The organism is Halobacillus salinus, from assembly GCF_004684905.1.
Classification (GTDB): Bacteria; Bacillota; Bacilli; order Bacillales; family Halobacillaceae; genus Halobacillus; species Halobacillus salinus.
In genome coordinates this window covers 1721254-1951939 of record NZ_SRJC01000001.1, presented here as the reverse complement: position 1 = coordinate 1951939, position 230686 = coordinate 1721254, and the positions used below count along the sequence as shown (strand labels likewise).

At 42.5% G+C, this 230686-nt stretch carries 250 protein-coding genes, 1 tRNA gene, 2 pseudogenes and 1 other annotated feature (2 of these 254 running past the window's edge); of the genes and pseudogenes, 172 read left to right on the top strand and 81 right to left on the bottom strand.

Annotation, left to right across the window (positions count from 1 at the left end):
- Positions 1-255: the start of a lipoyl synthase gene (gene lipA / locus E4663_RS10530; RefSeq protein ID WP_135327522.1), read on the bottom strand. It extends 690 nt beyond the left edge of the window; only the first 255 of its 945 coding nucleotides appear in the window; it begins with the start codon at positions 253-255; its stop codon lies beyond the left edge, outside the window.
- 18 nt (positions 256-273) lie between these two features.
- On the bottom strand, positions 274-1089 hold the full coding sequence (locus E4663_RS10525) for a lipoate--protein ligase family protein (protein ID WP_135327521.1): 816 nt from the start codon (positions 1087-1089) through the stop codon (positions 274-276).
- Between the two features lie 202 nt (positions 1090-1291).
- On the opposite strand from E4663_RS10525, the gene E4663_RS19780 reads away from it, so the two are divergent.
- The 24 genes from E4663_RS19780 to E4663_RS10410 all read left to right on the top strand — a co-directional run bounded on the left by E4663_RS19780 (position 1292) and on the right by E4663_RS10410 (position 31807).
- Positions 1292-1465 carry a hypothetical protein gene (locus E4663_RS19780; protein WP_158290476.1) on the top strand — a complete coding sequence of 58 codons (174 nt, stop codon included), beginning with the start codon at positions 1292-1294 and terminating at the stop codon, positions 1463-1465.
- Between the two features lie 114 nt (positions 1466-1579).
- On the top strand, positions 1580-3475 hold the full coding sequence (locus E4663_RS10520; RefSeq protein WP_135327520.1) for a PrkA family serine protein kinase: 1896 nt from the start codon (positions 1580-1582) through the stop codon (positions 3473-3475).
- 88 nt (positions 3476-3563) lie between these two features.
- Positions 3564-5096, top strand: a complete 1533-nt coding sequence (locus E4663_RS10515; RefSeq protein ID WP_079480802.1) for a Ppx/GppA family phosphatase — start codon at positions 3564-3566, stop codon at positions 5094-5096.
- A 120-nt stretch (positions 5097-5216) separates the two neighbouring features.
- Positions 5217-7319 (top strand): RNA degradosome polyphosphate kinase, encoded by a 2103-nt coding sequence (locus E4663_RS10510; RefSeq protein ID WP_079480801.1) that lies wholly within the window; start codon positions 5217-5219, stop codon positions 7317-7319.
- A gap of 198 nt (positions 7320-7517) precedes the next feature.
- Positions 7518-10391: a 2-oxoglutarate dehydrogenase E1 component gene (locus E4663_RS10505; RefSeq protein ID WP_135327519.1), complete on the top strand. Its 2874-nt coding sequence runs from the start codon at positions 7518-7520 to the stop codon at positions 10389-10391.
- Entirely contained in the window at positions 10378-11679 is a 1302-nt protein-coding gene (gene odhB / locus E4663_RS10500; protein ID WP_135327518.1) for a 2-oxoglutarate dehydrogenase complex dihydrolipoyllysine-residue succinyltransferase, read from the top strand. The genes E4663_RS10505 and odhB overlap by 14 nt, the downstream gene beginning before the upstream one ends.
- A 268-nt stretch (positions 11680-11947) precedes the next feature.
- On the top strand, positions 11948-12241 hold the full coding sequence (locus E4663_RS10495) for a hypothetical protein (protein WP_135327517.1): 294 nt from the start codon (positions 11948-11950) through the stop codon (positions 12239-12241).
- Positions 12242-12266: 25 nt separating this feature from the next.
- Positions 12267-12920 carry a membrane protein insertase YidC gene (gene yidC, locus E4663_RS10490; RefSeq protein ID WP_135327516.1) on the top strand — a complete coding sequence of 218 codons (654 nt, stop codon included), beginning with the start codon at positions 12267-12269 and terminating at the stop codon, positions 12918-12920.
- A 146-nt stretch (positions 12921-13066) separates the two neighbouring features.
- Positions 13067-14227 carry a sporulation protein YhbH gene (gene yhbH / locus E4663_RS10485; protein ID WP_079480796.1) on the top strand — a complete coding sequence of 387 codons (1161 nt, stop codon included), beginning with the start codon at positions 13067-13069 and terminating at the stop codon, positions 14225-14227.
- Positions 14228-14316: 89 nt separating this feature from the next.
- Positions 14317-15834, top strand: a complete 1518-nt coding sequence (locus tag E4663_RS10480; protein WP_079480795.1) for a potassium/proton antiporter — start codon at positions 14317-14319, stop codon at positions 15832-15834.
- A 258-nt stretch (positions 15835-16092) separates the two neighbouring features.
- Complete coding sequence (proC, locus tag E4663_RS10475; protein WP_079480794.1) at positions 16093-16905, top strand: pyrroline-5-carboxylate reductase; 813 nt, start codon at positions 16093-16095, stop codon at positions 16903-16905.
- A 102-nt stretch (positions 16906-17007) separates the two neighbouring features.
- Entirely contained in the window at positions 17008-17487 is a 480-nt protein-coding gene (locus E4663_RS10470) for a PH domain-containing protein (protein ID WP_079480793.1), read from the top strand.
- Complete coding sequence (locus tag E4663_RS10465; RefSeq protein ID WP_241657152.1) at positions 17459-18946, top strand: PH domain-containing protein; 1488 nt, start codon at positions 17459-17461, stop codon at positions 18944-18946. Before E4663_RS10470 ends, E4663_RS10465 begins: the two co-directional genes overlap by 29 nt.
- 131 nt (positions 18947-19077) lie before the next feature.
- The gene (locus tag E4663_RS10460) at positions 19078-20370 is read left to right on the top strand and encodes an NCS2 family permease (protein ID WP_135327514.1); all 1293 of its coding nucleotides are present in this window, start codon (positions 19078-19080) and stop codon (positions 20368-20370) included.
- 104 nt (positions 20371-20474) lie between these two features.
- Positions 20475-22070: a spore germination protein gene (locus tag E4663_RS10455; protein WP_241657151.1), complete on the top strand. Its 1596-nt coding sequence runs from the start codon at positions 20475-20477 to the stop codon at positions 22068-22070.
- Entirely contained in the window at positions 21979-23169 is a 1191-nt protein-coding gene (locus E4663_RS10450; protein WP_158290475.1) for a GerAB/ArcD/ProY family transporter, read from the top strand. The genes E4663_RS10455 and E4663_RS10450 overlap by 92 nt, the downstream gene beginning before the upstream one ends.
- Entirely contained in the window at positions 23166-24284 is a 1119-nt protein-coding gene (locus tag E4663_RS10445) for a Ger(x)C family spore germination protein (RefSeq protein WP_135327511.1), read from the top strand. Before E4663_RS10450 ends, E4663_RS10445 begins: the two co-directional genes overlap by 4 nt.
- Positions 24285-24367: 83 nt before the next feature.
- Positions 24368-24880 carry a hypothetical protein gene (locus E4663_RS10440; RefSeq protein WP_135327510.1) on the top strand — a complete coding sequence of 171 codons (513 nt, stop codon included), beginning with the start codon at positions 24368-24370 and terminating at the stop codon, positions 24878-24880.
- A gap of 129 nt (positions 24881-25009) precedes the next feature.
- Complete coding sequence (safA, locus tag E4663_RS10435) at positions 25010-25636, top strand: SafA/ExsA family spore coat assembly protein (protein ID WP_241657150.1); 627 nt, start codon at positions 25010-25012, stop codon at positions 25634-25636.
- Between the two features lie 157 nt (positions 25637-25793).
- Positions 25794-26747, top strand: a complete 954-nt coding sequence (locus E4663_RS10430; RefSeq protein ID WP_135327509.1) for an ABC transporter substrate-binding protein — start codon at positions 25794-25796, stop codon at positions 26745-26747.
- Between the two features lie 74 nt (positions 26748-26821).
- Positions 26822-27835 (top strand): FecCD family ABC transporter permease, encoded by a 1014-nt coding sequence (locus E4663_RS10425; protein ID WP_421803587.1) that lies wholly within the window; start codon positions 26822-26824, stop codon positions 27833-27835.
- Positions 27832-28818, top strand: coding sequence for a FecCD family ABC transporter permease (locus E4663_RS10420; protein ID WP_135327508.1), 987 nt, complete (start codon positions 27832-27834; stop codon positions 28816-28818). The genes E4663_RS10425 and E4663_RS10420 overlap by 4 nt, the downstream gene beginning before the upstream one ends.
- A gap of 311 nt (positions 28819-29129) precedes the next feature.
- Positions 29130-30260, top strand: a complete 1131-nt coding sequence (locus E4663_RS10415; RefSeq protein ID WP_079480936.1) for a NupC/NupG family nucleoside CNT transporter — start codon at positions 29130-29132, stop codon at positions 30258-30260.
- A 119-nt stretch (positions 30261-30379) separates the two neighbouring features.
- Positions 30380-31807: an aldehyde dehydrogenase family protein gene (locus E4663_RS10410; RefSeq protein ID WP_135327507.1), complete on the top strand. Its 1428-nt coding sequence runs from the start codon at positions 30380-30382 to the stop codon at positions 31805-31807.
- A gap of 68 nt (positions 31808-31875) precedes the next feature.
- Here the strand turns inward: E4663_RS10410 and E4663_RS10405 are convergent, their stop codons facing one another.
- A complete protein-coding gene (locus E4663_RS10405) occupies positions 31876-33222 on the bottom strand; it encodes an MATE family efflux transporter (protein WP_135327506.1) in 1347 nt (448 codons plus the stop codon).
- A 110-nt stretch (positions 33223-33332) separates the two neighbouring features.
- Between E4663_RS10405 and E4663_RS10400 the strand changes: the two genes are divergently transcribed.
- The 5 genes from E4663_RS10400 (at position 33333) to E4663_RS10380 (ending at position 38694) form a co-directional block, all read left to right on the top strand.
- Entirely contained in the window at positions 33333-34406 is a 1074-nt protein-coding gene (locus tag E4663_RS10400; protein ID WP_079480781.1) for an undecaprenyldiphospho-muramoylpentapeptide beta-N-acetylglucosaminyltransferase, read from the top strand.
- Between the two features lie 208 nt (positions 34407-34614).
- The gene (locus E4663_RS10395) at positions 34615-35037 is read left to right on the top strand and encodes an ATP-binding protein (RefSeq protein ID WP_079480780.1); all 423 of its coding nucleotides are present in this window, start codon (positions 34615-34617) and stop codon (positions 35035-35037) included.
- A gap of 5 nt (positions 35038-35042) precedes the next feature.
- Positions 35043-35396: a hypothetical protein gene (locus E4663_RS10390; RefSeq protein ID WP_135327505.1), complete on the top strand. Its 354-nt coding sequence runs from the start codon at positions 35043-35045 to the stop codon at positions 35394-35396.
- A gap of 170 nt (positions 35397-35566) precedes the next feature.
- Entirely contained in the window at positions 35567-37849 is a 2283-nt protein-coding gene (gene helD / locus E4663_RS10385) for an RNA polymerase recycling motor HelD (protein ID WP_135327504.1), read from the top strand.
- Positions 37850-37908: 59 nt separating this feature from the next.
- Complete coding sequence (locus tag E4663_RS10380) at positions 37909-38694, top strand: aldo/keto reductase (protein WP_079480935.1); 786 nt, start codon at positions 37909-37911, stop codon at positions 38692-38694.
- A 27-nt stretch (positions 38695-38721) separates the two neighbouring features.
- Here the strand turns inward: E4663_RS10380 and E4663_RS10375 are convergent, their stop codons facing one another.
- The 3 genes from E4663_RS10375 to E4663_RS10365 are packed head-to-tail and all read right to left on the bottom strand — an operon-like array spanning position 38722 to position 42430.
- Complete coding sequence (locus tag E4663_RS10375) at positions 38722-39849, bottom strand: Ger(x)C family spore germination protein (protein WP_135327503.1); 1128 nt, start codon at positions 39847-39849, stop codon at positions 38722-38724.
- On the bottom strand, positions 39846-40952 hold the full coding sequence (locus E4663_RS10370; RefSeq protein WP_135327502.1) for a GerAB/ArcD/ProY family transporter: 1107 nt from the start codon (positions 40950-40952) through the stop codon (positions 39846-39848). Before E4663_RS10370 ends, E4663_RS10375 begins: the two co-directional genes overlap by 4 nt.
- A complete protein-coding gene (locus E4663_RS10365; protein WP_241657148.1) occupies positions 40949-42430 on the bottom strand; it encodes a spore germination protein in 1482 nt (493 codons plus the stop codon). The genes E4663_RS10370 and E4663_RS10365 overlap by 4 nt, the downstream gene beginning before the upstream one ends.
- 93 nt (positions 42431-42523) lie before the next feature.
- On the opposite strand from E4663_RS10365, the gene E4663_RS10360 reads away from it, so the two are divergent.
- The 8 genes from E4663_RS10360 (at position 42524) to E4663_RS10325 (ending at position 52778) form a co-directional block, all read left to right on the top strand.
- Positions 42524-43531, top strand: a complete 1008-nt coding sequence (locus E4663_RS10360) for a TIGR00341 family protein (protein ID WP_135327501.1) — start codon at positions 42524-42526, stop codon at positions 43529-43531.
- Between the two features lie 434 nt (positions 43532-43965).
- Entirely contained in the window at positions 43966-45714 is a 1749-nt protein-coding gene (locus E4663_RS10355) for an ABC transporter ATP-binding protein (RefSeq protein WP_079480774.1), read from the top strand.
- Positions 45711-47741 (top strand): ABC transporter ATP-binding protein, encoded by a 2031-nt coding sequence (locus E4663_RS10350; RefSeq protein ID WP_135327500.1) that lies wholly within the window; start codon positions 45711-45713, stop codon positions 47739-47741. Before E4663_RS10355 ends, E4663_RS10350 begins: the two co-directional genes overlap by 4 nt.
- 17 nt (positions 47742-47758) lie before the next feature.
- Positions 47759-48574 (top strand): S1C family serine protease, encoded by an 816-nt coding sequence (locus tag E4663_RS10345; protein WP_135327499.1) that lies wholly within the window; start codon positions 47759-47761, stop codon positions 48572-48574.
- Between the two features lie 340 nt (positions 48575-48914).
- A complete protein-coding gene (gene sigI / locus E4663_RS10340) occupies positions 48915-49652 on the top strand; it encodes an RNA polymerase sigma factor SigI (RefSeq protein ID WP_135327498.1) in 738 nt (245 codons plus the stop codon).
- A complete protein-coding gene (locus tag E4663_RS10335; protein ID WP_135327497.1) occupies positions 49649-50866 on the top strand; it encodes an anti-sigma factor domain-containing protein in 1218 nt (405 codons plus the stop codon). Before sigI ends, E4663_RS10335 begins: the two co-directional genes overlap by 4 nt.
- An 89-nt stretch (positions 50867-50955) precedes the next feature.
- Complete coding sequence (locus E4663_RS10330; protein WP_079480769.1) at positions 50956-51357, top strand: DUF1499 domain-containing protein; 402 nt, start codon at positions 50956-50958, stop codon at positions 51355-51357.
- The gene (locus E4663_RS10325) at positions 51354-52778 is read left to right on the top strand and encodes a dihydrolipoyl dehydrogenase family protein (RefSeq protein ID WP_135327496.1); all 1425 of its coding nucleotides are present in this window, start codon (positions 51354-51356) and stop codon (positions 52776-52778) included. The genes E4663_RS10330 and E4663_RS10325 overlap by 4 nt, the downstream gene beginning before the upstream one ends.
- A gap of 33 nt (positions 52779-52811) precedes the next feature.
- Here E4663_RS10325 and E4663_RS10320 read toward each other — a convergent pair whose 3' ends face one another.
- Positions 52812-53444 (bottom strand): TetR/AcrR family transcriptional regulator, encoded by a 633-nt coding sequence (locus tag E4663_RS10320; protein WP_135327495.1) that lies wholly within the window; start codon positions 53442-53444, stop codon positions 52812-52814.
- Positions 53445-53593: 149 nt separating this feature from the next.
- Between E4663_RS10320 and E4663_RS10315 the strand changes: the two genes are divergently transcribed.
- Entirely contained in the window at positions 53594-55156 is a 1563-nt protein-coding gene (locus tag E4663_RS10315) for a GNAT family N-acetyltransferase (RefSeq protein ID WP_135327494.1), read from the top strand.
- 35 nt (positions 55157-55191) lie between these two features.
- Here E4663_RS10315 and E4663_RS10310 read toward each other — a convergent pair whose 3' ends face one another.
- The gene (locus E4663_RS10310; RefSeq protein WP_079480765.1) at positions 55192-55425 is read right to left on the bottom strand and encodes a YhdB family protein; all 234 of its coding nucleotides are present in this window, start codon (positions 55423-55425) and stop codon (positions 55192-55194) included.
- A 221-nt stretch (positions 55426-55646) separates the two neighbouring features.
- Between E4663_RS10310 and E4663_RS10305 the strand changes: the two genes are divergently transcribed.
- The 7 genes from E4663_RS10305 to E4663_RS10275 all read left to right on the top strand — a co-directional run bounded on the left by E4663_RS10305 (position 55647) and on the right by E4663_RS10275 (position 61149).
- A complete protein-coding gene (locus E4663_RS10305) occupies positions 55647-56117 on the top strand; it encodes a hypothetical protein (RefSeq protein WP_135327493.1) in 471 nt (156 codons plus the stop codon).
- A gap of 64 nt (positions 56118-56181) precedes the next feature.
- The gene (locus tag E4663_RS10300; protein ID WP_135327492.1) at positions 56182-56721 is read left to right on the top strand and encodes a YhcN/YlaJ family sporulation lipoprotein; all 540 of its coding nucleotides are present in this window, start codon (positions 56182-56184) and stop codon (positions 56719-56721) included.
- A 158-nt stretch (positions 56722-56879) separates the two neighbouring features.
- The gene (locus E4663_RS10295) at positions 56880-57374 is read left to right on the top strand and encodes a GNAT family N-acetyltransferase (RefSeq protein WP_135327491.1); all 495 of its coding nucleotides are present in this window, start codon (positions 56880-56882) and stop codon (positions 57372-57374) included.
- A 63-nt stretch (positions 57375-57437) separates the two neighbouring features.
- Positions 57438-58850, top strand: coding sequence for a SpoVR family protein (locus tag E4663_RS10290; protein ID WP_135327490.1), 1413 nt, complete (start codon positions 57438-57440; stop codon positions 58848-58850).
- A gap of 123 nt (positions 58851-58973) precedes the next feature.
- Positions 58974-59552, top strand: a complete 579-nt coding sequence (locus E4663_RS10285) for a hypothetical protein (RefSeq protein WP_135327489.1) — start codon at positions 58974-58976, stop codon at positions 59550-59552.
- A 134-nt stretch (positions 59553-59686) separates the two neighbouring features.
- Positions 59687-60565 carry a D-amino-acid transaminase gene (gene dat / locus E4663_RS10280; protein WP_135327488.1) on the top strand — a complete coding sequence of 293 codons (879 nt, stop codon included), beginning with the start codon at positions 59687-59689 and terminating at the stop codon, positions 60563-60565.
- 140 nt (positions 60566-60705) lie between these two features.
- The gene (locus E4663_RS10275; RefSeq protein ID WP_079480758.1) at positions 60706-61149 is read left to right on the top strand and encodes a hypothetical protein; all 444 of its coding nucleotides are present in this window, start codon (positions 60706-60708) and stop codon (positions 61147-61149) included.
- A gap of 54 nt (positions 61150-61203) precedes the next feature.
- On the opposite strand, the gene E4663_RS10270 is transcribed toward E4663_RS10275, so the two are convergent.
- Positions 61204-61854 carry a YczE/YyaS/YitT family protein gene (locus E4663_RS10270; protein WP_079480933.1) on the bottom strand — a complete coding sequence of 217 codons (651 nt, stop codon included), beginning with the start codon at positions 61852-61854 and terminating at the stop codon, positions 61204-61206.
- 100 nt (positions 61855-61954) lie between these two features.
- Here E4663_RS10270 and E4663_RS10265 point away from each other — a divergent pair, with 100 nt between their 5' ends.
- Positions 61955-62713, top strand: a complete 759-nt coding sequence (locus E4663_RS10265; RefSeq protein ID WP_135327487.1) for a (S)-benzoin forming benzil reductase — start codon at positions 61955-61957, stop codon at positions 62711-62713.
- 76 nt (positions 62714-62789) lie between these two features.
- Here the strand turns inward: E4663_RS10265 and E4663_RS10260 are convergent, their stop codons facing one another.
- Complete coding sequence (locus tag E4663_RS10260) at positions 62790-63755, bottom strand: S66 family peptidase (protein ID WP_135327486.1); 966 nt, start codon at positions 63753-63755, stop codon at positions 62790-62792.
- A gap of 27 nt (positions 63756-63782) precedes the next feature.
- A complete protein-coding gene (locus E4663_RS10255; protein ID WP_135327485.1) occupies positions 63783-64298 on the bottom strand; it encodes a dihydrofolate reductase family protein in 516 nt (171 codons plus the stop codon).
- 269 nt (positions 64299-64567) lie between these two features.
- Between E4663_RS10255 and E4663_RS10250 the strand changes: the two genes are divergently transcribed.
- Together E4663_RS10250 and E4663_RS10245 are read left to right on the top strand one after the other, a co-directional pair.
- A complete protein-coding gene (locus E4663_RS10250; protein WP_421803627.1) occupies positions 64568-65527 on the top strand; it encodes an ATP-binding cassette domain-containing protein in 960 nt (319 codons plus the stop codon).
- Positions 65505-66116 (top strand): ATP-binding cassette domain-containing protein, encoded by a 612-nt coding sequence (locus tag E4663_RS10245; protein WP_135327483.1) that lies wholly within the window; start codon positions 65505-65507, stop codon positions 66114-66116. The genes E4663_RS10250 and E4663_RS10245 overlap by 23 nt, the downstream gene beginning before the upstream one ends.
- A 40-nt stretch (positions 66117-66156) precedes the next feature.
- Here E4663_RS10245 and E4663_RS10240 read toward each other — a convergent pair whose 3' ends face one another.
- A complete protein-coding gene (locus E4663_RS10240; protein ID WP_135327482.1) occupies positions 66157-67062 on the bottom strand; it encodes a DMT family transporter in 906 nt (301 codons plus the stop codon).
- Positions 67063-67251: 189 nt separating this feature from the next.
- Between E4663_RS10240 and E4663_RS10235 the strand changes: the two genes are divergently transcribed.
- Positions 67252-67524, top strand: coding sequence for a hypothetical protein (locus E4663_RS10235; protein ID WP_079480752.1), 273 nt, complete (start codon positions 67252-67254; stop codon positions 67522-67524).
- 35 nt (positions 67525-67559) lie between these two features.
- Positions 67560-68126 (top strand): GNAT family N-acetyltransferase, encoded by a 567-nt coding sequence (locus tag E4663_RS10230; RefSeq protein ID WP_135327481.1) that lies wholly within the window; start codon positions 67560-67562, stop codon positions 68124-68126.
- A gap of 20 nt (positions 68127-68146) precedes the next feature.
- On the opposite strand, the gene E4663_RS10225 is transcribed toward E4663_RS10230, so the two are convergent.
- Positions 68147-69619, bottom strand: a complete 1473-nt coding sequence (locus E4663_RS10225; protein WP_135327480.1) for a SulP family inorganic anion transporter — start codon at positions 69617-69619, stop codon at positions 68147-68149.
- Positions 69620-69944: 325 nt separating this feature from the next.
- Between E4663_RS10225 and E4663_RS10220 the strand changes: the two genes are divergently transcribed.
- A complete protein-coding gene (locus E4663_RS10220) occupies positions 69945-70364 on the top strand; it encodes a universal stress protein (protein ID WP_079480749.1) in 420 nt (139 codons plus the stop codon).
- A gap of 67 nt (positions 70365-70431) precedes the next feature.
- On the top strand, positions 70432-70635 hold the full coding sequence (locus E4663_RS10215) for a zinc ribbon domain-containing protein (protein ID WP_079480748.1): 204 nt from the start codon (positions 70432-70434) through the stop codon (positions 70633-70635).
- A 93-nt stretch (positions 70636-70728) separates the two neighbouring features.
- On the opposite strand, the gene E4663_RS10210 is transcribed toward E4663_RS10215, so the two are convergent.
- The 3 genes from E4663_RS10210 to E4663_RS10200 form a co-directional block, all read right to left on the bottom strand.
- Entirely contained in the window at positions 70729-72372 is a 1644-nt protein-coding gene (locus tag E4663_RS10210; RefSeq protein ID WP_135327479.1) for a putative ABC transporter permease subunit, read from the bottom strand.
- Complete coding sequence (locus E4663_RS10205) at positions 72365-73087, bottom strand: ABC transporter ATP-binding protein (RefSeq protein ID WP_135327478.1); 723 nt, start codon at positions 73085-73087, stop codon at positions 72365-72367. The genes E4663_RS10210 and E4663_RS10205 overlap by 8 nt, the downstream gene beginning before the upstream one ends.
- A 61-nt stretch (positions 73088-73148) precedes the next feature.
- Positions 73149-73655, bottom strand: a complete 507-nt coding sequence (locus E4663_RS10200) for a GNAT family N-acetyltransferase (RefSeq protein WP_135327477.1) — start codon at positions 73653-73655, stop codon at positions 73149-73151.
- A gap of 111 nt (positions 73656-73766) precedes the next feature.
- Here E4663_RS10200 and E4663_RS10195 point away from each other — a divergent pair, with 111 nt between their 5' ends.
- Together E4663_RS10195 and map are read left to right on the top strand one after the other, a co-directional pair.
- On the top strand, positions 73767-74321 hold the full coding sequence (locus E4663_RS10195) for a sugar O-acetyltransferase (RefSeq protein ID WP_135327476.1): 555 nt from the start codon (positions 73767-73769) through the stop codon (positions 74319-74321).
- 91 nt (positions 74322-74412) lie between these two features.
- Entirely contained in the window at positions 74413-75168 is a 756-nt protein-coding gene (gene map / locus E4663_RS10190; RefSeq protein WP_135327475.1) for a type I methionyl aminopeptidase, read from the top strand.
- A gap of 162 nt (positions 75169-75330) precedes the next feature.
- Here the strand turns inward: map and E4663_RS10185 are convergent, their stop codons facing one another.
- From E4663_RS10185 to E4663_RS10175, 3 genes are all read right to left on the bottom strand, one after another.
- Positions 75331-75528 (bottom strand): cold-shock protein, encoded by a 198-nt coding sequence (locus E4663_RS10185; RefSeq protein WP_079480743.1) that lies wholly within the window; start codon positions 75526-75528, stop codon positions 75331-75333.
- Between the two features lie 199 nt (positions 75529-75727).
- Entirely contained in the window at positions 75728-76585 is an 858-nt protein-coding gene (locus E4663_RS10180; RefSeq protein ID WP_079480742.1) for a hypothetical protein, read from the bottom strand.
- Positions 76578-77429: an alpha/beta fold hydrolase gene (locus tag E4663_RS10175; protein WP_135327474.1), complete on the bottom strand. Its 852-nt coding sequence runs from the start codon at positions 77427-77429 to the stop codon at positions 76578-76580. The genes E4663_RS10180 and E4663_RS10175 overlap by 8 nt, the downstream gene beginning before the upstream one ends.
- Positions 77430-77525: 96 nt before the next feature.
- Between E4663_RS10175 and E4663_RS10170 the strand changes: the two genes are divergently transcribed.
- On the top strand, positions 77526-78287 hold the full coding sequence (locus E4663_RS10170; protein ID WP_135327473.1) for a cobalamin-binding protein: 762 nt from the start codon (positions 77526-77528) through the stop codon (positions 78285-78287).
- Here the strand turns inward: E4663_RS10170 and E4663_RS10165 are convergent.
- Both E4663_RS10165 and nhaC read right to left on the bottom strand, forming a co-directional pair.
- On the bottom strand, positions 78284-79117 hold the full coding sequence (locus E4663_RS10165) for an MBL fold metallo-hydrolase (protein WP_135327472.1): 834 nt from the start codon (positions 79115-79117) through the stop codon (positions 78284-78286). The genes E4663_RS10170 and E4663_RS10165 overlap by 4 nt on opposite strands.
- A 91-nt stretch (positions 79118-79208) precedes the next feature.
- Positions 79209-80612, bottom strand: a complete 1404-nt coding sequence (gene nhaC / locus E4663_RS10160; protein ID WP_135327471.1) for a Na+/H+ antiporter NhaC — start codon at positions 80610-80612, stop codon at positions 79209-79211.
- A 398-nt stretch (positions 80613-81010) separates the two neighbouring features.
- Here nhaC and E4663_RS10155 point away from each other — a divergent pair, with 398 nt between their 5' ends.
- From E4663_RS10155 to E4663_RS10140, 4 genes are all read left to right on the top strand, one after another.
- Complete coding sequence (locus tag E4663_RS10155) at positions 81011-81748, top strand: AzlC family ABC transporter permease (protein ID WP_079480737.1); 738 nt, start codon at positions 81011-81013, stop codon at positions 81746-81748.
- Positions 81745-82038: an AzlD domain-containing protein gene (locus tag E4663_RS10150; protein WP_079480736.1), complete on the top strand. Its 294-nt coding sequence runs from the start codon at positions 81745-81747 to the stop codon at positions 82036-82038. The genes E4663_RS10155 and E4663_RS10150 overlap by 4 nt, the downstream gene beginning before the upstream one ends.
- Before the next feature lie 66 nt (positions 82039-82104).
- On the top strand, positions 82105-82563 hold the full coding sequence (locus E4663_RS19775) for a hypothetical protein (RefSeq protein WP_158290472.1): 459 nt from the start codon (positions 82105-82107) through the stop codon (positions 82561-82563).
- A 181-nt stretch (positions 82564-82744) separates the two neighbouring features.
- A complete protein-coding gene (locus E4663_RS10140) occupies positions 82745-83278 on the top strand; it encodes a GNAT family N-acetyltransferase (RefSeq protein WP_079480734.1) in 534 nt (177 codons plus the stop codon).
- Positions 83279-83318: 40 nt separating this feature from the next.
- Here the strand turns inward: E4663_RS10140 and E4663_RS10135 are convergent, their stop codons facing one another.
- Complete coding sequence (locus tag E4663_RS10135) at positions 83319-84194, bottom strand: cation diffusion facilitator family transporter (protein ID WP_135327469.1); 876 nt, start codon at positions 84192-84194, stop codon at positions 83319-83321.
- Positions 84195-84526: 332 nt separating this feature from the next.
- Between E4663_RS10135 and wrbA the strand changes: the two genes are divergently transcribed.
- The 3 genes from wrbA to E4663_RS10120 all read left to right on the top strand — a co-directional run bounded on the left by wrbA (position 84527) and on the right by E4663_RS10120 (position 86589).
- The gene (gene wrbA / locus E4663_RS10130) at positions 84527-85132 is read left to right on the top strand and encodes an NAD(P)H:quinone oxidoreductase (protein WP_079480732.1); all 606 of its coding nucleotides are present in this window, start codon (positions 84527-84529) and stop codon (positions 85130-85132) included.
- A gap of 242 nt (positions 85133-85374) precedes the next feature.
- On the top strand, positions 85375-85617 hold the full coding sequence (locus E4663_RS10125; protein ID WP_079480731.1) for an IDEAL domain-containing protein: 243 nt from the start codon (positions 85375-85377) through the stop codon (positions 85615-85617).
- Positions 85618-85821: 204 nt separating this feature from the next.
- The gene (locus tag E4663_RS10120; RefSeq protein WP_241657147.1) at positions 85822-86589 is read left to right on the top strand and encodes a M15 family metallopeptidase; all 768 of its coding nucleotides are present in this window, start codon (positions 85822-85824) and stop codon (positions 86587-86589) included.
- A gap of 42 nt (positions 86590-86631) precedes the next feature.
- On the opposite strand, the gene E4663_RS10115 is transcribed toward E4663_RS10120, so the two are convergent.
- Complete coding sequence (locus tag E4663_RS10115; protein WP_135327467.1) at positions 86632-87249, bottom strand: NAD(P)-dependent oxidoreductase; 618 nt, start codon at positions 87247-87249, stop codon at positions 86632-86634.
- A gap of 96 nt (positions 87250-87345) precedes the next feature.
- On the opposite strand from E4663_RS10115, the gene E4663_RS10110 reads away from it, so the two are divergent.
- Entirely contained in the window at positions 87346-88644 is a 1299-nt protein-coding gene (locus tag E4663_RS10110) for an MFS transporter (protein ID WP_079480728.1), read from the top strand.
- Here the strand turns inward: E4663_RS10110 and E4663_RS10105 are convergent, their stop codons facing one another.
- Entirely contained in the window at positions 88645-89562 is a 918-nt protein-coding gene (locus E4663_RS10105) for a zinc dependent phospholipase C family protein (RefSeq protein ID WP_241657146.1), read from the bottom strand.
- 299 nt (positions 89563-89861) lie between these two features.
- Between E4663_RS10105 and fumC the strand changes: the two genes are divergently transcribed.
- The 3 genes from fumC to E4663_RS10090 all read left to right on the top strand — a co-directional run bounded on the left by fumC (position 89862) and on the right by E4663_RS10090 (position 91892).
- A complete protein-coding gene (gene fumC, locus E4663_RS10100; protein WP_135327465.1) occupies positions 89862-91250 on the top strand; it encodes a class II fumarate hydratase in 1389 nt (462 codons plus the stop codon).
- A 123-nt stretch (positions 91251-91373) separates the two neighbouring features.
- The gene (locus E4663_RS10095; RefSeq protein WP_079480725.1) at positions 91374-91586 is read left to right on the top strand and encodes an alpha/beta-type small acid-soluble spore protein; all 213 of its coding nucleotides are present in this window, start codon (positions 91374-91376) and stop codon (positions 91584-91586) included.
- Between the two features lie 69 nt (positions 91587-91655).
- Positions 91656-91892 carry a hypothetical protein gene (locus E4663_RS10090; protein ID WP_079480724.1) on the top strand — a complete coding sequence of 79 codons (237 nt, stop codon included), beginning with the start codon at positions 91656-91658 and terminating at the stop codon, positions 91890-91892.
- Between the two features lie 77 nt (positions 91893-91969).
- Here the strand turns inward: E4663_RS10090 and E4663_RS10085 are convergent, their stop codons facing one another.
- Both E4663_RS10085 and E4663_RS10080 read right to left on the bottom strand, forming a co-directional pair.
- Positions 91970-93067: an ABC transporter ATP-binding protein gene (locus tag E4663_RS10085; protein WP_079480723.1), complete on the bottom strand. Its 1098-nt coding sequence runs from the start codon at positions 93065-93067 to the stop codon at positions 91970-91972.
- A gap of 125 nt (positions 93068-93192) precedes the next feature.
- Positions 93193-94095 (bottom strand): PucR family transcriptional regulator, encoded by a 903-nt coding sequence (locus tag E4663_RS10080; RefSeq protein WP_135327464.1) that lies wholly within the window; start codon positions 94093-94095, stop codon positions 93193-93195.
- 128 nt (positions 94096-94223) lie between these two features.
- Between E4663_RS10080 and E4663_RS10075 the strand changes: the two genes are divergently transcribed.
- Positions 94224-94505, top strand: a complete 282-nt coding sequence (locus tag E4663_RS10075; RefSeq protein ID WP_135327463.1) for a metal-sensitive transcriptional regulator — start codon at positions 94224-94226, stop codon at positions 94503-94505.
- Positions 94506-94598: 93 nt separating this feature from the next.
- Here the strand turns inward: E4663_RS10075 and E4663_RS19960 are convergent, their stop codons facing one another.
- Positions 94599-94760, bottom strand: coding sequence for a hypothetical protein (locus E4663_RS19960; RefSeq protein ID WP_168927336.1), 162 nt, complete (start codon positions 94758-94760; stop codon positions 94599-94601).
- Between the two features lie 135 nt (positions 94761-94895).
- Between E4663_RS19960 and E4663_RS10070 the strand changes: the two genes are divergently transcribed.
- The 3 genes from E4663_RS10070 to E4663_RS10060 all read left to right on the top strand — a co-directional run bounded on the left by E4663_RS10070 (position 94896) and on the right by E4663_RS10060 (position 97399).
- Positions 94896-96032: a DUF445 domain-containing protein gene (locus tag E4663_RS10070; RefSeq protein WP_135327462.1), complete on the top strand. Its 1137-nt coding sequence runs from the start codon at positions 94896-94898 to the stop codon at positions 96030-96032.
- An 82-nt stretch (positions 96033-96114) separates the two neighbouring features.
- The gene (locus E4663_RS10065; RefSeq protein ID WP_079480719.1) at positions 96115-96474 is read left to right on the top strand and encodes a YlbF/YmcA family competence regulator; all 360 of its coding nucleotides are present in this window, start codon (positions 96115-96117) and stop codon (positions 96472-96474) included.
- Positions 96475-96628: 154 nt separating this feature from the next.
- Entirely contained in the window at positions 96629-97399 is a 771-nt protein-coding gene (locus E4663_RS10060) for an enoyl-CoA hydratase (RefSeq protein WP_135327461.1), read from the top strand.
- 45 nt (positions 97400-97444) lie between these two features.
- Here the strand turns inward: E4663_RS10060 and E4663_RS10055 are convergent, their stop codons facing one another.
- The gene (locus tag E4663_RS10055; protein WP_135327460.1) at positions 97445-97630 is read right to left on the bottom strand and encodes a YhzD family protein; all 186 of its coding nucleotides are present in this window, start codon (positions 97628-97630) and stop codon (positions 97445-97447) included.
- A gap of 141 nt (positions 97631-97771) precedes the next feature.
- Between E4663_RS10055 and E4663_RS10050 the strand changes: the two genes are divergently transcribed.
- The 7 genes from E4663_RS10050 (at position 97772) to E4663_RS10020 (ending at position 106458) form a co-directional block, all read left to right on the top strand.
- Positions 97772-98671 carry an ABC transporter ATP-binding protein gene (locus E4663_RS10050; protein ID WP_079480716.1) on the top strand — a complete coding sequence of 300 codons (900 nt, stop codon included), beginning with the start codon at positions 97772-97774 and terminating at the stop codon, positions 98669-98671.
- On the top strand, positions 98664-99917 hold the full coding sequence (locus E4663_RS10045) for an ABC transporter permease (protein ID WP_135327459.1): 1254 nt from the start codon (positions 98664-98666) through the stop codon (positions 99915-99917). Before E4663_RS10050 ends, E4663_RS10045 begins: the two co-directional genes overlap by 8 nt.
- 138 nt (positions 99918-100055) lie before the next feature.
- Complete coding sequence (locus E4663_RS10040; protein ID WP_135327458.1) at positions 100056-101303, top strand: metallophosphoesterase family protein; 1248 nt, start codon at positions 100056-100058, stop codon at positions 101301-101303.
- On the top strand, positions 101300-104173 hold the full coding sequence (locus E4663_RS10035; RefSeq protein ID WP_158290471.1) for an ATP-binding protein: 2874 nt from the start codon (positions 101300-101302) through the stop codon (positions 104171-104173). The genes E4663_RS10040 and E4663_RS10035 overlap by 4 nt, the downstream gene beginning before the upstream one ends.
- 33 nt (positions 104174-104206) lie before the next feature.
- Entirely contained in the window at positions 104207-104812 is a 606-nt protein-coding gene (locus tag E4663_RS10030; protein ID WP_079480712.1) for a GbsR/MarR family transcriptional regulator, read from the top strand.
- A 124-nt stretch (positions 104813-104936) separates the two neighbouring features.
- Entirely contained in the window at positions 104937-106199 is a 1263-nt protein-coding gene (locus tag E4663_RS10025; RefSeq protein ID WP_135327455.1) for an MDR family MFS transporter, read from the top strand.
- Positions 106200-106266: 67 nt separating this feature from the next.
- Positions 106267-106458 carry a sporulation YhaL family protein gene (locus E4663_RS10020; protein ID WP_135327454.1) on the top strand — a complete coding sequence of 64 codons (192 nt, stop codon included), beginning with the start codon at positions 106267-106269 and terminating at the stop codon, positions 106456-106458.
- 35 nt (positions 106459-106493) lie between these two features.
- Here E4663_RS10020 and E4663_RS10015 read toward each other — a convergent pair whose 3' ends face one another.
- The 3 genes from E4663_RS10015 to E4663_RS10005 form a co-directional block, all read right to left on the bottom strand.
- The gene (locus tag E4663_RS10015) at positions 106494-107399 is read right to left on the bottom strand and encodes a peptidylprolyl isomerase (protein WP_135327453.1); all 906 of its coding nucleotides are present in this window, start codon (positions 107397-107399) and stop codon (positions 106494-106496) included.
- A 203-nt stretch (positions 107400-107602) separates the two neighbouring features.
- Positions 107603-107785 carry a hypothetical protein gene (locus tag E4663_RS10010; RefSeq protein ID WP_079480709.1) on the bottom strand — a complete coding sequence of 61 codons (183 nt, stop codon included), beginning with the start codon at positions 107783-107785 and terminating at the stop codon, positions 107603-107605.
- A 154-nt stretch (positions 107786-107939) separates the two neighbouring features.
- The gene (locus E4663_RS10005) at positions 107940-108491 is read right to left on the bottom strand and encodes a DUF3267 domain-containing protein (protein WP_135327452.1); all 552 of its coding nucleotides are present in this window, start codon (positions 108489-108491) and stop codon (positions 107940-107942) included.
- Between the two features lie 229 nt (positions 108492-108720).
- On the opposite strand from E4663_RS10005, the gene E4663_RS10000 reads away from it, so the two are divergent.
- Positions 108721-109056: a DUF1878 family protein gene (locus tag E4663_RS10000; RefSeq protein WP_158290470.1), complete on the top strand. Its 336-nt coding sequence runs from the start codon at positions 108721-108723 to the stop codon at positions 109054-109056.
- A gap of 64 nt (positions 109057-109120) precedes the next feature.
- Here E4663_RS10000 and E4663_RS09995 read toward each other — a convergent pair whose 3' ends face one another.
- Both E4663_RS09995 and E4663_RS09990 read right to left on the bottom strand, forming a co-directional pair.
- A complete protein-coding gene (locus E4663_RS09995; protein ID WP_135327450.1) occupies positions 109121-109696 on the bottom strand; it encodes an HTH-type transcriptional regulator Hpr in 576 nt (191 codons plus the stop codon).
- A 226-nt stretch (positions 109697-109922) separates the two neighbouring features.
- Entirely contained in the window at positions 109923-110447 is a 525-nt protein-coding gene (locus E4663_RS09990; RefSeq protein WP_079480705.1) for a GbsR/MarR family transcriptional regulator, read from the bottom strand.
- Positions 110448-110736: 289 nt separating this feature from the next.
- On the opposite strand from E4663_RS09990, the gene E4663_RS09985 reads away from it, so the two are divergent.
- From E4663_RS09985 to E4663_RS09975, 3 genes are all read left to right on the top strand, one after another.
- Positions 110737-111939: a quaternary amine ABC transporter ATP-binding protein gene (locus tag E4663_RS09985; RefSeq protein WP_135327449.1), complete on the top strand. Its 1203-nt coding sequence runs from the start codon at positions 110737-110739 to the stop codon at positions 111937-111939.
- The gene (locus tag E4663_RS09980) at positions 111923-112768 is read left to right on the top strand and encodes an ABC transporter permease (RefSeq protein ID WP_079480703.1); all 846 of its coding nucleotides are present in this window, start codon (positions 111923-111925) and stop codon (positions 112766-112768) included. The genes E4663_RS09985 and E4663_RS09980 overlap by 17 nt, the downstream gene beginning before the upstream one ends.
- Before the next feature lie 69 nt (positions 112769-112837).
- Positions 112838-113770 (top strand): glycine betaine ABC transporter substrate-binding protein, encoded by a 933-nt coding sequence (locus E4663_RS09975; protein WP_135327448.1) that lies wholly within the window; start codon positions 112838-112840, stop codon positions 113768-113770.
- 123 nt (positions 113771-113893) lie between these two features.
- Here the strand turns inward: E4663_RS09975 and E4663_RS09970 are convergent, their stop codons facing one another.
- The 3 genes from E4663_RS09970 to E4663_RS09960 all read right to left on the bottom strand — a co-directional run bounded on the left by E4663_RS09970 (position 113894) and on the right by E4663_RS09960 (position 115556).
- Entirely contained in the window at positions 113894-114301 is a 408-nt protein-coding gene (locus E4663_RS09970; RefSeq protein ID WP_135327447.1) for a YtxH domain-containing protein, read from the bottom strand.
- Between the two features lie 158 nt (positions 114302-114459).
- Entirely contained in the window at positions 114460-115011 is a 552-nt protein-coding gene (locus tag E4663_RS09965; RefSeq protein WP_135327446.1) for a tryptophan transporter, read from the bottom strand.
- 116 nt (positions 115012-115127) lie between these two features.
- Complete coding sequence (locus E4663_RS09960) at positions 115128-115556, bottom strand: HIT family protein (RefSeq protein WP_135327445.1); 429 nt, start codon at positions 115554-115556, stop codon at positions 115128-115130.
- Between the two features lie 136 nt (positions 115557-115692).
- Here E4663_RS09960 and E4663_RS09955 point away from each other — a divergent pair, with 136 nt between their 5' ends.
- The 3 genes from E4663_RS09955 to E4663_RS09945 all read left to right on the top strand — a co-directional run bounded on the left by E4663_RS09955 (position 115693) and on the right by E4663_RS09945 (position 118249).
- Positions 115693-116436 carry an ABC transporter ATP-binding protein gene (locus tag E4663_RS09955; RefSeq protein ID WP_135327444.1) on the top strand — a complete coding sequence of 248 codons (744 nt, stop codon included), beginning with the start codon at positions 115693-115695 and terminating at the stop codon, positions 116434-116436.
- Positions 116433-117650: an ABC transporter permease gene (locus E4663_RS09950; RefSeq protein WP_079480697.1), complete on the top strand. Its 1218-nt coding sequence runs from the start codon at positions 116433-116435 to the stop codon at positions 117648-117650. The genes E4663_RS09955 and E4663_RS09950 overlap by 4 nt, the downstream gene beginning before the upstream one ends.
- A 74-nt stretch (positions 117651-117724) precedes the next feature.
- Complete coding sequence (locus E4663_RS09945) at positions 117725-118249, top strand: GNAT family N-acetyltransferase (RefSeq protein WP_135327443.1); 525 nt, start codon at positions 117725-117727, stop codon at positions 118247-118249.
- A gap of 23 nt (positions 118250-118272) precedes the next feature.
- Here E4663_RS09945 and E4663_RS09940 read toward each other — a convergent pair whose 3' ends face one another.
- Together E4663_RS09940 and E4663_RS09935 are read right to left on the bottom strand one after the other, a co-directional pair.
- A complete protein-coding gene (locus tag E4663_RS09940) occupies positions 118273-119451 on the bottom strand; it encodes an amidohydrolase (protein ID WP_135327442.1) in 1179 nt (392 codons plus the stop codon).
- Positions 119452-119762: 311 nt separating this feature from the next.
- Positions 119763-120194 carry a ferritin-like domain-containing protein gene (locus E4663_RS09935; RefSeq protein ID WP_079480694.1) on the bottom strand — a complete coding sequence of 144 codons (432 nt, stop codon included), beginning with the start codon at positions 120192-120194 and terminating at the stop codon, positions 119763-119765.
- Between the two features lie 195 nt (positions 120195-120389).
- On the opposite strand from E4663_RS09935, the gene liaF reads away from it, so the two are divergent.
- From liaF to E4663_RS09910, 5 genes are all read left to right on the top strand, one after another.
- Entirely contained in the window at positions 120390-121133 is a 744-nt protein-coding gene (gene liaF / locus E4663_RS09930; RefSeq protein WP_135327441.1) for a cell wall-active antibiotics response protein LiaF, read from the top strand.
- Between the two features lie 12 nt (positions 121134-121145).
- The gene (locus tag E4663_RS09925; protein WP_135327440.1) at positions 121146-122204 is read left to right on the top strand and encodes a sensor histidine kinase; all 1059 of its coding nucleotides are present in this window, start codon (positions 121146-121148) and stop codon (positions 122202-122204) included.
- On the top strand, positions 122201-122833 hold the full coding sequence (locus tag E4663_RS09920; RefSeq protein ID WP_135327439.1) for a response regulator: 633 nt from the start codon (positions 122201-122203) through the stop codon (positions 122831-122833). The genes E4663_RS09925 and E4663_RS09920 overlap by 4 nt, the downstream gene beginning before the upstream one ends.
- 123 nt (positions 122834-122956) lie before the next feature.
- Positions 122957-123385 (top strand): disulfide oxidoreductase, encoded by a 429-nt coding sequence (locus E4663_RS09915; protein WP_135327438.1) that lies wholly within the window; start codon positions 122957-122959, stop codon positions 123383-123385.
- The gene (locus E4663_RS09910) at positions 123382-123876 is read left to right on the top strand and encodes a thioredoxin family protein (protein WP_135327437.1); all 495 of its coding nucleotides are present in this window, start codon (positions 123382-123384) and stop codon (positions 123874-123876) included. Before E4663_RS09915 ends, E4663_RS09910 begins: the two co-directional genes overlap by 4 nt.
- A gap of 93 nt (positions 123877-123969) precedes the next feature.
- Here the strand turns inward: E4663_RS09910 and E4663_RS09905 are convergent, their stop codons facing one another.
- Positions 123970-124473: an antibiotic biosynthesis monooxygenase family protein gene (locus E4663_RS09905; protein ID WP_135327436.1), complete on the bottom strand. Its 504-nt coding sequence runs from the start codon at positions 124471-124473 to the stop codon at positions 123970-123972.
- A gap of 97 nt (positions 124474-124570) precedes the next feature.
- Between E4663_RS09905 and E4663_RS09900 the strand changes: the two genes are divergently transcribed.
- The 6 genes from E4663_RS09900 (at position 124571) to E4663_RS09875 (ending at position 132507) form a co-directional block, all read left to right on the top strand.
- A complete protein-coding gene (locus E4663_RS09900) occupies positions 124571-126739 on the top strand; it encodes a transglycosylase domain-containing protein (protein ID WP_241657145.1) in 2169 nt (722 codons plus the stop codon).
- A 106-nt stretch (positions 126740-126845) separates the two neighbouring features.
- Positions 126846-127883 carry a uroporphyrinogen decarboxylase gene (gene hemE, locus E4663_RS09895; protein WP_079480687.1) on the top strand — a complete coding sequence of 346 codons (1038 nt, stop codon included), beginning with the start codon at positions 126846-126848 and terminating at the stop codon, positions 127881-127883.
- A 13-nt stretch (positions 127884-127896) separates the two neighbouring features.
- Complete coding sequence (gene hemH, locus E4663_RS09890; protein ID WP_135327435.1) at positions 127897-128826, top strand: ferrochelatase; 930 nt, start codon at positions 127897-127899, stop codon at positions 128824-128826.
- Between the two features lie 7 nt (positions 128827-128833).
- Complete coding sequence (gene hemY / locus E4663_RS09885) at positions 128834-130228, top strand: protoporphyrinogen oxidase (RefSeq protein WP_135327434.1); 1395 nt, start codon at positions 128834-128836, stop codon at positions 130226-130228.
- 262 nt (positions 130229-130490) lie between these two features.
- Positions 130491-131507: a LacI family DNA-binding transcriptional regulator gene (locus tag E4663_RS09880; protein ID WP_079480684.1), complete on the top strand. Its 1017-nt coding sequence runs from the start codon at positions 130491-130493 to the stop codon at positions 131505-131507.
- A 226-nt stretch (positions 131508-131733) separates the two neighbouring features.
- A complete protein-coding gene (locus E4663_RS09875) occupies positions 131734-132507 on the top strand; it encodes a TerC family protein (RefSeq protein WP_135327433.1) in 774 nt (257 codons plus the stop codon).
- Positions 132508-132621: 114 nt separating this feature from the next.
- Here E4663_RS09875 and yhfH read toward each other — a convergent pair whose 3' ends face one another.
- Positions 132622-132750 (bottom strand): protein YhfH, encoded by a 129-nt coding sequence (yhfH, locus tag E4663_RS09870; protein WP_079480682.1) that lies wholly within the window; start codon positions 132748-132750, stop codon positions 132622-132624.
- 119 nt (positions 132751-132869) lie between these two features.
- Between yhfH and E4663_RS09865 the strand changes: the two genes are divergently transcribed.
- Both E4663_RS09865 and E4663_RS09860 read left to right on the top strand, forming a co-directional pair.
- Positions 132870-133601 (top strand): MBL fold metallo-hydrolase, encoded by a 732-nt coding sequence (locus E4663_RS09865; protein WP_135327432.1) that lies wholly within the window; start codon positions 132870-132872, stop codon positions 133599-133601.
- A gap of 64 nt (positions 133602-133665) precedes the next feature.
- Positions 133666-134667: a lipoate--protein ligase gene (locus E4663_RS09860; protein WP_135327431.1), complete on the top strand. Its 1002-nt coding sequence runs from the start codon at positions 133666-133668 to the stop codon at positions 134665-134667.
- A gap of 18 nt (positions 134668-134685) precedes the next feature.
- On the opposite strand, the gene E4663_RS09855 is transcribed toward E4663_RS09860, so the two are convergent.
- Positions 134686-135441: a metallophosphoesterase family protein gene (locus E4663_RS09855; RefSeq protein ID WP_135327430.1), complete on the bottom strand. Its 756-nt coding sequence runs from the start codon at positions 135439-135441 to the stop codon at positions 134686-134688.
- A 154-nt stretch (positions 135442-135595) separates the two neighbouring features.
- Here E4663_RS09855 and E4663_RS09850 point away from each other — a divergent pair, with 154 nt between their 5' ends.
- Together E4663_RS09850 and E4663_RS09845 are read left to right on the top strand one after the other, a co-directional pair.
- Entirely contained in the window at positions 135596-137134 is a 1539-nt protein-coding gene (locus E4663_RS09850) for a fatty acid--CoA ligase family protein (RefSeq protein WP_135327429.1), read from the top strand.
- Positions 137135-137239: 105 nt separating this feature from the next.
- A complete protein-coding gene (locus E4663_RS09845; protein WP_135327428.1) occupies positions 137240-138172 on the top strand; it encodes a coiled-coil domain-containing protein in 933 nt (310 codons plus the stop codon).
- Between the two features lie 312 nt (positions 138173-138484).
- On the opposite strand, the gene E4663_RS09840 is transcribed toward E4663_RS09845, so the two are convergent.
- On the bottom strand, positions 138485-138943 hold the full coding sequence (locus E4663_RS09840) for a DUF3939 domain-containing protein (RefSeq protein WP_135327427.1): 459 nt from the start codon (positions 138941-138943) through the stop codon (positions 138485-138487).
- A gap of 323 nt (positions 138944-139266) precedes the next feature.
- On the opposite strand from E4663_RS09840, the gene E4663_RS09835 reads away from it, so the two are divergent.
- Complete coding sequence (locus tag E4663_RS09835; protein WP_241657144.1) at positions 139267-139779, top strand: competence protein ComK; 513 nt, start codon at positions 139267-139269, stop codon at positions 139777-139779.
- Here the strand turns inward: E4663_RS09835 and E4663_RS09830 are convergent.
- Positions 139703-140116: a YhjD family protein gene (locus E4663_RS09830; protein WP_135327426.1), complete on the bottom strand. Its 414-nt coding sequence runs from the start codon at positions 140114-140116 to the stop codon at positions 139703-139705. The genes E4663_RS09835 and E4663_RS09830 overlap by 77 nt on opposite strands.
- Before the next feature lie 190 nt (positions 140117-140306).
- Between E4663_RS09830 and E4663_RS09825 the strand changes: the two genes are divergently transcribed.
- The 5 genes from E4663_RS09825 (at position 140307) to E4663_RS09805 (ending at position 149166) form a co-directional block, all read left to right on the top strand.
- Positions 140307-140945: a TVP38/TMEM64 family protein gene (locus E4663_RS09825; RefSeq protein WP_079480674.1), complete on the top strand. Its 639-nt coding sequence runs from the start codon at positions 140307-140309 to the stop codon at positions 140943-140945.
- Positions 140946-141009: 64 nt separating this feature from the next.
- Positions 141010-141546: a signal peptidase I gene (gene lepB / locus E4663_RS09820; RefSeq protein ID WP_135327425.1), complete on the top strand. Its 537-nt coding sequence runs from the start codon at positions 141010-141012 to the stop codon at positions 141544-141546.
- 138 nt (positions 141547-141684) lie between these two features.
- Entirely contained in the window at positions 141685-145191 is a 3507-nt protein-coding gene (gene addB / locus E4663_RS09815; RefSeq protein WP_135327424.1) for a helicase-exonuclease AddAB subunit AddB, read from the top strand.
- Positions 145185-148898: a helicase-exonuclease AddAB subunit AddA gene (gene addA / locus E4663_RS09810; protein ID WP_135327423.1), complete on the top strand. Its 3714-nt coding sequence runs from the start codon at positions 145185-145187 to the stop codon at positions 148896-148898. Before addB ends, addA begins: the two co-directional genes overlap by 7 nt.
- A complete protein-coding gene (locus tag E4663_RS09805) occupies positions 148879-149166 on the top strand; it encodes an HNH endonuclease (RefSeq protein ID WP_277752105.1) in 288 nt (95 codons plus the stop codon). The genes addA and E4663_RS09805 overlap by 20 nt, the downstream gene beginning before the upstream one ends.
- 61 nt (positions 149167-149227) lie before the next feature.
- On the opposite strand, the gene E4663_RS09800 is transcribed toward E4663_RS09805, so the two are convergent.
- The 6 genes from E4663_RS09800 to E4663_RS09775 are packed head-to-tail and all read right to left on the bottom strand — an operon-like array spanning position 149228 to position 151095.
- Positions 149228-149446, bottom strand: a complete 219-nt coding sequence (locus E4663_RS09800) for a spore germination protein (RefSeq protein WP_079480670.1) — start codon at positions 149444-149446, stop codon at positions 149228-149230.
- A gap of 55 nt (positions 149447-149501) precedes the next feature.
- A complete protein-coding gene (locus E4663_RS09795; protein ID WP_135327422.1) occupies positions 149502-149870 on the bottom strand; it encodes a spore germination protein GerPE in 369 nt (122 codons plus the stop codon).
- Positions 149845-150060, bottom strand: a complete 216-nt coding sequence (locus E4663_RS09790; protein ID WP_135327421.1) for a spore gernimation protein GerPD — start codon at positions 150058-150060, stop codon at positions 149845-149847. Before E4663_RS09790 ends, E4663_RS09795 begins: the two co-directional genes overlap by 26 nt.
- A complete protein-coding gene (gene gerPC / locus E4663_RS09785; protein ID WP_079480667.1) occupies positions 150061-150588 on the bottom strand; it encodes a spore germination protein GerPC in 528 nt (175 codons plus the stop codon).
- 45 nt (positions 150589-150633) lie between these two features.
- Positions 150634-150861, bottom strand: coding sequence for a spore germination protein GerPB (locus E4663_RS09780; protein ID WP_079480666.1), 228 nt, complete (start codon positions 150859-150861; stop codon positions 150634-150636).
- A 12-nt stretch (positions 150862-150873) separates the two neighbouring features.
- Complete coding sequence (locus E4663_RS09775) at positions 150874-151095, bottom strand: spore germination protein (RefSeq protein WP_079480665.1); 222 nt, start codon at positions 151093-151095, stop codon at positions 150874-150876.
- An 88-nt stretch (positions 151096-151183) separates the two neighbouring features.
- On the opposite strand from E4663_RS09775, the gene E4663_RS09770 reads away from it, so the two are divergent.
- Genes E4663_RS09770 through E4663_RS09760 form a run of 3 tightly spaced genes read left to right on the top strand, consistent with a single transcriptional unit; the run spans position 151184 to position 154087 of the window.
- The gene (locus tag E4663_RS09770; protein WP_135327420.1) at positions 151184-152374 is read left to right on the top strand and encodes a DUF418 domain-containing protein; all 1191 of its coding nucleotides are present in this window, start codon (positions 151184-151186) and stop codon (positions 152372-152374) included.
- A gap of 13 nt (positions 152375-152387) precedes the next feature.
- Positions 152388-153587, top strand: a complete 1200-nt coding sequence (locus tag E4663_RS09765) for a DUF2157 domain-containing protein (protein ID WP_079480663.1) — start codon at positions 152388-152390, stop codon at positions 153585-153587.
- The gene (locus E4663_RS09760; RefSeq protein ID WP_135327419.1) at positions 153584-154087 is read left to right on the top strand and encodes a GDYXXLXY domain-containing protein; all 504 of its coding nucleotides are present in this window, start codon (positions 153584-153586) and stop codon (positions 154085-154087) included. The genes E4663_RS09765 and E4663_RS09760 overlap by 4 nt, the downstream gene beginning before the upstream one ends.
- 62 nt (positions 154088-154149) lie before the next feature.
- Here E4663_RS09760 and E4663_RS09755 read toward each other — a convergent pair whose 3' ends face one another.
- Positions 154150-155346 carry an ornithine--oxo-acid transaminase gene (locus E4663_RS09755; protein WP_079480661.1) on the bottom strand — a complete coding sequence of 399 codons (1197 nt, stop codon included), beginning with the start codon at positions 155344-155346 and terminating at the stop codon, positions 154150-154152.
- A gap of 155 nt (positions 155347-155501) precedes the next feature.
- On the opposite strand from E4663_RS09755, the gene E4663_RS09750 reads away from it, so the two are divergent.
- The 4 genes from E4663_RS09750 to E4663_RS09735 all read left to right on the top strand — a co-directional run bounded on the left by E4663_RS09750 (position 155502) and on the right by E4663_RS09735 (position 160312).
- Positions 155502-155861: a YisL family protein gene (locus E4663_RS09750; protein ID WP_079480660.1), complete on the top strand. Its 360-nt coding sequence runs from the start codon at positions 155502-155504 to the stop codon at positions 155859-155861.
- A gap of 244 nt (positions 155862-156105) precedes the next feature.
- On the top strand, positions 156106-157950 hold the full coding sequence (gene asnB, locus E4663_RS09745) for an asparagine synthase (glutamine-hydrolyzing) (RefSeq protein ID WP_135327418.1): 1845 nt from the start codon (positions 156106-156108) through the stop codon (positions 157948-157950).
- 228 nt (positions 157951-158178) lie between these two features.
- The gene (locus tag E4663_RS09740; RefSeq protein WP_158290469.1) at positions 158179-159663 is read left to right on the top strand and encodes an alpha-amylase family glycosyl hydrolase; all 1485 of its coding nucleotides are present in this window, start codon (positions 158179-158181) and stop codon (positions 159661-159663) included.
- Positions 159664-159808: 145 nt separating this feature from the next.
- The gene (locus tag E4663_RS09735) at positions 159809-160312 is read left to right on the top strand and encodes a GNAT family N-acetyltransferase (RefSeq protein WP_241657143.1); all 504 of its coding nucleotides are present in this window, start codon (positions 159809-159811) and stop codon (positions 160310-160312) included.
- A 43-nt stretch (positions 160313-160355) separates the two neighbouring features.
- On the opposite strand, the gene E4663_RS09730 is transcribed toward E4663_RS09735, so the two are convergent.
- A complete protein-coding gene (locus E4663_RS09730) occupies positions 160356-161267 on the bottom strand; it encodes a DUF4349 domain-containing protein (protein WP_079480657.1) in 912 nt (303 codons plus the stop codon).
- 64 nt (positions 161268-161331) lie between these two features.
- The gene (locus tag E4663_RS09725) at positions 161332-162192 is read right to left on the bottom strand and encodes a DegV family protein (RefSeq protein ID WP_079480656.1); all 861 of its coding nucleotides are present in this window, start codon (positions 162190-162192) and stop codon (positions 161332-161334) included.
- A gap of 165 nt (positions 162193-162357) precedes the next feature.
- Between E4663_RS09725 and E4663_RS09720 the strand changes: the two genes are divergently transcribed.
- A complete protein-coding gene (locus tag E4663_RS09720; RefSeq protein ID WP_079480655.1) occupies positions 162358-163209 on the top strand; it encodes a YitT family protein in 852 nt (283 codons plus the stop codon).
- A 62-nt stretch (positions 163210-163271) separates the two neighbouring features.
- On the top strand, positions 163272-164150 hold the full coding sequence (locus E4663_RS09715; protein ID WP_158290468.1) for a BsuPI-related putative proteinase inhibitor: 879 nt from the start codon (positions 163272-163274) through the stop codon (positions 164148-164150).
- A 57-nt stretch (positions 164151-164207) separates the two neighbouring features.
- Here the strand turns inward: E4663_RS09715 and E4663_RS09710 are convergent, their stop codons facing one another.
- Positions 164208-164471: a NifU N-terminal domain-containing protein gene (locus E4663_RS09710; RefSeq protein ID WP_079480653.1), complete on the bottom strand. Its 264-nt coding sequence runs from the start codon at positions 164469-164471 to the stop codon at positions 164208-164210.
- A 129-nt stretch (positions 164472-164600) separates the two neighbouring features.
- On the opposite strand from E4663_RS09710, the gene E4663_RS09705 reads away from it, so the two are divergent.
- Both E4663_RS09705 and E4663_RS09700 read left to right on the top strand, forming a co-directional pair.
- Positions 164601-165428: a DUF2785 domain-containing protein gene (locus tag E4663_RS09705; RefSeq protein WP_079480652.1), complete on the top strand. Its 828-nt coding sequence runs from the start codon at positions 164601-164603 to the stop codon at positions 165426-165428.
- Between the two features lie 12 nt (positions 165429-165440).
- Positions 165441-165866 (top strand): hypothetical protein, encoded by a 426-nt coding sequence (locus E4663_RS09700; protein ID WP_135327415.1) that lies wholly within the window; start codon positions 165441-165443, stop codon positions 165864-165866.
- A gap of 256 nt (positions 165867-166122) precedes the next feature.
- Here E4663_RS09700 and E4663_RS09695 read toward each other — a convergent pair whose 3' ends face one another.
- From E4663_RS09695 to E4663_RS09690, 3 genes are all read right to left on the bottom strand, one after another.
- Positions 166123-166329 (bottom strand): DUF3813 domain-containing protein, encoded by a 207-nt coding sequence (locus E4663_RS09695; protein ID WP_079480650.1) that lies wholly within the window; start codon positions 166327-166329, stop codon positions 166123-166125.
- 2 nt (positions 166330-166331) lie between these two features.
- Complete coding sequence (locus E4663_RS19955; protein ID WP_168927335.1) at positions 166332-166475, bottom strand: hypothetical protein; 144 nt, start codon at positions 166473-166475, stop codon at positions 166332-166334.
- Positions 166476-166568: 93 nt separating this feature from the next.
- The gene (locus tag E4663_RS09690) at positions 166569-167390 is read right to left on the bottom strand and encodes a Cof-type HAD-IIB family hydrolase (RefSeq protein WP_079480649.1); all 822 of its coding nucleotides are present in this window, start codon (positions 167388-167390) and stop codon (positions 166569-166571) included.
- A gap of 184 nt (positions 167391-167574) precedes the next feature.
- Between E4663_RS09690 and E4663_RS09685 the strand changes: the two genes are divergently transcribed.
- From E4663_RS09685 to moaD, 5 genes are all read left to right on the top strand, one after another.
- On the top strand, positions 167575-168339 hold the full coding sequence (locus E4663_RS09685; protein WP_079480648.1) for an alpha/beta fold hydrolase: 765 nt from the start codon (positions 167575-167577) through the stop codon (positions 168337-168339).
- 103 nt (positions 168340-168442) lie between these two features.
- Positions 168443-168727 (top strand): metal-sulfur cluster assembly factor, encoded by a 285-nt coding sequence (locus tag E4663_RS09680; RefSeq protein ID WP_079480926.1) that lies wholly within the window; start codon positions 168443-168445, stop codon positions 168725-168727.
- A 65-nt stretch (positions 168728-168792) separates the two neighbouring features.
- Complete coding sequence (gene mobB / locus E4663_RS09675) at positions 168793-169311, top strand: molybdopterin-guanine dinucleotide biosynthesis protein B (RefSeq protein WP_135327414.1); 519 nt, start codon at positions 168793-168795, stop codon at positions 169309-169311.
- Positions 169304-169762 carry a molybdenum cofactor biosynthesis protein MoaE gene (locus E4663_RS09670; RefSeq protein ID WP_135327413.1) on the top strand — a complete coding sequence of 153 codons (459 nt, stop codon included), beginning with the start codon at positions 169304-169306 and terminating at the stop codon, positions 169760-169762. The genes mobB and E4663_RS09670 overlap by 8 nt, the downstream gene beginning before the upstream one ends.
- Positions 169759-169992 (top strand): molybdopterin converting factor subunit 1, encoded by a 234-nt coding sequence (gene moaD / locus E4663_RS09665; RefSeq protein WP_079480645.1) that lies wholly within the window; start codon positions 169759-169761, stop codon positions 169990-169992. Before E4663_RS09670 ends, moaD begins: the two co-directional genes overlap by 4 nt.
- A gap of 71 nt (positions 169993-170063) precedes the next feature.
- Here the strand turns inward: moaD and E4663_RS09660 are convergent, their stop codons facing one another.
- Positions 170064-170870, bottom strand: coding sequence for an undecaprenyl-diphosphate phosphatase (locus E4663_RS09660; RefSeq protein ID WP_135327412.1), 807 nt, complete (start codon positions 170868-170870; stop codon positions 170064-170066).
- Between the two features lie 137 nt (positions 170871-171007).
- Positions 171008-171187: a YjzD family protein gene (locus E4663_RS09655; RefSeq protein WP_135327411.1), complete on the bottom strand. Its 180-nt coding sequence runs from the start codon at positions 171185-171187 to the stop codon at positions 171008-171010.
- 135 nt (positions 171188-171322) lie between these two features.
- Between E4663_RS09655 and E4663_RS09650 the strand changes: the two genes are divergently transcribed.
- Positions 171323-171856: a hypothetical protein gene (locus tag E4663_RS09650; protein ID WP_079480642.1), complete on the top strand. Its 534-nt coding sequence runs from the start codon at positions 171323-171325 to the stop codon at positions 171854-171856.
- 79 nt (positions 171857-171935) lie between these two features.
- Positions 171936-172886 carry a BMP family ABC transporter substrate-binding protein gene (locus E4663_RS09645; protein WP_168927334.1) on the top strand — a complete coding sequence of 317 codons (951 nt, stop codon included), beginning with the start codon at positions 171936-171938 and terminating at the stop codon, positions 172884-172886.
- 40 nt (positions 172887-172926) lie between these two features.
- Here the strand turns inward: E4663_RS09645 and E4663_RS09640 are convergent, their stop codons facing one another.
- Positions 172927-173148 carry a hypothetical protein gene (locus E4663_RS09640; protein ID WP_135327410.1) on the bottom strand — a complete coding sequence of 74 codons (222 nt, stop codon included), beginning with the start codon at positions 173146-173148 and terminating at the stop codon, positions 172927-172929.
- A 158-nt stretch (positions 173149-173306) separates the two neighbouring features.
- Here E4663_RS09640 and E4663_RS09635 point away from each other — a divergent pair, with 158 nt between their 5' ends.
- Together E4663_RS09635 and fabF are read left to right on the top strand one after the other, a co-directional pair.
- The gene (locus E4663_RS09635; protein ID WP_079480640.1) at positions 173307-174245 is read left to right on the top strand and encodes a beta-ketoacyl-ACP synthase III; all 939 of its coding nucleotides are present in this window, start codon (positions 173307-173309) and stop codon (positions 174243-174245) included.
- Between the two features lie 17 nt (positions 174246-174262).
- Positions 174263-175504, top strand: a complete 1242-nt coding sequence (fabF, locus tag E4663_RS09630) for a beta-ketoacyl-ACP synthase II (protein ID WP_079480639.1) — start codon at positions 174263-174265, stop codon at positions 175502-175504.
- Between the two features lie 157 nt (positions 175505-175661).
- Here the strand turns inward: fabF and E4663_RS09625 are convergent, their stop codons facing one another.
- Positions 175662-176699: an LCP family protein gene (locus E4663_RS09625; RefSeq protein WP_135327409.1), complete on the bottom strand. Its 1038-nt coding sequence runs from the start codon at positions 176697-176699 to the stop codon at positions 175662-175664.
- A gap of 132 nt (positions 176700-176831) precedes the next feature.
- Here E4663_RS09625 and E4663_RS09620 point away from each other — a divergent pair, with 132 nt between their 5' ends.
- Both E4663_RS09620 and E4663_RS09615 read left to right on the top strand, forming a co-directional pair.
- A complete protein-coding gene (locus E4663_RS09620) occupies positions 176832-177032 on the top strand; it encodes a YuzI family membrane protein (RefSeq protein ID WP_079480923.1) in 201 nt (66 codons plus the stop codon).
- A 90-nt stretch (positions 177033-177122) separates the two neighbouring features.
- Complete coding sequence (locus E4663_RS09615; RefSeq protein WP_135327408.1) at positions 177123-177884, top strand: DUF3603 family protein; 762 nt, start codon at positions 177123-177125, stop codon at positions 177882-177884.
- A 30-nt stretch (positions 177885-177914) separates the two neighbouring features.
- Here E4663_RS09615 and trpS read toward each other — a convergent pair whose 3' ends face one another.
- Together trpS and E4663_RS09605 are read right to left on the bottom strand one after the other, a co-directional pair.
- Positions 177915-178916 carry a tryptophan--tRNA ligase gene (gene trpS / locus E4663_RS09610; RefSeq protein ID WP_135327407.1) on the bottom strand — a complete coding sequence of 334 codons (1002 nt, stop codon included), beginning with the start codon at positions 178914-178916 and terminating at the stop codon, positions 177915-177917.
- Between the two features lie 58 nt (positions 178917-178974).
- Positions 178975-179179 (bottom strand) — a binding site (T-box leader).
- Between the two features lie 44 nt (positions 179180-179223).
- On the bottom strand, positions 179224-179598 hold the full coding sequence (locus tag E4663_RS09605) for a DUF3899 domain-containing protein (RefSeq protein WP_079480636.1): 375 nt from the start codon (positions 179596-179598) through the stop codon (positions 179224-179226).
- A gap of 405 nt (positions 179599-180003) precedes the next feature.
- Between E4663_RS09605 and E4663_RS09600 the strand changes: the two genes are divergently transcribed.
- The 8 genes from E4663_RS09600 to spxA all read left to right on the top strand — a co-directional run bounded on the left by E4663_RS09600 (position 180004) and on the right by spxA (position 188762).
- On the top strand, positions 180004-181713 hold the full coding sequence (locus E4663_RS09600) for a peptide ABC transporter substrate-binding protein (RefSeq protein WP_135327406.1): 1710 nt from the start codon (positions 180004-180006) through the stop codon (positions 181711-181713).
- Positions 181714-181886: 173 nt separating this feature from the next.
- On the top strand, positions 181887-182813 hold the full coding sequence (gene opp3b / locus E4663_RS09595) for an oligopeptide ABC transporter permease (protein ID WP_079480634.1): 927 nt from the start codon (positions 181887-181889) through the stop codon (positions 182811-182813).
- A gap of 5 nt (positions 182814-182818) precedes the next feature.
- The gene (gene opp3C, locus E4663_RS09590) at positions 182819-183952 is read left to right on the top strand and encodes an oligopeptide ABC transporter permease (protein ID WP_135327405.1); all 1134 of its coding nucleotides are present in this window, start codon (positions 182819-182821) and stop codon (positions 183950-183952) included.
- A gap of 15 nt (positions 183953-183967) precedes the next feature.
- The gene (locus E4663_RS09585) at positions 183968-185029 is read left to right on the top strand and encodes an ABC transporter ATP-binding protein (protein WP_135327404.1); all 1062 of its coding nucleotides are present in this window, start codon (positions 183968-183970) and stop codon (positions 185027-185029) included.
- On the top strand, positions 185026-185967 hold the full coding sequence (locus E4663_RS09580) for an ABC transporter ATP-binding protein (protein WP_079480631.1): 942 nt from the start codon (positions 185026-185028) through the stop codon (positions 185965-185967). The genes E4663_RS09585 and E4663_RS09580 overlap by 4 nt, the downstream gene beginning before the upstream one ends.
- A gap of 183 nt (positions 185968-186150) precedes the next feature.
- Complete coding sequence (locus tag E4663_RS09575) at positions 186151-187371, top strand: putative glycoside hydrolase (protein ID WP_135327403.1); 1221 nt, start codon at positions 186151-186153, stop codon at positions 187369-187371.
- Between the two features lie 149 nt (positions 187372-187520).
- Complete coding sequence (locus tag E4663_RS09570) at positions 187521-188114, top strand: GNAT family N-acetyltransferase (RefSeq protein ID WP_079480629.1); 594 nt, start codon at positions 187521-187523, stop codon at positions 188112-188114.
- 252 nt (positions 188115-188366) lie between these two features.
- Positions 188367-188762, top strand: a complete 396-nt coding sequence (gene spxA / locus E4663_RS09565) for a transcriptional regulator SpxA (RefSeq protein WP_079480628.1) — start codon at positions 188367-188369, stop codon at positions 188760-188762.
- Between the two features lie 48 nt (positions 188763-188810).
- Here spxA and E4663_RS09560 read toward each other — a convergent pair whose 3' ends face one another.
- Complete coding sequence (locus tag E4663_RS09560) at positions 188811-189470, bottom strand: TerC family protein (RefSeq protein ID WP_135327402.1); 660 nt, start codon at positions 189468-189470, stop codon at positions 188811-188813.
- A gap of 296 nt (positions 189471-189766) precedes the next feature.
- Between E4663_RS09560 and mecA the strand changes: the two genes are divergently transcribed.
- The 3 genes from mecA (at position 189767) to pepF (ending at position 193569) form a co-directional block, all read left to right on the top strand.
- Positions 189767-190468 (top strand): adaptor protein MecA, encoded by a 702-nt coding sequence (gene mecA / locus E4663_RS09555; RefSeq protein ID WP_079480626.1) that lies wholly within the window; start codon positions 189767-189769, stop codon positions 190466-190468.
- 86 nt (positions 190469-190554) lie between these two features.
- Positions 190555-191694 carry a competence protein CoiA gene (locus E4663_RS09550; RefSeq protein WP_135327401.1) on the top strand — a complete coding sequence of 380 codons (1140 nt, stop codon included), beginning with the start codon at positions 190555-190557 and terminating at the stop codon, positions 191692-191694.
- Between the two features lie 69 nt (positions 191695-191763).
- Positions 191764-193569, top strand: a complete 1806-nt coding sequence (gene pepF, locus E4663_RS09545; RefSeq protein WP_135327400.1) for an oligoendopeptidase F — start codon at positions 191764-191766, stop codon at positions 193567-193569.
- A 29-nt stretch (positions 193570-193598) separates the two neighbouring features.
- Here pepF and E4663_RS09540 read toward each other — a convergent pair whose 3' ends face one another.
- The 4 genes from E4663_RS09540 to E4663_RS09525 form a co-directional block, all read right to left on the bottom strand.
- A complete protein-coding gene (locus E4663_RS09540) occupies positions 193599-193778 on the bottom strand; it encodes a hypothetical protein (RefSeq protein WP_079480623.1) in 180 nt (59 codons plus the stop codon).
- A gap of 78 nt (positions 193779-193856) precedes the next feature.
- Positions 193857-194741, bottom strand: coding sequence for a ClpXP adapter SpxH family protein (locus E4663_RS09535; protein ID WP_135327399.1), 885 nt, complete (start codon positions 194739-194741; stop codon positions 193857-193859).
- Positions 194738-195139 carry a globin domain-containing protein gene (locus E4663_RS09530; protein WP_135327398.1) on the bottom strand — a complete coding sequence of 134 codons (402 nt, stop codon included), beginning with the start codon at positions 195137-195139 and terminating at the stop codon, positions 194738-194740. The genes E4663_RS09535 and E4663_RS09530 overlap by 4 nt, the downstream gene beginning before the upstream one ends.
- Before the next feature lie 58 nt (positions 195140-195197).
- A complete protein-coding gene (locus tag E4663_RS09525; RefSeq protein WP_135327397.1) occupies positions 195198-195779 on the bottom strand; it encodes a CYTH domain-containing protein in 582 nt (193 codons plus the stop codon).
- Between the two features lie 117 nt (positions 195780-195896).
- Here E4663_RS09525 and yjbM point away from each other — a divergent pair, with 117 nt between their 5' ends.
- The 3 genes from yjbM to E4663_RS09510 are packed head-to-tail and all read left to right on the top strand — an operon-like array spanning position 195897 to position 198238.
- Complete coding sequence (gene yjbM / locus E4663_RS09520; protein WP_079480619.1) at positions 195897-196532, top strand: GTP diphosphokinase; 636 nt, start codon at positions 195897-195899, stop codon at positions 196530-196532.
- 15 nt (positions 196533-196547) lie between these two features.
- Positions 196548-197354, top strand: coding sequence for an NAD kinase (locus tag E4663_RS09515; protein ID WP_079480618.1), 807 nt, complete (start codon positions 196548-196550; stop codon positions 197352-197354).
- Positions 197351-198238, top strand: a complete 888-nt coding sequence (locus E4663_RS09510) for an RluA family pseudouridine synthase (protein WP_241657142.1) — start codon at positions 197351-197353, stop codon at positions 198236-198238. The genes E4663_RS09515 and E4663_RS09510 overlap by 4 nt, the downstream gene beginning before the upstream one ends.
- Positions 198239-198294: 56 nt before the next feature.
- On the opposite strand, the gene prpE is transcribed toward E4663_RS09510, so the two are convergent.
- On the bottom strand, positions 198295-199029 hold the full coding sequence (gene prpE / locus E4663_RS09505) for a bis(5'-nucleosyl)-tetraphosphatase PrpE (RefSeq protein WP_135327396.1): 735 nt from the start codon (positions 199027-199029) through the stop codon (positions 198295-198297).
- 284 nt (positions 199030-199313) lie between these two features.
- Here prpE and mgtE point away from each other — a divergent pair, with 284 nt between their 5' ends.
- The 3 genes from mgtE to fabI all read left to right on the top strand — a co-directional run bounded on the left by mgtE (position 199314) and on the right by fabI (position 203537).
- Complete coding sequence (gene mgtE, locus E4663_RS09500; protein WP_079480616.1) at positions 199314-200678, top strand: magnesium transporter; 1365 nt, start codon at positions 199314-199316, stop codon at positions 200676-200678.
- Positions 200679-200694: 16 nt separating this feature from the next.
- Positions 200695-202557, top strand: a complete 1863-nt coding sequence (locus tag E4663_RS09495) for a monovalent cation:proton antiporter family protein (protein WP_079480615.1) — start codon at positions 200695-200697, stop codon at positions 202555-202557.
- A 200-nt stretch (positions 202558-202757) separates the two neighbouring features.
- Positions 202758-203537 carry an enoyl-ACP reductase FabI gene (fabI, locus tag E4663_RS09490; RefSeq protein WP_079480614.1) on the top strand — a complete coding sequence of 260 codons (780 nt, stop codon included), beginning with the start codon at positions 202758-202760 and terminating at the stop codon, positions 203535-203537.
- A 36-nt stretch (positions 203538-203573) separates the two neighbouring features.
- On the opposite strand, the gene E4663_RS09485 is transcribed toward fabI, so the two are convergent.
- Positions 203574-204605: an EAL domain-containing protein gene (locus tag E4663_RS09485; protein ID WP_135327395.1), complete on the bottom strand. Its 1032-nt coding sequence runs from the start codon at positions 204603-204605 to the stop codon at positions 203574-203576.
- Positions 204606-204779: 174 nt separating this feature from the next.
- Here E4663_RS09485 and E4663_RS09480 point away from each other — a divergent pair, with 174 nt between their 5' ends.
- Entirely contained in the window at positions 204780-205304 is a 525-nt protein-coding gene (locus E4663_RS09480; protein WP_135327394.1) for a CotO family spore coat protein, read from the top strand.
- Positions 205305-205391: 87 nt separating this feature from the next.
- Here E4663_RS09480 and E4663_RS09475 read toward each other — a convergent pair whose 3' ends face one another.
- Positions 205392-205895 (bottom strand): CotY/CotZ family spore coat protein, encoded by a 504-nt coding sequence (locus E4663_RS09475; protein ID WP_079480611.1) that lies wholly within the window; start codon positions 205893-205895, stop codon positions 205392-205394.
- 190 nt (positions 205896-206085) lie between these two features.
- Between E4663_RS09475 and E4663_RS09470 the strand changes: the two genes are divergently transcribed.
- The 5 genes from E4663_RS09470 to E4663_RS09450 all read left to right on the top strand — a co-directional run bounded on the left by E4663_RS09470 (position 206086) and on the right by E4663_RS09450 (position 208197).
- A complete protein-coding gene (locus E4663_RS09470; protein ID WP_079480610.1) occupies positions 206086-206304 on the top strand; it encodes a hypothetical protein in 219 nt (72 codons plus the stop codon).
- Positions 206305-206368: 64 nt separating this feature from the next.
- Positions 206369-206698: a DUF1360 domain-containing protein gene (locus E4663_RS09465; protein WP_135327393.1), complete on the top strand. Its 330-nt coding sequence runs from the start codon at positions 206369-206371 to the stop codon at positions 206696-206698.
- Positions 206695-206907: a hypothetical protein gene (locus E4663_RS09460; RefSeq protein ID WP_079480608.1), complete on the top strand. Its 213-nt coding sequence runs from the start codon at positions 206695-206697 to the stop codon at positions 206905-206907. Before E4663_RS09465 ends, E4663_RS09460 begins: the two co-directional genes overlap by 4 nt.
- 77 nt (positions 206908-206984) lie before the next feature.
- On the top strand, positions 206985-207278 hold the full coding sequence (locus E4663_RS09455; protein WP_079480607.1) for a hypothetical protein: 294 nt from the start codon (positions 206985-206987) through the stop codon (positions 207276-207278).
- A 25-nt stretch (positions 207279-207303) separates the two neighbouring features.
- Complete coding sequence (locus tag E4663_RS09450) at positions 207304-208197, top strand: MBL fold metallo-hydrolase (protein ID WP_135327392.1); 894 nt, start codon at positions 207304-207306, stop codon at positions 208195-208197.
- On the opposite strand, the gene E4663_RS09445 is transcribed toward E4663_RS09450, so the two are convergent.
- The 4 genes from E4663_RS09445 to E4663_RS09430 all read right to left on the bottom strand — a co-directional run bounded on the left by E4663_RS09445 (position 208184) and on the right by E4663_RS09430 (position 210665).
- A complete protein-coding gene (locus E4663_RS09445) occupies positions 208184-208861 on the bottom strand; it encodes a DUF421 domain-containing protein (protein ID WP_079480605.1) in 678 nt (225 codons plus the stop codon). The genes E4663_RS09450 and E4663_RS09445 overlap by 14 nt on opposite strands.
- Positions 208862-208964: 103 nt before the next feature.
- Positions 208965-209390, bottom strand: a complete 426-nt coding sequence (locus E4663_RS09440) for a GNAT family N-acetyltransferase (RefSeq protein WP_135327391.1) — start codon at positions 209388-209390, stop codon at positions 208965-208967.
- Positions 209391-209396: 6 nt separating this feature from the next.
- Positions 209397-209912, bottom strand: coding sequence for a YjcG family protein (locus tag E4663_RS09435; protein ID WP_079480603.1), 516 nt, complete (start codon positions 209910-209912; stop codon positions 209397-209399).
- Between the two features lie 27 nt (positions 209913-209939).
- A complete protein-coding gene (locus E4663_RS09430) occupies positions 209940-210665 on the bottom strand; it encodes an alpha/beta hydrolase (protein ID WP_079480602.1) in 726 nt (241 codons plus the stop codon).
- A 244-nt stretch (positions 210666-210909) separates the two neighbouring features.
- On the opposite strand from E4663_RS09430, the gene E4663_RS09425 reads away from it, so the two are divergent.
- Positions 210910-210982: transfer RNA gene (locus tag E4663_RS09425), tRNA-Val, on the top strand.
- Positions 210983-211080: 98 nt separating this feature from the next.
- On the opposite strand, the gene E4663_RS09420 is transcribed toward E4663_RS09425, so the two are convergent.
- Positions 211081-211701 carry a site-specific integrase gene (locus tag E4663_RS09420; protein ID WP_277752112.1) on the bottom strand — a complete coding sequence of 207 codons (621 nt, stop codon included), beginning with the start codon at positions 211699-211701 and terminating at the stop codon, positions 211081-211083.
- 1191 nt (positions 211702-212892) lie between these two features.
- Between E4663_RS09420 and E4663_RS09415 the strand changes: the two genes are divergently transcribed.
- The 4 genes from E4663_RS09415 to E4663_RS09400 all read left to right on the top strand — a co-directional run bounded on the left by E4663_RS09415 (position 212893) and on the right by E4663_RS09400 (position 215305).
- Entirely contained in the window at positions 212893-213345 is a 453-nt protein-coding gene (locus E4663_RS09415) for a hypothetical protein (RefSeq protein ID WP_135327389.1), read from the top strand.
- A complete protein-coding gene (locus E4663_RS09410; protein ID WP_135327388.1) occupies positions 213342-213764 on the top strand; it encodes a hypothetical protein in 423 nt (140 codons plus the stop codon). The genes E4663_RS09415 and E4663_RS09410 overlap by 4 nt, the downstream gene beginning before the upstream one ends.
- A gap of 332 nt (positions 213765-214096) precedes the next feature.
- Positions 214097-214411, top strand: coding sequence for a hypothetical protein (locus E4663_RS09405; RefSeq protein WP_135327387.1), 315 nt, complete (start codon positions 214097-214099; stop codon positions 214409-214411).
- Between the two features lie 153 nt (positions 214412-214564).
- On the top strand, positions 214565-215305 hold the full coding sequence (locus E4663_RS09400; protein ID WP_135327386.1) for a TRADD-N-associated membrane domain-containing protein: 741 nt from the start codon (positions 214565-214567) through the stop codon (positions 215303-215305).
- 932 nt (positions 215306-216237) lie between these two features.
- Here E4663_RS09400 and E4663_RS09395 read toward each other — a convergent pair.
- Complete coding sequence (locus tag E4663_RS09395; RefSeq protein ID WP_135327385.1) at positions 216238-216417, bottom strand: hypothetical protein; 180 nt, start codon at positions 216415-216417, stop codon at positions 216238-216240.
- A 98-nt stretch (positions 216418-216515) separates the two neighbouring features.
- On the opposite strand from E4663_RS09395, the gene E4663_RS09390 reads away from it, so the two are divergent.
- The 7 genes from E4663_RS09390 (at position 216516) to E4663_RS20260 (ending at position 219720) form a co-directional block, all read left to right on the top strand.
- Positions 216516-216722, top strand: coding sequence for an XtrA/YqaO family protein (locus tag E4663_RS09390; RefSeq protein WP_158290467.1), 207 nt, complete (start codon positions 216516-216518; stop codon positions 216720-216722).
- On the top strand, positions 216719-217327 hold the full coding sequence (locus tag E4663_RS09385) for a hypothetical protein (protein WP_135327384.1): 609 nt from the start codon (positions 216719-216721) through the stop codon (positions 217325-217327). The genes E4663_RS09390 and E4663_RS09385 overlap by 4 nt, the downstream gene beginning before the upstream one ends.
- Positions 217328-217354: 27 nt before the next feature.
- Positions 217355-217903 (top strand): hypothetical protein, encoded by a 549-nt coding sequence (locus tag E4663_RS09380; protein ID WP_135327383.1) that lies wholly within the window; start codon positions 217355-217357, stop codon positions 217901-217903.
- Positions 217904-217965: 62 nt separating this feature from the next.
- The gene (locus E4663_RS19770; RefSeq protein ID WP_421803540.1) at positions 217966-218115 is read left to right on the top strand and encodes an XtrA/YqaO family protein; all 150 of its coding nucleotides are present in this window, start codon (positions 217966-217968) and stop codon (positions 218113-218115) included.
- On the top strand, positions 218112-219200 hold the full coding sequence (locus tag E4663_RS09375; RefSeq protein WP_135327382.1) for a GTP pyrophosphokinase: 1089 nt from the start codon (positions 218112-218114) through the stop codon (positions 219198-219200). Before E4663_RS19770 ends, E4663_RS09375 begins: the two co-directional genes overlap by 4 nt.
- 115 nt (positions 219201-219315) lie before the next feature.
- Positions 219316-219555 carry a hypothetical protein gene (locus E4663_RS20155; RefSeq protein ID WP_241657141.1) on the top strand — a complete coding sequence of 80 codons (240 nt, stop codon included), beginning with the start codon at positions 219316-219318 and terminating at the stop codon, positions 219553-219555.
- A gap of 12 nt (positions 219556-219567) precedes the next feature.
- The gene (locus E4663_RS20260; protein ID WP_338323628.1) at positions 219568-219720 is read left to right on the top strand and encodes a helix-turn-helix domain-containing protein; all 153 of its coding nucleotides are present in this window, start codon (positions 219568-219570) and stop codon (positions 219718-219720) included.
- Positions 219721-220224: 504 nt separating this feature from the next.
- Here E4663_RS20260 and E4663_RS09365 read toward each other — a convergent pair.
- The gene (locus E4663_RS09365; RefSeq protein WP_135327381.1) at positions 220225-220449 is read right to left on the bottom strand and encodes a hypothetical protein; all 225 of its coding nucleotides are present in this window, start codon (positions 220447-220449) and stop codon (positions 220225-220227) included.
- Between the two features lie 129 nt (positions 220450-220578).
- Here E4663_RS09365 and E4663_RS09360 point away from each other — a divergent pair, with 129 nt between their 5' ends.
- The 6 genes and pseudogenes from E4663_RS09360 (at position 220579) to E4663_RS09340 (ending at position 222926) form a co-directional block, all read left to right on the top strand.
- On the top strand, positions 220579-220776 hold the full coding sequence (locus E4663_RS09360; RefSeq protein WP_135327380.1) for a hypothetical protein: 198 nt from the start codon (positions 220579-220581) through the stop codon (positions 220774-220776).
- Between the two features lie 70 nt (positions 220777-220846).
- Positions 220847-221280 (top strand): annotated as a pseudogene (locus E4663_RS09355) (terminase small subunit).
- Positions 221270-221827 (top strand): annotated as a pseudogene (locus E4663_RS09350) (PBSX family phage terminase large subunit); the annotation flags it as partial. The pseudogenes E4663_RS09355 and E4663_RS09350, both read left to right, overlap by 11 nt.
- Positions 221828-221987: 160 nt before the next feature.
- Entirely contained in the window at positions 221988-222137 is a 150-nt protein-coding gene (locus tag E4663_RS19765) for a hypothetical protein (RefSeq protein ID WP_158290466.1), read from the top strand.
- A 235-nt stretch (positions 222138-222372) separates the two neighbouring features.
- Positions 222373-222627, top strand: coding sequence for a hypothetical protein (locus E4663_RS09345; RefSeq protein ID WP_135327379.1), 255 nt, complete (start codon positions 222373-222375; stop codon positions 222625-222627).
- Between the two features lie 119 nt (positions 222628-222746).
- Positions 222747-222926: a hypothetical protein gene (locus E4663_RS09340; RefSeq protein WP_079480553.1), complete on the top strand. Its 180-nt coding sequence runs from the start codon at positions 222747-222749 to the stop codon at positions 222924-222926.
- Positions 222927-223052: 126 nt separating this feature from the next.
- Here E4663_RS09340 and E4663_RS09335 read toward each other — a convergent pair whose 3' ends face one another.
- The 4 genes from E4663_RS09335 to E4663_RS09320 all read right to left on the bottom strand — a co-directional run bounded on the left by E4663_RS09335 (position 223053) and on the right by E4663_RS09320 (position 225694).
- A complete protein-coding gene (locus E4663_RS09335; protein WP_079480552.1) occupies positions 223053-223178 on the bottom strand; it encodes a YjcZ family sporulation protein in 126 nt (41 codons plus the stop codon).
- A gap of 78 nt (positions 223179-223256) precedes the next feature.
- Positions 223257-224483 (bottom strand): methyl-accepting chemotaxis protein, encoded by a 1227-nt coding sequence (locus tag E4663_RS09330; protein ID WP_135327378.1) that lies wholly within the window; start codon positions 224481-224483, stop codon positions 223257-223259.
- Positions 224480-225082, bottom strand: coding sequence for an ECF transporter S component (locus tag E4663_RS09325; protein WP_241657140.1), 603 nt, complete (start codon positions 225080-225082; stop codon positions 224480-224482). Before E4663_RS09325 ends, E4663_RS09330 begins: the two co-directional genes overlap by 4 nt.
- 60 nt (positions 225083-225142) lie before the next feature.
- Positions 225143-225694 (bottom strand): DICT sensory domain-containing protein, encoded by a 552-nt coding sequence (locus E4663_RS09320; RefSeq protein WP_079480549.1) that lies wholly within the window; start codon positions 225692-225694, stop codon positions 225143-225145.
- A 480-nt stretch (positions 225695-226174) separates the two neighbouring features.
- Here E4663_RS09320 and ilvE point away from each other — a divergent pair, with 480 nt between their 5' ends.
- From ilvE to ilvC, 4 genes are all read left to right on the top strand, one after another.
- Positions 226175-227077, top strand: a complete 903-nt coding sequence (gene ilvE / locus E4663_RS09315) for a branched-chain-amino-acid transaminase (protein WP_135327376.1) — start codon at positions 226175-226177, stop codon at positions 227075-227077.
- A gap of 352 nt (positions 227078-227429) precedes the next feature.
- Positions 227430-229145, top strand: a complete 1716-nt coding sequence (gene ilvB, locus E4663_RS09310; protein ID WP_135327375.1) for a biosynthetic-type acetolactate synthase large subunit — start codon at positions 227430-227432, stop codon at positions 229143-229145.
- Positions 229142-229663 (top strand): acetolactate synthase small subunit, encoded by a 522-nt coding sequence (ilvN, locus tag E4663_RS09305; protein WP_135327374.1) that lies wholly within the window; start codon positions 229142-229144, stop codon positions 229661-229663. Before ilvB ends, ilvN begins: the two co-directional genes overlap by 4 nt.
- Positions 229664-229679: 16 nt before the next feature.
- Positions 229680-230686, top strand: the 5' portion of a protein-coding gene (gene ilvC / locus E4663_RS09300; protein WP_079480545.1) for a ketol-acid reductoisomerase. It continues 25 nt past the right edge of the window; 1007 of the gene's 1032 nt are visible here — the first part of the coding sequence; the start codon lies at positions 229680-229682; the stop codon falls past the right edge of the window.

The window sequence follows — 230686 nt, the reverse complement described above, 5'->3', positions numbered from 1 at the left end:
ATCAAGCTCGTTAGGAAGACCTGTCTTCACAGCGCAGAAACGACATCCACGCGTACACGTATCGCCTAGAATCATGAATGTAGCAGTTTTTCTTTCACTCCAACATTCGTGGATATTCGGGCAGCGTGCTTCTTCGCATACTGTGTTCAGTTTCTTTTCTCGCATCAGTTTCTTAAGCCCTGTATAAGACTTGTTTGTATTAATTTTAATCTTTAGCCAATCGGGTTTTCTTATGTACTCTTCGTTTTTAGGCATGTTTATTCCACTCCTTTATTATCTAGAGAAATTCCATTCGTCTGTACGATAACGGGTGTCAGCAATACGTTCTACTTCGTTCCATTGATCTTCGGAAAGTTCAAATGGTTCGAGATGGATGTTCAGGCCCTTTTCGAACCCTTGTTTAAAGGCTTCCTTCGTTGTATCAAAATCAACTGGGTTCTCAAGGATTTGATTGATTGCAACGGCTTTGTCCCCGAATGCTCTTCTCGCACGTTCTTTAATCCGTTCATTCTTGTAGATGAACATATCGAAAAGCTTCACATCATCCACATCAATTGGAATAGAGCCGTGCTGGAGAATGATGCCTTTCTTACGCGTTTGTGCACTTCCGGCTGCTTTTTTTCCGTCTACTATTAATTCGTACCAGGATGGCTCTTCGAAACAGACAGCAGAGTCGTTCGTTTCGAGTTTCCCTTCCGGCACGGCGAAGTCGGCTGGGATATGTAGAGAACGGAACCCTTCCAACAAGCCTTTAGATAGAACGAGGTAAGCTTCTTTTACAGAAGCGGGCATCTCTTCGTGATCTTCGGAAACAATCACACTATATGTCAGTTCTTTATCATGCAGAACAGCTCGTCCTCCCGTTTGCCGGCGAACTAATTCATAACCGTGGCGTTTTACTCCTTCTAAATCGATCTTCCCTTTTACTTTTTGAAAGTACCCGACAGATAAACCGGCCGGTTCCCATCCGTAGAATCGGAGCACGGGTGGAATCTTTCCTTCGCGGTGCCAATTCATCAAGGCTTCGTCCAATGCCATGTTGATTGCTGGCGTGCGATGTCCGGAATCCACGTAGTACCATGTTTCCATCTGCAGTCCTTCTTTCTGTGTTTTGTACTTTATTGGAATAAAATGTTCTAGACAATTCTAACAAGGGTGGAATGGCGTGTCAAAAAATGCTAATGCTCTTCCTGTACCACAACAGCAGGGGTTTAAACGCTTTCATTGCTTTGCTGTTATGATTCTAAAACGTTTATAATAGTCATAAAGGAATAGTGGGAGGAGAGACACTATGAACCAAACCCTATTATCTAGTCTGTTTTTCTTCGGAAGTGCAGTCATTTGGGCTATTCTTGCTTTTTTCTACGAAGATTTCCGTTTATTGAATATTATTCTCTTTATCGTTTTTCTAGTGATGGCCTTGGCTGAGAGAAAAAAGTATCAACAAGGGAGGGACGAGCCCTGATAAGGGTTTGGACAAATTAAAGGGTCTTCGTACACGTAAACTACACATGTTTTCCCGCGAGAGGGCATAGGATATATTAAATTTCGTCTATTAGGACGGGGGAGGTCTCGCGAAGTGGACATTTTACGTAAAATACAAGACCACCGAGAAAAAGAAGAAGAACTGAAATGGGAAGGCACATTCTCCGAGTATCTAGAGCTTTTGAGAGAACGTCCATATCTAGCACAATCGGCACATTCCCGTGTATATAATATGATCAAGAGTGCGGGAGTCGAAGAAGATCATGATCATAAGAAGTTTAAGTTCTTTGATGAGGATATTTACGGATTAGATGAAGCGATGGAGAAACTGGTAGAAGAGTATTTCCATCCGGCTGCAAGAAGGCTGGATGTCAGAAAACGTATTCTACTATTAATGGGGCCGGTAAGTGGTGGTAAATCGACACTTGTTAATTTACTGAAACGAGGCTTAGAGCGATATTCTCATACAGATGAGGGAGCAGTCTTTGCCATCAAAGGGTGTCCGATGCATGAGGATCCGCTTCACCTGATTCCTCAGCACTTACGAAAAGAGTTCCAGGATGATTATGGTATTCGGGTAGAAGGTAGCTTGTCACCGCTCAATACGATGAGAGTGGAAAAGGAATACGACGGTAGAATAGAGGACGTACTTGTCGAGCGTATTTTCTTCTCAGAGGATAAACGTACAGGCATCGGAACGTTCAGTCCTTCTGACCCTAAATCACAGGACATTGCAGACTTGACTGGCTCCATTGACTTCTCGACAATCGCTCAGTATGGATCAGAATCCGATCCACGTGCCTACCGGTTTGACGGGGAATTAAACAAAGCGAACCGAGGGGTTATGGAGTTCCAAGAGATGTTGAAGTGTGACGAGAAATTCCTGTGGCACCTCTTGTCTCTTACACAGGAAGGAAACTTCAAAGCTGGCCGTTTCGCGTTAATCAGTGCAGATGAGTTAATTATTGCTCACACGAACGAAGCAGAATACAAATCATTCATCGCCAATAAGAAGAACGAAGCCCTACATTCTCGTATGATCGTAATGCCTGTGCCGTACAATTTGAAAGTGAGTCAGGAAGAGCGCATTTACGAGAAAATGATTCGTGAAAGTGATATCAGAGATGTTCATATTGCGCCGCACACGTTGAAAGTAGCTGCCATGTTCACGATTTTGACTCGTCTGAAAGAATCCAAGAAAGCCTCTATTGATGTATTGAAGAAAATGAGGCTATACGATGGGGAGATTCTGGAAGGGTTCAGCGATGTAGACGTGGAAGAGTTGAAGAAAGAACATTCGGATGAAGGCATGAGCGGTATCGATCCGCGTTATGTAATCAACCGTATTTCCTCTACGATCATTAAGAAAGAATTGACGTCGATAAGCGCTCTGGATGTGTTGCGTTCATTGAAAGATGGTCTCAGTAGTCACGCTTCCATTTCGAAAGAAGACCAAGAGCGATACTTGGATTTCATTTCACTAGCACGGAAAGAGTATGATGAGATCGCTAAGAAAGAAGTTCAGAAGGCCTTCGTATATTCCTATGAAGAATCAGCTGTCACGCTAATGGACAATTACCTGGATAACGTGGAAGCCTACTGTAACAAAGCAAAATTACGTGATCCGTTAACAGGAGAAGAGTTGAATCCGGATGAGCGCTTGATGCGGTCCATCGAAGAGCAGATCGGCGTATCGGAGAATGCGAAGAAAGCATTTCGTGAAGAGATTCTAATCCGAATCTCCGCTTATGCTAGAAAAGGGAAGAAATTCGATTATCAGTCTCACGAGCGTCTTCGTGAAGCCATTCAGAAGAAGCTTTTCGCTGATTTGAAGGATGTTGTGAAGATTACAACGTCCACGAAGACACCGGATGAGCAGCAACTGAAGAAAATCAACGAAGTGGTGGCAACCCTTGTTGATGAACACGGGTACAACTCAAGCTCAGCTAATGACCTTTTGAAATATGTCGGAAGTCTTCTGAATCGTTAATAAATCAAATGAAAATCCCTGCTTTCTCTTTCCGAGAGAGCGGGGATTTTGTGTTATAATAGCAAAAAAATGAAATGAAGGTGAGACGATGGCTAGAAACTATTATGCAATTATAGATGTCGGCTCAAACACCATGCGCTTAGTCATCTATTTAAAAGACAAAAGCGGACGTTTACGCGAAGTCGAGAATGTGAAAGCAGTAGCTAGGCTAAGAAATCACCTGTCGGAGGACGGAAACCTTTCGGATGAAGGATTCCGTGTGCTATTAACTACTTTGAGCAGCTTCAAAGAGGTTGCTTTTTCCTATGATTTAGATGAATTGGTCTGTGTAGCGACGGCGACAATTCGTCAAGCTGATAACAAGGAACAAATCATTCATGCCGTCTCCGAGGAGACCGGTTTTGATATGCGTATCTTATCCGAACATGAAGAGGCATACTATGGTTACTTGGCAGTTGCCAACTCCACCTCTGTTCAGGAAGGCGTTACGGTGGATATTGGTGGAGGAAGCACGGAAGTTACATATTTCAAGGACCGTAAACTCATCAATTCGCACAGCTTTCCATTCGGAGCTCTTACCTTGAAACAAGACTTCTTCAAGAAAGATTTGCCTACAGAAGAGGAATTCTACAAGTTGCGCCGCTTCTTGATGGATGAGTTCAAGACACTCCCATGGTTGAAGAAGAAAAACGTCCCACTGATCGGTATTGGTGGAGGTGCGCGTAACCTAGTGCAAGTCGATCAAAACTTGAAAGAATACCCGCTTGCTGGACTGCACCAATATAAGATGAAGGATAGCGATCTTTCTTTTATTAAAAACTACTTGTTCACCCTTCCGATGAAAAAGCTGCAAAAAGTGGAAGGTCTGTCCAAGGACCGGGCCGATATCATCCTTCCGGCTACGGAAGTGTTCCATTCTTTGTACGATACCATTCAAGCCAACGGGTTCATATTAAGCCGCAAAGGATTGCGGGACGGGGTTTTTTATGAACAGCTCACCAAGGATATGGGCACCTCCCTATTTCCAGATGTATTAGAAGAAAGCATCCATGAGCTCGTCAGCGACTACGACTTGAATATGAAACAGATCAACCACGTCCAGCACCTGGCCCATCAACTATTCCATCAACTTCACGAAAAAGGCCTTGGTTCGCTCAGAAAGGAAGACTGGACTGAGGTGAAAAGGGCGAGTTATGTCTACAATTTAGGAGATTATATTGATAGTGAGGCGAGTTATCAGCACACATTCTACCTATTGGCGAACCGCACGATCGACGGATTGATGCACATGGAACGCTTACGGTTGGCGCTTCTTGCCTCCTTTAAGAACAAGACCGTGTTCAAACAATTCTTGCAGCCATACAAGAAGTGGTTCCTGAAAGAAGAGAGAAAGAAACTCCGTCTACTCGGTGCATTGTTGAAGTTCTGTTACAGTTTGGACAGCACGCGTCGAAGCACTGTGCAGGACCTCCATCTTGCGAGTCATGGTAAAGATCTTCATATTACTCTTTACTGCAGTGGAGAATGGATGCCTGAGGAGTACCAGACAGAAAAGCAGAAAAAGCATTTAGAAAAATCACTAAAAAGGAATATCGAACTATCTTTTGTGGAATCGAAGTAAGTGGGTTTGTAGATCCGAACTTTTATAAAAGATTTACAAAAAATTAATACGCCCCTAATAGTGAGGTTATACTGCTGTACTATGTTAGGCATGTGAATACTTTGTGAAGGGTGTTGAACTATGTCGACAGAAGAGAAAACAAAAGAGCTATCGAATCCGTTATTTTATAACAACCGGGAGTTAAGCTGGCTAGCGTTTAATGAGCGGGTGTTAGAAGAAGCACTTGATATGGACAACCCTTTACTAGAACGTCTGAAATTTTTGGCTATCTGCTCATCGAACTTGGATGAGTTTTTCATGGTCCGTGTAGCCGGACTTAAAGACCAGGTGAAAGCTGGCTTTAACAAACCAGAGAACAAGGCGGGGTTAACGCCGAAACAGCAGCTTTCCAAAATTGCTGAAATCAATCATGAACTGGTAAGGAAACAGTATGATTCTTTTCAGGCGATGAAGCCTGAATTGGTAAAGGAAGATATATCGTTTTTATCTATGGATGAACTGACAAAAGAAGAGATCTTGCGCCTCGAATCGTACTTCGATGAAGAAATCTTCCCTGTATTGACACCAATGGCGGTGGACGCGTACCGTCCTTTTCCGATGCTATTGAACAAATCCATCAACTTAGCAGTGGTCATTCAGGATGCGTTAGACCCGACAGATCATGAGACGAAGACAGCAATTGTACAAGTTCCTGCCGTTCTTGATCGGTTTGTATCTGTGGATCATGAAAGCAAACATCAATATGTCTTGCTAGAAGAGATTATAAGTTATTTCATTTACAAGTTGTTCAAAGGGTATCAAGTGAAGACGATTACGGAATTCCGCATTACGCGTAATGCAGACATGACGATTCACGAAGAAGGTGCGCGTGATTTACTGAAAGAAATCGAGAAAGAACTCAAAAAGCGTAAATGGGGTGCTGCCGTTCGTCTCGAGGTCCGCAATGGAAAATATGATGATCAAGTCGTTGAATTTCTTCTGAAAGTGCTGGAAATTCATAAAGGAGATCTTTATATAACAAACGGTCCACTTGATTTAACCTTCTTATTCAAGTTCCACAAAAAGCTTGGAGACTTGAAAGACCACCTCACATACGAAACGCTCATCCCACAACCACCAAGGGATTTAGATGGAGAAGAGGATATATTCGAGGCTGCGTCGAACCGCGATTTGTTCCTTCACCACCCCTATGAATCATTCGAGCCTGTCGTCGATTTCGTATCTGATGCAGCTGATGACCCTTATGTTCTCGCCATTAAGCAGACGCTGTATCGTGTAAGCGGTGATTCACCAATTATAGATTCTCTGAAACGTGCTGCTGAAAACGGAAAACAAGTAACGGTACTTGTAGAATTGAAGGCTCGTTTTGATGAAGAAAATAACGTCCAGTGGGCGAAAGAGCTAGAAAAAGCAGGTTGTCACGTTATTTATGGAATGACTTATCTGAAGACGCACAGTAAAATCACTCTCGTTGTCCGAAAGAAGCGAGAAAAGATCGAACGCTTCGTCCATCTCGGTACGGGGAATTACAATGACCAGACTGCCTCCCTTTATACGGATATGGGAATCATTACCTCACGCAGGAAATTCGGAATCGATGCTACCGATTTCTTCAATTATTTGAGCGGATTCACAGAGAAGCCGAAGTATCACCATTTATCAATGGCACCATTCGATATTCGTAATGATTTCATTCGTTATATGAATAATGAAATCCGTTTCCACAAACAGCATGGAAATGGTCGTATTATCGCGAAAATGAACTCATTAACGGATAAAAACTTAATAATGAAGCTTTACGAGGCATCTCAAGCCGGCGTACAGATCGATCTCATCGTTCGTGGAATATGCTGTTTACGTCCAGGAATTAAGGGAATTAGTGAGAATATACGGGTTCGCAGTATTGTCGGTCGCTTCTTAGAACACAGTCGTATCTACTACTTCCACCATAACGGAGATGATCGTGTTTTCTTATCATCTGCTGATATGATGACTCGTAATATGGTAAAACGCGTGGAGCTTATGTTCCCCATCCATGAGCCGTCGGTGAAAAGCCGTCTCCAAAGAATTCTGTCCATCATGTTAAGCGATAATGTGAAGGCGCGAGAACAGCAGAATGACGGGAGTTATCGTTATGTGGAGGTCCCAGATAACACTCAGAAGTTAAACAGCCAGATGAAGTTTTTTGATATGGCTTATCGTGTTCTGGAAGATGAAGAGTAACAATTTTATCAATTGGCTGAAAAAAGTATAGAAAGGCGTACCACTCGGTACGTCTTTCTTGTTATAATAAAATTGTTGTGAAATGAAAAAAATTGCGAAATATGTTGAACCCGTAAGCGTTTCAATTCTATAATAGTACTTGGACTTGGAAACGTTTTCGAGGAAACATTAGCCAACTACTACTTGGGGGTATTACACGTGTCTAATCAAGGCTCCAATGAAAGATTCTGGGAAAATTTCCACGGCCCCAATATGGGGTACATTGAAGAACAATACGAGCAGTATGAAAACGATCCTAGTGCCATCGATCCTTCTTTGAAGGAACTATTCGATGAGCATGGGGCACCCGACTGGTTGGGCGCAGGTTCAACAACGCAAGCAAATGGATCCGCCGCACCGTCACAAGGGGATATAGCAAAAATTACCTCAGCATACAAACTTGTTGAGGCTATTCGTCGTCATGGTCACCTGCAGGCAGATATTTATGCCGTAGGAAGCTATGAGCGCGAACCAACCAATTTATTAGACTTAGAAACATACGGTTTGACCGAACAGGACCTCGAAAACATGCCAGCTGAGTGGGTGTGGCCTAATGCACCCGTCAAGCTAGAGAATGCGTTACAAGTGGTCCGTACATTAAAGGAAAAGTATGCAGGTACCATTTCTTTCGAATATGGTCATGTGAACAATGAAGAAGAGAGAGCGTGGTTGCAGAATAAAGTCGATACGGGCTCTTTCCAAGTGTCGATGACGGATGAAGAGAAGAAACAGCTGTTAAGAAGACTTGCACAAGTAGAAGGTTTTGAGAACTTCTTGGCAAAGACCTTCGTAGCACAAAAACGTTTCTCTATTGAAGGATTGGATATCATGGTTCCGATGCTCGATCACATGATTCAGTCCGCCTCATCTGATTCAATCAAACATATTATGATGGGGATGGCTCACCGTGGCCGCTTAAATGTGTTAGCGCACGTATTAGGTAAGCCATATGATCGGATATTCTCTGAATTTCATCATTCTCCAGATAAGGAACTTATTCCATCCGAAGGGTCTACCGGTATCAATTACGGCTGGACGGGAGATGTGAAGTATCACTTCGGAGCAAGGCGTGATATCGAAAATGGTGAACAAACAGCAACGCAAGTTACGCTAAGCCACAACCCGTCCCACCTAGAATATGTGAATCCGGTAGTAGAAGGATTCACTCGGGCAGCACAGGATGATCGTACTAAAGCAGGTTATGCTGAAATGAATCGTGATGAAGCATTCGGAGTGTTGATTCACGGAGATGCTGCCTTTATAGGAGAAGGTGTCGTTGCCGAAACTTTGAACATGAGTGACTTACCAGGTTACCGCACAGGAGGAACGGTGCATATCATTGCAAACAACCTTGTCGGGTTCACTACGAACCGCAAGAATGGCCGTTCTACAAGATATGCTAGTGATCTTGCCAAAGGGTTCGAAATTCCAGTGCTTCATGTGAATGCAGACGACCCGATCGCTTGCTTGTCTGCGATGTCATTAGCATATGAGTATCGCAAGAAATTCCACAAAGATTTCTTAGTCGACTTAGTCGGTTATCGCAGGTTCGGTCACAATGAAATGGACGAGCCTCGTGCAACGCAGCCGAGACTTTATAGCGAAATTGATGACCACCCGACAGTTGCAGCGTTATTTGCAGAACAGCTGAAGAAAGAATCTGTGGTGGGAGAGAACGCTCTTGAAGAATTGAAAGATGAAATCGAGAGTGATATGAGAGAAATTTACAATAACATGAGTGAACATGAAACGCCTGCACCTGATGTGAAAGATCGACCTAGCGGAGTAGAGAGTACGCTTGATGAAGTGGAAACCGCGGTTGATATTGAGCGTTTGAGAACCTTGAATGAGGATATGCTGAAACGTCCTGAAGGGTTTAACGGGTTTAAAAAGCTTGAAAAGATTCTTCAACGTCGCAGTAAAATGCTGGATGATGGAGGTCAAGTTGATTGGGCGACAGCGGAAGCTCTTGCATTCGCTACCATTCTTGAAGATGGCCAGCCGATCCGTATCACAGGTCAAGATACCGAACGTGGTACGTTCGCCCACCGACACATGGTCCTTCACGACGTCGAAACGGGGGATACTTACTGCCCGCTTCATGGTATTGAACAAGCGAATGCTTCCTTTGATATCCATAACAGCCCGCTGTCAGAAGCTGGCGTGATAGGCTTTGAATACGGGTATAGTGTACAGGCGCCTGAGGCACTTGTTCTTTGGGAAGCACAGTTCGGAGACTTTGCCAATGCAGGTCAAGTCATATTCGATCAGTTCGTATCTGCCGGACGTGCCAAGTGGGGCGAGAAATCCAACATGGTATTCCTTCTCCCTCATGGGTATGAAGGACAAGGACCAGAGCACTCGAGTGCTAGATTAGAGCGCTTCTTACAAATGGGAGCAGAGCACAACTGGACAGTAGCGAACGTTACATCGTCCGCTCAATACTTCCACTTGTTGCGCCGCCAAGCGGCAATCAGCAACAAAGAGGAAGCACGTCCGCTTGTGTTAATGACACCGAAAAGTCTGTTGAGAAACCAACGTGTTGCGGTACCAGGTAAAGAGTTCAGTGAAGGCAACTTCCAACCGATTCTGAAACAACCTGGTCTAACAGCTGAAACAGATAAAGAACGTAAGAAAGTGAAGACGCTATTATTAGGTAGTGGAAAAATGATGGTGGAAATTGAAGATGCGGTGGAAAAGGCGGATCAATCATTCGATACAATCAACGCACTTCGAATCGAACAGATCTATCCTTTCCCTGAGAAACATTTCGCTGAAATTTTGGAAATGTACCCGAATGTGGAGGAACTTGTCTGGGTACAAGAAGAACCTCAAAACATGGGAACTTGGTATTATGTTGAAGGTATTCTGCACAAAATGCTTTCAGAAAACCAGATTCACCGCTATGTGGGACGGCCACATCGTGCATCTCCTTCTGTAGGGGAACCAAACATTCACAAAACAGAACAAAATCGCATTATCAGAGAAGCGCTACAGATGTCCAAAGGAGGAAATTCAAATGAAGGAAATTAAAGTTCCTGAATTAGCTGAATCCATAACAGAAGGTACTATAGCAGAGTGGCTTGTAAAAAAAGGGGATCAAGTAGAAAAAGGAGATCCTATTTTAGAACTAGAAACGGACAAAGTGAACGTCGAAGTGAATGCAGATGCTAGTGGAGTGATCTCTGAGCTTCTTAAAGAAGAGGGAGATGACGTGGAAGTAGGCGACGTTATCGCAAAAGTAGATGAGAACGGCGAAGCTGGGAGCTCTGACGACTCTTCCGATCAGGAGGATACAGAGGAGCAAAAAGAAGAACCGAAGCAAGAAGAGAAAGAAGAAAAAGAGTCGCCTAAGCAAGAAGAGAAGCAAGAGAAACCTTCTCAAGATTCATCTTCTTCCAATCAGCAGAAAGACGTGATTGCTACACCAGCTGCACGTAAGCGTGCCCGGGAACTTGGAATCGACTTGAGTGAGATTTCTGCCCGCGACCCACTTGGCAGAATTCGTCCGGAAGATGTTGATGCCGCTGCATCTGGCGAGAGTAAGAAAGAAGAGAAGAAGGAAGCACCTAAGAAAGAGAAGAAACAAGATAAATCAAGTGAAAAGACAGAGTTTGATAAGCCGGTAGAACGCGTCAAAATGTCCCGTCGTCGTCAAACGATTGCTAAGCGTCTTGTGGAAGTTCAGCAAGAAGCTGCGATGTTAACGACGTTCAACGAGGTCGACATGACAAATGTTATGAACTTGCGTAAAGAACGTAAAGAAACGTTCCAAGACAAACATGATGTGAAGCTTGGTTTCATGTCCTTCTTTACAAAAGCCGTTGTCGGTGCCCTGAAAGAATTCCCATTACTTAATGCGGAAATCCAAGGTAACGAAATCGTCCAGAAGAAATTCTACGATATCGGAATGGCGGTATCTACTGATGAAGGACTCGTTGTACCGGTAGTTCGTGATGCCGATCGCTTAAGTTTTGCTGGAATCGAGAAAGGTATCATGGATGTTGCGACAAAAGCACGTAACAAAGAACTGCAGTTAGAAGACCTTCAAGGTGGATCATTCACTATTACGAACGGCGGTATCTTCGGTTCTATGTTGTCCACACCGATCTTGAACTCTCCGCAGGTCGGAATCCTTGGTCTTCATAATATTGAGAAGCGCCCGAAAGTAATGCCGGATGATACGATCCAGGCTCGTCCGATGATGTACATCGCCCTTTCCTATGACCACCGTATTGTAGATGGTAAAGAGGCTGTACAATTCCTACGTAGAATTAAAGAAATGATTGAAGATCCATATGACCTTCTACTAGAAGGGTAAGTAAAGAAACCGTCAGACTCCATGTCTGGCGGTTTTTTTAGGTTGTTGAGAAAGTGTAGCGTTTCGTTTTGTTAGCGTGTGTCATGGTATAGAAAACAGAGCAAGCTTTACGTGTTCTCTAGATTTTGTGTATAGGATTTGATGGGGCTTCAGCGGTTGGTGTTGTTGAAAGTGAGTTTATATGTAAGAATAGGAGTTGAACAAAAGTGAAACCATTGTCTTTGTCATTACGTATAAGGATTAAACTAAACGAAAGAATGGGATCATCATGCTGATACTATTTGATATATTAACAGGATCTTATGACGTTCTCTTCTATTCGATTCTCCTTGCTACATTTGTAACCATGGCATTTGGCTCAATAAGCTTCTTCACCTTCAAGGCGGATGCGTCCTGGAGGAAGGGGCAGGCGGTCCTTGTTCAGACAGACTCTGAACCGACGGGACATCGTCCGATTATTGATCAAGTGCTGCACCAACAGGTGAAGTGGTTGAAACGCACGGTGAGTCGACAAGAAGGTTCCGAGGATGACTGCTTTCTCTTTATTCCGATACACGATTAATCGAGAATAAAGAGGAGGATTATACTTGTTCCAGAATTATTTTGTACAACCTTTTACAGATGCACTCCAGTTTATTGCCGGCGTCTTTGATGACAGCTACGGCATTGCCATTATTGTCATTACCCTTGCGGTTCGCCTGATCTTGATGCCGCTCATGCTAAAAACGTATAAGAACAGTCAGGCTATGCGAGAGAAAATGGATGGAATGAAGCCTAAGCTCACGGAAATCCAGGAGCGAATGAAGAAAACGGAAGATAAAGAAGAGAAACAGAAACTCCAGTCGGAGATGATGGGACTCTATCAACAGCATGGAGTCAATCCGATGCAGATGGGCTGCCTGCCGATGGTCATTCAAATGCCTATCTTCATTGCTTTGTATTATGCAATACGGAGTTCTCAAGAAATTGCGACTCATTCGTTTTTATGGTTTAACTTAGGGCACACGGACATCATAATGGCTCTGATTGCAGCTTCTATATATTTCGTCCAATCAAGAATGACGTTGATGAACGCACCTGCTGAACAACAAGGTATGATGAAAGTGATGGGACTTGTTTCTCCTATCATGATCGGAGTCCTTTCCTTGAATGCTCCATCTGCCCTTCCATTGTACTGGGCAGCTGGTGGGTTGTTCTTAATTGTTCAAACCTATCTGTCTAAAAAATTATATACAGCATAATGAACAAGCCCCCAGGTTTTATACTGGGGGCTTGTTCAATGGTCAGAATATTAAGATAAAAAGGAGCCTCTTCTGTCGATATCTTTCATCCATTGACGTGGACCTGCATACGATAGAGTAACACTCACTTGGGAGGGAGAAATATTATGGATGAAGAGAAGAGTTTTGTTATCGCCGAAGACGACTGGTCCCTCCACAGGAAAGGCTATGACGATCAGAGGCGACATCAAGAAAAAGTCAAAGACGCGATGAATAAACAGTTGCCTGATTTAATAACGGAAGAAAACATTGTAATGTCGAATGGAAAACGTGTGGTCAAGATACCCATCCGTTCACTTGATGAATATAAGATTCGTTACAACCATGATAAGAATAAGCATGCTGGTCAAGGTGAAGGAGACAGTGAGATCGGAGATGTCGTAGCTCAGGATCCGAACGCTAAAGGGAAACCAGGCCAAGGTGACGGAGCAGGTGATCAAGCTGGTGAAGACTATTATGAAGCAGAAGTTTCGCTTGCAGAGTTAGAAGAGGCTTTCTTCAAAGAATTGACTTTGCCGAACTTGGATGAAAAAGAGAAAGATAATATCATTACAACGGATATCGAGTTTAGTGACATTAGGAAGACAGGGTTAACTGGGAATATCGATAAGAAAAGGACGATGCTCGAAGCTTATAAGCGCAATGCATTAGGTGGGGAAGCGTCCTTTGCACCGATATATCCTGAAGATATCCGGTTCAAGACGTGGAATGAAAAAGTGAAGCCAGAATCCAAAGCTGTCGTTATCGCTATGATGGATACAAGTGGTTCTATGGGTCAATGGGAAAAATATATGGCACGTAGTTTCTTCTTCTGGATGAACCGTTTTCTGAACAAGAATTACGAAACGGTGGATGTAGAATTCATTGCGCATCATACCCAGGCGAAAGTCGTCAGTGAAGAAGATTTCTTCTCCAAAGGGGAAAGTGGAGGAACGATTTGTTCTTCTGCATACCGCAAAGCACTAGAACTTATAGAAAACAAATATTCTCCAGATCGCTATAATATCTATCCTTTCCATTTCTCAGACGGAGATAATTTGACTTCTGATAATAAACGCTGCTTGGGGCTGATCGATCAGCTAATGGAAGTTTCTCAAATGTTCGGGTACGGGGAAGTCAATCAGTACAATCGCTCTTCAAGTCTCATGCAAGCCTACAAATCCATTGAGCATCCTAAGTTTCGTCACTATATTTTACGAAGAAAAGCAGACGTATTCCATGCGATGAAAGAGTTCTTCAGTGAGAAAGAACAGGAAATTCTAAGTTAGAGGAAGGGAGCCAAGCGGGTCACATCGCTTGGCTTTTATTATGGCACCCTTTTATAATAGAAACATTAGAAGATAAAGGGGTACATAAGATGATTCAGGAGATCCTTGAGTCCAATCAGTTCATCATGCTGGTGGCTTTGTTATTAATTGCGAGTGTTGTGGTGACGAAATTCTCATCCAGGCTCGGCGTCCCATCCCTTGTTTTATTTATTGCCGTTGGGATGATTGTTGGAAGTGACGGTTTAGGGTTCATCTATTTCGATAACGCTGAGATAGCTCAGCTTGTCGGGGTCATAGCTCTGATTGTCATTTTGTTCGAGGGTGGAATGCAGACGAAATGGCGCGACATTCGCCCTGTTATTGCACCATCGATCAGTTTAGCTACGGTTGGCGTCATTTTGACGACATCTATTGTTGCAGTTGCAGCCAAATGGATATTACCGATTACATGGTTAGAGGCGTTCCTCGTTGGTGCCATCATTGGTTCGACCGATGCAGCCGCTGTGTTCGCCGCTCTAAAAGGGAAGAATATCCGTGGTAAGCTCGAAGCTACATTGGAGGCTGAATCTGGAACGAATGATCCAATGGCCGTCTTCTTGACGATTATGTTCATACAATTGTTGACGCTTGATGGTGTGAATCTATGGTCTCTCGTTGGTTCATTCTTCTGGCAGATGGGCGCTGGACTTGTTGTAGGATTAGCGGTTGGCTACATAGCGAGTTTCTCTTTGAACAGGATCAATCTGGACTCCAGTGGACTGTATCCACTGTTTGCTCTAAGTTTTGCTTTCTTAGCCTATAGTGCAAGCTCGCTCATTCAAGCTAGTGGATTGTTGGCGGTCTACGTAGCGGCGGTTTGGGTAGGGAATGCAGAACTAGCATATCGGTATTCCATTCTGCGCTTTCATGAAGGGTTCGGTTGGATGGCGCAAATTCTCATGTTCATCATTCTTGGATTGTTCGTCTTTCCGACAGAAGTGTTCCAGCCTGGTGTCATGATCAATGGGTTATTGATCGCACTTGTCCTAATCTTGATTGCCCGACCAGTAGCTACTTTCCTGAGTCTGGCTGGTTTTTCTTACACTGCAAAAGAGAAGATCTTCTTGTCTTGGGCAGGATTAAGAGGGGCTGTTCCGATTGTTTTGGCTATATTCCCTATGTTAGCTGGAGTAGAAAATAGCCAGGTGATATTCAATGTCGTTTTCTTCACTGTCTTAATGTCTGCTCTCGTGCAGGGTTCTTCGATAACGTGGGTAGCGGAGCGCTTCAAATTGGTTTCTGACAAATTGACGAATCCGATACATTCTTTAGAGCTGATCTCTATTGGGAAAGCCAATGTGGAGATGATGGAATTTGAAGTGGCGGACCAAAACCAAATTGTCGGGAAGAAATTGGAGGATATGGAACTCCCAGACCGAGCGTTGATCAATGCCATTATCCGAGACGGAGATGTCATCACGCCGTTCGGACAAACGAAGATCCAATCAGGAGATACGTTATATATTCTTGTATCAAGGAAGAATAAAAGGGAATTGAAAAAGTTACTAGAAGCGGTCCATACAAACCAAATGGAGTCAGAAGCTGGCTTGTCTGACACAAATGCTTAGCGGTCTGTTTATAACACAACGAAAAAAGCCGAGCTTGAACAGCTCGGCTTTTCTCGTAGCAGCTATGATATTTTTGGTAAATCGCTATGATATGAAGAATACACTATTTATTATAGGGAATCGCAGTACAAATGTAAACCTCTAACAGCGAAAACGAGAAAAATTTACTAGTTCTTTACAGCTCGGTATAACTTCACCTGAGAAAGATTGTGAAGATGACGTACTTCCTATACAATAAGAGAACTAGGAGGGATGAACGTGAATAAGAAAATTGGTTTTATTGGTTGTGGACAAATGGGACAAGCGATGATTCAAGGTATGATCGGAGCAGGCATCGTAAAGCCCGGTGAAATTGCTGCGACGGCACTTTCTGATGAAACAATCGATTTTGTTACAGATGAAATTGGGATCCAAATTTCCACTGATAATAAGAAGTTAGCTCGTGAAAGCGATTTATTGTTTCTTGCTGTGAAACCGTATGTTTACCAAGGAGTCATTCAGGAGATTCGTGATGAAGTAGATGAGGAGACGGTAGTGGTGACAATCGCTGCCGGAATTACGCTCGATCAGATGAAGGCAGCTTTTGATAAAAACGTAAAGGTGATCCGGTCGATGCCAAACACTCCTTCCCTCGTCGGACAAGGAATGAGTGTGCTCTGTCCTAATGATTTTGTTACAGACGAGGAACTTGCAGACGTGATGGAAGTGTTCGAAAGTTTCGGTGAGGCTGAAGTAATCCAAGAGAGTTTAATGGATGCGGTTCCGGCAGTGAGTGGTTCATCACCGGCATTTGTTTATATGTTCATTGAAGCGATGGCTGACACAGCTGTGCAACAAGGATTTCCACGGGATAAAGCTTATAAGTTAGCTTCGCAAGCTGTGCAAGGAGCTGCCAAAATGGTGCTCGAGACCGGCCGTCATCCCGGAGAGCTGAAGGATGCGGTCTGTACACCGGGTGGAGTGACGATCGAAGGAGTCAATACACTGGAACAAACAGGACTTAGAAGTTCAATCATTCAGGCTATGAATGCCTGTACTAAAAAGTCTAAAGATTTATCTAGTGGAAAATAACATATCGTCAAAGAGAACAGATATGGCTGCAAGGTCGTATCTGTTTTTTTGAAACGAATAGTCATCCTATTACGTATGGAAAGAATATAGAGGTGGTCAATGATGAATTATGAACCTGCCCGTCAAATATCAAGAAGGGCATTGAGATTGTGGAGAATCAGTGGACTCATTCAATTCGGGATAACGCTAATCATAAGTATAGGACTTCTTGTCGCCATTCTAATATGGGACTGGCCGAGCTTTATTCTTTGGATTGCTGCAGGTGTATTGATCTTAGAATTAGTCGGAATGGTGTGGCTTTTTCCGTCTTTGAAGTGGAGAAGTTGGAGATATGAAGTAACAGAACAGGATATTGAACTGCAACAAGGGATATTCTGGATTACCAAAACATTGGTACCTATGGTCCGTGTGCAGCATGTGGACACAGAGCAGGGACCATTATTAAGAAAGTTCCGCTTATCAACGATCAGTATTTCAACTGCTGCAACGGTACATAAAATACCAGCACTTGATGAAAGAGAAGCAGAAGAGTTGAGACGTTCGATTTCGTCTCTTGCAAGGGTGGCGGAAGACGATGTTTGAACCGAAGCGGCTACATCCCATTTCTGCCGTGATCAACTTTGTCAAAGGACTGAAAGATGCCCTTTTCCCTTTGGTTGCTTTGTTCTTTCTGAATGGAGGGTTCAGTGGTGAGATTGAATGGATTCCTTTAACTGTTACATCTGCAATCTTGTTATTTATATTGGTTGGGGGAATCGTTCGCTGGCTCCGCTTTACGTACCGTATGGAAGAAGGCGAACTAAGGATTGAGTACGGACTGTTCATACGTAAGAAACGATATATTCCTATCGAACGGATTCAGAGCCTCGACTTCTCTGAAGGGATTTTTCATCGGCCCTTCCAACTGGTGAAAGTGTCCGTGGAAACAGCTGGTTCTGGAAATGACGGGGCAGAAGCAGAGCTAACGGCAATACACAAACAAGAAGCAGAAGAGCTCGAAGAAATGATCGCTCAGTATAAACAGGATCCTTCTATCAGTGAGGGAGACGAAGTAACGGAACAGGAAACGGCTGAGAGTGTCAGCACTCCTCTTTATGAAATGAGAATGAAAGAAATTATTTTGATGGCTATTACTTCAGGTGGTGCAGGTGTGGTGCTATCCGGTGTTGGAGTATTCTTCTCGCAAGTGATGGATGCACTCCCTTTAGGAGCCATTTATCAGGAAATAGTAGACTGGATTCAAATCGGTGTACTGATAGTAGCGTTTACCGCAATTCTAGTTTTAGCAATTGCTTATGTAATATCGATTGTCTTAACATTGTTCCGCTACGCAAACTTCAGGGTGATGATTCAAGATGATGATTTGATCATTACTAGAGGGTGGCTTGAGAAAAAGCAGACGACGATTCCAATTAACCGGATCCAAGGTCTCAGGATCGACGAAAATATCATCAGGCAACCACTAGGGTATGCATCAGTTACCATCATTAGTGCTGGTGGAGCAATCATGCAAGGGGATGAGAACCAATTAAGGTTACTTCCTTTCATCAAGAAAGCAGAGATTAGTGCTGTGATGCAAAGAATTCTCGAAGATTATACGATAGATGTTGAATTCAGTCGTCCTCCACGTCGTGCGCTCCCTAGATATATAGTGAGACAATCCTGGTTGTTCTGGATAGCGGTTATTCCGGTAAGTATTTATTTCTTTCCTTTAGGATTGTTAAGCATTCTGGTTGCTCTAGGGGCAACTGCTCTTGGATGGCTTGCGTACTATGACGCTGGGTGGAATCTCACAGGCAAACAATTGACACTTCGCAGCAGGTCGATTCTAAAGCAAACATTCATTATGAAAAAGCACCGTATTCAATCCGCTTATAAAAAGCAGACAATTCTTCAAAAAAGAATCGAACTCAGTCATATACAAGTAGCGCTGAAGTCTGGAGCAGGAGGTCAATTTGCGGAATGTAATTACCTGAGGGAAGATACCGTCGATCAGCTAATGGATTGGTATCAACCTGATCCGAAGAAGGTGACAGAGTAACGATATGTTACTCTGTTTTTTTGTGGGTCCTAAACACGAACATTAAAATTAAATGGTTGATTTTTGTTCGTATCCGTTATATGATGAGTCCTGTTGTTATTTCACCTTTTGAAAATAAAGGAGCGTTATGAATGAATAAATTTTTTCGATTAGAAGAGAACCAAACCAACATAAAAACAGAACTGATTGCAGGTTTTACGACCTTTCTGACGATGGTCTACATCGTAGTGGTCAACCCAGCTATCCTGTCTAATGCAGGTGTGCCGATTGATCAAGTATTCATGGCGACGATTATTGCCGCCGTTGTAGGGACTTTAATTATGGCATTTGCCGCCAACTATCCCATTGCGATTGCACCCGGGATGGGGTTGAATGCTTATTTTGTCACAGAAGTAATTCAACAGGATGTAAGTTATTCTGTTATATTCGGAGCGGTATTCCTCGCTGGAATATTGTTTGTCATTCTTAGTTTGACGCGTTTGAGAGAAATCTTGATTACGGCCATACCATCTTCCTTAAAATACGGCATCACATCTGGTATCGGGCTGTTTATCGCCTTCTTGGGCTTGCGTATGTCAGGGATTATTGTGGCTAGTGAGACGACATTAGTCACACTCGGCGATTTAACGACTCCGTCCACTGCTCTTACTGTACTCGGTCTTATTGTTACATTGATTCTTATCTCAAGGAATGTGACAGGCGGCCTCTTTATCGGAATGATCATCACCGGAATCGTGGCCTATTTTACAGGGCAGTTGCAGATCGAAGCCGTAGCATCAGTTCCCCCAGCGCCCGTTTTCTGGGACATTGATATAGCAGGGGTCATCAGCAATGGACTTTATACTGTCATTTTTGCATTCTTACTAGTGACGATCTTCGATACGACCGGAACGATGGTCGGTGTTGCGGAACAAGCAGGCTTTATTAGAAAAGATGGAAGCCTTCCAAGAGCACGTGCTGCCTTGACAGCGGATGCCACAGCGACAACAGTAGGTGCGATGTTCGGAACGAGCCCTTCTTCTGCCTACATTGAATCATCTTCAGGTGTAGCAGCAGGTGGACGTACAGGGCTTACAACGATGGTTGTTGCTGGATTGTTCATCTTGTCTATGTTCTTCTCGCCAGTAGTCGGTGCGGTATCAGGAGTCCCGGCCATCACAGCGCCAGTGCTGATCATTGTCGGTTGCTTTATGATGGAAGGGCTGGCAAAGGTGAACTGGGGATCGTTCGATGATGCCTTTCCTGCTTTCATCACCATTTTGATCATGCCGTTAACCTCAAGTATTGCGACAGGAATTGCGTTCGGTTTTATTACGTACCCACTACTGAAATTAGTAAAAGGAAAAGGGAAAGAGGTCCACTGGATTTTATATGTATTTGCGATCATCTTTATCCTGCAGATGATCTTCTTCCCAGGACACTAAACCACAGCTTCTAAGCTGTGGTTTTTTTCTTTATTTCTAACAATCTTACCGTATAGTTCCAGCTGTTGGTGGAAGCCTAACGATAGGTGATGACTATGGGATTTATGAAACGATTATTTTTCGGAGATCATGAAAAGTTGAAAGATAGGACTATTGTTGATCAGGCAAAGGAGCCGGAACAGCCGAGTTCGACGAAATTAGCAGACAATGTAGATTACCTCACCAATGAATTCAATCGCACAAGCGATTTGAGAATCCGAATATTGGAAAAGGGACAGGCGGCGCTCATGTATTTGGAGACGCTTGTGGATCAGGAGAAATTACACGAAGCAATCTTTTCACCAATAGAATTGGGCCATGTAGACGATATCAGTAAGATACCTAGTTCAAGGGTCACTAAAAACCTAGAAGAGGCAATAAAGGCGCTATTGAAAGGTCATGCAATTTATATACAAGACGGATCGCGCCATATTTCCCAGTTCAATGTGACAGCGTCCTTCAATAGAAGTACAGAGGAACCACAGAATGAAAAAATCGTTCGCGGTTCGCATGATGGGTTCATTGAAAATATCATGGTGAACATCAATTTAGTCAGAAAGCGAATCGAAAACAGGGATTTAACCATTAAATACTTCAAAGTTGGTAAAAAAACGAACAATAATATGGCGCTATTATATTTGGACGGGGTGACAGATCCGGAGCTGGTTCAAGAAATAGAGCACCGTCTGAAATACATCAGTGCAGATATGATTCACAGTCCAGGGTATGTGGAGGAGTTTATTGAGGACCAGACATTCTCCCCTTTCCCGCAAATGCTCAATACAGAGCGACCGGATCGTGTAGTGGCGAACCTGATCGAAGGCAGGGTAGCGATTATGAACGAAGGGAGCCCGACGACGTTAATCGCTCCGTCTACGTTCTTTTCGTTCTACCAATCATCCGATGACTACAACATGCGATGGTTTACAGGCACCTTCGTGCGTCTGATTCGTCTAGCGAGTTTCATTATTGCGGTAGGGATGCCGGCTTTTTATATTGCTGTCGTTAGCTTTCATTTCGAAGTTATTCCTGATGAGTTGATCATGCCTGTCAAGCAGACGATCAACGGAATTGCCTATCCCCCGTTGATTGAGGCACTGGTGATGGTTGTCATTATCGAGCTAATACGGGAAGCGGGGATAAGGCTGCCGCAGCCGATCGGACAAACAATCGGGATTGTCGGAGGTCTCGTCATTGGTGATGCTGTTGTAAAAGCAGGCCTGGTATCCAACTTGATGGTTATCGTCGTTGCGTTGACCGCCATTGCCTCTTTTGTAGTTCCCTCCAATGAAATGAGTACGACATTGCGACTTCTGACATTTCCCTTGATTTTCTTAGCAGGAACTCTTGGATTTATTGGAATAACTTTTGGTTTTATGATGATTTTGATTCATATGACACGTTTAGAATCATTCGGCGTCCCCTATCTCTCTCCGGTCGCTCCATTACGTATTAAGGACTTGAAAGATACGTTTATTAGAGTGCCAATATACTTAATGAATGAACGGCCAAAAGATTCTCGTGCAATCCAACCGGGAGTAGTTGGACCATCAAGGGAGTGGAAAGAAGTTGAGCGATCAAACAACCAGCAGCAGCCAAAACAATCCATTGAAGAAGGTAAGTCAACAGGTTCAGAAAGCGGTCCAAACGCCGACTCCTAATCAACAGCAGAAAATTTCAAGGCGACAATTCTTCTTTTTGCTTATCCAAACTCAGATAGGGGTCGGAGTGCTTTCTCTTCCTTCTGATCTTCACCAGGTTGCGAAGCAGGATGGGTGGATTTCATTGGCGATTGCTGGTTCACTACTACCTATCATTCTCATCGTTTTGTATTTTATCGCGAAGCAGTTCCCGAATGATGACTTTTATCAAATCAACGAAAAACTCTTTACAAGATGGGGAGGCGTCGTCTTCTCTATTTTGTATATTATCTATTTTTGTATGGTAGCCAGGCTGATTCTGCTGTTGTTTGGTAGGATGATCAGTTTGTGGGTGCTTCCGAACACTCCATTTTGGGTGTTAGCGTTATGTATGGTCGTTGTCGGTTTGTACATGTGCAATGGGGGACTTCTTGTCATTGCCAGGTTCTATACCATGGTTTCTATCCTTCTAATTTTCTTGATCGTATTGATGTTTTTGAGTTTCAAAGAGGCTCATTGGATGTATTTATTACCAATCGGCGAAGTAGGAATAGGGAAGATTTTGCAAGGATCGACGGAAGCATTTATGTCATTCCTAGGGTTTTTTCTTTCTCTTGTGGTGTTCTCCAAGGTGGAAGGTAAGCCTCGTGAGAAATTGAAGACGATACTACAAGCTCATTTGTTTACGTTCTCCTTCTATATGCTGACGTTGCTGATCTCGTATTCTTTCTTCAGTACCAAAGAATTGTCGCTAGTTACCGAACCATTATTGTACATGCTGAAATCCTTCGAGATGCCTTTCGTTGCACGTATTGACTTGTTTTTTATTTCGGTGTGGTTTGTTTCGGTGGCGACCTCCTACACCACTTATTTATACATGGCTTCCTTCGGTTTGCAGCAGATATTCCGGGCAAAGTCGATCAAGCTGTTTACTTTGATAGTCAGTATCTTGATCTTTTCATTATCCCAATTTGTGGGACTTGATATGGAGCGGTTAGAAAAATATTCAACTATTGTTGTTTATGAAGGGTATGCACTGACATTTCTGATGCCTTTCTTGCTCCTCGTTTACGTTCTGATCTATAAGCGAATTCAACAGAAAAAGGAGCGGTCCACATGACCAAACGATTACTCATCATTCTTTGCGCATTGGTTTTGCTCACAGGCTGTTGGGATGAACGCCAATTTAAGAATGTGAAACTTGTCTTAACGATGGGATTCGATGAGGGCGAGGATGGAAAGATTGTAGAGACGGTCTCCATTCCGACAATAAACCGAGCTTCTGAAGGGCAATCGCAAGAAAGGGTTCAAATCCTGTCTACAGAAGCGAACACTCCACTCGAAGCAAGGGATTTTACTGACCAGTCGATTTCGGAATCTTTCGATCCAGGGAAGTTGAGAGTATTGGTAATTGGAGAAGAGCTAGCGAAGAAAAATATATACTCTGTGCTCGATGAATTTTACCGCAATCCGTCTAACAACCTTAATGCACATCTTGCAATAGCAAAAGGGAAGGCATCAGAGGTGTTGTCTTACCAGAACATTAGTGATACCCGTATATCCGAGTACATCAGCGGGCTTTTAGAAGGCGCCGAAGCTTCTTCTCACACAACAGGTGAGAATATCCAGCTGATCTGTGCCGAACTATTTGAACCAGGTGAGGATTTTTCTCTGCCATTACTTGCGGTTGATGAAGAAAAGCAGTCGATCAAATTTTCCGGGATGGGGCTCTTCCATGGAAATCATTATTCCGGTATAGATATCCCCGTCGGACAAGCTACCATGTATTTGCTGCTACAGGGGTACAAAGGAAAATCGGCACACTTAACAAAAAAGGTCAGTGACAAGTTCGAAGACGAACGGTATAACTACGTTACTGTCAATGTCATAAAGTATAAACGGAAAGTCGATATAAAGGCGGAGGGGGATACTGTTTCGACAGATATCAACCTCAAACTGAGAGTAAGAGTCGTGGAGTATCCAGCTGACCACCTAGACAAAAAGAGTACCATTGATGAATTGGACAAAAAACTGTCTGAAACTTTAACGAAAGATGCAGAAGAGATTATTGGTATGATGCAGGAAGCTAATAGTGATATCTGGGGGATTGGCAGGCAGGTGAGAGCCTATCATCCAAAGGTATATGAAAAGTTGGATTGGAAAGAAACCTTCCCCAATATGAAGATAACGCCCAAGGTAGACGTGGAAATTGTGCAGCACGGAATTATTTATTAAAAGATTCTTGTTAATGTGAAACTCATTGGAACCGTCCCTCGTCTTTATATTGTAGAAGAAACAAAGAACCCGGGGGATTTGTGATGGAACGTCATTCTTTTGTAAAACTAATTTATCTAGCAGGTCTGATGATCCTGTTAACGGCTTGTGGAACATCATCATCTGAAGTGCCAAGCGGATACTATGCTTTTCAAACAGGAGAAGAAGTAGAAACAGCACTGGATGATTTGACATTTCAACCAGAACTTCCGGACTTCATTCCAGTTCATATGGTTAGTGTCGTTTCAGATATCTACGAGAAGAATAACCAAGAGACACTGGATATTAGTTTTTACACGGAGAAGAATGATTTATTATCGCTGACATTTACAAAGGGTACTAACGAAAAACATTGGATCGATCCCCAACAAGTAAAGATCGACCAGCAGCTACGAGGAACTTATGAAGATAATCAGTTTGCGAAACGATTGTCTTGGAAGAAGAACGGGATTACTTACACACTAGCCTTTCGTAAAAGTGTGGATGCACAAACAGTAGATGAACAGAGCGTCTCCAAAGAGCACTTACTTGAAGTGGCACGCTCGTTTCATTCATAAATCTATATACCTCCCCTTAGGTATAGCACCTGCCGTCTGACCAACGGCAGGTGCATTTTAGTATTTACACATAATTAGTAGAAAGAAAGCCATACTACATCTGACTAACATATAAAGGAGCGAACTTACGTGAAATTTTGGATGTGGTTAGGTGTAGTCTTGTTTTCCGTTGTCTTGTTTGTGCAATCACCTCAAATGATTCATGCTCAAACAACAGACACGTACACAGTAAAGAGTGGAGATACTCTTTGGAAGATCTCGAAGAAGTATCAGATCGGACTTTCCGAAATTATCAATGCAAACCCTCAGTTCTCTAATCCTGATTTGATTTATCCTGGAGATCGAGTGACGATTCCTCTGAAGCCAAACATTAAATCTGTCGAACAGCAGGTAATTGATTTGACCAACCAGGAAAGGGCGAAACAAGGCCTTTCTCCATTGAAAGGGAATTGGCAGCTGTCTAGGGTAGCCCGTTATAAATCAAGAGACATGCGTGACAAGGGATATTTCTCCCACCAGTCTCCTACTTATGGATCTCCTTTTGAAATGATGAGAAGCTTTAATGTTTCTTATCGCCGAGCCGCAGAGAATATTGCAGCAGGGCAGCGTACACCTCAAGAGGTAGTGGACGGATGGATGAACAGCCCTGGACACAGAAAGAATATTTTAGATCCGAATTTAAGACAGATAGGTGTCGGTTATGCCAAAGGCGGCAGTTACGGACATTATTGGACCCAAATGTTTATTTCCCAATAGAAGGAATAAGGCGTCTCCAAGGAGGCGCCTTAAGTATGTAAGTTTGCTTCAATGACGGAGTAATTGCCGATTAAGCCTTTACATATGAGTGAAAAAAAGCTATGATAATAACCGTTATATTTGATAATGATTCTCAATACCAATGGAGGTTAGACATATGAAATGGACATTACGAATACTTACGCTTGCATTCATTCTTTTTCTTGCAGCATGTGGTTCAGATGGCGATGATTCAGCCACAGGTTCAGAAGACAAAGAAGAAGGAGCTGACACAGAGGAAACAACACGTGTCATCGAACATGAAATGGGAGAAACAGAAATTTCAGGCAAACCTGAAAAAGTAGTTGCACTGGAATTCTCATTCGTTGATAATTTGGCTTCCTTGGGTGTTTCTCCAGTTGGAATCGCCGATGATAATGATAAGGAACGCATTATTGAGCCGATCCGTGAGAAAATTGGTGATTATACGTCGGTCGGGACTCGTAAACAGCCTTCCTTAGAAGTTATCAGTTCTTTACAACCAGATTTGATCATCGCGGATATGAAGCGTCACAAAGAGATCTACGATCAACTTTCGGAAATTGCTCCAACGATCATCCTTCCTTCTCTAGCTGCCGATTATGAAGGAATCATTGACAGCTTCGAAACTGTTTCCATGGCAATGGGTATGGAAGAGAAAGGACAAGAAGTACTCCAACAACATAAAGATCGGATGGAGGAACTTCGAGCGGAAGTACCAGAGGATGAGGAACGCACCGTTCTACCTGCCGTTGTAGCAGATAGCGGATATTACGCTCACAACATGGAATCTTATACTGGCTCTTTACTAGAATCGATTGGCTTGAAGAATGCCATTCAAAGTGGAGATGCACGTTATAATAAAATCAACCTTGAACAAATCGTAGAATTCAACCCAGACGTGATGTTTCACATGAACAGTGGCGAGCAAACGGTAGTCGATGAGTGGGAAGATAATGAACTATATCAGGATGTTTCCGCTGTGAAGAATGATGAGGTTTACCAAGTGGACCGAAACATGTGGTCTCGTTTTAGAGGATTGATCTCTTCTGAGAAGATTTTAGAAGATGCAATCGGCTATCTTTATCAATAATTGAAGTGATAAGATATAAGGCGGAGGGGCTCCCTCCGCTTTTTATATGTAGTAAACAGAAGGGAGGAAGATGGATGATGAAGAGCGAAACCTCTATACATAAATGGAAACTTACCGTTACAATCATCGTTGGATTCTTACTATTGTTCATAAGTTTTGTGGCAAGTTTAAGCATAGGCGCTTATTCAATTGATTTCTCAAAAGTACTCTCTTCCCTTTTCGTACAAGATGGTAGTAAAGATGAAGCGATTATTGAGACCATTCGACTGCCGAGAGCCGTCGTTGGTATGTTGATCGGAGCTAGCCTCGCCATCGCTGGAGCAATCATGCAGTCCATCACAAATAACCCTTTAGCATCTCCGCAAATCTTCGGGGTGAATGCCGGTGCCTCTCTAATGGTTGTCATCGGTGTTGTGTTATTCCCGGATCTCGCACCCAATACACTGGTCTACTTCGCATTCATCGGTGCTGCTTTAGGTGGAGTGATCGTCTATTATATGGCTTCAACTGGAGGAGGTATGACACCTGTTAAACTTGCTCTTGCTGGTATCACGGTCCACTTGTTCCTGTCTTCATTGATTGAAGGTGTCGTTCTATTTAATGAAACGTCAACCGAAGATGTCTTGTTCTGGTTAGCTGGAGGCATTGACGGACGGAACTTTGGAGATGTCCAGATTCTTCTCCCATGGACGCTTGGAGGAGTCGTCCTTGCCCTTCTATTATCGAAGTCGTTGACTATACTGAGCCTCGGTGATGATGTCGCCCGAGGTCTTGGTCAGAATATTGGCTTAATCAGAGGCACATCTGCTGTCATTGTAATTGTGTTAGCGGGTGTCTCGGTTGCTATAGCGGGGCCGATCGGATTCATAGGGTTGATGATTCCAAATATCGTAAGGACGTTGATCGGATCAGATTATCGGATCGTCATTCCTGTCTCTGCTTTACTAGGAGCGGTGCTATTGACGATATCCGATGTGCTCTCCCGTTTCATAGCCTTTCCTGCAGAATCACCAGTAGGAATTGTGACGGCCCTCATAGGTGCTCCATTCTTCTTATATCTAGCACGCAAGGGAGGGCGTACTGCATGAGTAAACATCCTGTTCGGACAATTATTGTAATTGCAATACTAGTATTCGTCGGAGCGTTCCTCTCGATCGGAGTCGGGGCCGTTTATATTGGACCAGACGTTCTGTTTCAGTACTTTATAGGAGCCGATACGGCAAACAGTGGATTTATAATAGAAAATTTCAGGTTGCCTCGAATAGTGATGGCTCTCCTCGTCGGGGCTGGTCTCGGGATTTCAGGTGCTATCTTACAAGGAATTATCAGAAACCCACTAGCATCCCCTGATGTAATCGGGATAACGAAAGGAGCAGGGCTGGCAGCAGCTGCTGTCATTCTTCTCTATCCAAGTCTTCCAGTAATAGGTCTGCCAATTGCTGCCTTTACCGGTGCGGGACTTGTCACAGTTGCGCTTTATTTGTTCGCTTATAAGCAAGGAGTGAAACCTGCGACACTTGCTTTAGTAGGGATTGCCTTAGGGTCGATCTGCCAAGCCGGCATTCAATTTCTGACAGTTAAATATCCTCTGGAGACAAATGCTGCACTCGTTTGGCTGACGGGCAGTTTATGGGGGAAAGACTGGGGAGATGTATGGCTGTTGCTTCCTGTGATTGTCGTACTGGTCCCGATAACATTGTTACTTACACCGAAGCTAGATGTTTTGAGTTTAGGGGATGATGTTGCAGAAGGTTTGGGGGAACCGGTCCGTAGAGCGAGAATCCTATTATTGATTGTTTCTGTCTTGCTTGCTGGGGCATCGGTCGCCGTCGTCGGTACGTTAGGATTCGTCGGACTCGTAGCACCTCACATCGCGAGGCAGCTGGTGGGGAATCGCCATGCTTATTTGATACCTGCTTCTGCTCTGATCGGAATGGCTTTGCTCTTGCTTGCAGACGGACTCGGGAGAGGGCTACTTCCTCCCACCGAAGTGCCGGCAGGAATTTTCACGGCAATCATAGGGGCTCCCTATTTCCTATATTTATTACGAAAATTACAGACGTCTTCTTAAAAAGAACCCCAGTTGGGTTCTTTTTTTGCTTTTAAAGAATGTTGGAATGGTATGACTTTGGAAGATTTAGGGGATAGATAGGCAGAAGAATAGACACGTGTTAATGTTAGAATATTTTGTTTTTACAAATAACCTTGCATGACGTCTGACAACCTGATAAAATTCTATTTAGTAAAACGTTATGTAAGCATTTTCATAACATCTGTCTTTATCTAATTATTAATTATGGGGAGGATTCATTCGTGGGTATCTTAACGAATATTTTATTCGGTATTCTTGCTGTTGCGGTCATTCTTGGAATCGCATTCTTAATGTCAAGCGACCGTAAGAGTATCAACTACCGTGGTATTGTTGTCATGATTTTGGCTCAGCTATTCATTACATGGTTCATGTTCAATACAGAGCTTGGACAAACCATTATCAAAGGAATTTCTTGGGTCTTCAATAAGTTAATTGAATTTGGTACAGAAGGGGTTAACTTCGTTCTTGGCGGCGTCCAAGTCGGTGATAACGGCGTGTTCTTCTTCAATGTATTATTGATCATTATCTTCTTTGCTACTATTCTTTCTGTTCTTACTTACCTTAAGATCTTGCCATTTATCATTAAATACTTGGGTATGGGGCTATCTTATATTACCGGCCTGCCTAAAGTTGAATCGTTCAACGCTGTTAACAGTATTTTCTTCGGTCAGTCTGAAGCGTTACTTGCTATCAAGTCACAGTTTAAGACGCTTAATGACAACCGTCTTTATATTGTAAGTGCTTCTGCAATGGGATCTGTATCTGCTTCAATCGTAGGTGCTTATCTAGAATTGCTACCACCTCAATATATTCTAGTTGCATTGCCACTTAACATGTTCAGTGCACTAATTGTCGCTTCCATCATTTCACCGGTCAATATCTCGAAAGAGGAAGACCAGGTAGACATCGAGGACGTTTCCAACGCGAAAAGCTTCTTTGAAGCCATGGGTAACGGTGCACTAGACGGTGGTAAGATTGCGCTTATCGTTGCTTCTATGCTGATTGCATTCATCGCGTCCCTAGAACTTGTGAACGCAGTATTCGGTTTCGTATTCAACGGCTTTACGCTGCAACAACTTCTGGGTTATATCATTGCTCCAATCGGTCTATTAATGGGTATTCCAGCTGGTGAAGTACTTGATGCCGGAGCCATTATGGGTACGAAGATCGTTACAAACGAATTCGTAGCTATGCTTCAATTCGGAGATATGATCGGAAGCGTATCTGAGAAGACAGTAGGAATCGTAACAGTCTTCCTTACTAGCTTCGCTAACTTCTCTTCTATTGGTATCATTGCAGGTACAGTCCAAGGTATCGATCCTGAAAAAGGCGGAAAAGTATCAGGCTTCGGTTTGAAACTACTAATCGGTGCTACACTAGGATCTATGCTATCTGCTACAATCGCAGGAATCTTCATCTAAATATAAGAACACTTAGCCTGAATGGTGGACAACCATTCAGGCTTTTTTCGTTCTCCTCGGTGTTTACCATTTATTGAAAATGGAAATAAACAAATAGATAAGAAGAGAGGAGAATAGAAATGAAACAGTATCCACTATATATAGACGGAGAATGGGTGACAACGGAAGAGAAACTGGATGTCTTGAATAAATTCACACAAGAGCAATACGTCCAAGTTTCCAAGGCTTCAGAGAAAGAAGTGGACCGAGCTATAGAGGCGGCAGATCGTGCATTCAGGAATAAACAGATGGGTCCTTATGAACGTTATACAATACTTAAGAAGGTAAGTGAGTTACTGCAAGAGAATAAAGAGGAGCTTGCCCAAAACATCACGATGGAGGCGGGGAAACCAATCAAACAGGCACGGACTGAAATTGATCGTGCAACACAAACGTTTGAACAATCTGCTGAGGAAGCAAAGCGTATCCACGGGGAAGGGGTGCCGGTCGAGGCGGCACCTGGTTCAGAGAACAGAATGGCGTTTACTATAAAAGTCCCAGTCGGTGTCGTAGGAGCAATCAGTCCGTTCAACTTTCCTATAAACTTAGTTGCCCATAAGATTGCCCCAGCTATTGCAGCGGGGAACTCGGTGGTACTGAAACCGGCAAGTAAAACGCCTGTCTCTGCACTGAAACTTGCTGAGCTATTCGAAAAGGCTGGTCTTCCTAAAGGTTTCTTCAACGTAGTGGTTGGCTCAGGCTCTACTGTAGGGAATCAGATGATGGAAGACTCCAGAATCAATTTATATACGTTTACTGGGAGTGCAAAGGTCGGTCTTATGTTGAAACAAAATACCGGTCTGAACAAACTAGTCTTGGAGCTTGGTAACAATTCCCCGGTCATAATAGATAAAGAAGCGGATATTGATGTTGCTGCAAAGAATGTAGCGGCTAAGAGTTACGCTTTTGCTGGGCAGGTATGCATCTCTGTTCAACGGATATACGTGCATGAAGAGGTGCGGGAGGAGTTCCAAGAGAAGTTTATTCAATCCATTAAAGAACTGAACGTCGGCGACCCGAATGATTCCGAGACAGATGTCGGTCCGATGATTAGTGAAGAGGAAGCAGAACGTGCTGTCGAGTGGATCGAGGAAGCCAAGCAGGCGGGAGCTGAAGTTGTTTATGGAGGGGAACGAGAAGGGGCCCTTCTCCATCCTACTATATTGACGAATGTATCGAATGATATGAAAGTAGTATGTGAAGAGATGTTCGCCCCAGTTGTCAACTTCATTCCGTTCACGGATATTAAAGAGTGTGTGAAAGAAGTGAATAAATCTCAATATGGGCTGCAGGGTGGCATTTTCACTCAGAATATCGATACGGCTTTCTACGCTGCTAAGAACGTAGAAGTTGGAGGGTTAATGATTAATGATTCTTCCCAATACCGAGTTGATCTAATGCCTTATGGCGGAGTCAAGTCAAGCGGATGGGGGAAAGAAGGACCGAAATACACCATTGAGGATATGACGGAAGAACGACTTATTGTGATGAATCTGAGCAGCCAATAAATCCAAAAAAGCTCGATGCAAGCGTGATTGCATCGAGCTTTTCTATGAGAAAGGGTGCCACTATTTAGTTAAGCAATGTTCTTTTTTTGCAATTGAAGCATTCTTAGCAGAAGCGCCACAGCCCCAGCTGTTAATCCAATGATGAGACTCATCCAGTACCCATATGGTCCGAGTGATGTGAAATTAGCAAGTAAGTAACCGCTCGGAAGACCGATGACCCAATAAGAAACGAATGCCATGACAAGTGTGATATTGACGTCTTTATACCCCCGTAAAACCCCTTGTATAGGAGCACCGAAAGCATCTGACAGCTGAAAGAAGATGGCAAAAAATATGAAGTTCGTTGTCAGTTCGATCACATTCGGATTGGAGCTGTATAGACGCGCGACCGACTCGTCGAAAATATATAATGTAAGACCGGCGAGCACAGACATACATACAGCGAGGATGATGCCTATGTAAGAATAGGTTCGTGCATCTCGATACCGTTTGGCTCCGACTTCAAACCCGACTGCGATGGTCAACGTAAATGCGATGCTTAAAGGAACCATGTACAGGAAGGAAGCGAAGTTGATTGCAGCTTGGTGGGCCGCAATCGTATACGTATCATAGACTGTCATGAAAAATGTGACAGCCGCGAAGATACTTGTTTCAAAGAAGATGGCAAAACCGATTGGTACGCCTATCTTCAGTTGTTCCCACCATTCGGAAAGGGAAGGTTTTGGAAAAGAGGAGAAAATGCCATACCGTCTTAACCCCTGATGATTATGTATCGTAAGGACGACAACAACAAGTGAGAACCAATAGGTGAGAGAGGAGGCAACACCCGCACCGATTCCGCCAAGTTCCGGTGCTCCCCATTTTCCAAAGATGAACATATAGTTGAAAAGAATATTTATCGGTAAAGTCATCAAGATAATACCCATTGATATCTTTGTTTGCCCCAATGCATCGACGAAGGACCGTAGCAGGTTGAAGATGAACAGTGGGACGATTCCGCTACCTAAAGCAACCAAATAATACTTAGCCACATGACGAACGGATGACTCGATATCAAGAAGGGAAAGGATGGGGTCCAATAAGAAGAAACCGACAAGTCCTATTAGCAAGGCGAGGACGATCGCTAGGTACACACCTTGTCTGACGGACCATGGAATATCCTCGTCTTTTTTCGCCCCTTTCAGTTGCGAAACGATCGGAGAAATGGCCATTAAGATTCCATTCAGTCCGGTGAAAACAGGAACCCAGACACTCGATCCGATAGCTACACCGGCGAGTTGATCCGGTCCAGCTTGACCAGCCATGATCGTATCGAAGAAATTCATCGCATACATTCCGAGTTGTGTGATTAAGATAGGAAGCAGGATCACACCAAATAATTTCAATTTTTCTCTTATAGTAGATGTTTCATACATAATAGCCCTTCCTTTTCTGTTACAATTCCTTTAGAGGAATACGTGGATTATAGCATAATAGATCCATCATACCTATTTTGGTGCACCAAAGAAAGGACGTTGTGAAAGTCATGAGTCAAAAGCGGATACTGTTTACAGGCGGAGGGACAGCGGGTCACGTTATTGTGAACCTCGCCTTAATTCCGGAATTTCAAAAAGAAGGCTATCAAATCGATTATATAGGGTCTTACAATGGTATTGAGAAGCAGTTGATCGAGCCATTAGAAGGAGTGACCTACCATAGTATTTCCACTGGGAAATTGAGAAGGTATATGTCTAAAGAGAATTTTAAAGACCCGTTCAAAGTATTGAAGGGACTATGGCAGGCTTCACGTATCATTGGTAAGAAGAAACCGCAAGTCATCTTTTCAAAAGGTGGTTTCGTTTCTGTACCTGTTGTCGCTGCAGCGAAGTTACGGAATGTGCCGACAATCATCCATGAATCGGATTATACTCCCGGTCTTGCCAATAAGTTGTCCTTTCCGTTCGCAAAGAAGATCTTGGCTACCTTCCCTGAAACGATGAACTACTTGCCTGAAACCAAATCGGTTCACATCGGAGCTGTCGTTCGGGAAGAGTTGTTCGAGGGTAATCGCCAGTCTGGGCTTCAGTTCTTGGGATTTCATAAGCAAAAACCTACCATCATGGTGATGGGTGGAAGCATGGGGTCGAAGAAGATCAATGAGGCAATTAGAGGCAGCCTTGATGAACTCTTACAAGACGTACAAATTATCCACCTTTGTGGAAAGGGACAGTTGGACCCTTCCATTGACCGAAGAGGGTATGTGCAATATGAGTATATCAATGAAGGGCTGAAGGACTTGTTTGCCGCCTCCGACTTTATCGTTTCCCGTGCTGGTTCCAATGCAATCTTCGAATTTCTGGCCTTGAAGAAACCGATGCTTCTCATTCCGTTGTCTAGGGAAGCGAGTAGAGGAGACCAGATTTTAAATGCAGACTCGTTCGTAAAGCAGGGTTATGCGATGAAATTGGAAGAAGAAGAATTAACAGGCGATCGCCTGCTCAGGGATTTAAGAGAACTGATGAGTCAAAAAGATCAGTTCTTGCAGCAAATGGAGAATTACCAGAGTGAGAAAGCGAAAGAGAACGTGATCAAGATTATACAACAAGAAGAAAAGGGATAACATAAAGCAGCCAAAGTCTGAGGACTTGGCTGCTTTTTTCTATTGTACTTCTTGGAAAGCGCGAAGGATGAAAAGTTATGTCGGAAGCCCGGAATTTCGATTGTTTTCTTTTAAATTCCCTCTATTTAGGGAATAGGAAACTCGTAACGATGTAAAGGGAGTTCGATTTGTTAAGCAAAGGAATTTTTTATAGAGGAGTGGTTGAAGGATGAGCGCAACTTATGTACGATACATCAACAACCCAAAAGAAATAAAAGAAATGAGGAAGGACTATTTCCCGCATTTATTAAAGGAGTTCGGAAGCGACCAACTCCTCGTCGAAGCATCTATATCAGAAGCTGTCGTAAATGCATGGAAACATGGGAATGACCAATTGGAGGATAAGAAGGTCCGTGTTCAAATCTCCTTTCTTAAAACAAGGATGATTGTCCGAGTTCTTGATGAAGGGGATGGTTTCGACTGGAGACAGTATAGCCGACCGTATGATGTAAAGCATTGGTTCCCTGATATGGATCATCTAGAGGAAAAAGGGCGGGGAATCATCTTATTGCTTAGAGTTATGGATCATTTGCGGTATAATGAAAAGGGAAATGAGTGTTTGCTCATGAAAAAATATCAGAATCAGGGGTAGATTCAGTGGAGACAAACCGTTGCCGTTATTGTTACAAAGAAATTAGAGACCGTGATGAGTTAGTGACTGCTTCGAACTGGTTCCGCGTGCGACCTTTTCATTACAGATGTTTCGAACTGGTGGAACAAGAGGCAAAGACCATTGCGGGAACATGGAATCCAGTCAATGGAACGACCGGGTTGGTAACCGTCATTCTCATGCTTGTTCTAGTAGGCGTCATGTGGACAACGAATATACTGGGGGGAATCGGGGACATTTTGGGAGCATTAGCCTTGTATCCAGTATTGTTGAGGGTTTTTTCCTATTTCGTGTTTGAAATGAGACTGCCAAAATATATTGAGAATAAGCCAAGACAGTAAAGTGTTGATTGTAATAATCAGCACTTTTTTTATGTGGTTTCGTTTTTTCGAACTTAAGATTGCGTTTACAGTTTTTGTGTGGTATTTTATTATTCGTTGCTTTGAACGACTTGCATAAATGCCCTTACATTACGTCACTTCCAACAACCTTGAAGGGAGAAAGAGGATAGATGACGGAGAATCATAACGAATTCAGCCAAGAATTAGAAAGATTGACTTTTACAAAGGCCTACATGGACCAATTGATTGCTGCCCAGCAATCTGGACAGGAAGAGTTGAAGAAACGGCAGGAAGATACATTGGCTCGTCTTGATTTTAAAGACAGTAGCTTGCGTTATCAGGAAATGCTGTCTCATGCAAACTTCATGAAAATGTCTAAAGAACAACTCGAAAGCCTCATACATCTACGAAAAAAACCGTATTTTGCCCGCATTGATTTTCATCGTAAAGAAAAACCGGAACAAGAAATCTTCTACATCGGAAAAATGTCCTTATTCGATCGTGAAACCCAGATGCCCATCATTCTAGATTGGCGTTCGCCGCTTGCAAATGTCTATTATGAAGGAAGACTTGGGGAAGTAAGTTATGAAGCTCATGGAGACTTATATGAAGGGAACGTCTCTTTGAAACGTCAGTATCAGATTGAAGAAGGGGAGCTTCTTGACTTCCGTGACATCGATATGACAACCAAGGATGACTTACTCCAAGACTCACTAGCCCAGAATTCTGATACACGTCTTACAGAGATCGTTGCAACAATCCAAGAAGAACAGAACAAGGTAATTCGAGCAGACTTGAGAAAACCGATTATCGTGCAGGGCGCTGCTGGCAGTGGGAAGACTACCATTGCGCTACACCGGATCTCTTATTTCTTGTACACCATGAGGGATATATTCAAGCCAGAAGAAATGTTGATCCTTGCACCGAACCGCCTATTTATAAACTACATAGCAGAAGTGCTCCCTGAACTCGGTGTTCAACGGTCGCGACAATCAACCTATCAGGACTTTGTCAAACAGGTTCTTGGGTTGAAGTGGTCGGTAATCAGCAAGCATAGCATGTTAATGGATGCTGTAGAAAACGGGGGTAGAGGTGATAGTTTATGGACTGCAGAGTATAAAGGATCCAAAGCATTCAAGGCCGTATTAAATGCTTACCTCCAACAGATAAAGAAGGAATACAAAGTCGAGGGGGATTTCACCCTATCCGGATTTAGAATCAAGTCTGCTAAAGCCATCAATCAATTGTTCTTTGACAAGTACAATTATTTTCCCTATAAAACACGGGTAAATAAAATCAAAGCTGTCCTTCAAAGTGAGCTGAAACGTAAGAAGAAACAAATTCTTACCAAAATGGCCCAAAAATATGATGAAGAACTTGATAAAGCATTGTATGGGATGAAAAACCCAGATAAGAGGAAGACGAGGGTCAGTTACCTCATCACACGTAAAGAAGAACGATTGAAAGAAGTGGAGACAGAAGCTCGCTATGCGGTACAACGTTTTATGAAACAATATCCGAAACATAAACTGACGGACTTGTATCCATCGCTCTTCAAAGATGAGGTTTACACGACATTAGTCGACGAAGATTCAGATTCTTTGAAGAGAATGAGAAGACATTCTCGACTCTTGTTTAAGCAGAAGAAGTGGAGTGAAGAAGACTTAGCACCTCTGCTTTACCTCCATTCGTTTATAACTGGCTTGGATCGCGACGACCAGGCTAAGAAAGTAGTTATTGATGAAGCGCAGGATTATAGTTTTATGGAAATTTACAGCTTAAGAAGAGCATTGCGAACGGATTTATTCACTATTGTCGGGGATTTAGCCCAGGGGATCTATCACTACCGGGGATTGAAAAACTGGGAAGTCCTCACCGAAGAGGTGTTTACGACATCTAATTACTTAACGTTGCAGAAGACATATCGGACTACGATTGAAATCATGGACTTAGCGAATGACTTGCTCCGGTTGATGCCGGATGAATTGCCGGGTGCAGAACCAGTGGTGAGACATGGGAAAAAGCCGCAATTTCTCACTGTAGCAGAATGGGAGGGCTTATTTGAATCGTTAATAGCTGATTTTAATAGCCAAGGGCTGAAAACCATCGCTATTGTTACAAAAACACAGGAAGAAGCGGAAAGATTACATGAACGAATGCCCGCAGAGATGAATTTTGTGAAGATGGACGAAGAGCAACAGATGGGGGAAAGAATGATTGTTCCAGCCTATTTAGCGAAGGGTCTGGAATTTGATGTGGTGTGCTTATATGCAAATCACACTTCTTACCACTTGAACGAATTGGATGTCAAATTACTGTATGTCGCGATGACGAGACCTCTCCACAGGTTATATTTAATTGGCCATTCTGAGAATGATTTTCTTTTGCATCATGTGTCGGAAGGCTTGTTTGAAGACCATGCGGAAGCGGGTATCCATCCTAAGAGTGAATAAAAGGGAGTGGATGCAAGGTGAGAATAACGGATACATTCAATCTCCATAATGGAGTAGAAATGCCTAAAGTAGGGCTTGGTGTCTATAAGATGAACGATGATCAAGAGGTTGTTAATGCAGTGAAGTCTGCCCTCGATCTCGGATATCGACACATCGACACGGCTTCTTTTTATGAAAACGAAGAAGGAGTTGGAAAAGCCATTGAACAAGGTGGTGTTCCACGTGAAGAATTGTTTGTGACGACAAAAGTTTGGAACAGTGAACAAGGGTATGAAGAGACTTTGAACGCTTTTGACCGGAGCTTAGACAAACTCGGGCTCGACTACTTAGACTTATACCTTGTGCACTGGCCGGTTCCAGGGAAATTCCCTGATACTTGGAAGGCGCTCGAAAAACTGTACCAGGACGGCCGGGTCAAGGCAATCGGTGTTTGTAACTTCATGGAGCATCATATTGATGAGCTAATGAAAACAGCAGAGGTAAAGCCTATGGTAAATCAGGTAGAACTGCATCCTCGTGTTTACCAACAAGAGCTGTTGGATTATTGTAAAGGCTCGGGTATTCAAATGGAAGCATGGGCACCACTTGGTCGTGGGCAATATTTTGATGCAGCAGTGTTAGAAGAGCTTGCTGAAAAATATGGTAAAACACCGGCCCAAGTCATTTTGAGATGGCACCTCGAACATGAGGTAATCATCATTCCGAAATCATCTAATGGGAAGCGACAGAAAGAAAATGCGGACCTATTTGATTTCAGCCTGACAGAAGAAGAAGTGAATCGTATCAATATGCTTCATACTGGTGAGCGAATAGGAAAACACCCGGATGAATTTGATTACGAATAAAAACGAGCCTTTCTAAGGCTCGTTTTTTTATTCAGATATACCATAACGGAGCAGCTTCATGTCGATATCGAATTCAACATTCAGGTTAGGGATCTGGCTACGCCACTCTTCTTCTGTAAGTTGGTCTCGGTGTTCTTCATTATATACCTTTCCGAAACCTACAGGGTCGACGCCGTCTTCCTTCAATTTATCGACGAGTCGCTCTAGCCTAGTCTTTAACTGCTTCTCAATTTGCTTCTCAATTGCTTTGATAGCACCAGGTTGTTTCAAGTCAATTTCTTTCGTAATCTCAAGTAGTCGTCCTTTGATTTCCACTTTTACGACCTGGTTCGTAAAATCATTGCCTTTAGCATGTATGGAAGTTTTGTTGCTTAAATCGTTAAGGGAGACATGGAGAGGGCCTTCATTCACGTTGTCTGATTCTTTCTTATAATAGTCCTTCAAAGAGTCGTTCTCAAGGTCCAATTGGAACTCGGTGTCTTTCGATCGTTGTCTGAGAAGCATTAAGTGGTATATGTCTTCTTCACTCAGCGGGCCTGCATATATGTCTTCTCGGAACAATCCCAATCCTTTTATATACGGTTTATCTTCTTTCATAGACAACAACGGGAGAACTGGATCAATCCCGAAGTCTTGGATGTCACGAACGAAGACGCTTAGAATGGATTCAGGGATTGTTTGGTTTTTTACGCTCTTTTCAATAAGGTTCTGCAAATAGATGCCGATATTCGGAGCGTCCTCTGACTGGTTGGAACCCATTAATTCTTTAGTGGGGACATCACTGATAGCCAGATAACCCATGTCGCTGATTTTGGCATCGCGAGACAAGGTGTCCATAAACTTTTCCAATCCTTTTTCAGCCAATTTATCTTGGAATACCTCAAGTCTTACTTGACCTGATACCAGCCTGTGACTAGTAAGGCGATTGGCTTCATAGCGTATTCCCTTAGATGTTTCGGATTGGCTTGATATAACTTGGGATGTATTTGAGGTTGTAGGGTCAAATTGAAAGACGACAAGCGTCCCTTCCAATTTATCTTCTCCTGCAGCATCGTAACCGACGGAAGTTATGATCCCAAGCTTTTCTATATAGCTTTTGGGTATACAGCCAGTACAGAGAATCATTAGGCAGATCATCATACTGATCCGTTTCATAAAGAGCGCCCCTTTCTCCACCCTTTTCGTATTAACAGAGCTAGATAGACGAATACAGGGTAAATAAACACTAAATAAAAACCTACTTTTGCTGTAATGTCAGTCAATCGGTTGATATCCAGGCGATATTCTAAAAGGATGGAAGAAAAGAATATCAAAATTCCAATACCATACAAGCTTTTTTTCTTGTTTATTCGAAACAATCGATGTAAGGACTGTTGTAAAATCCAGCTGAAAAGGATTACATTCGGAAGTACTACCATCATCCATAAGGATACGGCAATGAAGTCAAATCGCTCGATCATCGAGAAACTGATGATTTTGAATAGGGAAAGCGTAGCCCACACTGTCTCTTTTAATTGGTAAGGGCTGAAATAGCCAATGGAAACAACCGTAACGAGTAAAACTAAAAATGTCGTTGTAGCGACGGCTAAATGAACTGGTAATTGAACGTGCTTTTTGTTATCGACAAAAGGATAGACGAATAACAATACTTCCATTCCCAGCACTGAGTAAGTCATTTGTCGCGCCCCACTTAAAATCTCAGTGGGACTTGCTTCAAAAACTGGTAGGAAGTGCCCTATATCCATATACGTAATTGGTTTATAGATGGTGAAAACCAGCCATACCGTTAAAAAGAAAAAGAGAAAGCAAGTTCCTACTACTACTCTTAAACCTCCGAGGATGGCATATACCATCAGGGAAATGAGAAATAGCGCCATCAACCATATGGGGATCTCAGGAAAGATGAAGACTTGAACGACTTCGATATAGTTTTTTATGACAGTCAGTAAAATGAGAAAAATGTAGACTACGAAAGCACATCCTAGGATGTAGCCAAAAACTTTTCCGAATAGATCTGTCTGAATACCGAGAATATCGGCATTTTCGTACTCCCTCAGAATCTTGATCATAATCCAAGCGATAAAGTGTAAGTATAAGCCACCAACCAAGATAGAGATCCATGCATCACTCTCCGCCTCTAAAAAGAGGATTCTTGGAACCCCCATTAGTCCAGCTCCTATTTGTAAAGTATGGACTACGAAAAAGAGGTAAAAGGCACGAAACGAGTCTGCTTTTGATACTTCGAGGTTTACTTTCATATACGCTTCACGTCATTCTTCTTATTAGATTTTTGCTTATCAAAGCGATAACGGTCCTTTGTCATAATGTAGTTAGGTCGTCTGTCATTTTTCTGGAAAGTGGTACGGAATATGGTGTCATTGAAATCTTTCCATTCAAAAGGGTAAAGCGGTGCCAAATATGGTCTTCCGAGTGAATGTTGCTTTAACAGATGGATAGCTAAAAAGCTAAGGGCAAAAACAATTCCAATCAGCCCCCAAGCACCGGCTAAGATGATTATCGGAAAGCGGATGATCCGGATTGCAGAGCCCATCAAGTAACTGGGAGCCGTGAAGGAAGCCAGTGCACTAAGGGCGATGATGATGATCAGAATGTTACTTGTAAAACCTGCCTTTACAGCTGCTTGTCCTAGAACGATACCACCAACGATACCCATGGTCTGACCTACCTTTGTAGGGAGACGCGCACCTGCTTCACGCAGGAACTCGATCAGCATTTCGAGAAGCAATGCTTCAATAACAGGTGGAAACGGAACGGTCGCTCTGGATTGTCCTAATGATATTAATAAAGAAGACGGTATAATTTCGTAATGGTATGTCAATGCCGCAACATAAAACGGTGTCAACACGATCGAAAGAAACATAGCAAAAAGACGTAAGAAGCGTATGAACGTTCCCATATTCCAGCGCATATATAGGTCTTCTGTCGATTCAAAAAAATTAAAAAAGCTCATAGGACCGATTAACGTAGTCGGGCTCTTATCGACTAGAACACCCACACGCCCCTTAGAAATGGAGTTGCAGAAGCGGTCGGGAAGCTCTGTGGTAATCAGCTGAGGGAATACGGTGGAAGAGGAGTCTTCAATCATTTGTCCTAATACACTTGTATCTTCTACTTCGTCCACCTTCAAGTCCGAAATTCTTTGTCTCATTGTTTGAACATTTTCCTCATTTGCTAGTGATTTCAGATATACCAGTCGTACTTCCGATTTGATTCGCTCCCCAACGATTAGTTTTTCAACGACAAGGTCATCGGTATCCAAGCGCCAGCGTATTACATTCATGTTAGTGACTAATGATTCAGTGAAAGAGATTTGCGGACCAAAGACTAGAGACTCCGTTTCCGCACGGTTCAGAGCTCTTCTCTCTAAGTTTGGCAAAGCAAATAGAACTACTTGAGACTCTCCTTCTATATATACGGAGACGCTGCCGTGGATTAATGCAGGTGATATGTTAGCGAGGGAACGTTCCACAGTAGAAGAGGCAAGAGGAATTTTGTTCTGTAAGTCCTCCACAGACCAAGCTCTCTTGGCGGAAGTCAATGTACCCAATAAATCCCTCTCTAACAAGTCCTTCTTTACTTGGTAGTTAACAAAATGAATGACTAAGGTTTGGTTTCTGAACTGAAATTCCTTGCAGATCAAGTCTGGACTATCATTGAATTGTTTCTTCATCTCTTTGATATACTCTTCTTTTGTTAAAGGTACCTGTGTATCCACGAAAATCCCTCCTTAAAAACCGTGTGGAATTAGTATGTGAAAAAAGGGGGACATTATGAATAAACAAGCGATCTTAGAAGGGAGGACATTGAATTGAACTTGCAATTGATCGAAGTGTACATCCCAGACCATCACTTTGATTCCATAAATGAAAAACTGCAAGAGTTCGAACATCAGTCTTACTGGACATCGAGTGAGTCAGAAGAACGTATGCTTGTCCGCATATTAGTGAAGACGAGTGAAGTGGAAGAGATCCTGAACTATTTAGAGGGAGTATCTAATGTAGTGGAAGGGTTCGAGACTCTATTATTCCCAGTCCAAACGTACTTATCTAAGAAAACCTTACATGAAGATTCTAAAGAGGAAGATAAAGAATCAGAAGAAGCGAGGTTGAAGCGCGCAAGCAGGCACGAACTATTGAATGCGGTAGAGAAGAACTCGCTAATATCATGGAATTATTCATTGTTAATATTGTTATCTGCAATTGTGGCGACTGTCGGGTTCTTAAAGGATAGTGAAGCGGTTGTCATTGGAGCGATGGTGATTGCTCCGATGATTGGACCGGTGATTGCGATTGCATTCTCATCTATACTTGGGGATTATAAGATGTTGGGAAAGTCCATCGTAACTTCTTTATATGGAATAGCTATTGTTCTGATCATTTCTATATTATTCGGCTATTTTTTCGATATGGGAACCGATACAGACCAGTATTTGGACCGAACGAAGGTGACAGTCGTGGACATATTCCTAGGGATTGCCTCAGGGGCAGCTGGAGCACTAGCCTTTTTAAACCGTTTATCGGGAAATTTGGTTGGTGTGATGGTAGCCGTCGCTTTATTGCCACCTTCTGTTGCGATGGGGATGTCTATCGGTAATGCGGATTTTGGGCTTGCATATGGAGCATTATTACTCGTTACCGTGAACGTTATGTCGATCCTACTTGCGGCCGCATCTATATTCTCCATAAGTGGGATACGTCCTGTCAGGTGGGAGGAAGTAAAGAGAGCCAACGTCTCGAGGCCGTTGTCGATTACTTTCATCGCGGTTATTATTCTTATTTTAGTTGCAGTGATTCTGCTAGGAAAAGATTGGAGCTAGGAAGGCTATTTCGGAAAAATCCGATAAACACTTGATTAAAAATTTTGAAAACTATATAATATATAATCATGTACAAAGGAGGTCACGACAATGAAAAAGAAACATTTCTTCCAAAAAGAAAATTTCATACGAGTCGTGGCTGAACGATACTTGTAATTCTACAAGGTCGTTATGGAATGGAATGATCAGTACAAAGGCCACGTTTATACGTGTCCTTTTTTGTGTGTTAGAGCATGCGCTAGAGGCGTATGCTCTTTTTTGTTTGAAACACAAACTGTACTTTTCTACTGTTGATCAGCAGTTTTACTGCTTTTCATAAATTATGTATAGGAGGGTTTAGCATTATGAGCAAAAAGGTGTTGCGAAATGAATGGAACGATGATTGGAAAGAAAGCGGCTAGCAGTATAAGAGGATGTAGAAGGAGGACGAAGGAATGTTTCAGGTTTTGGTGAAATTAAGATGGTTTTTCAAGCAATATTGGAAGCGTTACACTTTTGCTGTAATCGCTTTGATCATTGCTAGTGTGATTGATCTAATCCCCCCGCAATTAATCGGGATGGCGATTGATGAAATCCAATTCAACACGATGACCCAGGAACGTTTGATGCAGTTGCTGATGGTGTACGGGGGCGTACTTATTGCAAGTTATATCATCTCCTACCTATGGGATTATACTTTGTTCAGTGGTGCGATGATGATGGAGCGCACTATGAGGTCGAGGTTGATGAATCACTTCTTGAAAATGACACCTACATTTTTCGGGAAGAATCGCACTGGTGACTTGATGGCCAAGAGTACGAATGATTTGAAAGCGATCAGTATGACAGCTGGCTTCGGTATTCTTACACTAGTGGACTCCACTGTGTTCATGACATTGATTGTCATCGTTATGGGAGTCACAATCAGCTGGAAACTGACACTAGCTGCGTTGATTCCTTTACCGATTATGGCGATTGCGATGAACAAGTACGGTGGTGTCATCCATAAACGGTTCACAGAGGCGCAGACAGCTTTCGGGGAAATGAATAACAATGTATTGGAGTCTGTTCGGGGCGTGCGCGTTCTAAGGGCCTTCGTACAAGAAGAAAGAGATGAAAGTCGCTTCCAGAAAATGACCCACGATGTATATGACAAAAATGTGGAAGTGGCTAAAGTGGACGCTATGTTTGAGCCTACTATTACGGTTCTAGTCGGGTTGTCTTACACAATCGGACTTGGATATGGAGCGGCTCTCGTCTTCCAAAACGTTATTACACTTGGTGAAATGGTATCCTTCAATGTGTATTTAGGGATGTTGATCTGGCCAATGTTTGCTGTAGGAGAGTTGATTAACGTATTGCAACGTGGCAACGCATCGTTGGATCGTGTCAACGATACGCTAGGATACGAAGCAGATGTTCTTGACCCGGTTAATCCACTCCAAGTGGAGCGACCAGATGAAATCGTGTTTGATGATACAACCTTCCAGTATCCAACGGCAGAAACCCATGGCCTACAAAAGGTCTCCCTAAGCGTTTCAAGGGGAATGACAATTGGGGTGGTAGGTAAAACAGGAGCAGGCAAAACAACGATTTTCAGGCAATTATTACGAGAGTATCCTGGCAGAAATGGATCGGTATCGATCAACGGAGTGGATATTGACCAGCTTCCTCTGGAACTGACAAGGTCCTGGATCGGGTATGTCCCTCAGGATCAGATTCTATTCTCAAAGACAGTTCGTGAGAATATTCAGTTCGGTAAAGCAGATGCAACGGATGAAGAGATTTACGAAGTGCTGAAGCTCGCTCATTTCTTGGAGGATATCAAGCACCTGCCGAATGGCCTCGATACGAAAGTGGGAGAAAGCGGTGTGACACTTTCAGGAGGTCAGAAGCAGCGTGTGGCCATAGCTCGTGCTTTCATTATGGACCCTGAAATTCTATTGCTGGACGATGCTATGTCAGCTGTTGACGGTAAGACAGAAGCAGCCATTATCCAACATTTGCGCAAAGTGAGAAAGGGTAAAACCACCTTCATTGCTGCACACCGTCTTTCCGCTGTCACTCATGCAGATCACATCATTGTACTCAATGAAGGGAAAATCGAAGAGGAAGGTACACATGACCAACTGGTGAAAATGGGCGGTTGGTATCAAACACAATATGAACATCAGCAACTGGAAGACGGGGAGGTGAAGGGATGAAATCGAAAACCACGGAACGCCGATTATTAGATTATGCCTTAGGCTTTAAGAAATCCATTCTCATTGGATTAGTATGTCTAGTGATTGCCGTGTCACTCGAATTGACCGGTCCGTTTATAGCCAAACGGCTGATCGACCAGCATATCGTCGGAATTGAGAACCAATGGTATGAAGTGGCGGATGGGGATGATTACACGGTAGGGTATCAGGGCGCCTATTACAAAAGAGAGGACCGCTTAGAAGAGACAGATGATACCTTAAGTACTGCGACAATCTTACAAGTGAACCGCACATACTATTTCGTCCCGGAACAAGTACCTACTACAGGAGCAAGGTCCGTTGAAGACGGTGTAATGACGATAAATGCTCCGTCCGAAACAATCAATGCAGAGGCACAGGAACTATCACTCGGGCAACTGTATCAATTTTTCAAACCTGAAGTTCCGTCTATTTACTGGCTACTTGGGATTTATGTTGCCCTGTTATTGATTGCTTCCGTATTTCAGTTTGCCCATACCTTCACCCTACAGAAGACATCCAATCAAATTATCAAGAAGATGAGGAACGATCTGTTTGCACATATTCAGCGACTACCGATCCAATATTTTGTCAATCAACCGGCTGGTAAAGTAGTGGCGCGAATTACGAATGATACAGAAGCGATTCGTGAATTGTATGTGAAGGTATTAGCAACATTCGTGACGAGCTTCTTCTACATGCTTGGCATATACGTAGCATTGTTCTTGTTAGATGTGAAGCTGGCGTTACTCTGCACACTTGTTATCCCGGTATTATTTGTTTGGATGCGCGTGTATAAGCATCTGGGCGGAAAATACAACCGAGTGGTCCGGTCCACAGTCAGCGATATGAACGGAAATATAAATGAGGCAATACAAGGAATGTCAATCATTCAAGCGTTCAGACAGGAGAAGCAGACGTCTGAACAATTTGAAAAACTGAATAAAACACATTTCACGTTCCAACGTAAGTTAATTCGGTTGAGCGCGCTGACTTCGTGGAATTTAGTTAATGTAATGCGGAACATAGCATTTGTCGCCTTGCTTTGGTATTTCGGTGCCCAGTCAATCGGAATGGAGAGTGTCGTCACGGTCGGATTGCTTTATGCCTTTGTCGATTATTTGAACCGATTGTTCCAGCCGATAACAGATCTCGTAAACCAACTTCCACAATTAGAGGAAGCGAGGGTGTCTGCAGGGCGAGTATTCCACCTATTGGATGAGAAAGGGGAAACGGTAGAGAATAAAGCAATTTCCCGATATGAAGGTCATGTTACTTTTGACGACGTATCCTTTGCGTACGAAAAGGATGACTATGTGTTGAAGAACATTTCCTTTGACGTCCAACCCGGTCAAACCGCTGCTTTCGTCGGTCATACTGGGTCTGGGAAAAGTTCTATCATGAATCTGCTTTTCCGTTTTTACGATCCCCAGAAAGGGGAAATTACGATTGACGGTCAATCCACAAGAAATTGGTCCAGACAGCAAGTAAGAAGTCACATGGGGATCGTCCTTCAGGATCCGTTCATCTTTACTGGCACAATTCTGTCGAATGTAACGATGAATGATGAACGTATTTCCCGGGAAATGGCGATGGATGCATTGAAAGCTGTCGGAGCAGATCGATTCATAGAAAAACTACCAGATAAGTATGATTCTCCATTGAAAGAAAAAGGGGACTCCTTATCGATGGGGGAACGTCAATTGATATCCTTTGCCCGCGCATTGGCTTTCAATCCCTCCATACTGATCTTGGATGAAGCGACGGCGAATATCGATACAGAAACAGAACAACTGATCCAACAGGCTTTAGAAGTTCTCAAGAAAGGTCGAACTACCCTTGTCATCGCTCACCGATTGTCGACCATACAAACGGCTGACCAAATTTTTGTGCTTAATCATGGTACAATGGTAGAACAAGGTACACACCAGGAACTCATTGATTATAAGGGGCAGTACTTCCACATGTATCAGATGCAGCAGGGGGCCTCGAATGAAGTAGTGGTGTAATCGTGGGGTGACAGCCATTGAGCGATCGTAAAGATTATGAGCAAGACATAATTGATAAAGACTTATATGAAGAAATCGATGAAGAAGAACTATATGAGTTGGTTCAAGAAGAGAAGAGAAAGGCTCTAGAAAGAGCACGTATAGAAAAAGAACAGCAAAAAACAAAAAGACCATTTCCTCGGTGGATTTTTTGGCTGATTGCCGCGATGATGGTCGGAAACGTCATCGCGGTGTTGCCGAATACGTTCAGTATTCCTGCCATTGACTTTCTTGTCACATCTGCAAAGCTTTCCACGGATGATGAAATCAGTTCTTATAAGAAATCGGTTGTTGTTGTAGAGGCTGGCCGAAGCAAAGGAACTGGGTTTTCTATTTCTAGTGAAGGAACAATCATCACCAATCACCATGTCATAGAGGGTGAAAAGAGGATTGCTGTAGGCTTTCCTGATGATGGACTTTATAAAGCTGAAGTGGTTGAAGAGTATCCAGAAATTGATCTAGCAGTATTAGAAACGGACGGAGAAGGTCTACCTCATCTACCTCTCGCGGAACAAACGAATGCGGAACCGGGTGAGCACATATTCTTCATAGGTAACCCGCTCAGGTTCACAGGCATAGCCAATCAAGGAAACGTCATTGGCTATCGCCAGTTAACTGGCTGGGAAGGCCCCGTGTTGATGTTAGATGCGCCGATTTATAAAGGGAATTCTGGCAGCCCTGTCATTAACGAACATGGGGAAGTGATTGGAGTTGTCTATGCTACGCTTAACGATGAGACAGAAGGTCGTGTAGGGTTAGCTGTGCCGATTGATTACTATTATGAACAACAGTAAAAAGGTGCATCAGCTTATGCTGAGCACCTTTTTGTGGTCTTATAGACTTAGTTTTAAAGTCCTTGTTGTATACAATGAGGGGCATATTTGGAATGGAATGGTCGCTGTATCGAACGAAAGTCTATATCTTTGAAATGTATATTTAATAAATTGTAACTCCTCTGTGGTAGACCATTTGCTACATTTTTCAGTACAATAGTTCGGTACAAGGCTCACAAACCACCCCCTTCAGAGTGCTTGGCTGAAACAACAATGTAATACAATTGAAATATATTTGTTTAAGACACCCAAAAACGACGTGAAACCACCGAAAATATTTAATGGCTGGAGGTGATGAAGGTTGATTAAACATCTATTCTCTAAGAAGAGTCCCTCCCTTGATGATCAAGTTGAACAAGCAAAACGAGGAGACGACATCGTTAGAAACGAAATTTTAAAGCAATATCAACCTTTTATCGCCAAGAGTGTCTCTGAAGTATGTAAGAGATATATCGACCCTACAAAAGATGATGAATTCAGTATTGGCTTACTAGCATTTGATGAAGCGATTCACGCCTATTCTGTTGACAAAGGAAGCTCCTTTTTATCGTTTGCCCGTTTGGTTATCAAACGTAAAGTAATCGATTATATACGAAATGAACAGAAACATCCTACTGTCGCATCCTTAGATGAAGAGTATTACGAGGAAGAACAGATGGAAAACCCTTCTGAAGTTAGAGCTGCGAAAGATCGTTTCCAATTAGAAACTGAATCGTGGCATCGACAGGAAGAGATTCGTGAATTCAAGCAGCAACTAGGGCAATTCAAGCTTTCTTTCGAAGACTTGATAGACTCCTCTCCAAAGCATAGAGATGCCAGAGAATCTGCAGTCCAAGTGGCGAGAGTTGTCTATGAGCATGAAGATCTACGCGAGCAAGTTCTTAGTAAAGGCAGACTGCCGATCAAAGATTTAGTCGACCGTGTAGAAGTAAGCAAAAAGACACTGGAGCGAAACCGTAAATTCATTATTGCCCTAATACTCATCTTTCATGGGGATTACGTATATCTCAAAGACTACCTGAAGGGGGTGGGTTTGTGAGAAAAGGTATCGTAATGGAACAAAATAATAATTATATGATTGTCATGACAAATGATGGTCAATTTCACCGTGCAGAGCGCCTGGAAAATGCTGAAGTAGGAATGGAGGTGCAGTTTACAGCCCTTGCAGAGAAACGGTTCTTCTTTGGTAAAATGGTCCGGGATAACAGGATGAAAATGGCTGTGGCAGCTCTTATATTTTTGCTGACAGCATTTCCGATTTTCTCATGGTACGGCAGTAATCAGGCATATGCTTATGTGAATTTAGACATCAATCCTAGCGTAAAGATGGAACTGAATGACCATATGGAAGTTATTTCGATCATCCCTCAGAACGAAGACGCAGAAAAGCTTATCCCATTACTCAGTAAGTGGAAAAAGAAAGATGCCTCCGAGGTCACGCTTCAACTGATCCAATTGAGTCAGGAGCAGGGACTAGTAAATGAAAAGAACCAGGTTTTAATAGGTGTCAGTTACGTGAAGTCTGGAGAACCGGGTGACTTATCCAATCAGTTGGAATCTTACTTATCTACAGAAGAACTAGACCTCGCTATCGCAACATTTGATATACCAGATAGAATTCGACAAGAAGCAGAAAAAACAGGTGCTTCGGCTAATAAGCTTTATGCAGAAAATATGGATCAGTCCACAGATGCTGAGCAGGTGCCGAAAGAGGACGATCGAGCTATTATTCAATCTTTTTACAACGAAGACTCCTCCGGTAACATTGCAGATCAGTCCACTACGGAAGATCCATCATCTGAAACATCAGAGAGCGAATCGCGAGATAACATAGAAGAACAAAAACCTGCGAATCTTCCTTCTAATGCAGATAACCAGTGGATTCATAAGTCCGGGGATACTAAGCCGGATATCAAATTGGAGAATGGCAAGTCGGAAGAGTGGAAAGACAATTCAAATCGAGAAAAGAAAAATCAGTCTGAAAGCTCATCCAAAGATAAAGAGGATGCCCGTGAAAAGGGTGAAAAGAAAAAATCCAATAAGAATCACAAGCAAAACGATAGCAAAAATAATAAAGAAAAATCTAAGCCTAAAAACAATGATGAAGACAAAGGTAAAGGCAAAAGCAAGGAAAAAAACAAACATAATCGTGACAAACAGCATGACAAAGACAAGCCCCGAACGGAAAAAGATAAAAAAGGTGAGGGAAAAGAAAAAGGTCACGAAAAAGGTAATAAGGGTAACAACCATTAAGGTGATTTCACACTCCCAGGTCTTGGGGGTGTTTTTTTATTGCCGTTTTAGTGAATATATAGGTAGTGTCTATGTAAGGAGGAATAATGATGTCGAACCAACATATTGGAGTGAAGAATGGGAAGTTAGGGGAATGCCCTAGTTCTCCAAACTGTGTATCCACACAGACAAGCGACCAAGACAAACAAATGGAACCTCTTCCTTTTGACGGAGGTTTAATGGAAACAAAACAGAAAGTGAAAGAAATACTGAGTGATATGGAACGCACCACAATAGAGGATGACTCAGAACATTATATGCATGCGGTAGTGAAGTCTAAAATTATGCGTTTTAAAGATGATGTGGAATTCTATTTTGATGAGGACCAACAAGTGGTTCACTTTCGCTCTGCTTCAAGAGTAGGTTACTCCGACTTCGGGGTGAACAGGAAACGTATGGAAGATATCGCTGCTAAGTATAAGAATAAGGAAGTAGAAGGTGTAGGACAATGAGCTTCGACTATCAAATAGCAGTAATAGGTGGTGGTTCTGGTGGCTTGACGGTTGCTGCCGGGGCCGCCAGTTTCGGAGCGAAAGTTGCTTTGATCGAACGAAAGAGTCAACTTGGCGGAGATTGCCTTCATTATGGCTGCATGCCATCTAAAGCCCTCATCCAAGGTGCTAAAGAAGTGTATCAAGCTAATGAGATTTCAACTCTAAATGACCAAGAGTATGATCAATTATTTGAGTCGACAATGAAAAGGGTTCAAACTGCAGTTCAAGACGTACAAAATCACGATTCAAAAGAGAGATTTATCAACTTAGGGATTGATATCTATGAAGCGGAAGCGGCATTTGAAGATGAACATACACTCAAGGTGGGAGATCAGACGATTACTGCAAAGCGAATCATCATCTCCACAGGCTCCTCTCCTCTAGTACCTCCAATCGAAGGTATGGATTCCATTGACTATATCACCAATGAATCCATCTTTTCACTAAAGAAGCGTCCTCAGTCACTCGCCGTGATCGGTGGCGGAATCATCGGACTAGAGCTCTCTCAGGCGATGGCGCGCTTAGGAGTAGAGGTGACCGTATTGGAAGGGGCAGAACGGATCCTTTCGAAAGAAGATGAAGAAATTGCTTCCACCGCTTCTCACTTAATATCATCCAGCGTTCATCTGATGACTAATGCTGTCGTTGATAAAGTGGAACGTGGAGAAAATGGTGCGACCATTCATTATACGAAGGATGGTCAGAGTAGTCAGATTGCTGCGGAACAAGTACTAGTAGCTACAGGGAGAACGCCGAACACGGGTGGTTTGAACTTAGAAGCAGCTGGTATTGATACGGACAAGAAAGGATTCATTGCGGTGGACAAAAGCCTCAGAACCAATAAACGACAAGTGTATGCGGTAGGCGATTGCAATGGTTCCATGCCATTTACACATGTTGCAGGCATGGAAGGGAAAATAGCTGTTTCAAATGCAGTGTTTGGCCTTTCTAGAAAAGTGTCCTATACGAAGGTGCCATGGGTGGTCTATACGGACCCTGAGATCTATCACCTAGGGATGACCGAACAAGATGCGAGAAGTGTGTATGGTGATTCTCTTATGACCTTCAAGACCAAGCTTGAGCACAACGACAGGTTCATGGCTGAGCAACATAAAGAAGGACTGGTGAAAGTACTGACAACCAGTAGTGGTAAAATTGTAGGAGCACATGCTATTGGGGACGGTGCCGGTGAATGGATGCAGGAGGTCGGCACGGTTCAGGCGCTGAATAAGAAGTTCCAGTCGATCTCGAACATCGTTCACCCTTACCCTGCTAAGAATAATGTAGTAACACAAACGGCTGATTTGTACTGGAGAGAGAAACTTTTCAATAGTCCGATAAACAAAGCGCTGAGCTGGTATGTCCAAAACTTACGCTGATGAAAGAATAACGTCTAGAATTTCTTCTAGACGTTATTTTCTAAGTGGGTTATTATTTTGTTCATGAATCTGCTCGTCCATGCCACCCATAATGCCATAGAAAAATATATGAAGAAGTTCCTCGCCGAGTAACGATAGCGATTGCTGATTGTTCTCAGGCATGGCTTCGAACCCCTTATAGTACATTTCCACAAAGAACATGATTGTCTCAAACGAGAGGTCAGGGTGAATAGAACCCTCCGCTTTTCCTTGCTTAACCAATCTCATCAACATAGGTACAGACTCTTTTTCTGTAATAGTGGAAAGTAACTTCTGAATGTCTGGTTGGTCAGAGACAACAGACTGAAGGAATTCTGAGTTGAATTTGAGCAAATCCTGTTTTTTATTCGTAATGATCAGCTTTATCTTTTCTTGAAAGCTCATTGAATCATCGTCTATGATGGAAGAACTTTGTTCGATACGGTCCCTAACGAGCATTTCGACGGTTCGGTATAACAGTTGATCTTTACTTCCAAAATAATTATAGATTGTTACCTGTGAGACTTCGGCCTGTTGGGCGATTTCTTGAATACTTACCTTTTGTACCCCATATTCGCTGAACAGCTGCAACGCTGCCTGCAATATGTTTTGCTTTTTTCTTTCTTTTCGCCTTTCAAATCCATTCATAGGCTACACCTCTTCTCACCTTATAGTAAACCAAGATTTGAAGTGATTCAATTCATACATTTCATTTTCAGCCTATTAAAAACTAGACAATTGCTGAGCCTTTTCAGTACGATTGTGTAAACGATTGCATTCATAAGGAGAGTTTCTCTATGTCAAAACTTGATTTAACCCAATTTGAAAAGAAGATGATTGTACGGAACATGCAAGAAAAGGATATAGAACAGATCTTTGAGCTGCAGAAGTCTTGTTTTCCGGATATGGATCCATGGAAAAGAGAGCATCTGGAGAGCCATCTCACTCTGTTCCCAGAAGGTCAGTTTGTAGTAGAATACGACGGAGATATTATCGGGAGTTGCTCTAGCTTAATCGTCAATTTTGATGAATACGATGATAAGCATACTTGGGATGACATTACGGATGAAGGGTATATAACGAATCATGATCCGGATGGATACAATTTATATGGTATAGAGGTAATGGTACATCCTGAATTTCGTGGGATGAAGATAGGTAGACGGTTGTATGAGGCAAGGAAAGAACTCGCCCGCGAATTGAACTTAAAGAGCATCATTATTGGAGGAAGGATTCCTAATTATCATAAGCATGAGGATGAGATGACCCCAAGAGAATACGTGGAAGAAGTACGTAATCAAAACATTTATGACCCAGTATTAACTTTCCAAATTATTAATGGATTCAGTGTGATGCGGATCAACCCTAATTATCTCCCGGATGATAAGATGTCTTCGAAATACGCAACACTTATGGAATGGAATAATATTGACTACAGGGCTCGTACGAAACGACATTTCAAAACGAGTAACCCTGTTCGTATCATGGTGGTCCAATACATGATGAAGAATATCGACTCGTTTGAGGAATTCCATAAGCAATGTGAATATTACGTAGACGTTGCTGCAGATTATAAAACAGACTTTGTCGTGTTTCCTGAAATTTTCACTACACAACTCATGTCATTCCTGGATGAGAAAGTCCCTTCAAGAGCTGTACGGAGGCTATCTGAGTTCACGGAAGATTATATCGGTATGTTTACTCAGTTAGCGGTTAAGTACAATGTCAATATCATTGGGGGGTCCCATTTTGTAGAAGAAGATGATAATATCTACAATATTTCTTACCTGTTCAGGCGAGATGGAACGATCGAAAAGCAGTATAAGATTCATGTAACACCGAATGAACGAACTTGGTGGGGAATTCAGCCCGGAGACGCTGTAAAAGTATTTGATACGGATTGCGGAAAGATTGCAATTCAAATCTGCTATGACATCCAATTCCCGGAACTTTCTCGTTATGCTGTAGATCAAGGAGCCAATATCATTTTCGTTCCTTTCTGTACGGACGATCGACAGGGCTACTTGCGTGTGCGTTATTGTGCCCAGGCAAGGGCTGTTGAAAACCAAGTGTACACAGTATTAGCAGGGACTGTCGGCAATCTGACACAAGTAGAAAATATGGATATTCAGTATGCCCAATCCGGCATTTTCACGCCATCCGATTTCGAGTTTGCTCGTGATGGGATTGTCGGCGAGTGCAATGCCAATGTCGAGTCTGTCGTGGTCGGGGATGTCGACCTGGAAGTGTTGAGACGCCAAAGGAAATCAGGTACTGTCAGGCAGTTAAGAGACCGCCGCAGAGACTTGTTCGATTTGACTTATCAATTCAAACAGGAAATAAAACCTGAGCGGACATAAAAAAGAACCACTCCTTCGACGGAGTGGTTCTTTCCTTATATGAACAGCTCAACATCAGCTGTATCTTGTGCGTGGTCGATATAGTGCAGCAGACTCTCATGTGACTTTAACATATCCACTTCACTTACAGGGTAGTAGCATGCGTGTAAGAAAACCTCAATTTTCTTGGAAAGAAAATTGTCTTTGGTACGCACCATAAGAACGAGTAAGTCGTCCCATTGCCCCCAAATCATATAATGCAGGGCTTTGTCATAATCAAGGTTATTCATGGGGTACACATCCTTTATATCAGCTGAAGCGATGGCTTACGCATGTTCAAAGGAATGGTCTTATTATCTCCGACTTCCATCCATGTGAATCAGAAATTTCGTCACAGTTTTGGGAAAGTAGACGTAATCTGTGTTTTTCTCCCATCAATGATAAAATTTTTGATATGATGGTATGGAAATGATTGACTTAGTTGTTTTGACCTTGAAGGGAGTTTTGTGGGATGAATGAGAAACAACTGCTTTATGTTAATGTAGGGCTAGTGATCGGAACTGTACTGTTTATTATCTCAAGCTTTGCAACAGCTCAAAGTGAATCGGCACATAGTACCATGGTGTTGATTAGTGAAATACTGGGAGGATTAACAATCATAAGTGCTATGATTTCGCTGTACTACATAAAAAGTGACCAGAAATATATTCCGATAGCTATTCTCAGCTTTTTTGTTCCATGGATTGTCTATGTGGTGGGACATCACGCTGGTATTAATCAAGATACGAATTTCCATTGGATATGGTTTGTTAGCTTGTATATTCTAACTATAATTGGAATTATTCTGATGCGAATTAGTTACAATGCCATTCAAGGGTTATTTGCGTTGCTCCCAGTATTTTTGATGTTTCTAAATGCCATGTTCTTCGTCTATACAGTAGTACTATTCGTATGGTGGAGCCTCCCAGATTCCATTCTTTGAGGAGAGAATAAATCCCTTTAGCAAGCACATACTACGAGTAAGCTGCTAAGGAGGGATTACCATCATGAAGTTAAAATCATTGGCAGTAACACTGTTAGCGGCTTCAGCCCTAGTAGCCTGTCAAGCAGAGCAGGAAACAGGTACAGGGGACGGGAACTACGAAGGTGTACAAAATACCCGTTTTGAGCGAAAGGCAGACGATATGTATGAGGAAGGCAACCGTGCCAACCGATATGACAACGATCGTGGCATGGTTCAAAACACGAACTACCAGGTGGCCAAAGCAGCTGCTGACAACATCAAAAAAGATGTTAAAGGTATAGATAAAGCTTACGTGTTGAAAACACGTGACAATGCTTACGTTGCAGCTGTCATGAAAGATCGTAAAGGGTCTGAAGATTTGTCTGACGATGTCGAGAGTAAAATCACGAAAGCTGTTAAATCAACAGATCAGGACATTAACAATGTTTATATCTCGACGAATCCAGATTTCGTTGATTTAACTGATAATTACGTGAATGACATGAAAGCTGGCGACCCAGTCAGCGGTTTCTTCAAGGAATTCGGACAAATGGTCGATCGTGTATTCCCAGAAGCCAAATAAGCAAGACGAAAAGCCAGCCTTACGTTAAGGTTGGCTTTTTTTTACTCGACCTACCATTTTGCTTAGAATTTATCTTCGGGTGGCATCTGTAACGAGAGTGACGTATTACTTTCCTTTTGGTATGATTTAACATAAACATTTTGCAAGGAGGGAATTGCGTGCAACACTTAAAACCAACAGAAGCATCATTATACATAACATTGCTTGAACAACTTGAATCAGAATCAGAGTTCTTACTATTTGAACCTGGAGAAAGACAGATGAGCGAAAACCAGGCTAAAGCCATGATCGAAAGCTTCAGAGAACAGGGGAATTCGACTATCATCGGAGTGATGAGAAATGGGGAACTTGTAGGTCACATAACTTGTTTGGGGGGACAGGCAAGACGAAATTGTCACGCTGTTAAACTTGTCATAGGTGTCAAGAAAGAGTACAGAGGAGAGGGGATTGCTTCAAGCTTGTTTGATTGTGCTATCAAGTGGGCTGAAGAAAAAGAGTTGAAACGTCTGGAGCTGATGGTAATGACCCACAATGAACAGGCAATCGGCCTTTATGAAAAATACGACTTTCAGATAGAAGGTGTCAAGAAGAATTCTCTCAAAGTATCGGGAGACTGGGTGGATGAGTATATAATGGCACGGATCTTACCTTGATTCTTCATGTTAGCCCTTGTCCTGTCATATAGTAAGGTAACGAAATCGAAGGAGGGGGCACCTTTGAAACCAGAGGATCAGAATAAGCTCAGATATGCTATAGAAGAAATCACGGAGATTGCCAAAGGTTTCGGATTAGATTTTTATCCGATGAGATACGAAGTTTGTCCTGATGATATCATTTACACGTTTGGTGCTTATGGAATGCCGACTCGCTTTTCCCACTGGAGTTTCGGTAAACAATATTACAAGATGAAGCTCCAATATGACTTGGGCTTGAGCAAGATCTATGAGTTGGTCATCAACTCCAATCCATGTTACGCATTTTTGCTTAATTCGAATAGTTTGATTCAAAATAAGCTAATTGTGGCTCATGTTCTGGCACACTGTGATTTTTTCAAAAATAACGCAAGGTTTCAGAATACAAAACGGGATATGGTGGAGAGTATGGCAGCGACAGCCGAGCGTGTCGCCGAGTATGAACGCGTTCATGGAAAAGATGAAGTCGAGTCGTTCCTTGATGCGGTACTTGCCATTCAAGAACATATCGACCCGTCGCTTGTTAGACCGAAGCTTGCTTGGTCGGTGGATGATGAGGAAGAAAGTACAGATCCTGTAAGGACTACACCATATGATGATTTATGGAAGATGGAAGAGTCCTCTTCAGAAGATGCACCGAAGATGAAGCGGAAGAAGAAGTTTCCTCCTCGTCCGGAAAAAGATATTTTGTTATTTATTGAAGAACATAGTAGGGAGCTAGAAGATTGGCAACGTGATGTGTTGACGATGATGAGAGAAGAAATGCTCTATTTCTGGCCACAGTTGGAAACAAAAATCATGAATGAAGGTTGGGCATCTTACTGGCATGCAAGGATTCTAAGAGAAATGGATCTGACGAGTGATGAAGTAATTGATTTTGCTAAGCTTAATGCTAGTGTAGTTCAACCATCTAAAACACAGTTGAACCCATATTATTTAGGGTTGAAGATTTTCGAAGATATAGAGGAAAGATATGATAACCCTACCGAGGAAATGCAACGGCACGGAATCGAGAAGGGGTCAGGTCGGGAGAAGATTTTTGAAGTTCGTGAAATAGAGTCCGATCAAAGTTTCATCCGAAATTATTTAACCAAAGAGCTTGTCAGAAGAGAAGATCTTTATTTATTCCAGAAGCAGGGTCAGAAATACAAAATTACCGACAAAGATCATGAAGCTGTTCGTGATCAGCTCGTGACGATGCGAGTTAATGGAGGGTTCCCATACATTACTGTCCAAGATGGAGATTACATGAAGACTGGAGAGCTATATTTGAAACACCACTATGAGGAAGTGGAGCTTGATGTGAGTTACTTAGAGAAGACTCTTCCATATCTATATCAGCTTTGGGGTCGAAATGTCCACATGGAAACGGTAGTCGAACAACGTGATGTCGTATTCAGCTATGGAGGAAAGAAAGTCCAGAAAAAATATCTGTAAAGTGCGACTGTCTCTGATGAAAGTTCAGAGACAGTTATTTGTTTTCATTCATCCGAAAACCTCTTCCATTCTGTTATAATATTTTCAAGATTTACCATCCGTAGCAGAGGGGGGTACTATACGTTGAAAGCTGTTCAAATCGCACTAATTGGTTTACTTGTTGTTCTTGCTGCTGGCTTCTTTTTGTATGTGGATAACAGGGAGTATAATGCACTCGTAAATGGTCAGGAACTGCCAATCCACAAAGTACCTGAAGAACCACCCGCATCTATTTCAAAAGCGTCTCAAAAGGTAAAGGGAACGGGAATAGAGTTGTCTGAGCTTTACTATCGACCTTATGAAAGGGAGAGCGAAGAACCAACGGAGGAACCATCCACTGGGGATTTGTATTTCGGCATTTGGTATGGAAAAGGGAATGAACTGACTTCGGATAGGGAAACGGACTGGAGAAGAGAAAAAGGCGTTGTTTCTTTTCTCGTAAAAGCTGTGGATGAATCAGGAACAACGTTTAACGGCAAGACAACTGGGAAAGTGGACGGTACTTTCAGTGTCTTCCAATTTGTGAAGATAGAAGGTTACAACTTTGATGAAGAAGGTAGGGAAGCGGCAGGGGATTTGGAGCTGTTTTTCTACCCGGTTTCTAAGTCTGGCGAACCTGTAGAGGAAGCATTATTTGAAACAAAGGTTCCACTTACCTGGTAAGTATCTGCTCCGGAGTCCTATTTGGTTTTTGTTTTCATAGGTAAATGAGCATGGGTTTTGTTTAAGCTTCCCTACGGAGGAATTTTTCTGATAAGATATACGTTAATGATGGAAGCATTAGAGGAGGAGACCAGATGACGATTTACAAAAAGTTGTTAACCGAAGACGGCTTTGTTGACCAAGGTCAACTCACATACCCGTTTGAGGAGAGAGGCCTTCAGTTTGGAGATGGCATATATGAAGTCATCCGGGTCTACAATGGAAAGAATTATTTGATTCAAGAGCATGTGGAGCGTCTATACCGCTCAGCCGAAGCGATTAAGCTTGTAGTTCCATTTCAGAAAGATGATATGTATCGGTACTTGCAAGAGTTGTTGGAAATCAATGATGTAAAGACGGATGCGAAAATTTATCTTCAAATTACAAGAGGCTCTGCCCCAAGAGACCACGCATTCCCGGAACAGCCTAAGCCAAACTTATACGCTTATGTGAAGGACCTGTCACGCCCTTCTGAAAACTTGAAAACAGGAGTGTCCGCTATTACTCAACCTGATGTACGTTGGGATTGGTGTTATATCAAGAGCCTTAACTTACTTCCGAACGTGTTGGCGAAACAGACGGCAAGAGAGGAAGGCGCATTTGAGGCCATCCTGCACAAAGACGGGGAAGTGACGGAATGCAGTTCTTCCAATGCTTATTTTGTAAAGGACGGCAAAGTGTACACACATCCGGCGAAAAAGAATATTCTTCATGGTTGCGTAAGGATGAGAGTAGAGCATTTCTGTAAGCAGTTGGGGATTGAATTCGTTGAAGAGACGTTCGAAATCAAAGATATGGAATATGCTGATGAAATGTTCCTCTCTAGTAGTACCGCTGAAGTCATGCCAATCATTAAAGTGGATCAGCAGAAGATTGCAGATGGTACTCCAGGGGAGATCACCCGCAAGTTACAGCATGCATACGAAGAGGATGCGGAATTATCAGAGTCCTTCTCCATATTCAGCGCAAATTAAACTTCTATTTAGAACATCGGAATTGCTCCGGTGTTCTTTTTTATAGGAGTCCTGAGAAAGTCAATCGTTTATTTGTGAAATAATTTGGGGATAGTCATCATAGATGCTATAATTCCATAGAAAGATTGGAGGAGATGTTCATGGCATCAGTACAGCTAGAACTTACAGATAAACAATATAAAAAACTTGTAGAAGCCGTGTTCTTAGGTACATGGATGGTGAATTCTACTAAGATGGAATTGGATGAAGAATTCGAGGAAGTCCGAGAGCTTGTTTTGTCGAAGTATAAAGAAGCGGGATTGCAAGACTTGATTTCCCATCAGGAGCAGTTGGGTATTCATGATTTGGATATTGACTTTGAATCGCAGTTGCTCGATACGTATGTCGAAGAATATGATGAGTTCAGTTTCTGGGACAAGCTGGTGGAGAAGCTCGCAGATAAAGAGATGGTACAGCGCTTCGGAGCTCCGCAAGGTAAGATGACGGATGAAATGATGGAGAAGCGTATGGAAATTGAAGAACAGATCGGAGAGAAACTTGAAGAAACGGGAGTGACAGAGCTCACCTTCAAGGGGAAAGAATAAAAGCATGAACAAATTTGTTCATGCTTTTTCATGGAATAGTATCCGTTATCAATGTCACGTTTCGGAATGGTAGCTTTCCTTATCAGGGAAGCTCTTAGCATCAACCCAGATAGCTGCAATGGGCCTAGCCCACTGGTAAGAAAGTTGGATGAACGGTCCGAGTAACAAAGCGACGATCAACGTTCCGAAACCGACAGGTGCACCTAGTAAGAAGCCGATCAAGGCCATACCTGATTCGGAATAGATGCGAACAGAACTTTTCGACTGATTGGTCTTTTGGTTCATAATCATCATGAAGTGGTCTAGTGGTATACGTGGGAACGGTGTTCTTAAATAGACTGCGACACCAACCGCTGTTGCGACTAGCCCGATGGTGAAGATTCCCCATTGAGCCCACCACATGTCATACTGCACATTTTCAAGCCAGCCATACAAAAACAAATCGACTGTTCGCCCACGGACGATGATGGGAATGAGAGATTCGAATTGCGGTCGCTTTTTCTCGAGCCAAGCGTTCACAAGCAACAATATGATAAAGGCAATGATCATCACACTACCGACGGTAATCGGGAAGTGCATCGAAATACCGACTGCCACACTGTCCCCAGGGCCGACACCCAGGCCGGATTGTATAATTAACGCAAGACCAAGACTCGACACCACAAGTCCAACCACGTAGATGATAAATAAGTAAACGTATTTCATGATTTTTCCTTTCTGTCTGGCGATGGTTGCTCCGTTTATCATAAACGTTGCCCAAACAGATGTAAAGGAGAACGAGACTGTTATAAAAGGAGAATCGCTGATGCAATATGCTATAGTCACAGGTGACTCTCGCGGTTTAGGCGAGGCGGTTGCTAAACAACTTATGGAGAAAAACGTAAATGTCATCGGAGTCTCTAGGAATCTGAACGAAGACTTGAAGACGCATGCAGAAGACCGTAAAGTGGAATATCACCATATCGCAGCCGATTTGACTGATCATTCTCAACTGGAACAGGCCGTAATAGATGCAATAGAGATCGCATTCCATGAAGATACCCACTATGTATATGTCGTGAACAATGCCGGTATGATAGAGCCGATCGATAAAGTTGGCGACTTAGATCCAGAAATGACGACCAAACACATTCAGTTGAATCTGTCAGCCCCCATTCTAATTGTTAATCGTCTATTACAGGAAGCAAATAGGAAGGGAATACATCTATCGGTTATCAATGTAACCTCAGGTGCTGCTGAAAAAACGATTCATGGCTGGAGCGTTTACAGCAGTACAAAGGCCGCTATAAACAGCTTCACGAAGACGCTCGCCTTGGAACAGGAAGGAAATGGACATGTTATCCTCGCGTTCAGTCCAGGTGTGATGGATACCGATATGCAGCAAGAGATACGATCGTCCTCTAAAGAGGCTTTTGCTGATGTGGATAAATTCAAACAGCTGAAAGAAGAGGGAGCGCTACGGTCTCCTGAAGAAGTGGCCGCTGTCTTAATGGACTTACTCAATCAACCGAAAGACATTGAAAATGGAAAGGTCTACAAGCTATATGATCTCATTGAGCAGTAATTGCTATGTAGTAATGACCACCTTTTTTCGATAGAAGTATGCTAAGAAGCCCGCAGTATCAAAATGCGGGCTTTTCTTAATGTTTTAAAACAGTAATGTGCGACTTACCCGTCTCCGTAGCTTTGATAGATATCTCTCCTCCGATTGGGAAAGTGAACCTTGGTGTAGTATGTCCAAAGTTTGCTTCTGCAAGAATAGGGATAGAAGCTAACTCGTCTTTCGCATCAATGATTCTTCTCAATGAGTCATAGTCCATTTCTGATTTCTTCTCGAATTTTCCGATTACGAGTCCTTTTACTTTTTCAAAACCAGGCTGATGCAGTAAGGACTGCAGATCACGGTCAAAGGTCTCAGGAAAAGTCATTTCGTCATCTTCCAAAAAGAGTATTTTACCCGCTAGTGATGGCATGAACGGTGTTCCTTGTAATAGGTTAAGGGTGCAAAGGTTCCCTCCAATGACTACACCTGAAGCCTCTCCGGGGTGTATGACTTTACATCCTTCATTAGGGTGGAAAGTACGGTTTCCCTGGTCCATATACCAGAGGTCGTTACTCCAATGATCGGCCGCCTCGATGACAAAGGGGTCCTCATTCATGAAGGCTTTTTCGAAATATTCGAGGGTGTATTCGATTCCTCTTTTCATACCGAATGAAGAGAAGTGTGGACCGCTGTACGTGATGAGTCCTGTTTTTTTATAAATAGCATTCGATAATACGGTAATATCAGAGAAACCACAGAAGATCTTGGGGTTTTTCCTGATTAACTCATAATCCAAGTGGTGGAGGAGTCGGTTACTATTGAATCCGCCGATTGTAGTGATAATTCCTTTCACGTTTGGATCTGAGAAAGCCTCGTGAATGTCATGAACGCGTTCTTGGATGGAAGGATCTCCGTCTGAGTATGTACTGAATGAAACGTGAAGTCCTAGTGATTCTAGTCGCTGGACTGCCAACCGCTGTTGGTCTGGTGCAATAATGGATAAGGTTTCAGCAGGAGAGATGACCCTCACTTCGTCGCCTTTTGTAAGTTTTTTTGGTATCAATGAATGACCTCCTTCATTTACATTTCTTCAATCGTTTACTGTATAGCTTAGGCTTAACATACCGTCATCAAATGTTCGGACATTTTTCAATGTTAAAGAGTGTTCTTTCTCGTTAGCTTTGAATAATGAAATCCCCCTTCCAATTAATGTCGGTTGAATGAATATCTGATATTCATCAATTAATTCGGCGTGGATAGCTTGTTCTATCAACATTGCCCCACCTACAATCCAGCTCGTCTTACCATTTTCTTTTAGCATGTGAGTGAGCGGTGCCATTTGCTCTGGCTGAATGAAAGTTGCGAATTCATCTGATCCCTCTTGAGTGCGGCTCACAACATAGACGTCTTTTGACAGATAGGGGAATTCCTCTGTCAAATCAAAGATTTGCTCATATGTATTTCTACCAAGTATGACCGTGTCTACGGATTGAAAGAATGAATCGAACCCGTAGTCTACATCATCCCACAACCAATCGATCTCCCCGTTTTCTCTACATATGTAGCCATCTAAGCTTTGAGCGATATATAAGACAACTTTTCCCATCAAACCCGCTCCTTTTCTTGCTTTTTCCAATACCTTCATCATATAATAGAACTACTTGAAAGAGAAGGGAATGACGTGTAGAGCAATGAAGTACTAATTCTGTTAGATCTCACGAGCCGAATTAAATTCACTCGTTTCAGATAACAGGATTGGTCTGTCTTTTTATAAACCTTTATTGCTTTATGCCTCCATCTAGACCGGAGTGGATAAGTATCGGGATGACCTATGCCTGCCTGGAACGTAATCAGGGAGGTTTTTTTGTGTTATATATGAGAGCTACAGAGGTGGAATACACTCTTAGAGACCGGACGATCTTTTCTATCCAGGATCTATCGATTCATAAAGGGGATCGTATTGGTCTTGTTGGAAGAAATGGAGAAGGAAAAACATTGCTTCTAGAGTACTTGATGGGGAAGCTTGAAGAAAAACCGAATACTGACTGGTGGGTGGAAGCTTCCTTGATGGAGCAGTTGCCTACGGGAAAAGAGAACGGGTTGAGCGGTGGAGAGAAAACTCTTCAACAATTAGATCGGATGTTCGAGGAGCGTACTCCTCTAGTGTTTTTAGACGAACCCACAAACAATCTTGATTGGCGTCAGATCGAAAACCTTGAACAGAAACTGGTTGCTGAATTTTCGACCTATGTTATTGTTTCGCATGACCGTGCGTTTTTAGATCGAACGTGCGACAAGATTTGGGAGCTTGAGGGTGGTCGGTTGAACTCGTTTGATGGAAATTACACTTTCTATGATGAAACCAAAAAGCAGCAGAGACTGGAGAAAAAAAAGAAATACGAGAAGTATGTCCAAGAGAAGAAGCGACTAGAAGAACGTGCTAGGAAGAAGAATGATCAATCCAAGCATATGCGTAAACCACCGAAGCGGATGGGGAATTCAGAATGGCAGCTAGGAAAAAATAAAGCCGCTTCCAAGCAGAAAAAGGTGGAACGAGTCAGCAAGACACTTGAACGAAGGATCGATCGGCTGGAGAAAGTAGAGAAGCCATTCGATTGGTCTCAAGTGAAAATGACCCATCAGCATGCACAATCTGTTGCTCGGAGAACCATAGCTTCCTTAAGAGACGAATCTGTATATGCTGGTGAAAAGAAGCTGTTTGATATCCCCCATGCCGTCATTCCAACAGGGGCGAAATTGGCTTTGATTGGGGGGAAACGGAACAGGGAAGACGACACTTATCCAATACCTGATGCGAGAGAAGGGTTGGGATGACAAAATGGATGTTGCGTATTTTCATCAAAATCTTGATTCGTTGCCCTTGAAGAAGACGGTGTATGAATATGCTGGCGAGGATAGCCCTCTAGAAGAGTCACAGGTAAGAATCATCCTGGGGAGAATGAATTTTTTTGAAGAGGATATGAACAAGAAAATTCAGGTTCTTAGTGGTGGGGAACGGGTAAAGCTTGCGATTGCAAGGTTATTGACCAGAATGGCCCATCTCTTAGTGCTGGATGAACCGACGAATCACCTTGATTTAGGTGCTATCGAGGCATTAGAAACACTTATGGTAGAGTACCCAGGGACCATTCTGTTTGTTAGTCATGACAGAACATTCGTTAACCGTATAGCAGATCGTCTGTGGATTATCGACCAAGGACAGCTTACTGACTTTGACGGTACACTCAAGGAATGGCAGCAACCGAAACCGAAAAAAGCAGAGGAATATGACGCTATGGTTCTGGAAAGCAGGCTCACGGAAATTGTTAGCCGCCTCAGCCTTCCTTCCCCTCATGAAGATAAAGCTGAACTCGAACAAGAATATCAGGAGATCTTACGGAAGTTGAACGAGCGTAGAAAATAAGAAATATAGAAAAAACAGCGACCGTGATGGTCGCTGTTTTTTATGTCTGTCTATTAGCTTGTGTGGCGCTGGTTGATGCAACTTTATTTTGCTTCGTAGCTTGTCGATTGTTCTTGATGAACATATAGAAAGAAGCTGCAAAGATGGTGAAGTATCCAAGGATGCTTAATATGTCTGGAACTTGTCCAAATAGAAAGATACTGATCAGAGCAGAATAAACGACAGTGGAATAGAAGAAAATAGAAATCTCTCGTGCCGGCGCGTATTTATAGGCAATCGTCAAGCCGAACTGTCCTAGAGTTGCAAAGGCTCCCGCTGATAAGAGATAGACCCACTGAACCGTACTCATCGGCTCATAAAATGCAATCGTAAATGGAAGTAACGTCACCGTAGTAAAGAACGAGAAGTAAAATACAATAGTGTAGAATTTCTCCTTGTCACCTAATACGCGTAAAAGGGTGTAGGCACCAGCTGCAAAAACAGCCGAGCCGACCCCGGCTAAATACGGGACGAATTCAATAGAAAAGGCTGGCTTGATAATCAACAATGTGCCAAGAAAAGCAATGATGATCGAAATGATTTGATATAACCTTGCTTTTTCTTTAAGAAAGATTGCTGAGAATATGATGAGTAAGAATGGACTTAGCTTATTTAGCATATCCGCATCAGAGAGTACTAAATTATCGATGGCATAGAAGAACAATACCATTCCGATGGTCCCCAATGCTGAGCGCGATAGCAGCAACTTTTGATTCTCTCGTTTACCGAATAGCCGTTCTTTATTCGCTTTTACAAATCCGAAAGCGATGATGGCTGAGACAAGGTTACGAAACAACGTTTTCTGAACGGTCGGTACATCACCAGATAATTTGACTAGTGCCGCCATCATGGAAAATCCGAAAGCAGATATGAGAAGAAGGATAATTCCTTTGTTACGATCACTCATGATGGTTCCTCCTGTTTCCGTATGAATAGAGTTATTTTCCCACAAAACACTCTTCCCATCCTAATATAAAAGTGAAGGAAAGGAAAGAGGCAAGGACTGAGTGTATGACAAAAGTAGACAAATGAAGACAAGAAAAGCAGGGTAGGGTATACTAGTAATCAATATATTAAGGCAGAAAGGAAGGATTTATTGATCTCCTCACAGCCTATCATTCAAAAGAAGCGTACCATTGAGAACAACCGCCAACATTATATAGAGGAACATTTGAGCTTACAATTATACGAGCATATAGTAAGGACACCTTCAGAAGATATTCCGCTTCAAAACTTATTCGACGTGTCGCATCGAACGCTTTCCGGCGACCAAGGATTCTTGTACCTACACACCAATAGTGGAGTAAGAACTTTTCTTGTGAACCAATCACCTGAGGAATGGGTGTTCGAAGTGAGGAGCAGGCTGTAATTCATGCTTAGGAGCACCCTATAGGAGTGAATAACATGGAGATTTTAGAGGAGAATAAAGTTCTCTATTTGAGAGAAGTCACCCAAGATGACTGGTCATTGCTTCATGAGTACGCTTCTAATGAGGACGTCTGTAAATTCCAACCATGGGGGCCGAACACGGAAGAAGACTCTAAATTTTTCATCGCCCAAGCGATTCGAGACCGGAATAAGCGCCACCGCAGCAGGTTCGTCTTTGCTATTGTTTTAAAAGAAAATAATCAAGTGGTGGGCAATATTGAAATGAACATCACCGACTGGGATGGAGTGGGTGAGATCGGATTTGTCATTCACCATGGGCACTGGGGAAACGGTTATGCGAAGCAAGCAGTCTGTCTGATGCTCAAGCATAGCTTTGATAAATGTGAACTTCACCGGGTTGCAGCCGTAAGTGACCCGAATAACCTGGCATCGATACGAGTGCTAGAAAGAGTAGGCATGATTAAAGAAGGTGTACTGAGGAAAGACTTGTACATCAAAGGTCATTGGCGTGATTCGATTGTCTTCAGCTTGCTGAAGGATGAATGGGATGATAAACAAAGAAAAGCGTGTGATTCTAATTAGAATCACACGCTTTTTATCATTTAATGATTCGAGGCGGATGCGTTCGATTGATCGTAGATGGCTAAGCGGTCAACAAGTTTGGAGCTGTCTTTGTTCAGTCCAACGATTTCGACTTCTTTTCCATGCTCTCTGAATTTAATCACAAGCTTGTCTACAGCTGCAACTCCGGAATCATCCCAGATGTGAGCTTCCGTGAAATCAATTCGAACGTTTTTAGCGTCCACCTTGTAATCGAAATGCTCAATCAGGTTATCCGTCGAAGCGAAGAACACTTCCCCTTTAACTTTGTACACCATCGTTTGCGTGCTCTTTTCGTACATTTCCTCGACCTTGACCTTGGAGATCTTCACAACGAAGAAGATGGCACTCAAGATTACTCCGGCAAGTACCCCTTTAGAAAGGTCATGTGTCTTCACAACGGTACCAACTGTTACGATCATGACTACGGAATCGGTTATTGGAGCTCTTCTGAATTTAGTAAGCGATCCCCAATCGAATGTACCGATCGACACCATAATCATAACGCCGACAAGCACCGCCATCGGAATTTGGACGAGCAGGTCGTTGAATACGATGATAAGAAGCATCATAAAGACCCCTGCTACAAATGTAGATAATCTTCCGCGTCCACCTGAAGAGACGTTGATGACGGACTGACCGATCATCGCACAACCAGCCATTCCTCCGAAGAAACCAGCGACAACGTTCGAAATACCTTGTCCGCGTGCTTCTTTGTTCTTGTCACTCTCTGTATCCGTCATATCATCGACAATCTGAGACGTCAGAAGGGATTCCAGTAATCCGACAAATGCAAGAGCTAGAGAAATTGGGAAAATGATCTGCAGAGTTTCAAAGGTCAAAGGTATTTCAGGCACTAGGAAGATAGGAAGAGTGCTAGAGAGTTCTCCCATATCTCCGACGGTTTTCATACCTGCTCCTGTCGTGATAGCGACTATTGTCATGACAATAATGGCTACCAATGGAGAAGGTACAGCTTTCGTAAATCTAGGAAGGATATAAATGATTGCAAGTGATCCGGCAACCATCAGATACATCGGCATTCCAGCACCTTCGAAGTGCGGAAGTTGAGAGGTGAAGATCAAAATAGCCAAGGCATTTACGAAGCCTACCATTACTGATTTCGGAATAAACTTCATAAATTGCCCGATTTTAAGAACACCTAACAAGAACTGTAGAATACCTGTCAAAATCGTCGCGGCAAGCAAATACTCAAGTCCGTGATCCTTTACGAGCGTTACCATAAGCAATGCCATAGCTCCTGTTGCGGCTGATATCATACCAGGACGCCCGCCTACAAAAGAAATGACAACAGCGATACAGAAGGAAGCGTACAATCCTACCATGGGGTCGACTCCAGCGATGATAGAGAAAGCGATCGCTTCAGGGATGAGTGCCATAGCGACAACCAAGCCTGAAAGCGTATCGTTTTTTACGTTTCCGAACCATTGTTGTTTAATTGTTTGTGTGTTCAATTGCGCACCTCTTTCTAGTCAATATTATGCTATCCATATAGCATGTAGATCCGGCAAGAACGTGACAGATTATATCATTCATCACTTTTTAATCATAATGGCATGTAAGCGCATAAAAAGGACTCATTCTTTTTATTTCTCCTATTTTCTTTGATTTGCATGCAGATATCATAAAATGTTCATCTTTTTAGTTGTTTTGTTCTATCTGAGTAAATGTCATGGTTTGAACAGACTGTAATTGAGGAAGGCGTATTAGGAGGAATACGCTTCTTAGATATAGAATAAAAAAGTAGAGAAGTAGACTATCGAATTAGGGGGCTACCATATGTACCAGAAGATTTTGTTAGCTGCAGATGGTTCAGAACATTCCATCCGAACAGCAGAACGTGCAGCGGAGCTTGCCACTCTTCAAGGAGATGGCGAGGTAACCATTATATACGTTATTGACGGAGATCAATCCAAAACAGATGTCCTGACGGAGGGCGACCGGGCAACTATTGAGAAGCGGCGCCATGAGAGACTTCAACCTATAGAGAAGATAATGGATGAAAAGAAAGTGCCTTTCACTATTGAAATACGGCACGGGGAAGCTGGTCCGTCGATTGTCGACTATGCGAATAAAAACGGATTCGACATCGTAGTGATTGGAAGTAGAGGTCTGAATGCGCTCCAGGAAATGGTGCTGGGAAGTGTGAGTCACAAGGTTGCCAAGCGGGCGGATTGTCCCGTTATGATTGTAAAATAAACTCGGATGAAACGCTTTTACCTTTCTAGCCGTATATATAACATGATTACTTAGGAGGAATGGTTACATGAGTGAAAAAGGATGTATCAAATGCGGTAGTACAGACGCTGCTGAGAAAGAAGTCGCAATGACAGGCAGTGGACTTTCAAAAATGTTCGACGTCCAGAACAACCGGTTCACCGTGGTTTACTGTAAGAACTGCGGATACTCAGAGTTTTATAATAAAGAGGCGTCTAATGCCAGCAATATTTTCGATTTCTTCTTCGGTTAAATAGAGAACTCGCGAGCTAAGAGCTCGCGAGTTTTTTTAGTGTCGAAGTCGTTTTTCCCTTATTTCATAACAAAACCAAAATTCTACACTTCATCAATGGATTGTTGAGAATTTCTCTTTTGTCACTTTGCCTACATACCATTGCCCTAGCAATACACATATCGTTAGGTAGACAACCATAAAAACGGAAGCGAATGTTAGGCTTTGAAATAAAGGTACAGCCCATAAAAGGATCAGCAGCAATCCAAACACGAGAGCCTCTGCTGCGAGTGCGAAGAACCCGATCATTCGCCCTTTGAATACTTCTCGTTCATCTGTCCAGTTCAGTTTAGGTTGATGGAAGTCAAGTAGGAATCCAATGATGCTTGTGATCCAGCTCGCAACGATACTTGCCAGGAACCAAATGAACCAGACGCTAAGTGATACCTCGAATAGAAATAGAATAGCGATACTGATAATAAGTAAAGAAAGTACGTTCAAGAAGAAAGAGACCAACAGTTTACTCGTCACAATCAAGGGAGCGGGAATCGGTAAATAGAGATTGTTGAACCATGACTTTCCTTCCCTTGAGATAGAAGAGAAGGATGCAGGATTCACCCCCAGTCCGATGATGGTGAAAGCGAATAGGACTAATAATGAAGTACTATCATCCCATCCGTTTATTCTAGAAGCCATCGTCGAAAGCGAACCACTTGATTGAAGCAGTAACAGAATCAGTATAAAGACAGGAAAGAACAAGCTTTGAATGAGGATCTGGGTAAAGAACGTCGGCGTTCGAACAATCGTTTTCCATTCTTTTAATAACAGACTCCATAGAACTTGTCTCTTCTCTGTGCGTCTTTTCAAGTCATTTTCTTTAAACGTAGAACGTGTGCCACCTGATAGTCCGAGTACTCCTTTAAAGTACCATTGTTGACCAATTGTCATGAAAAGAAGTATCCCAGCGAAAGACAAGGCGATCATGGCAAGGAAATTAAGGCTTCCAATAATAGACGTCGGTGAGGTCAATGCAATGGAACTGAAGTAAGCTGTCGGGAAGAATTTCGTGACTAATCCTAACAAAGCGTTCTGCTCCAAAACCATCTCGGACATACCTCCGCCTGTCCCGCCGCTATCCAGCCTGAATAAAATATTCACACCTATGGCAAACGCAAAACCGAGAGATCCCATGATGATCTTGGTCCGGTCTTTGTTCTTTGCTATATTCGCAAACCTCATAATGAACATGATAGTTGCTGCTGTCAGTACAAATGGTACGACAGGAGCGACTAACCAAAGGACAAGAGAGAAAATGTAGTAAACGGGACCAGAGGCACTATGTATTCCATAGATGATGAGACTAGGTAATAAGACGAGCGTATTTACCCCATATAAAGAAAGAAACGGGACAGCCGCTTTTCCCATGACGATTTGATAAGGTTGAAAAGGGAGAGGGATAAAAGACTCCACATCCTCTGCAAAATAAAAAGAGCTAAGTACAGTGCTCAAGCTGACGAATAGGAAGATGAAGGTCATCATCACAAACAACAACCCAAGAATGACATTCTCATTTCCTGTAGGCGCAAGACTCGTATAGAGAGTATCGATCATCGAGTTCAATATCGATAATAGAAGAAGACCTAAAGGAATGGCGAATAACACTAAACAACCATATCCAGCTTTCTCCAGATCACTTTTACCTGCAGTGGAAAGCTGCATTTTGACCATTGTTTTAATTAGCAGCCATGTCTTAGCCATTTTGCGTCAGCTCCAGAAACAGCTGTTCTAAGTTCTGATCTTCTTGGAACTGTTGCTTCATTTCTTTCATATTCCCCTGGAACTGTACGTGTCCTTGATTGATAATCGCCACTTCATCACACAATTGCTCTACAACCTCCAGCACGTGAGTGGAGAAGAAGACGATCTTTCCCTTCGCTGCATGATCACGCATCATCTCTTTCAACATATAAGAAGATTTCGGATCAAGCCCAGTCAAAGGTTCATCCAGTATCCATATATCAGGATCGTGAAGCAGGACGCCACTGACAACGATTTTTTGCTTCATCCCGTGAGAGTATGTCTGTATATGGTCATCGAGCGCTTCATAGATTCCGAATTGCTTAGTGAGTTCTGAAATCTTTGTTTCCCGCACTTCTTGAGGTACATCGTACACGTCAGCGATGAAGTTAAGATATTCGATTCCCTTTAACCGAAGGAAAATGTCGGAGCGGTCCGGCACATAGCCAATCATCTGCTTAGCGGCTAATACTTCTTTTGAAATATCTTTTCCGTTCATTGTAATAGATCCTTCGTCAATGGGAAGGATACCTGTCATCATTTTTATAGTCGTGGATTTGCCTGCGCCATTCGGTCCCAAGAATCCGAAAATCTTACCGTCCGGGATAGTCAGGCTTAGGTCTTTTACGGCTGTTTTACCGGGGAACGTCTTCGTGATACGGTTTATCTCTATCATTTATGTACACCCTTTACTTAGATACTCTTTCTACCTATACGGAAATGCCAGGGGTCACGTTTCAGGTTTCCAGGAACAACACCATGTGATCTTCATCCAAATATCGCTCCGGTAGTTTGATGGCCTTTCTCTCAATACCATATGATTGGAAGCCGACCTTTTGATACAATTGTTTGGCTGGAGTATTCTCGGTAACAACACTCAAGCGCAATTGTTCCAGTCCGAAAGCCCTTGCTGAGCGTATGAGTTCATCTAACAATTGCACGGCTCCTCCTTTTCTTCTTGATGAGGGCGAGATATACATTGCTAGAACATCTCCTTTATGAGAGAACTTCGGGTGCGTCTGTTTCATCAAAGTAACGATCCCGCATAGCTTTTCTTCAGAGAATAATCCGAACGTTCTTGAGATGTTGGAGTCCAGTCTTTCTGCAATTGTCTTCAATGGATTCGGGCGCTGCTTTTCCTGTTCATAAGTCGTAATAAATGAATCTGGGTTCGTTAATAATGCTTCTAGGCGTAATTCATAATAAGCTTCTGCATCTTGTCCGTTTAATTCGCGTGTCTGCACGACAATACTCTCCCTACTATTCCAGGCATATGCTCTGTTTGATTACATTCAGACTAGCTAAAAAGTATGGTAAAGTAAAGGAAAGTAATGCTTGGGAATGAAGGTGACGAAATGACAGAAAAGGAAAAGATGTTAGCAGGAGAACTATATGCCTCTTGGGATAATGAATTGGTTCATGAACGTTCACGGGCAAGACAGATTACTTACGACTTGAATCGAACAAAAGATACAGAAACGCACTATCGTGAGCAATTGGTTACTAGCTTGTTCGGCAGTATTGAAGGGGATTATTCTCTGGAGCCGCCTTTTTACTGCGATTATGGATACAACATCCACGTCGGTGATGGTTTTTATGCCAATTTCAATTGTGTCTTCCTTGATGTTTGTAAGATTACCATTGGGAAGAGAGTGATGATGGGCCCTGGTGTACAGCTTTACACAGCAACTCACCCTATGGACCGGGACACGAGAGCGAGTGGTCTTGAGCTCGGTAGACCTATTACAATTGGTGATGATGTCTGGATCGGCGGAGGCGCGATCATTAATCCCGGAGTAACCATAGGTGACAACGTCGTGATCGGCTCAGGTGCTGTCGTAACCAAAGATGTTCCATCCGATGTATTTGTCGGTGGAAACCCAGCTAAAGTCATTAGATCAGTAGAATAAGTCTCCACGGTGGTCGAACGCCGTTTTTTTCGTTATCATACAAAAGGATGCTTGCATATACGTATAAGAACTAACAGGAAGGATTGGGTATATGATTAGACGTAAAAGTAAACGCGAAATAGAAAAAATGCATGAAGCGGGAAAACTTCTTGCTAGTGTACACAAACAACTGCGCACCTTTATCAAGCCTGGTGTAACGACGATGGAAATTGAGAACTTTGTTGAGAAGTATCTAGCAGAGCGCGGTGCAACGGGAGAGCAGAAGGGGTATCAAGGGTATGAGTTTACAACGTGTGCTTCTATTAATGATGAAGTTTGTCACGGCTTCCCGAGAAAAGAACAGTTAGAAGAAGGCGATATCGTAACGATTGATATGGTTGTAAACTTAGATGGCTTCTTAGCAGATTCTGCATGGACTCATGCAGTAGGTGAAATTAGCGATGAAGCACAGAAGTTGATGGACGTAACAAAAACGTCTCTATATAAAGGAATCGAAGCGGCAACAGTCGGTAACCGTATTGGTGACATCGGCCATGCGATCCAATCGTATGCAGAAGGAGAAGGGTACTCTGTTGTTCGTGACTTTACTGGACACGGTATCGGGTACGGTATTCACGAAGATCCTTATATCCCTCACTTCGGTCAAGCTGGCAAAGGCGCCCGTTTGAAAGATGGTATGGTCATTACGATCGAACCGATGATCAACATTGGAAAGTATATGACTCAGATGGATGAAAACAACTGGACAGCGCGTACGGTCGATGGTTCCTTGTCCGCTCAATATGAGCATACAATTGCCATCACGAAGGACGGTCCGTTGATTCTGACAGAACAAGATGAAGAGTAAATAAAGGAAGAGAGCCGCATAAGGCTCTCTTTTTTTTGTGGATGAGCAAGCGTTCAACGCTGCCTTTGTGGTGTCAGTAGTGAGAGTTTGTATGTAGGGGGGTTACAGCCTTAATCAAAGCATAAAAAAAGATCCCCATAAAGGGGATCTTCTTAAGCAAACTTATTTTGTAACGTTTGCTGCTTGTGGTCCACGCTGTCCTTCTTCGATTTCGAAAGATACAACTTGACCTTCTTCAAGAGTTTTGAAACCTTCTTCTTGAATAGCGGAGAAGTGTACGAAGACGTCGTCTTGACCTTCTACTTCAATAAATCCGAAACCTTTTTCTGCGTTAAACCATTTTACTGTACCTTCAACCATGTACAATTACCTCCTGCGTGGATCTAGATCCACATTGTATTACTATTCTTGCTCTTCAAAGTTCCATCAAGACGACATCTTACGAAACATCTTCTCTTGCATGAATCTGATCGAACAACAATAATTTAAATTCATTATAACAGACTGCCCAAATCAATGATAGCCCTGTAGTGAAAAAAGTTCATTTTCTTATTCTTTGTTACTCTTGCGGCTGTGGGGAGTAGGCACTATCAAGCAGATTGAATAAAGACTCCTCGACATATGCATCCACATCTTTCGCGTTCAATGTAATGAGCTCTTTTAAGGTAACACCTTGATTGAGTAGATATTGAACTAGGTTCCAGCCCGTGAAATTGGCTTCCTTTTCGAAACCGGAAGCGCCTGTTCCCTTAGTGAAAGAGTATAGAGCCTCATAATCTGTTCTGTTCAGATGGGGCAGGATGTTGATCATAATCCGGTTGGGCTCACGCGTACAGGCATCGTTTTTGAAATAGGAAAATGCATCATTACGCTTTTCGTCACCTAGGATTTGGTGCGCCGTATGTAGCGCGATTCCTTCTTGGAAAATCAACTGTGCAAGTGTACGGGTGTGACTTGGTGCCATGCCGGATTGTGTGCAGTTTACCACTCGGGTGAGTTCTTGAGTCAACCTGAAATCCGTCGCTTCAAGCTCCACGGGGAAACAAATGATGTATTCATCGCCCTCTATCACGATAAAAGGATCTGTTTCAAATGCTGCTACAAAGAATAGAATCGATGCATGGACATCATCTGGGATAGAGGTCAGGCTTTTGATTTCCTCCAGGCGCATGTGCCATTGTTCAGCATCCGTATCGAAATACTTAATTTTATCATAAGCGATCGGGTAATGTTTCCAACCATGCTCTAACATCTCTTGAGCAAGTTGGTACTTCTTGTAACCAGGAGGGACGTGTGGAAAGTTATAATGTTGAATCCATAGTTCTAACCGACGGGTCAAGTCTGCCTGTTCAATGGATGCTTGATCGTAAAAGGATAGGAATCGATCTAACACTTGGGTGCATTTCAAATCATCCATGATGAGCCTCCTTCGCTGATGGTTGGGTTAAGAAGTTCAGACGTTTGTTCCAGACATTTTTGGCATCATTTCCAATCCAGATGAGGTGACTGTCAGCATCTACTTCAACTATTTGTGCGTGAGGTATCTTGGACTTAAGGAGCAGGGCATTTGTATATGGGACACTTTTATCTTTCTTTGAATACATACCTAAAACAGGCACTTTTATTTGGGTCATATCACCTATGGTGTGCGTGAGGTCTAGTCCAAAACCGTTCTCGGATTGAGAACTCATTAGCATATCGTAAATGAACCTACGGTCGTTAGGGGTCAGTTCGTTCAAGAAGTCGTCCACATTCTCAGTTGTCATCTCCGATAAGACCTGCTTCATGACGAACTCCGGAAACAATTTCATTGCGGTATGGATGCCGCCCCAAACGGCTCGTTCGGCTTGCCCGAAAAGGATTTTCGCTTTTCGTATTTGTTTCGCATCCCATGGTGACACTAACGCAGCCTCTAGAATCAGTTTGTCCACTCTTTCAGGGTGATGGGCAACGAACGAGACGCCAGTCGGTCCTGCTGCCGAAACCGCAATGACACTTACTTTTTTTATGTTCAGGTGGTCCAATACTTCTGCAATGGTATCTGCGAACTCATCTGGAGTTCTTCCTGCTTCCGCTTCGGTATAGTCATATCCGGGTCTTGATATAGTCAATAACGAATACCCTTCATAAATCAGACTACTATGTGATAGGTCTGTTTCGCGGGTGCAATGTCCACCCTTAAGTAGTAAGATAGCGGGACCGATCCCTTTATAAGAGAACTCAACGATTCCTTTTGATGTGTCCAGGAGAGTTGAGGCCATCGAACTCATCTCCTCTCGCTTTTTTTCTTACTTCAAATATAAGCTATAATGGATGAAAATGAAACATCAGATTATTTTGAAAAAGGGAGTGAAGATATGAGGATTGTGTCGATTTGTCCGAGCAATACTGAAATTGTCGCCTATCTACAGAGAACGTCCATGTTGGTTGGTGTCGACAACTATTCTGATTTTCCTGAAGAGGTGAAGGATTTACCGAAAGTAGGCCCAGACCTTTCTATCGATATGGACGCAGTGGAGGACCTTAAGCCCGATCTTGTACTCGCATCGCTCTCAGTACCTGGTATGGAGGAGAACATCAAGGAACTAGAAAAAAGAGGTTTACCATATATAATATTGGACCCTAATCGATTGGATGAGATTGCTGATGACATTGAACGGGTCGGAGAAGCGATCGGAGAGCAAGATTGGGGAAAAGCGAAAGCACGCCAATTCTTAGATGAAATAGAGACTTATAGACAAAGTGGGTTACGCAATGATTCCCCGCCTTCCCTCTATTGGGAGTGGTGGCCGAAACCTATTTTCACCCCGGGCAAGGCAAATTGGCTCACTGAAATCAGTGAGCTTGCAGGAGCGTACAATATATTCTCAGATTGGGAACAAGCGAATGTTCAGACCACTTGGGAAGAAGTGAAAGAACGCAACCCTGATCATATCTGCATGGTTTGGGTGGGGGTGAAGGAGGAGAAGATGAACCCTGAGCATGTCCGAAAGCGCCCGGGCTGGTCAGACCTTACTGCAGTGCAGCAAAATCGGATTCATGTTTTGGAGGAATCCCTTTTCTGCCGCCCCAGCCCGAGACTTTTGGAAGGGTTGAAAAGATTAAAAGCCATCCTTTAATGGAGTTTGTTTTGGTGCTTCGGTACCGCTAACTCTTTGAAATTGGCTGCGAGCTCTTGCAACTGTTCTGCGAGTAATTCACCTTCCATGGGTAACCCATGGCCAGTTATAACAACACTCGGTTGCAGGTGAGATATCTTTTTAACGGATTTTTCAGCTTCTTCCCAATTTTGTGTGAAGTAAGCGGGAGGCCCATGTACATGCTGATGTTGAACGAAAACAGCCATGCTCGACTCCTGCTTCACTGTTATAATAGCGTCTCCTGCGATAAGTGTCCGATCATTTTGGCGAAATAAAGAAATATGGCCAGGTGTATGGCCTGGTGTATGATAGATCGTCCAGTCATTCAGGAAAGGGAGACCTCCTTCTGTTGGAAGGGGCTGAATATATTTGCCCAGGCGGACGGGTTTAGTCGGAAAGAACGGCGACAGGATTGAAAATAACCCTCCTCCGACGGTAGCGTCTCCGACTGGGTAGTCCTCCTTTCCTGTTACGTAGTCCATTTCCATCGGGTGGATATAAATTGGCACGTCCCAGTGGTCAGCCAGTTTTTCTGCTGATCCTACATGATCGAAGTGCCCATGTGTCAAGACAATTGCCTTCGGTGGGTGATTACCGAATCGCTTTTCAGCGGCCTCTATGATTCGCTTAGCATAATGGCCGATTCCGCAATCAACTAATACCCAATCTGCTTGGCCTTGCTTACCGATGAATACTACATTAGAAATGAGTGTTCGATAAAAGGCTACATCTTCAAGAATCTGCTCTGATTCCGCATGTGACATATGCCATGTTTCATTATGGTCTTCATGATGCTCATGTTTATCCATTATTTTCACCTACCTATTTGTAGTGTGAGTCGATCCACAGGTTCTATACTTGAATCAAAAAAAGAACCACTCAAATGAGTGGTTCTTTGGGTTATTGGGCTACTTTTGTAGACTCTACTGCTTTTGGTGTCAACGTTTTTCCCGTTATTCCAAATAAAATCGTTAATACAGGGCTTAGTAAACAGAAGAATGCGAACGGCAAATATTCTAGAACAGATACTCCAAGGACATTGGCAAGGAAGACACCACAGACGCTCCATGGTACCAGTGGGTTGATGACGGTTCCTGCGTCTTCTAATGTCCTCGATAAATTCTTTCTGGCAAGTCCAGCTCTTTCGTAAGCATCTTGATATGCTTCACCTGTTAGTAGAATCGATAAATATTGTTCCCCGATCGCAATGTTGATGCCGATTGCCGTGAATGCTGTGGAGAGTGTCACAGAGCGTGGAGACTGCAAGGATTCCTGTACACGCTCTAATATTGCAGGAATTACTCCAGTTTTGAAAAACAGCCCTCCTAGGGACAAGGCAAGAACGACAAGGGAAACGGTGAACAACATTCCATTCATCCCTCCACGAGTCAACAGACTGTTTACTGCCTCGCTGTTTGTCGTTGCTTCATACCCGTTGAACCATGTCGTCCAAAGGGCTGACCATTCCATGATCCCTCTGAATCCTGCGAGCAGGGTGGCTATCAGACTGCTTGCAGCTATAGAAAGGAACGCAGGGCGCTTTGCTACCGTAGAAGCTACGAGAATAGCTAAGGGGATCCACGAACTCCAATGCATAAGTCCAGTTTGATCCAATCCTGCTTGGAAGTTCGCCAGCTGTTCTGAACCTCCTTGCTGCTGTGGGGACAACAAAACAAATAAAACAAAGGAAAGGATGAATGCCGGGATGGTCGTCCACGACATGTTTTTAATGTGATCGAACAAATCGACTTTCACGACGGTGGATGCTAAGTTTGTCGTGTCCGAAAGGGGTGACATTTTGTCCCCGAAAAATGCTCCTGAAACAATGGCTCCAGCCGTCATAGCCAATGATACATCTAAAGACTGTGCAACTCCTATGAAAGCTACTCCGACAGTAGCTGCAGTTGTAAAGGAACTACCCATTGCAACTCCGACAATGGCTGTTACAGCGAATGCAATGGCAAGGAACCATGGCCCTCCCGCAAGAGAAAATGCAGCATCCATCAGTACAGGGATAGTTCCACTTGCCATCCAGCTGGCAATGAGGATCCCGATTACAAAGAAGAGTAAGATGGCACCCATTCCGGTCTGGGCACCCTGTACCATCCCATTTTGTAACTCCTTAAATGGCATTCTCTTTATCAACCCGTATGTCAACATGACAAGGATAGCCAAAAGGATCGGTACATGAGGTGGGACGTCTTGTACACCGATGATAAAGTAACTGATGATACCAACTGACACTACTAATAACAGAATCGCTTCTGTCAGGTTAGGTAAAGACTTTGGTCTTAAATGAAACATCGAAATTCCCCCTAATAAATAGTAAAACTCCGCCCCTTAAGAAGTAAGGGACGAAGTTCGCACTCCGCGGTACCACCCTGATTGGTAGATTTACAACCTACCCACTCATTCGGCTGTATCAAGGACATAGGAATCCTGTAATTCGATAGGAAGATGACCTGAGTTTCCATCTGCCACTCAGTTTCTGGCTGCTGTCTGTCTTCTATCTACTTCGGGATTCATGATACAAATAATATATTTTGTTGCTTAAACGCTTTTAAGTGATGAAGTATCTTCATGTTAAATGACGGACTTCTGACTGTCAATAGAATAATGGATGAAATTCGATGAAAATAACTTCCAACCGAGCTGTTATATTGTGTATAATAGTGGCAATTTGAGAGAGGAGGGGAGTAAGCATGGAGTCGCAAGTACTGCAACATAAAGAACAAAGCGGCCGTAGGTCGATGATCCGAAGAGGAATAATGGCGGGATTACCAATTATGCTCGGTTATCTCCCCGTCGCCCTTACATATGGAGTGCTTGCTAGTCAGACAGGGATGACTATTTCAGAAATTACGTGGATGAGTGTACTTGTGTTCGCAGGGGCTGCCCAATTCCTGGCTGTAGGTATGATTGCCGCAGGGACTGGGTTGATAGAAATGATTATCGCAACATTTGTACTTAACTTCAGGCATTTTGTCATGAGTCTCTCTTTTGTAAATAGACTCCGTTCCATTGCATTTAGAGCGAAGCTTCCTTTGACACTCGGGTTAACCGACGAAACATTTACTGTATCCGCCCTTTATCGAAAAGAGGCAAAAGAAGAATTCGGTTCCTACTTTTATGCTTCATTGATGCTCACTGCTTATCTTTCTTGGGTTGGTGGGTCTTTAGTGGGCGGGTTACTTGGCGATGTCATGCCTGAAAGTTTAAGTGAGAGTATGGGAGTTGCATTGTACGCAATGTTCATCGGACTTCTTATCCCATCTGTAAAAGGAAACTGGAGGATTGCATGTATTGCCTTATTGGCAATGGGCGTAAATGTATTATGCCAGTCCTTTGGATTGAATCAAGGCTGGTCGATTGTGGTAGGCACTCTAATTGGAGGAGCAAGTGGGATTTGGTTATTGGATAGCGAGGAGGAGAAAGCATGATTGTATGGTTGATTATCGGAATGGCAATCGTAACAGCTGTTCCCCGTTTCCTGCCTGTATTCATCGTTGATTGGGTATCGTTTCCTAAATGGGTGGATCGTTGGTTGAATGCAATTCCTTATGCAGCTTTAGGGGCTTTGATTGTTCCAGGGATTCTCAATGTTAAGCCTGACGCACCTCAAATAGGTATCATTGCCGGACTCGTTGGAGTATTACTTGCTTGGTTAAATGTCCATATTATTGGAGTAGTACTCGGAGCCATTGCCACTGTCTTTCTTTTGACATTGTAATCACATGAGCCCAGCTTTGGCATATCGTATAGAGACAATTCTGAGACGAGAAAGGAATGGATCTCTATGTACCGACAACAACCTCCTTTCGGGCCATTTTTTGGTGGCCTGTTAGGACCAGGGCAGGGCGGTTTCTTCCCCGGTGGACCAGGTGGACCTGGAGCACCATTTGGAACTGGAGGACCGAACCAACCTCCGCAAGGACCTCCATTCGGGGGAGGCGGACCAGGCGGACCAGGTGGACCAGGTGGGCCAGGTGGTCCAGGGGGACAACTGCCCCCACCACCTCCAACACCACCACAGGGTGCACAAGGCCCAAGTTTATATGCAGTCGATCCGGGTTCATTTGGAGGATGCTTATACCGATACACGTGGGTTAGATTAGAAAATGGCAGCTCTTTCTGGTTTTATCCAACGTTTATCGGGCGTACATCTGTAGCTGGGTATCGATGGCTCCGCAGAAGACAGACGTGGGTTTATACAGGTCTAGATACAAGGCAGATTTCCAGGTTCCAATGCCAATAAATAGATGGGTTGAAGCACTCTCTGAATAGGGAGTGCTTTATTCGTTTATGGGGAACATATTTTGAAGAATACACTATCCTTTTGAACGGGGAAAACAGGTGGCAAAGTGTTTTGCATGACCATAACAAGAAAATTTCTGGTAAAATAAAAAAGACAGAAGAATCAGAAAGGGAGATGCACGATGCCCAAAGTCAGAGTAGCTAAATTTGAAGATGCAGAGAAAATAGCAAACATCCACGTGCGAAGTTGGAAGTCTACATATAAAGATCTCCTTGATGAACGAGATGTTAGCAACAGTAACGTCGAGAACCGTATTGCGCTATGGGAGACTGTTTTAAGAAAACCTGTTAATGGCCAAATTGCCTATGTGGTAGAAAATGACGAAGGGGAGCCGGTCGGTTTTGTATCTGGTGGGAAAGAGCGCACAAAAAATTATGGGTTCGATGGAGAAATATATGCCATTTACCTGTTAGAAGAGTACCAAAGGCAAGGGTATGGCAGCATCATGCTCCAAACGTTTGCTCATGCAATGAAAGAGGCGGGGTATGAGTCTTTACTCGTGTGGGTACTTACTAAAAACCCTTCAAGTCACTTCTACTCTAAGTTGGGTGCCCATCCAGTCGAAGCAGAACAGGTGACGATAGGTCAGGGGACGTATGAAGAAACGGCGTTCGGCTGGAAAGAGATCGATCATTTATTAAAGCATTTCTCCTGAAAAATAAGGCATCGTTTCTACCGACGGTAGAAACGATGCCTTACTCGTCTTCATCATATGGTTCGATATGGATGTGAGCATAAAAGATGCGATGTTTCACTTCTAATTTATCTTCTAGTTCATCAGTAATGATATGACCCTGTTTTATGGTCATATCAGGATCCACGTGAATGATGGCGTCAACGAGGGTCCTATTCCCTTGAAGACGGGCTTTGACATCTCTTACAGCAAGTACATCGGGGTGCTCTCCGATTGTTTGTCTGATCCTTTCGAGTCGGTCTTCATCAAATCCATCGGTCAAACTGTGACTTGCGGTTGAGAATATGTCCCAGGCTGTCTTGCATATAATCAGCCCTACAATGAACCCAGCCAGTGGATCAAGCCATACAAACCCGAGTTGAGACCCGAAAATTCCGACAGCGGCACCAATACTGACAAGAGCATCGGACTTGTTATCCTGCGCAGCCGCCATCAGAGCTTGACTATCGACTTTTTTGGATAGATTAAGGTTGTATCGATACACACCAAACATCACAATTGCAGCGGCTATCGCAGTCCACGCTGTAAGGAGTGCTGGCTCACTGTTCGATGGGGTGAGTATATCTTGAACAGTTCCAATCAGAACTTCTATTCCAACAGTCATCATAATGAAAGCAGCGACAAGTGAGGCGATCGTTTCCGCACGGAAATGACCATAATGGTGGTCCTCGTCTGGTGGTTTGCGGGAAATTTTCAGCCCGATCAACACTGCTACGGACGCAACTACATCGGTGGTGTTGTTTAGACCGTCTGCTCGAAGCGCTTCAGAATTTCCAATGGAAGCGATCAAGATTTTGGCCGTTGCCAGAATCAAATAGGCAATGATACTGACCCAAGCCCCTTTTTCTCCTTGTTTGAGGTTGTGGTAATCACTCATGAATAATTCTCCTTCGGACAGTTCGGATTAAGCTTGTAATAGCTTACCAAAGCACTCTGCGTTGAGTCTAGAGAAAAAAAGCTTTCCTTGTGCAGACAGCTTGCACCTGGCTAGGATGTTTGCCTATAGCAAACAAAGGGCTACAGCTATAGGTTCTCCGAGCACGACACGAGGAATTCTCTCAGGTTTGTAAAAGTAATGAAAAAAATATCTCGAATTCCGAACTCTTTAGTTTGAAGTTTCCTTTGAGTGGGTATATACTACAAGTGAATCAGCCATCCATTTTCGTCCATAATACGAAATGGAACTGGATATTAAAGGAGAGATGTCATATGGCAAATGTAAAATTAGCAGTCGTTTATTACAGTTCAACAGGAACAAACTATCAATTAGCCCAGTGGGCAGAAGAACAAGGTAAAGAAGCCGGTGCAGAAGTGAAGCTTGTCCGTATTCCAGAGCTTGCACCAATGGAAGCAATTGAACAGAACCCTCAATGGAAAGAGCATTACTTAGCAACAAAAGATTCTGTGCCTGAAGCAACAATCAACGATCTGGATTGGGCAGATGCTGTGATTTTCAGTATTCCAACACGTTTCGGGAACGTTCCGGGACAAGTGAAACAGTTCATGGACCAGGCGGGCGGTCTTTGGTTCCAAGGCAAGCTGGTTAATAAGGTTGTCAGTGCGATGACTTCCGCACAGAACGTACATGGCGGTCAGGAATCTACCCTTCTGAACTTCTATACGACTATGTTCCACTGGGGTGCAATTATTGCTGCACCTGGATACACGGATGATGCTGTATTCGCTACAGGCGGAAATCCATACGGAACGAGCGTAAGTGTGGATGGAGAAGGAAATATGAAAGAAGACGTAGAAGCTGGTGTCCGTCACCAAGTGAATCGTACAGTAGATGTAGCGAAAAGATTTATTAATTAATTGGCAAAAGCACCCTCTAATGGGTGCTTTTTTTACATCTGAATTACACTAACTGTCTTGTTATAAATAATTTGATAGAAGAAATTTAGGCCTCTATTAAGTGATAAATCCTATCGTGGATAGGGTTCTAGAGGTTTACATACTATATAAAGCGGGAAATATATTACTAAATATTCAGATAACTTATTGCGAAAACGTTAAAAATGCTTCATAATGAAAAAAAGCATGAAGGGGGTATTCTCATGAGAAAGCAAAAAGTAGTTTATGTTCTTCGCCGCGACCCCGAATACAAAGGTAAAATGGTAACTGCAAAAAGAGAATTGTCCTTTGGTATCCAATTGGCATCACGTCTATTCATAGATCAAATGACTTTTGCCTTTAACAAAGAGAGATTAGATAAACAAATCAATGAAGCGATCGATAGTGGAGATCGTGATGAATTCAATAGGTTGAGTGTCGAGTATCAACCATATACTTGGGAATAACACATAGAGGACCGCATCCATTGCGGTCCTTTTTTTGTTCTATCCGCTATTAGCAAGGATTCCAGTCAGTATTCATGTCTTAGCTACGATAGAAAGGTATTTTCAGAAGAACTACAGAGGTATGGGTAAGAATCTAGGTCATATACAACTTCTGTTTCGAAGTGTTATAGTGAAATGGACAACATGTACAGGAAGGTAATGACAATGAAGAAATATTTAGTGGTAGCAGCCACGGTAGTAACTTTGTCAGCGTGTTCCGTTAGCACAGCTGAAAAACCAGAAAAAACATCGGAAGCAACTCCTGTCAGCCAAAAGGCTCCTAAGGAAAGAGATGTTGCTGCATACGTAGAAAAACAACCAATCGAAAAAATGACAGAAGACGGACTGACCATTGTCCATAATCCAGAGAGTATCGAAGTGGTCGTCAACAAACAAAGAACGTTGCCAGAGGGCTATACGCCAGATGACTTAGTCGTTCCAGACGTAGCATTCTATTTTGATCAGTTCCTTCCAAAGAAACAAATGCGAAAAGAGGCAGCTGGCGCACTGGAAACATTGTTCGCTGCAGCCGAAAAAGATGGACAGAAAATAGTAGCTGCTTCTGGTTACAGATCTTATGAACGCCAGAAGACGATCTTCAATAACTATGTAGAGGTGTATGGGGAAGAAGAGACGAAAACGTTCTCTGCTGTGCCGGGAACGAGTGAGCACCAGACAGGGCTTGCTATGGACGTTACTTCCCGCGAGATGTCTTATGAGTTGGATCAATCTTTCCGTCAAACGACGGAAGGAAAGTGGCTTGCCGAACATGCCTACGAGTATGGCTTTGTTATTCGCTACCCAAAGGGGAAAGATGATATAACTGGTTACACCTACGAACCATGGCATCTTCGCTATGTAGGAAAAGAAAAGGCACTTGAGATCCATAAGCAAAGCATGACACTCGAAGAGTTTTTCGGGTACATGCCATAAAGCCATTACACGGAGAGGAATTCCTCTCCGTGTTTTCTTTTATCAATAACATATACCTACTCTAGATTGATTAAATCGATTCTTTAGTAGTTCCTCGTAGGCGAATTGGGCGGTATCGCCGACTGTAATCTTCCTTCCGCCTTCGGGTAAGTGGTTTTGTTCGAAGCGGATATTTCCTTCTTCCTCACCATCAGGAAGGTAAGTGGGGCAGACGATCGTCCAGTCATGCTTGCTTTTCTCTAAGTAGCGAAAAGCTTTGGCATGCTCTTCTGCTGCGAATGTCGATTTTCTCTTCGACTCATTCGTTTGAAAGCGGAATTTTCCATTCTCATTTCTACTATCTAAGATTCCGGCAGTTCCGATCGTGACGATACGAGAAATGTTCTCCTTCTCCATCGCCTTGATCATATAAGGAATGGCAACGGATAGAGTGTCACTCTTATCTGTATTCAAACCACTGAATACGACGTCACACCCTTTGATGGTTTCGTAGACGTCTTTTTCTTTCTTGGCATCTCCATAGACCAATTCCACTTTTCCTTCTGCTAGATGATCCTGTGGTCTTCTTACAAGCGCTCTAACTTCATGACCATCTTCTATTGCCTTTTGCAAAACCTGTTGACCTACACGCCCGCTTGCTCCAAATATAGCTATTTTCATTCCATCACCTCAAAAAGTTTGTAAAATTTCATCCGTTTTCCATCAAATGTCTGAATATTTTGCTATTCTAAATATAAAAGATGAGGGGGTTCCTCGATGAAAAAGAAGCCTGTAATCAGCTGGATGCTATATGACTTTGGGAATTCTGCTTTTGCCACAACAATGATGGCTGCTGTTCTGCCCATCTTCTATTATGACGTAGCGGCTCAAGGAGTCAAAGAATCGCTTGCCGCCAGCTATTGGGGATATTCCCAGTCAATCGCCGTCTTAATCGTTGCGTTATTGGCACCGATTTTAGGCGCGATTAGTGACTACTCTGCAGCCAAGAAGAAGTTTCTGATGTTCTTCGCTTTCATGGGTATGATTGCTAGTGTCTTATTCGCTTTTGTTAACACAGGGGATTACTTATTCGCTTCTCTTCTGTTGATTATCGGCACGATCGGCTTCTCGGGTGGGAATGTATTTTACGATGCATTTTTGCCGGAAGTAGCGGATGAATCTAATATAGATTCCGTTTCGGCGAAAGGCTTTGCCTTCGGTTACATTGGTGGTGGTATCTTACTCGCCATCAACTTACTTATGATTTTGAAATACGAATGGTTCGGTCTCACAGACAGCCTTGCCGGTACGCACTTAGCGTTTATTTCGGTAGGGATTTGGTGGTTCATATTTACTATTCCACTTATCAAAAATGTCGTGGAAGAGAAGAAACAGCAGCCGGAAAGAACGAAGTCGTATGCAGTGATTGGATTTTCAAGATTAGCTAGAACAGTGAAAGAATTGAAGCTATATAAACAGCTGCTAGTATTTTTAGTAGCTTTTTGGCTCTATAATGATGGCATATCTACGATTATCAAAATGGCGACTATATATGGGCGTGATATCGGCATAGATAGCAATTCCCTCATTATTGCTTTATTGATCACTCAATTCGTCGGCATTCCATTTGCTTTTTTATTCGGATGGTTGGCTGGCAAAATAACAGCAAAAAGGGCTCTGATGCTTGCGTTATTTGCTTATTTAGTCATCGTTGTGTTCGGGTACTTTATGAGTTCTGCCTTGCATTTTTATATACTGGCAATCTGTGTGGGAATGGTGCAAGGTGGGGCGCAGGCGCTTAGCCGTTCCTTATTTGGACGAATGGTACCTGCTGATCGTCATGCAGAATTTTTCGGGTTTTACGGCATTTCCGCGAAGTTTTCTGCCATTTTCGGACCCTTTGCTTTTGCATTGGTCGGACAAATGACTGGTTCCAGTCGATTAGGAATCTTATCGTTGGTGTTTTTCTTCATCGTAGGAATTATTCTCTTATGGTTTGTAGATGTAGATAAAGGTGTGGAAGAGGCAAAACAAACGACCGACCCTTCCCAAGAGCCAGTCGTTTATAAATCCTGATTATACAATTGGTGAGCTGTACAAGTTGGTTTGATTCTCTTCGAGTGGTCGTCCAGTGTCATAAGAAATATTACCGATTTTCACTTCAATCGCTTTTAAAAGTTCTTGAGAAGGAGTGGACCAGTAGTGCAGAATGTCTGTGAAAAGGTCTGCTCCTTTTTTTGCAGCTGATTCATACAGTTCGAGAAATGAATCAGCTGATGGATCGTTCGTGGCGGAATGGTGCCATGTAGCTTTCGTTTCGTTCAAGTAGTCCCTATTATCCTGTAGAGGTTGATGGGAAAAGGAAGAGACGAATGCTCCCAAGAATTTATTTTTCCAGTACCATGGATCGAATAATAGCTTCTGAGCTAGATACATGTCCTTGTAGGATCGCTTCGTGATTTTCTTCGCACGATCCGTGGACCAGTCTGAATAATGCTCCACGATGAGATCAGACAGGAAATGGCTGATGGAATCTATTGCGTCTGGCTTGAGTTCTTTATGGACGGGAATTTTCCATGTCTTCATATTTCGGACCCTCTGCATCATGAGCGTATCGATCGCTACTTCGAGTTCTTGGTGTTTATTTCCTTCGTATCCAGAGTGGTAATGAATATAAGGATGTGTAACACGGTCTAGGTAATGGTGGCTTACAAACCCGAGAATATAGGCTTGGATGGTATTCTTCTCTTCTTTCCCGCGCTCGATCATATCTGTTAAGAAAGGCCCGCACTGTTGGGTATGTAACTGCATTCCCAATGCTTCACCATCCCCAGCTGAAAGGAACGGAAGGAATCGGTGATAAAAGAAAGGGTCTGGACCTTGTGCGCCGATATGTAAGGCGAGAGAGGAGGTCTCAAGGAGGTCTTTTCTTTCTATCCTTTCGCAAAGCTGATCCACAAACAGGATGTGTGTCCATGTATTCGGCAATTCCATCACCTCGTGTTTTTCTTTTACATAACCAAAAGAGCCTGACGAAGTCAAGCTCTTTACGGTCACCTTTTATACCCATTTGAAAAGTAAAGCAACACCAGCAATGACGCTTGTCCGACGATCCTCCCTTCCTCGGATTCGTATTGCTGTATCTGCCTCCTTTCGTTTGATATTCATACTATACACCATAATCTGAAAAATGTAAATAATCAGATAAATTTGCCGAAAAAGGTATGTAGTGATTGTTCAAAAGATTCTTGATACAATGAAAACGAACACGGGAAAATTGAAGGAGGATTTATATGGACTATCGAGTGGAAAAAGATACGATTGGTGAAATAAAAGTTCCAAGTGAAAAATATTGGGGAGCACAAACGCAGCGTAGTAAACAGAACTTCCCGATTGGCGATGAAAAAATGCCGAAAGAAGTCATTGAAGGCTTCGCCATTTTGAAAAAAAGTGCAGCGGGAGCGAACTTTGAACTTGGTCTTCTTGAAGAGAAAAAAGCGGATGCGATTGAATATGCAGCCGATCAAATCTTGACTGGTACATTAGAAGAGCATTTTCCATTAGTAGTATGGCAAACAGGAAGCGGTACCCAGTCCAATATGAACGTCAATGAAGTGATGGCTTATGTCGGAAATCAATGGCTGGAAGAGCAAGGATCGGAATTGCGTCTTCACCCGAACGACGATGTCAACAAATCTCAAAGCTCTAATGATACTTATCCGACAGCGATGCATATCGCCTCTGTCCGGAAGGTTGAGGATGTAGTAATCCCTGCATTAACTCAATTGAAAAATACCTTACAAGAAAAAATGGAAGCGTTTAACGACATCGTGAAGATTGGTCGTACGCATTTACAAGATGCGACACCACTTACCCTTGGTCAAGAAGTTAGCGGATGGCACAGGATGCTTGTGAAAACGGAAGCGATGCTTCAGGAAAGTACAACGTATGTGAAAGAACTGGCTATAGGCGGCACGGCAGTCGGGACAGGCTTGAATGCCCACCAAGACTTTTCTGAGAAAGTAGTAACGAAAATCAACGAGGTGACGGAGAAGAATTTCCTTTCTGCTCCGAATAAATTCCATGCATTGACTTCTCATGACGAACTGGTACACGTGCATGGTGCTCTGAAAGCATTGGCTGCTGATTTGATGAAGATTGCAAACGACGTGCGCTGGCTTGCCAGTGGTCCGCGTTGTGGTATTGGTGAAATTACGATTCCTGCTAATGAACCAGGAAGCTCCATTATGCCAGGTAAAGTAAACCCGACACAGAGCGAAGCTGTCACCATGGTTGCGGCACAAGTAATGGGAAATGATGCGACGATCGGTTTCGCAGCAAGTCAAGGGAACTTTGAGTTGAATGTATTCAAACCCGTAATCGCTTATAATTTCCTTCAATCCGCTCAGCTGCTCGCTGACAGTATGCTATCCTTCGATGAGCGTTGTGTAAGTGGAATGGAGCCGAACCATGAACAAATTGAAAAGTATTTAACGGATTCACTTATGCTGGTAACAGCGCTCAATCCGCATATCGGATACGAGAATGCTGCTAAAATCGCTAAGACAGCATTTGAAAAAGACCAAACATTAAAAGAAACAGCTGTTGAATTAGGGCATTTAACTGCAGAACAATTCGATGAATACGTTGATCCGAAAGCGATGACGAAGCCAAATTCATAAAGAAAATAGCCTTTTTTCTTTGTAATAGAGCCACTTGTGCCAAATAACCATTAATTGGATATGATTTTTTTATCATAATTTCTCACCACCCGACCCATACTACGGTTACAGGAGGTGAGACACATGGCTAACAACAACAGTTCAAACGAGCTAGTAGTACCTGGCGTACAACAAGCTCTAGACCAAATGAAATACGAAATCGCACAAGAATTCGGTGTAAGTCTTGGTGCTGATACTACAGCTCGCGCTAACGGTTCTGTAGGTGGAGAAATCACTAAGCGTCTTGTCCAAATGGCTGAGCAACAATTCGGCGGACAAAAACCTTACCAAAAGTAATTAAATACGTGTGATGGAAGAGGAAGGGTGCGCCCTTCCTCTTTATTTTTTGTTAAGGTGGTTAGTTTTATGAAGGAATGTGGGATGTGCAATGGTTGGCTAGAGGAGAAGAAGCCATGTCCCAGGTGCGATGGAACAATGTATGACAAGGGAAGAGTAACGGATTTCCTGGATGAATACAGCCCATATCTTGATGCAAAGTACACTGATTTGGTGGACGGGGATAAAGATTCTTCCAATACTGATGAATGTGTGCATATGTTTGTGTGTAATAAATGTGGCTTCCAAGATATACAAGCGAAATAAAAGAAGAAGAGCACGGCCCACTAAACCGTGCTCTTCTTGTATCGTATGGTCAAAAGGGGGAGACCAGAGATATAGACTTATCGGATACGTTGTTCCGTATCTTTATCAAAGAAGTGTACTTTGTTCATATCAATCGCAAGATCGATTTGCTCGCCGCCTTTAATATCGGAACGGGAATCAACACGAGCGATGAATTCTTGATCGTTCAATTTACTATATAGGTAGGATTCAGATCCCATCAATTCAGCCACTTCAATATCGGCTGTGATTTTTTTGTCTTGGTTGGCATCAATAAATACCGGTTCATCGTGCATATCTTCTGGGCGCACTCCTAGAACAATATCTTTACCGATGTAGTTCTGCTCGCGAAGGGGCTTCATTTTCCCTTCTGGAACAGCAATCTTGATATCACCTAGTTCAATATGACCTTCTCCAAGCTTTCCGTTAAGGAAGTTCATAGCAGGGGATCCGATGAAACCGCCTACGAAGATATTTTCAGGTTTGTCATACACATCTTTAGGTGCTCCGACTTGCTGGATGATACCGTCTTTCATAACGACCAGGCGGGTAGCCATCGTCATAGCCTCTGTTTGGTCGTGGGTAACATAGATCGTTGTCGTTTGAAGACGCTGGTGAAGCTTTTGAATTTCGGCACGCATTTGTACACGAAGTTTCGCATCCAAGTTAGAGAGCGGCTCGTCCATCAAGAATACTTTAGCGTCACGTACAATCGCACGCCCAAGAGCAACACGCTGCCTTTGACCACCGGATAGTGCCTTCGGTTTACGGTCTAAAAGAGCTTCTAATCCAAGAATGTTCGCTGCGTTTTTAACGCGGCGCTCAATCTCTGATTTATCCATTTTACGAAGCTTCAAGCCGAATGCCATATTGTCATAAACGTTCATGTGTGGATAAAGTGCGTAGTTTTGGAATACCATCGCAATGTCGCGGTCTTTAGGTGCTACGTCATTCATACGTTTATCATCGATTAAGAAATCACCATCTGTAATTTCTTCTAGCCCTGCGATCATGCGGAGCGTCGTCGATTTACCGCAACCAGACGGACCTACGAATACGATGAATTCTTTGTCTTTAATGTGAAGATTGAAGTCATCTACCGCTTTTACTTTTTTGTCATAGACTTTGTCGATATTGTTCAGCACTAATTCTGCCATTTGTATTCCCCCAAGTTTTTTGAAATCGTTTTCTTAACTAGTTACAAGTCTATATGATGGCGCTTTCACGGTAAATAGACAAAATGCACAAAGATCTCTGTAAGTCTTTGTGCATCCTGTCTGTTTTATTCCGCTTGTCGGTCTTCTAACTGTAGTAGAGCAAGATAGACCATCATTGCCTCATCAAATCTCTTCACATCAAACCCTGTTTTCTCAATGAACTTATCTACTCGATACTGTAGACTGTTGCGGTGCATATATAATCGTTTAGCTGCTAACGTGGCATTGGAACCTGATTCAAGGAACACCTTGATGGTATGGAGGAGATCAGATTCGTCTCCCACTTCTTGTACCATCCTGCGCTGGATCTGTTTTTTGTGAGAGGCAGGAAGTGCGTCTATGTAGACGTAAGGTAGAGTATCTTTGTGGCTGGCTACATGGGAGACGCGGTACTTAGCTGCAATTTCCATATTATATGAAGCCCATTCAAACAGTTCTGGCGCCTCTTCGATCGAAGAGCTCATATCACTTATATAGAAGCGGATTTTCGTGTAAAAGTCACTCATGATCACGTCAATCATTTCATGGAACGAGATGCTCTCTTGGTCTGGTGAGAGGAATTCTTCTATAATGAAGCCGTTGTGATCGTCTTCAAAGAAAATCGGCATCCGTTCAGGGAAAAGAGATTGAAACGCTTCGTGGAAAGACTCTTTTTGAATAGGTAGTTCTGATATATGAAAGAAGACAAAACGATAGTGCAAAGGCCGCTTCTCTGGATATACATCAGACTTCCCTTTAACATAGTAATACCATGTCCGCTCGCGCTCTGTGCCCCATAAGTAGTCCAAATGGATAGGAGATAGGAAAAGGGACAATAATTTGTTATCTTTATCATCTACTTCTTCTTTAAGGATAGCGATGCTCTCATTTTCTTCCGTCTGAAACCAATAATAGTTCTCCGGATGAGCACATTCATCAGGATTTAATAACAAGAGGGAGGGGTAGATTGTCTGTAACTGGCTGATCATAAACAATTATCTTCCTTTTTGATGAGATATTTACTATTATTAGTATACATAGGTAAGTATGTATTCGCTAGCACCTGTATGTTCAGGATTTCTATAGAGATGTAAACAAAGGATTAGGAGGGATTACTGTGGATCATGTAAAAGAAAAAAGCCTTTACGGTCAAGAGACGAAAAACCGGTTGAAACGAATCGAAGGACAAGTAAGAGGCGTGCTTAAGATGATGGAAGAAGAGAAAGATTGTAAGGACGTCATCACCCAGCTTTCTGCTGCGCGCTCTGCAATGGATCGTGCGATGGGATATATTGTGGCAAGAAACCTTGAGGAATGTATTCGTGAGGCCCAGCAAGAAGGTGGATCCGCTGAAGAACTGATCAATGAAGCAGTTCAAATGATCGTGAAAAGTCGATAAGAATTGTAAAGGTATGGAGCGGCTGCTTCATACTTTTTTTGTGGGAATCAGAAGGGACAAGAGGCTGGGTTGATCAACCTCTTGTCATATTCTTTATTCTTGCTCCGGAATTTCATGGGCTTCTTCGATTTGTTCTCTTCCATATACAGGTTTCACAGTGCCACCAGCCATACCTTCATTGATCATACGATCCACGTCCAACTCGTACTTGTCTTTTCCTTCTGGGGCTGGGTTTTTTCTACCTTTCTTCTCCATAGTGTTCACCTCCTTGTTTATAGAGTGTCCTCCATTTAAAAACGCATGATTCGTTCTTGAGAAATTTGCTGGTGTTGGCGCTTGAGAGAAATATCCATTATACTTGGGTACAGCATTAGGAAAGAGGTTTAACGCATGAATACATTTCTACTTTTAATTATGATGGTGGTCATCGGAGCTGCTATCGGGGGCGTAACCAACTCATTAGCAATTAAAATGCTTTTTCGCCCTTATAAAGCCATATATATCGGGAAATTAAAGCTGCCATTCACTCCAGGTCTTATTCCAAAGCGACAAGAAGAACTGGCTAAACAGCTCGGACGGATGGTCGTGGAGCATTTATTGACCGCGGATGGATTGAGAAGGAAGTTGGAGAGACCTGTTTTTCAACAACAAATGACTTCATGGGCTCAAAAAGAAGTCGAAAAGTTGATGGATCGTGAATTCACATTGCATGAACTGTTAAAGGAATTCGGTATGAATGTCACAGCGGAAGACCTTGAACAGAATGTCGCCACATGGGTGGAGAGTCGTTACCATTCGGTGATGGACCGATATAGGGAATCTCCGCTAGAAGATGTTCTTTCTGAAGAGTGGAGGATTAAATTAGTACAAGGTACAGGGCAGGCTGCTGCTCTTATCCAGAATCGAACGACGGAATACTTTCAGAGCTCTGAAGGTAGGCGTAAAGTGACGGACCTTATCGAAAACTACTTAGATAACCAAGGGTTTCTTGGCAATATGATCTCTTCTTTCCTTGGATCTGATGGATTAACGGAACGTCTTTATCCAGCCATTCTTAAATATGCTCAAAAAGAAGAAACGAGGCAGTGGCTGGAAGAAATGTTGAGCGTCGAAGTCGAGAAGATGCTTAAGCAGCCTTTCGGTTTTTACGAAGAAAAGGTCGGATCGGAATTAGTCGGTAATATTCTCGGACAGACGATAGCCAAGTCCCTTCCTTTTGAACCATGGTTGGAAAGGACAATGAAAGAATGGACGAATCCTTACAGAGAAATAGTGATCGAACGTCTTACGCCGATGCTTGTCGAAAAGTTCTCTCACTTGCTTTCTGAGAGGATAGAGGGTCTAATGGAATCCATGCATCTATCTGAGATTGTCCAAGAGGAAGTACAGGCATTTCAATTGGATCGGCTAGAAGAAATGGTCCTTGGAATCTCAAGAAGAGAGTTCAAAATGATCACTTATTTAGGGGCACTACTTGGAGGAGCAATCGGGCTTTTGCAAGGTCTTTTGGTTCTTTTCCTCGGATAATGGGCTTTCCTATACAGAACCTCCCCAAGTTTGTTATAGTGGTGAAGGAGTCAAAGAACGAAACTTAGGAGGTACTTTATTTATGGCTAATATTTATGATCATGCATATGATTTAGAGAAAGCAATTCGAAATAGTGAAGAGTTTAACGGTTTGAAAGAAGCATACGAAGCCGTTATGAATGATGAAGCTGCGAAGAAGATGTTCGACGATTTCCGTCAAACTCAAATGACGCTTCAACAGAAACAAATGCAAGGGGAAGAGATTTCTGAAGAGGAAGTAGAACAAGCTCGTAAAGTTGTAGAACTTGTTCAACAACACCCACAAATCTCTACATTGATGGAGCAGGAACAACGTCTGAACCAAGTAATCAATGACGTTAGCCGTATCATCACGAAGCCTCTTGAAGAGCTTTATGGTAACCCAGAAGAACCACAACAATAATGTAAGAATGAAAGCCACCTTTCGAGGTGGCTTTTTTTGTCCCTGATTCATTACAATGGTCCTTCTCCTAAAAAAAACATGTCGACAATTGGAAGGACTCTTCCGTCCAGTCGTCGAATTATGTTAGAAAAGCGTTTACAAAAGGGGTAGGAATATGAGTTTCTTTAAAGTGGAAGAGAAGGCTAATGTCATTCATCTCATTCTGAATCGTGGAGATAAATATAATGCGCTTCACGTGGACATGTTGAGTGAATTTGCAGATGTTGTAAAACGTGTGAGCGAAATGCCCGGGCAAATTGTTATTTTGTCAGGGGAAGGACCTGGATTTTGCGCAGGTGGAGATCTTGCCATGATGAAGGAAACAGGGGATGAAAAGAAGTACCATCAAGTAATGAATGATATCGAAGCGATAGTGAAGACGCTCTATACGCTGCCGAAACTTGTTATATCAGCTGTACATGGTTCAGCTGTTGGACTGGGTTTAAGCATTGCTTTGGCTTCTGATTATGTGATGGCTGAGGCGGATGCGAGTGTATCGATGAATTTCATTGGCATCGGGCTTGCACCGGATGGAGGTGGGCACTTTTGGCTGGAGCAGCGATTGGGAACCCATCAAGCGAAGCAATTTGCCTGGAACGGTCAGCAATTATCGGCTAAAGAAGCATATGATGTGAAGCTGATCGACCTTGTGGTGCAAGGCAATGTTCGAGAAGCTGCCGAACAATTGGCAATGGAATGGAGTCATCGCCCAGTTCAGTCTATGGTAGCAACCAAAAACATTTACCATCAACATGGTCTAGAGCTTTTAGAGCGTTATTTGGCCGAGGAAAGAGAGAACCAGTGGCAGCTCAGGAACAGTCATGATCACCAAGAGGGTGTGCAAGCCTTCCTTGAAAAGAGGAAGCCTTCTTTCCGAGGAAATTAATAGATGCCCCCAAGCGTCGCTTGGGGGCATTGTTTTATCCTTCTATTAGCGATGGAAAAGGACAAGGTGGCCGTTCGGAGCGACACAGCGGTGGGTATGCTCGTGATACCCATGCTCCACCAATTTCTTTTGTCCAATGTCTTTAGCAGCATCGTCATTCTCTGCTTCAAATGTTTCATCCAACACATTCTTCCCATCTTTTTCAAAAGCTGTAAGATAATAAGTCTTCACACTAGTTCCCTCCTGAATAGGTGTTCATTCTTAATAAATTCTCGGTGTTTGTCGATATTCCTGCTAGAACGATAACTTTTTCATAAAAGTGAAACATATGGATAGATGGGAACGTAATCTTAAGAGAAGGGGGACGTACATATGACGTTACGACTAAATGAGGTCACGAAACGATTTGGCTCTTTTACAGCTGTCGACCACCTATCGATTGAAATTCCTGAGAAACAGATTTTCGGATTTCTTGGGGCGAATGGTGCAGGCAAAACCACTACATTCCGGATGATTCTCGGGTTGATCGATCAGACAGAAGGTTCTATATCTTGGAATAACGGAAAAATCGGTTACGATCAAAGCCATTTGATTGGTTATTTACCAGAAGAAAGAGGTCTCTATCCTAAGCTGAAGGTGAAAGAGCAGCTTGTCTATTTAAGTAAATTGAGAGGAATGTCTAAATCGGAGGCTTTGAAGGAAGTAGATCAATGGCTAGAGCGATTCAAGGTCCCGGATTATCATAATAAGAAAGTGGAAGAGTTGTCTAAAGGGAACCAGCAGAAGATCCAGTTTATCTCAGCTGTCCTCCATAAGCCGAAGCTTCTTATTCTGGATGAGCCATTCTCAGGCTTGGACCCGGTGAACGTGGAAATGCTGAAACAGGCAGTGGTGGATTTGAAGAATGCGGGAACCTCGATTGTATTTTCTTCTCACCGGATGGAGCACGTGGAAGAATTATGCGAAAACCTATGTATCCTTCACAAAGGTAAGCCTGTCGTGCGCGGGGGATTGAAAGACATTAAACGCTCATTCGGGAAGAAGAACATCCATATCAAAGCGGATTTTGATACTTCCTTTTTAGAGAGGGTGGCAGGTGTCACGAAATACAAGCCACTTTCAGAGGGGTGCCGCCTTCAAGTGGAGAATGAGAGCGTGGCAAGTGACGTTTTTGAACAGCTTTATGGTAAAGGGTTTGTTCGAACCTTTGATTTAGAAGAGCCTACATTGAACGATATTTTCATTGAGAAAGTGGGGGCATCTTATGAATAAGTTCTTTACGATCCTTGCTCATACGTATAAAAACCGAGTCAAGTCGAAAGCCTTTATCATTACAACTATTATTACGATTATGCTTATTCTCGTCGTTTCCAACTTGCAGTCGATCATAGAAACTTTCAGCGGCGACCAGGACGCGAAACAAGTTGCAGTACTCTCAGAGGATGCGCAGTGGCAAGAGAGTCTGAGCCAGGTGCTCGCTTCTAATGATGATCTATCCATTCAGTCATACGATGGAACAATAGAAGAGGCGAAGCAGGAAGTAGAGGATGGCGATTACGAGGCAGCGGTTTCGATGAAAGAAGGAGCGAATGGCCTCCCTGAAGGAACTTTCTATTCGAACCAAATTGCCAATACATCAGTCAGCGAAACGATAAGGCAGTCCTTGCAACAAGTAAAGGCTTCTGTTGCGACAGAACGGGCCAACGTTGATCAGCAAGTGCTGCAAGAAATTACTGCTCCTGTTGCCTTTGAACTTGTCGCTTTGAAAGATCAGGCCAAATCTCAGGAAGAGCTCAATCAAACGAGAGGTATTGTTTACATCATGCTCTTCTTTATGTATATATCCGTTTTGATGTATGGCAACATGATCTCTACAGAAGTAGCAACGGAGAAATCCAGCAGAGTGATGGAGATTTTAATATCAAGTGTTTCCCCTGTTTCTCAAATGTTCGCTAAGATATTAGGGATTGCCTTGTTAGGGTTAACCCAATTTGCATTGTTTGTCATCGTCGGATACTTTTCGATTCAGCGTAGTCAACAGTTAGGGCAAGCATCGTTCCTGGATTCCGTAGGGTTGACTAATGTTGATCCGGGAACAATTGTTTATGCTTTGGTGTTCTTCATTTTAGGTTACTTACTCTATGCTACGCTTGCAGCGACACTAGGTTCGCTCGTCAGTCGCCTGGAAGACGCACAGCAATTGATGGTGCCCATGACATTGCTTGTAGTAGCAGCTTTCATGATTGCGGTGATCGGTCTCGGGACTCCAGATTCGAAGTTTGTGACGATCAGTTCTTACTTTCCATTCTTTACTCCATTGATTATGTTCCTTCGCGTTGGGATGTTGGAAATTCCAGCTTGGGAAGTCGGACTGTCTCTTGTCATCCTAGTAGGTTCGATTGTCCTACTAGGCTGGATCGGTGCCAGAGTCTATCGAGGTGGGGTTTTGCTCTATGGAAAGTCTTCTTCACTGAAAGATATAAAATCAGCCCTTCAAATTGCAAAAAGGGAAAAATAAATAAGCTTGGGCTTATGGGAAACCATAAGCCTTTTTTTATCGGTGATCGCTTGATCTTTATGGGATATCTTCAGTAAATACGTTACAATAAATGCATCTTTCAACTAGCGGTTGATACAAATAGAAAGGGGTTATTAGATGGGGGATTGTTTACGGTTCATACATAGTGCCGACTTACACTTGGACAGTCTATTCAAGAACAAGCGCCATCTTCCGACTAAGTTGCTCGAGCAGCTGAGGGAGAGTACATTCCGTGCCTTTGACAAATTGATAGAAGAAGCGATTCAGCATAGAGTGGATTTTGTATTACTTGTTGGCGATTTGTATGATGAAGAATTACGTAGTTTGAAAGCCCAGATTCACTTGAGGAATGGATTCTACAGGTTGGACAAACACGGAATCGAAGTCTTTGTTAGTTATGGTAACCATGACTATGTAAATGGAACCAAGTACACGGTTGATTTCCCAAGTAATGTTCACGAATTCAAACATCAGGACGTCGAGAGTGTTCCTTTTACCAAAGACGGGCAGCATATGGCGAATATCTACGGATTCAGCTATGAAAGTAGACACGTTTCTGATAGAAAAGTAGAATCATTTCAAAAGGAATTCGGCCCCCTTTACCATATCGCCTTACTTCACGGAAGTGTTGATACACGAAAAGAAGATCACGATGTTTACGCTCCTTTTACTTTAGAAGAGCTGTATAACAAGCAAATGGACTATTGGGCACTTGGGCATATCCATAAGCGCGAAGTTCTTTCTGAAGAACCACCGGTAGTATACCCCGGAAATGTCCAAGGACGTTCTCGTAAAGAACAGGGAGAGAAAGGTTGTTATGTAGTGGATCTGCGCTCTGAGGGGGCCGGACTTACATTTGTCCCTCTCCATTCATTAACGTATGAAAGCCATACAGTTCGAATAGATACGCTATCGTCACCTCAACAGCTGGAACCGATATTGGAGCAAGCGAAGCAGGACGTGGAGACTTCTAATCCAGTTATGTTAGACATTCATTTCATTTCAGAAACAGGGCTATTACATAAGTGGCAAGCTGAAGGAATTCTGGACGAATGGGTTTCGGTCGTGAATGATGGAGAGAATGACTACGATAACTGGGTCTGGATTGATAGCATCCATGTAACCGATCAGCCTTCTTGGCAAGAAGATGAGGTGAAGAAAGGTCAACATTTCGCAGGTGCCTTACTCAGGGAAGCGGATTCAATAGATACACTTGTCCTTGATGAATGGATGGAACCTGTACTGAATCACAGAAAACTTTCTAAACACTTGCAGGATTGGTCTGAGAAAGACAAGCGCGATATTTTGGAAGAGGCCAAACGTTTAGTAGTGGATAAGCTAGTAGCAAATGAGGAATGGAAATGAAAATAGTTAAAGCGACAGTATACGGTTTCGGGAAATGGAAAAATGAGTCCTTTCATTTTGATATTAAGAGAATGACAGCAGTCACAGGGAAGAATGAGGCGGGAAAGTCTACCTTACAACAATTTCTCTTATATATGCTTTTTGGTCTACCGCCTAAACAAAGAGCTTTTTTTAAGCCGAAAACGGGTGGTCCTGTGGGAGGACAGCTGATTGTAGAAATCGATTCTCTTGGCGAGGTCATTATAGAACGAGTGGAGGACATACGTAGCGGGGAAGCCGTCTGCAAACTTCCGAGTGGGGACGAAATGGGGGAGGAGTGGCTCCTAGACCGGTTAAAAGGTACAAATAGGGAAATGTTTCACTCTATTTTCAGCTTCTCCGCTCAAGATCTATTAGACATACATCAATTAAGTGGTCATGAACTCGGTGAAGTATTATTGAATATCGGACTGACTGGCTCAGACTATATTTATCAAACCGAGAGGTGGCTTGAAAAGAATGCGATGGACCGCTTCAAGCCAAAAGGAAAGAAGCCACTCCTCAATCAGCAGTTGGAGCGAGTGGAACAATTAGCCAAAGAGCAATCAGAAAAAGAAAAAGAAATAAAAAAATATGAAGGCTTGAAAGAAAAGCAGTACACTTTAGAGCGACAGATTGAGGATGATACGGGACAGATGAGCCACCTTCGTCAGGAACTATCCCGCTCAGAGCAACTTCACAAAGCGCTGCCGGTCCTGAACGAATACCATCAAAAGAGAGTAGCAGGAATCAAAAGCGTTCCGTTTCCGGAAAATGGGAGCATCCGATACCAACAAGTGAAAGAAGCGATTCTACCTCTCCAAAGTCAAGCGAACTTAATAGAAAATACATTACAGAAGGTAAGGGGAGAACGTCAATCATTAGAAGCAGAACAAGTAGATGAATCGGTGTTGAAAGAAGGCGAACATTGGCTTTTTGCACAATCATCATATGACCACATGTGTAGGGAGATGGAGTCGCTTGAAAATCGTGCACTACGTCTCCAGGAACAAATTGAACAAGAGCTTATACAACTGGACTTAGGAATCAAAAAGGAAGAGTTGACCAACTATTCCCTTCCTTTCTACGCAGAAGACACCTGGAGGTCGCTTCAAGAGGAATCAAAGACTCTTCAAGCAGAAGAGGAACAGCTATCAGATGAGTGGAGAAAATTGAGAGCACATCAGGAGCGGCTATCCGATCAGATAGCTGCGATCGAGTCTAATATGTTGAGTGATCAAGAGCTTGAAGATGCCACTCGAGCAGTTGATCATGCTTTTTCACAATCTAGTAGAAAACGATCTAATAGCAAATCCCAGCAAAAGAAAGTTCGACTCATTGCTGCATCCTCTTTGCTGTTGCTAGTGATGGGCTGGTTGTTCACCTCGATTACCGAAATGGTAGGTGGAATATTCACCCTGGTCGGAATAGGGTTAGCTGCCTATGCGTTATGGGTTCTGACGAAATCCGCACCCCCTTCAGATGAAACTGCGGTCCATTCGATTGAGCTGGATGAATATCGTAGAAAGCTGAACACTTATGATCAACAAAAGAGCGAGTGGTCCCATTTACAAGATCAGTGGAAGATGGCCAATCACGAGGATATTCAATTAGAAGAACGTAGGAATCATATGATACAGAAGGGCAAACGATTAGAAAGCCGGTTATCAGAGCAGGAACAGCTATATCCGTTTTTAACCAAAGTCTCGATTGAACATTGGGGGCAGTTGTTCCGCCTCTTTTCACAGGCGCAAGAAAAACAGAGTGAGTGGGAGCAAGTGCAAGCTGACCTTCAAACGAGAAGAATGGAAATCGATCGATTAAATTCTGGCTTAAAAGCGTTTTATCATGTAAACAAATGGGAATGGAATCAAAAGAAAATGAGTGACGCATTTGAACAAGTACGGAAATGGGTGGCTGACCAAAAGGAGATTCATAATCAACTCAAACGGATACGTCAACAAGAAGGAGAGGAGCAACAGCGACAGTCCGAGCTTCAGATCCAACTAGAGACGCTCGAAGACGAGCGCTTGGATTTATTCGAAAAAGCGGAGGTAACAGATGAGGAAAGCTTCTACCATCAACTTACCAAGTATGAAAAACATAAGGCGAATATCGAGGCCGCCGATGATCTCAAACGGCAGTTGAATAGAATGCTTTCAGAGGACGAACAAACAAACTTTGGTGTCTGGAATGAATCAATAGACGAATCTAAGGTAAAAGTAAAGATAGAAGAATTGACTCAAGATCGCGAAAGAGTAGAGGAATCTCTCCTTTACCACCAGCAGGAGCTTGCCGATTGTAAGAGCCAACTTGCAGTCTTGGAGTCTTCGGAAGATCTTTCCCGTTCTCTTCACCATCTGGAAGCAGAACGGAATACCTTGAATGAACAGGCTAGAGAATGGGCGGTCTATCAAGTAGCTTTGAACTTATTGCAACAGACAAAAACCAAGTACAAAGAGCGTTACCTTCCTGAAGTCATAATGTCAGCGGCTCGTTATTTCTCAAGGCTTACCTCTTACCAGTATAGAGAGGTCCGGTTATCTCATGAGAGTGAAACGTTGATTGTTGAGCATGAGAACCGACAGCGTTACACAGTAGAAGAGCTGTCTAGAGGTACACAAGACCAATTGTACATCTCCATCCGTCTAGCTCTTGGTGAATTGATGAGCACTACTATTTCTCTTCCATTTATCATCGACGATGCTTTTGTTAACTTTGATGAAGACAGGCAAGATGAAATGTTTGCAATCTTACATGAGCTCTCTTATGATCATCAAGTAATCTTCATGACATGGAGGACCGAGTCGCCTCGATTTATAGACCGAGTATCAATTCAACATCTTTCGTGAAATAGGTCGCAAATTGCATGCATTAATGGTAAAATGTTTAAGATTACAGAGGAAATAGCAATTGGAGGGTTCCCATTGCCAGAGAAAAACAGTAATGAATGGACAAAATACGAAGAAACTATCGAACAGTTTATTCAAGTCATTGCAAAGAATATGAGCCTGTATGGTGTCACACCGTCTATCGGTCGCCTGTACGGTGTTTTGTATTTTTCAGAAGAACCAATGACGTTGGATGACATGAGATCAGCACTGGAAATGAGCAAGACGAGTATGTCAACAGGCGTACGAGCCTTGTCTGAGATGAAAATGGTCGAACCTTCCTTTAAAAAAGGTGTTCGTAAAGATTTATATAAATCCGAGGAAGATTGGTATAAGTCCTTCACCTCGCTATTCGGCAGCCGCTGGAGACATCATACGGAAACCAACATAGAGGAAGCGGATGAAACAATCCATGAGTTACTTAAATTGAAAGACCAGGCGGAAGACGAAGAGCTGATGGAGAAGATCGAGCATGATATCTCTCGTCTCGAATACGCTCAAAATTATTATCGTTGGTTGATGCGATTCATCCACGTCGTAGAATCTGGTGAAATCTTTAAGTACGTTCCAAAAATTGACCAGAATGAGAAAAATTCATAAGTGCTGGATTCAAAGCTATTCCTGTCTCTTTTCGTCCTGTATGATAGACGAAGAGACCGAAGGAATAGCTTTTTTATTTGAAGAAATAAAATAGAAAAATACAGAAAAGTAGGGGAATAAAGAGATGAAGTGGAGAGATTGGGACAGGAATTTAAAGATCCGTTTGTTCGGGGAAGGGACGATGAACATTTTGTTCTGGTCTTTCTTCCCTTTTATGACGATCTTTTTTGAACGGTCATTTGGTAAAGATTCAGCAGGTTTCTTATTAGTGCTATCTCAATTATTTTCAGTGATAGCGAGTTTGATCGGAGGGTATTGTGCCGATCGTTTCGGTAGAAAGAAGATGATGGTGTATGCAGCTCTAGGAGAGAGCGGATCGTTTGTATTGTTCGCATTAGCTAATTCTCCGTGGCTTGATTCACCTATACTGACGTTTATTGCATTCAGTTTACTTGGGGTGTTTGGTGCTTTATACTGGCCAGCTTCTCATGCCATGGTGGCTGATGTTGTACCAGAGAAGCACCGGGCGGATGTATTCGCTGTTTTCTATACTTCTATCAACATTGCCGTGGTTATTGGTCCGATTATAGGAAGTGTCGTCTTTTATTCTTATCGTTTTCAAGTGCTCACAGCAGCCGTTATAGCTACGGCGCTTTTAGCAGGTGTCCTGCACTATTTCCTAGAAGAGACGACCACTGTGAAAGAACGAGTTAAAGAAAAGGACCAAGGTGCTCTTGAGGCAATCTGGAGCGAACTTAGGGGCTATCGGGTCATTGCAAAAGATAAAACGTTCTTGTTGTTTATCATTGCAGGAGTACTAGTAGCGCAAACATTCATGCAGTTGGACTTGCTCATTGCTGTTTATACGAGTGAGACGGTTCAGAATCAAACACTATTTTCTTTAGGGGATTGGTCTTTGACATTGACGGGAGAGCAAGCATTCGGGTTGATCTTGGCGGAGAACGGCTTGCTGGTTGCCTTGTTCACCGTTGCCGTCACGAAGTGGATGAATCGTTTTAAAGAGAAGAGAGTATTTATTACGTCTAGTATTCTATATGCAATTGGTATCACTGTATATGGACTAACAGGAGAATTGTGGTTGTTCATCCTTGCCATGGCAATCTTCACTTTTGCGGAATTAATGGTCGTAGGCATTCAAGAAAGCTTCATTTCAAAGATTGCACCAGACAATATGCGAGGGCAATATTTTTCAGCAGCGTCATTAAGGTTCACGTTCGGGCGACTGCTTGCTCCTGTCAGCCTTATTATTTCGAACTACACGGGTTATGGCTATACATTCGCAATTTTGGGTGTACTAGCTGTCGCAAGTGCGATTGTTTATGCGATCATGTTCAAACGGGTGGAAAGGATGGAGGCACTCTCATAGGAGGCTTGTTCATAATTTGTTCATCTAGCACATAAGATAGAAGCAAACAGAAGAGGGGGGAGCTACCATGTTTTTCGGAATGCCGGTTTGGGTCTTCTTTTGTATTGTTTTTATCTTTGTGAGCGGCTATATGGCAATTCGTGCGATGAGAGCGGAGCATAAAGTGGAACAGAATTTTATAGAGAAAGAAGGCCAAGTGTACATTAATCGTATCGAAGAGGAAAGGGAACGTCGACAAAAGCATATGATGTCAGAATAAAAGCCAGGTGATTGGATCACCTGGCTTTTGGTTGATTATTCAGATTGTGTATCTTCTTCTGTGTTTTGATCTTCGTTGGATTCTTCTTTTTCAAAGAGACCTTTGTATTCGTCCAATTTCACATCTAAGTCTGCTTCTTGGATAAGCTTGTCCATCTTCTCTTGAAGCGCTGCAGGGTCCACTTTTTCTCTTGTAAGAGTACGTTTGATATCGTCTTTCACGTCTTCGTAAGGCTCGACGTCTTCTACATCACGCTTGTCGGTCACCTTGATAATATGAAAACCATACTGTGTTTGAACAGGCTCACTCACTTCTCCAACATCTAGAGAATACGCAGCTTTTTCAAATTCTGGTACAGTCTTTCCGAGGCCAATATATCCGAGCTTTCCACCTTGCTTAGCGGATCCATCTTGAGAATACTCGCTAGCAAGATCATCGAAAGATTCGCCATCTTTAAGCTTCTGCTTCACTTCTTTAGCCGTTTCTTCGTCTTGTACTAGAATATGACTTGTTTGAAGTTCTGTCTTCATACGGTCGTAGTAATTTTTCATATCTTCTTCCGTTATTTCTATATCTTCTGTAACGGCTTGTTCTTGGAGTAGGCTGAAGCGGATTGCTTCTTTCAGTTCCTCTTCACTGGACATGTTGTACTGCTGAAGAACTGGGTCAATTTCCCCGCCAGCTTGTTCTTTCATTGCCTCTAGTTCCTTATTTACTTCTTCATCAGAAACATCGTAATTTTCCGCAAGAACTTCTTGTTTAACAAGTTGTTTAATGACATCTTCACCACTTGCTTTTTTCAGTTCTTGATAAAACTCTTCTTTCGTAATTTCACCATTACCTGTTGCAACGATCGTCTCTGAGTCTTCAGCACTTGATGAACAAGCAGATAACGTAAACACGCTTGCTGCCAAAGCAGCCGTGATGGCAAGTTTCTTCATGTTCTTACACTCCTCAAAACATTAGTATGATTTTCTTGACGTAGAGGGGTTGCACAAACAGCCCATGAGTTAATATAACATATTTTGCCTCATTTGTTCTAGAAAGTGTGAAAAAAAGAATGGCCTGCTTTAAAGGGTTTTTAGGTGGGGGTTAACCATAAAAAAAACAGGCCTTGAGAGTACGGGGTACTCGGCCTGTTGATTTATAAAGTATTTAGCACTTCTACATAAGAAGAAATGAGTAAGATAGTAATCAGAACGTTGATGGTACGGAATACTCTAGTTTGCTTTTCGCTCGACATCTTCGTTTTCAAGCATAAGGAATTCGTGAGTGAGTTGAACACGAATAGTATAACGAGTGCGTATAAGATAAATCCAAATGCCATGTGAAGAACCTCCTTTAATCCCTATGAAACTACTCTATCAAAATTTCCAGCTGATGAACAGTAATTCGAAGTGATAATCATCGTCTTATTAAGAACTTTTATTGGCTCATATGTAAGAAAAACAGCGAACCCGCTGTTAAGGTTCGCTGCATGTTTAAATTTCGTGTTGTCTGATCAGAATGTCATAACCTTCTTTGGCATTTTCGATCAGGCATTTTCTCGGTGCTCTTGCAAAGTAGTTTAAATACAAGAAATCAGAAAAGGATAAACCGATGTTGACAGCTGCGAAGATGATTAAATAAGCATAGTAGTTAGGAAACACACAACTCATAACCAAAGCAGGAACTGTGATGAACAGCGTTGGAGACAGTGCCATCATGATGGAAGTCTGTTTAGACAACATGGACTTGCATTGGTATGAGAATGTCGGGATGAATCGTTTTCTGAACTTGAATTTTACTTTGAATCGTTTATAAAAGAGTGCTAAAGGTAATATATGCATAAGTCGATGCATAGATGGCAAGAAGAACAAGATAATCAACAAAGGCAAGAAGCCGTGATCTTTCATGTCATGCGTGCCATGGTACATGGAAAATGGTAAATATAGTAGTAGAAAGGACAAAAGTCCAGTCAAAAACGACATCAGATAAACGCGGTTGAGACCGAATTCTTTGTTGATGTTCACTGTTTTCCAGCAGTTCATCATAAGAATCCTCCTTTGCTACGAAAAAATTCTGTGATTTTATTAGAAATATCGATATGATATGAGTAATTGATAGTTATTTATTCTGTGTTGCACATGAGGAATCATAGTATGTTTCTCAAGAAAAAGCAATAGGTTTTTTGTAAAAAATATATTTGTCTCTAAAACTGTCATAACGGGGATGAGAGAAGATATTGATCTCTCAATTCTTCGAGCTATTGGAGGGAAAATTGTGAAAACGGAAAGAGGGCACCAATTGTCTCATTTTCACCTGCGTTTAGTCATGAAAATAGAGGAGTTCAGCAGGTATCCGTTCACCAGATTAGTCATTGATCGACATCTTAATGAATCTGAATATAACGAGACAATGGAGTTATTACATATCTTGAATGAGCGATATACAGAAGAACAAGAAGAGGGGTTTGTATATTATAAACCTCTGCTACTCCACTTTGCAGGAATGCTATGTTACAAGCTTCCGGTAGAAGAAACGATGCAGGCTCTTTACGAAGAGGGGATCTATCCCGAATTGATGGAAAAATTAATGAGAAGTAAAGAAGAACAATAAAAGCAGCTCGTAAGATAAAATTCTTACAAGCTGCTTTTATTTACAAAGTCTATTTAAATGACAACTAGGAAGACTTCGATTTCTTCTTATACGCTTCGATATCCGTAGGCTGCTTAGATAAAGCTTCATCCTCTTCAATGTCCTCAAGCGATCTCTCTAAGATATCCATATACTCTTCTCCGTAAATCTCTTTGATAAGAGCGGACAAATCAAGGAATTCGGGGAGTTTCCCATACATTTCAGTAAGAGGTAGGACACCTCGCAACACGGAATTGTCTTCCGGGTTGTACTCATTCAAGGTCGATTCAAGCAGTTCTGCTCCTTCTTCCGTCAACTCTACATAGGTATTCCGCTTGTCATTCTCCCGTTTAGAGAACTGGAGAAGACCACGCTCTTCCAACTTCTTGGAGAAGTTGAAAGCGGTAGAAACGTGCATAACCCCATACTTTGAAATTTCAGATACGCTTGCTCCTTTCAAATGGTAAGCGATCCATAAAATATGGTGTTCGTTAATATTCAATTGGAATGGTTTGATCCATTCCTGCCAATCCTTCTCGATGGCTTTCCACAAGGCTTTCGACAACTGGGCCATTTTGTGGCTATAGAAAATAGCTTCTCTCTTTGAAATTTTATCCATCATAATGCTCACCCTCTTTAGGTAATGTCTTTTTTCATGCTTTAAATGAGGAACCTTAAAATAAGGAATGATGGTCAATGACTATATTTGCATGACTCCAATTATAATATTAAGCCATATTAAAAAATTTTCAAGATATAATGTGCTAGGAAATTTCGATATGGGTATAGTAAAAAATACCGGGTCATAAAAAACTATACAGGTCTTGGCGACCTGCATAGCATGAAAATCATTCAGAGGAAAATTGGTTGTCTGGGTCCAGTTCGTGGAATGCTCCCGATATCAGTTGGTGGAAGCTTCTCATATCTTCGATTCTTTTGTATAAGTGATCAGCCTGTTTCATCTGGTTGTCTTTTGAGAAAGTCTGAATTTGTTCTTTTAAATCGTTCTCAATGGACTTTAATGAATTTTCTTGCTCATCAGCTGCAAGTTGCCACTTTTGTATATAGGAAGACATGAAATTTTTATATAGGTTTTCATTGGCTCTGTATAGGTCCTTTCTGAACCCTTTCTTCCATACACGTTCGACAAGTCCTTGATCGAGTAACCCACGGATGCCTGTACTCATTGAGGTTTTGCTTTTACCTAATGCATCACTCATCTCATCTAACGTCATCGGTCCGTTATTAATGTAGAGAGTGACGAACAAGCGCGCGTCTGCCGGGGTCAATCCAAACATTTCTAATGTCTTAGAAAACTCGTGAATGACTTTTGTATGGGTTTCTTCTAATGATCGGTGATCTTTTAATACCATAAGATCCTCCTTCTAACAGTTGCTATGACAAGACTACTATATTTTGGTTTTTTATGAAAACAGAGAAGGAAGAAGCATTTTGTAGTTATTTGTCGAAAAAAGAAGCAATTCTGCTATTTTACTTTGTACAGTTTAAACTGTACGTAATTTTTGTTCTTAAATTTAAGAATTTATCGTTTGAACTTTTTGTTGCAAATAGATTACACTATGAAAGGTGATTGATTGAGTACGGTAATATTTGAAACAAAAACGTACTATTAAAAACTAACAACTATAAGAGGTGAGATACGTGCCGATCATTCAAGTTAAAGACTTGTCTAAAATATTCGGGAAAAACGCAAAAAAAGCGACCCAATATTTAGATCAAGGTTTATCTAAAGAAGAAATTTTAGAAAAAACGGGCAATACGGTTGGTGTTAACCGTGCTTCCTTTGATGTAGAAGAAGGAGAAATCTTCGTTATCATGGGACTATCCGGGAGTGGTAAATCTACTCTTGTTCGTTTGATCAACCGATTGATCGAACCGACTGAAGGTAGTGTGTACATTGACGGAAAAGATCTAGCTACGATGGATAAGAAGAGTCTTCGCGACGTCCGTCGTGAAAAATTGAGCATGGTATTCCAACGTTTCGCTTTATTCCCACACCGTACAGTACTTGAAAATGCTGAGTTCGGTTTGGAAGTACAAGGCGTAGACAAATCAGAACGCTCTCAAAAAGCGAAAGACTCGCTTGAGATGGTTGGACTTGGCGGATACATCAATCAGTTCCCAGGTCAGCTATCAGGTGGTATGCAGCAGCGTGTAGGACTAGCACGTGCCCTGGCAAACGACCCAGAAGTACTGCTTATGGACGAAGCATTCTCTGCGCTTGACCCACTAATTCGTAAGGAAATGCAGGATGAACTGCTTGAACTTCAAGAAACAATGAAGAAAACCATCCTATTTATTACACACGACTTGGACGAGGCTCTGAGAATCGGGGACCGCATTGCATTGATGAAAGATGGTCGTATCGTACAAATCGGTACACCGGAAGAGATTCTTGTGAACCCTGCCAACGACTATGTTGAGAAATTCGTTGAAGACGTTGATCGTTCTAAAGTATTGTCAGCAGAACACATCATGAAACGTCCAGAAACAGTGGATGTCGAGAAACACGGACCAAGAACCGCCTTAGAGCGTATGCGTAAAGAAGGTCTATCTACTATCTATGTAACAGACGCTAAACGTAATCTACACGGTTATGTGACAGCTGATGATGTGTCAGAAGCTGCGAAGAAAGAAGTAAAAGACTTGAAAGGAATCTTGCGCACTGATATTCCGAAAGTTGAGAAGGATACATCGATGCAAGAGATCTTTGATATTATTCATGACTCTCCAGTTCCAGTTGCTGTTGTAGAAGATGGCAAACTACAAGGAATTATCGTTCGCGGAGCAGTCATTGCTGCACTAGCTGGAAGTGAGGTGAATCTAAATGGAACTAATGCCTAAAATTCCAGTAGCCGAGTGGATATCATCCGCAACGGACTGGGTAACGGACACATTTGAGTTCTTATTTGATTTTATTAAAAACGACTTCGGTGACTTCATCGAAATCTTTGCTGAAGATTGGCTGATGGGCATTCCAATCTGGTTGTTTATCGTGATTGTCGGTTTGCTAGCCTTCTTCGTTTCAGGTAAACGATTCGGCTTGATGGCATTCTCTGTCATTGGCCTGTGGTTTATTGCAAACCAAGAGCTATGGGAAGAATTGATGAATACCTTTACGCTCGTCATATTCGCCAGTCTCATTTCAGTCATCATCGGAGTTCCGTTTGGTATTTGGATGGCGAAAAGTAAGGTAGTTGAAAAAGTCTTAACACCGATTCTTGACTTCATGCAGACAATGCCGGCCTTTGTATACTTGATTCCGGCCGTTGCATTCTTCAGTATCGGTATGGTGCCAGGTGTGTTCGCATCAGTAATTTTCGCAACACCACCTACCGTTCGTTTTACAAACTTAGGAATTCGTCAAGTGTCTCACGAATTGATCGAGGCATCTGACTCCTTTGGTACAACAGGTACACAGAAACTATTTAAAGTACAACTGCCTATGGCCAAGAAGACCATTATGGCAGGAATCAACCAAACGGTAATGCTTGCCTTGTCCATGGTTGTTATCGCATCTATGATCGGTGCCAAAGGACTTGGTCAAACCGTAATTACAGGTCTTCAGCGTGCTGAAGTAGGTACAGGTTTCGTAGCTGGTCTAGGTATCGTTATTCTTGCGATCATCATCGACCGCTTCACTCAAAACCTTAACACACAGCGCGGTGACTAAAGAGAGTTAGCTTGGGCTGATCAGTCAGCCCTTTCTATAAAAAAACTATTAAAAGGGGAGACATTTTTCATGTTTAAATTTGACTGGAAACGTCTAAGTATGGCCGCTGGACTTTCACTTACGTTAATCGCAGCAGGCTGCGGTTCAGATGAAGGCGGAGAAACATCAGGTTCTGAAGGCGAAGGTTCTTCAGGCGAGGCAAACTATAGCGAAGAAATGAATTACGAAATCACAGGTATCGAAGCTGGTGCTGGTGTTGTAGCTGCAGCGCAAACAGCTACAGAAGAATACGAAAACCTAGCTGGATGGGAAGTTGCTACTTCTTCTTCAGGTGCTATGGCAACTGCTCTAGGTGAAGCAATTGAAAACGAAGAGCCAATCGCTGTAACTGGTTGGACTCCACACTGGATGTTCGCTAAATATGACCTTAAATATCTAGAAGATCCTAAAGAAGTATTCGGCGGTGAAGAGCAAATCAAGACGATGGTCCGCCAAGGTCTTGAAGATGAGAAGCCGAACGCATATAAACTTCTTGATCAGTTCAGCTGGACTCCTGCTGACATGGAAAAAGTAATGCTTAACATTACTGATGGTGCAGAGCCAGCAGAAGCTGCTAAGACATGGATCGAAGAGAACGAAGACAAAGTGAGCGAGTGGACTGACGGTGTAGAAGACGTTGACGGTACAGAAGTTGAACTTGTATATGTTAACTGGGATTCTGAAATTGCGTCTACGAACGTAGTTGCTGAAGTTATGAAGCAAAAAGGCTTCGACGTAACAATTACACCTCTTGATAACGGACCTATGTGGGAATCTGTTGCAGAAGGTGAAGTAACTGGTATGGTAGCAGCATGGTTGCCAGCAACACACGGTGATCTTTACGAGCAGCACAAAGATAGCCTTGAAGACCTAGGTGCTAACCTTGAAGGTGCTAAAGTAGGACTAGTTGTTCCGAAATATATGGACGTAGATTCCATCGAAGACCTTCAACCAGCTGAGTAATATATTCTCAGTAACTTTATGAGCAAAAGAGGAGCCTTCAGGATATTCATCCTGAAGGCTTTTTTTCGTTCTCTTGGAAAAAAATAAACCGCGGAAGGCATGAGCCTTTCGCGGTTATTAATTTTATTGATGATTCACAATCTCGTGATTCGGTTGTGTATCGTTGTTTTGCTGTTCGTCTTTTGCTTTTTCCTCTAGTTCTTTCAAGCTCGCTTCAATTTGCTCCAAGTATTTTTGGATGTTTTTTTGGTGAGGTTCAACGGTTTGCTTCCAGCTTTCAATGGAAGTCTTTACATCTTCAGATAGATCTTTGATTAATTCGGCACCTTCTTTGGATGTTTGGGCTATCTGATCTTTCAGTTGCATCCCTTCTTCACGAAGGCTAAGTACGGTGTTCTTTAAATTCTCGCTTTTCAGTTTAGCGTTCTCGCGCAAGTCACGACCTGATGAAGGTGTGCTAAGTAACGTGTAAGCTGCGCCGGCGACGCCTCCTACGATCATACCAAGTGCTAGTGATTTCATATTAGGCATAAAAAAGCTCCTTTCCTATCTACATCTTAATTATTATTTTCTCTTATTATGTAAGAATGAAACCTAATTCATGAAAAATTATTGCAGGGAAGATAAATCAAGACACTACTCTGGCGTAGTGTCTTGATGTGAGTTGCTTGGTTGTTATTGAACAGAGATTATGCACGACTTTCTTTTGCTGATACAGCAGGTGAAAGACTGCCGATTGTCGTTCTTTTCATAATGGTCGTCACAATAGGATACACAAGTCCGATGAACAGCAGATTGAATGCTGCTGTCGGCAGGACTACGGCGAAGAATAATGCAGCAAAGCTGCCTTCAAGCATTCCGAGTACATATAAGACGATAGTCAAGAAAATCGTACCGCTTATAATCGTTCCTAGTCCCGCTAAGATCGGCTGGGTAACTTTATGGCGTGCCAGTGGTTTAGCTATCAGAACAAGGCCTAAGAAGGCGAATGCTGTAATTGGCTTCTCTATTACGTTCGCAATTTGTCCTCCTGGAACAGCTGTAGTCAAACCAGAAATAAGACCGGTAACTAAGGATAGTAACAGTACGTAGGACGGTTTTGGGAAAAGCAATATTCCAAGGAACAACATGGCGAGCATCATATCCGGTTTCATCCCAAGCACAACACCAGGGATCACGGTATGAAGCACAGCACCAATTCCAGCCAACAATGAAAGCATAACTAAAACACGGGTATTCATTTAAACATCTCTCCTCAACTATTCTAATCTCGTCTGATTTACACTTCATACGTGCTCTTATAGCCGTATGCAAATGCATAATCGTATTATATCAAATCTTCGGTTCTAATCAAACTTTATAATTGCTCGCTGATATCTGCTGCTATTGCCTGTAAATCCTCAGGGGAGTAATCATCTGAATGTACTTCCCATTTTGCACCGAATCCATCATTTTCACCATATCTAGGGATTAAGTGAATATGTAGGTGGAAGACGGATTGTCCAGCTGGCTCACCGTTGTTATTCAACGTGTTCAACCCGATTGGCTGGTAAGCAGATTTAATGGCATTTGCGATTTTTGGAATGCGGGAGAATAAATTCTCAGCCACTTCCGTATCAGTATGATAGATGTCCTGGCAGTGTTCTTTCGGGATAACTAAAGTATGCCCTTTTGTAACCTGACTGATATCAAGGAACGCATACACATGATCGTCTTCATATACTTTAGCTGATGGGATGTCTCCGTTTACGATTTTGCAGAAAATACAATCTTGTTCTTGATGCATTGTCCACACTCCTTTAGCTTTTGCCTAATTGTACCATAGATCGGACGAGCTCGAGTGATAGAACACATGCAACAAAGAGAGGACTTGTGATAAACTTTTGAGAGGAATGTATCTCAAGTGAAATGAGGGATAGATAGTGCAACCTTTATTACAAATTAAAGATCTCCATGGAGGATATACACATAAAAATGTCCTGCACGGTATTTCGTTTGATGTGAATCCGAACGAAATCGTCGGGCTGATTGGTCTGAATGGTGCAGGGAAGAGTACGACAATCAAACACATCATCGGGATGATGCAGGCGAAAGAGGGGAAGGTTTCTATTAATGGGACGACCTTCGAAGAAAACCCTGAGGCTTATCGTCAGCAGCTAGGCTACATACCAGAAATGCCGATCCTTTACGATGAACTGACGCTCTATGAACACTTGCATCTAACTGCGATGGCATACAACATCCCGGAAGACGTGTTCAAAAAGCGGCTGGATCCTCTATTGAAAGAATTCCGTCTCGAAAAAAAGCTGAAGTGGTTCCCGATGCACTTCTCAAAAGGCATGCGTCAAAAAGTGATGATCATGTGCGCTTTTCTCATCGAACCGGAGCTTTATATAGTCGATGAGCCGTTCGTTGGCCTTGATCCTCTTGGTATTCAGTCATATTTGCAAATGATGGAGGAGATGAAGGAACAGGGAGCAGGCATCTTGATGTCCACCCATATTCTAGCTACGGCAGAAAAGTATTGTGATCGGTTTGTTATCCTTCACGATGGCAAGATTCGTGCATTAGGGACACTTGAAGAGTTGAGGAAGTCCTTTAACCAGCCAGGAGCATCACTTGATGACATCTATGTCGCCTTGACTAAGGAAGAGGATCCATCATGATTGATGCGAAAAAGTTATGGATGCGACGATTCTCCGAACATATGAAGGAGACGAACCGCTATTTGAAATACATCTTCAATGAGCATATTTCCATAGCGCTTCTGTTTTTCATTTCAGCACTTGCTTATTATTATAGGCAATGGTTGGTGAACTTGCCGGAGTCCTTTCCTACCGCTTGGATCATTGCTTTGGCATTCGGGGCAGTGGCAAGCTACAGCCCTGTACGTACATTGTTGAAGGAGCCAGACTTAGTATTTTTACTACCAGCTGAATATCAATTGAATGACTATTTCAAACGCTGCTTATATTACAGCTTTGTCGTTCAGCTATACGTCGTCTTCCTTGTAGCAGCTGCACTCGGTCCCTTGTATTTTGCAAGCTTCCCTGCACTGGGAATGCAGTATTATTTAGTTCTGATCGGCATTTTGCTTATAGTGAAAGTGTGGAATCTGTTATCCAACTGGTGGATGCTAAAGGAACGTAATCCGAAGGCTCGATTGATCGACCAGGCCATAAAGGCAGCACTGAATGTGTTATTGTTTTATTTCCTTGCACAAGGAGAATGGATTTTTGCAAGCGTGGTAACGGTTATACTTGTCGCACTTGTTCTGTACACGTACACGCTCGCGCGCCAAAAAGCCGGACTAGTCTGGGATTTACTTGTGGAAAAAGATACGCAACGAATGCGGACTTTTTACCGGATCGCCAATATGTTTGTAGATGTGCCTCATTTGAAGAATACTGTGAAAAAGCGTCATGCGCTTGTGAATGCCTTGGTTTCCGGTATTACGTACAAGCAAGACCAGGCTTTTGCTTATTTGTACCGCATCACTTTCGTTCGCAGTAGTGATTATTTAGGAATGTATGTGCGACTGATCGTAATCGGTGGGTTAGCGGTTTGGTTTGTACCGAATATATGGGTGAAGGTTGCCTTTGCACTGCTATTTCTGTATTTAAGCGGGTTCCAGATGATGACGCTTTGGAATCACCACCGTACGATTGCGTGGCTTGACATATATCCGCTTAAGAAAGAGTGGAAACAGCAAGCAGTCATTCAATGGTTGGTCAGAATTTTGTTGTTCCAAACATTCTTGTTCGGACTATTGTTTATTCTGCAATGGAATATCATCGGCCTTGTTGCTGTATGGGGAGGAGGCGCTGTATTCAGCTTTGCCTTCGTCAACTTGTACGTCAAACCAAGGCTAACTTCTTGATTTTCTAAGGGCGAACGTTCAATCAGCACTCCTCTATTCTGAGGAGTGCTGTTGTTTATTTTAAGGGGGAGTATATGAACTATTTTGTAAGGAGTGCAAGGACAGAAGACGCCACGGGAGTTGCGAAAGTTCAAGTGGATAGTTGGAAGTCTACCTATACAGGGATTGTGCCAGAAACTTATTTAGAGAAGATGACCTACGAGAGTAGACAACCAAAATGGGAATCATTGATAGCTAATCAGCTGGTCTTTGTGGCAGAAAAGGAAGACGGGGAGATCATCGGATTTGCGAATGGTGGGAGGAAGCGGACGAGCGAATACCCCGATTTTGCAGGGGAGATTTATGCAATTTACATACTTAAGAGCCATCAAAGCCAGGGAGTCGGGAGGCATTTGATGAAAGCCCTGGTCGAACGAATGACGACCGAAGGAATGAATTCTTTAATCGTTTCGGTATTAAAAGACAATCCCTATCGGCCTTTCTATGAAAAGTTGGGTTTCGTCCCTCTCGATACAAAAGAGATACGTATTGATGATGCAATGCTTCATGAAATGGTGATGGGATGTCATGGTTTACAGAACATAATTCACCCCCACTGACACTAGATCAGTAGGGGTTTTTGTTAGGATTGGTGAGCTTCTTGGTAACTCCTATACGCTTGCAACAGTGTCTTCGCTGCGTGAGGTAGAGCCTTCTCATCGAAATCGAATTTCGGGTGGTGATGTGGATAATAGTGATCCGGAATTTGAGCTCCTGTGAAGTAAAAAGCTCCTGGTTTATTATGCATGTAGTACGCAAAATCTTCTCCAGCCATCACTGGTTCAATTTCTTCTGTTTGCAAGGATGGGTCCGCCTCATGGGACCGATCGAGAACGAGAGAGGCTTCGTCCTTATGATTGACGACAGGTGGATATCCTTTCTCGTAATTCAAATCGTAATCTGCTCCACTAGCGACACAAGTCCCTTTGATGATCTTCTCCATTTCCTCGATGATCAAATCCTGTACTTCTGAATCGAATGTCCGAACGGTTCCAGTCATTCTCGCAGAGTCTGAAATAATGTTAAAAGCATGTCCCGCTTCGATTGTCCCGATAGATAGTACGGCAGTCTTCAAAGGATCAACACGACGACTGACGACTTGTTGCAGTTGCGTGATCACTTGAGATGCGATGACGATAGCGTCCTTCGTCTGATGCGGTTGAGCCCCGTGTCCGCCTTTTCCTTGGATCGTCAATTCGAACCGGTCAGCTCCTGCCATGAACGGACCTTTTGTTGATTGGATGACTCCTAATGGGGCGTTCACCCATAAGTGAGTCCCGAATACCGCATCCACGTGGTCTAACTTTCCGGTATCGATAATGGGTTTTGCACCACCAGGAGCGTACTCTTCGGCGTGTTGGTGAACGAAAACTACCGTCCCCGGCAACTCAGCTTGAAACGGGAGGAGAGCTTCTGCTAATCCTAGAAGAGCAGCGGTATGGCCATCGTGACCACAAGCATGCATTGCTCCCTCATTTTTAGACTTATAAGGGGCCTCATTCAATTCTTCAATAGGCAGTGCATCAAAATCCGCTCGCAGCGCTACCGTCTTTCCGGGCTTGCCACCTTCTAGTGTCGCAAGTACCCCGTTCCCGCCTACATTACTTTCGTAAGGAATACCGAGCCGCTCATATGTATCAGCGATAAATTGAGCGGTTTTTTCTTCTTGGAAAGAGATCTCAGGGTACTGGTGCAAATAGCGACGGGTTTCCACCATTTTATTGTACTGGTCATCAATTGCCTGAAAAATAGTTTCCCACATCACGCATCCTCCTCAATAGTTGAATTGTATAAAGTTTAATATACGTTATGAATATTCTCAAATTTCATGCTGAGAGAGTCTTGAGTAATTCGTCGCGCGCAAATCTCGGAAGTCGCGCACAAATCGCAGATGTCGCGCGCAAATCACGAAAGTCGCGCACAAATCACGAAAGTCGCGCACAAATCGGGGAAGTCGCGCGCAAATCCCGAAACCCGCGCGCAAACCATGGAAGTCGCGCGTAAACCGAATAAGTCGCGCCCGATCAACAAAAAAAGAACCCCTTCATCAAGAAGGGGCTCCAAATGCATCCATTATAGCCTTGAGTCCTGGAGAAGACGGCCGATCTCTTCCATGTGGCCCGTCTCATCAGCAATCATATCATCAAGTTTTACAGAAAGCTCCGTCAAACCTAGTTCTTCTGCTTGGGTCTTACGCTCTTCATAGCGTTTGATTGTTTGACGTTCTGCTTCTTTTGCTTCCTCCAGCATTTCTTTTACGTCGTGGAGCTGCTTGACGGGAGCAGGCGTAGTTGTCGGGGTGCCTCCTAGGGTGCTGATTTTCTCTGCTAGGTAAAGTGCGTGCCCTTGTTCGTCAGCCACTTCGCTCTCAAAGAAAGGCTTTAACACAGAACGGTACAGTCCTGTGACAACTGCTGCATTGTATGTGTACATAATCGACGCCGCATATTCGTGCGCCAAGTCTTCGTTCAAACCGTCAATAAGTGCTTGCATGTTTTGATCCATACTTCATACACTCCTTATCAAAAATTATCACAATATCAATATTCCCAGCTTTTTCAACTTTAAACATGGCCCTCCGTCTAGAGACGGAGGGCGAAACCTACTGTAGTTCGTTCAATTTAATGGACGTGTTCGCTATACTGTAGGAGGAATAGAAATTTTTATATAGAATCTTACAGTTTAGGGAAGAAGAGGGTGATGTTTGTGAAAAGAGGATTTTTCAACATAATGATGGCGATCGGGTTCGTTATGCTCGGTGTAGTTCTGCTGTTATCTAATTTCAATATGGTTTCATTCAATTATCCGTTTAACTGGGAATATATTTATCCCATTATCTTATTAGGAATCGGGCTGAAAATGTGGTTTGATGCCGTCACTACCCATGGAGGGTCTTGGGTGATCGGGTCTTTCCTTACATTAGTGGGAACGCTGCTGCTCTTGGACAGATTCGAAATTCTTCTGTTTACCTTCTCGGATATCCCGGTTCTTTGGCCGATCATATCGGTTTATATCGGAGTCCATTTGTTTTTGAGAGGATCTCAAAAAAACGGTCCTAGACGGAAGAAGAAAAAAAAGAATCGTTCCAGCTTTGCTGTTGGGGATATATCTTATAAGCAAGACAACTGGAAAGTGGAACCGATGAATATCTCAATGGGGATCGGCGATACGGAATTCGATTTCACTCGCGCCTTCATTCCAGAAGAGGATACACCCATTACGGTCAATGGGTGGATTGGTGATGTGAAAATGTTGATCCCTAAACATGTCCCGTTTAGAGCCGAAGCCTTCATTAAGACGGGAGACATCACTATAGCTCGGGAAAACACAGGAGGTATGGGACGTCAACTTGTGTACGAGTCCGAGGATTATGAATTGGCAAAAAGAAGGTTGACGATCTATATCGATTTGAAAATCGGCCAGATTCAGATCGATCATGTGTAGGGGGGAGATAGCATGCTTACGAAGCTAAACCGTATACGGTACACCTACATCCGGTCCCACTTCTATGCTTTTTCCTTGGATTTCTTCCTTCTCCTTGCACTGCTTCTAGCTGTGCATGTCTGGTTTGGACCAAAGTGGCTGACCGTGGAGGCCGTTGTGTTTTTTATCATTTGTTTTGTCATCATAGGTGCCTTCACTTCTCTGTTAACTGGATTTCAGTTCAGTACCGCGCTTAAACATCGAATGGATCGTTTATCGACAATGATCAGGCAGTTGTCGAGAGGAGAGTACACGTTCCGAATACCAACAGAAGATCAAGAGGAAATGACTGGGCTCAGCGAAGAGTTAAACGAACTAGGTGGGAAACTGGAATACCAGAAAGAATCCTTGGTAAAGCTCGCCGATGAAAAAGCGGAGCTAGCAAGGTCCGCTCATAAGGCTGCTACAATCGAAGAAAGGCAGCGCTTAGCGCGTGACTTGCATGATGCTGTCAGTCAGCAATTGTTCGCCTTGACGATGATGGCTCAAGCAACAGAACGCATTCTTGAGAAAAAGCCTGATAAAGCAAAGAAACAACTTCATGAGATTACACAGATGGCACTGCAGGCCCAAACAGAAATGCGGGCCCTGCTTTTGCACTTAAGACCTGTGCACTTGTCCGGAGATTCGTTAACGTCTGGGATCGAGTCCCTGGTTGAAGAGTTGAAACAAAAGTGTTCTTTAAAATTTCACCTCGACATGGAAGACTCGCCCAACTTATCCAAAACGGCAGAGGAGCATGTGTTCAGAGTTCTTCAAGAAGCCTTATCGAATATATTAAGACATGCGAATGCATCGAACGTTACGATCAATATATCTTCCAGCGGACGGGAAGTGTTCGTTCATATTGCAGATGATGGGAGCGGTTTTTCCCTTGCTGATCATAAAGATAATAAGGCATCTTACGGCCTTAAAACGATGCGGGAGCGATGTGAGGAGATTGGTGGAGAGTTTTCGATACGATCAAGGGAAGGGGAAGGGACTTATATAGACATACGGATTCCGATGATGGAAAAGGAGGAAATAGGATGATTCGTGTTCTTGTAGTAGATGATCATGACGTGGTGCGTAAAGGTGTAATTGCATACTTAGAAACAGAAGACGACCTGGATATCATAGGAGAAGCATCAAGTGGCTACGATGGGGCGGCTCTAGCTAAAGAATTGAAGCCGGATGTCATTTTGATGGATTTGATGATGGAGCAGGGAGACGGTATTGAGGCGACGGAAGAGATTATGAAGAGCGAAACGTGCAAGATCATCATATTGACGAGTTATTATGATGACGAGAAAGTATTTCCGGCCCTTGAAGCAGGAGCGTTCAGTTACATGCTGAAGACGTCTTCTGCTGATGAGATTGCAGAAGCGATTCGGAAGGCAGCAAGAGGAGAGAATGTCATCGAAGAAAAAGTCGCATCCAAAATGATGACACGTTTTTCGAAGAAGAAAGCTCCCCATGAAGAACTGACCAATCGTGAAATGGAAGTGCTGTTGTGCATAGGGGAAGGTTTGACGAATCTGGAGATCAGCGAAAAGTTGTACATCGGCATCAAAACCGTCAAGACACACGTCAGTAACATTTTGAGTAAATTGGATGTGCACGATCGCACTCAAGCTGCCGTCTATGTCCATCGGAATCAACTTCTTAAAAAACCGCTATGACGAGCGGTTTTTTGCTTGAATTCATACATATTTAACAGATTAATGGACTTCTATGAAAAGTATTTTGTTTTCGAGAGATTTACTTGTATAATAGCAAAAGAGAGAGGTAGAAAGGAATATTATATGAAGAAAGTTAGCGAAGAGACGTACTTATTTATTGCCTGGGCAATAGCGCTTGTCGCTATGGCGGGAAGTTTGTTTTATTCTGAATTCATGGGTTTTGAGCCTTGTGAATTTTGCTGGTACCAGCGAATCTTGATGTATCCACTCGTCCTCATTTACGGGGCTGCCTTATGGAAGAAGAATAGTGAAATTGCTCTGCCGGGAGTGATCATGAGTGGGATCGGGATGTTTGTCTCCACTTATCATTATTTATTGCAAAAGGTTCCTGGATTTGCTGAAGGCGATGCATGTGGAACAGTATCTTGCAGTGCTCAATATGTGAATTATTTTGGATTTATCACCATTCCGTTTATGGCGGGAACAGCATTTGTTATAATATTCGTAACCCATATGACGTGGGTCTTTCAAAAAAGGAGAACTACTAAATGAAACGTAATATGATTATTTTTGCGACCATTTTAGCTGCTTTGGTCGTTGTGTTAATTGTCGTTGTGAATTATCAAAATAACGAGAAGACAGAAGGCAACCCTTATGGGAAGTCTAACCTGGACCAAGCGACGATCGATCAATTAGATGATCCGAATTATCAAAATCTGATTATGCCGGAAGAATTAGAAGAGAAGATGGAAGCGGAAGAAGAATTGACAGTCTACTTCTACAGTCCGATTTGTATTCACTGCCAGCGTACGACTCCGATTGTTGTTCCTATGGTGGACAAGCTAGGGGTAGACTTGAAGAAGATGAACTTGTTGGAGTTTCCGGAGCAAGGAGCGAAGTATAATATACAATCGACTCCTACTATCGTCCACTATGAAAATGGGGAGGAAGTAGCCCGCATTGTTGGCGAGCAGCCTGTAACCGCATTTGATAACTTCTTCCATGAAAAAGTATTAGAAGATTCGAATCAAGAAGAAGAGTAAAAAAAGTGAGCGGTCTTGTGGCCGCTCACTTTTTTCAGAGTAAGAATAGAGTCCTATCGGTCACAGGAAAGGTAGGACACTATCCTATCTTACTTAAGATTCTACATCTACCATGTGGTATTTTGTAATGTAAGCATCCCCATCAATGAACGATGGTTTTTTCTTATGTTTTGGACCGGATTTCTTATGCGCATCATCGAAGGATTGGGAATTCTTCCAGTCTTCAAAGTCTTGTGCATTTCTCCACTGCGTTAAGACGACGTATGTGTTACCTTGCAATGGCCTTAAAATACGAATGGCTTGAAACCCTTCTCGGTTCTCAACATTCCCTGCTCTGTTTTTGAAACGATCTTCGAAAACAGGACGTCCTTCATCGGCTACAGGAATGTTGTTCATCACCACATAGCCTTCTGGTTTCATGTTGCCGACATAATCAACGGTTTCGTATTCGCGGCCTTCCTCAAAGACGGACTTCTCTCCTTCGCAATAAGCGATGGCTTTATCCTGGTCTTGCATAAAAAAGAGAGAAGCATCTGGATGTTTTGATTTCAATTTTGATAGAAAATCGATTGTACCACTTGTCATTGAAACTTTCATAAATCCTTGTCTCCTTTCCTACGTTACAATCAGTGTAGCAATAGAAAACGAGGAGTAGCAAGTTTGAAGCAATCGGAATAGAAAGGATGCACGAACGGTGAACATCAAAGAGAAACTGAAACAGTTGCCTCCATGGACAAAACATTTGAAATGGCCTGGTATTGCCGCTCTTATTTTACTTTTTCTTATGGTTGCAGGGATTGTCACAATCTGGTTTGGCGGCCGCTTTGTCGTGGAGGAAGAAGCCCTAGTTATGGATGAATTGACGACAGTCGAGACCGAAGACGGGCAATTAATCGAGCGAATCTATTCGAAAAATCGTGAGATCGTAGAGGGCTCTGAAATTCCGAAGCATGTGAAAGATGCGTTCGTATCGATTGAAGACCAACGCTTTTATGGTCATTCAGGTGTAGACTTGAGAGCCATTATGAGAGCTTTGTATAAAGATATTTTAGCAATGGAGAAGGTAGAAGGCGGGAGTACCATCACGCAGCAATTAGCTAAGAATTTGTTTCTTTCCAACGATAAGACATGGATGAGGAAGACGAAAGAAGTAATGGCCGCTATATATTTAGAGCGTAATTATACAAAAGATGAGATTTTGAGTTTCTATTTGAACCGGATCTACTTTGGTGAAGGGGCCTATGGTGTCCAGTCAGCTGCCAAACATTATTTCAATAGGCCGGTATCAGAACTGACAGTTGCCCAAGGTGCTCTGCTAGCTGGTCTGCCGAAAGCGCCTAACTCCTATTCTCCATTCGATCATCCAGAAGCATCCATCCAAAGGCGTAACTTAGTATTATCGGAAATGCAGGAGTATGGAGCGATTTCGGTCGATGTGATGAAACGCATGCAAGGGTCCACCCTGGCAACAGAACAAGTAGAAGACTCTAGTGAAACATGGTCGAACAGCTACGTGGACCTTGTCATCGATGAAGCAGCGGAGAAATACCATATGTCTCGTGACGAATTGAAACGAGGCGGTTACCGGATCGTGGTGGCTATGGATCCACAAATACAAAGGATTGCTGCAGAAGAGATGAAAAATGGAGAGTTCGTACCAGGATCAAACGGACAGGTCGAGGGGGCATTTACTTTAGTAGATAACGATACAGGCGCCCTTGTCGCAGCGGTCGGTGGACGGGACTACAAACATGGTGACTTGAACCGTACGCAATTGAAGCAACAACCTGCTTCCACAATCAAACCGCTTGCTGTTTATGGTCCTGCTCTAATGAAGGAGGAGTACCAACCATTCAGCGTGTTACCGGATCGTAAGCAGACATTCAGCGGCGGATATTCACCTGGTAATTACGACGGTAACTATGAAGGGGAAGTATCTCTTTATCAAGCTTTGATCGAATCGAAAAACGTACCTGCAGTATCTCTCTTAGATCAAATCGGGGTCGATTACGCAAAAAGTTATTTAGACAAGTTGGGTTTACCTACGAAAGATGATGGCCTCGCAATTGCACTAGGCGGATTGTCAGAAGGCTATACACCTATCCAAATGGCTGCTGCCTATCGCAGTTTTGCAAATGGTGGCAAGGCATCGGAAAGTTACACGATTGATAAAATTGTCGATCGCTACGGAAAGGTGATCCATGAGCATCAAGGTAAGGAAGAACAAGTCTTTGATGCAGAAACTGCTTGGAATGTGACCGAAATGCTTCAGACAACGGTACAAGAAGGGACCGCAAGTTCTGGGACTTACCCGAAAGCACTGGCTGGAAAGACTGGAACACAGCAAGGAGAGAACGGGAACAAGCATGTCTGGTTCACTGGTTTTACTCCGGAATTTTCCGGCGCGTTATGGATGGGGTATGATCAGTCAGGGGAAGGATACAGTGTTCAAGGCAGTAGTGCCTATCCGACCAGGCTCATGAAACAGATTCTCTCGAAGGTCGACCAACAACGCCCATTAGCAGAGTCGTTCCAAACACCAGAGGGACTGGAGAACCTTCCGAAACCAATTCAATTACCTAAGCTCACAGAAGCAACAGGTTCCCTTGATTTGGCAGGACTTGCGACATTCAGAGGTACTCTCCAATGGAACGCCTCCCAAGATGATCGGGTTGTTTACCGTATTTATAGGGAAGAAGACGGAGAAGATGTGAAGGTGGGCGAAGTGACAGGACAGTCCTCTTATCTAGTCAATGCCTTACGCATTTTTGATGAGACGAGTTATTATGTGGTGCCTTACGATCCACTCACGCAACTTGAGGGAGAGCCATCTAATATCGTCACGCTCGAGTGGAACTTTTAAAAACAAACAAAATCATGACATTTTGTTCATTTTTCTATACAGATGACCAATAAATCGTTATAGTGGAAAACGGATAAAGACGAACGTGTTAAAGGAGTCAGAACACATGAATAAAATTGAGAATGACACAATTCTGCGGGCTTTCCGCGGCGAAAAGACAGAGCATACTCCGGTTTGGTTTATGCGTCAGGCTGGGAGATCACAGCCGGAATACAGAAAACTGAAAGAAAAATACTCTTTGTTTGAAATTACGCACCAACCTGAGTTGGGTGCCTATGTCACTCGTCTCCCTGTAGAGCAATACGGTGTTGATGCTGCCATTCTTTACAAAGACATCATGTCACCGCTTCCTTCTCTTGGTGTAGATGTCGAAATCAAAAAAGGAATCGGCCCTGTAATTTATAATCCGATCACTTCTAAAGCGGATGTTGAGAAATTAGGGGAAATCGATCCTGAATCGGATGTTCCTTATGTATTGGATACCATTCGTTTACTGACTAAAGAGCAATTGACTGTTCCATTGATCGGTTTTAGCGGAGCTCCTTTTACCCTTGCGAGCTATATGATTGAGGGAGGACCTTCAAAGAACTATAATAAAACCAAATCTCTAATGTACAGTGAGCCGATGACATGGTTCGCACTTATGGATAAGCTTGCTGACATGACAATCACGTATGTACGCGCGCAGGTTAAGGCAGGCGCGAAAGCTATTCAAATCTTCGACTCCTGGGTCGGCGCTTTGAATGTCGAGGATTACAGAACGTACATTAAACCTGTTATGAAACGAATCTTTGAAGAGCTTCGTTCAGAAGGGGTTCCGTTGATTCTCTTCGGGGTAGGGGCACGTCATTTAGTCCATGAATGGAATGACCTTCCAATCGATGTCTTAGGTTTAGATTGGAGAATGTCCATCACAGAAGCTCGCCAAGCAGGCATTACGAAGCCTCTGCAAGGGAACTTGGACCCTTCCATCCTATTGTCTGATTGGGATGTGATCGAAGAGCGTGCGAAACGGATTATCGATGAGGGACGAGAGCATCCTTCCCATATCTTCAACTTAGGTCATGGGGTGACGCCGGATATTCAACCAGAGACGTTGAAACGGTTGACTCACTTGATTCATGAATATTCCAAATCGAATTAAGAGGTGAACAGACATGGCAAAAAAACAAATGGGCTTACTCGTCATGGCATACGGTACGCCATATAAAGAAGAAGACTTAGAAAGATACTACACACATATTCGCAGAGGGCGTAAACCTTCTGATGAGATGCTTCAAGACTTGCGTGATCGCTACGATGCGATTGGCGGCATTTCTCCACTAGCGAGCATTACAGAGAACCAAGCAGAAAGCATTAAAGACGCATTGAATGAAAAGCAGGACGAAATTGAGTTTAAATTATACATCGGCCTAAAACATATCGAACCATTCGTTGAGGATGCTGTCGAGCAGATGTCTAAAGACGGAATTGAAGAAGCTGTTTCGGTCGTACTTGCACCGCACTACTCTACCTATAGCGTGAAATCCTATAACGGTCGCGCACAGGAAGAGGCAGAGAAGCACGGAATAACGATTCGTTCCGTGGAAAGCTGGTACGATGCACCTGGCTTTATCGACTATTGGAAAGAAAAAATTGAAGTAGAATATGCGAAGATGAGTGAAGAGGAAAAAGAGAAAGCTTGTCTTATCGTTTCTGCACACAGCCTGCCTATGAAGATCTTAGAAGGTGGAGATCCTTACCCTGATCAATTGAAGCGTACTGCTGAATTGATTTCTGAAGCCACTGGTATCACCCAGTATGAAATCGGTTGGCAAAGTGAAGGCAATACACCGGATCCTTGGATCGGACCAGACGTCCAAGATTTAACGAAAGATCTATACAACGAGAAAGGCTATACATCTTTCGTATATGCTCCAGTCGGTTTTGTATCAGATCACTTAGAAGTGCTTTACGACAATGATTACGAGTGTAAGGTTGTTTGTGATGAGATTGGTGTGAATTACTACCGTCCTGAAATGCCGAACACAAACCCTAAATTCATTGATACGTTGGCGGACGTCGTCATGAATCAAGTGGAGAAGTAAAGATATCATGACAGAGCAGAAACGCGTAGTTGTTATTGGTGGAGGCATTGCAGGTTTGACAGCAGCCTACCGTCTTCAACAAAACGGTGCACAAGATGTAAATGTCCAACTGGTAGAAGCGAGTGAACGGCTCGGAGGTAAAATTCAAACCGTAAGAAAAGACGGGTTCACCATTGAACGTGGGCCCGACTCATTTCTGGCTCGTAAAGAAAGCGCTACCCGACTCGCGAATGATGTTGGCTTGAAGGACAAGCTTACGCCGAACGGTACGGGGCAGTCCTATATTCTAGTAAACAATAAGCTTCACCCGATGCCGAGCGGTTCCTATATGGGAATTCCGACACGGATTCGTCCGTTTCTATTCTCTGGCTTGTTCAGCCCGTTAGGAAAAGCAAGGGCCGCCATGGATCTCATCAAATCTACCAAGTCTGTTGATGAGGATCAGTCTCTTGGTTTATTTTTCCGTAGAAGATTAGGGAATCAGGTTGTCGAAAACTTGATTGAACCTTTACTATCAGGTATTTATGCAGGTAGTATCGATGAGCTGAGTTTAGAAGCTACTTTCCCTCATTTCTATGACTTGGAGCAAGAGCATGGTAGTCTCATTAAAGGGCTCAGGAAAACAACCACTGTGAGTAAGCGGAAAAAAGGGGAAAAGAAACCGAGTATGTTCCGGACGCTTCAAGGAGGACTTGAGTCGTTAGTTGAAGCGGTTGAAAGCAAGCTAGAACCAGGAACAGTCTTGAAGGGTACCAAAGTAGACCATATCGAGAGAAAGCAAGATCATTATCACATCATGTTGAGTGACGGCAGCGTCATGGAAGCAGATTCCATCATCATGGCTGTACCGCATTTCGCTGCACAACGCATGTTATCGCAATACGATTTTTTAGAACCTTTCAAAGAAACAAACGCAACTTCTGTTGCTAACGTGGCGATGGCTTTTGATGAGTCCGCCATCAAGAAGGACATTGATGGTACCGGCTTTGTCGTCTCTAGAAACAGCGACTTCCGTATCACAGCCTGTACATGGACGCACAAGAAGTGGCCGAACTCAACCCCAGACGGTAAGGTGCTGTTACGTTGTTACGTAGGAAAGCCGACAGACCAAGAAGTCGTTGACTATTCAGATGAAGAAATCGTAGAGATAGCATTGAAGGATCTAAATCAAACTATGAATATCACAGAGAAACCGGAATTTTCCATTGTGACACGGTGGCACGATTCCATGCCTCAATACAAAGTCGGTCACAAAGATCGGCTTAATGGAATTGAAGAGCAGTTGCAAAGGGAGTTGCCTGGCGTTTACCTCGCTGGTGGGTCCTATCGTGGAATCGGACTTCCTGATTGCATCGACCAAGGGGAAGCGGCAGTAGCAAAAGTGTTGAACTATTTAAGCTAGATCTCAGAAAAACGACTACGATCTGTAGTCGTTTTTTTAATTCGGATTTAGTTTGGGGACGGTTCTCGTGTTTGGTCAGACACGAGAACCGTCCCCAAACTAAATTCCCAAATTAAATTATTAACCATCAAGGTAGAGTCTATCAAAATCGCGGAAAGTATTCGAAAATTATGAAAGGGCTTGCAAGAATGGTGAATGATTAGTATTATTTTATATGGAAACGTTTTCAAGAGCAGGTAGAATTCTAGTAGGGGGAATATGAATGGCTACCATTGAAGATGTGGCGAAACTGGCTGGCTTATCTCGAACCACGGTGTCACGTGTCATTAATGATCAGCCTTACGTCACAGAAGAGAAAAAACAGCGGATCCTGCAGGCTATGGATGAGCTTGGGTATGTGCCGAATTCATCGGCTCGCCGCTTGAGAAGCCAACGGACCGATACGATTGCAGTCTTGCTTCCACGAATCACCAATCCGTTTTTTGCGAACCTTATTGAGTCGATGGAGAAGAAAGCTTCCCAATGGGGATACCAAGTGATAGTTTGTCAGACCCATGATTCTGAGAAGAAAGAACTCGATTATTTGCAGTTATTGAAGACGAAGCAAGTGGATGGAGTTGTGATGACTTCTTTGTGTAATGATTGGGAGGTAATTGAACCATACTTAGAATCTGGTCCAATTGTCCTCTGTAACGAATACATGGAAGAGATGGCTGTGCCGATGGTTCATATGGACCATAGAAAAGCCGCCTATGAGTCAACGATACACTTAATAGATCAAGGTTGTAAGAATATATCATATGTCAGTGGCGGATCTGATACTTACTTAGCCGAAGAACGGAAAACTGGATTTCTCAAAGCGCTGGAAGAGCGTGCTCTTCCGTTTCTCGAAGCAGCTTCGGTAGATTGGGCTATTCATGTGGAAGATGGTCGGAAGGTTTTCAACCACATAAAGGATCACCATCCAATCATAGATGGAGTGTTTACAGGTTCTGATGAAGTCGCTGCAGGTGTCGTATACGAAGCAGTACAAGCCGGGTGGAATGTACCGGACGATTTGGCGGTGGTCGGATTTGACAATCAAATGCTGTCACTCTTAATGTTTCCGTCTGTTACGACAATCGACCAACCCGTTGCAAAAATGGCGGACAGGACCATTGAAGTGTTAGTGCGCCAGTTGATGAATCCTAGAGCGAATAAAGCGAGACGCTATATTTATTCTCATAAACTATTAGTAAGAAACTCCACATTGAAGAAGCAACTCGTAACAAATTTGTGAGTTCGGAAGCATCCCTTCTTTAGCTTGACCGTTTCTAGTTAACTTGGTATGTTAATAACGTTCATGAAAAAGGGGAGTAGCTTTTACAGTATGGTCGTCAACTCAGAGTACACGTTGATACTCTCGGCTTTACTGGCAGCTTTATAAGTTGTTAGCAAGACCTTTGCCTTATGGTAAAGGTCTATTTTGATGCGTTTGGCATCGCTACTTCGAAGGGAGAAACATAATGGAATCCATTTGGTTGGAATACGCGTGGACCTTGTTGATTCTTATTGGCCTCGAGGGTCTGCTTTCTGCGGATAATGCGTTAGTGCTTGCAGTGATTGCAAAGCATTTACCAGAAGATCAGAAAAAACGTGCAATTAATTATGGGATAATTATTGCATTTGTATTTAGATTTGGAGCTTTGTTCGCAATCTCCTTTATTGCGAATGTATGGCAGGTACAGGCGATTGGTGCTGCTTATCTCATTTATCTTGGAGTCAAAAACATTGTCAGCCGTGATGAAGAGGAGGGAGAAGAGTCTTCAACCGTCAAGAAAGGCAAAGGGTTTTGGCCGACAGTTGCCAAGATTGGTGCAGCAGACTTGGTCTTTGCGATCGATTCGATCCTAGCTGCCGTTGCTCTAGCACTTGCTCTTCCGAATTCTCCACTACCACAGTTTGGTGGAATGGACGGTGGTAAATTTATCGTTGTCATAACAGCCGGAGTTGCAGGGTTGGTCTTGATCAAATTTGCAGCGACTTGGTTCGTGAAGTTGTTGGAAACTCGACCGAGTCTTGAAACAACCGCTTATCTCATCGTAGCGTGGGTGGGTGTGAAGCTTGCTGTCATTACAATGTCACACGAGCAAGTCGGCATTCTTGATTCTCACTTCGCGCATAGTTTAGGCTGGACGATAACTTTCTGGGGAGTCCTATTATCGATTGCTATCGGAGGATGGCTCTTATCAGGAAAGCAGCTCAGTCAATCGGAAGAAGGGCACTACGAGAAATACTAATCATACAAAGCCCAGGACATGTGTCCTGGGCTTTTTTAGCATAAAAAAAGCAGCTTAGGACTAAGCTGCTCCAAAATTGTGGTTCCTTTTCTATTTATTTGTGGAATACTACCATTAGCGAGCTGGGTGGTCACAATCGTCACAAAGGTTGCCATAGCAATCTGCTTGTTCTTGGATGACATTGCCACAGTTGGAGCAGTGTTTTTTTGGCAGGTTACGGAAGAACTCAACGATACTGATCATTAGGAAATCCCCTCCAAAATTTTATTGTAAAGCCATTGTATTATAACAATATGCATAAATCAACAATCTGTTATAAAACAATGTACAAATAGGAAAAAAGATGCAGGGAGTGTGTGGAAATGAAGGTAACAGTTGTTGGTTATTGGGGCGCTTATCCTGCTGCAGGAAGTGCGACCTCAGGATATTTGTTTGAAAAAGATGGATTTAGAATGTTAGTGGACTGCGGTAGTGGTGTGCTTTCGAGAGTGCAACAGTTTATAAAAGTGTCTGAGCTTGATGCTGTTGTGTTATCGCATTATCACCATGACCACATTGCTGACATCGGTCCTTTACAATATGCAAGTCTTGTTCAAAATAACTTGAACGACACGGATTATGTTCTCCCCATTTACGGTCATAAGGAAGATCAGGACAAGTTTGCAGCATTGACTCATAACTTTACGAAAGGCCATGCCTATGATCCAGCTGGAACCCTCCAAGTCGGTCCATTTACTATAGAATTCCAAAAAACGAAGCATCCCGTTGTTTGTTATGGGATGAGAATCACCGATGGGGATAAAAGCGTTGTTTATACAGCAGATACTAGTTATATAGAAGACTGGATTCCGTTTGCTCAGGAAGCGGATCTCCTCATTACAGATACAAACTTTTATAAAGGAATGGACGGAGCCAAAGCTGGTCATATGACGAGTGAAGAGGCAGGAACCATTGCTCAGGAAGCGGGAGTAGAGACGCTATGGTTAAGTCATCTTCCCCATTTCGGACAGTTGACGAGACTAAGGCAAGAAGCAGAAGATGTGTTTAGTGGGACGATTCAATTGGCAGAGGAAGGACTGTCATGGAGCGGGTGATTGTCTATTCATGTCGAAACGATTACAATAAGGACAGAAGTGTTAGGGAAAGGATGATATAACTATGCTTTTTATTGATCATGAGGGGATTAACGACCCTAGAATCAATCTCGCTATTGAAGAGTATGCCTTGAAGAATCTTGATATTAACGAAACCTATCTGCTGTTCTATATCAATGAGCCGTCGATCATCATTGGTAAGAATCAAAATACGGTAGAGGAGATCAACACGAATTACGTAGAGGAAAATAACATTCACGTCGTTCGCAGACTTTCAGGTGGCGGTGCCGTTTATCATGACTTAGGCAATTTGAACTTCAGCTTTATAACAAAAGATGATGGAGACAGCTTCCACGATTTTGCGAAATTTACGGAGCCTGTTACAGAAGCACTTAAGAAAATAGGAGTTAATGCCGAACTGTCGGGACGTAACGACATCGAGGCAGAAGACGGCCGTAAGATATCCGGGAATGCACAATTTTCAACGAGAGGTCGAATGTTCAGCCACGGTACATTGATGTTTGACTCTGAGATTGAGAACGTCGTATCGGCTTTGAATGTTAAGACTGAAAAGATCAAATCCAAAGGGATCAAATCGATTCGCAGTCGTGTTGCGAACATCTCTGAATTCTTAGAGGAAAAGATCTCGATGGAAGAATTCAAAAACTTGATTCTCCGTTACATTTTCGATGTAGAAGATGTGAAGGACGTACCGCAATACAAGCTGACAGAAGAAGATTGGAGCGAAATCTACAAGATTGCGGATGAGCGCTATAAGAACTGGGATTGGAACTACGGGAAGTCTCCTAAATTCAATATCCAGCATAATAAACGCATTGAAGGTGCGGGGACGTATGATGTGCGCTTAGACGTTACGAAAGGCTATGTGAAGAATGCTAAAATTTATGGAGATTTCTTCGGCGTAGGTGATATCAGTGATGTTGAAGAAAAACTGATCGGAGCAAAATATGAACGTCAAGCTCTTTCAGATGCTCTTGATGATGTTGATATCTCCCACTACCTCGGAAAAATTGGCAAAGAAGATTTCCTGGATATGCTTTATTGATCACGATGGTGAATCAGTTCATTCTGATTCACCATTTTTTTGATCGAGTTGTCCCCCGTGAAAGATGTCTAAAATGAATTCCCGGTCAGGAACTTTCAACTTATGGTAAGACTTTAAGAAAGCCTCGTTATCATAGTGAGCTTCCTGGATGTTGACCTCCAGCTTATCGCCCTGACAATCTACGATAGCATAAGGGGCAGTCGGTCGGTTGTTACAACCGAGAGCACCAGGATTAATAAATATGGTCTCTCCTTCATAATGGTGCGCTGGGTGATGATGTCCAAATCCGATCAAGTCAGCGGATACACTCCGGAACATCCTTTCCATCCTCTTCAGCGACGGCGATAGGATTTTATGAAAGGGGTCTTCACTTATAGGAGCCTCGGGTTTTGCCAACGCATAGTGTGTAAAATGCAAACTATACCCCTTCCATTCTACATCTATTGTTCTTGGTAATTCCTCCAAAAGTGGGATGAAGCGTTGATCCAAACGGTCTGCAATCCATTGGTGATGTGCTTTAACGTGACCATGACTTTTTGGATAGGGCTCGTCTTTTGCAACCGTTAAAACGGCTTCGTCGTGATTACCAGTGATCACAGAGACATCATTCCTTGAGAAAAGCAGTTCCAACACTTCATTGGAGTCCGGTCCGATTGCAAGTAAGTCTCCAAGAACATAGAGGTGCTCGGGGTTATGGATTTCATCCAGTTCTTGAAGCACAGCCCTTAGTGCGGGGGCGTTTCCATGGATGTCCGTTAATAGAGCGATACTCACCTATATTCCTCCTTTTGGTATTACTTTACCATATCCATAAGGGAGGGAGGACGGTAAAGAAAGATTGATTATTAATATTCAGTATTTTATAATTAAATTGAAAATTTAAACTAATTTAATGAATGATCATTCATTCATATGAGGAGGAGCACGAATGAACATTAGCGACCAGCTAGAGAAGACTGCTCTTGAGAACCCAACGAAAGAAGCTTACATATTTCAAGGGGAAGGAGTGAACTACCAAGAATTCAACGCTTCGGTTACGAAATTCGCTTCCACTTTATCTGACTTAGGGTATGGAAAAGGAGATCACATAGCTCTTGTCAGCGGAAACAGCCCGCTCTTTATGATTGGACTGTATGGTGCTTTGAGGGCTGGGGCGACCGTGATTCCGATCAACCCGACGTACACGGTTGATGAAATGAGCTATATCTTGAGAAATGGCGATGTCAAAGCGGTCATTACTTTGGATCTATTGCTTGAGAAGTTCGAGCATATGGATGGTTTGCTCGATGTGAACCATTATTTCGTCGGGGAGTCCGGTTCAGGTATAGACCTCAACTCATCTTCTTTATCGACTAAAATGAAATCGTTTACAAGATCGGTGGCAGCCGGTAGCCTTGATTATCAGAAGCCGCTCATTGATCGTGAAGATGTCGCGGTAATTCTTTATACTTCAGGAACGACTGGAAAACCAAAAGGCGCTATGCTGACGCATCGTAACATCTATTCGAATGCTACAGACGTTGCGGACTATTTAAGCATTTCGTCCGAAGACCGTGTTATTGCCACTCTTCCGATGTTTCACGTTTTCTGTCTTACGGTTGCCCTTAATGCTCCAGTGATGAATGGTGGAACGGTTCTGATCGTACCTAAATTTTCTCCTCAGGATGTCTTTGGAATGGCGGAACAATATAAAGCGACTGTGTTTGCCGGAGTGCCAACCATGTACAATTACTTGCTGCAAACTGGGAAGGATCAAGTCGACACCTTCAAACACATGCGTCTCTGTGTTTCAGGAGGGTCATCCATGCCCGTTGCTTTACTCACCGCATTTGAAGAGCAGTTCAATGTCCAAGTATCAGAAGGATATGGGTTATCAGAAGCTTCTCCCGTTACGGCCTTCAACCCGCTTGACCGCCCGAGAAAGGCAGGTTCGATTGGGCAGAATATCAGCAACGTTGTGAACAGAGTCGTTGATGAGTTAGGGGATGAGGTGCCTGTAGGTGAAGTTGGAGAGTTGGTTGTGCAGGGACCGAATGTAATGAAAGGGTACTATAAAATGCCGGAAGAAACGGCAGTGACCATTAAAGATGGCTGGCTATATACAGGGGACATGGCTAGAGTCGATGACGAAGGCTACTTTTATATCGTAGATCGCAAGAAAGATATGATCCTCGTTGGCGGCTACAATGTCTACCCTCGAGAAGTCGAAGAAGTACTATACGAACATCCTGAAATTAGTGAAGTGGCAGTAGTCGGAGCCCCTCACCCTGAGCTTGGTGAGAGTGTCATCAGTTTCGTTGTAAGCAGCAATCCTTCTCTTACAGAAGAAGAAGTAGTGGAATACTGTCAAGCACACCTAGCCAAATACAAAATTCCGTCCAAAGTTGAATTCATGGATGAACTGCCAAAGAATACGACTGGGAAAATTTTAAGGAAGAACTTAAGAGAACAAGTAACTCAATCATAAATTACGATCAAGAGCATGGTAAACTTCCATGCTCTTTCTCTTTCTCTTTTAAAACGAAACGCTCATAGGGTGGTGTTCGTAAAGGTAATAGGGAGTGATAGAAGGATGGAATTAGAGCAATTAATAGAACAAAAGAAAGATATGCTTACACAAGAAAGGCTCGAGCGTGAATATCGGCAGATAGAGGAAGTTCTGAAGGAGTTAGAAGCAGAAGAGCGTCATTGGAAAAAACGTCTTCAAGAGGAGAAAGAGGATGTAGAGGGGCTGCAGAATAAGAGCCTTACGAATTTGTTTTATACAATTGTCGGACAGAAAGACGAGAAATTAGAAGAAGAAAAACAAGAGGTCGTCGCAGCAAAGCTTAAGTGGAGAGAAGCTAGTCAGGCGGTTCAGGAGACCAAAGAAGATCTTCAACAACTGAAAGGAAGAATCGATAAATTCGGAAGCGCTGCCGAGGAATACGAGCAACTATGGCTAGAGCGTAAGCGATACTTAATACAGAACGGTGACGAAAAAGGAAAGAAACTACTAGAGCTTGCTGACAAGCAGTCCATGCTCGAAGCGGAACTCGATGAAATAAACGAGGCTCTGCGTGCAGGGGAGGATGCTTCAGCTGCTCTTAGTGATGCAGAAGAATCTCTTGATAGTGCGGGGGCATGGGGCGGCCTTGATATGCTAGGAGGAGGACTCATTACGACAGCGGTGAAGCATTCCAAAATAGATGACGCAAATGATGCCGTCCGCAGGTCGCAACGATCTTTGCGGAAATTCGCTGCGGAACTAGAAGATATCGGTCAACATCTCTCATCAACAGTACATATTTCGGGTGCGCTGACCGTTGCGGATTATTTTTTGGATGGACTGATTGTCGACTGGTTTGTGCAAAATAAAATCCATAACTCCCAAGAAGAAGTGCGGAAAAGTAAGCGGAATACACAAGAAGCGTTGCGGAAGTTGGAAGAGCTGGCGGTAGAATTCCAAGAGGAAAAGCGAAAGGTAGCTGATCAGGTACACCATCTTGTAGAGACGGGGAGTTAGAGGGAAGAGGTATGCATGTCATAAACTAACATATTCGCAACCGGTTGCGGTCTTCCGCAAAAATCTTTCGGTGAACGATCAACATGAATATACTACAATAAGAAATAGATAAGCGATGATGCTTATTGATCTCAATGCACTATTTATGATCTGGTTGTCATAAATAGGGTCAGTAATGAAATGTTACTGAAGAGTGTTTTTGTGGGAAAAAGCTCTTTGATCACAAAGAACTTTTTCAAAATTTATTCCCTCACTCAAAAGTTAACCAGTCGTCTCTTGGCCAATGCTGGCGTTAAGCATTGGTCCTTTTTTTTATTTCGGCTGCTTATACGTAATTAGGAACTCCTCGTCGGTTAAAAAATAATCTCTCCCCGGTTTCTCCTGTAACAAGCCAAGCCTTTGCAGCTTATAATAATTTATCCGTTTATATGGATCATCTTCAATTATCGGAGCTTCCTGTGTTTGTTTCATGTATTGGTCTACGGCATGTTGTACAGTATCTATCTCTTTGGCGAGTTCATATCCCTCATTCCCAAACAATTCATACGTTTCTTTCGACATGTAGAAAGGCTCGCTAGGCTTCGCGTGAAGATAAGGGGCAAGGAGTTCATAGTCGAGCGTCAAATCATCCTGGATTAGGACACTTAATGGGACGTGGGAGTCTTTGTCTTCGGAGAAGGCATGAATTGCTTTTTGGATATCTTCCTTAGATAGATCACGTACCTCCAGAGTATGTTTTTCATTATCTGACTTTTTCTTCCGTTTCCACATCTTGTTTCCTCCTATCGATAAATTAGAACAGGCGGTGCTGTTTAATGAAAAAACCTTTAGAAATCCAACCTGAGCTTGAGTTTTTTACCCTTCTGAACCCTGATTTCGGACGGGAGGAGAAGAAAAGCTCAGAGAAAGAAAGTGCACACTGAACTACTTTTGTTACATTCAGTATAGCAGACCGTTGTAAACGGTTCACTTTTTGAAAGAAAGTTTAGACATTTCTTTTAATATTTGGTAAATTGAAGGAGATAAGCGGCGGAATCCGATAGGTAAACTGCCGCTACCTGAATAGAAGGGATGTTTTTGTGGTGGAATATGGTGTGAAAAAAGAATATGAAATTAACGTAGAGACAATGGCCCTGAAGGCCAAATATGATGAAGACGGACAAGTCATCACCGAAGTTATGGAATGCAACGGTACATTCGATCTATTAAAATGTCCAAGCCAGGTAGTAGATGAATCGTGCCGGTATTTTGCCAGCAGTCTTGAAGGGCGCATCTCTGGAACAAAAGAATTAACGAACTACACTCACAAGCCTCCTATTGTCATTTCAGAAGCCATGCGTATTTACTTCTTTCCAATCATTTCTCCGAAACGCAGAGATTGCACCTGGATCGCCCACAAATATATTCGTTCCTTCCACGGGGAAGAAGACCAAACGACAACCATACAGTTTTCAACGGGTGACTCCATCAACGTACCGGTTTCCCATGGGATGATTGCCAACCAAGTGCAGAGAACAGCCCATTTCCGTGTCATCCTTGAAGATCGTCTGCGATTGTCGTCGCCTTCTTCCGATACTTCTGAGCGGGTTGCTGAGACTTTCTCATAAGTTCGAACAAAATCATCTCGACCTTTTTTCGAATAGCGGGGTTAAAGTAATTTCGCTTCTCTTCGTATCCATGTGCTAAGAAGAGGAAGGAGGTGAAGGAATCATTACGTCCAGATTCCACAACGTGAATATTTAAGCGGTCCATCTGATGCTTGAGCTCCTTTCGCTCCTTCCTTGCCTCGAGCTCCATCTTTCCTAACAGCTCCAAATAAGGTTCCTTAATTTTAAATTTTCCAATGTCAAAGTGCTTCCGATCTTGTTTGATTACTACAATAGCCATGGATAGAAATAAATAGCGGGTAGCGATGTCCAGTTCATTTTGTTTTAGGTTCCGCATGTTATTCTCCTCCATAATACGAACGTTTGTTCCTATTATGGATTATACCACGTAAAGCATTCATTTATGCAAGCGAGTTTTTAAAAAAGGACAATATTGGAAAGGATGTATGTAGGACAGCCTCTGCCTGGGCAGGTCTGAATATTTCGTTTACAATGGAAGAAACAAGGTAGAAGGAGAAGCCTGCCTCATGCGTGCATTATCACTTCACATCGACCGTTATCGAGAAATGGCCGAAAACGACCAACTATTTGAATATGTCATCCGTCAGCTGGAGCAGTTGGAGGATTTTGGTCCATTGCCGGGGATTCTTCTCCCGCTTTTGGAAGCCTTTCTTCCAATCTTGCCCTTAGTCGCATTTGTGCTTGCAAATTCGGTGGTGTACGGATTATTGAAAGGATTCCTTTATTCGTGGATCGGCTCTGTCGTCGGAGCAATCTCCGTCTTTCTCATTATCCGCTCATTAGGGCACAAGCGTTTCTTTCAATTTATAACACGCCAGAAACAAGTACAGAAAGTGATGAAGTGGGTGGAAGAACACGGATTCGGTCCGTTGTTTCTACTGATGTGTTTCCCTTTTTCTCCATCTTCCATCATCAACGTAGTTTCTGGTCTATCGAAAGTGAACCGCCAACAGTTTATATTGGCGGCCGTACTAGGGAAGTCTGTAATGATCTTCTCCATTGCCTATGTCGGCAGCAGCATCGCATCATTTGCTCAGAATCCGGTGAAAACCATTGTCGTAGGAGCATGTATCCTATTGTTTTGGATTGTTGGCAAATATATCGAAACAAGAATTAAAAGAAAAGCGGAAAGACAAGCGTACTAAATTGATTAAGTTTAATTCTTCAAGGGTAAAATGTTGATAGAAACAACACCTGGAGGATTAAACTATGAAAAATTATCGCAAAATCATCCGTACGGTATTGTTGGCCTTGTTGCTCGCTTTTGTTTTCCGTTCTTATCTGTTCGCTAGTTATATTGTAGACGGAGAATCAATGGAGCCTACGCTCTTCGATGGCAATTTACTGATGGTGAATAAGGTCATTTATGATTGGCAGCACGTCGGCCGTCAAGACGTGATCGTATTTCATGCCAATGAAAAGGAAGACTATGTAAAGCGCGTTATCGGTGTTGAGGGTGACGACATCGAATTTAAAGATGACAAACTGTATGTGAACGGAGAACCGATACCGGAGGCATATTTGGATGCTCTTAGACCGAATGACGGCCGGCCGTTCACCAAAGACTTTACACTAGAAGAAGTAACAGGGGTCAGACAAGTACCAGCAGGACATATCTTTGTGATGGGTGATAATAGAAGAGATAGTCTGGATAGCCGCTACTTCGGTTTTGTATCTGTAGATACGATTGTTGGAAAAGTGGATGTCCGCTATTGGCCGTTTTCACAAATGGCCTTACAGTTTTAGATTACCCGATAAGTGAGTTCTCTTTCTTAATGAGAGGGGGCTTTTTTAATGCGCGGAAAAGGGATTCCGTTATATTGTCTGCTCTATACATGGTAAAATAGAATAAGATATTTCCGCCGGAAGAGAGGAGCGATTCAGATGAGCATGCGCTTATTAGTCGGGCGTTCAGGTGCTGGAAAGAGCACTCGATGCCTCGATGAAATGGAAAAGAAGTTGAAACAAAACCCAAAAGGGAGACCGATTCTTTATATCGTTCCTGACCAAATGACATTCCAACAAGAATATGCCTTATTGAAGAGAGAAGGGTTAGAAGGCTCGATACGAGCTCAAGTCTTCAGCTTTTCACGATTGGCTTGGAGAGTATTGCAGGAGACGGGCGGGGTGACGAAGAAGTTCATCAGCTCGACGGGGGTACAAATGATGCTTAGGAAGATTGTGGAAGAGAGAACTTCCGATTGGCGCGTCTTCCAAAAAGCTATTGAAAAACAAGGGTTCATCGAACAGGTTGAAGGTATGATCACTGAGTTCAAACGCTACAGGATCGAGCCGCAGGACTTAGCAACGCAAAAACAGGCACTCGACCAATTCGTCCATAAAACAAGCCAAGAACAAGGTCTAAGTGATAAGCTTGATGATCTTGTGTATATCTATGACCGTCTTATGGATGCGCTTCGCGAATCGTACATAGATAGTGAAGACCAACTGCAGTTGTTAGCAGAGAAGATTCCGGAAGCCTCTTTCTTAGAAGGTGCTGAAGTGTACATTGATGGCTTTCATAGTTTTACCCCCCAGGAACTAGTGGTCATGGAAGCATTGTTGAGACAAGTTGATAAAGTACATGTCACGTTGACATCGGAAGTACCGGATAGGGGCGTTAATCCGGAACTTGATCTATTCCATGAAACGAAGGAAACGTATTTAATGTTGAAAGAGACTGCTGAGAAAGCAGGTGTACCTGTCGAAGACGTTGTGCAACTGGACCATAAGGCAGGGCGTCTTTCGAATCGGCCGGCAATTCGTCACATAGAGGAATATTTCGATCAAAGGCCTGCACCAGAGCTTGAAGGAGAGGTTCCGGTTCAAATTGCAGAAGCTGTCCATCCTCGTGCGGAAGTGGAAGGAGTAGCCCAGGAGATGCTCCGTCTCGTCAGAGAAGAAGGATACCGCTATAAAGACATGGCCATATTGATGCGTGAGCCAGACGTGTACCATAGTCTGATTGAGACGTTGTTCGACGATTACAATATCCCGGTCTTCATTGATGAGAAGAGAACAATGCTGAATCACCCGATGATGGAATTGATTCGATCAGGACTTGATGTCATCGAGGGGAACTTCCGTTACGATGCTGTATTCCGCTTATTGAAGACAGGTTTTATTCCAAAGACTGATCGGCGTTATCCGCTTGATGAGGATGCGATCGACGAACTGGAGAACTATGTATTGGAGTATGGAATCCGGTCAAGAAGCCAATGGTTTTCTGATCAGGACTGGCTTTATCAGCGCTTCAAAGGGTTCGAACATGCTTCCCAAACCGATGAGGAGAAGAAGAAGCAAACGAAGATCAATGCGTATCGCAGGCAGGTTAGAGATGCACTGGAGGACTTTGATCAGAACATCCGGACAGAAGGGACGATTGAAGGTAGAGCGCGCGTCCTGTACAAGTGGCTCGAACAACTAGGTGTACCTGCACAGCTGGAGAAGTGGCGGGATTACTACGACCAACAAGGTGAGATCGAACGAGGACGTGAACAAGAGCAAGTATGGGATGCCTTTTTACAGCTTCTTGATGAAATGGTCGAAATGGCTGGGGAAGATACGATGTCGCTGCAAGTTTTCCGGAACATTATGGAAAGTGGACTCGAATCGCTCACATTCGCTCACGTACCACCTAGTATGGATCATGTTGTAGTGGGTAGTGTGGATCGTTCGAGGATGACAGGCGTCAAAGTCAGTTTCCTTCTTGGTGTAAACGACGGGTTTTGGCCGATGAAACCACCTAGTGACGGAATGATCTCGGAGCAAGAACGTGCCTTGTTGGCAGAACACGGGCTGAGGCTTGCGGACGGGAGTAACCGCCAGCTATTGGATGATCGCTTTTACGTATATTTAGCCATGACGATGCCGCAAGACAGACTATGGATAAGCTATCCGCTGAGTAACGAAGAAGGAAAGTCAAAACTTCCTGCAACAATCATTCAGCGTGTAGAAGAATGGTTCCCGAGCTGCCGGGAGCATTTGCTACTGCAAGATCCGGATGATCTACACGAAGCGAGACGTTTCATCACTAATCCGACCAAGACGAGGTCTGCGCTGACGTCCCAACTTGCTCGTTATATTAAAGGGTATGCCATGGATCCGGTTTGGTGGGATGTGTTCAATTGGTATATCGATAACGAACAGCCGAACCAGCTTACCAATCGTGTACTGCAAAGTCTCTTCTATAGAAATAAACCATCTGATCTTTCGAAAGAAACGACGGAGAAAATGTTTGATAAACAGGTGAAAACGAGTGTTTCAAGGTTAGAAACATACCACCGCTGTTCGTATCAATATTTTGCCCAGCACAGCTTGGGACTAGAAGAACGCCGAACATACAAGCTGGATGCGCCTGATATCGGTCAATTGTTCCACGAAGCTTTGAAACAGATCACAGAGTGGGTCCAGGAGGAAGGGCGAAACTTTGCCCAGCTGAACCGAAGTGACTCCGATCGTTTCGCGGAGAAAGCTACGTTCCAACTGGCTCCGGTTTTGCAGAACCAAATTTTGAAGAGTTCTAATCGTTATCAATACATTCAGAACAAACTGCAACGAGTCATAGCGAGAGCAACCTTCGTATTGAGTGAACAAGCAAGGCAAAGCCACTTCACCCCAATCGGGCTTGAACTTGGTTTCGGCATGGGGCAAAACGGAGAACTGCCTCCACTATCACTGGACCTTCCGAATGGTTATGAACTGATGTTGCGAGGTCGTATAGACCGCGTGGATCGTGCATTGACAGATGATGAGCTTTATTTGAGGATCATCGATTACAAATCGAGTGCAAAAGGGCTTAGCTTGCTTGATGTGTATTATGGACTGTCCTTGCAGATGCTTGCGTATTTAGACGTCGTGTTGAGTAACGCCGAACAGTGGTTAGGCAGAAAGGCATCACCAGCGGGGGTTCTTTATTTCCATGTGCACAACCCAATGATCACAGGTAAACAGTTGCTGCAAGATAAGGAAATTGAAGAGGAGATCTTCAAGAAGTTTAAAATGCAAGGTCTTCTTCTGGAAAATGAACGGGTTGTCCAAATGATGGATACTGGGCTTGAGAAAGGTCAAAGTCAAATCATTCCTGCCGGCCTGAAGGCGAATGGCGGATTCTATAAAAGTTCAAAAACAGCCGACCAAGAACGCTTCCAACAAATGAACGGTTATGTACGGAAACTGATGGAGAATGCTGGAACGACCATTACAAACGGTCATGTCGAGCTGAATCCTTATCAGCAGAAACAACAGGTGGCTTGTGGATTCTGCCCGTACCGATCCGTTTGCCAATTCGACCCGACACTGGAAGAAAACGAATATCGTAAATTACAGGACATGAAGGACGATGATATATTGAAACGAATGATAGAAGGGGAGGAGAATCCTAAATGGTGAGTTGGACGAAAGAACAGGAGAAAGCGATTTACACCCATGGCTCAGACATTTTAGTTGCTGCTGCAGCAGGGTCGGGAAAGACGGCTGTGCTGGTCGAGCGGATCATTCAAAAACTCCTGCACAAGGAAAACCCCGTAGACATCGACTCACTGTTGGTCGTGACCTTCACGAATGCAGCTGCTCAAGAAATGAGGAACCGTGTAGGACAGGCATTAGCGAAAGCGCTGGAGGAGGATCCGGATTCTCACCACTTAAAGAAACAGCTTTCTTTATTGCAGAATGCCTCGATCTCCACTCTTCACTCTTTTTGTATGGAAGTGGTCAGAAAGTATGCTTATACGCTTGATATCGATCCTGGGTTCCGGATTGCGGACACCGTCGAATCCGATTTGATCCAGCAAGAAGTATTAGAGGAACTGTTTGAAGACTGGTACGGCAAAGAAGGTGAAGAGCAGCAGCGTTTCTTCGATGTGGTGGAGCGATTCTCAAGCGATCGAAGTGACTTGGATGTAGAGAAGCTGGTCCTTGATTTACACACGTTTGCGACTCAGAACCCATGGCCGGATGCTTGGTTGGATGAGATGGTTGCGATGTACGACGTGTCACAACATCAAGGAGAAGAAGAACTCCCCTGGCTTAGACTCCTGAAAAAAGAAGTCGAGAGTCAATTGAAGGCAATGGAAGTAGAGGTAGACAACCTTCTTGAAATGACTCGCGAGCCGGATGGTCCTTATACCTACGGTGAAACCGCTGATGCCGACCGTGAGATGATCCAACAGGCAAAAGGAGCACTAGCACATTCGTGGGAAGAGCTTCAGACCTTTATGAGGGATACAAAGTTTTCCACCCTTTCCCGCAAAAAGATGGACTGTAATGAAGAGAAGAAGGAGAAAGCGAAGAAAATTCGTGACCGCTATAAGAAGCGTTGGAATGAGATGAAGGAGGAGTGGTTCTCCCGTTCCTTGTCCAGCTATCTGAACGATATGGTAGAACTGCATCCGGTTATGGAGCAGCTCGCTATATTAGTGAGAGACTTCAAAGACCGTTATGAGCAGATGAAAAAGGAAAAAGCGATCGTCGACTTTTCGGACTTAGAGCATTATTGTCTGCAAATACTACTTGGGGACGAAGCCACACCTGACTATCCTGTTCCATCGAGCGTAGCAGAAGGGTTTCATAAACAGTTCTCGGAAGTGCTGATTGATGAGTATCAAGATACGAACTTAGTTCAGGAAACATTGCTGCGCTTGTTGACAGACAGTGAGGAAGCGGGGCATCTATTTATGGTAGGAGATGTTAAACAAAGTATTTACCGTTTCCGCCACGCAGAGCCTTCTTTGTTTTTAAATAAATATAAAGAGTATGGCTATTCTAATGACAAGGGAGAACGGATCGATCTTGCTCGTAACTTCCGGAGCCGTAAACAAGTACTGGATGCGACAAATTATATCTTCCGTCAAGTACTGGATGAAGAAGTCGGAGAAATGGAATATGAGAAAGAAGCGGAACTGATCTACAGCAATACGATTTACGACGAGCTCACAAGCAGTGATGCGACAGCCGAGTTGTTCTTGATTGACCGGGAATCCAAAGAAGAGGAAGAAGAGAACGAGGATTATAAGGATCTGGAGAAGGCACAGCTTGAAGCGAGAGCCTACGGGAAGAAAATAAGGGAGTGGCTTGGAGACGAAGAGAATCCTCCGGTGGATGTCGTCGATAAAGAAACAGGTACGAAACGCCCTATGCAGTACCGGGATATTGTTATTCTGATGCGGTCGATGACGTGGGCGTCTACCATTGTGGACGAGTTGAAGCAGCAGGGTATTCCAGTATATGCAGAACTCTCGACAGGATATTTCGAAGCCATTGAAATCAAAGTCATGTTGAGTCTGCTTAAAGTGATAGATAACCCAATGCAGGACATTCCTCTAGCCTCTGTCTTGAAATCTCCGATTGTCGGTCTTAACGAGGATGAGTTAGCTAAATTAAGACTTTCGAAGCGAAGAGGGACTTATTATGAAGCGTTACTCTCTTATCCTGAGAAAGATGAGCTCGGAGATAAGATTGACCAGTTCAAAGTCATGCTCCAGCAGTTCAGAGAGCGAGCTAGACAAGGGGCGCTATCTGAACTCATCTGGCAAGTCTATCGAGAGACTGGTTATTATGATTTCGTTGGCGGCATACCTGGGGGAAGGCAACGTCAAGCGAACTTAAGGGCATTATACGACCGGGCAAGGTCCTATGAGACTACGACATTCCGTGGCCTGTTTCGCTTCTTACGTTTCATCGAACGAATGGAAGAGCGGGGAGACGACCTCGGAGCCGCCCGTGCACTTGGAGAACAGGAAGACGTCGTGCGCATCATGACCATCCATAAGAGTAAGGGACTGGAGTTCCCTGTCGTATTGCTCGGTGCTATGGATAAACAGTTCAATATGATGGACTTAAAGAACCGTTACCTTCTTCATAAAGATTATGGATTCGGAACGAGATATATCAATCCTGAGAAACGTCTGATGTACCCGACACTCGCTTACCATGCGCTTAAGCAGGCAAAGCGAAGAGAGTTGCTTGCAGAAGAAATGAGGGTTCTATATGTCGCGTTGACAAGGGCTAAAGAGAAGCTGGTCATGGTCGGGAACGTTGCTTCTTTTGAGAAGAAACAAGAAAAGTGGCAGGCCTTCACAGAAGAGAAAGATTGGGTCCTACCTCCACACGATCGATTAGAGGCCAAATCGTACTTGGATTGGGTTGGACCGGCTCTCGTGCGACATGAACATACCGCAAACCTTCGAGGGGAAATCGATGTCACAACAGCTGATGCTATCTATCAAGATGAATCAGAGTGGAAGGTTTCGATCGCTCATGGAAGTGAATTCGCAGTATTAGATGAGGTGAAAGAACACCGCGATCAGAAGCTTCAAGAAGCAGTTCTGCAATGGAAGAAAATAGAGACGGAAACCGTTGATCCGACCATTGTAGAGAGATTGGATTTCACTTATCCTCATCAAAAAGCAGCCCTGACAAGAGCTAAGCAAACGGTTACCGAAATCAAAAGGCAGCGGGAGACCAAGGATGAATATTCGAGTGACCAGCTCCTTGTACCGTACCGGGCACCTATCGTGAAGAGGCCGCGTTTCATGCAAGGGGAGAAAAGTTTGAGCGCAGCGGAAAAAGGGAGTGCGATGCACACCGTGATGCAGCATATTCCTTTTCATAAACCATGGACTGCTTCTGAAGTGGAAGAGTTTGTCCAGAAACTCGTCATGAAAGAATTGTTGACGCAAGAAGAGGCTGATGTCATCGACCATTCCGCTATTTCAGGGTTCTTCGATACTTCTATTGGAGAGATGGTCCAAGAGGCTGAAGTAGTAGAACGAGAGGTACCGTTCAGCTTAACGCTTCCAGCGAATGAAGTGTATAATGACTGGCACTCTGAAACCGAAGAGCGTGTATTCATTCAAGGGGTCATCGACGCCATGATCCCGTATGAAGATGGCTGGATGATTCTCGATTACAAATCGGATGCGGTCACGAAAGATCCTGAGGTGTTTGCTGATCAAATGAGACAACGATATGGCACGCAGCTCCGTCTGTATAAAACAGCGCTCGAAAAGATTTGGAAGCAGCCTGTCTATCGAAGCAGTTTGTACTTTTTCAACGGCCCGATGGTAGTGGAGGTAGATAATGATGGTGGAGATATGTGAACTTTGCGGACGCTCTCCGATCAAGACGACAGAGCACCACTTGATACCTAAGGAATACGGTGGAGCAGAAGGCCCGACAACAATGTTGTGCAGTGCCTGTCATCGTCAGTTGCATGCTTTATTCAGAAATGATGAGCTGGCGAATTTCTACCATACCCTCGAGCGGATTCAGGAGCACCCTGATATGGAGAAGTACATTCGCTGGGTGAAAAAGCAGGATCCTGAGAAGCGAATTACGACAAGGAAATCCAACCGAAAAAAACGTTAAAAAAGAGTCAAAATGTATAAAAGGACGAAATCATTATGATTTCGTCCTTTTCTGTGCGCAATTACGCATTGGCTGTGACGTTTTGGTCATTTACGTCAGGGTCGAACGGGTTGGTGGAACTCAAGCCGTTGTTAGTAATAATCCAGTTCCCTGTATTGAGTGCACCTGAACCGGCGTTCGTTTTTCCGGTGCTTTTCGGTGATAAGTAAAAAGAATCCCCGAAATTGACAACTCCGCCACCAACACTGTTGATGCTGACAGGGCCTACGATCGCTGGCATATAATAAAGCCTCCTTTTAGGACTAGGTCCATATTGTCAAACTATGCGTGAGGCATCATAATGGTTCTTCTTCAAGGCGCCTGATGTGTTTTATTCTTGAACGACTATGAACGTGATCAACACCGCCAATCTGCACAATGGAAGAAGTTGATATACTCGTTACGTCAACGGCGTCTACACAAATCGGCTTTGTAGAGTAGGAAAAAGCATTAAGGTTTAAAGGTTGAAGGAAGTAAGAAGGTTCTTTAGCGAATATATCAAAGTTATCAAAGTCAATGAGTTTATCCAATTGTTCGGGACTTTCAGCCTGAACGGCTACTGCGTTGGAAGAAGGGCTGATGCTGTATACATCTCCGATAAGTATGCCGGAAGCAATCAAAGTCGAGATGACATCTAATTCATTCAAGTACACCATTCTCTTCATCTATCGTGACCTCCTCCCCGCCTTGCTCTCCAGGGAAAGGTCCGATGATGAGAGATTCAGGTGGCGTGTCAAAGAATGACTGCAACTGGACAGTCTCCGTATCGCCGATCAGTAGAGTGGAGGATGAAGTCACACCGGTTACACGTATCTGTCCAACATGAAGTCCGTAGTTATGAACGATGAAATTCATTTAATCCTCTCCTTTTAACGTCTCAAAGTAGGCTGCCATGGAACGTTGGATTTCCATTTTGATTTGGTTCAACAAAGCTGTTTCATCGGCGTTCGGGTTTTGTTCCTGGTAGATTTGGACGCGTTCGGGCAGTTGTCGTTTCACATCAGCCAGGATTTTTTCTTGATGCTCCTCGTTGATGGAGATTTCGTGGTCGCGCATATACTGATTCATCCACGGGGGGATGTCATTTGTCATAAACTCGTTTAAAGAGTGGAGCATCGGCTTAGGTTGAGCCTGCTTTGAGTACAAGTCTCCCAGTTCCGTCAGTTCCGACCCGTTAGGGGTCAGACCGATTTGAAGCGTTCCTTCCAATGTTTCGATCTTCAATTGATCGAAGTGGTATTCTATCCGTTCAATCACTGTTTGAGGTTTTTCATTCGAAGACAATTCGTCGATCTGTTTCTGTAGTTTCTGAATCAGTTTCTGCTGTTGTTCGATTTGATTCATCATTTGCTGGATGTAAGATTGCCAGGAATAGTAATTCAAATGAAACCCCTCCTTTTCAATCAATTTATGCAAGGAGGGACGAGACTATGTTAGAGAGAGAGGGACGAGCGGAGCGGCTTCTGCTTCCCCTGTCGAGATGTATCCTCCTTTAGGCTGTGCGGGGGCTGCAGGCTCGAGGTAGCTCCCAGTGTTAAAAAGATCCGCTTTTGCTTGGATGACACCAGAGCTTCCGATTTGAACAATAGAGGAGTTGGATACGGATCCAATCCTGAGCACGTTGATACTGATACATTGGTGGATGGTCATAGCCATTCTGTATTCCTCCTATGAATTGTCGGATATATTCTGATCCATAAATTCTGAGTCGTTTACATACGTATTGGAGTTTTCAATATCGATTTTGATCCCTGTTCCTGTATTGAACGACCCTCCGCCGGCAAAGGTTTTCACCCATGCTTGAGGGGCCATCTGATACACATCACCGATATTGAAGATGCTAGAAGAAGACAGCGTAATGACTTTTACGACCCCTACTTTTGCAGGCATAAAAAAACTCCTTTCCACTATAATATGAAACTTCGTTGTCATGATTACGTAATGGAAGTAAAATAAAACCATAGAAGGGGGAAGGTTTATGTCATCGTCTGCAGGACCACTTAAAGAGTCGCAGAGGCTGGGGTGGATCGATGCCGCAAGAGGGCTTGCTATCTTAGGCATTTTCATGGTCAATGTTCCAGCTTTTAATGCTCCATATTTTTTATACGGAGGTGCTGAACAATTCTGGCCTTCATCCGTCAGCCATACTGTGCAAGCCATCATCGATATATTCTTCCAAGCTAGTTTCTATACATTATTTTCTTTCATGTTCGGATTCGGCTTGCAAATGATGAAGGCCCGGTTGGATGAAAAAGCAATTCCCTACCGACCCGTCATTTTCAGAAGACTCATCGTCTTGATTGGATTTGGTCTCATTCATGCTTCCTTAATTTGGCATGGAGATATATTGTTATCGTATGGTGTGCTTGGCATGGTGTTGTTCGCGTTCTTTCACGTGAAGGCGAGAACGATGGTTATTTGGGGGTTAAGTATGCTTATGTTCCTCGTCATACCACTGACATTATCTTTATATGCTGTAAGAGACTACCTTGGAAACAATGTCAATTATCAAGCTATAGAGAGTGCGAAAGACAATTACGGTAATGGCGGCATTGTGGATATATGGCAGCAGAACTGGATGGACTGGAGTTACTCTAACAGTCCAGCGAACATCCCATTTCTGGCATTGAGTCTGATTCCGATGTTCTTATTCGGAATGGCTATTTGTAAGAAGAGGTGGCTGCATGAACCAGCTGATCATCTCCAGTCTATAAAGATTACATGGGCATTTTCCGGAGTTGTGTTCCTCCTGTTCAAAGCAGGTCCTTATTTAGTCGGTAACCCTGAGTGGATGCAGTTGCTTCAAGATAATATAGGTGGTTCAGCATCTGCTGTCTTTTATGTTTTATCCATTACCTTACTGTTCCGTACAAAGACTGGGGAACGAATCGTACATCCGCTGACATGGGTCGGTAGAATGTCGCTATCTAACTATATATTCCAATCCCTAGTAAGCTTCATTCTGTTTTATTCCGTAGGTTTTGGACTATATGGTCACGTCCCTCCTTTGGGAAGCTTTCTGTTAGTTGTTGGCGTCTTTGTTTTACAGGTCGTAGCAAGTAGAGCCTGGCTTAAGAAATATAGGTACGGCCCGCTTGAGTGGTTGTGGAGGTCCTTGACTTATGGCAAGAAACAACCATTGAAGCGAAAGCAAACAGTCGCATCATAGAGAGGTGGAAGCCATGAACCATAGTCAGATTGCCAAAGAAAGTAAGAAATGGGTAGAAGAAGAGATTATAACAGATTCCCAGCGTCATCAGTTATTAGAACGTTATCCGAAGAGAGGACAAAAACCTTTATTATTAACATTTGCTGCGATTTTTATCGGTCTAGGTTTTTTAACGTTCATCGCTTCCAATTGGTCGAGGATGGACGACCTTGTCCGGATGGGCATCATCATCGGGTTTCTGATAGCGTTTTATGTGGCTGGAGAGAGAATCTATACCAAATATTCCAACACTCTCGGTGTTAGTTTTATATTGATCGCCCTTTTGATATTTGGATCTGGCATTTTCTTAATTGGGCAGATGTATCATTACACATCGTATAGTGCTTTTCCATTCTTCATTTGGGCAATAGCTGCGTGTGGTCTATATGTGTTATGGAAAGAATGGACATTCTTCATCTCAGCTATAGGTATTATTACGGTAGGACAAATTTATAGTGGGTTCGTATATCAACAGCTACACTTTCTTATGGCTCTATTATTCCTCGTTGTTCTTGGGGTTGTGGTGTACAGGAGTAAAGAAGCATCTCTTACTCTGATGTTCGGGATCAGTTACCTTATCCAATCGCTCATATTAGTATTGAGTGAAGATTTGAATTACTACTGGCTGATGGTTTTCTTCCTCACATTATATTTGGCAGATGACCTAGTTGTGAAAAAAGGGGAAGTCCGAGTCTTTAAGACTTTAAGTGTTATAGCCGTATTTACGCTTCATGTATTCGGTGTGTTTCTACTTGGCCAGGAATGGATTACAAATGCATCAGAATCATCCTTTTTATTCTTCCTGTTATGGGCGGTACTGTTCGTAGGGGCGGTTATACGTGCTGCACTCAGTTCTACCAATTATTACTGGGCAGATTTAATTCTGTTTGTACCTGTGTTCAAGTTTCCGATTGGAGATGCCATATCCCTTGGTGTGCTTTTTCTTTATTCATTGATTTGGCTGATCTTCGGCTATCGGACAGAGGTGAGTAGATGGGTCAATAAGGGAACGGCTACCTTTTTATTTACGACGTTTCTCGCTTACTTTCAGCTTGCTTGGGACTTCATGAATCGATCCGTATTCTTCTTCACCGGAGGTATTCTGTTATTCCTTCTCAGCTTCTTTTTGGAAAGGAAACGAAGGCAAGTGCATAAAGGGGGGCGAGCAGAATGAAGAAGACGTTATGGTTCTACGTCTTGGTCGCGTTGCAAGCCGCTTTTCTGATCGTCATGTCTGTTGGCTTCTATGCAATGGATGAATGGGGAGAAACAATCAATTTAAAAACAGAACCGGTTGACCCCCGTGACCCGTTTTATGGAGATTATGTCGTATTGAATTATCAAGTGGAAAGCTTTCCTTCGTCTAAATGGGAAGGAAAAGATGATGTGGAGAGGGGCGACAAGGTTTACCTTCTTTTAGAGAATGAAGAAGACGGTGTCAGTAGTTTGATCAAAGCGAGTGATCATCCATTGGATCCAGATGCCAATCAGATTGTCGTTGAGTCGAGAATGGAATGGCGTGATCAATATAATGACAACTACCGAGTAGATCTTGGTCTGGATCGTTACTATGTTGAAGAGAATACCGGCCGGGAGTGGGAACAAGCGGAGGACAGAATCGTAACGATTGTTCTTGCGCCGTGGGGACAGAAGAAAATACAGTCGGTTCGCTAATATTTCATTTGATAAATTAAAAACCCCCTTTCTGATAGTTGCTCAGGAAGGGGGATTTTGCTTTAGCCTAAAACATCTTTAATTTGTGTAATCGCCCAATCTAAATCTTGCTCCTCGATCACGAGAGGAGGTGCGAAGCGGATCACGTTCTCGTGGGTTTCTTTACAAAGCAATCCTTTCTCTTTTAACTGTTCGCAATAACCACGAGCAGGTTCGGTCATCTCGACTCCGATGAATAACCCTTTGCCTCGTACTTCTTTAATTTTCGGGTTATCGATCGACTGGAGTTCCTTCATCATATAATTTCCTAACTCAAGGGAGCGTTCTGCCAACTTTTCTTCCTCAATGACTTCAAGAGAGGCAACCGAAACAGCGCAAGCCAATGGATTACCACCGAATGTAGAACCGTGTGATCCTGGATTGAAGACGCCTAGAACGTCTTTATTGGCTACCACACAAGAAATTGGGAACACACCTCCACCAAGTGCTTTTCCGAGTATCAACATGTCGGGGCTTACATCTTCCCAGTCACAGGCAAACATTTTGCCGCTTCGGCCAAGTCCAGCCTGAATCTCATCTGCAATGAACAAAACGTTCTCTTCTTGGCAGATCTCGTATGCTTCTTTCAAGAAACCTTCAGGAGGCATGACAATTCCTGCTTCCCCTTGGATGGGTTCAAGGAGGAATCCAGCCGTGTTCTCATTGATGGCTTCTCTTAATGCTTGTGCATCACCGTAAGGAATGATCTTAATGCCTGGAAGCATAGGACCGAATCCACGTTTATATTCAAGTTCTGAAGACAAAGAAACCGCTGTCATCGTCCGGCCATGGAAATTACCTGTACAAGCAATGATCTCCGCCTGATCTTCTGGAACTTTCTTGACATCGTATGCCCAACGACGCGTAGCTTTGATCGCCGTTTCGACAGCTTCAGCACCAGTATTCATCGGCAGTGCCATCTCTTTGTTGGTGATCTTGCAAATCTTCTCATACCAAGGACCGAGCTGATCGTTATGGAACGCTCGAGATGTTAGAGTGACGCGGTTCGCTTGTTCCTGTAATGCTTGAATGATCTTCGGGTGTCGGTGACCTTGGTTGACGGCGGAATAAGCACTCAACATATCCATGTACCGATTCCCCTCAGGGTCCTCTACCCAGACTCCTTCTGCTTTTGAAATGACAATTGGTAACGGATGATAGTTCTTAGCACCGTACTCCTGGGTTTGATCAATGATTTCTTGACTTGTGAACGTAGACATCGTATCCCTCCATTTCTTTTTCTCCCTACATTATAACAGGTTTATTCTTAACTTTCTCAGTACTCAGATAATTTATGTTTGTACTTTTTGGTAGGAATTTGCCGATCAATCATGGTATTATATCCGTAGATTAAGAGAACAAAGGAGGAAGAAACATGGCACATTTACATATCACTTCGTGGGTAATTGCTTTCGTGATGCTAGGGCTCGCTACAACGTTCCACCGGGCAGGAAAACAGAAAGCAGCTAAAATTTCACAGATGATTCTAAGGGCGGATTATTTACTAGTACTATTCTCTGGAGGGTGGCTTTTCTCGAGCTACGCGAACTACGGACCATTAATTATCATCAAAGTCCTTGCTGGCTTATGGGTCTTAGCTTCCATGGAAGCCATCTCAGCAAAATATAAGAAAGGGAAACCTGCGGGGAGCTGGTGGTTGCAACTAACGATTGCTGCCATCTTAGCCATTATTCTAGGATGGGGCTTTCTTCCGCTTGGTATTCTTCCAGCCTAATGATAAAAAACGGTATGCCCAGTTGGCATACCGTTTTTTTGCATAGAGGGGTATGTGTATAGTTAACCGCTTCTTGGGGGGAGCAGTTGATAACTATTTTCAATTATAATGATAATTATTCTCAATTGATAAGTCAAGACTATATCATAAATTTTCTTTCTTGCTCATATTGTAAGTTATAATGTCTTCTTACTTTTACTATTTCTAACAAGGCATTTTCTTATGGGAAGGAAGGTGTGGCTAGATGTGTGGAATCGTAGGCTGGATTCAACAGAACCAAGATAGAACAGATCGTGAGGAGATACTCGATCAGATGGCCGTGACATTACGACATCGTGGTCCTGATGATTATCAAAAGTGGGTGGACGGACCGGCAGCACTTGGTCATCAACGTCTAATTGTTGTCGATCCGTCTGGTGGAAAACAACCTATGGTGAGAAGAGCTAACAATGAGCATTACATTTTATGTTACAACGGAGAGCTATATAATACCGATGAGGTGCGCACAACACTGAGAGCGAAAGGATGGAATTTCTCATCACACTCAGATACAGAAGTAGTCCTCGTCAGTTATATGGAGTGGGGCACTGAATGTGTCGATCACTTTAACGGAATTTTCGCTTTCAGCGTGTGGGAGAAGAAAAAGGAACGCCTGTTTCTTGCTCGCGATCGATTGGGTGTTAAGCCTCTTTTCTATAGTCCTCAAGCGGACGGGGTCGTGTATGCTTCCGAAATAAAGGCCATTTTAGCTCATCCTGAGATGGAACCGAATGTGACAGAGGAGGGTGTCCAAGAAATTTTGGCACTTGGACCTTCAAGAACTCCTGGTCATGGAATTTTCGACAATGTCTTCGAGCTCCGTCCAGGATACCGAGCCATTTGGGAGAAGGGAAAGCTTACAACCGAGCGGTATTGGAATGTTGAAGGAAAGCCTCATACAGCCTCATTCGATGAAACGGTCGCGAAGGTAAGAGAGTTATTTATTGATGCCTCGCAAAGACAGCTTGTCTCCGATGTGAAGTTAGGGACATTCTTATCAGGTGGAGTGGATTCGAGTGCCATAACCTCCGTAGCCGCCGCGCAGTATAAGAAAGAAGGGAAGGGTGCACTCGAGACGTTCTCGATTGACTACAAGGACCAAGAAAAATATTTCAAGAAGAATGCATTCCAGCCCGACCGTGATGAAACCTATATCAATATGGTAAGAGATCAGCACAAGACCGATCATACGGTTATGGAAGCAGACACCAATGATTTAGTAGATCGATTGAAAAAAGCGGTAGAACTGCGAGATTTACCAGGAATGGCTGATGTGGATTCATCCTTGCTGTGGTTTTGTGAAAAGATAAAGGGTCACGTAACGGTTGCTTTATCAGGAGAGTGTGCCGATGAAATATTCGGAGGCTACCCCTGGTTTTACCGGAAAGAAGATCAAGAGCGCAAAGGATTCCCTTGGATTAGATCTCTGCAAGAGCGGGTCTCTCTCATCAAGGACGAATGGAATGAGAAAGTTGATATTGAAGCATACATGCTGAAACGGTATCAAGAAACCATTGATGAGACTCCTTTGTTAGAAGGGGAAACGGAAGCGGCTAGGAACCACCGGCATATGTCCTATTTGAATATGAATTGGTTTATGCAGACCCTTCTAGAGCGTAAGGACAGAATGAGTATGGGAGCAAGTCTCGAGGTGCGTGTACCGTTCAGTGATCACCGTATTGTCGAATATGCCTACAATATTCCGTGGGAAATGAAACATTTCGGTGATCAAGAAAAGGGACTTTTACGGCAGGCACTGAAAGGTGTATTACCTGACCAAGTCTTGTTCCGAAAGAAAAACCCTTACCCGAAAACCTTCCACCCGGATTACACGAAGGCTGTCTGTTTCTGGATGGATGAAATATTAAACGATCCTAAAGCACCGTTGTTTAAACTCTTTGACCGGGACCGTGTGAGAGAACTGAATGAATCGGAAGGGAAATCGATCGATACGCCGTGGTTTGGTCAATTGATGACGGGGCCTCAGCTAATAGCTCACCTCTGTCAAATCAATCATTGGTTGGATACTTATAAAGTGAAATTTATATAAAGGCAAATATATGGGGTGGAAACTAGAACGAGGCTGCTTTATGCGGTCTCGTTTTTTACTTTGAATCGGATAAGGAATCCCCCCTTTTGAAACAATCTAAATGTGATTATTTTGTGTATTCGATAAGAAACCTTCATAACAAGATTGACTAGCCCTCCCCCTAAGCGATAATCTAAAGTGGTTAGGCTTTACAGTTTATACATTCTATACATAGAAAGGGGAGGGATGATGAAGAGAGCAATAGTACTAATACTAATCATCCTGATGGCTTTACCTCTAGGCATTCAAGTAAGCGCTGCCGAAGAGAGTCATCCTTGGCAAGAAGAAAGCGTTTATAGAATTCAAGTCGATCGTTTTATGAACGGCACTAATGAAAATGATCAAACAGTCAGCCCGGAAGATCCAGAAGCATACCATGGTGGCGACTTACAAGGTGTCATAGATCAATTGGGTTATATAAAAGAGCTTGGGTTTACTGCGATAGAATTATCTCCGATCGTCAGTAATTCAGAAGACGGTGCGCATGGATTTGCGGTAGATGATTTCCGAGCTGTAGAAGAAAGATTCGGGACAATGGAAAAGGCGAAAGAATTAGTCGAAGAGGCACATTCCAAAGATTTGAAGGTGATTTTGGATTTTCCCATCAGCTACGCATCCAATGAACACCCATGGATGGAGGACGAGAGCAAAGACGGATGGTTTTTAAATGAGGAAGAGTGGGTACCTACAAACGTTTGGCAAGAAGGGTTGCCCGAACTCGATACAAGCGTACCTGACGTCCGAAAGTACCTAGTGGACGCAGCTTCCTTCTGGGTGAACGAAACAGGAGTGGATGGCTTGCGGTTAGCTGCATCCCCTAATGTCGATACAGCATTCTATCAGTCTATGGCAAAGGAAGTACAGTCTCCTGACTTCTTTTTGTTCTCGAATACGAAACCGGATCCAGAAACAGTGACCGAGGGGTACTTGGACGGGTTCTCTGACCAACGATACCAACAAGAGATCCGCAAATCCTTTGCTCAATTCGATCGTCCACTAAATGAATTGTATTCCCTTTATGAACAAAATGAAGAGTTATATAGCGAGGGAGTCCCGGTGCACGCAATTGATGATGGAACGGATGCTCGTTTCACACACCTTGCGGTTAAAGAGGGACAAAATCCTGTCACGAGATGGAAACTTGCGTTAACATACTTGTTTACATCCCCTGGCGTTCCTGTTATGAATTATGGAACGGAAGTCCCTCTAGACGATGGAGGAACCCTCGGAGATATACGGATGATGAACTTCAAAATGTCAGATGAACAGATCGAGGAGCGTATTGAAAACTTAACCTCGATGAGAAAGCAATTCAAAGCCTTAACCCATGGTGATTATCAGCTGCTCCACAAGGAAGACGGATTTGCTGTTTTCAAGCGGACATACGAAGGGGAATCGGTTGTCGTTGCAGTAAACAATTCTTCCGAAACGAAAGTTATGAAGATGGAAAACATGGAAGAAGGGCAGCAACTGAGAGGACTTCTTCAAGACGGGATGGTCCGGCAGCAAAAGGATGGAACGTACCGGCTAGGTATGGAAAGAGAGACAGCGGATGTATTTATAGTGGAGGAAGATACAGGATACAACTGGTTGTTCATCGGATTTGTCGGAGGCGTTCTCAGCTTGTTTGTCATCGGTGTCACAGCAGTCAGTATCAAAAACCGAAAAGAGTAACGAAAAGCACCCTCAGCAGAGGGTGCTTTGTTCAGATTGTAGTAAAGTATAGAGAAATACCGTCGGTTCTATAAGGTTTTGTGAAGACGGTGTTGAAGAAATAGAAGAGATTCTTGTGTACTTAAGCGAAAGGAGAGGGCTGCTTGTGATTACGATTCAGCCACTAAAACCATCACATGAAGGCTTATTGCGAGAATTCGAGCTAGAAAATAGGGGGTATTTTGCAAGTATGGTTCCTGATCGTGGGGATGAATACTTTGAACCCGCTACGTTTTCAAAAAGGCATGATGCCCTACTAGAAGAACAAGCAGAAGCACATTCTTATTTCTATTTGATAATAGAGAATAGGGATATTGTCGGAAGAATCAATGTGGTGGATATAGATCCTTCCACTAGCTTTGCCCATATCGGATACCGTATCGGAAAGCGACATACAAGAAAAGGGATAGCCCTTAAGGCGATGGGGCTAGTCCAAGTGGAGATGGTTAAGAAGGGGATCAAGGGATTTTATGCGAAGACGACCACTAATAACATTCCGTCCCAGAAAGTATTAGAAAGAAGCGGATTTATGCTTGCAGCTGCAGATGAGGACAAATTTGATCTAAACGGAGAGATGGTCTCATTCCTGAACTATACACTCAAGCTTTAAAAGACGGGTCCAACGAAAATAAAATCGCTGCACCCGTCTTTCATCAAGTCTCTTTATCTGATTTTTTCTTTCTATACCAAAACCACCCTGTTATCAATAAAATTGGGATTAGAAATGGGGAGTATCCGACCACCGTCACCACCAACCAGGAAACGAATGTTGTCAGTCCATTGATCGAGCTTGCAAATGCCTGCTTGGTTCGTTCCCAGGTGTCGTGAGAGGATCCTCCTACATCTGGAACGACGACTTTTGTTTCCGTGATGCCTAGAGTTATCGTCGAGAAATCGCTCTGATTTTGTAAGTAGTTCATTTTACCCTTCAACACTTCAATCTCTGATTGAATCCGCTCTAAATCTTGGGAGATCTTCAGTAAAGAGTCCGTTTCTTCTGCTTGGTCAAGGAAGGTAAGAAGACGAGTCTCTATCTTTTCTTTAGCAGTAAGACGAGATTCAAGGTCTACATAATCTTCGGTGACATCACGTCCCGTAATATTCTGAGAGATGATGGTGTCACTGATTTCCTCGAATCCTCCAATCATCGATTCAAAATGCTGCTGCGGGACACGAAGTCGGATTTGCCCACTGCGCCTGTCACCGTCGCCTTTCGAAATGTTCGCTTCCACGACATAAGCTTCGTTGACTTCCATCCGTTTGTCCAGTTGTTGCCGGAATACCTCGTAATCTTCTGTCTCTAGTTCAATATGAGCATTATAAATGAGCATCCGATCACCTGAGTCATCAATGATGGATGTTTCGCTATTCCCATCACCTGCTTCCTGGTCTTCTACTGGTGCTTCAGAAAGTCCGTTGGTGTCGTCAAGTTCTGTCGTGGCCTCTTCTGATGTGGCTTGATCAGCGCTATCTCCCTCGGAACTTTCCTGTCCCCCATTACTGCTACAACCTGCAACTATAAGCAATAGAATGATCCAAAGTAGCTGGAACCGGATATTTTTCATAGAAAAACCCCCTTTGTAAGTTAGTCGCTACAAAGAGGGTTAGGTTACGCTTATACGGGAATATTTATTTGTAAGGCTCATTTAGGAAGAAGAGTGCAATGGTTCCCGGCCCGGCATGGGCGCCAATAGAAGACCCGATCAAGTCGATATGGATTTCTTTATAGCCGTACTCTTCTTTAATCATATCGGCTAACTTCTGTGCGGTCTCGGCATCATCACCATGGCTGATGGCAATGCGTTGGTTCTCAAGCTCTATCCCACGCTCTCCCATCACTTCAACCATTCGCTTCAATACCTTTTTGGCACCTCTGATCTTCTCTAAAGGAATGAGCTTGCCATCCTCCATATGTAACAAGGGTTTAATTTTAAGAAGAGTCCCGACAAATGCAGCGGTTTTACTCACGCGCCCACCACGGTAGAGGTATTCGAGGTCATCTACTGTGAAGATATGCTCCATGTGAGTAGCATGATAGGTCCCGATTCCAAGAACTTCTTCATACGAGTCGCCATTCAGTGCGGCTTCTGCTGCTCGCATTACGACGAGGCCGTATCCTAGCGAAGCAGCTTTCGTGTCTACTACATCAAACTTGGCATTCGGATATTTTTCTTTTACATCCTGTTCAATCATTTTGGCAGTTTGGTATGTCCCTGAGAGTTCAGAAGAAAAAGCAAAATAGATAAAGGGTTGGTCTTCCTTGACGAAAGATAAAAAAGTTTCCTCAAATGCCTGAGGGGAGACTTGGGAAGTTTTAGGTGCGCCCCCATCGCGCATTTTCTGGAATACCTCTACTGGTGAGATGTCTCTGCCGTCTTCATATTCTTCACCATTGATGGTAACTCTGAGTGGAACGGAGTGAATCGAGAGCTCTTCCTGTACTTCTTTCGAAAGATCAGAAGCGGAATCACAAAGGATTTTAACATTCATTATGGTCACCTGCTTATCGTTTTTTTTATTACTATCAGTTTAGGCACAATCACTTAGTTAGTCAAAACAATCGTGTTAACTTTGTAATATTCTTTATTAAGCGCTTGATTTTACTATCAACGGGTGATAAAAAAGAATAGACGAGGTTCGTAGGGAGGTTTTTTCTTGTTTACTGTCGAAATTAAACGAATTCTTATTGTCCTATTAGGGGCGATATTCAACGCATTATCACTGAACTTGTTCTTAATCGAAGCCAATGTTTACGCAAGCGGGTTCACTGGGATTGCTCAGCTATTAACGAGTATCTTAACTGACTTTGCAGGGATACCTGGGATCAGCACAGGTTTAATCCTATTCATACTTAACATTCCAGTTGCCATATTAGGGTGGATGAAGGTAGGAAAGGGATTCACTGTCTACAGTGCGATATCTGTAGCATTTACGACCCTTTTTCTAGAAGTCATACCTGTCGAGCAACTGTCGACCGATATTATACTTAACGCTGTATTCGGTGGTGTTCTTGGAGGAGTCGGTGTCGGTATCACCTTGAAATGGGGTGCTTCCACAGGAGGACTGGATATCATTGCGATGATTCTGTCACGCATGAAAGACCGACCGATCGGCATTTACTTCTTAATGATAAATGGAGTCATCATAGTGTTGGCTGGCTTCCTTTACGAACCGGAAAACGCATTATACACCCTTCTTACACTTTACGTAACGACGCGTGTCATTGATGCGGTTCATACTCGTCATGAAAAGCTTACGGCTATGATCATCACGACCAAGGCACCAGAGCTTGAAAAAGCTATTCATGCTCAGTTGGTCCGGGGTATTACGACATTACCAGCGAAAGGAGCATTCACACAAGAGGACAAAAACATGCTAGTGATGGTCATCACACGCTATGAGCTGTACGATTTGCAGCATATCATCGATGACGTAGATCCGAATGCCTTTACCAATATCGTTCAAACGACTGGTATCTTTGGGTTCTTCCGAAAAGATGATCAATGATGTAACCTTTTGGACGGGTTATACGACTAATGAAACAAATACAGAAAAAGAGGAGTGGCGATATGAAAAAATTATTTGCCATGATGATGGGGGTCATCGTGTTAACGTTAGCAGCTTGTGGGACAAGTGGAGAAATGGATGAAGCAAATGGAGAAGGTACAGAGGCCGACCAGGAACAAACGGAAGATCAGAATACTGAAAAGGATATGGATGCCTTGATTAACCAAATGGCTACCGATGTCAAAGTGAAAGCAACAGACGACGCGGCGAACTTTGATTTCTCATTGACTAATACGGGCGAAGAACCTGTCACGCTCGGTTTCGCATCTAGCCAGCAATACGAGGTGAAAGTGACAAATGCAGATGCAGAAAATGTTTATACATTCTCTGCTGATAAGTCCTTCACACAAGAATTGACGTCAGAGGAGCTCGCAAATGGGAAAGCTATTTCTGCTTCAGAAGCGTGGACAGATGTAGAACCAGGAGAGTATGAAGTAACCGTTACTTTCCTAGTAGATACCATCAATGATGAATCAGTAGAAGCGACACCTTTTGAAATGACGCAACCATTCACCATTGAAGCAGCACAGGAAGGAACGAACGAACAAGCATCTGTGAAAGAATTTGAAGGCGATGGGGAAGCGTTCCGTAACATCACAGTGGAAGGTGAGAACGGCTCGTACGTTGTAAAAGGAGAAGCACGTGTGTTTGAGGGTGCCTTTATGTACAGCGTGGAGGATGGTCACAATGTAGTTGTTGAACCTGAAGCTGTGCAAGTGGACGGAGAAGGAGCACCATCTTGGTCTTCATTCGAGATAGAAGTTTCGATTTCTGAGGACAAGCTGCCTGAGTTCGGTACGGTGACGATGTCCATCTATGAAGAAAGCCAAGAAGATGGGGAACCGACGCATGAAAATTATATTCCACTAGAAAGCTTCTAAGAAAAATAAACCGAAAAAGACCCGGAGCAAATTGCTCCGGGTCTTTTTTAGTAGAGATTAATAGCCGTAACTTGTAATGACTTCTTTAACCTGTGGAGTTAAGTCATCCCACTCAGCGTTTGGCAGTTTATTGATTGTAATGAAGTTCTGAAAGCCGAAGACATTGTCTACGCCTTCGAGAGCCATAAGCTTGTTCATAATCTCGAACTCGCTTGTTTGACCTGGCATAACAGAAACGCTTCCGTCCCCTTGAAAGATCATCGATTCCGTCGTAAATTTACGCGCGTTTGGATTTGGTGTTTCTTGTACTTGTATTGTCATTTCGTATCCTCCTCTGTAACATCTCTTCTTATTTTAGCAGAAAACAAGGAACGTCAAAACTATTAGAGCACTTCTTATTAGATTGATTGGAAGTTGTGTTACAATGAGGGCAATTTAGGAGGTGAAGAAATGGAATCTCGACTAATAGATGTGTTGCAGCCAATTAAAGATAACGATTATCAAGTGCCAGACAATCAGAACTTGCAAGAACTGACAACGATGATGCTGCAGCGGATCGGTTCCATACATCCTGTTCTAAGGGATGAATTAATTCACACGATTTTTACGACTTTCATCGGAAGAGGCTATTACAATGAAGAACAACTGAAGAACATCCTTCAGTCAATATTAAATAAAAATTATCTATTTTACCGTATAAGCAATTCTAAAAAGGAAGAAGATGCGGTGTTTAAGCGCAGTTTCTCTGTGCTTCTCATACCCCCGATTATAGAAAAACACCGGAAAACCCCTTTTCTTAAAGAGGAGGAGGTCCTTAGGGTATGGGACAACTTGAAAAAATATATGCAGCAAGAAATGGACCACCGCGGATATGTGAAGGATAAAGGGTGGGCCCATGCGATGGCGCACGCGGCAGATGCAATCAATGCTGTGGCAGGCTGCGATGAAATTACCTCTCAGCACGTTCTGGAAATGCTGCCTGTCATCAGAGAACAGTTCATGATCGAGCAACCCTATCTTTTTGATGAAGAAGAGCGAATGGTTACAGCCATCTTGACGATGTTCAAAAAGATCGAATCAAACCAACGGGTAGAATGGCTGGAAACGCTCCTGTATGAAAGAGAGAGTTGGCAGGACCCGAGTGAGGATATCATCATCAATAATAGTAAACACTTATTAAGAGCCCTTTATTTCCGTATGCTCGAGGGCGACTACCGAGAGCTTAGACAGGTTTTAGAAAACTTGTTGAGGGAACTTAGGAAACAAGAAGCTTATTAAGGAAGTGTGCTCATGATTCGCTGGGGATTATGGATCGGAACCATATCAGGAATTGTACTAGGTTTATATATGTGGTTTGTAGAAATCGCTACAGGGAAGAAAGTGTACACTCTTCTCATGAATGTCGATTTCATTCCGGTGATAGGCGATAAAGATTGGCCGGTCATCGTGGAGTGGCTCTTTCACATGATCATCTCTTGGATGATAGGGATTCTATATGTCTATCTATTAAAACATTGGATAAAAGATACGAGGAAAAACCAATGGGGATTGTCTGTCTTGCTTACAGCAGGAGCTTCTACGACATATATTCCTTTAACACTAATAGCCATCAAAGAAACACCCGCGTTAACAGATGGTGTAGCAATCTTGTATTGGTTAGTCGGTCATGCTCTCTATGCAATCACGCTAAAAAGGTCTTATTTCAGGTTCTGGTAAAGAAACACCCACTAGTGATGAGGGTGTTTCTTTTTTTATTTAGAAACAGTAATCCATTAAAAATAGAAAAACTCCCGGTGGGCACTAATCACCGGGAGTTTTTCTACACCAAATTTTCAGAAAATCATTAGGGGTTACTACTACCCTACCCATTAAATTAAGAAGTTAATACACTTTTGTCAATGAAAATAAGAAAAAAACAATTACTTCCATCTGGATATGTAAGGGCTCCCAATAAGGAGCCCCTAATTCTTACTTATCGCAAACTTTGATTGTGTTGTTCAAGCTGTTGCTCCAATTGCTGTAGCTGTTGTTTCTCTTCTTGAGAACATTGGCTATAGGCAGATTGAATCGCTTGTTTAGCCGCTTGCATATCTTCTTGATTAGCTTTGCGGCCTCCACCACGGTTTTGTGTGAAGCGGCCCACTGCATCACGAGCGTTTTCAAATAGATTGTTCGCCATCGTTAAAACCCTCCCACCGTATGCTGGTCTGCTTCCATTTCCTTCCGAGCCGCGTCTGTAAGCCTTTTGGGCTCCATCTTACTTTCGTCGAAAGGTTGAACTTCAGTCCTGCTTTTTACGTTGCGATCTTGTTTTTCCTTTCCCATGACAAGTCCCTCCTGTCATAAAAAAAGCCTGAACGCTTTCGCGTCCAAGCTTAGTATGGTTCGCTCATTCAGGGTTAAACGAGGAAATATATTCTAGATAGCCTCTTTATTCAATTTCAAATAATCGGCTAAGAATTCACCTATTCCATTCTCCTCATTCGTGAGAGTGATGTGGTTCGCAACACTCTTCAATTCAGGAATGGCATTCCCCATAGCAACGCCAACTCCTGCGTAATCCAACATCTCAAGGTCGTTATCTTCGTCACCAAACGCAATGATTCGTTCTTTCGGAATGTGGAAGTAACGGGATATTTTATCAAGTCCTACCGCTTTGTTCATGCCGGAACGAACAATTTCTATGACATGATAGGGTGCACCCCATTTACGGTGATCAATCAATGCTGCGTGTTCATCGAGTTGGGATCTAAGTTGCTGAATTTTATCTTCTTCAGGATGAATCAAAATAGATGTCGGATCCTCTTTCAGGTTGGCTTGCAAACGTCCGACTTGAATGGAGTCATTCTTCGATTGGAAGATACTCATGATCTCTTCATCATACTGATCCAAATATACGTCATCCTTCACTTCAGCCAATATGTTGCGAACACCAAGGTCCTGGCAAACATGAATGATTTGATGAGCTGTACGGATAGATAGTGGGGAATGAAGAGCGTCCCACTGGTGATTAGTCGGATGGTGAATGAGTGCGCCATTGAAATTCACCATAGGCGTTTTTAATCCTAATTCATGATAGAAATCAATACTTGCACGGTGAGGGCGTCCAGTTGCAATTACTACAACATGCCCTTGATCCATGGCATGCAATACCGTCTGTTTCGTTTTCGTGCTGATTGTTTTCTCGTCAGTTAGTAAAGTTCCATCTAAGTCTAGAGCAATTAAGTGTCTCTCTTTCATTCCATTCACCTCTCTCTTTGTATGTATAGTGTAGCGGGACTTTCCTGTTGATGTAAAGAATTTCAATCCAGTACAACGTAATACTTTCCATTCGATAATGGCAGTGTTACGATATCAACATAACAGTTAAAAATTAGCATGATTTAAATAATACGTAAAGATTTATTAGAAAGGGTTTAGGGAAATGATAGGCATACAAAGACATTCACTGAAAAATGTACCTGTACTTACCATTGTAGAAGAATCCAAGCAAGAACAGCCACTACCTGTCTTTATTTATTATCACGGGTATACATCTGCTAAAGAACATAACCTTGCACAAGCTTACTTGCTTGCTCAAAGAGGATATCGGGTCATTCTCCCGGATAGTGCTTATCATGGAGAACGTGACCAAGATTTGACGAAGGAAGCACTAAGCCTGAAGTTCTGGGATGTAGTGTATCAGAACCTTAAAGAACTACAAGATATAAAAGATGAACTGGACCGTCTCGGCTGGATAAAAGATCGTCGAATCGGTATCGGTGGAACCTCTATGGGTGGTATCACAACTTGTGCTGCTCTAACTATGTACCCTTGGATCCAGTCATCTTGTGTCATGATGGGGTCGCCGAAACCTGTTGAATTTGCTAAGCGTTTAATTGCGGACGCTACGAAAGCTGGTGTGGAGATTCCGCTTAGCGAGGAAGACTTAAATGCTCTGTATGCCTCCCTTGAAGGTATAGATTTATCAAAACGGAAGGAGAAGCTCTACAGCCGACCTATTTTCTTCTGGCATGGAGATGCAGATCCTGTCGTACCATTCGATCATTCTTATGAATTCTATAATGAAATTATTCAGGAATACAAAAATCCTGAAAATATCCGGTTCCTGAGAGAAGTGGGAAGGGACCACAAAGTCAGTCGCTTTGCCATCTTAGAAATGGTAAATTGGTTGGAACTGGTCTTATAAAGTCTAGAATAGTTTATTCTGCTTGCATTTTTGTTTATAATAGAAATTGAAGAATTGTGAAGGGGGAAATAATGTGAGTACTACAGCTCTTGAAGAAAACGCTATGGGCGCCCTAGAGAATGTCATTGACCCCGAGCTTGGCATTGATATCGTCAACCTTGGTTTAGTCTACGGTGTAGATATAGATGATGACGGGAAGACAACCGTCACAATGACGCTGACAGCAATGGGTTGTCCGCTTGCTGGTCATATCGAGCAAGACGTGAAGCGTTGCCTAGCTGATCTACCAGAAATCAATGAGGTACAAGTCAATATCGTTTGGAATCCACCTTGGACTAAGGATCGCATGAGTCGCTATGCGAAGATTGCACTAGGCATTCCAGATTGATCGACAATGCCCCCTGCCGAATAGAACGGTAGGGGGTTTTTATTTCGTTGAAAAGGGGAAAAAGAATGAAACAATCTCCAGTATTCCAAATGATCGGGTATAAGAATAGTGGGAAAACTACTTTTTTATCGGAGTTGGTCGAATATGGTGCCAACAAAGGAGACCGAGTAGCTGTAATTAAACACCACGGTCACAAAGAACCTCTACAGGAAATGCATAGGGAGACTGATACATACAAGTTGAAGAAGTCAGGATCTTTTTTGACTGGAGTCGCTAGTCCAAATGCTCTTCAAATAGAGATGAATCAAGGGATGGAACTTGATCGACTAATTGAATTTTATCGTTTTTTTAGTCCGGATCTCATCCTTGTCGAAGGGTATAAACAAGATAGGTATCCGAAAGGTGTTCTAATCAGAAGGAAAGAGGACCTCTCCTTAATGGATCTTGCTAACATACAGTTTGTCATCACGTGGGACGTCGAGGTGACAAGTCATATAGAATTGCCTGTCTATTCCGTTGAAACATGGACGAAACACCTGGAGAAGATTTATCAGACAGTGAGAGGAGATACAGTTAATGAGTGAAAGTTGCTACATTACACAGAAGCCCATCATCATCCAGGATGTGGTGGACCGAGTTGTACGCCCAGAGGCTGGTGCCGTCAACACATTTATTGGTACGGTAAGGGAATTCACGAAAGGAAAACAAACCCTCTATTTAGAGTATCAAGCCTATGAAAGTATGGCGGTGAAAAAGATGGAGGAGATCTGCACGGAAATCAAGAGAAGGTGGCCGGATGCGGAACCATCCATTGCACATCGAGTAGGACGTCTTGAAATTACAGATGTAGCTGTCGTCATTGCAGTCTCTACACCTCATCGGGCTGAATCTTATGAAGCAAGTCGATATGCCATTGAGAGAATGAAAGAAATTGTTCCTATCTGGAAGAAGGAGCATTGGCATGACGGTGCCAAGTGGATCGGGGATCAAAAAGAAAGGCAGCCTGGTGTACCAGCAAAGGAGGACATCCAGTGAACCAATTATTATTTTTCGCAGAATTGCAAGATAGAGTAGGGAAAGAGCGCATCGATATAGATCTCGAAGGGAAGACCGTCCAACAAGTAAAAGAGTACGTAGAAGATACATATGAATTACATAAAGCGAAGGAAGCGATGATTGCGATCAATGAAGAATTCGCTTCACGAGACACGCTTATTAAGAAAGGGGATGTCGTCGCTTTCATTCCTCCCGTTAGTGGCGGGTGAAGGACAATATACACTATTATAAGAAGAAACAAAAAAAGTCAGCCTAACGAAGGCTGACTTTTTTTCATTAATTATAGAAACAGAACAACCAATCCACCGACGATGAAGCAATAGAAAGCGAAGTATTTCAAGTTTCCTCTGGCCATGATATTCATAAACCATTTAAGTGAGACGTAAGATGCTAAGATAGATGCAAGAAACGCAATGGAGTATCCTACCCACTTTTCGGCCAAGTTGTCGTTCAATAATTCATCAATCGACAATAGCATCGTTCCGAGACTTACTGGAATATATAAAAGAAAGGAGAAACGCAATGCAGTTTCTTGTCTCATGCCGAGTAACATCGCAGCGACAATGGTGGCACCGGATCTGCTGATACCTGGAATGAGTGCTACTGCCTGAGCAAGACCGACGATTACAGCGTCTTTCCACGTCAGTTGACCATCGTTCTTCGTCCCGCGGATATTACGAATGATCCACAAAGCAACCCCGGTGATGATCAATGTGATACCTACCGTTTGAGTAGTACTCAATTCTTCGATCATATCACCAAGCAATACGCCTAGTACTCCAGCTGGGACCGTGCCGATCAGTAAGTATAAGATGAAGTCGAAGTCTTCTTTCTGCTCTTCATCTTTGGTGAAAATGAAGCCGACTCCGTTTTTTGCAAGACGCACTAAGTCGTTCCAATAAATCATCAAGACCGCAATGAGTGAACCGAAATTAACTAAGATTTCAAAGTTCAAGCCTTCTAAATTTATGTTCAACAAGTCCTGTACAATGACAAGGTGCCCACTTGATGAAATAGGTATCGGTTCTGTAAACCCTTGGAATATACCAAGGAATAGATATTTAATTAGCTCAAAAAACTCCTGCATTTCTAGCTCCCCCTTGATTAACAATCGTTCTCTACTATACCGCTAATTGATTTTTATGTGCAATCGGACAAGTTATTCATTATGAAAGAAACAAAAAAACGCTGCCATCAACGATAGCAACGTTTGTGGTCCTTTTGTCAGGCTTCGTCTGCGTCCTTAATAACTCCCTCGCCAAGAATAATCGCGGCAAGAGTAAACAGGATCGTCGTCACGATTACTTGTGAGAAAGCGAAACTGCCGCCACTCATGTTACTGATAACATAGGCAGCCATGAAGCTTAACAAGAAGGCCCAAATGATTGTCCAAATATAGCGCATCGTTACTCACCTCAATTTTTGCACGTTCTGTATTCATATTACCAGAACAATCAATAAAAAGAAATATGAAATCGCTTCATGAATCATGAATGTATGGAAGGACGAATAAAATGTAGTGGATAAGGGGGATGTAATATGATGGTTACGGTGGAACCTTGCTTTCATTGGGTTGGGTATCATATAACGACAGCTCTGTTGCAAGAAGGGGTGGAAGTCATTGGCATCGACCCGTTGTCTTCTGATCTTTCAGAGCATTTGTATCTATTTGTAGGAAGGAACAGTAATTTTCAACACTTTTATGATAAGCAAGACAAAGAGCAACATGTGCATGGGGAGGAAGGAGAGGTTTTCCTTCATTATTATGCCGGTGAAATAACAGTCGAACAAGGTGATCAGGTTTTGAGCCGGATTTCCATGCCCTGTATATATGGGGAGTGGATGAGTGCACCGGATGACAGTATCCAAAGCGAAGATGATCTGATGCAGTGGGTGATGGAGAGAGAGGCAACATACATCGGGGACCTTCTATGTCAGTCGCTACCTCCTGTTTTATCGAAGTATTTTCCTAGAGATCCATCAGGCAGGGACGAGGAGAAAGTAAGAAGAAATGTCCGGGAAGTTTGGCGGACTATGCAAAAGGTGAACGCCATCGATCTCAGAGGATTCTGAATGAAACAAGTTTACTTTCAGTAGATAAACCATGTAGAATAGAGGAGGAAACTAGAGAGGCTAATTAGGAGTGCTGAAAGTGAAGAGACGAATCCTGTTACTTTTGACCCTGGTGATTATACTATCTGGCTGCAATCCATTATCTAGCAGTGGAAAGAATTATAAAGTAGGCATGCTTGTAGAAACGACCATCCACGACCAAGCGTGGGGGCAAAAAGGATACAAGGGCATGCAGGAGATTCAAGAAGAATACGGTGTAGATATATATTATAAAGAAGGTATTCAATCCTATCAGAAAACAGCCGAAGCAGTAGAGGAACTTGTCAGTAAAGGTGTCAATGTTATCTTTGGCCATAGTCATGTCTATGGAAACCATTTTAGAAAGCTTCATAAGAACTATCCGGATGTGGAGTTTGTATATTTCAATGGGCAATACACTGCCGAGAATGTGACAAGCCTTAATTTCAGTGCACATGCGATGGGCTTCTTCGGTGGGATGGTTGCAGGCGAGATGACTAAGTCAAATAAGATCGGCTTGATTGCCGTCTACGAATGGCAACCTGAAGTGGAAGGTTTTTATGAAGGTGTCATGCATCAAAATCCTGATGCTGAAGTTCAAATTTCGTTTGTTAACGACTGGTCTGACACAGAGAAAGCAAAATCGATTTATACAAAAATGAAGAACCAAGGAGCGGACGTCTTCTATCCTACAGGAGATTTGTTCAATGTTCCTTTAATAAATTTGATTCAAGAGGATCAGAATGCTGCTATCGGATATGTATCTGATCAATCTAACGTGGCGGAGCATACTGTGCTTACGAGCACTGTACAGAAAGTAGATGTGGTATATAAACTGGCCATGGAACGATTGATGAAGGATGAACTTCCGGAAGAGCCGGTCTATTTCGATTTTCAAGATGGAGCCATATCTATGGGGGAGTACAGCCCTGAAGTTCCTGAGAAATTTATAACACAAATGAATCAAGAAGTGGACCGTTATATTGAAACGGGACGTTTGCCTAATGAATAATAAACTCTGAAGAGGAAGCTCTTCAGAGTTTTTTTATGGGTTATTTCTTGAATTTGTCGATCATCGGCTTAATGATTGGAGAGACCGATTTCCACGTTTTCGACATATCCTCCATTAATTCCGACCATTGGAATGGTTGTGTGCTTTCTTTGTCTTCTGTATGCTTTGTTTCTTTCTCTGTCTCTTTCTCTTTCTCCCTGCTTTGCTCTGCCGGTCTTCCAGTCCAGAATTGGTCGAAAGGAGATCTTCTTTTCTCTGACATGGTATAACACCTCCTGGTTTACTCTATGAACTAGTGCAAGCTCTTTTGTGGGCAGTTTCGATGGACTTACTTGCAGAAAAAAAGGATATGAATTAAAATTAGTACCAAGTCATAAGAATTGATATAAGATTAAGATTTTACCTTAAGGGGATGAATATATGAACGCAGGAATCTTAGGCATAGGCCACTATGCTCCTGAAAAAGTGCTGACCAACCAAGATCTAGAGAAAATGGTAGACACAAGTGACGAGTGGATCCGGAGCCGTACAGGAATCGAAGAGCGTAAAATTGCTTCTGATGACATGGACACATCTGATTTAGCATTCGAAGCAGCAAAGAATGCATTGAATGATGCGGAAATGTCGATTGAAGAAATTGATATGATTCTTGTAGCCACAGTAACACCAGATAAGCCGTTCCCATCTGTTGCAACTATGCTTCAAGAGCGTCTGGGTGCACGTAAGGTCGCTGCGATGGACATCAGTGCAGCCTGTGCAGGGTTTATGTATGGTGTAATCACAGCTCAGCAATTCATCCAAAACGAATCCTATAAAAATGTACTAGTAGTAGGCGTAGAAAAACTGTCTAAAATTACAGACTGGACGGACCGCAACACGTGCGTTCTCTTTGGTGACGGAGCAGGAGCGGCTGTTATTGGTCCAGTAAGCGAAGGAAAAGGTATTCTATCTTCCGAGTTAGGCTCAGACGGCAGTGGTGGACCGAACCTTTATCAAAACCCACAGGATACAATTTTCATGAATGGCCGTGAAGTATTTAAGTTTGCCGTTAGACAAATGCCAGAGTCCTCTGTGAATGTTGTGAAGAAGATTGGTCTAAGCGAACAAGATGTTGACTATCTCGTACCTCACCAAGCAAACATTCGCATCATGGAGGCTGCAAGACAGCGTCTTGGTATTCCAGAGGAAAAAATGTCAACACAAGTAAAACGTTATGGCAACACATCCTCAGCATCGATCCCGATTGCATTGTCTGAAGATGTGAAGGCAGGTAAAATAAAAGAAAATGATTTAGTCGTACTTGTTGGATTTGGTGGCGGACTCACTTGGGGCGCCGTTGCACTCCGATGGGGTAAGTAACAAAGGAGGAATGATTTATGGATAAACGTCGTGTAGTTGTTACCGGAATGGGAGCAATCACTCCTGTAGGTAACTCTGTTGAAGAAATGTGGGAGAGTATCAAAACTGGGAAATCCGGCATTGGAGAGATTACGAAAGTAAATAAGGAAGACTATCCTGTCAGCGTGGCTGCAGAAATCAAAGATTTCGATCCATCTGACTACATGGAACGTAAAGAAGCGAGAAAGATGGACCCGTTCGTTCAATATGCTATGGTCGCTTCGCATATGGCAGTAAAAGACGCGGGTCTTGAAATTAATGAAGACAACGCAAACAGAACCGGTGTATGGATCGGTTCTGGAATTGGGGGAATGGGAACATACGAATCCCAATTCGAAACATTCCAGAAGAAAGGCTATCGTCGAGTCAGCCCATTCTTCATCCCGATGATGATCCCGGATATGGCAGCTGGACAAGTTTCCATATCCTTAGGAGCAAAAGGTATCAATTCTTGTACAGTAACTGCTTGTGCTTCCGGCGCAAACTCCATTGGAGATGCATTCAAAGTGATCCAACGTGGTGACGCAGACGTGATGATCGCTGGTGGTACAGAAGCACCGATGAACAAGATGTCATTCGCAGGATTTGCTTCTGCACGCGCTCTTTCTCTGAATGAAGATCCGAATACTGCGAGTCGCCCATTTGATAAGAACCGTGATGGCTTCGTAATGGGAGAAGGTGCTGGAATCCTAATTCTAGAAACTCTAGAATCTGCACAGAAACGTGGAGCGAAAATCTACGGAGAACTGACAGGTTATGGATCTACTGGTGACGCCTATCACATTACTTCACCAGCACCAGAAGGCGATGGTGCACAGCGTGCGATGAAGCAGGCTCTTCAAGATGCTGGCATTGAAGCTTCTTCTGTTGATTACCTCAATGCCCATGGTACTTCTACAGAACTTAACGATAAATTTGAAACCTATGCAGCTAAAACTGTATTCGAAGAACATGCTAATAAACTTGCTATTTCTTCAACTAAGTCCATGACAGGTCACCTATTAGGAGCAGCAGGTGCTGTTGAAGCTGTCATTTCACTTAAGGCGATCAATGAAGGAGTATTACCTCCAACCATTAACTACGAAACACCAGACCCGGAGTGCGACCTCGACTATGTACCGAACGAAGCACGTTACCAAGAAGTGAACACAGTTATGAGTAACTCACTTGGATTTGGTGGTCACAACGCAACATTGATCTTCCAGAAGTTCAATCAATAATCTATAAAAACGAGTCCTTTATGGGCTCGTTTTTTTTGTGAGAAAAGATTAGCAAATGGAAGGGATTCCAGTTTCCCATACAATGCACTATTTAATAAAAATGGTTGATCATACATTTTCAACATAAAAAAGCCGATCAGAGTAGGACTCTGATCGGTTATTCTGATGGGGACTCTTCTTGTTTACCTTTTTCAAAGAATGCTTGTAGATCTTCTCTTGTTTGGGATTCGTCGTGATTCAATACTAAGCCGATAGGATAGTCCTTACGCTCATTCCAATAGTTATCATTTGTCGGGATCCTCAATGTTTCGATGTCTTTCACAGGATTAAACAGAAAATCCTTTCCTAATTGGAGAATCTTCCCGTTATCGATATTGGTATCAATGTAAGGTTGAATCGTACCAATCAGGCGAGGAGCTTTCAAAACCCCTTTGAAAGAAATCAACTCTTCTTTCATAAGGCGGATGACTTTCTGTTGTCTTTCTACACGACCGAAATCACCTTCTTCATCATTTCGGAAGCGTGCATAACCCAGCAATTCTTCTCCATCGAGCTTTTGCTTTCCTTCTTGGAGGTCAAGGTCGATGGTTCCGGCACCATCTTTATATTTCATATCCTTCTCTACGTCCACTTCGATACCATCAGGAGATATGGTATCCACAATTTGTGTAAACCCTTCAAAGTCCACTATAGAATAGTATTCGGGTTCAATTCCGAAGTTCTCTGAGATTGTTTGTCTTAGTAATTCCGGGCCACCAAACGAGAATGCAGCATTGATCTTATTGTAACCGTACCCTGGTATGTTGATATAAGTATCCCGCATGATCGAAGCGAGTTTAGCTGTCTGCTCTTTGGTGTCATACTGTGCAATCATGATTGTATCTGTACGGGCTTGTTCATCTTCCCGTTGGTCAGAACCTAGAAGGAGAATGTTTATTTTGTCATCCTTGTTATCGACGCCTTTGAATTCTTCTTTATATTTACTTTCTTCTGCAGAGGATGCTTCTTCACCTTGAGCGACACTGCTAGAATTCTTGTTTGCTTGATTCTTTCCAGCTAAGTATTCATAGCTGCCGTAAGCGGAGGCGACGACAAAGAAAAGTGTCAATAAAGCCAGTCTTAATTTACGCTTTCTTTTGCGTCTGCGTCTGATCCGCATGGAACGTGGTTTTGACAACGAGATCCATCCTTTCATAGATAGCCTATCTTTCATTTAATGTACCTTTTCTCTCATAGGAAGTAAAGAGGGAGAAGGATTTTAGATAAGCATGAGACCACTTTTTTCTTCATAAGATAAGAAAAGGAGGACAGGCCGGAGGGGATGGAAATGTGGCAGTGGCTGTTATTTTTGATTGGTTTTGGTTTAGCAGTTGCCGGAGGGACGGTTACCATCACGTACCTGAATCTGGTTCCTGCAGGTTTAAGTTGGATCGAATTCTTCATTTTCATTAAATCGAGAGTGGAATGCTACTTCCTTCCGCTCGGTGTATTCCTTAGTACTTTAGCGATCTTATTCATGAAAGATTAATGTAGTAAATAATGGTTGAAAAGAATAAAAAAGCCAGCTTTGGTCATACTGTAACCTAAAGAGATCACTGAATGAAAGTGAGGGTCTGATATGTTATATATGCATGATCTATGGGTGAACTGGTTTGAAGGAGAAGAGAATGGGTACAACGTTTGTCGCTTTCATGAATGGAGAAAGGAAGACGGAATTGAATTGATTGATCAAATTCCGTTGTTAAAGGTTCAAGACGACCTATTCCACTATATTGAGAACGATCTGCAAGAACTCCCGATTGCTATGTTACAGGACATTCAACGGAAAACGTACATGAAGAAGAATCAGGAAAGACACACCATCGAGTATGCAGCTGTGATCACGAACGGAACGGACGTATTAGTATTTGACACCCTTGGCTACACCTCACCGGTGAAGAAGAGTCGACTTATTCCACGTCAAGAGCGATTAGCGCTTGAGATGGTGCAAGGGAAAAGAGCAGAACACTATACAATAGAAGAAAATATTCGAAAAGAACACCATATCCTCTCTTTAGATCCTGATAAGATGTCGGGATTAACAAGAAGAGAGCGACAGTTGAAGCAACTTCTAATGATGGCACTGGATCAATTGAAACACTCTGACCATCCTGAGGAGATCAGGTATTGGCTGACAGAATGGGACCCGGTTCAATACCCTTCGATTAAAAGTCTGTCCACAGAACAAGCATGGAGCAGGTTATATGAAGAAACATGCCATGGATGGACGAAACTGCATGAGGAGTTGTGCGGAAAAATGGTCAAAGGGCAGCCATTCTTCGAAACTATTTGGCAAGGGGAAAATGATAAAGTATCCCAACATATGAAAAGCCAGAATTGAGAACATTCATCTCAATTCTGGCTTTCTTTGTTATTTCTTTTTCTTCACACGTCCTAAGCCCATCGCTTTTTTAGCTTTTCGAAGCATCTTCTGCGCTTCATAAGACGCTTTATCTGCTCCTTCATCCAAGATATCATCCAATTCTTCCGAATCAATAAGTTCATGATAACGCTCCTGGATTGGCTTAAGCACACTAATGACGGCCTCAGCAACTGCTTGCTTGAAATCACCGTATCCTTTTCCTTCGAATTCTTGTTCTAGCTCTTCTATAGAGCGTCCAGAACATAAAGAGTAAATAGTCAGCAAGTTGGAAACCCCTGGTTTGTTCTCTTTATCATATCGTACGACACCCTCAGAATCGGTTACAGCACTTTTCACTTTCTTAAGGATTTTCTTCTCATCATCAAGCATTGAAATGAACGCTTTCTGGTTTTCGTCTGACTTACTCATCTTCTTCGTAGGGTCCTGTAAAGACATGATACGCGCTCCTACCTTTGCAATGCGAACTTCTGGAACGGTAAAGATATCATTATATTTGTTATTGAAACGTTGTGCCAGAGTACGAGTCAGTTCAAGGTGCTGTTTCTGATCTTCTCCAACAGGTACAACATCTGTATTGTATAATAGAATATCTGCTGCCATTAATGGAGGATAGGTAAGTAGGGCAGAGGAGACGCCTTCTTTCCCACCAGCAGCTGATTTGTCTTTAAACTGTGTCATACGTTCCAATTCACCGATATAACTTACACACTGTAGCATCCATCCTAGCTGAGTATGCGCTGGTACTTCTGATTGGATGAATAACGTTGATTTTTTGGGATCAATACCAATAGCAAGATAAAGTGCTGCAAGGGACTTGATATTCTTTCTTAACTCCAACCGGTCTTGAGGGACGGTGATGGAATGTGCGTCGACCACACAGAAGTAGGAATTGTATTCCTCTTGAAGCTCGACAAAGTGTTTCATAGCTCCCAGGTAGTTTCCTAGTGTCACTGTTCCGCTCGGCTGAATGCCGGAAAATATTGTTTTCATCTAAATCACCTCATATTGTATTTTGGAAATAAAAAAATCATCCATCTCTTCCATAAATGGAAGGGACGAATGATTCGCGGTGCCACCCTTGTTACTTTCAATAAGAAAGTCAGCTCAAAATCGTTAACGCCGATCTACGTCTTTGTAAGAAAAGAAAGCTCCGGGGTCCCACTTCCTCTAAACGGTCTTAGCTGTTCGCAGCAACCACAGCCTCTCTGTTAAGACAACTATTCAGAGTACTTCAACCACATCTTAGCCGTTTTATATTAGATTAAAATTATATCTGATTTCACTCATGTTCGCAACTTTATAGAAGATAATAGTAAACAGCAAGTAAAGCGAGTAAGCCGAGCATTAACATTCCACCATTAAACATAAAGAAGCTTAGCCAGCTTTTCTCGATTGTTTCAGAAGGAAGGGGTTTCTTCTGCCAGTCATCTAAATAATCCTTCTGTTTAGAGACTCTGTTGTAAAAGCGGCGGAAACTATACGTAATGGCATCGAAGAAACCTCCGCGTATAACCCAAAGTAAAATGCCTACAAATAAATAGAAGTATGCGATATAGAACAAGGAGTTAATGTAGTGAAACAAATCGTATGCTGGGGCTACAATGGTAAATAGTAAGGTTACGATCAGTACATTCACCATTAATATCATCCACTTGTTTCTTAATATAGTCATGTGTTGCACACCTTTCCTCAAAAATCTATGTAACATTATAGCATGATTTCGTGTTTGTAGGAATTGTAAATACCATTAATAAACAGAAAATTCAGCTTAGAATGAATAATGAATGGCTTATTCAATGAAGGTAGTGAGAGTCTCGCATGGGCGGATTCTTAGAAATTAAAGCCTTCATTATTTATGCAAATGCCTTTATATTTAATTAAAATGAAACAATAATAATGTAAAATAAACTAGGTAAAAAGTCACGTTTTGTGTCATCGAAACGTAACAATGGTGGGCTTCGAGAGATTTTCTTAAAAAAAAGGTAATGCAAAATAGTTAGAAAACTTGTATAATTCGATATGTGGACAAAACACCACACCAAATTTTCAGAAATTTTTAGGGGAGGTCATTTTCAACATGAAAAAGACAAATTGGTTACTGCTAGTACTCGCACTAGTACTAAGCATGTTCCTAGTCGCATGTTCCGGTGGAGATTCTACCGATGAAGGAAGCAGCGATGATGGATCAACGGACACAGAACAAGACTCTGGCTCTGACAGCGAAGGAGATTCCGAAGCTGCAAGCGGAGAACAAGTACTTAATCTTATCGATGGTGCAGAGATCCCAACAATGGATGCATCTCTTGCAACTGACGCTGTTGCGTTCCAATGGTTAGGTTCCACAATGGACGGTCTTTATCGTCTAGGGGAAAACGCTGAGCCTGAACCAGGTATCGCTAAAGATCACACAGTAAGTGACGATGCCCTTACTTGGACATTCAACCTACGTGATGACGCTGTATGGTCTAACGGTGACCCTGTTACAGCGAACGACTTCGTATATGCTTGGCAGCGTGCGGTAGACCCGGACACTGGTTCTGAGTATGGTCCATACATGATGGGTGGAGTTATCAAGAATGCTACTGATATCGCTGCTGGCGATACACCAGTTGAAGAACTTGGTGTTAAAGCTGTAGACGATACTACTCTTGAAGTTACTTTGGAAAAACCAATTCCTTACTTCGAGTCTCTTACAACATTCGGTACATTCCTTCCATTGAACCAAGCTTTCGTTGAAGAACAAGGTGATCAGTACGCTCTAGAAGCGGACACACTTCTTTCTAACGGACCATTCGTTATGACAGAGTGGAGCCACGGTGAAGGCTGGACACTTGAGAAGAACGAAGATTACTGGGATGCAGAAAACGTTAAGCTTGCTGGTATTAACGTAAAAGTCGTTAAAGATACTGCAACTGGCGTTAACCTTTATGAAACTGGCGAAATCGACCGTACAGGTCTTTCCGCTGAATTCGTAGACCAATACCGTACTTCTGAAGACTTCCGTATTGAAGAAGAGCCTGTATTGTTCTACTTGAAGATGAACCAAGAAGCTAACGAGATCCTTGGAAACGTAAATGCACGTAAAGCGATTCAACATGTAATTGACCGTCAGAGCATGGTTGATGTAATCTTGAATAACGGTTCAATTCCAGCAGTAGGTGACATTCCTGCGAACTTCGTATCTCACCCTGAGTCTGGTGAAGACTTCCGTGAGCTTAACGGAGATCTAGTTACAAACGATGTAGACAAAGCACAAGAACTTTGGACTACTGCTAAAGAAGAGCTAGGTATTGACACTGCAGAACTTAACTACCTTGGTGGAGACACTGAAGTAGCGAAGAACCTTGATGCTTACATCAAAGACCAACTTGAGAAACTTGAAGGTCTTACTGTAAACGTACAATCTGTACCATTCCAAGAACGTCTAGACCGTGACACTAGCATGGACTATGAGTTGCAAAACTCTGGTTGGGGTCCTGACTACATCGACCCGAACACGTTCTTGAACATGTGGGTAACAGATGGTGGAAACAACAAGACTGGATATGCTAACGAAGATTACGACGCTATGATCGAGAAAGCTAACAACGAGCTTGCTCAGAAACCAGTTGAACGCTTCGAGCTATTCCTAGAAGCTGAGAAGAAACTTATCCAAGAAGATGCAGTTCTTGCACCTCTTTACCAACGTGCTGCTGCTCAACTTTGGAAGCCACACGTTAAAGGCGTAATCGTTAACCCAATGGGTCCTGATTACAACTACAAACACGCTTATATCGAAGGTAAATAATTAGAACAATCCATTCTAATTTCATATGAGCTAGCTAATAAGGGAGAGAGTATATGTCCAAAAAGTTGGCGTATGCTCTCTTTTTCCCTGAGAAGAAAGTTGTCAGAGAATAGAAAAATTTCAGTCTATTCTATATGATATAAGAAATGCGTAAAAATTCAGGAGGTGTTGATATGACTCGTTATATTATTCAAAGGTTAGTATATATGATTATAACGATGTTCTTGATTGCTACCTTTACGTTCTTTCTGATGAAGTTCCTACCAGGTACTCCCCTAAGTGCTGCAGATAAATTATCAGAAGAACAACAACAGGTAGTGTTAGAAAAATATGGGCTGGATGATCCGGTGCCTGTTCAGTATTTCAACTACATTTTCAACTTGTTGCAAGGGGATATGGGTATTTCCTTCCAGTTCGATAATCGTGAAGTAACGACGATTATTTTCGAACGAATTGGTCCTTCCATGACGCTTGGTGTACAGGCGATGGTAATTGGAACAATTTTAGGTATGTTGTTAGGTTTAGTTTCCGCGATTTATCATAACGGATTTCTCGACTATGGCTCGACATTCATTGCCGTAATCGGTAAATCTATTCCTTCGTTCGTATTCGCCGGAATACTTCAGTATTTCGTTGGTGTAAAGTTAGGCTGGTTCCCAGTTGCCCTGTGGGAAGGCTGGGAGTACACGGTGCTACCAACTGTCGCGTTGGCCATCTTCCCAATTGCAATTGCTGCCCGCTTTATGAGAACCGAAATGCTTGAAGTAATGGGATCAGACTATATTACGACTGCACGAGCAAAAGGCGTCAACAAATTCGGTGTTGTCTTCAAGCACGGATTGCGTAACGCTTTGATTCCACTAATTACGGTGCTTGGACCACTAGCAATCGGTTTGATGACAGGTACACTAGTTATTGAAAACATTTTTGCCGTGCCAGGGATCGGTGAACAGTTCGTTAAAGCGATTAACACAAATGATTTTCCAATAATCATGGGTACCACGTTACTAATCGCATTCCTTTTCATTTTCATCGTGCTGATCATTGACCTGCTATACGGAGTCATTGATCCAAGAATTAGACTGGCTGAAGGAGAGTAGTAACTATGGAGAATCATAAACCGTCAAAGGATTTATTCGTGCCCGTTGACCGGGCCGAAAATGAGAGCGAGAAAATAACGAGACCGAGTCTTTCCTTCTGGCAAGACTCTTTCATCCGCCTTCGTAAAAACGTAGGTGCGATGATCGGTCTGTTTGTATTACTATTCATCGGTTTCATGGCTATTTTTGGACCGTACATGAATCCATATGGTGAATTTGAACAAGATCTATCGAGAGCAAAGATGCCACCTAAAGTCGAAGGGCTTGGCTGGCTTGGTATGGATGGAATGTTAACTTCTGTTCAGACAGCAGATACTGTTGAAGGAGCAGAAGAGAAAGCGTTAATGCGTTTTAACAACCAAGAAGAATTCATTACAACTTCTGTTCTTTCAGAGGGCGGTAATGGAGAACCTGCAGAAGTCGAAGCTGTATATGATGTTTACGGAGCAAAAGGTTTAGAAGACCAGAATTTTTGGTTTGGTACGGACGGCTTAGGTCGTGACTTATGGACAAGAACATGGAAGGGAACACGAATTTCCCTTTATATTGCGTTGCTAGCAGCAGCGATTGATATGGTAATTGGTGTAGCTTACGGTGGTATTTCCGCTTATTACGGTGGACGAGTAGACAACATCATGCAGCGTATCATTGAGATCATTGTCGGTATTCCGAACTTAGTTATTGTAATCTTGATGATTTTGATACTAGAGCCTGGAATAATCTCGATAACCATAGCCTTAACGATCACCGGTTGGATCGGTATGGCGAGGATTATACGTGGACAAGTTCTTAAACTGAAGAACCAAGAGTTTGTATTAGCTTCTAAGACACTTGGAGCACAAGACAACCGGGTACTAAGAAAACACTTAGTTCCAAACGTATTGGGATTAATTATCATCAACACTATGTTTACCATTCCAAACGCGATTTTCTTTGAGGCGTTCTTGAGCTTTATCGGTCTGGGTCTACCAACACCGATTGCATCCCTTGGTACACTCATTGAAGACGGATTTAACTCATTGCAGATCTATCCACACATTCTGTTGTTCCCTGCAATTATAATCTCGTTACTCATGATTGCGTTTAACATTTTAGCCGACGGTCTTCGTGATGCATTCGATCCGAAGATGCGTGAATAGGAGGTAGGTGTACAGATGGAAAAATTACTAGAAGTAAAAGACTTGCATGTATCCTTTGACACCTACGGCGGTGAAGTAAAAGCTGTACGTGGGGTCAATTTCGATTTGAAAAGAGGGGAAACCCTTGCCATTGTTGGAGAATCAGGTTCAGGGAAATCTGTTACAACTAAAGCGTTGATGCAGTTGATCCCAATGCCACCAGGTCGTATCAAAGAAGGAGAAATCCTTTTTGAAGGCCGAGACATTGCTAAGATGAATGAAAAACAAATGCAGAAGATCCGCGGTAAAGAAATGTCTATGATTTTCCAGGATCCAATGACATCTCTGAACCCAACAATGAAAGTTGGTAATCAGATCATGGAAGGTCTGATCAAACACCAAAAAATGAACAAGGCACAAGCTCGTAAGCGTGTGGTTGAATTGCTCGATCTAGTTGGTATTCCTGATCCGGAAGGTCGTATGAAGCAATATCCTCACCAATTCTCTGGTGGTATGAGACAGCGTGTTGTCGTTGCCATCGCACTTGCTTGTAACCCTAAGTTGTTGATTGCAGATGAACCAACAACAGCACTGGACGTTACGATTCAGGCTCAGATTCTTGAACTTATGAAGGACATTCAGAAAAAGACAGATTCAGCTACCATCTTCATCACGCACGATCTTGGCGTAGTAGCAAACGTTGCTGACCGTGTAGCGGTCATGTACGCAGGTAAGATCGTCGAAGTTGGTACTGTGGACGATATCTTCTACAATCCGAAGCACCCGTACACTTGGGGACTTCTAGGATCTATGCCTTCACTTGATAGTGAAGACGAAGAGCTTTACGCAATTCCAGGATCTCCACCGGATCTTCTCGATCCACCAAAAGGGGATGCCTTTGCTGCTCGTAATGAATATGCTATGAAAATTGATTTAGAAGAAGAACCGCCGATGTTCAAAGTTTCGGACACGCACTATGCTGCAACCTGGTTGCTTCATGAAAATGCTCCGAACATCGAACCGCCTGAAACAGTTAAGAAGCGTATGAAAGGCATGGCCAACTCTTCTTCTAGCAGTTCGGAAGGTGAGCGTGTATGAGTCAAGAAAAGCTAGTAGAAATAAAAAATTTGAAGCAACACTTCCAGACTGGACGTCACAGTGTTGTTAAAGCGGTTGACGGACTCAACTTCGATATTTATAAAGGGGAAACATTCGGTCTTGTAGGTGAATCAGGTTGTGGGAAGTCTACAACTGGCCGTACGATCATTCGCTTGTATGACGCAACGGATGGTGAAGTTATTTTTAACGGTGAGGATGTTCACGGTAAGAAGGACCGTTCCCAGCTGAAGAAGTTCAACCGTGAAATGCAGATGATTTTCCAAGATCCTTATGCTTCCTTGAACCCTCGAATGAAAGTAGAGGATATCATTGCAGAAGGAATGGACATTCACGGCCTTGCCGAAAATGACAAAGCCCGTAAAGAAAAAGTGCACGAGTTGTTGGAGACGGTTGGTTTGAACAAAGAACACGCCAACCGTTACCCTCACGAATTCAGTGGCGGGCAGCGTCAGCGTATCGGAGTCGCACGAGCGCTTGCTGTGGATCCAAGCTTCATCATTGCTGATGAGCCTATTTCTGCACTTGATGTGTCTATCCAAGCGCAAGTCGTAAACTTGTTGAAAAAGTTACAGCAGGAAAAAGGACTAACGTATTTATTCATCGCACACGATCTGTCTATGGTTAAATACATCAGTGACCGTATCGGTGTTATGTACTTCGGTAAGATGGTAGAGTTAGCACCAGCTGACGACCTTTACAACCATCCGATCCACCCGTACACACAGTCCTTATTATCTGCGATTCCTTTACCGGATCCTGATTATGAGCGTTCCCGCGAGCGTTTCACGTATGACCCGAATAATCATGATACAAGCGAGGAACCGGAATTCCGTGAAGTGCGTCCTGGACACTTCGTCCTTTGCACTACCAAAGAATTCGAACACTACAAGAAAGAACACGGAACTGTTAATCAGTAAGGTCTCCTTAGAGTCCTGCCGCCATTCTTGGTGGCAGGACTCTTTTTCATAGATTCGGTGTCTTTGTAGGTCATTGGTAACAAAATCCAATGAATGGCAAAAAAATGTTCTATTACACTGTTATATATTTGTAACCTTTTATATAATGGAATAAACAATTTTAATAATGGGAGAAGGTTGAAAATGGGGAACAAACAACTTTTGATGAAAGTCATCACAAGCATTCTCCTGATCACATGTGCACTGCCAGCTGCTGCAGTTAGCGCAGAAGATGGAGAGAAAGCAAAACAAGGATTGAAATTGGCTACAAAACAGCATGCTTTGAAACAATTGGAATTACCAGATCCTGCTGCACGGTTCGTATATGATTCAGGGCTCGACTTTACATATCCTGATGCCGTTCGTGGAATTTACGTAACAGGCCCATCTGCTGGTGGCAGTAAAATGTCGGAGTTGACTCAGCTGGTAGAGTCTACTGATTTAAATGCAATGGTGATCGACATTAAAGAAGACCATGGGAACATCACCTACAAGCCTGAGGAAGGGTCTCCTTACGAAGATATTGCAGAAAACTACATAGATGAACCTCGGAAAATGTTAGAGGAACTCGAGGAGAAAGGCATATATCCAATTGCTCGTGTAGTTGTCTTCAAGGACACAATGCTTGCCGAAGAACGTCCGGATCTTTCCTACACGAAAAACGGTGAAGTATGGGTGAATGGAAGAGGAGAAGCCTTCGTCAATCCATTTATGAAAGAGGTATGGGAGTACAACGTAGAGATTGCAAAACAAGCAGCAGAAATGGGTTTTGAGGAAATCCAATTCGATTACGTCCGTTTCCCTGAAGGATTTGGGAATCGGGATGATATCCTAAGTTATAACCAAGGGGAATATGCTGATTTGGAAATGGAGAGTGTACAGAAGCGCGTTAAGGCCGTAACGGACTTTGTAGCCTATGCCAGGGAAGAGTTGAAAGAGTATGGCGTGGATGTTTCTGTAGATATCTTCGGTTATTCTGCAACAATAACGGAGGCTCCGAATATCGGGCAGAACTTCTCTAAAATTTCAAGTAACGTAGACGTAATCTCAAGTATGATCTATCCAAGTCACTGGGGGCCATATTTCGGTATTTCTAAACCTGATACAGAGCCTTACCGTCTCGTCAGCGAGTATGCAAAAGTGGAAAATGAAGTGCTAGACAAGCTTGAAGACAGACCTACATCCAGGCCATGGATTCAAGATTTCGAAGCTCCTTGGCTTTACTCTGGTCCAACGAAGCAATACGGAAAAGCTGAAGTCGAAGAGCAAATTCGTGCTTTGGAAGAGAACGGGATTCACGAATATCTGATTTGGAACGCTGTGAACAGCTATTCGCCTAATGTGGATTATACACCGATGAATTAAGAGGAAGGTTGCTGGATAATATCCAGCAACCTTTTGGTTATTATCCAAACAAATGGGAAATGTAATTTGTATAGGGAAGAATTGATTGATTTAACAACATATGAATAATTAGGTATAATAGTAATAACAAATAAAAAGGGAGTAGATCAATGAATTGGTTTGAGAAGTTAAACGAATATTTTCCTGTTGAGGAAATGAAATCAAAAGAACATATGGAAGCACTCTTAAAAGAAAAAAGTGATCTGTATTATAAAGATGAGGGAGAGCACCATGTACTAATGTACGCGGAGTTTGACTCTTTTATTTTCATTGATTATGTATACGTTTCCACTGCATCAAGGGGACAGGGGCTTGGACATAAGTTGATTGAGAAGATGAAAGCTAAGAAAAAACCGATCATTCTCGAAGTGGAACCTGTGGATTATGACGATACAGATTCTGAAAAGCGTTTGCGTTTTTACCAGCGAGAAGGGTTTAAGCATGCTCAGTCAATCGGCTATACAAGAAGGTCTCTTGCCACCGATGAAATGAATTCCATGGAAATCCTCTATTGGTCACCAGAAGATGACTCTGAAGAAGAGATTTATGAGAAGATGAAGCAAATGTACACAGAGATCCACACATATAAAGACGAAGAGTTTTACGGGAAGGCTTACCAGCCAGTGGATGAAGTGTTGACGATCGATGAAGACAGAGGAACAGAGGATATTCTAGACGAATTGGATAAGTCAAAGAACTCCTGAACTACCTGCTATGTCCTCTAATAGCGGAACCTTCTTAATTCCACATAAAAAAATTCAAAAAAGCGTGTTTTACCTTCATGCTTCGAGGGTATAAGTGAATTATACGCATTGCATATCACTTTATTTAATATTAAATACGTATAGAAAACACTTGACAAATGTGTTATGATTAAAAGTGTTAGATTATATTGATTACAAAGTAAGAAGTGATAAAAGCTTTACCATATTCTAATCGAGGAGTGAAGTTTCTGTATGGTCACACTTTATACCTCACCAAGTTGTACATCATGCCGAAAAGCAAAAGCTTGGCTGGAAGAACATAATATTCCTTACACCGAGCGAAATATTTTTTCTGAGCCTCTAACCTTAGATGAAATTAAGGAAATTCTTCGTATGACGGAAGATGGAACAGAAGAAATCATTTCTACACGTTCGAAAGTCTTTCAAAAGTTAAGTGTTGATTTCGATCAATTACCGATGAAAGATTTATTTGATCTAATTCAAGAAAATCCTGGTTTGCTTCGTCGTCCTATCATTATTGATGACAAGCGCCTTCAGGTAGGATATAACGAAGATGAAATTCGTCGTTTCCTTCCACGTAGCGTTCGAACTTTCCAATTGAAAGAAGCGCAACGTTTAGTTAACTAATTAAGAAGCTGCCACACACAACAGTGCGTGGCAGCTCTTTTTGTTTTATTAGGCTTCCTTCCATTTGTTTCGAAGGTATCCACTGGTAATGACGGCAACGACGAAAACAACAGGTGTCCACGTCTCTAGAAGTGGATAAGGATGTACCCACTCCATGATAGACTGATCTTCAATAATCATTTCTGATGCTGTAAACGCGAGCAACCCTGCTCCGAAATAAATAAAGAATGGGAACTTGTCCATTAAGAGAAGAATGAATTTACTCCCCCATACAATAATCGGAACCGAAACGATTAACCCCATCACTACAAGCAGGATGTTGTCGTGAGACGCACCAGCAATAGCGAGGACATTGTCAAACCCCATAACAATATCAGCGAAAACAATCGTCTTTACAGCAGACCATAAATGACTGCCCGCTTTAATGTCTTTTTCCTCTTCATTATCTGTCAGTAATTTAAGAGCAATATGCAGTAAGAATAGTCCTCCTACTAATTGAAGGAATGGAATTTGGAGAAGATAAAGAGCAACAGTAGTTAACAGCACTCTAGCTCCAATGGCTAAGCCTGTTCCGATAACAATGGCTTTGTTTCTCTGGTCTTCAGGTAGGTTGCGGCTAGCTAGTGCAATGACGACTGCATTATCACCACCTAAGATAATGTCGATTCCAATAATGATCAAGATCGGTTCAAGCATGTCCCAGCTCATAGAAAAATCCTCCTACTATGTAGTGACAAACGTTTTAATTTGAGCTAAAATGAAAGTTCACTCTAAAGGTTAAATAGGTGTTACCCATCCGTATTCTTAAGCAGTATGGTTATATGCTGATTTGAAGCAATTTGTTTTCCATTTGCTCTGTAGTGTCATACAATATAAGTACATCAACCCTTTAGTCACACATTTAAACGGTTGAGGCTTTGACCTAACGGGTAAGGTTAAATAAGCACAAAAAAGGGTGAGTAATCCCTTCCCCCTTAAAACATGTTATGAAGGGAGAGAAACATATGGAAATCGAACGCATAAATGAAAATACAGTTAAGTTTTACGTTTCATACAGTGATGTAGAGCAACGTGGTTTTGACAGAGAAGAGATCTGGTATAACCGCGAGAGAAGCGAGCAATTGTTCTGGGAAATGATGGATGAAGTGAACGACCAAGAAAATTTCCAGGCAGACGGCCCTTTATGGATACAAGTGCAGGCAATGGATAAAGGTTTAGAAGTCATCGTGACAAAAGCTCAAGTCTCCCAAGACGGTCAAAAGCTTGAACTGCCTAGTGAAGATGGTGACGCGATTGATGTACCTGTCGATGAAAAACTTGAATCCTTGCTCGAAGATAAATTCAATTCAACAGACGCTAATAATGACAATGAAGAGGAAGATAATGATCAGGATCGTGACTCTGATGAACCTTTGAATTTTACAATCAAATTCAATGAATTCGAAGATGTTATTCAACTAAGTCATTATGTTGTAGATGCTGAATCCTCTGAACAACGTCTATTCCACTTTGAAGACAACTACTATTTATATATTCAATTCACTGATGAAAATATGAGTGATGACGAGCAAGAAAATTTATTGAGTCAGTTTATGGAATACGGGCATGAATCACCTGTTACCATCCACAGACTTGAAGAATACGGAAATACAATCTTTGCTGAACAAGCATTAGGACAAGTGAAGAGTTATTTTCCGGCTGATTAGTATGAAGCACACCTAGCGTGTGCTTATTTTTTTGTTCAAGAAGGAAAATTATGGTGGAATGTCGAAGGGTGTTATGAGGTGATGGTATGTTTCATGCTGTAAATGAAAATGGAGAATGGGAATCTTTGTATTCCAAATCAAACAAGGAGTTGATTCAATGTAGGCAGTCTACGTATTACTGTCCGGAGTGTAGGGAACCGCTCCAAATCCGTTTGGGGCAAAAGGTTACTCCACATTTTGCTCATTATCCTGATAGTCAATGTAGAAGCGGTGAATCAAAAGAACACGAAACGGGAAAATGGAGATTATATCAATGGTTGGTCGATCAGGGATTACATGCAGAAATGGAAACGTATCTTCCCGAGATCAAGCAGCGGCCGGATGTCCTTCTTCATTACCATAAGAAGTGTATTGCTATCGAGTACCAATGCGCAACGATCTCAAGATCAGAAGTTATCAAAAGAACAGAGTCCTATCACGAGGCGAACATTTTCCCATTATGGATTGTCGGTTCTAAGCACTTGAGTAAGAATTGGAAAACCTCTACTATTCAATCAACCCCCTTCCTACAAGCTCTTCTCTATTACTTCCGCAAACAGTATCAAGTTTTCTTCTTTCATCCTTTTCATCAAACTTTCCACATAGCCAAGCACCTACAGAGTGTTTCTCACAAGAAGTGGGTCGGGAAAGAACAGGTCCTTCCCCTTCAAGGCACCACATTTCCTCAACTCTTCACTAATAATAATAATAATGCCCCTTTGTATTTCCCCAACCCACTTTGGGAAAAGCTACTATATACCCACAGAACAAGTTATAGGCAAAGAGTCGGATCCGATGAAGCACAGTTCAGACAGTATCTTTATTTGAACAACTATCATTTCAGCTTGATTCCTTCGATTGCCTATGTTCCGTTGCCGAGCCAGATTACAATGACGGCAAAGCCTTTCATTTGGCAGACAAGGTTTTTAATGAAATACTTTTTACATGTACCCGTTGGGGGTCTTATAAAAGCCAATATTATTACAGGTGGGATTACGCTGAATCATTATCAGGCGGACATGAGAACGGAGTATATGCACTTACTCGAGTGCCTGGGTTATGTGAATAAAGTAGGCGCTAATAGCTGGGTCAAGCTGAAAGACGCACCATTTTATCAGCATTGCGAACAGGCACTTCAAGGCGATCGATTACTAGTGGAGGCTCTAAAAAAATTACATAGAATTTAGCTGGAAGAAGGTATTCCTGTTTAAATCGAGAATTTCTTTAGGGTGACGAATGAAAAAGGAGGAAGTTTAATGGCAACAACAAAAGAGCTACCAAAACGTGATGAAGTACCAGTGGAAAAAACGTGGGACTTAGAAGCGATTTTTAAGACAGATGAAGAATGGTATAAGGAACTGGAGGAAGCGAAGAACATGCTTCCTAAAATAGAAGCTTATCAGGGGAAGGTGGGAGAATCAGCAGAGGAGTTGTACAATCTGTTTGTCCTTCAGGATGAAATATCCCATAAGCTTGGAACGCTTTTCACCTACGCCCATATGAGAAAGGACCAGGACACGACCCACTCCTATTATCAAGAAATGAATGCGAAGGCGGAGAGCGCTCTTACGAAGATCTCCTCCAGTATGAGCTTTATTGTTCCGGAAATATTAGCCCTTCCAGAAGGTAAAGTGGATGAATTCTTAAAAGAGCATGAGCCTCTAAAGCATTACCAGCACACACTGGATGAGATTACGAGACAACGAGCCCACGTCTTAAGTGAAAAAGAGGAGAAACTTCTTGCCGGTTTTTCGGAGGTTGGAGCTAACCCTTCACAAACATTCGGAGCATTGAACAATGCAGACTTGACGTTCCCTACGATCAAGAATGAAGAAGGCGAAGAGGTAGATCTTACACACGGACGCTACGTAGGGTTTTTGAAGTCAGATGACCGAAATGTGCGTAAATCAGCATTTGATGCAATGTATGACACGTTCGGATCGTTCAAGAACACGTTTGCTTCCACGCTAGGTGGACATGTAAAGAAAAATAACTATAATGCGGAAGTACGGAAGTATGATTCTGCACGTCAAGCAAAGCTTAATAACAACAACATTCCAGAGACGGTATATGACAATCTGCTGGAAGCTGTAAACGAACGCCTGCCTCTATTACATCGTTATGTGGAATTGAGAAAAGAAGTATTGGGACTTGATGAAGTTCACATGTACGACTTGTACACTCCGCTCGTGAAAGACGCCGAAATGGAGGTTCCTTATGAAGAAGCAAAAGAACTTGTTCTGAAGGGGCTTGAGCCATTAGGAGAGGAATATGTTGGCATCGTCAACCAAGGGTTTGAGAATCGATGGATTGATGTGGAAGAAAATAAAGGGAAACGCAGTGGTGCTTACTCATCTGGACACTATGGAACGAATCCTTATATTTTGATGAATTGGCAGGATAATGTAAACAATTTATTTACCCTTGCACATGAACTCGGGCACTCTCTCCATAGTTATTACACGCATGAAAATCAACCGTACCGCTATGGGAACTACTCCATATTCGTTGCGGAAGTGGCGTCGACTTGTAATGAAGCCCTTCTTAACGACTATATGTTGAAGAATACCAACAGTGAAAAAGAGAAAATGTATCTTTTGAACAACTTCTTGGAAGGATTCCGAGGAACTGTGTTCCGTCAAACGATGTTCGCGGAATTTGAGCATCAAATTCACGTGAAGGCCCAAGAAGGGGAAGCTTTGACGGCCGAGAAGTTAACGGAGATCTATTATGATCTGAACAAGAAGTACTTTGGTGAGAATATCGTGGTAGATGAGAAAATTGGTCTTGAATGGGCACGAATTCCTCACTTCTACATGGGGTATTATGTTTATCAGTATGCGACCGGATATGCAGCAGCTACTACACTCGCTGACCAGATCCTAACGGAAGGGGAAGAAGCTGTCGACCGATATAAGAGCTTCTTGAAAGCAGGAAGCAGTGACTACCCTATTGAGGTTCTAAAACAAGCTGGGGTCGATATGAACTCCAAACAGCCGATTCTCGCAGCGTTAGATGTATTCGAAGAGAAACTGAATGAGCTGGAAGAGTTGTTGAAATAATATTTAGCCCGTGCTACGAGTAGCACGGGCTATTTTATGAATCCCCGGAAGGTTTTTCTCTTGAACATGCTGGTAATCAGATAATAGATGGTGATGAACAAAAGTGGAGAAGTGATGTATAAAGGGTAAATTCTCATAAGAGCAAGCAAATGAAAAAGGCTTAAGATAAGTACAGCACCAATACCGATCAGAAAACTAATCTTTCTCAAGCTTATCCCTCCTCATTAAACGAATATGATAGACAAGGCACATTTAACACAAAAAAGCCCTCCATATGGGAGGGCTTTTCAATTGAGGTATTCCCAGAAGGTTCCGTGCTTCACTGGGATTTCTCTGGCTTTTTGTCTTAATACAAGCTTTTTCATTTCTTTCTTGGTATCCTGTTCGCTCCAGTCATATACGACAGCAATCTCTTTATTTGCGACGAAACGATAATGCTGGAGGAATGTTTCTAAGTCGGGCTTAATGGCAGGTTTCGGATCCTTTTGGAGCATTTCCTTCAATACTTTGACGTAAACGTCATAAGAATAGAGGCCGGTAATCTTCAGTCCTGCATCTTCTTCCGATTCGTTGAAAAGGACGATGGTAGGCGTCGATTCGACTTCCATCTCCTGTGTCAGTTTCAAGTCGTTCTGTAATGCTTTGCGGGCTACATCCGAATATAGATCGCGTTTGAACTCTTCGACATCTAAGCGGCTTTTACTTGCGCATTCAATGAGGACATTTTCATCTGAGATGTTTTGTTTCTCAAGAAAAACGTATTCTTGGACTTTGCGCAAGAAGCGCATGCCTGCTTTCTTTCCTTGAAGTTCGGCAGCCTTTACAGCAAGGGAAGTGGCAAGAGGAGAAGAGACAGGGTTTTCTATCCAAACATCTCCATCACAGCACATTCCGGTTTGGGAGGCAGTCTTGTCCCAGATTTTCTTGAGTTTTTCTGGTTTGTTGAGCTGGTTTTGCTGTAAAGCAGATAGTTTACCGCTGATGATGGGACGAATCGTAAAAAAACGACCAAATTCGATAGACAGCTTTTTCAAGAAAGGTTCAAGTGACCAGCATTCGGGGCAGAGAGGATCGATGAAAACGTATATTTCAATCGGTCGTTTCAGTAAATTAAAAAAACCACTCGATGTGCCTTGTTTCTCTTTATCTGTGCTAAGGCTTTTCCAACTCACATCGATTCTCCTTTCTCATCCTCTGGTGTATTCATCATATGGTTTGCTGTCATCGTTAACCGTTCAAACATGAACGAGCGGTGAGGTTCTTCGATTTCGGCTTCTGTTAACGCTCCGGACATACAAGACAACCACGCGTCGCGCCTTTTCGGCGTAATCTCAAACGGCAGGTGCCTTGCGCGTAACATCGGGTGCCCATGCTCCTCTACATAGAGAGGTGGTCCACCGAAGAATTGTGTCAGGAACTGCTTTTGTTTTCGGATGGTTTCTGTAAAGTCATCCGGAAAGATAGGAGTTAATTCCGGATGCTTTTGAACTCTTTTATAAAAGGCTTCTACAAGCTCATCAATTTTTTCTTTTCCAATGGCTTCATAAATTGAGCCAGGTCGTTGTTGCATATAATCCCTTCCTGTCTTTCTAATTATCCATTTTAGCAATGGCGTATTATAACTACAACTATTCTGATTGCTGCTTTGCTTTGTAGAATCGTTTGATCTTATTATCTGTTTCCCGCTCTGGAATATTGCAGGCTTCAAGGATCTCCTGAATGACGCTGAGTCCTTCTTGTTTCGAAGGTGCTTCAACCTCTAATTCGTAGTCTTCCTGATCGTAATACAAACTGTGGTCAAGCACGACTAATGACCCGTTATATTCTAGTTCTTTGCGTCTGGTTGTTAAGGAGCCCAAATAATTCAAATCAGAAATGGCGATCCCTAATTCATTCAACTGCCTGCTCGTTTCCGGCTTTTCGACGAATTGATTCTGGATCCATAAATTCGCTTCTTGATCAGTCAGTGAATCGTGTGTTTCCAATAGTCCTTCTTCATGAGGTTGTTTAAGCGTCAAAGTCCACTGATCGTTCTTCTTGCGGATTCTCAGCGCTGCCCCTCGTTGTTTTAATAATAAGTCTTCTGTTTCAAAATAATAATTCGTTTGTTCTATAAGTTCAACTGATTTGAATGGTAAATATTGATAAACTTTATTGTATTCTTCTTCCATCAAGAGATTTTTGAATTCAATTTCTATTTCTTGTGTCATTCTACCAAGAACCTCCTTCTATCATTTCTGTCTGACGTTAACTTTATGATACAATGAAACAAGTAGAAAACGCACATATAAACCATTTTAAGTACGATACATAAAGGTGGGCGTCTGATGAATTGGGATATTTTCTTAGCACCGTATGCACAGGCTGTAGATGAACTCAAAGTTAAATTGAAGGGGATGCGTCGTCAATTCGAGTATGAATCGGAGCAATCCCCGATTGAGTTTGTTACCGGCCGTGTGAAACCCAAAACAAGTATAATTGAAAAAGCTCGAAGGAAAGGGGTCAACCCTGAACATATAGAACAATTCCTTCAAGATATTGCAGGCGTTCGGGTCGTTTGTCAATTTGTAGATGATATTTACGCAGTCGTGGATATGATGCGGAATCGTCACGATTTTGAAATCGTGGAGGAGAAGGATTATATTTCACGGAAAAAAGATAGCGGCTATCGCTCTTACCACGTTATTATCAACTATCCTGTTGAGACCATTCATGGAGAGAAAATCCTCCTCGCAGAAATACAAATCCGCACACTTGCTATGAATTTCTGGGCAACAAACGAACATTCGTTAAATTATAAATATGCGGGTAAAATACCTAGTGAAATTAAAGCAAGATTGAAGAGTGCCGGTGAAGCGGCTTTTCAGTTGGATGAAGAAATGTCAAAGATAAAAAGTGAAATTCAAGAGGCGCAGAAGGCATTCCTGAGGAAAGAAGAGAAGAAAAAGGATTCTAAAAAATAACGAGGTGGTCACTAGATGAAATTTTCGATTTTATCTAAAGGAGATAAGAAATCAAATGAGATCCGTTCGAAGATCAAGAACTACTTGATTGAATTCGAATTGGAGTATTCAGAAGAAGAGCCTGACTTGGCCATTTCTGTTGGCGGTGACGGGACGTTATTAGAAGCGTTCCACACATATGTCCACCGTTTGGACAAGACGGCTTTTATCGGCATACATACCGGGCATTTAGGGTTTTATGCCGATTGGATGCCGGAAGAGTTGGAGAAATTGATCATCGAAATTGCCAAGACACCCTTCCAAGTGGTGGAGTATCCACTTCTTGAAGTCGTCATTAAACCTAAAGAAGGGGAAGAGGAAGACCGTTACCTTGCCCTTAATGAATGTACGATCAAGACCTCTGAGGGCTCGGTTGTATTGGACATTTTAATCAAAGGGGATCACTTTGAAACATTCCGTGGCGATGGACTTTGTGTGTCGACTCCTTCCGGAAGTACTGCCTATAACAAAGCACTAGGTGGTGCCATTTTACATCCGTCCTTAGAAGCGATCCAGATTACAGAAATGGCTTCTATCAACAACCGTGTATTCCGTACAATCGGTTCGCCGCTCATTTTACCTAGTCATCATACTAGTTTACTTAAGCCATTGAACGATCGAAGCTTCCTATTCACTATTGACCATCTTTCCCGCACCTATAAAGATGTCCAGTCCATCCAATGCAGAGTTGCGGATGAGCGAGTGCGATTTGCGCGCTTCCGACCTTTCCCTTTCTGGAAAAGGGTTCATGACTCCTTCGTTTCAGACGAGCACGCACGTTGAGAACTTCCGTGAAGAAAGAATGGACGGTTCCCGATGTCTGTGAAGGGCAATCCATTCGGCATTTCCTCAAAAAGCGAGGAGAATTCTCCAGGCAGCTATTGAAGAGAGTCAAAACGGAAGGTCGTGCTATGGTAAATGGAGAGGAAACAGAGCTTTGGAGATCTTTGGAGACAAATGACCGATTAGAAGTGGCTTTTCCTGAAGAATCAAGAGGAGCGAGTATGCGTCTTGAGGACGGTCCATTATCCATCGTTTATGAGGATGAAGATATTATCGTACTAAATAAACCCTCCGGAATATCGGTAATTCCCTCCATAGATAAAGGGGAGCCTTCCATTGCGAACCGACTTCTTCACTACTATGAAAAGAAGGATATTCCAGTCACGGTCCATATCGTGACAAGGCTGGATAAATACACATCTGGACTCATGGTTGTGGCGAAACATGCTTATAGTCATATGCTTTTGACCAAGAAGCAGAAGCTTATTAAGCGATATTACCAAGCGCTCGTTCAAGGTCATCTCAAGGAGAGAACAGGTGAAATCGATCGACCCATCGGAAGGTTAGAGGGGTCCATCATCAAAAGGACGGTTACGGAAGAAGGGAAACCCTCTGTAACGAAATACAAGGTACTTAAAGAAGGATCTCGGGACAGTCTGGTCCAGTTTGAACTCCTTACCGGTCGTACCCATCAAATCCGTGTTCATATGGCATCCATCGGGCACCCCCTTGTAGGGGATACGCTGTACGAAGCCAAGGAAGCGGAGTCGATGGAGGGACAGGCATTGCATTGTCACTTGATTCAATTTCTCCACCCCTGGACGAAAGAGGATATGGTATTTGAAGCATCACCGCCTGATGAGTGGGATGCCTACCTTATATAAACGAAAAGAAAGCTCAGTAATCACTGAGCTTTCTTTTTATAAAGACCCTTTGTAAGCTAATAACGGAATTTCTCTTCGATGTATGGCATGGAAGATGGGACGGATACGGTGTTTTCCTCCGGCAGTCGAAAAGCGGTCAATGCGCCGCCGAATACGCATCCTGTATCGATATTGACGGTTCGATTGACGAAACGAGGTTCTTTGGTCGGGGTATGGCCGTAAACAATCCATCGGTCACCTGTGTAATGCTGAGCCCAATCTCTCCGGACCGGCCTACCATCAGGAAGTTTTTCACCAGTAATGTCCCCATAGAGAACAAAGGTCTTCACGCTCTTGTTCACCTTACCGATATCTTGTCCTTTAATACCGGCGTGGGCGATCACCACATTCGCTTCTGGGAGAACGTGGTAGAGGGGGGAGTTGTCTATAAGTTCCATGAATTTCGCTTTCACATCTTGTTGTTCTTCCTCAGTCAAGTTCCGGTATTCTGCTGTGGTCGTTTCTAGCCCATGTGCCTCTTTGATGGGATTCCCGAGGAAGAAGCGATAAAGCTTATCACAGTGATTTCCAGGAACGTAAATAGCTTTACTTTCTTGGACTACTAATCGGTGGACAAAGTGTATGGCTTCCATCGATTTTGGACCACGATCTGTAATGTCCCCAACAAAGGCGGGGGTCCTTCCCTCAGGATGAACGGGGATACCTTCCTCCCATTCGTATCCGAGTTCTGAAAATAATGTATATAGTTCATCAAGACATCCATGGACATCTCCTATAATGTCAATCTTCATAGATACTCTCCTTTTCCCAAAGTAGCAAGGCTGTTTCAAGCTTACCCGGCATAGATCATCCTTATTCAGTTGAAGTGCAGGTAGTATGGATGAAACGAATCATTCCTTATGTTGTGAGCATTTTGTTAGAATACTATTATACTTGATGAGAGTGGAGCTTGACGATTCGAAACGATAAAACGTAAGAGTTTTATGAAAATGATTCAACATTCGTTGACAAAGCTTGCTTTCGAGATTAAGATTAAACGGTCAAAAACGAAACGGACGTCAGAGGAGGGTTGCAAATGGAACATTTAGAGGACCATGAGCGCCGAGAAGTTTGGAATAAAGTGAAAGATGCCTTGGACCATGATCATATCGATCAGTTTCGAGCAGAATTCCTTGAACTCCACCCTTATGATCAAGCAGAAATCTTTGTTGGATTAGATACTGAAGTCAGAATGCAAATATACACTTATCTATCTCCGGAAGAAATCGCAGATGTGATGGAACATATTGATTATGACGAGATCGAGCCGTTTTTCACGGAAATGGACCCCCGATTTGCTGCGCAAGTCTTTGCTGAGATGTCTACAGATGATGCGGTGGATATCTTTAATGAATTAGAGAAAGACAAAGTTGCGAGCTTTCTAACCATCATGGATGATGAAGCGGCTCAAGAAATCAAAGATCTATTGCACTATGAGGAAAAAACCGCTGGTTCCATCATGACGACCGAGTTCGTAGTCGTCAAAGCAACGATGACGATCCGTCAAGCGATGGTTCATTTGAGAACAGAGGCTCCTGATGCGGAGACCATTTACTATACGTACGTAATTGATGAAGACAAGAGGCTGGTAGGCGTTATCTCTTTACGTGATCTGATTGTATCGGAAGAAGATTGGCTGATTGCGGATGTTATGAGTGAACGTGTCGTGTCTGTGTCTGTCGGCGACGACCAAGAAGAAGTCGCAAGGATGGTCCGCGACTATGACTTTCTAGCTTTGCCAGTCGTAGATTTCCAAGAGCATTTGCTTGGAATTATTACAGTCGATGATATTATGGACGTTATGGAAGAAGAAGCAAGCGATGATTACTCCAAGCTTGCCGGTATTGCTGATGTCGACAGCCCAGATGAAAACGCGTTTGCATCAGCGAAGAAGCGCCTTCCTTGGCTTGTCATTCTCCTGTTCTTGGGAAGTTTGACAGCAAGCTTGATAGGGCGATTCGAAGAAACGTTAAGCGTATACCCGATTCTTGCCGTTTTCATTCCACTAATTGCTGGGATGGCGGGGAATACAGGAACGCAAGCTCTGGCTGTGGCGGTTCGTGGAATTGCCACTGGTGAAATTGATAAACAAGGAAAAGCTAAGATGATGTTCCGTGAAGCGGGAACCGGAGTCATAACCGGTGTTTCCTGTGGTGTGATCATCACTTTGATTGTTTACTTTTGGCAGGGAAATTTCTTTTTAGGTGTGTTGGTCGGCCTATCTATTTTAATGACGTTGATCGTCGCGACGCTTGCCGGCTCCCTCGTACCTTTGATCATGCACCGGTTTGATATTGATCCGGCCGTTGCATCTGGTCCCTTCATTACGACTATCAATGACATCATCTCCATTCTTATTTACTTCGGAATGGCGACAGCATTTATGAACTTACTGATTTAATGGAAGGAGGGCGAGTATGGAACATGGTGCTTCGGTAACATCACTAGTTATCGTTATACTTGCAGCATTCATCACTCCCATTTTATTGCATCGTTTTAAATTGAACATGATCCCTGTCGTTGTAGCAGAAATCATCGTCGGGTTAATTATAGGACAAAGTGGCTTCGACCTGGTTGAGCAGGGAAGCTGGCTTGAGATCCTCTCCACTTTAGGATTCATCTTTCTAATGTTCTTAAGTGGTCTGGAGATCGACTTTTCAATCTTCGCTAGAAGAAAGAAAAAAGCGAAGCCTGAGAACCAGGGGACAGGGGCTCCCAACCCGATTATCTTGGCTTGTATCGTCTTCAGTGGAATATTCGTATTATCATTAGGTTTATCCTATTTGTTCGTATTAGGAGGATTTATTGATAATGCGTTCTTGATGACGTTGATCATTTCAACCATCTCGCTTGGTGTCGTAGTTCCGACCCTGAAAGATGCTCAAATGATGAAGACGACAATCGGCCAGACAATTCTATTGATTGCCGTTATTGCCGACCTTGTGACTATGGTGTTACTTGCGGTCTTTGTATCCATTTACGGAGAAAGTGGAGGCAACACGTGGCTCTTACTTATTCTCTTTGCCGCTGGTGTGCTACTATATTTCGTCGGAAAACAGTTCAGACACCAGTCGTTCATTGAAACAATGGCGAAAGGGACCATTCAGATTGATACACGTGCTGTGTTCACGCTTATCTTATTACTTGTAGCACTCTCTGAGACGGTAGGAGCGGAAAACATTTTAGGTGCTTTCCTTGCTGGTACCCTAGTCTCACTACTGTCTCCGAATCCAGAAATGGTGAAGCGCTTGGACAGTTTCGGGTATGGATTCCTGATACCGATCTTTTTCGTCATGGTCGGTGTTGAAATCGATATTTGGAGTTTATTTACGGATACTCGCGTATTGATTTTAATTCCATTACTATTCATTGCTCTTCTCGTTTCCAAAGTGCTTCCGGCGCTGCTTCTTAAGAAATGGTATGACATGAAGACAGTTCTTGGATCAGGTTTCATTCTGACATCCACACTCTCCCTTGTTATCGCGGCAGCTACCATCGGTCGGAGAGAGGGAATGATTGATGAGCAGATGGAAGGTGCCTTGATTTTGGTGGCGGTCTTGACTTGTCTAGTTGGACCTGTCCTATTCAAGAAGATATATGGCAGGTTTGAGGACGAAGATCATAAGACAGTCGTATCTTTCGTCGGTTCCAACCGCATGACGCTTCCTGTTGTCCGTGAGCTTGATATCAAATCGTACGAGACACACCTTTATCATACAAAAGTAGATAAAGTGGATGAGAAAATCACCCGTTCCTGCTTCGATATTAAGGAGTTGGACGGATATAACGTGGAAACAATGAAGGAATTTGGTGTCTTCGAAGTGGACCTGCTGGTTGCTTCGACAGGAGATGAAGAAGAGAACGCTGAAATCGCTCGATTCGCTAAGGAACAAGGAGTAGAGCGTATCATCGCAAGGGTGGAATCACCTGAATTAGCTCAGGAGATGCGTGACCTGAACATCAGTGTGTTCTCCGTATTCTTATCTTCCAAAGCCTTGTTGAAAGCCATGATCGAGGCTCCGAATGTGATAGATATATTAACCAAGCAGGACAGTGCCTTGTATCAGATCAATATGAATAACCCTGATTATAATGGGATGTATTTAAAAGAATTTCCATTCACGGGAGACGTCATCATGGTCCGTATTTTCCGTGGAAAGGATTCGATTGTCCCTCATGGTGACACGGAATTACAGATGGGAGACCGTCTGATTGTGACAGGCTCACCAGAGTATGTGGATGAATTGAAACTTGAACTGGAATATTGTGAATGGTGTTAAAGCTTAGAGGTAGCTCCTCTAAGCTTTTTTTTACGGAAAATAGGGTTTTGTTAAAGAATAGGGGTTGTGACAATGAAGAGAGGGTATGGACAAAGAAAGTCATCTTAACTTTTCTTGCAGTGAGGGAAGTAAATCGTTTAAAATAGTAGCAGGTACTAATAACAAATACTAAATAAGATGAACCTCAAGGAGGATGAATCATGAATTTCTCACTAGAAGGACGCACGTATGTCGTCATGGGAGTAGCCAATAAACGAAGTATTGCATGGGGGATTGCCCGCTCGTTACACGAAGCAGGTGCCCGTTTGATTTTCACAGTGGCATCAGAACGTTTCAAAAAGTCTGTTCAAGATCTTGCGGACACTTTGGAGGGTGGACAAGAACCACTTGTTTATGAGTGTGACGTAACCAGTGACGAAGCGATCATGGAAACGTTTGAAAACATTCAGAAGGATGTTGGCGTAATCCATGGACTTGCTCACTGTATCGCTTTTGCGAATCGTGATGAGCTAAAAGATGAATTCTTGAACACTAGTCGTGATGGATTCCTTACGGCTCATAACATTAGTGCTTATTCCCTTACGGCAGTTGCAAGAGCTGCCCAGCCGCTTATGGCAGATGGGGGAAGCATTGTAACCTTGACTTACCTTGGTGGTGAGCAAGTAGTGAAGAACTACAACGTGATGGGTGTCGCGAAAGCAAGTTTAGATGCCAGTATGAAATACTTAGCCAATGACTTAGGGAAGCACAATATCCGTGTCAATGCGATTTCAGCTGGACCGATCCGTACATTATCCGCTAAAGGTGTCGGCGACTTCAACCAGATCTTATCTGTAATTGAAGAACGAGCGCCACTTCGTCGTGCTGTGACTCAAGAGGAAGTAGGTGACACTGCTTATTACCTCATGAGTGACTTATCTCGTGGTGTAACAGGTGAAGTGATCCACGTAGATTCTGGATTCAATATCGTCGCATACTGATTGAAAAACCCTCTTCCGCTATGGAAGAGGGTTTCTTTATGACCTCCACCACTGGAGCAACTCTCTCCAAACGGGTTTAGACGGGGAGGATCCATTCGAATAGGCGGCGAATCTGATTACTTCTTGCAAGGGCATTGATACTTGTATTTTTTCAGTTTTGATCGTAGCTAGTTGTCGGTCGATCGGCCCGGTGTATTGACTGAGCCATAGGTAAAAGTCTTGGAACGTAAGGTTAGATGAAACAATAAGCTTCACACCATCGTCTTTGTAGTTTACATCAGTGGGTTCTAATAAGTGGTATGGAACTTCTAAAGGGGGATAGGTAGGCTTTGCAAAATAATATCCTTGCATCATCTCAACGCCCATTGCTGTGAGCTTGGCAAACTCTGTTTCTGTTTCCACCCCTTCTGCTATAAGCGAAGATCCCATCTTGCTCGAAATATGTTGCAGCGCTTCCAACATGAATTGCTTTTCACTAGAGTGCTGAATGTTCATGATAAGAGAACGATCCACTTTCAAATAGTCTGGTTTAATTTCGGAAATGGCTTGTAAGGAAGAATACCCCGCCCCTACATCGTCAATAGCTACAGTGAAGCCTTGTTCTCTATAATGATTGAGTAACTGTTTGAAACTATCCAAGTCTTTGATGGCGGATTGCTCTGTGATTTCAAACACGATTTGCCGTGCCGTTAGATTCGTATTCTCAATGACAGAATGGGTGAATCCAGGGGTAAAGGCTTTGTCGTGGATAACATTAGGAGATAAGTTTACCCATAACTTCTGATGTGGGTTCAGATATCTTTCGATTAATTCGATTGCCAATTCTCTCGTATGCTTTTCCAAGTAAAACAACTGGTCCATTTCATCTGCAAGTTGGAACAGTTCGACGGGACTTGATATGTAATCACTTCTTGGAAATCTCGCAAGAGCCTCGTAGCCTTGGATCGTCTTCTGTGCGGTATGAACAATAGGTTGAAAATGCATCGAAAGCTTCCTATGATTCAGCCAGTGTAATAATTGTTGTTTAGCATGTTCGGTCGCTGTTTTTGTCTCGCCAATAACGAACATAAGAACACTCCTAATACATAATCTATTCTGAAAGTTACCAAACGGAAATAAAGAGAAACGGAGTATTGCGTAAAGATTGTGTAAAGCTTCGTCGAAACTTGTTTAGGATGAACATGGACTCTTCATTAGGCATATGTATAGAATGATGACCTAATTAAAAAGGAGAGATCGATGATGGCTGAGAAAAAGCGTTTAGCAAAGCAACCAATGCTTTATATTGCTCAACCGAATTTCAAACCTGCAGAAGTCCCTATGCAGACGAGTTTCCGGTCCCAGCGCCAAAGTAAATCAACAGCCAATTCAGCAGAGAACACGTCGCTTTATGAGAAAGAACGGAGGGTAAGGAGTCAAAATGCTGCATCCAAAGTAGAACCACTGGAAGAAGCTAAGAAAGAAGAACCCGAAGAAGAAAAGCCAAAGACTCCTGAAGCAACGGAAAGTAAACAGTCCACATCTACCGCTAAGGATCGGAAGAAACGCTTTGGTGAATTAACGTTAGAAGGAAAAGTGCAGTATTTCTTACAATTATCCCCTCACATGCCTAAGGTTAAATGCGAGATTGTCGTAAATGAAGATGCTTATCGAGGATACATTGTCGATTACAAGGATGGCATCGTCCAGATGAAGACGTTCCAGCGCCCATTCCAAAAAGATATACCGTTTAAAGAGATTGAAGATATTCGTCTCCTAGGGTTCTAGATGGAGTTAGTTGCCAAGTCACAACGGATTAATAGCCAAAAAAAAGAGGAACTCACTTGGAGTTCCTCTTTTCTAGGTTTATAAGAATTATAGAGCAGCTGTTGCAGGAAGGCATGTTACGTGACAGAAGCAGTTCAAGTCTACTGTGATGCAAATACCAGACGCGCGAAGGTTTTTGCAGTTCTGGTCTGCTGGAGATTTTGGATTGAATCCGTGGTGGTGTCCCCAAGATTCATCAGAAGAGGATTCATCTCCTGCAACTGGTCCATGGTGATGGTCAGCGAATAGAAGTTCTACTACTGCACAACCATCGTCATCTACAGATTTAACGCGGAAGAAGAAGCTTCCTTTCACTTGGCAGTGATCGTCGCTCTTCTTAGAACCGAAACCTTTGAAAGGCTTGCAGTCTTTGCAGTAAAGGATTACTGGAACCGTATCGAAGTTAGAACCTCCAGTATCACCTAATAAGTCTGCGATGGATTGCTCACAGCTTGTTGTGCATTCGTGCATTACATCGTTCTGAGCATCAACGATGTCTTTTAGGATGTCGATGACACAAGAACCTGTATCGAAGTTTTTACCACAACTCATTTTATTTTCCCCTTTCCATACGAATTGACGTATTGTCTTTACTACAATATGTATCTCCTCTTTGTCGGTGTGGGCATTTGTCTCTTTTCTCACAAACCTTAAGTTTTTATTGATTCTTAGGCGAAAGACTATACCGTATGGGGACAAATGCCATAGATTATCAATGAATTCCCTTAAGGAGATGAATAGAATGTCTGAAAAGAAAAAAGTAATCCGTGTCAATGATCTTGTCATCGAAGCGGAAAACGTATTTATCGAGCCGCAGCACCGCAAGCATGAAAAGGATGACCATCGTGGTGACGACCGTGTCGATCCGTTCTTCGGACGTCGTGGACGCCAAGATTCAGATGAGAGCAGCTCTAAAGAGCATTCAGATGAATCATCCGACCGCCGTGGATTTTGGTTCTAATTTAAAGAAGAAGCCACTACATCTACAGTAGTGGCTTCTTCTATGTCAAAAAAGGGGTGGGTTCATGAGTATTCAATGGTTGCACTTAGTAATCTTCGGCTTGGCTGCTTTTCGATTAACGCGATTGATTGTGGATGATTTGATCATGGAATGGTTGCGGAGACCTTTCACGACTATAAGAGTGGAACAAACGGAGGACGGAGAAACAGAAGAGTGGATCGAGCCGAACGGTTTTATTGGGGAAGGGCTCACTTGTCAGTGGTGCGTAGGTGTCTGGTCGTCGCTTATCATATTGGTTTTATATACTTTCATTCCCTTCGGGGAGTACGTCGTTCTGTTATTGGCCATCGCTGGTCTTCAATCCATTCTGTACAGCTGGAGTGTTAGGACATGAGCGAAAAGAATAAGTCGATTTTTGAAATATTAGGTGAGATACAGTCGGAGAGCACGAAATGGGGAGGAATCATCAAAAAGCCGGAGAAGAAGTTTAATCAGTGGGAAGCCGACCTCCAGTCTTGGGAGAAGCGAATGAATACGAGAATGTCCAAGATGGATACCTTCCTAACAAAGCAAATGAGGAAGATGGAGGACTTCTTTGAGTAATAGCGTTTTAGGAGAACATCTCCAGGAGTATCTATTCAAGCAAGCGGGTAAACCTAACTTATAGGAGGGATGTAGTCATGGGTTACATTGCACCTGTCAATCATTATCAATATAAGGATTACCAGCAACGAACAGTGAAAACAGAGCCTTCTCCATATTCCTTAGAAGGAGTGTTCAAGGCTACCCTTGATAGTAAACTGGAAGAACACCATCAACCACGGGAACAAGACAGAATCGATTATTTAGAGGCAAGAAAGAAAACTCTTTACACTCCCAATAACATTCACATCGCCCGGTCGATGGATCTTTCTCATGAAAAAATCTACGCCAAATTAACAGGAAAAGGAACAAACTTTAGCGAAACTGTTTAAAAACATGCTAAAGGAGTTCTCTACTATGTCATTCCAACAGATTCAAAACGATTGTTACTATTACCACAGCTCGGTGAATATCGGATATGTAAAATCTGGTTCATACGGTATGTTGATTGATGCCGGGCTTGATAAATCCTCTATAAAAAAGGTGCTCAAAGAGCTCGAGAGTCACGAGCTTCCTTTGACGCACCTTTTTATTACGCATGCTCACTCCGATCATTACGGAGGGGCTAAATACATACAAGATCAATATTCAGTCCATACGATCGCTCCTGTCTTAGAGGAGGCAATCCTTCGATATCCTAGTATCGAACCCTTGTATTTGTTTGGAGGAAACGATCCTATCGACGAATTGCAAAACAAATTTCTGCAAGGCCCACCTGTAAGAATAGATGAAGTCATCACAGAAACTACCTTCCAATTCGGGGATAAGACTTGTGACACTTTTCTCTTGCCAGGGCATAGTTATCATCAACTTGCTCTAAGAGTTGATGGAATATTGTTTGCTGCGGACAGCTATTTCAGTGAAGTAACGTTGAAAAAGCATAAAATACCTTTTCTAACCGATGCTCACTTGGCGTTGAGAAGCTTAGAGAGGCTCGCGACAATTGATTGTGAGAAAGCAGTCCCAGGGCACGGGGAGCAGGAAGAAGATCCATCTTCAACAATCTCTGCGAATATAAGCTGCCATAAGGAGATCATGGAATGGATTCATGACTACGTAGTGAATCACGAGTCGATCTCGCACGAGCAACTGGTTTCAGAAGTGTGCAACCATTATAAAGTGAAGGCATCGCAACTTTCTCAATGGTTGTTGTATCGCACTGCTGTATCTGGCTATTTAGTGGGTTTACTTAAAGAAGGAAAACTCGAACAAGCGATAGAAGACAATCGCTGGGTTTTTAAAAGCCGATGATGTATAAATCCGAGTTTCCTTCTTGAAATTCACCATATAAGACTTCTTCAGCGCTATTGAAATCCTGTTTGGAAAGCTGTTTGTTCAACCAGTCTTCATCAAGATTCGCTTGGGATAAGTTATCCCATAGCACTTCTCCATCACTAATGATAGCCACAGGAAGCGGGACAGGTTCTTCTGTCAGCTTCAAGTCTTTCTTTGTAGAGTTCTGATAGTTAAATGATTTCAAAACAGAGATGGTACCGTCCGTTTCCAAAATAGCGAATTCTACTTCTTGAAGAGAAAAAACGTCTTTCGCCCGTAGTAAATGCTGCAACTGGTTGATATCCAATTTGCTTTTTCGTAGGGATTCGCGGTCGATTTTCCCTTTCCTGATGATAAGGGAAGGTCGGCCTTCTAGTAATGCTCTTGTCCCTTTGAATTTCTCCGTAATCACCTCAGTGGAGTAAATCAATATCCCCCAAAACAAAATGGCAAATGCAATATACTTGATGCCGATTTCTTGATCGTATAAAGCGTTTCCGACCAACTCACCAAGAACAAGAGCGGAAATGAAGTCAAAAGCTGTAATCTGTGTAATTTGTGTTTTTCCGAGCACTTTCGTCAATACAAATAAAGCGAAGAACCCAAAAAGTGTCTCTAACCCAATATGAAAGAATTGCATGCATCATCACATTCCTTGTAGTTCGTCTAGTTACCATTCTAGACAAGCTATGAACAATCTAAACCAAATAAAAAAGCCTAGAGAATTAACTCTAAGCTTTTGATCATGTCAGTGTTTTGATCATTGTGACATGGGGGATGCCAGCATCCATGAATTCCTCTGAAATTGTTTCATACCCAAGCGACTGATAAAATCCCTCAGCGTGTGTTTGAGCGTTTAACTTGGCTTTCAGATAACCTTGTCCTTTTAAATAGTCTTCTATATGAAGAATGATATCTTTGCCGAAATGATGACCACGATAGTCTTTCTTAACGCAGATCCTCTCCAGCTTCCCGTAATCTTCAACAAGCCTGACTCTCCCGGCCGCCACCGGGTCTTCTTCTACATAACCTACAAAGTGAGCGGCATCCTGATCGAATTCGTCCATCTCCAGTTCTTCTGGGACTTGTTGTTCATGGATAAAAACGACACGTCTCACGAGAAACGCGTCGTCTCTTTGTTTTTCATTTTGAACTTTCATTAATTGCATACGTATTTATTCTCCACCTAAACGGAATGTTTCATAAACACTCCATGCGCCATTTTCTAATTGATAAAGGAGTTGAAAACGATCTACGTTATCCTGTAAGTCGAATTTCAACATGCTCAAGCTGCCGAATACATCTGAGAATTCATCATCATACAACTTCTGTGCAATCGTAATATGAGGAACGAATGCGTAGTCTTTGTCACCAGGTAGTGATCCGGAGTGAAGCTTTTCGTTCAATGCAAAGATCTCCTCAGATGGATCCACTTTCAAGTAAATCGTATTGGTGACGGGAGAGAAAGAGCTTACCTTATAAACACCGTAGGAAAAAGGCTCTGTTTCATCTGCGATTTTTTTCAGTTCAGGGATGATTTTGGATTCAATTTCATCCTCATCCGCCTCGAACGCTTCCTTCATCGTGATGTGAGGTGGAATAAGCGCGTAATGTGGATCGTATCTCTTTCGATAGGAATTTGCTTCATCTTGTACTTTTTTAGATGGAAAAATTGCTATACCATATTTCATCGTGATACCCCTCCTGAATCTCGTTGTTTATTTTCCGAAAATCGTAAGTAATGCCCGTTTGAAATCCTTTTGCCACGTTCCCCACGTGTGGTCACCCTCAAGCTCGTGATAAGTGTACCCAAGCGATTGATGATTGAGAAATTCGCTCAGTTCTCGGTTGGGCTCTAAGAAATTCTTGCGAGCGCCATCCGTAGTTTCAACATCAGACTCTTCCGTGCCGATCGTGTGGTAGATCGTAAGCTGAGAAAAGTCTGTAACCGATTGCACAACCTCTAATACATGCTCATCTACATACGGGCTCTGCATAATCACATTACCGAAGATGTTAGGGAACTTCACCGCCGTCATCAACGCGAGTGTACCAGCCAGAGAGTCTCCAACAAGTGTTCGGCCACTTCCCATACAGTACCCAGGGAACTTCTCATCAAGATATGGAACGACCTCCCGTATCAGGAAGTTGATGTAATCTCCTTGCCGCTTTCCATTCGGATGATACTTATCAACACGATCGTATTTATCACGGTAATGAATCCCGATGAAAATCGTGTTATCCATTTGTTCTTCACTATGCAGCTCATCACTTAAGGTAGCCGCACGCCCCATTTGGAAATAATCATTCCCATCCTGCATGATACAGAAGTGATACTTATATAATGGAGAGAAGTTTTCTGGAGTGTACACTTTCAAAGTCATTTCTTCATTTAAATACTCACTATTTATCGTATAATCGTTCATGGATCCTTTTCTACCCATACAAGTCCACCTCCTAAAGCGATCAGGAAGTTCTTAATTGAATTTCCCACCGAATTTTACCGTTTAAACGTAACATATATATTTTATCATAGAATTGTGCCAAAAGTGGAACAGATCTATTCAAAGCCTGGATGAAGCGAACATTTACATAAGCTTTACGAAATGTTAAAAACTTATTGACATCCATTTGAATACATTGTATATTATTACTTGTCAGCAAAACAAGCGACAAATTACAACAAACGATTCTGTAGCTCAGCTGGGAGAGCGCCACCTTGACAGGGTGGAGGTCGTTGGTTCGAGCCCAATCAGAATCATCATACAAAGTGCCGGAATGGCGCGGTTTCTCATCCACGGAGAGGCCGCGTCATTTCTCTGTCTTCAGCACTTGTTGACGAATTGTTGACGGAATTTATTAATCGGCTTTTTCTTTTCGAGTAAATAGCGTATCAATCTTACCTGCAGCTTCCTGTTCGGCAGATCGTAATGCATGTCCATACGTATCCATTGTGGTTCGAATATCTGCATGGCCTAACCGTTCAGAGATAATTTTCGCATGAACTCCTTGGTTTATGAGGAAAGTGGCTGATGTATGGCGAAGGTCGTGTAATCGAATATGCCTGATGCCTTTACGCTTAGTAAATCGCCTCCACCAAGTCGTCGGTGTAGTAGGGTAGAAGTGGGTACCATCCTCATTACAAAAAATCCAGTTGTGACTCTTTTCTTTCCACAAGTGCGAGGCCTTGTTCCCCATCCGTGAGTTTGAAATATATAGCTTCTTCAGTAAAACAATAACTGATTCTGGGACAGAAACAATCCTAGTCGAAGGAGAGGATTTCTTGTCTTTTATTTTTGGCTTCCATTCTTTCCCTCCTCCAATAGTCTGGTCAATTGTAACCTGTTTATTATCCCTATCAATTTTATTTGCTTCTAACGCTAAGTTCTCTCCTCGTCGAAAGACACATGCTAAAGCGAGTGAAATGAAGACTTGCCAATGAAGCGGCTCATCACTCATTTCTCGAAAATTTTCCTTGATCTCATTTTTCGTATAAACATTATTTGCAACCTTTCTTTTGTTCTCTCTCGACGGTCAACAGACTCGAGAGGATTTTTACTAATAAGGTCCCAGTCATTTGCCCGTGTCATGACATCTTGTGGTGATCAACCTTTACTTTTACAAAGAGTTTAAACCAGTTGATAAACCCTTTTTCATAGAATAAATATGGGATCACTTGTGCAGTCAAGTCTTCAGGTATGGTTATTTCTGGGTGATTAATAGGTTTATATGGGAACGATTTAGTAATTGTGAATCCATCGGAAATATGTTCGAAGTTACTAAATAGATAGTTTAGTTTCACCTGGAAAGACTGGGTGTTTAATCTACTTAATTCATCTGTGGAGTAAAGGTCATTGGGAGTTAGAAGTATATCTCCAGGTAGGGGAGCAACACTTATATATAAATCATTTTTATTGAGAAGCTTAGCAAACAGTTTAGTCCAAATACTCTTCGTTCTTTCGATTTCGACATTTAGAAAAATAAGTCAGTGATCCGCGGGCGTCATGACCTCATTGTCTTTAACGACAAATTTGATCTATAGCTATTAAAGGTGAACACTCCAAATGAAAAAAACATTTTCCGAAAGAGTTTTTTCGGTGTTCAAGGCACTGATTGCTTCATAAAAGTGCATTACATTTTGTTCCATTGAATTTGTTCACCTCCTAGAATGTATTGAATTTTATATTCATATTAAGGATATTTTATGCTGGTTACAAAGGTAAATACATGATAAAAAACTTTTCAGGAATATGTAATTTAATATTTGGTTGATGTGGCAGGTGATTAAATTAACCATGGTAAAGTATAAAACTTATATGATGATACTTCATTGATGGTTTAGTTATAAACTTTCACAAGCCATGATCACAATGACTTTCCCGTTCAACCCCGTGTAGCCATTACTGAGTTTAGGTGTAGATTCTGGCTCTTGTTGAAATTGCGATTGAGCATCGTTATGACCGTCATCTGAGTCTTCAAAGTAAAACTATTAATTGAGCAGGACAGAAGGCTCATGGCATACATGATTTTTGTTGGAGAGTTCTCTTGGAAAAGGCAGCCCATTTAAAACAAGTACCTTTTGAAAAAAAATTTCATTAGTGTATGCTTCTGTTTGAATACTGGAATATGTTATTCTTGACTTTATAGAAATTATAGTTAGGTGTGAATCTGTTGACCACTGACATAAATACTTGGGGACTTATTATTTCAATTATTGGAACATTTGTTACCATACTTAGTTTTGTATTCACTTTAATTATTGCAAAAAATGCTAGGCTAATTAGAAGGAATTTAACAAAAAAACATAAGCAAGCTAAATATAAAAAATCTAAAAAAACAATTATCTTACAAATGACCACCTCATATCAGTTGTTGAAAGATGATGGTTTCCTAGATGGAAAAGAACTAGATGAAAGCATAATTGCTTTGACTTCTTATAAAGATCTCCTTGGACGAAAAACTAAAAGGAAGCTGAAGAGTCTAAAAAAGCTAATAGACGGTTATCAGCATCCTGCTCCGACGGATGTAAAGAAAAAAGTTAGAAAGTTGTTATATGAACTAATTCATAGATTAGAGAATGAGTTTGATGAAAATATAGAATATTCGAAGGAGATAACAAAATGACAGATTCTTATAACGATATTGATTTAAGGGATTTTCTAAATAAGCTGACAGACAAAACTAGAGATAAAGAAGTTCAGTGGAATAAAGTACTTCATAAAAACTATAATAAGTTGTTGGATCGTTCGATTTCGGAAGGGAGTATAAAAGACGCGTACTACACTGATAGCAGCACAGGTGGTAGAGTTGTAATAGGTAAGTATAAATCCCGTTATTATATTGATGAAGATGAATTCGTTTATGAAGACAATTACTTTGTAACTCTTACAGATGAAAGTTATGATACTGTTATTTCGTTTTTAGAGGGCGACGGAGATAATCCTTTAGGCTTCTCTTATAATTTAATTGTTTCAAAGTTACATCGAATCATCACTCTAAAGGCAAACAATGTTGAATTCAGAATAAACAATTGGTTTGACTGAAAATATTCTGAGATATTAAAAAACCCATCCATATTAAATGGCTGGGTTTTTTAATGTAGAGACTGCTTCGATTTTCTTGAAGATGTTTTTCGAATTAGGATAGGGGAAATGATTGAGCTGGGAAGAGCCTCGCCTATCATATCGACAATAGATCTACCTATAATGTATTTCATTTCGAATTAATTATCTTTAGATAAGTTGAAGTGTAATTTGATTCTATTTGTGTACCCATTTATGAAGAAGCGACGATACAATTCTAATATATAGTTTATCTTTACTAATCTTTTTTAAAATGTTAAAATTTGATTTTGATATTAAGGGGGGGATAAAGTATGGTAGAATCGAAGACACAAAAAGCTTTGCAATATATAGCCTGGGCTATAATCCCGGTGACTGTAATAATATCTATTATGTTATTTAACGCTGAGACTACAGTCTACAGTGAGTTTGGTGATTATTCAGAACCTGATCCTAACTCTTGGATTTATGGAATAGTAGCGCTACTTACAGGTGGATTTTGGGCTACATTGTTATTTGCAGCAGCTGAAGCACTAGGGTATTTACAAAAGACTAGTTACTACATAGCAAAATCACACTCAAACATTAAGAGTATTAAAATTTCCAGAGAAGAAGAAAATAGTGCATGATTTTTTAGCGAACTATAAGAAACTACTACTCCAACCATTTTTTGGAATTTTATTATTTATACAAATACAATGATCAAATCCTAAACCTAAACATGTTGGTTGGTGAATTAGTTAGAATCATTTATTACTAATCGATAAAGGGTGAGGAGAAGAATGCATGCTAGAGAATTAATTTCGGGGTTAGTCGAACTGCTTGCAAATTCTCTTAGAAAGAGGAAGGAGCTAAGAATAGGTGTTTTACTCTTGTCTGCAAGCACTATAATAGCTGATGCAGTGATTTTAATTATAAAGGATCTTGATGAGAATTTAATTGCGGTAAGTATAGTTGTGGGATTGATTTCGTTATTATTCTTGGTATCTTCCATTCTTGGTTTTTCAGAGGAAGCTGTAAGTATCAAAAATCCTTTTGAAATAGAGTTGAAACACCTATCGAAAGAGAGGGAAGAACTAAAGAAAAAGTTCAATCATGTAGAGTCAGGTGCAGAAGATAATGTATTTAACACAGTTCAGATTAACCTTAATCAAACAACAGAATACTATACCATTAATAAGAGTCAAGCTAGAAGCAGTTTTACAGCTAGTTTAACCGCAATCATAGCGGGGTTAATTACAATTTTAGCTGGGGTATGGTTTATTTACATGGGTGACAATATTACTTCCTCTGTTATTTCAGTCTCAGTTGGTGCACTATTAGAAGTAATTGGAGGGATGTACTTTCATCTTTATAATAAAAGTATAAAACAATTAAATTACTTCTATGGAAAACTAGAAAAGATGCAGGATACTATGTTAGCGATTGAATTGACTGAACAAATAACTAATGATGAAAAGAAGATTGAGATGCAGGAAAAAGCAATTTTGGCTTTATTAGAAAGAAGTAAAAATATAAAATAAAGTAGTTTAGAAACCTTAGATTCCAGGCTAGTTAGCCATACGTTAATCTAAGGTTTCTTTATTATGACCCTCGAAAACTATCTAGAAGATGTTTGCTTCAAATATTACTCAGGTAATTTAGGAATTATGGGCTTTAATAAAACCATATATTTTTTTAGTTACTTCTTGAGCTTCACCCGACAAATCTTCAAAGATATTCGTGTGTTCAATTACTTTTTTGCAAAAGTTCACTTTATCTGTAATAGTCCCGGACTTAGCACTGTAATTTCCTCTTCTGTTTTGATCATGAAGTTTGCTTTCTATGAATTTACCAATGGGTTCCTTTTAAATTCCTTTTCATCAAATTCTGCAATATCTAAATCACTCTGTTCGACACCTTCATAATCAGCGATAACTTCGAGTAACACTTTCTTCGAAATTAAGTTTTCAATTTCTCTACAATTCAAGCAGTAATAAAACTTCTTGCTCAATAAGTTTTCAAGTCTTCAATAAGATAGGATGAATCACCATCTGGACTGATTTTCTTAAGGATCAAGTAGTAAAAAGCACCGAGTATTTCATCAGGAAGTGAACTATATAAAGAGAGTTTATCCAACCAAATCATTCCTTGTTTCTAGGTTTAATACTTTGTACACTAACCTAAAAATTCTGATAAAATAAATAATGGGAATGGAGGAAGAGATTTGGTTAAGGGCATTAATTAAGGTAAGTCATATGCAACGCAAATAAAGCTGCAAACATAATGTAAGACAAAACGGTTAAAATCAGCCCATGCATAAGGTTGCGCCTCTCTGGGTGGCATTTAGAAATAAAAAACCAGCTCCACAAGTGCTGGAAAGGATGGAGGATGACTTAACCGACAATGATTGTCTTTGCGAATAGGTGATATATCGGTTAGCCTCTTGTGCTATTATCTCTTTTAATGAAGCAATTTATTCGTCTTTTGGTAGTAATGCAGTGTCATTAAATCCGCAATCAGGGCACTGCAACCATAGGATGTAAGCTATCTTTTCCGAGAATTCTTTCTGGACGGTTTGGTTGATTGTTACTTCGGGGTGGAAACATTTGTTGCATCTTTTGGAGAGGGGGTGTCCGACTTTGTAATCGCTCATAATCTACGCTCCTAAATCTAAGGTGAAAACAAAAAGCCGAGAGCAGAGCCCTCGACTTTGAGTGTGGTAATTCCATTATAATATGGGGGCATGGCTTTATGCGATTGAATCAGCTGCCGATAGAAATACAAAATGGAAAGATTTCCATAGAAGTGGATGTTCAAGAAGAGAATGGAGCGATATGTGTTGTATATAGTGGCGGGAAGGCAAAAGTAACACTTCTGCCAGGTCATGGTGAGACGAAAGTCATTACTCATCAAGGTAAGGTGAAAAGAGTTAAGTTTGATGAGGGGGAAGAAACTTGAATTTAGATGTAGTTGTTGCTGCTGCTCTAGGTGCGTTAGGAACTATAATGGCGAGACTAGCTTTTAAGTGGATTATTGCATTCAAACACTCAAAGCAAGTTAAATACTTTTTGTTCGAGAGTATGAGGAGAACAGTGGTTTTATTAGATAAAATGTTACAAGAGGAAAAACAGGTGGCAATAGGGAATATGGAATTTAGGATGAAAAATATTAGATTAATTTCAGAGTTGCTAAGTGAAATGGATATAAATTCAATATCCACTAAAGATGTATATGGTCTTTATAGAGTTCGTGAGAGTATAGAAGAAGTTTTATACGACTTGAATATATTTCACCAAAACTACATAAAGCTTCAAGAATTTGAAGTGAACCTTACCATGGTCGAGATGAGTGCTCAAGAAAAGAAAGTGAATAGGAAGGAGTTGAAAAGGTGTAAAATTCAACTTGATTCTGATTATGATCGTCTTGTTAAGCAGGTGGAAGATTATATAGCGAAATGTTATGTAGCAAAGTCTAAATACAAGACTTTAATTAAAATAATTTATAAAAATAATAAACTTGAAGGATTTGGGTTGAAGGAGACCAGAGAAAACGAATATTTTTAAAAAATAGATATATGAGGAGGAAATTTCTTGAGTCCAATAGACGTAAATATTGTTAAATCTTGTACTGGGATTGAATGTGTAACTCTAAAGGATTGGTTTTCAATAATAGGTACTATCTTAGGTGCAACACTAGGAGCGGGGTTGGGTTCATTAGGTTCTTATTTGTTATTTAAAAGAAAACTAAGTGAAGAGGGTAAAAAAACTAAAAGGGAATTTCATAAAGAATACAAAAGGGTTAACAAACTCTTAGAGCTAGTAATAGATCAACTAGATCAGTTGTATTCAAGTTGGGAGTCACACAAAGAAAAAAAGCCTTTTCTCGTTATTGTTTCAAGTCTATTACAAAGAGTTAGAAAAGAGATATTAAATATACCACACCAATCTATACCTGATGATATATTTGATAATGTAGAAGAGTTAGAGGACGAAATAGGCTGCATGGAAGCTAATGTTAATTTCTTTCATATTGGAGGGGAGTATGTCGAGAAGCCAAAATATTTGATAGAGTTCAAGGAAAGTTTAGATAAAATAAAACAACTTCGAACTGAAATTGATAAATTTAAAAAAGATGGATAGTTCTACAGCCCACTGGAGGACACAAATTAAGCGAATTACACTCTTGGTTTTGTATCCATTTTTTGTTTTTGGGAGGAAGTTCCCCGTTCTGTGTCGTATATTGCGAGTGTAAGGGAAAAATAACCAGCTTACCAAATCACGGGGAGACGAAAGTGATTACGCACCAGGGAAAGGTGAAGAGGGTTAAGTTTGATGAGGGGGAAGATTTTTGACTAAGAACAGAGTTAATAGATTACTAGCAGAATTTGCAGACAAAGAATCATTATATGATAACTACTCAAATGCTTTGAAATATTTGATTGATCGACTTTTAGAAACCAAAGGTATTTATGTACACAGTGTAGATACTAGAGTGAAAGATTACTACAGTTTCAAGAAAAAAATTGAGGATAGAAATAAATATACATCAATAAAAGATGTTACAGATATTGTAGGAGTTAGAATAATTACATATTTTGAGGATGACGTTGATAAGGTCGCTGAGATTTTTAAAGATGAATTCAATATTGATTGGCATAATTCTATTGATAAAAGAGAGAAAACCAACCCTGACACATTCGGATATGCTTCTTTGCATTATATTGTGAACTTACCTGAAGAACGTTTGGAATTGGTTGAGTATCAAGAGTTCAATAGCTTGAAGGCTGAAGTTCAGATTAGATCAATTCTCCAACATGCTTGGGCAGAAATTGAACATGATTTAGGGTATAAAAGCAAAATTGAAGCACCTTTTGAAATAAGGAGAGACTTCTCGAGAGTAGCTAGTCTTCTTGAGACAGCAGACAAAGAGTTTAAGAATATCAGAATTAACTTGGAAAGATTAGAGAGTAAGATTAATGAGGAGATGGAACAAAATAATTTTGAAATCGACGTGAATAAAGCTTCATTAAAATCTTACATTGCAAAGAGTGCTCTTGTAGAAACTTTAGATGAAAAAATTGCAGAAGTGGGTGGTACTGGTATAGAATTCCCGAATGATTCTTATCTTAATAGTTTGCTAGAGGAATTAAATCATCTTGGGATTACAAACGTCAACTCTTTAAATGAATTACTGGCGGAAAACCAAAGCAATATTATTCATATAGCACAGCAGTTATTTGAAGAGGAAGAAAATGATTATGAAAAGTACCTGCACAGGGGGATTTCAATATACTATTTAGGTTATGTGCTAGTCTCTACTGAGAGCAACATTGATAAAATAAAATCTTATCTATCTGCTAATAATATTGAATTTGGTGCAAGAAGAGAGAAATTGGCTAGGAAACTTTTTGAAGCTAGTCAATCACTATCTTCATAGTAAAGAACGAGGATAGAATACGCCTATATACTATTCAATGTTGTTCTACCAGCCAACTGGAGGACACAGATTAAGCGTAGTACACGCTTGGTTTGTGTCCTTTAGGAGTGTCAGCATGAATAAAAAACAAATCGAGAATACACTACGTGACTATAACTGGATGCTAAATGAAATAAAACGTCAAAGAGGTTTGTTGGAAGATGCCGGTACAAATCTCGTTGCTCAATCAGGAATAGAACCAGTAATGCCTAAAGCGAATGGAGAGACTGAGGATCCGGTTTCACAGGAAGTAGTCCGTCGTGATAAGAAAAACAAGTGGGTCAGTAAGCTCGAACATAAAGTTCTTTTTATTTAAGAAAGTCTCTCGATCATAGAGGACGAACGAGAAAGAGCGGTGTTAGAATGCTTACTTGACGGCATGAGTATGGTGGCAATTGGCCATCATATGGGGTTATCGAGAAGGCATGTGTATAATTTGAAGGGCAACATTGTATTTGCTTTTAGTAAAGGAAGGATTTAACACTGTGTTTGTCGAAGTTTGTTGTGACAAAGTAAAAGGTTGGTGGTAGTTTGAGGTGGGAAAACTGTAAGCGGTGTGGAAGTAACAGAGTAATCTCTAGAAGCGGTGGCAGTTTTTTAACAAGAGTTGCTTTTTTCTTTTTTGTATTTGCAGTATTTTATGCACTTATGCTCGAAGGTTCCTTGATTCAAAATCTATTCAGCGTTGTTAATGTGTTCTCTATGGTTTCAGCACTTTTCTTTTTGATGGGATTGTTGGTTCAGTGGCTTACGAATGGTTTGTTCTGTAAAGATTGTGAGTTTAACTGGGTTCCTAAAAATTAATAATGATCTATTGGGTTGGTGTGTATTAGAAAATTTCACACTTTACACACTTTTCCTCTTTAGTTACAACACCTTTATTCTAAATGTAAACTGGAGGGCAGGACGGATAGGAAGTAATACTTTAGGCAGAAAACATAAATTACTTTAGCAGGCACCCTTGCGGGTGCCATAATAATTAATATTACTTTCTTAATTTTGTAATCATATGTTTAATGACTTCATCATTTTTCAAATCCTTAACATCATCCCTTACTTGGTCGTATGTTATTCGGGATTTTGTTTCGACATCCTCAACAATTTTCGGAGTTATACTTCCGATTGAAGTAAGGTATACTAAATAATTTGCATTCTCAACGTTTACAATATGCAAGCTGGCTTTATTGTTTTCTAACCAAACTGAAGACATAATCTCACCTCCTTCTACTATATATTCTATTTCAATTATCTATTTTCCTTTTTTGGGGAAGGTGAGTTGTAAGTTTATGTCGAATTATTAGGGTAGAAAGGAGGGAGGGAATGGGCGAAATATAATGTGATGTTTTATGCTACAGGCGCAGAATTGGGAGGTACTGTAGTTGAAAGCTCTAGCGAAAAAGAAACTTATGTACAAGCTACGAAAGATACGAAGAACGACCAAATAGTCTCTGAAGAGAGAGGGAGGCTTTTTATAATAAAAGTTGCGGCTATTACTCATGTTGTAGTTGGTAAAGTTGAAAGGCCTCGGTTTGGTTAATGTTACGCACCCCATTGTGGGGTGTTTTTTTAATCAGTAAAAAGGGTGGTGGTATGCCATAAGTAAGAAAATGAGTCTTAAACAGAAAAGGTTCGCTGATGAGTATATCATCACCGGGAACATTGAACAGTCTGCGGTAGAAACAGGTTATAGCAAAAACTATGCTAGGGCACAGTCGCATAAATTGTTGGCTAATGTTGGCGTGAAATCCTATAAAGCAAACGACTCGAAGAAATTAGGAGTGAGAAGGTCGCTGATCAACAAGAGGTCATGGAATACCTTACTGCTGTTATGAGAGGCCAAGTAACCGATGAGCACCTCCTTGTTATTGGCGACGGTGACTTCGGTTCTGAAGTCGAGCGTCATAACAAGCGATCGGATACTAGTGACCGAACCAAAGCAGCTAAATTACTCGGCAAGCGTTATGTCATGTGGACAGACAAAAACCAAGTCGAAAACATCACTCCTGAATTGATAGAGGATGTACCGGACGATGACGACTAAGCAACGGCCGCGCATTTCTATTATCAAAACCATAGGGAAAGGTTACAACCGGTTATGGAATAACAAACAGTTCTATCGAGTGGTTAAAGGCTCTAGGGGTAGTAAGAAATCGAAAACAACAGCCCTCAATTTCATTCATCGGATAATGAAGTATCCTTGGGCGAACCTCTTGGTGATTAGGCGTTATTCGAACACGAACAAACAATTAACTTATACAGATTTAAAATGGGCAGCCTCCAAATTGGGGGTTGCTCATTTTTTTAAGTTCAACGAATCGCTTCCGGAGATCACCCACAAGCCAACTGGACAGAAGATACTGTTTTGAGGTCTGGACTATGAGTTGAAGATTACGTCCATTACAGTGGATGTTGGGATATTATCCTGGGCTTGGTTTGAGGAAGCTTATCAGATCGAAACAGAAGAAAAATTCCGGACAGTCGTTGAATCGATTCGTGGTAAATATGACTCGCCGGACTTCTTCAAACAAATCACAGTTACGTTCAACCCATGGTCCGAGAGACACTGGCTTAAAAGAGTTTTCTTCGAATGCTGACCAAAGATATTTACGATATGCTAGTGAAAAAAGGGATGAAAGTATCTTGCTTTTTTATTGAAGACTTTTTTGTCATTCAATTCAGACAAATGGTACCATACAAGTAAAGTCCCTTTTTGATAGTAGATACAAGTAGCAAAGGAGGAGATGGAAAATGCTTTTTCTAGTCATTGTCGTCGGTTTAATAGTTTTATTCTTAGCAAGAGACCAAAAACAGACAGATCGACACCAAGAAAATCAAGAGAAATTCAAACATCTCGAAGAACGTATTGAACAGCTGGAGCAACAACTGAAAAATACATAAGTCAGTTATGCTCTCTAATAATTGGTTATCTATGTACAGAACCCACCTCTCTTCTGGATGAGGAAAGTATAGCAAAAGGTAAATTTATTGACAATCGCCTACTGTTCTTCTAGATCAAATATCAATAAATTTGCTGTTAAAATCAGCTCGATTTCAGCCGATAATAAATTGTATACATAGAAACAAGTTGCTATACTTTTTCTATACCAGTTTATGATGAAGAGGGGCGTTTTCTATGCAATTTAGTGCCTTGTCTTTAGATAGTAACCGAATTAACGTGATCGGATCCTATTCGGTTCGTCAAGACGAAACAATTGTTATTGAGCTTGAAAAGAAGTTGACGAAAAGTTTTATTCAACAACAGACTTCGAAGAACATTCAGCGTATCCGCATTCATACGGCTGACCAGCAAACAACTGCAATCGTGTTTCGCGGTCCATTTCGAATGAGTGAGCAATATGGAATACTCATATTCGAACGAGAATTGTAGATATTTACGGAATGTAAATATTATTTTTACATAATAAAAAGGTTAAGTTTTCTTGAACAGTGGTATGTACAGTATATCCCCTGAGAAATCACATAAGATTGGGTGATGGAGGTGATTGTATGAATATTGCCGCTACAAACTTGACCAGAGGCGTAGAGAGCAGGCGTTATACTCTTGTTATGAAGCTTGAGGCTCTCGGATACACAGAAGATCGAGTGGGGAAACAGACGAAAGATATGACGTTGACAGAACTTGAGCAAATTTATATTAACGTAAGAGAACAGAGGAACGATTTATAAGGCCTTATGTAGGAAGCAATTATTTAAGTCATAATTAAGTAACCAGAGGGTGATGGATCCCTCTGGTTTTTTCTTTGTGTGAGTCACCTTGAAACGGGTAGCGATGATGCACACATGTTCTATTAATTAATAATAAAAAGATGCGCCAACAATAATAAGAAGGATAAACAATACGACGATCAATACGAAAGTAGAACCTCCGTTGTATCCGCCGTAGCCACCTCCGTAACCACAACCACCATAACAGCTCATGACTTCACCACCTTTATGCTTCTATACAACAACGTATGTCGAATAGGTGGTGAATGTAAGGGCGCATGACTACTAAGGCTAGGAAGTTGCTTTCTCTTTCCGGTCATGTAATTCAGTTGGACGAAGCCATCTGACATTCTCTGTAGACTTCACATATGTCTTTAGCGTCTCTTTAATTTCTTGGATATGCTGTGTCATCGTCATGGCTGTCATATCCAGTTCCATCATCGTTGCCTGTTGCTCCATTATTTTTTCGGAAGAACCATTCGTATGATTCGATAGTTGTTCGGTCAGCTCGTAGATCAACTTGAATTTCTTCTGTGTTTCTACTTTCTCCCTCATTACTTGCTCCGAATGTGTCTGAACTTGTGTGGATTCTTCATGCAAGATTGTCACGTGTTTTAGTACATCATCGAAAATTCGGGTCATTTCTTCTGCTTTTTCTTTACCTTCTATTAATGTGGTAGTATCTGCTTGATAGGATTGGCGTTGCTCTGTAATACTTATATTCACATCTTCTATGACTGTTTCAATCGTATTTGCACTCTCTTTCACTTGCGCAGACAGCTTGCGGATCTCATCTGCTACGACCCCGAACCCTCTGCCATGCTCACCTGCTCTCGCAGCTTCGATGGAAGCGTTCAAAGCGAGTAGGTTGGTTTGGTTCGAAATGTACTCGATGGATCCGAGCGCGTCTGTAACTTTTTTCATTTGTGAAAGAAGCTTTTCATTGAAGCTTCCGAATTGGTCGGTTACACGAATAATCTCCGTAAATACGTGATTAAATTCATCTACTTTCTGTTTTCCTTGATTAGAAAGGGCCCTTACTTGATTGGACGTTTTGCTTGAAGTAAGGATCGTGTCACCAAGCGTCTGAATCATATCCTGTATCGTCGTCATCTGTTCGCGAAAGTCATTCAAATACGCTTGTTCGGTTTGGATATCTTGTACCATCGTCAAGAGTTTTTCGCTGACTTGTTCCGCTGATTGTGTGGCTTGCTGGTTCATCGTATTAAGGTGTTCACTGTGAGCTTCGACGTGACGTAACTCTTCCAATGAAGCGATAATTGCCTCGTGATTTATCGTAGAATCGTGATTAGAAGTACTCTCTACGTCTATGTCATCTGTATTAGCGCTCTGCCTTTGTACCATCAAGTATCCGTAGGTGAAAATGCTAGTAACTACTAGAAAGGTCGGAATAGAGAAAGTTAAAGGTAGGGTTGAAGCTACCAGGAATCCTGAAAGGGCATAACATACAATTCCAATTAAATAATGAACTGGTGGGTTGCTGCGGATCCACGTCATGCTGCCACTTTCCTTCTATCAGGTTGAATGATCTTTATTAATCGCATCGAAAAAGGGACGCCAATGGAATATACCATCGCAATCTTAATCAAATTGAAGGGAAGAATGACAAATAGGACAGCTGTCGTAAAATCGGTCGCCAGGGGATTGAACTTCGTAAACCCAGTGACGTATTGGGCTTCGCTTACTCCGAGCAACTCCATGATAGATGGCAGGATAAAGTAATAATTCAACAAGTACATAGATGCTAAAAAGATGGAAACGGAGGCGATGTAACTTCCAATATGGAGCCGTTTTTGCATCATATAAAAGGCTCCGATCACCCCGACTATTAAACTACCAGATAGGAAGTTTGCAATTTGACCTACTGGTAACCCTACATAACTGCCGTGAGATATGTAATCGACAATGTTTTTTAAGAATTGAATAAGTATACCAGCGAATGGTCCTAGGGTTACGGCTCCGACTAGTGCTGGAATATCACTTACGTCCAGCGTGAGAAATGGTGGGAAGAAAGGTACAGGGAATTTCAAATAGTATAGTAGAATGCTGATAGCCGATAAAATACCGATTGTAGTCATCCGTTGTAATTTAGACATTTCCATCTCGACTCAACTCCTTTATAAAATAGAAACAGGGAGGGGGGTGCCTCCCTGTTATTAAGCTAATTCTTTAGGTGATTTCGTGTGTTCTTTCAGCAACTGAACTGCTTGGTCTACCACCTTAGGGTTGGATGATTTAGCACCTCTGAAGTTACGACCTTCTTCAATCTCATGTACACCAAAACCGTCCAAGTCGTATGCGACCATCATCGACTTGAAGTTCGGTGCATCGATGACTAGGAACCATTCTCGGACCAGTTCGCTATCTGGCGGAATAGGAATGTACTCAATTCCGTCTTCCTGATCGACAGCTGCATCCGCTTCTCCGAAAATATGAACATTCGAATACTCCGTCATAGCTTGGAAACGATCAATGACATTCTGGGAACGTGAGAACTTCTGAAATCCTGCGTACACATTTCCTTTCAGCTTCTTCATAAGAACCATGTTCTCCATCATTAAACACATATACTCTAATTGCGGTACCTTCGACTCGAACTTGATCGATCCCGACTGTAGCTGTGATAGGTTCGCATTATCAAGCTTCTGCATTTCCCCTTCCATTACTCCGAAGCATTCTTTGAAGAGAGATAATTTTTCCATTTCCATAAATATTCCTCCTGAAATAAGCACTTTTATTCATCTTTCGATATGTATGAAGTTCATACATAAGACTTAAGTTGTAAATCATTTACCCTATACCATGATTCGAAAACCTTATATCGGAATAATTTTCTCAGAGGATGAAAAGCTTTCTTTTTTCTCTGAGAAATAGGGCAAATGAGATAAAAAAGAAAAAAACCGAGTGAGTTAATGAGGTTTGACCCTTTGTCCCCCAACTGTGTAAGCGCTTAACTTAATATTTGAATAATCCGATTGTTCAGAAAATTTACTGAAAAGCTGTTGACCTTGGTTCAGAATGGGTTTAAAGTAGTCCTCAATCAACTACACCGAAACGCAACCTGAGCGGATGGTTGATTCAGGAGAAAGACCTCTCTGAACTCTGGAAAAGCAGGAGTGCATGCCTGCTTCTCCAGGGTTCGCAAAAATCATAAATACCAAATTTCAACAAAGAAAGGAGTGCTGAGGATGAGCAGCCAATGGATTTACTTAGGCGGAGAATTCGTAAACAAGAACGAAGCCGTTGTATCAGTTTATGATCACGGTTTCTTATATGGAGACGGGGTGTTCGAAGGGATTCGTGTCTACGAAGGAAACATCTTTAAACTAGATGAACACCTCGACCGTCTATACGACTCGGCGAAATCGATCATGCTTTCTATCCCATATGAAAAGGAGGAGCTGGAATCGATTATTGCAGAGACGGTTCGTAAAAACGAGCTACAAACCGCCTATATCCGAGTCGTCATCTCACGAGGGTCTGGCAACTTAGGATTAGATCCGGTTAGTTGTTCAAATCCAAGAGTGGTTGTCATTGCAGAAGCACTCGCTTTATTTCCTAAAGAACTTTATGAACGAGGTGTCAGGCTTGCTTCGGTGTCTAGCAGAAGGAATCGACCGGATGTTTTACCTCCTCAAGTAAAATCACTGAACTATTTAAATAATATTCTGGTGAAAATGGAAGCAAATCAAGCAGGTGTAGATGAAGCCTTAATGTTAAATGATCAAGGTTACGTGACTGAGGGATCAGCGGATAATATCTTCATTGTGAAGAAAGGAACCATCTATACTCCTCCTACTTACTTAGGAGCGTTAGAAGGAATCACACGAAATGCCATCATGGATCTAGCCAGGAAGAAAGGCTACGATGTGAAAGAACAACCGTTTACAAGACACGATGTATATGTAGCGGACGAAGTGTTCCTGACCGGAACAGCAGCAGAGGTCATTGCAGCTGTAGAAGTGGACCAGAGGGAGATCGGAGACGGAAAACCAGGAGTCGTTACAAGTCACCTGCTATCCGAGTTTCGGAAAGTGACGACGACAGACGGTTATAAAGTGTATGAAAAGAATCAAGCTCATGTTAGTTGAAAGAAAAATTTCATAACTTGCTAACACGATGATAGGAATAAAGGAACAGGGACTTGTATTCCCAGAGAGCCGGGGTTGCTGGAAGCCCGGAAATGCAAGCTGTTCCGACATCGTCCTTGAGTGTCCTTGCTGAAAGTCGAGTAGGCAGGACCGGGTGTTTCGTCGCACCTGTTATCAAAAGGGACTTAATTCAAGTCCCATGAGGTGAAGCTTTTAGCTTCATGAACGAGGGTGGTACCGTGAAAATAAAGACTTTTTCACCCCTCTTCTTCCCTGTCCCTTTCTGTGGACTTGGAAGTTAGAGAGGGAGAAAAAGTCTTTTTTATTTTATTAATTTTAGGAGGGATGAAACGTGAAGGCTGGGGCAAGTCTTAAGGAACTGACAGCTGTTCAAACGGGAGCAGATTTGTTGGTGCACGCATTGATCGAAGAGGGAGTAGATACACTGTTTGGATATCCAGGTGGTGCTGTATTACCAATCTATGATGCGCTTTACCGAGCGAGGGAAAGTTTTGATCATGTCCTTCCAAGGCATGAACAAGGTGCGATTCATGCAGCAGAAGGATATGCAAGAGTATCCAAGCGTCCTGGAGTAGTCATCGGAACATCAGGACCGGGAGCTACTAACCTGATCACGGGTATAGCAGACGCCATGATGGATTCGATTCCATTGGTAATCTTTACTGGCCAGGTAGCAAAAGGGGTCATCGGGACAGATGCATTCCAAGAATCCGACGTTATGGGAATCACGACACCGATTACGAAACACAATTATCAAGTTCAGGAATTAGAAGAGTTGCCTAGAATCGTGAAAGAAGCCTTTCACATTGCAACGACTGGCAGACCTGGTCCAGTTGTAGTTGACATCCCTAAGGATATATCGGCATCCATCCAGAAGTCGAAAGTAACCAATGACTTTCACTTACCGGGCTATCAGCCGACTGTGAAACCTAATCCATTACAAATCAGCAAACTTCACGACGCTTTGGTTCAAGCGAAGAAACCAGTTGTTCTCGCAGGATCCGGTGTCATTCATGCGGAAGCTTCAGAAGAGCTGATCGAATTCGTACAGAACTATCAACTTCCTGTAACAACAACCTTGCTAGGTCTTGGCAGCTATCCAGGGAGTGATGATTTGTCCCTTGGCATGGCAGGGATGCACGGAACATATCCAGCAAATATGGCTTTATACGAATGTGACTTGTTAATCAATATCGGAGCTCGCTTCGATGACAGATTGACAGGAAACTTAGAGCATTTCGCTCCTCAGGCGACTGTTGCACATATTGACATCGATCCTGCAGAGATCGGAAAGAATGTTCGAACAGCGATTCCTATCGTGTCAGATGCCAAAGAGGCTTTGACTTCATTAAATGGAAAAACCGTACAAGTGCTCGATCATCAAAGCTGGATGGCACAGATCGAATCCAACAAGCGGGACTATCCGCTTTGGCACGACCAACCACAAGAGTCGATCGTCCCGCAGTGGTTACTGAAAAAAGTACATGAGTACACAAAAGGCGAAGCAGTGGTTACAACAGACGTAGGCCAGCACCAAATGTGGGCCGCTCAATATTACTCCTTCGATCGACCTAACAGATGGGTGACATCAGGAGGGCTTGGAACAATGGGGTTCGGATTTCCTGCTGCTATAGGAGCTCAGCTCGGAGACCCCGACTCGACTTGCGTTGCCATTGTAGGAGATGGCGGATTTCAAATGACATTGCAGGAACTATCTGTTTTGCAGGAGCGTCGCCTACCGGTGAAAATCATCATCGTGAACAACCAGGCGCTCGGAATGGTTCGCCAGTGGCAGGAGAAGTTCTACGAAGAAAGGTATTCGGAGTCTATCATCGATACACAGCCTGATTTTGTGAAGCTTGCTGAAAGTTACCAACTGAACGGCTATCGGCTGGATTCCCAGAAAGATATCGAAGAAAAACTCCCTGGCATTCTGGCTGACGATCAACCGGCTGTCGTAGACTGCCGCGTTCTTCAGAAAGAAAATGTCTATCCGATGATCGCTCCTGGTAAAGGGTTGCATCAGATGATTGGGGTGAAAAAATGAGGCGTATTGTGACAGCCACGGTTCATAACAGGAGTGGCGTATTGAACAGAGTGACAGGGCTGCTTGCCAAGCGGCAGTTCAACATCGAGAGCATTTCCGTTGGTCGGACGGAAACAGAAGGTGTTTCAAAGATGACCTTCGTCGTAGAAGTCGAAGATGAGCGGAAACTGGAGCAACTCACCAAACAGTTGAACAAACAGATCGATGTGCTGAAGGTATCTGATATTACAGATAAAGCGATTGTGGCACGAGAGCTTGCGATGGTGAAAGTGATCAGCAACCCTCAAATCAGAAGTGAGATCCAAGGCATTATTGAACCATTCCGTGCCTCCATTATAGATGTGAGTAAAGAAAGCATTACGGTTCAGGTCACTGGTAAATCGGATAAAGTAGATGCCTTGATCGATCTACTGAGACCTTACGGGGTGAAAGAGTTAGCACGTACCGGCTTGACGGCCTTTACCAGAGGTCATCAACCGCAAGTTACAGAATTCAAACCACATTCATTATTAAAATAGAAGGGGAGTTATTCAAATGGCAAAAGTATATTATCACAACGATATCCAAGATGAGGTTTTAAGCAATAAGAAAGTGGCAGTAATCGGTTATGGTTCACAAGGCCATGCCCACGCTCAGAACTTGAAGGAAAGTGGACACCAAGTGGTAGTTGGACTAAGAAAAGGGAAGTCCTGGGACAAAGCGGAGCAAGACGGACTTGAAGTGAAACCAGTGGCAGAAGCGGTAGCTGATTCTGATGTAGTCATGGTACTTCTTCCAGATGAATATCAACCTTCTGTCTACGAAGAGCAGATCAAACCTAATCTGAAATCTGGAGCAGCACTTGCTTTCGCTCACGGGTTCAACGTTCATTTCAACCAAGTCGTTCCTCCTTCTGATGTCGATGTCTTTCTAGTCGCTCCAAAAGGACCAGGGCACCTTGTACGTAGAACGTTCGAAGAAGGAGCAGGCGTTCCGGCGCTGATTGGTGTTGAACAAGACGTAACAGGGGAAGCGAAAGAAATCGCTCTGGCCTATGCTAAAGGGATCGGCGGAGGTCGTGCAGGAGTTCTTGAAACGACATTCCAAGAAGAGACGGAGACAGATCTATTCGGAGAACAAGCCGTACTATGTGGTGGGCTTACGAGCCTTGTAAAAGCAGGCTTCGAGACGCTGACTGAAGCAGGATATCAACCAGAAGTAGCCTACTTCGAATGTATGCACGAACTGAAATTGATCGTCGATCTGATGTATGAGGGTGGTCTTGAGGGAATGCGTTACTCCATCTCTGATACAGCTCAGTGGGGAGACTTCGTATCTGGCCCGCGTGTAGTGAATGAAGACACGAAAGCACGCATGAAAGATGTACTTACGGATATTCAGACTGGTAAATTCGCAAAAGGTTGGATCCTTGAAAACCAGGTCAATCGCCCAGAATTCTCTGCTATCAATGCTAGAGAGAACAATCATCAAATCGAGAAGGTGGGTCGTGAACTCAGGGAACTGATGCCTTTCGTTAAGAAGTCTCAATCTAAAGAAAAGGA

Bases quoted from the DNA above. Each gene is read 5' to 3' on its own strand.
- E4663_RS10525 (WP_135327521.1), bottom strand. From the start codon at position 1,089: ATGGAAACATGGTACTACGTGGATTCCGGACATCGCACGCCAGCAATC.
- E4663_RS19780 (WP_158290476.1), top strand. From the start codon at position 1,292: ATGAACCAAACCCTATTATCTAGTCTGTTTTTCTTCGGAAGTGCAGTC.
- E4663_RS10515 (WP_079480802.1), top strand. From the start codon at position 3,564: ATGGCTAGAAACTATTATGCAATTATAGATGTCGGCTCAAACACCATG.
- E4663_RS10510 (WP_079480801.1), top strand. From the start codon at position 5,217: ATGTCGACAGAAGAGAAAACAAAAGAGCTATCGAATCCGTTATTTTAT.
- odhB (WP_135327518.1), top strand. From the start codon at position 10,378: ATGAAGGAAATTAAAGTTCCTGAATTAGCTGAATCCATAACAGAAGGT.
- E4663_RS10495 (WP_135327517.1), top strand. From the start codon at position 11,948: ATGCTGATACTATTTGATATATTAACAGGATCTTATGACGTTCTCTTC.
- yhbH (WP_079480796.1), top strand. From the start codon at position 13,067: ATGGATGAAGAGAAGAGTTTTGTTATCGCCGAAGACGACTGGTCCCTC.
- E4663_RS10480 (WP_079480795.1), top strand. From the start codon at position 14,317: ATGATTCAGGAGATCCTTGAGTCCAATCAGTTCATCATGCTGGTGGCT.
- E4663_RS10470 (WP_079480793.1), top strand. From the start codon at position 17,008: ATGAATTATGAACCTGCCCGTCAAATATCAAGAAGGGCATTGAGATTG.
- E4663_RS10460 (WP_135327514.1), top strand. From the start codon at position 19,078: ATGAATAAATTTTTTCGATTAGAAGAGAACCAAACCAACATAAAAACA.
- E4663_RS10455 (WP_241657151.1), top strand. From the start codon at position 20,475: ATGAAACGATTATTTTTCGGAGATCATGAAAAGTTGAAAGATAGGACT.
- E4663_RS10445 (WP_135327511.1), top strand. From the start codon at position 23,166: ATGACCAAACGATTACTCATCATTCTTTGCGCATTGGTTTTGCTCACA.
- E4663_RS10440 (WP_135327510.1), top strand. From the start codon at position 24,368: ATGGAACGTCATTCTTTTGTAAAACTAATTTATCTAGCAGGTCTGATG.
- E4663_RS10430 (WP_135327509.1), top strand. From the start codon at position 25,794: ATGAAATGGACATTACGAATACTTACGCTTGCATTCATTCTTTTTCTT.
- E4663_RS10425 (WP_421803587.1), top strand. From the start codon at position 26,822: ATGATGAAGAGCGAAACCTCTATACATAAATGGAAACTTACCGTTACA.
- E4663_RS10420 (WP_135327508.1), top strand. From the start codon at position 27,832: ATGAGTAAACATCCTGTTCGGACAATTATTGTAATTGCAATACTAGTA.
- E4663_RS10415 (WP_079480936.1), top strand. From the start codon at position 29,130: ATGTCAAGCGACCGTAAGAGTATCAACTACCGTGGTATTGTTGTCATG.
- E4663_RS10410 (WP_135327507.1), top strand. From the start codon at position 30,380: ATGAAACAGTATCCACTATATATAGACGGAGAATGGGTGACAACGGAA.
- E4663_RS10405 (WP_135327506.1), bottom strand. From the start codon at position 33,222: ATGTATGAAACATCTACTATAAGAGAAAAATTGAAATTATTTGGTGTG.
- E4663_RS10400 (WP_079480781.1), top strand. From the start codon at position 33,333: ATGAGTCAAAAGCGGATACTGTTTACAGGCGGAGGGACAGCGGGTCAC.
- E4663_RS10395 (WP_079480780.1), top strand. From the start codon at position 34,615: ATGAGCGCAACTTATGTACGATACATCAACAACCCAAAAGAAATAAAA.
- helD (WP_135327504.1), top strand. From the start codon at position 35,567: ATGACGGAGAATCATAACGAATTCAGCCAAGAATTAGAAAGATTGACT.
- E4663_RS10380 (WP_079480935.1), top strand. From the start codon at position 37,909: ATGCCTAAAGTAGGGCTTGGTGTCTATAAGATGAACGATGATCAAGAG.
- E4663_RS10375 (WP_135327503.1), bottom strand. From the start codon at position 39,849: ATGAAACGGATCAGTATGATGATCTGCCTAATGATTCTCTGTACTGGC.
- E4663_RS10370 (WP_135327502.1), bottom strand. From the start codon at position 40,952: ATGAAAGTAAACCTCGAAGTATCAAAAGCAGACTCGTTTCGTGCCTTT.
- E4663_RS10355 (WP_079480774.1), top strand. From the start codon at position 43,966: ATGTTTCAGGTTTTGGTGAAATTAAGATGGTTTTTCAAGCAATATTGG.
- E4663_RS10350 (WP_135327500.1), top strand. From the start codon at position 45,711: ATGAAATCGAAAACCACGGAACGCCGATTATTAGATTATGCCTTAGGC.
- E4663_RS10330 (WP_079480769.1), top strand. From the start codon at position 50,956: ATGTCGAACCAACATATTGGAGTGAAGAATGGGAAGTTAGGGGAATGC.
- E4663_RS10325 (WP_135327496.1), top strand. From the start codon at position 51,354: ATGAGCTTCGACTATCAAATAGCAGTAATAGGTGGTGGTTCTGGTGGC.
- E4663_RS10320 (WP_135327495.1), bottom strand. From the start codon at position 53,444: ATGAATGGATTTGAAAGGCGAAAAGAAAGAAAAAAGCAAAACATATTG.
- E4663_RS10315 (WP_135327494.1), top strand. From the start codon at position 53,594: ATGTCAAAACTTGATTTAACCCAATTTGAAAAGAAGATGATTGTACGG.
- E4663_RS10310 (WP_079480765.1), bottom strand. From the start codon at position 55,425: ATGAATAACCTTGATTATGACAAAGCCCTGCATTATATGATTTGGGGG.
- E4663_RS10305 (WP_135327493.1), top strand. From the start codon at position 55,647: ATGAATGAGAAACAACTGCTTTATGTTAATGTAGGGCTAGTGATCGGA.
- E4663_RS10300 (WP_135327492.1), top strand. From the start codon at position 56,182: ATGAAGTTAAAATCATTGGCAGTAACACTGTTAGCGGCTTCAGCCCTA.
- dat (WP_135327488.1), top strand. From the start codon at position 59,687: ATGACGATTTACAAAAAGTTGTTAACCGAAGACGGCTTTGTTGACCAA.
- E4663_RS10275 (WP_079480758.1), top strand. From the start codon at position 60,706: ATGGCATCAGTACAGCTAGAACTTACAGATAAACAATATAAAAAACTT.
- E4663_RS10270 (WP_079480933.1), bottom strand. From the start codon at position 61,854: ATGAAATACGTTTACTTATTTATCATCTACGTGGTTGGACTTGTGGTG.
- E4663_RS10265 (WP_135327487.1), top strand. From the start codon at position 61,955: ATGCAATATGCTATAGTCACAGGTGACTCTCGCGGTTTAGGCGAGGCG.
- E4663_RS10255 (WP_135327485.1), bottom strand. From the start codon at position 64,298: ATGGGAAAAGTTGTCTTATATATCGCTCAAAGCTTAGATGGCTACATA.
- E4663_RS10250 (WP_421803627.1), top strand. From the start codon at position 64,568: ATGAGAGCTACAGAGGTGGAATACACTCTTAGAGACCGGACGATCTTT.
- E4663_RS10245 (WP_135327483.1), top strand. From the start codon at position 65,505: ATGCGAGAGAAGGGTTGGGATGACAAAATGGATGTTGCGTATTTTCAT.
- E4663_RS10240 (WP_135327482.1), bottom strand. From the start codon at position 67,062: ATGAGTGATCGTAACAAAGGAATTATCCTTCTTCTCATATCTGCTTTC.
- E4663_RS10230 (WP_135327481.1), top strand. From the start codon at position 67,560: ATGGAGATTTTAGAGGAGAATAAAGTTCTCTATTTGAGAGAAGTCACC.
- E4663_RS10220 (WP_079480749.1), top strand. From the start codon at position 69,945: ATGTACCAGAAGATTTTGTTAGCTGCAGATGGTTCAGAACATTCCATC.
- E4663_RS10215 (WP_079480748.1), top strand. From the start codon at position 70,432: ATGAGTGAAAAAGGATGTATCAAATGCGGTAGTACAGACGCTGCTGAG.
- E4663_RS10210 (WP_135327479.1), bottom strand. From the start codon at position 72,372: ATGGCTAAGACATGGCTGCTAATTAAAACAATGGTCAAAATGCAGCTT.
- E4663_RS10205 (WP_135327478.1), bottom strand. From the start codon at position 73,087: ATGATAGAGATAAACCGTATCACGAAGACGTTCCCCGGTAAAACAGCC.
- E4663_RS10195 (WP_135327476.1), top strand. From the start codon at position 73,767: ATGACAGAAAAGGAAAAGATGTTAGCAGGAGAACTATATGCCTCTTGG.
- map (WP_135327475.1), top strand. From the start codon at position 74,413: ATGATTAGACGTAAAAGTAAACGCGAAATAGAAAAAATGCATGAAGCG.
- E4663_RS10185 (WP_079480743.1), bottom strand. From the start codon at position 75,528: ATGGTTGAAGGTACAGTAAAATGGTTTAACGCAGAAAAAGGTTTCGGA.
- E4663_RS10180 (WP_079480742.1), bottom strand. From the start codon at position 76,585: ATGGATGATTTGAAATGCACCCAAGTGTTAGATCGATTCCTATCCTTT.
- E4663_RS10175 (WP_135327474.1), bottom strand. From the start codon at position 77,429: ATGGCCTCAACTCTCCTGGACACATCAAAAGGAATCGTTGAGTTCTCT.
- E4663_RS10170 (WP_135327473.1), top strand. From the start codon at position 77,526: ATGAGGATTGTGTCGATTTGTCCGAGCAATACTGAAATTGTCGCCTAT.
- E4663_RS10165 (WP_135327472.1), bottom strand. From the start codon at position 79,117: ATGGATAAACATGAGCATCATGAAGACCATAATGAAACATGGCATATG.
- nhaC (WP_135327471.1), bottom strand. From the start codon at position 80,612: ATGTTTCATTTAAGACCAAAGTCTTTACCTAACCTGACAGAAGCGATT.
- E4663_RS10155 (WP_079480737.1), top strand. From the start codon at position 81,011: ATGGAGTCGCAAGTACTGCAACATAAAGAACAAAGCGGCCGTAGGTCG.
- E4663_RS10150 (WP_079480736.1), top strand. From the start codon at position 81,745: ATGATTGTATGGTTGATTATCGGAATGGCAATCGTAACAGCTGTTCCC.
- E4663_RS19775 (WP_158290472.1), top strand. From the start codon at position 82,105: ATGTACCGACAACAACCTCCTTTCGGGCCATTTTTTGGTGGCCTGTTA.
- E4663_RS10140 (WP_079480734.1), top strand. From the start codon at position 82,745: ATGCCCAAAGTCAGAGTAGCTAAATTTGAAGATGCAGAGAAAATAGCA.
- E4663_RS10135 (WP_135327469.1), bottom strand. From the start codon at position 84,194: ATGAGTGATTACCACAACCTCAAACAAGGAGAAAAAGGGGCTTGGGTC.
- wrbA (WP_079480732.1), top strand. From the start codon at position 84,527: ATGGCAAATGTAAAATTAGCAGTCGTTTATTACAGTTCAACAGGAACA.
- E4663_RS10125 (WP_079480731.1), top strand. From the start codon at position 85,375: ATGAGAAAGCAAAAAGTAGTTTATGTTCTTCGCCGCGACCCCGAATAC.
- E4663_RS10120 (WP_241657147.1), top strand. From the start codon at position 85,822: ATGAAGAAATATTTAGTGGTAGCAGCCACGGTAGTAACTTTGTCAGCG.
- E4663_RS10115 (WP_135327467.1), bottom strand. From the start codon at position 87,249: ATGAAAATAGCTATATTTGGAGCAAGCGGGCGTGTAGGTCAACAGGTT.
- E4663_RS10110 (WP_079480728.1), top strand. From the start codon at position 87,346: ATGAAAAAGAAGCCTGTAATCAGCTGGATGCTATATGACTTTGGGAAT.
- E4663_RS10105 (WP_241657146.1), bottom strand. From the start codon at position 89,562: ATGGAATTGCCGAATACATGGACACACATCCTGTTTGTGGATCAGCTT.
- fumC (WP_135327465.1), top strand. From the start codon at position 89,862: ATGGACTATCGAGTGGAAAAAGATACGATTGGTGAAATAAAAGTTCCA.
- E4663_RS10095 (WP_079480725.1), top strand. From the start codon at position 91,374: ATGGCTAACAACAACAGTTCAAACGAGCTAGTAGTACCTGGCGTACAA.
- E4663_RS10090 (WP_079480724.1), top strand. From the start codon at position 91,656: ATGAAGGAATGTGGGATGTGCAATGGTTGGCTAGAGGAGAAGAAGCCA.
- E4663_RS10085 (WP_079480723.1), bottom strand. From the start codon at position 93,067: ATGGCAGAATTAGTGCTGAACAATATCGACAAAGTCTATGACAAAAAA.
- E4663_RS10080 (WP_135327464.1), bottom strand. From the start codon at position 94,095: ATGATCAGCCAGTTACAGACAATCTACCCCTCCCTCTTGTTATTAAAT.
- E4663_RS19960 (WP_168927336.1), bottom strand. From the start codon at position 94,760: ATGGAGAAGAAAGGTAGAAAAAACCCAGCCCCAGAAGGAAAAGACAAG.
- E4663_RS10070 (WP_135327462.1), top strand. From the start codon at position 94,896: ATGAATACATTTCTACTTTTAATTATGATGGTGGTCATCGGAGCTGCT.
- E4663_RS10065 (WP_079480719.1), top strand. From the start codon at position 96,115: ATGGCTAATATTTATGATCATGCATATGATTTAGAGAAAGCAATTCGA.
- E4663_RS10060 (WP_135327461.1), top strand. From the start codon at position 96,629: ATGAGTTTCTTTAAAGTGGAAGAGAAGGCTAATGTCATTCATCTCATT.
- E4663_RS10050 (WP_079480716.1), top strand. From the start codon at position 97,772: ATGACGTTACGACTAAATGAGGTCACGAAACGATTTGGCTCTTTTACA.
- E4663_RS10045 (WP_135327459.1), top strand. From the start codon at position 98,664: ATGAATAAGTTCTTTACGATCCTTGCTCATACGTATAAAAACCGAGTC.
- E4663_RS10040 (WP_135327458.1), top strand. From the start codon at position 100,056: ATGGGGGATTGTTTACGGTTCATACATAGTGCCGACTTACACTTGGAC.
- E4663_RS10035 (WP_158290471.1), top strand. From the start codon at position 101,300: ATGAAAATAGTTAAAGCGACAGTATACGGTTTCGGGAAATGGAAAAAT.
- E4663_RS10030 (WP_079480712.1), top strand. From the start codon at position 104,207: ATGTTTAAGATTACAGAGGAAATAGCAATTGGAGGGTTCCCATTGCCA.
- E4663_RS10025 (WP_135327455.1), top strand. From the start codon at position 104,937: ATGAAGTGGAGAGATTGGGACAGGAATTTAAAGATCCGTTTGTTCGGG.
- E4663_RS10020 (WP_135327454.1), top strand. From the start codon at position 106,267: ATGTTTTTCGGAATGCCGGTTTGGGTCTTCTTTTGTATTGTTTTTATC.
- E4663_RS10015 (WP_135327453.1), bottom strand. From the start codon at position 107,399: ATGAAGAAACTTGCCATCACGGCTGCTTTGGCAGCAAGCGTGTTTACG.
- E4663_RS10010 (WP_079480709.1), bottom strand. From the start codon at position 107,785: ATGGCATTTGGATTTATCTTATACGCACTCGTTATACTATTCGTGTTC.
- E4663_RS10005 (WP_135327452.1), bottom strand. From the start codon at position 108,491: ATGATGAACTGCTGGAAAACAGTGAACATCAACAAAGAATTCGGTCTC.
- E4663_RS09995 (WP_135327450.1), bottom strand. From the start codon at position 109,696: ATGATGGATAAAATTTCAAAGAGAGAAGCTATTTTCTATAGCCACAAA.
- E4663_RS09990 (WP_079480705.1), bottom strand. From the start codon at position 110,447: ATGGTATTAAAAGATCACCGATCATTAGAAGAAACCCATACAAAAGTC.
- E4663_RS09980 (WP_079480703.1), top strand. From the start codon at position 111,923: ATGGAACTAATGCCTAAAATTCCAGTAGCCGAGTGGATATCATCCGCA.
- E4663_RS09975 (WP_135327448.1), top strand. From the start codon at position 112,838: ATGTTTAAATTTGACTGGAAACGTCTAAGTATGGCCGCTGGACTTTCA.
- E4663_RS09970 (WP_135327447.1), bottom strand. From the start codon at position 114,301: ATGCCTAATATGAAATCACTAGCACTTGGTATGATCGTAGGAGGCGTC.
- E4663_RS09965 (WP_135327446.1), bottom strand. From the start codon at position 115,011: ATGAATACCCGTGTTTTAGTTATGCTTTCATTGTTGGCTGGAATTGGT.
- E4663_RS09960 (WP_135327445.1), bottom strand. From the start codon at position 115,556: ATGCATCAAGAACAAGATTGTATTTTCTGCAAAATCGTAAACGGAGAC.
- E4663_RS09950 (WP_079480697.1), top strand. From the start codon at position 116,433: ATGATTGATGCGAAAAAGTTATGGATGCGACGATTCTCCGAACATATG.
- E4663_RS09945 (WP_135327443.1), top strand. From the start codon at position 117,725: ATGAACTATTTTGTAAGGAGTGCAAGGACAGAAGACGCCACGGGAGTT.
- E4663_RS09940 (WP_135327442.1), bottom strand. From the start codon at position 119,451: ATGTGGGAAACTATTTTTCAGGCAATTGATGACCAGTACAATAAAATG.
- E4663_RS09935 (WP_079480694.1), bottom strand. From the start codon at position 120,194: ATGGATCAAAACATGCAAGCACTTATTGACGGTTTGAACGAAGACTTG.
- liaF (WP_135327441.1), top strand. From the start codon at position 120,390: ATGTTTGTGAAAAGAGGATTTTTCAACATAATGATGGCGATCGGGTTC.
- E4663_RS09925 (WP_135327440.1), top strand. From the start codon at position 121,146: ATGCTTACGAAGCTAAACCGTATACGGTACACCTACATCCGGTCCCAC.
- E4663_RS09920 (WP_135327439.1), top strand. From the start codon at position 122,201: ATGATTCGTGTTCTTGTAGTAGATGATCATGACGTGGTGCGTAAAGGT.
- E4663_RS09915 (WP_135327438.1), top strand. From the start codon at position 122,957: ATGAAGAAAGTTAGCGAAGAGACGTACTTATTTATTGCCTGGGCAATA.
- E4663_RS09910 (WP_135327437.1), top strand. From the start codon at position 123,382: ATGAAACGTAATATGATTATTTTTGCGACCATTTTAGCTGCTTTGGTC.
- E4663_RS09905 (WP_135327436.1), bottom strand. From the start codon at position 124,473: ATGAAAGTTTCAATGACAAGTGGTACAATCGATTTTCTATCAAAATTG.
- hemE (WP_079480687.1), top strand. From the start codon at position 126,846: ATGAATAAAATTGAGAATGACACAATTCTGCGGGCTTTCCGCGGCGAA.
- hemH (WP_135327435.1), top strand. From the start codon at position 127,897: ATGGCAAAAAAACAAATGGGCTTACTCGTCATGGCATACGGTACGCCA.
- hemY (WP_135327434.1), top strand. From the start codon at position 128,834: ATGACAGAGCAGAAACGCGTAGTTGTTATTGGTGGAGGCATTGCAGGT.
- E4663_RS09880 (WP_079480684.1), top strand. From the start codon at position 130,491: ATGGCTACCATTGAAGATGTGGCGAAACTGGCTGGCTTATCTCGAACC.
- E4663_RS09875 (WP_135327433.1), top strand. From the start codon at position 131,734: ATGGAATCCATTTGGTTGGAATACGCGTGGACCTTGTTGATTCTTATT.
- yhfH (WP_079480682.1), bottom strand. From the start codon at position 132,750: ATGATCAGTATCGTTGAGTTCTTCCGTAACCTGCCAAAAAAACACTGC.
- E4663_RS09865 (WP_135327432.1), top strand. From the start codon at position 132,870: ATGAAGGTAACAGTTGTTGGTTATTGGGGCGCTTATCCTGCTGCAGGA.
- E4663_RS09860 (WP_135327431.1), top strand. From the start codon at position 133,666: ATGCTTTTTATTGATCATGAGGGGATTAACGACCCTAGAATCAATCTC.
- E4663_RS09850 (WP_135327429.1), top strand. From the start codon at position 135,596: ATGAACATTAGCGACCAGCTAGAGAAGACTGCTCTTGAGAACCCAACG.
- E4663_RS09845 (WP_135327428.1), top strand. From the start codon at position 137,240: ATGGAATTAGAGCAATTAATAGAACAAAAGAAAGATATGCTTACACAA.
- E4663_RS09840 (WP_135327427.1), bottom strand. From the start codon at position 138,943: ATGTGGAAACGGAAGAAAAAGTCAGATAATGAAAAACATACTCTGGAG.
- E4663_RS09830 (WP_135327426.1), bottom strand. From the start codon at position 140,116: ATGCGGAACCTAAAACAAAATGAACTGGACATCGCTACCCGCTATTTA.
- E4663_RS09825 (WP_079480674.1), top strand. From the start codon at position 140,307: ATGCGTGCATTATCACTTCACATCGACCGTTATCGAGAAATGGCCGAA.
- lepB (WP_135327425.1), top strand. From the start codon at position 141,010: ATGAAAAATTATCGCAAAATCATCCGTACGGTATTGTTGGCCTTGTTG.
- addB (WP_135327424.1), top strand. From the start codon at position 141,685: ATGAGCATGCGCTTATTAGTCGGGCGTTCAGGTGCTGGAAAGAGCACT.
- addA (WP_135327423.1), top strand. From the start codon at position 145,185: ATGGTGAGTTGGACGAAAGAACAGGAGAAAGCGATTTACACCCATGGC.
- E4663_RS09805 (WP_277752105.1), top strand. From the start codon at position 148,879: ATGATGGTGGAGATATGTGAACTTTGCGGACGCTCTCCGATCAAGACG.
- E4663_RS09800 (WP_079480670.1), bottom strand. From the start codon at position 149,446: ATGCCAGCGATCGTAGGCCCTGTCAGCATCAACAGTGTTGGTGGCGGA.
- E4663_RS09795 (WP_135327422.1), bottom strand. From the start codon at position 149,870: ATGAAGAGAATGGTGTACTTGAATGAATTAGATGTCATCTCGACTTTG.
- E4663_RS09790 (WP_135327421.1), bottom strand. From the start codon at position 150,060: ATGAATTTCATCGTTCATAACTACGGACTTCATGTTGGACAGATACGT.
- E4663_RS09780 (WP_079480666.1), bottom strand. From the start codon at position 150,861: ATGGCTATGACCATCCACCAATGTATCAGTATCAACGTGCTCAGGATT.
- E4663_RS09775 (WP_079480665.1), bottom strand. From the start codon at position 151,095: ATGCCTGCAAAAGTAGGGGTCGTAAAAGTCATTACGCTGTCTTCTTCT.
- E4663_RS09770 (WP_135327420.1), top strand. From the start codon at position 151,184: ATGTCATCGTCTGCAGGACCACTTAAAGAGTCGCAGAGGCTGGGGTGG.
- E4663_RS09765 (WP_079480663.1), top strand. From the start codon at position 152,388: ATGAACCATAGTCAGATTGCCAAAGAAAGTAAGAAATGGGTAGAAGAA.
- E4663_RS09760 (WP_135327419.1), top strand. From the start codon at position 153,584: ATGAAGAAGACGTTATGGTTCTACGTCTTGGTCGCGTTGCAAGCCGCT.
- E4663_RS09755 (WP_079480661.1), bottom strand. From the start codon at position 155,346: ATGTCTACGTTCACAAGTCAAGAAATCATTGATCAAACCCAGGAGTAC.
- E4663_RS09750 (WP_079480660.1), top strand. From the start codon at position 155,502: ATGGCACATTTACATATCACTTCGTGGGTAATTGCTTTCGTGATGCTA.
- asnB (WP_135327418.1), top strand. From the start codon at position 156,106: ATGTGTGGAATCGTAGGCTGGATTCAACAGAACCAAGATAGAACAGAT.
- E4663_RS09740 (WP_158290469.1), top strand. From the start codon at position 158,179: ATGAAGAGAGCAATAGTACTAATACTAATCATCCTGATGGCTTTACCT.
- E4663_RS09730 (WP_079480657.1), bottom strand. From the start codon at position 161,267: ATGAAAAATATCCGGTTCCAGCTACTTTGGATCATTCTATTGCTTATA.
- E4663_RS09725 (WP_079480656.1), bottom strand. From the start codon at position 162,192: ATGAATGTTAAAATCCTTTGTGATTCCGCTTCTGATCTTTCGAAAGAA.
- E4663_RS09715 (WP_158290468.1), top strand. From the start codon at position 163,272: ATGAAAAAATTATTTGCCATGATGATGGGGGTCATCGTGTTAACGTTA.
- E4663_RS09710 (WP_079480653.1), bottom strand. From the start codon at position 164,471: ATGACAATACAAGTACAAGAAACACCAAATCCAAACGCGCGTAAATTT.
- E4663_RS09705 (WP_079480652.1), top strand. From the start codon at position 164,601: ATGGAATCTCGACTAATAGATGTGTTGCAGCCAATTAAAGATAACGAT.
- E4663_RS09700 (WP_135327415.1), top strand. From the start codon at position 165,441: ATGATTCGCTGGGGATTATGGATCGGAACCATATCAGGAATTGTACTA.
- E4663_RS09695 (WP_079480650.1), bottom strand. From the start codon at position 166,329: ATGGCGAACAATCTATTTGAAAACGCTCGTGATGCAGTGGGCCGCTTC.
- E4663_RS19955 (WP_168927335.1), bottom strand. From the start codon at position 166,475: ATGGGAAAGGAAAAACAAGATCGCAACGTAAAAAGCAGGACTGAAGTT.
- E4663_RS09690 (WP_079480649.1), bottom strand. From the start codon at position 167,390: ATGAAAGAGAGACACTTAATTGCTCTAGACTTAGATGGAACTTTACTA.
- E4663_RS09685 (WP_079480648.1), top strand. From the start codon at position 167,575: ATGATAGGCATACAAAGACATTCACTGAAAAATGTACCTGTACTTACC.
- E4663_RS09680 (WP_079480926.1), top strand. From the start codon at position 168,443: ATGGGCGCCCTAGAGAATGTCATTGACCCCGAGCTTGGCATTGATATC.
- mobB (WP_135327414.1), top strand. From the start codon at position 168,793: ATGAAACAATCTCCAGTATTCCAAATGATCGGGTATAAGAATAGTGGG.
- E4663_RS09670 (WP_135327413.1), top strand. From the start codon at position 169,304: ATGAGTGAAAGTTGCTACATTACACAGAAGCCCATCATCATCCAGGAT.
- E4663_RS09660 (WP_135327412.1), bottom strand. From the start codon at position 170,870: ATGCAGGAGTTTTTTGAGCTAATTAAATATCTATTCCTTGGTATATTC.
- E4663_RS09655 (WP_135327411.1), bottom strand. From the start codon at position 171,187: ATGCGCTATATTTGGACAATCATTTGGGCCTTCTTGTTAAGCTTCATG.
- E4663_RS09650 (WP_079480642.1), top strand. From the start codon at position 171,323: ATGATGGTTACGGTGGAACCTTGCTTTCATTGGGTTGGGTATCATATA.
- E4663_RS09640 (WP_135327410.1), bottom strand. From the start codon at position 173,148: ATGTCAGAGAAAAGAAGATCTCCTTTCGACCAATTCTGGACTGGAAGA.
- E4663_RS09635 (WP_079480640.1), top strand. From the start codon at position 173,307: ATGAACGCAGGAATCTTAGGCATAGGCCACTATGCTCCTGAAAAAGTG.
- fabF (WP_079480639.1), top strand. From the start codon at position 174,263: ATGGATAAACGTCGTGTAGTTGTTACCGGAATGGGAGCAATCACTCCT.
- E4663_RS09625 (WP_135327409.1), bottom strand. From the start codon at position 176,699: ATGAAAGGATGGATCTCGTTGTCAAAACCACGTTCCATGCGGATCAGA.
- E4663_RS09620 (WP_079480923.1), top strand. From the start codon at position 176,832: ATGTGGCAGTGGCTGTTATTTTTGATTGGTTTTGGTTTAGCAGTTGCC.
- E4663_RS09615 (WP_135327408.1), top strand. From the start codon at position 177,123: ATGTTATATATGCATGATCTATGGGTGAACTGGTTTGAAGGAGAAGAG.
- trpS (WP_135327407.1), bottom strand. From the start codon at position 178,916: ATGAAAACAATATTTTCCGGCATTCAGCCGAGCGGAACAGTGACACTA.
- E4663_RS09605 (WP_079480636.1), bottom strand. From the start codon at position 179,598: ATGACTATATTAAGAAACAAGTGGATGATATTAATGGTGAATGTACTG.
- E4663_RS09600 (WP_135327406.1), top strand. From the start codon at position 180,004: ATGAAAAAGACAAATTGGTTACTGCTAGTACTCGCACTAGTACTAAGC.
- opp3b (WP_079480634.1), top strand. From the start codon at position 181,887: ATGACTCGTTATATTATTCAAAGGTTAGTATATATGATTATAACGATG.
- opp3C (WP_135327405.1), top strand. From the start codon at position 182,819: ATGGAGAATCATAAACCGTCAAAGGATTTATTCGTGCCCGTTGACCGG.
- E4663_RS09585 (WP_135327404.1), top strand. From the start codon at position 183,968: ATGGAAAAATTACTAGAAGTAAAAGACTTGCATGTATCCTTTGACACC.
- E4663_RS09580 (WP_079480631.1), top strand. From the start codon at position 185,026: ATGAGTCAAGAAAAGCTAGTAGAAATAAAAAATTTGAAGCAACACTTC.
- E4663_RS09575 (WP_135327403.1), top strand. From the start codon at position 186,151: ATGGGGAACAAACAACTTTTGATGAAAGTCATCACAAGCATTCTCCTG.
- E4663_RS09570 (WP_079480629.1), top strand. From the start codon at position 187,521: ATGAATTGGTTTGAGAAGTTAAACGAATATTTTCCTGTTGAGGAAATG.
- spxA (WP_079480628.1), top strand. From the start codon at position 188,367: ATGGTCACACTTTATACCTCACCAAGTTGTACATCATGCCGAAAAGCA.
- E4663_RS09560 (WP_135327402.1), bottom strand. From the start codon at position 189,470: ATGAGCTGGGACATGCTTGAACCGATCTTGATCATTATTGGAATCGAC.
- mecA (WP_079480626.1), top strand. From the start codon at position 189,767: ATGGAAATCGAACGCATAAATGAAAATACAGTTAAGTTTTACGTTTCA.
- E4663_RS09550 (WP_135327401.1), top strand. From the start codon at position 190,555: ATGTTTCATGCTGTAAATGAAAATGGAGAATGGGAATCTTTGTATTCC.
- pepF (WP_135327400.1), top strand. From the start codon at position 191,764: ATGGCAACAACAAAAGAGCTACCAAAACGTGATGAAGTACCAGTGGAA.
- E4663_RS09530 (WP_135327398.1), bottom strand. From the start codon at position 195,139: ATGCAACAACGACCTGGCTCAATTTATGAAGCCATTGGAAAAGAAAAA.
- E4663_RS09525 (WP_135327397.1), bottom strand. From the start codon at position 195,779: ATGACACAAGAAATAGAAATTGAATTCAAAAATCTCTTGATGGAAGAA.
- yjbM (WP_079480619.1), top strand. From the start codon at position 195,897: ATGAATTGGGATATTTTCTTAGCACCGTATGCACAGGCTGTAGATGAA.
- E4663_RS09515 (WP_079480618.1), top strand. From the start codon at position 196,548: ATGAAATTTTCGATTTTATCTAAAGGAGATAAGAAATCAAATGAGATC.
- prpE (WP_135327396.1), bottom strand. From the start codon at position 199,029: ATGAAGATTGACATTATAGGAGATGTCCATGGATGTCTTGATGAACTA.
- mgtE (WP_079480616.1), top strand. From the start codon at position 199,314: ATGGAACATTTAGAGGACCATGAGCGCCGAGAAGTTTGGAATAAAGTG.
- E4663_RS09495 (WP_079480615.1), top strand. From the start codon at position 200,695: ATGGAACATGGTGCTTCGGTAACATCACTAGTTATCGTTATACTTGCA.
- fabI (WP_079480614.1), top strand. From the start codon at position 202,758: ATGAATTTCTCACTAGAAGGACGCACGTATGTCGTCATGGGAGTAGCC.
- E4663_RS09485 (WP_135327395.1), bottom strand. From the start codon at position 204,605: ATGTTCGTTATTGGCGAGACAAAAACAGCGACCGAACATGCTAAACAA.
- E4663_RS09480 (WP_135327394.1), top strand. From the start codon at position 204,780: ATGGCTGAGAAAAAGCGTTTAGCAAAGCAACCAATGCTTTATATTGCT.
- E4663_RS09475 (WP_079480611.1), bottom strand. From the start codon at position 205,895: ATGAGTTGTGGTAAAAACTTCGATACAGGTTCTTGTGTCATCGACATC.
- E4663_RS09470 (WP_079480610.1), top strand. From the start codon at position 206,086: ATGTCTGAAAAGAAAAAAGTAATCCGTGTCAATGATCTTGTCATCGAA.
- E4663_RS09465 (WP_135327393.1), top strand. From the start codon at position 206,369: ATGAGTATTCAATGGTTGCACTTAGTAATCTTCGGCTTGGCTGCTTTT.
- E4663_RS09460 (WP_079480608.1), top strand. From the start codon at position 206,695: ATGAGCGAAAAGAATAAGTCGATTTTTGAAATATTAGGTGAGATACAG.
- E4663_RS09455 (WP_079480607.1), top strand. From the start codon at position 206,985: ATGGGTTACATTGCACCTGTCAATCATTATCAATATAAGGATTACCAG.
- E4663_RS09450 (WP_135327392.1), top strand. From the start codon at position 207,304: ATGTCATTCCAACAGATTCAAAACGATTGTTACTATTACCACAGCTCG.
- E4663_RS09445 (WP_079480605.1), bottom strand. From the start codon at position 208,861: ATGCAATTCTTTCATATTGGGTTAGAGACACTTTTTGGGTTCTTCGCT.
- E4663_RS09440 (WP_135327391.1), bottom strand. From the start codon at position 209,390: ATGCAATTAATGAAAGTTCAAAATGAAAAACAAAGAGACGACGCGTTT.
- E4663_RS09435 (WP_079480603.1), bottom strand. From the start codon at position 209,912: ATGAAATATGGTATAGCAATTTTTCCATCTAAAAAAGTACAAGATGAA.
- E4663_RS09430 (WP_079480602.1), bottom strand. From the start codon at position 210,665: ATGGGTAGAAAAGGATCCATGAACGATTATACGATAAATAGTGAGTAT.
- E4663_RS09410 (WP_135327388.1), top strand. From the start codon at position 213,342: ATGACAGATTCTTATAACGATATTGATTTAAGGGATTTTCTAAATAAG.
- E4663_RS09405 (WP_135327387.1), top strand. From the start codon at position 214,097: ATGGTAGAATCGAAGACACAAAAAGCTTTGCAATATATAGCCTGGGCT.
- E4663_RS09400 (WP_135327386.1), top strand. From the start codon at position 214,565: ATGCATGCTAGAGAATTAATTTCGGGGTTAGTCGAACTGCTTGCAAAT.
- E4663_RS09395 (WP_135327385.1), bottom strand. From the start codon at position 216,417: ATGAGCGATTACAAAGTCGGACACCCCCTCTCCAAAAGATGCAACAAA.
- E4663_RS09390 (WP_158290467.1), top strand. From the start codon at position 216,516: ATGCGATTGAATCAGCTGCCGATAGAAATACAAAATGGAAAGATTTCC.
- E4663_RS20155 (WP_241657141.1), top strand. From the start codon at position 219,316: ATGAATAAAAAACAAATCGAGAATACACTACGTGACTATAACTGGATG.
- E4663_RS09365 (WP_135327381.1), bottom strand. From the start codon at position 220,449: ATGTCTTCAGTTTGGTTAGAAAACAATAAAGCCAGCTTGCATATTGTA.
- E4663_RS09360 (WP_135327380.1), top strand. From the start codon at position 220,579: ATGTTTTATGCTACAGGCGCAGAATTGGGAGGTACTGTAGTTGAAAGC.
- E4663_RS19765 (WP_158290466.1), top strand. From the start codon at position 221,988: ATGCTTTTTCTAGTCATTGTCGTCGGTTTAATAGTTTTATTCTTAGCA.
- E4663_RS09345 (WP_135327379.1), top strand. From the start codon at position 222,373: ATGCAATTTAGTGCCTTGTCTTTAGATAGTAACCGAATTAACGTGATC.
- E4663_RS09340 (WP_079480553.1), top strand. From the start codon at position 222,747: ATGAATATTGCCGCTACAAACTTGACCAGAGGCGTAGAGAGCAGGCGT.
- E4663_RS09335 (WP_079480552.1), bottom strand. From the start codon at position 223,178: ATGAGCTGTTATGGTGGTTGTGGTTACGGAGGTGGCTACGGCGGATAC.
- E4663_RS09330 (WP_135327378.1), bottom strand. From the start codon at position 224,483: ATGACGTGGATCCGCAGCAACCCACCAGTTCATTATTTAATTGGAATT.
- E4663_RS09325 (WP_241657140.1), bottom strand. From the start codon at position 225,082: ATGTCTAAATTACAACGGATGACTACAATCGGTATTTTATCGGCTATC.
- E4663_RS09320 (WP_079480549.1), bottom strand. From the start codon at position 225,694: ATGGAAATGGAAAAATTATCTCTCTTCAAAGAATGCTTCGGAGTAATG.
- ilvE (WP_135327376.1), top strand. From the start codon at position 226,175: ATGAGCAGCCAATGGATTTACTTAGGCGGAGAATTCGTAAACAAGAAC.
- ilvN (WP_135327374.1), top strand. From the start codon at position 229,142: ATGAGGCGTATTGTGACAGCCACGGTTCATAACAGGAGTGGCGTATTG.